The sequence below is a fragment of the Streptomyces alboniger genome (genome assembly GCF_008704395.1).
Lineage (GTDB): Bacteria > Actinomycetota > Actinomycetes > Streptomycetales > Streptomycetaceae > Streptomyces > Streptomyces alboniger.
The window spans coordinates 7,706,701-7,937,386 of the sequence record NZ_CP023695.1; the positions used below are offsets into that span (position 1 = coordinate 7,706,701).

181 protein-coding genes and 11 pseudogenes (1 of these 192 cut by a window edge) are annotated in these 230,686 nt (G+C 69.8%); 107 read left to right on the top strand and 85 right to left on the bottom strand.

Features of this window, described 5'->3' with window-relative positions; translation table 11 throughout:
- Together CP975_RS33745 and CP975_RS33750 are read right to left on the bottom strand one after the other, a co-directional pair.
- Nucleotides 1-5,526: the 5' portion of an amino acid adenylation domain-containing protein gene (locus tag CP975_RS33745; RefSeq protein ID WP_055532807.1), read on the bottom strand. The gene continues 1,497 nt to the left of window position 1, outside the view; 5,526 of the gene's 7,023 nt are visible here — the first part of the coding sequence; it begins with the start codon at nucleotides 5,524-5,526; its stop codon lies beyond the left edge, outside the window.
- A 20-nt stretch (nucleotides 5,527-5,546) separates the two neighbouring features.
- A complete protein-coding gene (locus tag CP975_RS33750; protein ID WP_167532778.1) occupies nucleotides 5,547-8,678 on the bottom strand; it encodes a non-ribosomal peptide synthetase in 3,132 nt (1,043 codons plus the stop codon).
- A 308-nt stretch (nucleotides 8,679-8,986) separates the two neighbouring features.
- Between CP975_RS33750 and CP975_RS33755 the strand changes: the two genes are divergently transcribed.
- The 11 genes from CP975_RS33755 (at nucleotide 8,987) to CP975_RS33805 (ending at nucleotide 26,863) form a co-directional block, all read left to right on the top strand.
- Nucleotides 8,987-9,292 (top strand): hypothetical protein, encoded by a 306-nt coding sequence (locus CP975_RS33755; RefSeq protein WP_150477688.1) that lies wholly within the window; start codon nucleotides 8,987-8,989, stop codon nucleotides 9,290-9,292.
- Nucleotides 9,293-9,295: 3 nt separating this feature from the next.
- Nucleotides 9,296-12,373, top strand: coding sequence for a non-ribosomal peptide synthetase (locus CP975_RS36110; RefSeq protein WP_150477689.1), 3,078 nt, complete (start codon nucleotides 9,296-9,298; stop codon nucleotides 12,371-12,373).
- An 87-nt stretch (nucleotides 12,374-12,460) separates the two neighbouring features.
- Nucleotides 12,461-15,487: a type I polyketide synthase gene (locus tag CP975_RS33765; RefSeq protein WP_150477690.1), complete on the top strand. Its 3,027-nt coding sequence runs from the start codon at nucleotides 12,461-12,463 to the stop codon at nucleotides 15,485-15,487.
- Nucleotides 15,484-16,605: a MupA/Atu3671 family FMN-dependent luciferase-like monooxygenase gene (locus tag CP975_RS33770; RefSeq protein ID WP_150477691.1), complete on the top strand. Its 1,122-nt coding sequence runs from the start codon at nucleotides 15,484-15,486 to the stop codon at nucleotides 16,603-16,605. The genes CP975_RS33765 and CP975_RS33770 overlap by 4 nt, the downstream gene beginning before the upstream one ends.
- A complete protein-coding gene (locus CP975_RS33775; RefSeq protein ID WP_150477692.1) occupies nucleotides 16,602-18,413 on the top strand; it encodes a condensation domain-containing protein in 1,812 nt (603 codons plus the stop codon). Before CP975_RS33770 ends, CP975_RS33775 begins: the two co-directional genes overlap by 4 nt.
- The gene (locus CP975_RS33780; RefSeq protein ID WP_150477693.1) at nucleotides 18,410-19,705 is read left to right on the top strand and encodes an MFS transporter; all 1,296 of its coding nucleotides are present in this window, start codon (nucleotides 18,410-18,412) and stop codon (nucleotides 19,703-19,705) included. Before CP975_RS33775 ends, CP975_RS33780 begins: the two co-directional genes overlap by 4 nt.
- Nucleotides 19,698-20,996, top strand: coding sequence for a condensation domain-containing protein (locus CP975_RS33785; protein WP_150477694.1), 1,299 nt, complete (start codon nucleotides 19,698-19,700; stop codon nucleotides 20,994-20,996). Before CP975_RS33780 ends, CP975_RS33785 begins: the two co-directional genes overlap by 8 nt.
- Nucleotides 20,993-21,682, top strand: a complete 690-nt coding sequence (locus CP975_RS33790; protein ID WP_150477695.1) for a thioesterase II family protein — start codon at nucleotides 20,993-20,995, stop codon at nucleotides 21,680-21,682. The genes CP975_RS33785 and CP975_RS33790 overlap by 4 nt, the downstream gene beginning before the upstream one ends.
- Before the next feature lie 110 nt (nucleotides 21,683-21,792).
- Nucleotides 21,793-23,397, top strand: coding sequence for an amino acid adenylation domain-containing protein (locus CP975_RS33795; protein ID WP_150477696.1), 1,605 nt, complete (start codon nucleotides 21,793-21,795; stop codon nucleotides 23,395-23,397).
- Between the two features lie 25 nt (nucleotides 23,398-23,422).
- On the top strand, nucleotides 23,423-25,231 hold the full coding sequence (locus CP975_RS33800) for a 2-isopropylmalate synthase (protein ID WP_150477697.1): 1,809 nt from the start codon (nucleotides 23,423-23,425) through the stop codon (nucleotides 25,229-25,231).
- Between the two features lie 129 nt (nucleotides 25,232-25,360).
- On the top strand, nucleotides 25,361-26,863 hold the full coding sequence (locus CP975_RS33805) for a M28 family metallopeptidase (protein ID WP_150477698.1): 1,503 nt from the start codon (nucleotides 25,361-25,363) through the stop codon (nucleotides 26,861-26,863).
- Between the two features lie 92 nt (nucleotides 26,864-26,955).
- On the opposite strand, the gene CP975_RS33810 is transcribed toward CP975_RS33805, so the two are convergent.
- Nucleotides 26,956-27,372, bottom strand: coding sequence for a hypothetical protein (locus CP975_RS33810; protein ID WP_150477699.1), 417 nt, complete (start codon nucleotides 27,370-27,372; stop codon nucleotides 26,956-26,958).
- A 364-nt stretch (nucleotides 27,373-27,736) separates the two neighbouring features.
- Here CP975_RS33810 and CP975_RS33815 point away from each other — a divergent pair, with 364 nt between their 5' ends.
- The 8 genes from CP975_RS33815 (at nucleotide 27,737) to CP975_RS33850 (ending at nucleotide 48,022) form a co-directional block, all read left to right on the top strand.
- Nucleotides 27,737-29,656, top strand: a complete 1,920-nt coding sequence (locus tag CP975_RS33815; protein ID WP_281292899.1) for a RiPP maturation radical SAM C-methyltransferase — start codon at nucleotides 27,737-27,739, stop codon at nucleotides 29,654-29,656.
- Nucleotides 29,653-30,597: a TauD/TfdA family dioxygenase gene (locus tag CP975_RS33820; RefSeq protein ID WP_055531983.1), complete on the top strand. Its 945-nt coding sequence runs from the start codon at nucleotides 29,653-29,655 to the stop codon at nucleotides 30,595-30,597. The genes CP975_RS33815 and CP975_RS33820 overlap by 4 nt, the downstream gene beginning before the upstream one ends.
- Nucleotides 30,598-30,619: 22 nt before the next feature.
- On the top strand, nucleotides 30,620-31,939 hold the full coding sequence (locus tag CP975_RS33825; protein WP_070321238.1) for an MFS transporter: 1,320 nt from the start codon (nucleotides 30,620-30,622) through the stop codon (nucleotides 31,937-31,939).
- 134 nt (nucleotides 31,940-32,073) lie between these two features.
- The gene (locus CP975_RS33830) at nucleotides 32,074-35,472 is read left to right on the top strand and encodes a non-ribosomal peptide synthetase (RefSeq protein WP_055531986.1); all 3,399 of its coding nucleotides are present in this window, start codon (nucleotides 32,074-32,076) and stop codon (nucleotides 35,470-35,472) included.
- Nucleotides 35,469-42,431 carry a non-ribosomal peptide synthetase gene (locus tag CP975_RS33835; protein WP_055531988.1) on the top strand — a complete coding sequence of 2,321 codons (6,963 nt, stop codon included), beginning with the start codon at nucleotides 35,469-35,471 and terminating at the stop codon, nucleotides 42,429-42,431. Before CP975_RS33830 ends, CP975_RS33835 begins: the two co-directional genes overlap by 4 nt.
- Entirely contained in the window at nucleotides 42,428-46,369 is a 3,942-nt protein-coding gene (locus CP975_RS33840) for a non-ribosomal peptide synthetase (RefSeq protein WP_055531990.1), read from the top strand. The genes CP975_RS33835 and CP975_RS33840 overlap by 4 nt, the downstream gene beginning before the upstream one ends.
- 176 nt (nucleotides 46,370-46,545) lie before the next feature.
- A complete protein-coding gene (locus CP975_RS33845; RefSeq protein WP_199783053.1) occupies nucleotides 46,546-47,526 on the top strand; it encodes a GNAT family N-acetyltransferase in 981 nt (326 codons plus the stop codon).
- A gap of 61 nt (nucleotides 47,527-47,587) precedes the next feature.
- Entirely contained in the window at nucleotides 47,588-48,022 is a 435-nt protein-coding gene (locus CP975_RS33850; RefSeq protein ID WP_055531992.1) for a cupin domain-containing protein, read from the top strand.
- Here CP975_RS33850 and CP975_RS33855 read toward each other — a convergent pair.
- Together CP975_RS33855 and CP975_RS33860 are read right to left on the bottom strand one after the other, a co-directional pair.
- The gene (locus CP975_RS33855; RefSeq protein WP_055531994.1) at nucleotides 48,009-49,886 is read right to left on the bottom strand and encodes a helix-turn-helix domain-containing protein; all 1,878 of its coding nucleotides are present in this window, start codon (nucleotides 49,884-49,886) and stop codon (nucleotides 48,009-48,011) included. The two genes, CP975_RS33850 and CP975_RS33855, sit on opposite strands and share 14 nt — an antisense overlap.
- 137 nt (nucleotides 49,887-50,023) lie before the next feature.
- The gene (locus CP975_RS33860; RefSeq protein WP_055531996.1) at nucleotides 50,024-50,932 is read right to left on the bottom strand and encodes a 3-hydroxyacyl-CoA dehydrogenase family protein; all 909 of its coding nucleotides are present in this window, start codon (nucleotides 50,930-50,932) and stop codon (nucleotides 50,024-50,026) included.
- 463 nt (nucleotides 50,933-51,395) lie between these two features.
- Here CP975_RS33860 and CP975_RS33865 point away from each other — a divergent pair, with 463 nt between their 5' ends.
- The 6 genes from CP975_RS33865 (at nucleotide 51,396) to CP975_RS33890 (ending at nucleotide 58,134) form a co-directional block, all read left to right on the top strand.
- The gene (locus tag CP975_RS33865; protein ID WP_150477702.1) at nucleotides 51,396-52,190 is read left to right on the top strand and encodes an esterase/lipase family protein; all 795 of its coding nucleotides are present in this window, start codon (nucleotides 51,396-51,398) and stop codon (nucleotides 52,188-52,190) included.
- 118 nt (nucleotides 52,191-52,308) lie between these two features.
- A complete protein-coding gene (locus CP975_RS33870) occupies nucleotides 52,309-53,184 on the top strand; it encodes an alpha/beta hydrolase family protein (protein WP_070321239.1) in 876 nt (291 codons plus the stop codon).
- A gap of 134 nt (nucleotides 53,185-53,318) precedes the next feature.
- The gene (locus tag CP975_RS33875) at nucleotides 53,319-53,993 is read left to right on the top strand and encodes a LysE family translocator (protein WP_055532003.1); all 675 of its coding nucleotides are present in this window, start codon (nucleotides 53,319-53,321) and stop codon (nucleotides 53,991-53,993) included.
- Between the two features lie 191 nt (nucleotides 53,994-54,184).
- Nucleotides 54,185-54,625, top strand: a complete 441-nt coding sequence (locus CP975_RS33880) for a nuclear transport factor 2 family protein (protein ID WP_055532005.1) — start codon at nucleotides 54,185-54,187, stop codon at nucleotides 54,623-54,625.
- A 266-nt stretch (nucleotides 54,626-54,891) separates the two neighbouring features.
- A complete protein-coding gene (gene asnB, locus CP975_RS33885) occupies nucleotides 54,892-56,754 on the top strand; it encodes an asparagine synthase (glutamine-hydrolyzing) (protein WP_055532007.1) in 1,863 nt (620 codons plus the stop codon).
- Between the two features lie 237 nt (nucleotides 56,755-56,991).
- Entirely contained in the window at nucleotides 56,992-58,134 is a 1,143-nt protein-coding gene (locus tag CP975_RS33890) for an alkene reductase (RefSeq protein ID WP_055532009.1), read from the top strand.
- Here the strand turns inward: CP975_RS33890 and CP975_RS33895 are convergent.
- Nucleotides 58,101-58,469 (bottom strand): winged helix-turn-helix transcriptional regulator, encoded by a 369-nt coding sequence (locus CP975_RS33895; protein WP_342788006.1) that lies wholly within the window; start codon nucleotides 58,467-58,469, stop codon nucleotides 58,101-58,103. The two genes, CP975_RS33890 and CP975_RS33895, sit on opposite strands and share 34 nt — an antisense overlap.
- Nucleotides 58,470-58,780: 311 nt before the next feature.
- Between CP975_RS33895 and CP975_RS33900 the strand changes: the two genes are divergently transcribed.
- Nucleotides 58,781-59,074 (top strand): DUF1330 domain-containing protein, encoded by a 294-nt coding sequence (locus CP975_RS33900; protein ID WP_030785126.1) that lies wholly within the window; start codon nucleotides 58,781-58,783, stop codon nucleotides 59,072-59,074.
- 153 nt (nucleotides 59,075-59,227) lie between these two features.
- Here CP975_RS33900 and CP975_RS33905 read toward each other — a convergent pair whose 3' ends face one another.
- From CP975_RS33905 to CP975_RS33940, 8 genes and pseudogenes are all read right to left on the bottom strand, one after another.
- Nucleotides 59,228-60,373, bottom strand: a complete 1,146-nt coding sequence (locus CP975_RS33905; protein ID WP_055532019.1) for a 3-deoxy-7-phosphoheptulonate synthase — start codon at nucleotides 60,371-60,373, stop codon at nucleotides 59,228-59,230.
- Between the two features lie 185 nt (nucleotides 60,374-60,558).
- Nucleotides 60,559-60,960: a VOC family protein gene (locus CP975_RS33910; protein WP_055532011.1), complete on the bottom strand. Its 402-nt coding sequence runs from the start codon at nucleotides 60,958-60,960 to the stop codon at nucleotides 60,559-60,561.
- 96 nt (nucleotides 60,961-61,056) lie between these two features.
- The gene (locus tag CP975_RS33915; RefSeq protein ID WP_150477705.1) at nucleotides 61,057-62,103 is read right to left on the bottom strand and encodes a hypothetical protein; all 1,047 of its coding nucleotides are present in this window, start codon (nucleotides 62,101-62,103) and stop codon (nucleotides 61,057-61,059) included.
- An 83-nt stretch (nucleotides 62,104-62,186) separates the two neighbouring features.
- The gene (locus CP975_RS33920) at nucleotides 62,187-62,687 is read right to left on the bottom strand and encodes a hypothetical protein (RefSeq protein ID WP_070321240.1); all 501 of its coding nucleotides are present in this window, start codon (nucleotides 62,685-62,687) and stop codon (nucleotides 62,187-62,189) included.
- Nucleotides 62,677-63,069, bottom strand: coding sequence for a carboxymuconolactone decarboxylase family protein (locus CP975_RS33925; protein ID WP_051820489.1), 393 nt, complete (start codon nucleotides 63,067-63,069; stop codon nucleotides 62,677-62,679). The genes CP975_RS33920 and CP975_RS33925 overlap by 11 nt, the downstream gene beginning before the upstream one ends.
- 56 nt (nucleotides 63,070-63,125) lie before the next feature.
- Nucleotides 63,126-63,638 (bottom strand): aromatic-ring-hydroxylating dioxygenase subunit beta, encoded by a 513-nt coding sequence (locus CP975_RS33930; RefSeq protein WP_150477706.1) that lies wholly within the window; start codon nucleotides 63,636-63,638, stop codon nucleotides 63,126-63,128.
- Complete coding sequence (locus CP975_RS33935) at nucleotides 63,635-64,954, bottom strand: aromatic ring-hydroxylating oxygenase subunit alpha (RefSeq protein ID WP_199783155.1); 1,320 nt, start codon at nucleotides 64,952-64,954, stop codon at nucleotides 63,635-63,637. Before CP975_RS33935 ends, CP975_RS33930 begins: the two co-directional genes overlap by 4 nt.
- Nucleotides 64,955-65,302: 348 nt before the next feature.
- Nucleotides 65,303-65,836: pseudogene (locus tag CP975_RS33940) on the bottom strand (transposase); the annotation flags it as partial.
- A 192-nt stretch (nucleotides 65,837-66,028) separates the two neighbouring features.
- Between CP975_RS33940 and CP975_RS33945 the strand changes: the two are divergent.
- A complete protein-coding gene (locus tag CP975_RS33945; RefSeq protein WP_055534085.1) occupies nucleotides 66,029-66,775 on the top strand; it encodes a phosphotransferase family protein in 747 nt (248 codons plus the stop codon).
- Between the two features lie 5 nt (nucleotides 66,776-66,780).
- On the opposite strand, the pseudogene CP975_RS33950 reads toward CP975_RS33945, so the two are convergent.
- Nucleotides 66,781-67,360 (bottom strand): annotated as a pseudogene (locus tag CP975_RS33950) (GlxA family transcriptional regulator); the annotation flags it as partial.
- Nucleotides 67,361-67,725: 365 nt separating this feature from the next.
- On the opposite strand from CP975_RS33950, the gene CP975_RS33955 reads away from it, so the two are divergent.
- Nucleotides 67,726-69,087, top strand: a complete 1,362-nt coding sequence (locus tag CP975_RS33955) for a S41 family peptidase (protein ID WP_055534082.1) — start codon at nucleotides 67,726-67,728, stop codon at nucleotides 69,085-69,087.
- 78 nt (nucleotides 69,088-69,165) lie between these two features.
- Here the strand turns inward: CP975_RS33955 and CP975_RS33960 are convergent, their stop codons facing one another.
- The 4 genes from CP975_RS33960 to CP975_RS33975 all read right to left on the bottom strand — a co-directional run bounded on the left by CP975_RS33960 (nucleotide 69,166) and on the right by CP975_RS33975 (nucleotide 73,924).
- Nucleotides 69,166-69,627, bottom strand: a complete 462-nt coding sequence (locus CP975_RS33960) for a GNAT family N-acetyltransferase (RefSeq protein WP_055534081.1) — start codon at nucleotides 69,625-69,627, stop codon at nucleotides 69,166-69,168.
- An 8-nt stretch (nucleotides 69,628-69,635) separates the two neighbouring features.
- The gene (locus CP975_RS33965) at nucleotides 69,636-71,279 is read right to left on the bottom strand and encodes a phytoene desaturase family protein (protein ID WP_150477707.1); all 1,644 of its coding nucleotides are present in this window, start codon (nucleotides 71,277-71,279) and stop codon (nucleotides 69,636-69,638) included.
- A 109-nt stretch (nucleotides 71,280-71,388) separates the two neighbouring features.
- Nucleotides 71,389-72,714: a DUF3326 domain-containing protein gene (locus CP975_RS33970; RefSeq protein ID WP_055534079.1), complete on the bottom strand. Its 1,326-nt coding sequence runs from the start codon at nucleotides 72,712-72,714 to the stop codon at nucleotides 71,389-71,391.
- Nucleotides 72,695-73,924: a type III PLP-dependent enzyme domain-containing protein gene (locus tag CP975_RS33975; protein ID WP_150477708.1), complete on the bottom strand. Its 1,230-nt coding sequence runs from the start codon at nucleotides 73,922-73,924 to the stop codon at nucleotides 72,695-72,697. The genes CP975_RS33970 and CP975_RS33975 overlap by 20 nt, the downstream gene beginning before the upstream one ends.
- A 564-nt stretch (nucleotides 73,925-74,488) precedes the next feature.
- Here CP975_RS33975 and CP975_RS33980 point away from each other — a divergent pair.
- Both CP975_RS33980 and CP975_RS33985 read left to right on the top strand, forming a co-directional pair.
- On the top strand, nucleotides 74,489-74,824 hold the full coding sequence (locus CP975_RS33980; protein ID WP_055534077.1) for an ArsR/SmtB family transcription factor: 336 nt from the start codon (nucleotides 74,489-74,491) through the stop codon (nucleotides 74,822-74,824).
- Complete coding sequence (locus CP975_RS33985) at nucleotides 74,825-75,529, top strand: cation efflux transmembrane domain-containing protein (RefSeq protein ID WP_055534076.1); 705 nt, start codon at nucleotides 74,825-74,827, stop codon at nucleotides 75,527-75,529.
- A 260-nt stretch (nucleotides 75,530-75,789) separates the two neighbouring features.
- On the opposite strand, the gene CP975_RS33990 is transcribed toward CP975_RS33985, so the two are convergent.
- Both CP975_RS33990 and CP975_RS33995 read right to left on the bottom strand, forming a co-directional pair.
- Nucleotides 75,790-76,350, bottom strand: coding sequence for an isochorismatase family protein (locus tag CP975_RS33990; RefSeq protein WP_055534075.1), 561 nt, complete (start codon nucleotides 76,348-76,350; stop codon nucleotides 75,790-75,792).
- 342 nt (nucleotides 76,351-76,692) lie between these two features.
- Entirely contained in the window at nucleotides 76,693-76,884 is a 192-nt protein-coding gene (locus CP975_RS33995; RefSeq protein ID WP_055534074.1) for a hypothetical protein, read from the bottom strand.
- A 151-nt stretch (nucleotides 76,885-77,035) separates the two neighbouring features.
- Between CP975_RS33995 and CP975_RS34000 the strand changes: the two genes are divergently transcribed.
- Entirely contained in the window at nucleotides 77,036-77,701 is a 666-nt protein-coding gene (locus CP975_RS34000; RefSeq protein WP_055534073.1) for an MSMEG_1061 family FMN-dependent PPOX-type flavoprotein, read from the top strand.
- A gap of 82 nt (nucleotides 77,702-77,783) precedes the next feature.
- Here CP975_RS34000 and CP975_RS34005 read toward each other — a convergent pair whose 3' ends face one another.
- Nucleotides 77,784-79,061: an MFS transporter gene (locus tag CP975_RS34005; protein ID WP_150477709.1), complete on the bottom strand. Its 1,278-nt coding sequence runs from the start codon at nucleotides 79,059-79,061 to the stop codon at nucleotides 77,784-77,786.
- Between the two features lie 46 nt (nucleotides 79,062-79,107).
- Nucleotides 79,108-80,958, bottom strand: coding sequence for a RiPP maturation radical SAM C-methyltransferase (locus CP975_RS34010; RefSeq protein WP_281292900.1), 1,851 nt, complete (start codon nucleotides 80,956-80,958; stop codon nucleotides 79,108-79,110).
- A 301-nt stretch (nucleotides 80,959-81,259) separates the two neighbouring features.
- Here CP975_RS34010 and CP975_RS34015 point away from each other — a divergent pair, with 301 nt between their 5' ends.
- The 4 genes from CP975_RS34015 to fabG all read left to right on the top strand — a co-directional run bounded on the left by CP975_RS34015 (nucleotide 81,260) and on the right by fabG (nucleotide 90,346).
- Nucleotides 81,260-81,541, top strand: coding sequence for a phosphopantetheine-binding protein (locus CP975_RS34015; RefSeq protein WP_167532780.1), 282 nt, complete (start codon nucleotides 81,260-81,262; stop codon nucleotides 81,539-81,541).
- Between the two features lie 76 nt (nucleotides 81,542-81,617).
- Entirely contained in the window at nucleotides 81,618-88,727 is a 7,110-nt protein-coding gene (locus CP975_RS34020) for an amino acid adenylation domain-containing protein (protein ID WP_055534068.1), read from the top strand.
- A gap of 54 nt (nucleotides 88,728-88,781) precedes the next feature.
- A complete protein-coding gene (locus CP975_RS34025; protein WP_055534067.1) occupies nucleotides 88,782-89,594 on the top strand; it encodes a thioesterase II family protein in 813 nt (270 codons plus the stop codon).
- A complete protein-coding gene (gene fabG / locus CP975_RS34030) occupies nucleotides 89,591-90,346 on the top strand; it encodes a 3-oxoacyl-ACP reductase FabG (RefSeq protein WP_055534066.1) in 756 nt (251 codons plus the stop codon). The genes CP975_RS34025 and fabG overlap by 4 nt, the downstream gene beginning before the upstream one ends.
- On the opposite strand, the gene CP975_RS34035 is transcribed toward fabG, so the two are convergent.
- Nucleotides 90,324-93,515: a non-ribosomal peptide synthetase gene (locus tag CP975_RS34035; protein WP_167532781.1), complete on the bottom strand. Its 3,192-nt coding sequence runs from the start codon at nucleotides 93,513-93,515 to the stop codon at nucleotides 90,324-90,326. The genes fabG and CP975_RS34035 overlap by 23 nt on opposite strands.
- Nucleotides 93,516-93,636: 121 nt before the next feature.
- Between CP975_RS34035 and CP975_RS34040 the strand changes: the two genes are divergently transcribed.
- Together CP975_RS34040 and CP975_RS34045 are read left to right on the top strand one after the other, a co-directional pair.
- Complete coding sequence (locus CP975_RS34040) at nucleotides 93,637-94,809, top strand: acyl-CoA dehydrogenase family protein (protein ID WP_055534063.1); 1,173 nt, start codon at nucleotides 93,637-93,639, stop codon at nucleotides 94,807-94,809.
- Between the two features lies 1 nt (nucleotide 94,810).
- Complete coding sequence (locus CP975_RS34045) at nucleotides 94,811-95,872, top strand: acyl-CoA dehydrogenase family protein (protein WP_055534062.1); 1,062 nt, start codon at nucleotides 94,811-94,813, stop codon at nucleotides 95,870-95,872.
- Here CP975_RS34045 and CP975_RS34050 read toward each other — a convergent pair.
- From CP975_RS34050 to CP975_RS34085, 8 genes are read right to left on the bottom strand one after another with little or no spacing between them, the layout of a single operon-like run.
- Complete coding sequence (locus tag CP975_RS34050) at nucleotides 95,864-96,781, bottom strand: [LysW]-aminoadipate kinase (RefSeq protein WP_055534061.1); 918 nt, start codon at nucleotides 96,779-96,781, stop codon at nucleotides 95,864-95,866. The two genes, CP975_RS34045 and CP975_RS34050, sit on opposite strands and share 9 nt — an antisense overlap.
- Nucleotides 96,778-97,803, bottom strand: coding sequence for an N-acetyl-gamma-glutamyl-phosphate reductase (argC, locus tag CP975_RS34055; RefSeq protein ID WP_055534060.1), 1,026 nt, complete (start codon nucleotides 97,801-97,803; stop codon nucleotides 96,778-96,780). The genes CP975_RS34050 and argC overlap by 4 nt, the downstream gene beginning before the upstream one ends.
- Nucleotides 97,804-97,813: 10 nt before the next feature.
- A complete protein-coding gene (locus CP975_RS34060) occupies nucleotides 97,814-97,984 on the bottom strand; it encodes a lysine biosynthesis protein LysW (protein ID WP_030790698.1) in 171 nt (56 codons plus the stop codon).
- Nucleotide 97,985: 1 nt separating this feature from the next.
- The gene (locus CP975_RS34065) at nucleotides 97,986-99,041 is read right to left on the bottom strand and encodes a transketolase family protein (RefSeq protein WP_070321270.1); all 1,056 of its coding nucleotides are present in this window, start codon (nucleotides 99,039-99,041) and stop codon (nucleotides 97,986-97,988) included.
- A complete protein-coding gene (locus CP975_RS34070) occupies nucleotides 99,038-99,880 on the bottom strand; it encodes a transketolase (RefSeq protein ID WP_055534059.1) in 843 nt (280 codons plus the stop codon). The genes CP975_RS34065 and CP975_RS34070 overlap by 4 nt, the downstream gene beginning before the upstream one ends.
- A complete protein-coding gene (locus tag CP975_RS34075; RefSeq protein ID WP_246201724.1) occupies nucleotides 99,877-101,190 on the bottom strand; it encodes a DegT/DnrJ/EryC1/StrS family aminotransferase in 1,314 nt (437 codons plus the stop codon). Before CP975_RS34075 ends, CP975_RS34070 begins: the two co-directional genes overlap by 4 nt.
- The gene (locus CP975_RS34080) at nucleotides 101,190-102,083 is read right to left on the bottom strand and encodes a RimK family alpha-L-glutamate ligase (RefSeq protein WP_246201725.1); all 894 of its coding nucleotides are present in this window, start codon (nucleotides 102,081-102,083) and stop codon (nucleotides 101,190-101,192) included. The genes CP975_RS34075 and CP975_RS34080 overlap by 1 nt, the downstream gene beginning before the upstream one ends.
- Nucleotides 102,080-103,189, bottom strand: a complete 1,110-nt coding sequence (locus CP975_RS34085; RefSeq protein ID WP_055535336.1) for a M20/M25/M40 family metallo-hydrolase — start codon at nucleotides 103,187-103,189, stop codon at nucleotides 102,080-102,082. Before CP975_RS34085 ends, CP975_RS34080 begins: the two co-directional genes overlap by 4 nt.
- A 333-nt stretch (nucleotides 103,190-103,522) precedes the next feature.
- On the opposite strand from CP975_RS34085, the gene CP975_RS34090 reads away from it, so the two are divergent.
- Nucleotides 103,523-104,158, top strand: a complete 636-nt coding sequence (locus CP975_RS34090) for a TIGR04222 domain-containing membrane protein (protein WP_246201726.1) — start codon at nucleotides 103,523-103,525, stop codon at nucleotides 104,156-104,158.
- Nucleotides 104,159-104,593: 435 nt separating this feature from the next.
- On the opposite strand, the gene CP975_RS34100 is transcribed toward CP975_RS34090, so the two are convergent.
- The 7 genes from CP975_RS34100 to CP975_RS34130 form a co-directional block, all read right to left on the bottom strand.
- Nucleotides 104,594-105,238, bottom strand: a complete 645-nt coding sequence (locus tag CP975_RS34100; RefSeq protein ID WP_055527568.1) for a LysE family translocator — start codon at nucleotides 105,236-105,238, stop codon at nucleotides 104,594-104,596.
- A gap of 364 nt (nucleotides 105,239-105,602) precedes the next feature.
- Complete coding sequence (locus CP975_RS34105) at nucleotides 105,603-106,406, bottom strand: phosphatidate cytidylyltransferase (protein ID WP_199782882.1); 804 nt, start codon at nucleotides 106,404-106,406, stop codon at nucleotides 105,603-105,605.
- On the bottom strand, nucleotides 106,403-108,184 hold the full coding sequence (locus CP975_RS34110; protein WP_055527567.1) for a pyridoxal phosphate-dependent aminotransferase: 1,782 nt from the start codon (nucleotides 108,182-108,184) through the stop codon (nucleotides 106,403-106,405). The genes CP975_RS34105 and CP975_RS34110 overlap by 4 nt, the downstream gene beginning before the upstream one ends.
- A gap of 210 nt (nucleotides 108,185-108,394) precedes the next feature.
- Entirely contained in the window at nucleotides 108,395-108,673 is a 279-nt protein-coding gene (locus tag CP975_RS34115) for a transposase family protein (protein ID WP_055527566.1), read from the bottom strand.
- 54 nt (nucleotides 108,674-108,727) lie between these two features.
- Entirely contained in the window at nucleotides 108,728-109,012 is a 285-nt protein-coding gene (locus tag CP975_RS34120; protein WP_055527565.1) for a helix-turn-helix domain-containing protein, read from the bottom strand.
- Nucleotides 109,013-109,231: 219 nt separating this feature from the next.
- Complete coding sequence (locus tag CP975_RS35265) at nucleotides 109,232-109,477, bottom strand: hypothetical protein (protein ID WP_199782881.1); 246 nt, start codon at nucleotides 109,475-109,477, stop codon at nucleotides 109,232-109,234.
- 364 nt (nucleotides 109,478-109,841) lie between these two features.
- Complete coding sequence (locus CP975_RS34130) at nucleotides 109,842-110,813, bottom strand: quinone oxidoreductase family protein (protein WP_055527560.1); 972 nt, start codon at nucleotides 110,811-110,813, stop codon at nucleotides 109,842-109,844.
- A 207-nt stretch (nucleotides 110,814-111,020) separates the two neighbouring features.
- Between CP975_RS34130 and CP975_RS34135 the strand changes: the two genes are divergently transcribed.
- A complete protein-coding gene (locus CP975_RS34135) occupies nucleotides 111,021-111,683 on the top strand; it encodes a transposase family protein (protein ID WP_208835600.1) in 663 nt (220 codons plus the stop codon).
- Here the strand turns inward: CP975_RS34135 and CP975_RS35270 are convergent.
- Together CP975_RS35270 and CP975_RS34140 are read right to left on the bottom strand one after the other, a co-directional pair.
- Nucleotides 111,667-111,816, bottom strand: coding sequence for a hypothetical protein (locus tag CP975_RS35270; protein ID WP_167532635.1), 150 nt, complete (start codon nucleotides 111,814-111,816; stop codon nucleotides 111,667-111,669). The two genes, CP975_RS34135 and CP975_RS35270, sit on opposite strands and share 17 nt — an antisense overlap.
- Before the next feature lie 41 nt (nucleotides 111,817-111,857).
- Entirely contained in the window at nucleotides 111,858-113,537 is a 1,680-nt protein-coding gene (locus CP975_RS34140) for a serine/threonine-protein kinase (protein ID WP_167532782.1), read from the bottom strand.
- Nucleotides 113,538-113,932: 395 nt separating this feature from the next.
- Here CP975_RS34140 and CP975_RS34145 point away from each other — a divergent pair.
- Nucleotides 113,933-114,788 (top strand): annotated as a pseudogene (locus CP975_RS34145) (IS5 family transposase).
- Between the two features lie 88 nt (nucleotides 114,789-114,876).
- Nucleotides 114,877-115,185, top strand: a complete 309-nt coding sequence (locus CP975_RS34150) for a hypothetical protein (protein ID WP_246201727.1) — start codon at nucleotides 114,877-114,879, stop codon at nucleotides 115,183-115,185.
- A gap of 56 nt (nucleotides 115,186-115,241) precedes the next feature.
- Here the strand turns inward: CP975_RS34150 and CP975_RS34155 are convergent, their stop codons facing one another.
- From CP975_RS34155 to CP975_RS36710, 4 genes are all read right to left on the bottom strand, one after another.
- Nucleotides 115,242-116,417, bottom strand: coding sequence for a SagB/ThcOx family dehydrogenase (locus tag CP975_RS34155; RefSeq protein WP_246201728.1), 1,176 nt, complete (start codon nucleotides 116,415-116,417; stop codon nucleotides 115,242-115,244).
- A gap of 109 nt (nucleotides 116,418-116,526) precedes the next feature.
- Nucleotides 116,527-118,710, bottom strand: coding sequence for a YcaO-like family protein (locus tag CP975_RS34160; protein WP_055527552.1), 2,184 nt, complete (start codon nucleotides 118,708-118,710; stop codon nucleotides 116,527-116,529).
- Between the two features lie 130 nt (nucleotides 118,711-118,840).
- On the bottom strand, nucleotides 118,841-118,999 hold the full coding sequence (locus CP975_RS36115) for an azolemycin family RiPP peptide (RefSeq protein WP_246201729.1): 159 nt from the start codon (nucleotides 118,997-118,999) through the stop codon (nucleotides 118,841-118,843).
- Between the two features lie 345 nt (nucleotides 119,000-119,344).
- Nucleotides 119,345-119,755: an endonuclease domain-containing protein gene (locus CP975_RS36710; RefSeq protein ID WP_150477716.1), complete on the bottom strand. Its 411-nt coding sequence runs from the start codon at nucleotides 119,753-119,755 to the stop codon at nucleotides 119,345-119,347.
- Between CP975_RS36710 and CP975_RS34175 the strand changes: the two genes are divergently transcribed.
- A complete protein-coding gene (locus tag CP975_RS34175; RefSeq protein ID WP_167532636.1) occupies nucleotides 119,736-120,041 on the top strand; it encodes a hypothetical protein in 306 nt (101 codons plus the stop codon). The two genes, CP975_RS36710 and CP975_RS34175, sit on opposite strands and share 20 nt — an antisense overlap.
- A gap of 215 nt (nucleotides 120,042-120,256) precedes the next feature.
- Here the strand turns inward: CP975_RS34175 and CP975_RS34180 are convergent, their stop codons facing one another.
- Entirely contained in the window at nucleotides 120,257-120,481 is a 225-nt protein-coding gene (locus tag CP975_RS34180) for a hypothetical protein (RefSeq protein ID WP_246201730.1), read from the bottom strand.
- A gap of 422 nt (nucleotides 120,482-120,903) precedes the next feature.
- On the opposite strand from CP975_RS34180, the gene CP975_RS34185 reads away from it, so the two are divergent.
- Nucleotides 120,904-121,269 (top strand): VOC family protein, encoded by a 366-nt coding sequence (locus CP975_RS34185; protein ID WP_055527550.1) that lies wholly within the window; start codon nucleotides 120,904-120,906, stop codon nucleotides 121,267-121,269.
- Nucleotides 121,270-121,395: 126 nt separating this feature from the next.
- Here the strand turns inward: CP975_RS34185 and CP975_RS35455 are convergent.
- Nucleotides 121,396-121,548 (bottom strand): annotated as a pseudogene (locus tag CP975_RS35455) (IS5/IS1182 family transposase); the annotation flags it as partial.
- A 164-nt stretch (nucleotides 121,549-121,712) separates the two neighbouring features.
- Between CP975_RS35455 and CP975_RS34195 the strand changes: the two are divergent.
- The 3 genes and pseudogenes from CP975_RS34195 to CP975_RS34205 form a co-directional block, all read left to right on the top strand.
- Nucleotides 121,713-121,873: pseudogene (locus tag CP975_RS34195) on the top strand (IS5/IS1182 family transposase); the annotation flags it as partial.
- Between the two features lie 399 nt (nucleotides 121,874-122,272).
- Complete coding sequence (locus tag CP975_RS34200; RefSeq protein WP_150478049.1) at nucleotides 122,273-124,378, top strand: NACHT domain-containing protein; 2,106 nt, start codon at nucleotides 122,273-122,275, stop codon at nucleotides 124,376-124,378.
- A 485-nt stretch (nucleotides 124,379-124,863) separates the two neighbouring features.
- A pseudogene (locus CP975_RS34205) lies at nucleotides 124,864-125,043 on the top strand (IS5/IS1182 family transposase); the annotation flags it as partial.
- Between the two features lie 138 nt (nucleotides 125,044-125,181).
- Here CP975_RS34205 and CP975_RS34210 read toward each other — a convergent pair.
- Nucleotides 125,182-125,739 carry a hypothetical protein gene (locus tag CP975_RS34210; RefSeq protein ID WP_150477718.1) on the bottom strand — a complete coding sequence of 186 codons (558 nt, stop codon included), beginning with the start codon at nucleotides 125,737-125,739 and terminating at the stop codon, nucleotides 125,182-125,184.
- A gap of 547 nt (nucleotides 125,740-126,286) precedes the next feature.
- On the opposite strand from CP975_RS34210, the gene CP975_RS34215 reads away from it, so the two are divergent.
- A complete protein-coding gene (locus CP975_RS34215; protein WP_150477719.1) occupies nucleotides 126,287-126,514 on the top strand; it encodes a hypothetical protein in 228 nt (75 codons plus the stop codon).
- A 39-nt stretch (nucleotides 126,515-126,553) separates the two neighbouring features.
- Complete coding sequence (locus CP975_RS35275) at nucleotides 126,554-126,730, top strand: hypothetical protein (protein ID WP_167532637.1); 177 nt, start codon at nucleotides 126,554-126,556, stop codon at nucleotides 126,728-126,730.
- Nucleotides 126,731-126,815: 85 nt separating this feature from the next.
- Here the strand turns inward: CP975_RS35275 and CP975_RS36445 are convergent.
- Both CP975_RS36445 and CP975_RS34225 read right to left on the bottom strand, forming a co-directional pair.
- Nucleotides 126,816-126,983: pseudogene (locus CP975_RS36445) on the bottom strand (NF041680 family putative transposase); the annotation flags it as partial.
- A 104-nt stretch (nucleotides 126,984-127,087) separates the two neighbouring features.
- Nucleotides 127,088-127,543: a VOC family protein gene (locus CP975_RS34225; RefSeq protein ID WP_055527542.1), complete on the bottom strand. Its 456-nt coding sequence runs from the start codon at nucleotides 127,541-127,543 to the stop codon at nucleotides 127,088-127,090.
- Between the two features lie 148 nt (nucleotides 127,544-127,691).
- On the opposite strand from CP975_RS34225, the gene CP975_RS34230 reads away from it, so the two are divergent.
- The 7 genes from CP975_RS34230 to CP975_RS34260 all read left to right on the top strand — a co-directional run bounded on the left by CP975_RS34230 (nucleotide 127,692) and on the right by CP975_RS34260 (nucleotide 134,151).
- Nucleotides 127,692-128,099 carry a hypothetical protein gene (locus CP975_RS34230; protein WP_055527540.1) on the top strand — a complete coding sequence of 136 codons (408 nt, stop codon included), beginning with the start codon at nucleotides 127,692-127,694 and terminating at the stop codon, nucleotides 128,097-128,099.
- Nucleotides 128,100-128,265: 166 nt separating this feature from the next.
- Complete coding sequence (locus CP975_RS34235; RefSeq protein WP_055527539.1) at nucleotides 128,266-128,676, top strand: hypothetical protein; 411 nt, start codon at nucleotides 128,266-128,268, stop codon at nucleotides 128,674-128,676.
- 647 nt (nucleotides 128,677-129,323) lie between these two features.
- A complete protein-coding gene (locus CP975_RS35280) occupies nucleotides 129,324-129,431 on the top strand; it encodes a keywimysin-related RiPP (RefSeq protein WP_167532783.1) in 108 nt (35 codons plus the stop codon).
- Between the two features lie 148 nt (nucleotides 129,432-129,579).
- Nucleotides 129,580-131,478 (top strand): lasso peptide isopeptide bond-forming cyclase, encoded by a 1,899-nt coding sequence (locus CP975_RS34245; protein ID WP_055527538.1) that lies wholly within the window; start codon nucleotides 129,580-129,582, stop codon nucleotides 131,476-131,478.
- Between the two features lie 5 nt (nucleotides 131,479-131,483).
- Nucleotides 131,484-131,747 (top strand): lasso peptide biosynthesis PqqD family chaperone, encoded by a 264-nt coding sequence (locus CP975_RS34250; RefSeq protein ID WP_150478050.1) that lies wholly within the window; start codon nucleotides 131,484-131,486, stop codon nucleotides 131,745-131,747.
- 120 nt (nucleotides 131,748-131,867) lie between these two features.
- A complete protein-coding gene (locus tag CP975_RS34255) occupies nucleotides 131,868-132,284 on the top strand; it encodes a lasso peptide biosynthesis B2 protein (RefSeq protein ID WP_055527536.1) in 417 nt (138 codons plus the stop codon).
- A 121-nt stretch (nucleotides 132,285-132,405) separates the two neighbouring features.
- Entirely contained in the window at nucleotides 132,406-134,151 is a 1,746-nt protein-coding gene (locus CP975_RS34260; RefSeq protein ID WP_246201731.1) for an ABC transporter ATP-binding protein, read from the top strand.
- 434 nt (nucleotides 134,152-134,585) lie between these two features.
- Here the strand turns inward: CP975_RS34260 and CP975_RS36450 are convergent, their stop codons facing one another.
- The gene (locus CP975_RS36450; RefSeq protein ID WP_342788027.1) at nucleotides 134,586-135,782 is read right to left on the bottom strand and encodes an NUDIX domain-containing protein; all 1,197 of its coding nucleotides are present in this window, start codon (nucleotides 135,780-135,782) and stop codon (nucleotides 134,586-134,588) included.
- On the opposite strand from CP975_RS36450, the gene CP975_RS34270 reads away from it, so the two are divergent.
- From CP975_RS34270 to CP975_RS34290, 3 genes are all read left to right on the top strand, one after another.
- On the top strand, nucleotides 135,696-136,532 hold the full coding sequence (locus tag CP975_RS34270) for a hypothetical protein (RefSeq protein WP_055527572.1): 837 nt from the start codon (nucleotides 135,696-135,698) through the stop codon (nucleotides 136,530-136,532). The genes CP975_RS36450 and CP975_RS34270 overlap by 87 nt on opposite strands.
- Nucleotides 136,533-137,044: 512 nt before the next feature.
- Nucleotides 137,045-137,215 carry an SDR family NAD(P)-dependent oxidoreductase gene (locus CP975_RS36715; RefSeq protein WP_167532784.1) on the top strand — a complete coding sequence of 57 codons (171 nt, stop codon included), beginning with the start codon at nucleotides 137,045-137,047 and terminating at the stop codon, nucleotides 137,213-137,215.
- Between the two features lie 104 nt (nucleotides 137,216-137,319).
- Nucleotides 137,320-137,475: a hypothetical protein gene (locus tag CP975_RS34290; protein ID WP_150477721.1), complete on the top strand. Its 156-nt coding sequence runs from the start codon at nucleotides 137,320-137,322 to the stop codon at nucleotides 137,473-137,475.
- On the opposite strand, the gene CP975_RS34295 is transcribed toward CP975_RS34290, so the two are convergent.
- The 5 genes from CP975_RS34295 to CP975_RS34315 form a co-directional block, all read right to left on the bottom strand.
- A complete protein-coding gene (locus CP975_RS34295; protein ID WP_167532785.1) occupies nucleotides 137,456-137,956 on the bottom strand; it encodes an EF-hand domain-containing protein in 501 nt (166 codons plus the stop codon). The two genes, CP975_RS34290 and CP975_RS34295, sit on opposite strands and share 20 nt — an antisense overlap.
- Before the next feature lie 232 nt (nucleotides 137,957-138,188).
- Nucleotides 138,189-139,301, bottom strand: a complete 1,113-nt coding sequence (locus CP975_RS34300) for a radical SAM protein (protein ID WP_055527529.1) — start codon at nucleotides 139,299-139,301, stop codon at nucleotides 138,189-138,191.
- Nucleotides 139,298-139,897: a cobalamin B12-binding domain-containing protein gene (locus CP975_RS34305; RefSeq protein ID WP_150477723.1), complete on the bottom strand. Its 600-nt coding sequence runs from the start codon at nucleotides 139,895-139,897 to the stop codon at nucleotides 139,298-139,300. Before CP975_RS34305 ends, CP975_RS34300 begins: the two co-directional genes overlap by 4 nt.
- A 337-nt stretch (nucleotides 139,898-140,234) precedes the next feature.
- Nucleotides 140,235-140,687 (bottom strand): GNAT family N-acetyltransferase, encoded by a 453-nt coding sequence (locus tag CP975_RS34310; protein WP_055527526.1) that lies wholly within the window; start codon nucleotides 140,685-140,687, stop codon nucleotides 140,235-140,237.
- Between the two features lie 76 nt (nucleotides 140,688-140,763).
- A complete protein-coding gene (locus CP975_RS34315; protein ID WP_150477724.1) occupies nucleotides 140,764-141,903 on the bottom strand; it encodes a cytochrome P450 in 1,140 nt (379 codons plus the stop codon).
- A gap of 667 nt (nucleotides 141,904-142,570) precedes the next feature.
- On the opposite strand from CP975_RS34315, the gene CP975_RS34320 reads away from it, so the two are divergent.
- The 5 genes from CP975_RS34320 to CP975_RS34340 all read left to right on the top strand — a co-directional run bounded on the left by CP975_RS34320 (nucleotide 142,571) and on the right by CP975_RS34340 (nucleotide 147,528).
- Nucleotides 142,571-143,572 carry a phosphatidylglycerol lysyltransferase domain-containing protein gene (locus CP975_RS34320; protein ID WP_150477725.1) on the top strand — a complete coding sequence of 334 codons (1,002 nt, stop codon included), beginning with the start codon at nucleotides 142,571-142,573 and terminating at the stop codon, nucleotides 143,570-143,572.
- Nucleotides 143,573-144,116: 544 nt separating this feature from the next.
- On the top strand, nucleotides 144,117-144,854 hold the full coding sequence (locus CP975_RS34325) for a cobalt-precorrin-4/precorrin-4 C(11)-methyltransferase (protein WP_055527522.1): 738 nt from the start codon (nucleotides 144,117-144,119) through the stop codon (nucleotides 144,852-144,854).
- 9 nt (nucleotides 144,855-144,863) lie between these two features.
- Nucleotides 144,864-146,003, top strand: coding sequence for a uroporphyrinogen-III C-methyltransferase (cobA, locus tag CP975_RS34330; RefSeq protein ID WP_213083940.1), 1,140 nt, complete (start codon nucleotides 144,864-144,866; stop codon nucleotides 146,001-146,003).
- Between the two features lie 719 nt (nucleotides 146,004-146,722).
- Nucleotides 146,723-146,926, top strand: coding sequence for a hypothetical protein (locus CP975_RS34335; RefSeq protein ID WP_150477726.1), 204 nt, complete (start codon nucleotides 146,723-146,725; stop codon nucleotides 146,924-146,926).
- Nucleotides 146,927-146,973: 47 nt separating this feature from the next.
- The gene (locus CP975_RS34340; RefSeq protein WP_150477727.1) at nucleotides 146,974-147,528 is read left to right on the top strand and encodes a hypothetical protein; all 555 of its coding nucleotides are present in this window, start codon (nucleotides 146,974-146,976) and stop codon (nucleotides 147,526-147,528) included.
- Nucleotides 147,529-147,953: 425 nt separating this feature from the next.
- Here the strand turns inward: CP975_RS34340 and CP975_RS35285 are convergent, their stop codons facing one another.
- From CP975_RS35285 to CP975_RS34350, 3 genes and pseudogenes are all read right to left on the bottom strand, one after another.
- Nucleotides 147,954-148,097: a hypothetical protein gene (locus CP975_RS35285; protein WP_167532638.1), complete on the bottom strand. Its 144-nt coding sequence runs from the start codon at nucleotides 148,095-148,097 to the stop codon at nucleotides 147,954-147,956.
- Nucleotides 148,098-148,785: 688 nt separating this feature from the next.
- A pseudogene (locus tag CP975_RS36720) lies at nucleotides 148,786-148,963 on the bottom strand (transposase); the annotation flags it as partial.
- A gap of 788 nt (nucleotides 148,964-149,751) precedes the next feature.
- Nucleotides 149,752-151,149, bottom strand: coding sequence for an MFS transporter (locus CP975_RS34350; protein WP_070321141.1), 1,398 nt, complete (start codon nucleotides 151,147-151,149; stop codon nucleotides 149,752-149,754).
- 153 nt (nucleotides 151,150-151,302) lie between these two features.
- On the opposite strand from CP975_RS34350, the gene CP975_RS34355 reads away from it, so the two are divergent.
- The 12 genes from CP975_RS34355 to CP975_RS34410 all read left to right on the top strand — a co-directional run bounded on the left by CP975_RS34355 (nucleotide 151,303) and on the right by CP975_RS34410 (nucleotide 164,142).
- The gene (locus tag CP975_RS34355) at nucleotides 151,303-152,193 is read left to right on the top strand and encodes a helix-turn-helix transcriptional regulator (protein ID WP_055527516.1); all 891 of its coding nucleotides are present in this window, start codon (nucleotides 151,303-151,305) and stop codon (nucleotides 152,191-152,193) included.
- A 402-nt stretch (nucleotides 152,194-152,595) separates the two neighbouring features.
- Nucleotides 152,596-153,699, top strand: coding sequence for a 3-deoxy-7-phosphoheptulonate synthase (locus tag CP975_RS34360; protein WP_150477729.1), 1,104 nt, complete (start codon nucleotides 152,596-152,598; stop codon nucleotides 153,697-153,699).
- A gap of 53 nt (nucleotides 153,700-153,752) precedes the next feature.
- Complete coding sequence (locus CP975_RS34365; protein ID WP_055527514.1) at nucleotides 153,753-155,120, top strand: aldehyde dehydrogenase family protein; 1,368 nt, start codon at nucleotides 153,753-153,755, stop codon at nucleotides 155,118-155,120.
- A 47-nt stretch (nucleotides 155,121-155,167) separates the two neighbouring features.
- The gene (locus tag CP975_RS34370; RefSeq protein ID WP_055527513.1) at nucleotides 155,168-156,493 is read left to right on the top strand and encodes a phenylacetate--CoA ligase family protein; all 1,326 of its coding nucleotides are present in this window, start codon (nucleotides 155,168-155,170) and stop codon (nucleotides 156,491-156,493) included.
- Nucleotides 156,490-158,217, top strand: coding sequence for a prenyltransferase/squalene oxidase repeat-containing protein (locus tag CP975_RS34375; protein WP_055527512.1), 1,728 nt, complete (start codon nucleotides 156,490-156,492; stop codon nucleotides 158,215-158,217). The genes CP975_RS34370 and CP975_RS34375 overlap by 4 nt, the downstream gene beginning before the upstream one ends.
- 52 nt (nucleotides 158,218-158,269) lie before the next feature.
- Nucleotides 158,270-158,716 carry a hypothetical protein gene (locus tag CP975_RS34380; RefSeq protein ID WP_055527510.1) on the top strand — a complete coding sequence of 149 codons (447 nt, stop codon included), beginning with the start codon at nucleotides 158,270-158,272 and terminating at the stop codon, nucleotides 158,714-158,716.
- On the top strand, nucleotides 158,703-158,978 hold the full coding sequence (locus tag CP975_RS34385) for an acyl carrier protein (protein WP_055527509.1): 276 nt from the start codon (nucleotides 158,703-158,705) through the stop codon (nucleotides 158,976-158,978). Before CP975_RS34380 ends, CP975_RS34385 begins: the two co-directional genes overlap by 14 nt.
- Nucleotides 158,975-159,994, top strand: a complete 1,020-nt coding sequence (locus CP975_RS34390; RefSeq protein ID WP_055527506.1) for an acyl-CoA synthetase family protein — start codon at nucleotides 158,975-158,977, stop codon at nucleotides 159,992-159,994. Before CP975_RS34385 ends, CP975_RS34390 begins: the two co-directional genes overlap by 4 nt.
- Nucleotides 159,995-160,042: 48 nt before the next feature.
- The gene (locus CP975_RS34395) at nucleotides 160,043-160,807 is read left to right on the top strand and encodes an SDR family NAD(P)-dependent oxidoreductase (protein WP_055527504.1); all 765 of its coding nucleotides are present in this window, start codon (nucleotides 160,043-160,045) and stop codon (nucleotides 160,805-160,807) included.
- A 69-nt stretch (nucleotides 160,808-160,876) separates the two neighbouring features.
- Nucleotides 160,877-161,929: a phenylacetate--CoA ligase family protein gene (locus CP975_RS34400; protein WP_055527502.1), complete on the top strand. Its 1,053-nt coding sequence runs from the start codon at nucleotides 160,877-160,879 to the stop codon at nucleotides 161,927-161,929.
- Between the two features lie 3 nt (nucleotides 161,930-161,932).
- Nucleotides 161,933-163,588: an aromatic amino acid ammonia-lyase gene (locus CP975_RS34405; protein WP_055527500.1), complete on the top strand. Its 1,656-nt coding sequence runs from the start codon at nucleotides 161,933-161,935 to the stop codon at nucleotides 163,586-163,588.
- 80 nt (nucleotides 163,589-163,668) lie between these two features.
- Nucleotides 163,669-164,142, top strand: a complete 474-nt coding sequence (locus CP975_RS34410; protein WP_055527498.1) for an allene oxide cyclase barrel-like domain-containing protein — start codon at nucleotides 163,669-163,671, stop codon at nucleotides 164,140-164,142.
- 93 nt (nucleotides 164,143-164,235) lie between these two features.
- On the opposite strand, the gene CP975_RS34415 is transcribed toward CP975_RS34410, so the two are convergent.
- The 5 genes from CP975_RS34415 to hppD form a co-directional block, all read right to left on the bottom strand.
- Nucleotides 164,236-165,732 (bottom strand): tryptophan 7-halogenase, encoded by a 1,497-nt coding sequence (locus CP975_RS34415; RefSeq protein WP_055527497.1) that lies wholly within the window; start codon nucleotides 165,730-165,732, stop codon nucleotides 164,236-164,238.
- Nucleotides 165,732-168,353: an amino acid adenylation domain-containing protein gene (locus tag CP975_RS34420; protein ID WP_150477730.1), complete on the bottom strand. Its 2,622-nt coding sequence runs from the start codon at nucleotides 168,351-168,353 to the stop codon at nucleotides 165,732-165,734. The genes CP975_RS34415 and CP975_RS34420 overlap by 1 nt, the downstream gene beginning before the upstream one ends.
- 83 nt (nucleotides 168,354-168,436) lie before the next feature.
- Nucleotides 168,437-169,909, bottom strand: a complete 1,473-nt coding sequence (locus CP975_RS34425; protein ID WP_167532788.1) for an FAD/NAD(P)-binding protein — start codon at nucleotides 169,907-169,909, stop codon at nucleotides 168,437-168,439.
- Nucleotides 169,891-171,270: an aminotransferase-like domain-containing protein gene (locus CP975_RS34430; RefSeq protein WP_055532141.1), complete on the bottom strand. Its 1,380-nt coding sequence runs from the start codon at nucleotides 171,268-171,270 to the stop codon at nucleotides 169,891-169,893. Before CP975_RS34430 ends, CP975_RS34425 begins: the two co-directional genes overlap by 19 nt.
- Nucleotides 171,267-173,453 (bottom strand): 4-hydroxyphenylpyruvate dioxygenase, encoded by a 2,187-nt coding sequence (gene hppD / locus CP975_RS36135; protein ID WP_246201732.1) that lies wholly within the window; start codon nucleotides 173,451-173,453, stop codon nucleotides 171,267-171,269. Before hppD ends, CP975_RS34430 begins: the two co-directional genes overlap by 4 nt.
- Nucleotides 173,454-173,837: 384 nt before the next feature.
- On the opposite strand from hppD, the gene CP975_RS34445 reads away from it, so the two are divergent.
- Complete coding sequence (locus CP975_RS34445) at nucleotides 173,838-174,884, top strand: NAD(P)-dependent alcohol dehydrogenase (RefSeq protein WP_055532139.1); 1,047 nt, start codon at nucleotides 173,838-173,840, stop codon at nucleotides 174,882-174,884.
- A gap of 82 nt (nucleotides 174,885-174,966) precedes the next feature.
- On the opposite strand, the gene CP975_RS34450 is transcribed toward CP975_RS34445, so the two are convergent.
- Both CP975_RS34450 and CP975_RS34455 read right to left on the bottom strand, forming a co-directional pair.
- Nucleotides 174,967-175,590 carry a TetR/AcrR family transcriptional regulator gene (locus tag CP975_RS34450; protein ID WP_055532137.1) on the bottom strand — a complete coding sequence of 208 codons (624 nt, stop codon included), beginning with the start codon at nucleotides 175,588-175,590 and terminating at the stop codon, nucleotides 174,967-174,969.
- 148 nt (nucleotides 175,591-175,738) lie between these two features.
- On the bottom strand, nucleotides 175,739-179,770 hold the full coding sequence (locus tag CP975_RS34455) for a type I polyketide synthase (protein ID WP_150477732.1): 4,032 nt from the start codon (nucleotides 179,768-179,770) through the stop codon (nucleotides 175,739-175,741).
- Nucleotides 179,771-180,200: 430 nt separating this feature from the next.
- Between CP975_RS34455 and CP975_RS34460 the strand changes: the two genes are divergently transcribed.
- Nucleotides 180,201-181,073 carry a helix-turn-helix domain-containing protein gene (locus CP975_RS34460; protein ID WP_055532133.1) on the top strand — a complete coding sequence of 291 codons (873 nt, stop codon included), beginning with the start codon at nucleotides 180,201-180,203 and terminating at the stop codon, nucleotides 181,071-181,073.
- A 108-nt stretch (nucleotides 181,074-181,181) separates the two neighbouring features.
- Here CP975_RS34460 and CP975_RS34465 read toward each other — a convergent pair whose 3' ends face one another.
- Nucleotides 181,182-182,780 carry an FAD-dependent monooxygenase gene (locus CP975_RS34465; RefSeq protein WP_150477733.1) on the bottom strand — a complete coding sequence of 533 codons (1,599 nt, stop codon included), beginning with the start codon at nucleotides 182,778-182,780 and terminating at the stop codon, nucleotides 181,182-181,184.
- Nucleotides 182,781-183,938: 1,158 nt separating this feature from the next.
- Nucleotides 183,939-184,832 carry a transcriptional regulator CynR gene (gene cynR, locus CP975_RS34470; RefSeq protein WP_150477734.1) on the bottom strand — a complete coding sequence of 298 codons (894 nt, stop codon included), beginning with the start codon at nucleotides 184,830-184,832 and terminating at the stop codon, nucleotides 183,939-183,941.
- Nucleotides 184,833-184,956: 124 nt separating this feature from the next.
- On the opposite strand from cynR, the gene CP975_RS34475 reads away from it, so the two are divergent.
- The 7 genes and pseudogenes from CP975_RS34475 to CP975_RS35510 all read left to right on the top strand — a co-directional run bounded on the left by CP975_RS34475 (nucleotide 184,957) and on the right by CP975_RS35510 (nucleotide 189,065).
- The gene (locus tag CP975_RS34475) at nucleotides 184,957-185,550 is read left to right on the top strand and encodes a carbonic anhydrase (protein WP_150477735.1); all 594 of its coding nucleotides are present in this window, start codon (nucleotides 184,957-184,959) and stop codon (nucleotides 185,548-185,550) included.
- A 106-nt stretch (nucleotides 185,551-185,656) separates the two neighbouring features.
- Nucleotides 185,657-186,127, top strand: coding sequence for a cyanase (gene cynS, locus CP975_RS34480; RefSeq protein WP_055531952.1), 471 nt, complete (start codon nucleotides 185,657-185,659; stop codon nucleotides 186,125-186,127).
- 650 nt (nucleotides 186,128-186,777) lie between these two features.
- The gene (locus tag CP975_RS36725; protein WP_199783049.1) at nucleotides 186,778-187,107 is read left to right on the top strand and encodes a recombinase family protein; all 330 of its coding nucleotides are present in this window, start codon (nucleotides 186,778-186,780) and stop codon (nucleotides 187,105-187,107) included.
- Entirely contained in the window at nucleotides 187,041-187,238 is a 198-nt protein-coding gene (locus tag CP975_RS35465; protein WP_199783052.1) for a hypothetical protein, read from the top strand. The genes CP975_RS36725 and CP975_RS35465 overlap by 67 nt, the downstream gene beginning before the upstream one ends.
- 49 nt (nucleotides 187,239-187,287) lie before the next feature.
- Nucleotides 187,288-187,818: pseudogene (locus tag CP975_RS34490) on the top strand (M15 family metallopeptidase); the annotation flags it as partial.
- A gap of 563 nt (nucleotides 187,819-188,381) precedes the next feature.
- On the top strand, nucleotides 188,382-188,678 hold the full coding sequence (locus CP975_RS35505) for a hypothetical protein (RefSeq protein WP_220450195.1): 297 nt from the start codon (nucleotides 188,382-188,384) through the stop codon (nucleotides 188,676-188,678).
- A gap of 102 nt (nucleotides 188,679-188,780) precedes the next feature.
- Nucleotides 188,781-189,065 carry an FG-GAP repeat protein gene (locus tag CP975_RS35510; protein ID WP_055531950.1) on the top strand — a complete coding sequence of 95 codons (285 nt, stop codon included), beginning with the start codon at nucleotides 188,781-188,783 and terminating at the stop codon, nucleotides 189,063-189,065.
- A 235-nt stretch (nucleotides 189,066-189,300) separates the two neighbouring features.
- On the opposite strand, the gene CP975_RS34500 is transcribed toward CP975_RS35510, so the two are convergent.
- Nucleotides 189,301-189,576: a hypothetical protein gene (locus CP975_RS34500; RefSeq protein ID WP_055531949.1), complete on the bottom strand. Its 276-nt coding sequence runs from the start codon at nucleotides 189,574-189,576 to the stop codon at nucleotides 189,301-189,303.
- Between the two features lie 303 nt (nucleotides 189,577-189,879).
- On the opposite strand from CP975_RS34500, the gene CP975_RS34505 reads away from it, so the two are divergent.
- Complete coding sequence (locus CP975_RS34505; protein WP_055531948.1) at nucleotides 189,880-193,125, top strand: PLL family lectin; 3,246 nt, start codon at nucleotides 189,880-189,882, stop codon at nucleotides 193,123-193,125.
- Nucleotides 193,126-193,242: 117 nt separating this feature from the next.
- Here CP975_RS34505 and CP975_RS34510 read toward each other — a convergent pair whose 3' ends face one another.
- Both CP975_RS34510 and CP975_RS36140 read right to left on the bottom strand, forming a co-directional pair.
- Nucleotides 193,243-193,563 carry a hypothetical protein gene (locus CP975_RS34510; protein WP_055531947.1) on the bottom strand — a complete coding sequence of 107 codons (321 nt, stop codon included), beginning with the start codon at nucleotides 193,561-193,563 and terminating at the stop codon, nucleotides 193,243-193,245.
- A gap of 829 nt (nucleotides 193,564-194,392) precedes the next feature.
- Nucleotides 194,393-194,485 (bottom strand): annotated as a pseudogene (locus CP975_RS36140) (IS21-like element helper ATPase IstB); the annotation flags it as partial.
- 331 nt (nucleotides 194,486-194,816) lie between these two features.
- Between CP975_RS36140 and CP975_RS34530 the strand changes: the two are divergent.
- Nucleotides 194,817-195,431 (top strand): alpha/beta hydrolase family protein, encoded by a 615-nt coding sequence (locus CP975_RS34530; protein WP_150477737.1) that lies wholly within the window; start codon nucleotides 194,817-194,819, stop codon nucleotides 195,429-195,431.
- Nucleotides 195,432-195,511: 80 nt separating this feature from the next.
- On the opposite strand, the gene CP975_RS34535 is transcribed toward CP975_RS34530, so the two are convergent.
- From CP975_RS34535 to CP975_RS36730, 3 genes are all read right to left on the bottom strand, one after another.
- Nucleotides 195,512-196,162: a DUF6461 domain-containing protein gene (locus CP975_RS34535; RefSeq protein ID WP_055531945.1), complete on the bottom strand. Its 651-nt coding sequence runs from the start codon at nucleotides 196,160-196,162 to the stop codon at nucleotides 195,512-195,514.
- Nucleotides 196,163-196,363: 201 nt separating this feature from the next.
- The gene (locus CP975_RS35515) at nucleotides 196,364-196,756 is read right to left on the bottom strand and encodes a DUF6086 family protein (RefSeq protein ID WP_425474302.1); all 393 of its coding nucleotides are present in this window, start codon (nucleotides 196,754-196,756) and stop codon (nucleotides 196,364-196,366) included.
- Nucleotides 196,757-197,101: 345 nt separating this feature from the next.
- Nucleotides 197,102-197,530, bottom strand: a complete 429-nt coding sequence (locus tag CP975_RS36730) for an aromatic-ring hydroxylase C-terminal domain-containing protein (protein ID WP_425474303.1) — start codon at nucleotides 197,528-197,530, stop codon at nucleotides 197,102-197,104.
- Nucleotides 197,531-197,713: 183 nt separating this feature from the next.
- On the opposite strand from CP975_RS36730, the gene CP975_RS34545 reads away from it, so the two are divergent.
- The gene (locus tag CP975_RS34545; RefSeq protein WP_055531938.1) at nucleotides 197,714-198,853 is read left to right on the top strand and encodes a serine hydrolase domain-containing protein; all 1,140 of its coding nucleotides are present in this window, start codon (nucleotides 197,714-197,716) and stop codon (nucleotides 198,851-198,853) included.
- 377 nt (nucleotides 198,854-199,230) lie between these two features.
- Here the strand turns inward: CP975_RS34545 and CP975_RS34550 are convergent, their stop codons facing one another.
- Together CP975_RS34550 and CP975_RS34555 are read right to left on the bottom strand one after the other, a co-directional pair.
- On the bottom strand, nucleotides 199,231-199,569 hold the full coding sequence (locus CP975_RS34550) for a thioredoxin family protein (protein WP_055531936.1): 339 nt from the start codon (nucleotides 199,567-199,569) through the stop codon (nucleotides 199,231-199,233).
- A gap of 262 nt (nucleotides 199,570-199,831) precedes the next feature.
- Nucleotides 199,832-200,971, bottom strand: a complete 1,140-nt coding sequence (locus CP975_RS34555) for a PucR-like N-terminal domain-containing protein (RefSeq protein ID WP_055531935.1) — start codon at nucleotides 200,969-200,971, stop codon at nucleotides 199,832-199,834.
- An 87-nt stretch (nucleotides 200,972-201,058) separates the two neighbouring features.
- Between CP975_RS34555 and CP975_RS34560 the strand changes: the two genes are divergently transcribed.
- From CP975_RS34560 to CP975_RS34575, 3 genes and pseudogenes are all read left to right on the top strand, one after another.
- Nucleotides 201,059-202,114 (top strand): ferredoxin reductase, encoded by a 1,056-nt coding sequence (locus CP975_RS34560; protein ID WP_055531934.1) that lies wholly within the window; start codon nucleotides 201,059-201,061, stop codon nucleotides 202,112-202,114.
- Nucleotides 202,115-202,121: 7 nt separating this feature from the next.
- Nucleotides 202,122-203,238, top strand: a pseudogene (locus CP975_RS34565) (fatty acid desaturase family protein).
- Between the two features lie 574 nt (nucleotides 203,239-203,812).
- The gene (locus CP975_RS34575) at nucleotides 203,813-204,262 is read left to right on the top strand and encodes a hypothetical protein (protein WP_055531932.1); all 450 of its coding nucleotides are present in this window, start codon (nucleotides 203,813-203,815) and stop codon (nucleotides 204,260-204,262) included.
- An 82-nt stretch (nucleotides 204,263-204,344) separates the two neighbouring features.
- Here CP975_RS34575 and CP975_RS34580 read toward each other — a convergent pair whose 3' ends face one another.
- The gene (locus tag CP975_RS34580; protein WP_246201733.1) at nucleotides 204,345-204,854 is read right to left on the bottom strand and encodes a hypothetical protein; all 510 of its coding nucleotides are present in this window, start codon (nucleotides 204,852-204,854) and stop codon (nucleotides 204,345-204,347) included.
- Nucleotides 204,855-205,578: 724 nt separating this feature from the next.
- Here CP975_RS34580 and CP975_RS34585 point away from each other — a divergent pair.
- Nucleotides 205,579-206,913, top strand: a complete 1,335-nt coding sequence (locus tag CP975_RS34585; RefSeq protein ID WP_150477739.1) for a polysaccharide deacetylase family protein — start codon at nucleotides 205,579-205,581, stop codon at nucleotides 206,911-206,913.
- Between the two features lie 52 nt (nucleotides 206,914-206,965).
- Here CP975_RS34585 and CP975_RS34590 read toward each other — a convergent pair whose 3' ends face one another.
- Complete coding sequence (locus CP975_RS34590) at nucleotides 206,966-208,813, bottom strand: transglycosylase domain-containing protein (protein WP_425474304.1); 1,848 nt, start codon at nucleotides 208,811-208,813, stop codon at nucleotides 206,966-206,968.
- A gap of 459 nt (nucleotides 208,814-209,272) precedes the next feature.
- Between CP975_RS34590 and CP975_RS34595 the strand changes: the two genes are divergently transcribed.
- Complete coding sequence (locus tag CP975_RS34595) at nucleotides 209,273-210,421, top strand: amidase domain-containing protein (protein ID WP_055531926.1); 1,149 nt, start codon at nucleotides 209,273-209,275, stop codon at nucleotides 210,419-210,421.
- Nucleotides 210,422-210,482: 61 nt separating this feature from the next.
- Here the strand turns inward: CP975_RS34595 and CP975_RS34600 are convergent, their stop codons facing one another.
- A complete protein-coding gene (locus CP975_RS34600) occupies nucleotides 210,483-211,244 on the bottom strand; it encodes an anti-sigma factor (RefSeq protein ID WP_055531925.1) in 762 nt (253 codons plus the stop codon).
- Entirely contained in the window at nucleotides 211,241-211,825 is a 585-nt protein-coding gene (gene sigK / locus CP975_RS34605) for an ECF RNA polymerase sigma factor SigK (protein ID WP_055531924.1), read from the bottom strand. Before sigK ends, CP975_RS34600 begins: the two co-directional genes overlap by 4 nt.
- Nucleotides 211,826-212,058: 233 nt before the next feature.
- On the opposite strand from sigK, the gene CP975_RS34615 reads away from it, so the two are divergent.
- The 5 genes from CP975_RS34615 (at nucleotide 212,059) to CP975_RS34630 (ending at nucleotide 216,647) form a co-directional block, all read left to right on the top strand.
- Complete coding sequence (locus CP975_RS34615; RefSeq protein ID WP_055531919.1) at nucleotides 212,059-213,747, top strand: molybdopterin-dependent oxidoreductase; 1,689 nt, start codon at nucleotides 212,059-212,061, stop codon at nucleotides 213,745-213,747.
- A gap of 93 nt (nucleotides 213,748-213,840) precedes the next feature.
- The gene (locus CP975_RS34620; protein WP_055531917.1) at nucleotides 213,841-214,500 is read left to right on the top strand and encodes a fasciclin domain-containing protein; all 660 of its coding nucleotides are present in this window, start codon (nucleotides 213,841-213,843) and stop codon (nucleotides 214,498-214,500) included.
- A 94-nt stretch (nucleotides 214,501-214,594) separates the two neighbouring features.
- A complete protein-coding gene (locus CP975_RS36145) occupies nucleotides 214,595-214,966 on the top strand; it encodes a Gfo/Idh/MocA family protein (protein WP_246201734.1) in 372 nt (123 codons plus the stop codon).
- A 112-nt stretch (nucleotides 214,967-215,078) separates the two neighbouring features.
- Entirely contained in the window at nucleotides 215,079-215,303 is a 225-nt protein-coding gene (locus CP975_RS36150) for a hypothetical protein (RefSeq protein WP_246201735.1), read from the top strand.
- A 687-nt stretch (nucleotides 215,304-215,990) separates the two neighbouring features.
- Complete coding sequence (locus CP975_RS34630; protein ID WP_246201736.1) at nucleotides 215,991-216,647, top strand: hypothetical protein; 657 nt, start codon at nucleotides 215,991-215,993, stop codon at nucleotides 216,645-216,647.
- Between the two features lie 67 nt (nucleotides 216,648-216,714).
- On the opposite strand, the gene CP975_RS34635 is transcribed toward CP975_RS34630, so the two are convergent.
- Complete coding sequence (locus CP975_RS34635; RefSeq protein ID WP_055531709.1) at nucleotides 216,715-217,560, bottom strand: hypothetical protein; 846 nt, start codon at nucleotides 217,558-217,560, stop codon at nucleotides 216,715-216,717.
- A gap of 556 nt (nucleotides 217,561-218,116) precedes the next feature.
- Here CP975_RS34635 and CP975_RS34640 point away from each other — a divergent pair.
- From CP975_RS34640 to CP975_RS34675, 6 genes are all read left to right on the top strand, one after another.
- The gene (locus tag CP975_RS34640) at nucleotides 218,117-219,355 is read left to right on the top strand and encodes an FUSC family protein (protein WP_055531718.1); all 1,239 of its coding nucleotides are present in this window, start codon (nucleotides 218,117-218,119) and stop codon (nucleotides 219,353-219,355) included.
- 585 nt (nucleotides 219,356-219,940) lie between these two features.
- A complete protein-coding gene (locus CP975_RS34645; protein WP_167532789.1) occupies nucleotides 219,941-220,420 on the top strand; it encodes a hypothetical protein in 480 nt (159 codons plus the stop codon).
- A gap of 153 nt (nucleotides 220,421-220,573) precedes the next feature.
- A complete protein-coding gene (locus CP975_RS34650) occupies nucleotides 220,574-221,272 on the top strand; it encodes a nucleotidyltransferase domain-containing protein (RefSeq protein WP_055531705.1) in 699 nt (232 codons plus the stop codon).
- Nucleotides 221,269-221,475, top strand: coding sequence for a hypothetical protein (locus tag CP975_RS34655; protein ID WP_055531703.1), 207 nt, complete (start codon nucleotides 221,269-221,271; stop codon nucleotides 221,473-221,475). The genes CP975_RS34650 and CP975_RS34655 overlap by 4 nt, the downstream gene beginning before the upstream one ends.
- A gap of 1,148 nt (nucleotides 221,476-222,623) precedes the next feature.
- Nucleotides 222,624-223,688 (top strand): DUF6461 domain-containing protein, encoded by a 1,065-nt coding sequence (locus CP975_RS34665; RefSeq protein WP_150477741.1) that lies wholly within the window; start codon nucleotides 222,624-222,626, stop codon nucleotides 223,686-223,688.
- Nucleotides 223,689-224,851: 1,163 nt separating this feature from the next.
- Nucleotides 224,852-225,454, top strand: coding sequence for a DinB family protein (locus CP975_RS34675; protein ID WP_055531699.1), 603 nt, complete (start codon nucleotides 224,852-224,854; stop codon nucleotides 225,452-225,454).
- A 62-nt stretch (nucleotides 225,455-225,516) separates the two neighbouring features.
- On the opposite strand, the gene CP975_RS34680 is transcribed toward CP975_RS34675, so the two are convergent.
- Nucleotides 225,517-226,119, bottom strand: coding sequence for a transposase (locus CP975_RS34680; RefSeq protein ID WP_167532790.1), 603 nt, complete (start codon nucleotides 226,117-226,119; stop codon nucleotides 225,517-225,519).
- Between the two features lie 306 nt (nucleotides 226,120-226,425).
- On the opposite strand from CP975_RS34680, the gene CP975_RS34685 reads away from it, so the two are divergent.
- Nucleotides 226,426-226,776 (top strand): DoxX family protein, encoded by a 351-nt coding sequence (locus tag CP975_RS34685; RefSeq protein ID WP_030788460.1) that lies wholly within the window; start codon nucleotides 226,426-226,428, stop codon nucleotides 226,774-226,776.
- A gap of 51 nt (nucleotides 226,777-226,827) precedes the next feature.
- A complete protein-coding gene (locus CP975_RS34690) occupies nucleotides 226,828-227,262 on the top strand; it encodes a maleylpyruvate isomerase N-terminal domain-containing protein (RefSeq protein ID WP_055531697.1) in 435 nt (144 codons plus the stop codon).
- A gap of 15 nt (nucleotides 227,263-227,277) precedes the next feature.
- Here the strand turns inward: CP975_RS34690 and CP975_RS34695 are convergent.
- Together CP975_RS34695 and CP975_RS34700 are read right to left on the bottom strand one after the other, a co-directional pair.
- Nucleotides 227,278-228,107 (bottom strand): IS5 family transposase gene (locus tag CP975_RS34695; RefSeq protein ID WP_246201850.1). Its coding sequence is split into 2 segments (ribosomal slippage): nucleotides 227,278-227,766 and nucleotides 227,769-228,107, totalling 828 coding nucleotides; the frame shifts between segments, so codons are not numbered across the junction.
- A gap of 67 nt (nucleotides 228,108-228,174) precedes the next feature.
- Entirely contained in the window at nucleotides 228,175-228,798 is a 624-nt protein-coding gene (locus tag CP975_RS34700; RefSeq protein ID WP_055531716.1) for a histidine phosphatase family protein, read from the bottom strand.
- Between the two features lie 235 nt (nucleotides 228,799-229,033).
- Here CP975_RS34700 and CP975_RS36155 point away from each other — a divergent pair, with 235 nt between their 5' ends.
- Complete coding sequence (locus CP975_RS36155) at nucleotides 229,034-229,222, top strand: LexA family protein (protein WP_234336333.1); 189 nt, start codon at nucleotides 229,034-229,036, stop codon at nucleotides 229,220-229,222.
- A gap of 46 nt (nucleotides 229,223-229,268) precedes the next feature.
- Complete coding sequence (locus CP975_RS36160) at nucleotides 229,269-229,580, top strand: hypothetical protein (RefSeq protein ID WP_055531695.1); 312 nt, start codon at nucleotides 229,269-229,271, stop codon at nucleotides 229,578-229,580.
- Between the two features lie 595 nt (nucleotides 229,581-230,175).
- On the opposite strand, the gene CP975_RS36735 is transcribed toward CP975_RS36160, so the two are convergent.
- On the bottom strand, nucleotides 230,176-230,664 hold the full coding sequence (locus CP975_RS36735) for an RICIN domain-containing protein (RefSeq protein WP_150477744.1): 489 nt from the start codon (nucleotides 230,662-230,664) through the stop codon (nucleotides 230,176-230,178).
- Between the last annotated feature and the right edge of the window lie 22 nt (nucleotides 230,665-230,686).

The following is a 230,686-nucleotide window of genomic DNA, read 5'->3' on the forward strand; positions in this document are numbered from 1 at the left end:
GAGCGAGGGCCGGCCGAGGTAGCCGGCGGCGAGGCCCGGGCCGCCCAGGTACAGCTCGCCCGGCACGGCCACGGGCACCGGGCACAGTCCCTGGTCGAGAACGTAGGCGCGGGTGTTCCAGGACGGGCGGCCCACCGGGGGTGCCTGGTCGAAGGGGCCGTCGCCGAGCCAACCGGTGGCGTAGACGGGAGCCTCGCTGGGGCCGTAGATGTTGGCGACGCGTGCCCCGGGGAACGCCGCCGCGATCTCGTTCGCCACCGCGGCGCCCAGCTGTTCGCCGGCCAGCACCACCGTACCCGCGGTGACCGCCGGGTCCAGGCGCCGGATCAGATCGGCGAAGACCGAGGGCACCCCGCTGACCAGGGCGGGCGCGGTGACCGGGCCGGCCGCCAGGGTCTCCTCCTCCGCCAGCGCGAGCAGGTCCCGGTGGATCCGGACGGTGCCGCCCGTGGCGAGCGGGCCGAAGATCTCGAAGACGGAGACGTCGAAGCTGACCGAGGTGGTGGCCTGGACCTGGGTGAGCCCCTCCGTGCCGAGGAAGCCGGCCAGCCAGGCCAGCAGGTCGGCCATGTTGGCGTGAGAGACGACCACGCCTTTGGGCATCCCGGTGGACCCGGACGTGTAGATGATGTAGGCCGGGTCGGCCGGGCGCAGCGGGCGCGGACGCTCGGCGTCGGTGACATCGCCGTCGGGCCGGCCGGCCCTGTCGGTCGCGGGCTCGTCCAGGACGAGCCGCGGGACGTCGGCCGCGGGCAGGGCACGGTCCGTCCCGGCATCGGTCACCAGGAGCGTCGGCCGGGCGTCCGTCAGCAGCAGGGCGATCCGCTCCCGCGGGTACCGCGGGTCGACGGGCAGATAGGCGGCGCCGGTCTTCAGTACCGCCACCAGGGCCACGAGCAGCTCGGCGGAGCGGGGCAGGGCGAGCGCGACGACGCGGCCGGGGCCGGCGCCACGGGCGAGCAGTTCCCGGGCCAGTCGGTTGGCGCGGGAGTTCAGCTCCGCGTAGCCGAGCGTGGCGCTGCCGTCGACGACGGCGGGTGCGTGCGGCCGCTCCCGCGCCCGGTCCTCCAACAGCGCCGGGAAGAGACGGTTGCCGTCCCGGGGGACGGGATCGCCGTGCCACCGGTCGAGGCGGCGCAGCTCCGCCTCGGAGAGCAGCACGGTGTGTTCGTACCGGTCCCCGGGAGCGGTGGCCAGCGCGGTGAGCGTCCGCCGGTAGTAGCCGCCGATCTCGGCCACCTGCTCGTCGGTGAACCGGTCGGCGTCGTAGCGCAGATGCAGTCGTACCGCGGCCGAGGCGAGGTCCTGGGAGAACTCGGCGCCGAACGGGATGCTGGTGTTGGTGACGCGCCGCTCGTCGAGCACCTCCAGCTCGGCCGCCCGGTCCAGGACCGACCGGTAGACGTGGAAGCGGGTGAAGTTGAAGAACGCTTCGAACAGTTCCCGGCCGCCGACGGCCCGCTTGATCTCCGGCATGGGGAAGCGGCGGTGCGGCTGTACGGCGATGTCGGTGCGGTGGACGGCGGTCACCAGGTCGTCCCAGGTGCCTCCGGTCAGCTGGGTACGGAAAGGAAGGGTGTTGAGGAACATGCCCAGCACGCGGTCGCCGTCGCGGTCCTCGGTCCGGCCGTTGTAGACGACGCCGGTGACGACGTCCGGGCTTCCGGTGAGCAGTGAGACCACGCGCAGGTGGGCGGCGAGCAGAAGGGTACGCATGGGCACCCCGAGCCGTTCGGCGCACTCGGTCAGTGCCGACGCCTCGTGCGGCGGCAACTCCACGGGGACGATGCGCATGTCGGGCCGCCCCGTCGCGGGCCGCAGCCGGGGCAGCGCCGTGAACTCGCAGTCGGCCAGGTGCTCCGCCCAGAAGGCGCGGTGCTCCTCGTCGGCCACGGCGGCGCGTTCCTCCGCGACGAACGCGCCGAACCGGGCCGCGGGCGGTTCGGGGAACACGACCTCGGATGTTCGGGGGCCGTCGACACACCGCAGATAGCGGTCGAACAGTTCGGTGATCAGCGAGCGCTCGCTCCAGCCGTCGAGGATCGCGTGGTGCTCCGTGACCCACAGCTGGAAGGTGTGGTCGGTCAGCCGCTGCACGTGGAACCGGATCAGCGGGGCCTGCTCCCAGGAGAACGGGGTCCGCTTCTCGGCGGTGAACCGCTCGTCCAGGGCGGCTCGTCGGCCGGCCTCGTCCAGTTGGCGCAGGTCCTCGAAGGAGACCGGGGCCGTGACGCGGCGGTGCACCAGCTGGAGCGGTTCGCCGAAGCCCTCCAGGTGGAAGGAGACCCGCAGTATCTGGTGGTCGGCCACCATCGAGTCCACGGCGGTGCGCCAGGCGTCCTCGGACCAGGCGGCCCGGATGTGGTACCCGCAGACGTTGTGGTAGATCCGCTCGGCCGCGTCAAGCCCGCTGTGGTAGAGCATGCCGGCCTGCAACTGGGAGAGCGGGAAGGCGTCCTCGACGTCGGCGGGCAGCGCGGCCCGGTCCTCGGCCGTCAGCAGCGACAGCGGCCGGTACCGGGTGCCGCCGCTGCCGGGGGCGACCAGGGAGGTGTGCGGGGCCAGGTCCCGGATCGTCTGATAGCGCAGGAGGTCCTGGAGCCGGAAGTCCAGCCCTCTCTCCCGGGCCCGGCTGAGCAGACCGATGGTGCGGATCGAGTCGCCGCCCAGCAGGAAGTAGTTCTCGTCGGTGCCCACCCGCTCATGGCCGAGCACCTCGCTCCAGACCTGGACGAGGATTTCCTCCGCCCGGTTGGCCGAGGCGGTCACCGGCGCGTCGGCCGCGCGGGACGGGGCGGGCAGGCGGCGCCTGTCGACCTTGCCGTTGACGGTGAGCGGGAAGCTGTCGAGCACTACGAAGGCAGCCGGAACCATATGGGGAGGCAGCGCGTCGAGGAGGTGGTCCCGCAGCTCTGCCGCGCCCAGGCCCGCCCGCTCGGAGACGACGTGGGCCACGAGCCGCGGGCCGCCGCCCCCACCGTCGTCGACGGCCGACACCAGGGCCTCCCGGACGTCCGGATGCCCGACGAGCGCCGCCTCCACCTCTCCCGGCTCGATCCGGAAGCCCCGGATCTTCATCTGGTCGTCGGCCCGGCCGCGGTACTCCAGCTCCCCGCCGGGCAGCCGCCGAACCAGGTCGCCGGTGCGATAGGCCCGCCCGCCGGGCAGCGTGACGAAGCGGGCCGCGGTCAGCTCCGGGCGCCCGAGGTAACCACGGGCGAGTCCGGCACCTCGCACGTACAGCTCGCCGGTGACCCCGTCGGGCACGGGGCGGCCCCGGTGGTCGAGGACGTCCAGCACGAGGTCCGGGATGGCGACTCCGATGACGCTGCCGCTGCCGGTGCCCTCCTCGGCGTCCCGCGGCGAGATGGGCCGGTAGGTGACGTGGACGGTCGTCTCGGTGATGCCGTACATGTTCACCAGGCGCGGTCCGTCGGGATGCCGTGCGAACCACGGGCCCAGCGTTCGCGGCTCCAGCGCCTCGCCGCCGAACACCACGTACCTGAGGGCGGGTACGGCGACGTCCGCGCGCTCCTCCTCGCGCATCAGCACGGCGAACGCCGACGGGGTCTGGTTGAGGACGGTGACACCTTCGGCGGCCAGGAGCCGCAGGAGCGCACCGGGGTCCCGGCTGATCTCGTACGGGACGACGACGAGCCGGCCGCCGTGGGCCAGCGCACCCCACAGCTCCCACACCGAGAAGTCGAAGGCGTAGGAGTGGAACAGTGTCCAGACGTCATCGGGGCCGAACCCGAACCAGTGCGCGGTCGAGGTGAACAGCCGGGCGACGTTGCGGTGCGGGATGAGAGTGCCCTTGGGCTCTCCCGTGGAACCCGAGGTGTGGATGACGTACGCCAGGTCGTTCGGGTGGACCCGGTGGTCCGGTGCCTCGGCCGGGTGCGCGGCGATGGCGGCCGCGTCGTTCCGGAGCGAGACCACGCTGCCGGTGAAGCCGTCCAGCCAGCCGCCCGGCCGCCCGTCGACCAGTACGTGCGTCAGCGCGGTGTCCCTCACGATGAAGGACAGCCGGGCGTCCGGGTACGCCGGGTCCAGCGGGACGTAGGCGCCGCCCGCCTTTTGAATGCCCAGGATCGCCACGACCAGCTCCGGGGACCGTTCGGCGCTCAGGCCGACCAGGACCTCGGGGCCCACGCCGAGCTGCCGCAGGTGCCGGGCGAGCCGGTTGGAGCGCCGGTCGAGCTCGGCGTAGGTCAGCTGTTCCCGGCCGTGGCGGACCGCGACGGCGTCGGGCCGCTCGGCGGCATGACGGACGAACCGGTCGAGGACGGTCTCCTCGCCCACCTCCGGCGCCGCGTCGGCCGTTTGCCCGGCGGCAGGCACCGCGAGGGTGTGCACCGGGGCGCACGGGCTGCGTACGACCTCGGTGAGGAGCTGGGCGTAGTGCCGGGCGAACTGCTCGGTCAGCCAGTCGGGCCAGGCGGCGTCGAAGCGTGCCTGCCCGTCCGGTGTGACGGTCAGCCGCAGCGCATGGGGGTGCGGCGGGGGAGTGTCCTGGCGGGTGGCGACGACTCCGTCCGGCAGCTCCCGCACGGCGGCGTGGCTTGCGCGCAACTCGAAGGCGACGGGGAGCGGCGGCTGTTCGTCCGGCCAGTCGGCCCCGGCGCCGCGAGGGGCCAGATGCCGGAGCCGTCCGAGCACGGTGCGGAAGTCCGGGTCCCCGGTCAGGTCCGCGTGGCTGGTCAGGGGAGTGGTGAACGGGCCGACGGCGGAGGCGAACGCGGTCCCGCGCTCGTCGCGGACCGTGGCGAGAAGGACGTCGTCGGTGTCCGCGTACCGGGCGACCAGCAGGGCCAGGAGGGCGGTCAGCCCGTCGTCCAGGCCGGCGCCGGCCGCCGCGCACAGGTCGCGCAGACCCGTCAGGGCCTGCGCAGGAAAGCGCAACCGATGGGTGGCGGCCCGGCCGGGAAGGATGCCGGGAAGCCGCGGTGGTGCGGGGTCCTCGGCGTCCGGGGCCGCGGCGACGGAGCCGTCCGCGGCGGTCGCGGCGTACTCGGTGAACTGCGGTGCGGGCGAGGCGGGCAGGTGTACGGCCCCCGGCCCTTCCTGAGCCTGCCACGCGGCCAGGAGGTCGTCGAGGAGGAGGTCGAGCGAGCGTTCGTCGGCGACCATACGATGCAGGGACAGCGTCAGCCTGAGACCGGTGTGGCCGTTCGGTTCCACAGCGGCCCGCAGCAGCGGTCCCCGCTCCGGGTCGAAGGCGGCGTCCGGCTGCTCCCACAACGACGGCGGCTCGCTGTGCACCGACTGCACCAGCGTGGTGCCCTCGAAGGTGAAGCGGGTGCGCAGTGCGTCGTGGCGCCGTACGCACGCGGCCACGGCGGACCGCAGCCGCGTGGTGTCGGTGGTGCCCTCGAAGGTGACGGTCAACCGCAGCTCGTGATCTGTGTGATCCGGTGTCAGCTCGTGGGCGACGTAGAGCTGCTGCTGGTGCGGTGTGGCCGCGACGGCGGTCCGCGGCAGGGCGGCCGTCGGTGCCTGCGCATGGCCCGCCTGATGGGTGCTCACTGATCATCGACCCTTCGTCGTCACGGGTGTCGCTGCTGGGATCGTTCGGTCCGTCGGCGCCATTGGCCGAGGGCCCTGGCCCGGGAGGCGCCCCGGGCGGGCGCCTGGGCGGGGCGGGTGTCCGGGGTGTCCGCGCCGCCCGTCGGGGCGTCGAGCCACCGGGCCAGGCCGCGGACGGTGGTGCGACGGAAGAGTTCGGCGGCGGTCAGCTCCGGATACCGCTCTGCCAGCAGAACGAGCACCCGCAGGAGTCCGGCGGAAGTGCCGCCTAGGTCGAAGAAGGTGGTGTCCAGGTCGGCGACCGGAACACCGAGGACGCGTTCCCAGGCCAGGCGAACGGCGTCGAGGGCCCGCCCGGCGGGCTCCGCGTCCGGCGGACCGGGCCGGGACGGCATCGCCCGCGCCACCCAGCCGCCCGCGGTGGCCCGGTCCAGCTTGCCGTTGGGCAGCTGGGGCAGTTCCCCGACGAGCAGCCACACGGCGGGCACCATCGCCGGCACCAGAGAGGCGGCCGCGTGCCGCCGTATCTCCTCCGCCTGCCCGGGTGGCGCGGGCACCGGCACGCAGGGGTCCGGGCCACCGCTCGCGGGAACGAGACACGCGGTGACCGTGGCGCCGTCGGAGGCGACGGTGACGAGGGCGTCGCGGACTGCCGGATGGGCCCTCAGCACGCTCTCGATCTCGGCGAGTTCGATCCGTTGCCCGAGGATCTTCACCTGTCCGTCGGCACGGCCGAGGAACCGCAGGCCGTGCTCGGGGTCGAGAACCGCGAGGTCGCCGGTGTCGTATGCGGGGCGGCCGTCGTACTCCCGGAACCGGTCGGCGGTGAGGTCGGGCCGCCGCCAGTAGCCGGAGCCGACGCCCGCGCCGAGCACCAGCAGCCGGCCCGGCAGGCCGGGCGGCAGCGGCCGGTCGTGGGGATCGACCACCAGGCACTCCTCGCCCCCCAGAGGGTGGCCGATGTGCACGGGTACGTGCGGCCGTACCCGCCAGACGGTCGACCACACCGTCGTCTCGGTCGGGCCGTAGCAGTTGAGCACCTCGCCCGGGACCAGTGAGTCCAGCCGGTCGGCCAGGTCGCGCGGGAGTTGTTCACCGCCTACCAGCAGGGTGCCGAGCCGGCCCAGCAGACGGCGCCCGTTCGGGTCGTCGGTGAGGATCCGCGCCACCGTGGGGGTGCACTGGTAGAGGGCACCCGTGGGTACGTCCTCCCCGGCGACCTCGCGGTGCCCGGTCAGCAGGACGGCGCGGCCTGCGGTGAGCGGCCAGAACAGCTCCAGCGCGCTGATGTCGAAGGAGACGCTGGTGGCCGCGACGGTGACCGCGGGTGGGCCGGACAACTCCCGGTCGAAGGCGGTGAAGAGCGCGGACAGGTTCTCGTGGCGGACGATCACGCCCTTGGGCCTGCCGGTCGACCCTGACGTGTAGATGACGTAGGCGGGGTCCTCGGGACGGATCCGCGGCCATCGCTCGGGCACCGGGGCCGCCGCGTCCGGTGCGAGGACCACCGTTCCCGCCGCCCCGGTGCCGGGCACCGGTGTGCCGATGATCGCGGACGGCTGGGCGTCCTCGATCATCAGCCGGAGCCGGCCGACGGGGTAGTCGGGGTCGAGCGGCACATAGGCGGCGCCCGCCCGCCAGACCGCGAGCAGTGCCACCAGCAGATCGGGGGTGCGCGCCAGCCGCACGGCCACCCGGTCGCCGGGACGTACCCCCGCCTCGATCAGGGCGGCGGCCAATTTCCCTACCCGGTGGTCCAGTTCGGCGTAGCCGACCTGTGCGCCGCCGTACACCAACGCGGTCGCCCCGGGGGAGCGCCGGGCGTGCTCGGCGACGTGGTCGGGTACGGCCCGGGGGGCCTGCGGGTGCGGTTCCGCGCAGGCCGTCGTCCCCGCTCCCGGGCGGCCCTCGCCGGTCAGCCGCAGCCGGGTGAGCGGGACGGCCGGTTCGGTGGTGAGGGCGCCGAGGGCGCGTAGCAGGTGCTCGGTGAACGATTCGGCGGCGCTCGTGGGTAGGTGGGAGCGGTCGTACTCGACGTTCAGACCGGCGCCGCCGTCGGGGGCCCGGTGCAGGGTCACGGCGAGCGGGTACTCGCCCGCCGTCACGGAAGGTGGGGTGAGCCGCCAGACGAGGCCGGTCGCGGTGACCTGGGCGGGCGCGGACGCCTGGGTGCAGATGATGCCGGTCAGGGGTTTGCGTTCCGGGCTGCGCTCGGCCCGGCTCACCCGCAGGATGTCCTCCACCGGCAGCTCGGCGTGGTCCAGGGCGTCGAAGAGGGCGTCGGCGGCGAGGTCGGACACGGACGAGGTGTCGGCCCCGGCCAGCCGGAGGCGGACCGGCAGGGTGTTCTGGAGACAGCCGATGACGTCCTGGTCGGCCTTGGTGCGGGTGGTGGCGACGGTGGCGAGCACGACGTCGTCGCTGCCGCTGTACCACCCGGCCACCACCCCTACGGCGGCGAGGAGTTGGGCGAACACGGTCGCCCCCGTCGCCCGGGCGCGCCGGTGCAGTGCCGCGCTCAGCTCCGCCGGGAGGGGCAGGCTCACCGTGGCATGGCCGGGCGGTTCGGCGGACGCGATCCGTGGCAGCGCGGTGTGCGCGGGGCAGTTGTCGAGTTCCCGGGACCAGAAGGCCTCCAGTGCCGCCACGCGGTCGGCGGCCGGTGCCGGTCTGCGGTCGTCGGCCTTCCGCGGCGGTGTGCCGGCGTAGGCGTCGGCGAGCAGCCGCAGCAGGACGGCGGCCGACTCCTCGTCGAACACCGCGTGATGGATCCCCACCAGGCAGTGGGCGCCGTCGCCGGTGACGACGACACGGATCCGGCACAGCGGTCCCTGTCCGTGGGCGAACGGGGCACCGGTCTCGGCGATACGCGCCCTCAGCGCCGTCTCGTCCGAGGACCGTTCGGTCGCGATGTCGACCTCGGCGGCGGTGTGCAGGCGCCGCAACAGGCCGTCGGCAGTGGGGTGCAGGGACGTCCGCAGCGCCGGCTGCGCGGCGACGACCGACCGGACGGCCGCCGTCAAGCGGTCGGGGTCGACCGGTCCGTCGACGCGGATGTGGTGGAGAAGGGTCGCCCGGCCGCCCTGTTGGTCGAGCAGGAAGAAACGCGTCTGTTCGGCACTGGCCGGACCGCTCGCATTCTGTAATTCCATGTCGTCAGACATTTTGAGAGCCCCCCGCCTCTAATCCGCGTGACGAATTAATGGAGTCACCCTAGGAAGATCTGTTTTCCAGTGTCAAGGAAGAAGATCGATGAACCGTTCCCGGGGCGCACCGGCGAATTTGCGTGCGTAATGGGACATTGAGAGTGTGACGCGCGTCACGTTGATCATTGATGGGTGGCTCTGTAGCGTGACCCCAGCATTCAACCTGTAGGTCCTTGAGATCATGGGCAGTTGGGACGGCGACCCGGTGACGGGCGCCCGGTCGGCCCGGAAAAACTTTCCGTCACCGTACGCGTGTGGCGAAGAATTCGGACCAATGGAATTCGGGGGACTATTCAGTGGAATCGAATTTGCATCCACCCGGCGCCTCCGCCAGTGCGGCCGCGGCCCTGGCGGAGAGCCTTTGGACCGAGATTCTGGGCCCTGACGCCGATACCGGCACCGGATTTCTGGAGAACGGCGGCGATTCATTCCGCGCGGTCCTGCTGACCACCCGTCTGTACGAACTGACGGGGAGTGAGATCGAGTACCTCGACGTGCTCGAGGCGGACGGGGCCGAGGCGATTGCCCGTCTGCTCACCACCGACACCCCGGGGAGCTGACCCATGGGCTGGGAACTGGCGCCCAACCAGATCGACCTCTACACCGCCGACCAGGCCACCGACGACCCCGCCACGTATCTCGTGAACGCGGTCTACCGGCTGACCGGCCCCGTCGACCCCGACCGCCTCGCCCGGCGCCTGGAGCGGCTCTCCGCCGCCCACCCCGTGCTCGCCGCCAGGGTCGTCCAGGACGGAACCTCCTGGTTACTGGAGGAGGCGCCCGACCGCCCGCGACTGCTGTGCGTCACGCTCGACACCGACCCGGACGGCACAGCGGCCCGCCAACGGGTGCACGACGAACTGCGGATCCCGCTGGACCTGGCCGAGGGCCCGCTGCTGCGGGCCGTCCTGCTCCAGTACCGGCCGGACACCGCCGACCTCCTGCTCATAGCGCACCACTTGGTCGTCGACGGGTACTCCCTGGCACTCATCGCCCGTCGGCTGCTGACCGACGAGCCCAGCGTGTCCGGTCCCGCCTTCGCCGACTGGGCCGCGACCGCCCGCGACCGGCAGAGCGCCCTTACCGCCGACGCGGCCGCGATCCGTGCCGAACTCGCCGCCGCGGACAGCGCGCCCTCCCTCGACTGGGCCACGCCGGACAGCCCCCCGCCCGAGGACGAGCCGACCGGCGGAGTCGCCGAGGCCCTCATCCCCGCCGCGCTGCACGAGGGCATCCGGCGGCTGAGCGCCGACCTCGGCGTCACGGCCCACTCGGTGGTACTGGCCGCCGCGGGGTTCGTCATCGGCCGCAACTCCGGCTGCTCCCGGCCGGTCGTCGGTACCACCGTCTCCCGCCGCCCGGCCGCCCACGCCACCACGGTCGGGTACTTCAACACCACCACACCTGTACCCGTCGGCCTCGACGACGCGACCGCCGTGTCGGACTTCCTGCGCGCCGTGCACCGGCGCGGAGTACGGGCGTACCGAGAGGCAGATGTGCCTCTGTCCGCCGTCTGGCCCTCCTCCCGCGGCGCCACACCACAGGTGGTGCTGTCCGCCATCGACGCCCTGCCGCACCTGTCCGACGGCGAGCTGACCGCCGTACCGCAGCAGGACCAGGGACTCGGCACGGCCCACTTCCCGCTCACGGTCGGCCTCTACCAGCAGCCCGACCGGCAGGGCGGGATCCGGATGCTGCTGCGGCACCAGCGCGCCCTGGTCGACGACTCGGCCGCCGCCCTCTTCTTCCGGCAACTGCTCCACGTACTCAGCGAGTTCACGCGGACGCCGGAACGCCTGCTGGGCGCCGTGGACACTCTGCCCGGCCCCGAGGTCCTCGCCGGGCTCGACACCGGGCGCGGCGCGCGGCTCGACGTACCCGCCCGCACCCTCACCGAGCTGTTCGAACAACAGGCCGCCACCGTCGCCGACAGCATCGCCGTCGTCTGCGGCGAGGACCGCCTCACCTACCGCGAACTCGACGCGCGTTCCAGGGCCCTGGCCCTCGCGCTCGGCGAGGCCGGGGTACGGCCCGGCGACCGGGTCGGCGTCTGCCTGGACCGCGGCACCGGCCAGGTGGCAGCCGTCCTCGCCGTGCTGCGTGCCGGAGCGGCCTACGTGCCCCTCGACCCGGACTATCCGCCGCAGCGGCTCGCCTTCGTCGTCGAGGACACCGGCCTGCGCACCGTCGTCACCCAGGAAGGACTGCTGTCCGGCATGCAGGGGCTGCGCGTGGTCCCGGTGGACGCCCAGCCCGAGGAATTGGACCGGCCGCTGCCCTCCGTGGCCCCCGACACCACGGCCTACGTGATCCACACCTCGGGATCCACGGGCCGGCCCAAGGGCGTCCTCGTCAGCCACCGCAACGTGGTCGCGCTGCTCGCCGCCACACAGCAGGAGTACGCACCCGGACCGGACGACGTCTGGTCGTACTTCCACTCCCTGGCCTTCGACTTCTCCGTCTGGGAGATCTGGGGCTGCCTGCTGAGCGGCGGCCGGCTCGTCGTCGTCCCCTACGACGTCTCACGCGACGCCGAGGCGTTCCACGCCCTGCTGCGCGCTGAGCGCGTGACCGTCCTCAACCAGACGCCGTCCGCGTTCGCCCAACTCGTCAACACCCGCGCCTTCCAGGACGGCGGCCTCGCGGTACGGCTGCTCATCTTCGGCGGCGAGGCCCTGGACCGCGGCATCCTGCTGCCCTGGATGGACCGCTACCCCGAGGACGTCTGCCGCGCCGTCAACATGTACGGGATCACGGAGACCACCGTCTTCTGCACCTGGCACACCGTCGACCGCGCCGAGGCGCGGCGCGGCAGCCGCTCCATCGGACGGCCCCTCCCCGGCTGGGACATCCACCTCCTGGACGGTCGCGGCCGCCCGGTCCCCCCGGGCGTGCCCGGCGAGATCTACGTCGGCGGGGCCGGCGTCACCCAGGGATACCTGGACCGGCCGGAGCTGAACGCCGAGCGGTTCCTGGACGGCCTGCCGGTCCTGCCGGGCCGGCGCCTCTACCGCAGCGGCGACCTGGGCCGCTTCCTGCCCGACGGCCGGCTGGAGTACCTGGGCCGGCTCGACGAGCAGGTCAAGATCCGCGGACACCGCATCGAGCCCGGCGAGATCCGGCACTCCCTGCTGGAGGACCCGCGCGTGCGGGCCGCCGCCTGCGTGGTGCGCACCCCCGGCGGACCGGACACCGCACGCGTGGACGCGTATGTCGTCACCGACCATCCGGACGCGCTCGACGACATCCGCCACCAGCTCGCCGACCGGCTGCCCGGCCATGCGATGCCCGCCACCCTCACCCCGGTGCCCGAACTGCCCCTGACCCCGAACGGCAAGCTGGACACCGCCCGGCTGCCCGAACCCGCGCCGCCCGCGCCCCCCGCCGGCCGGGACGCGCGACCGGCGGAAGCCGACGGCCCCTGGGCGGCCATGGCCGCGACCTGGCAGGAGGTCCTCGGTGTGCCCGTCGGCGCCGACGACAACTTCTTCGACCTCGGCGGCACATCGGTGCAGGCGGTCCTGCTCATCAGCGCCCTGCGCGAGGCCGACTTCCCCGACGTCCGCCTGCGGGACGTCTTCCGCAACTCCACCCCCCGGCGGCTGGCCGCCGCGCTCGACCAGGGCACGGCGCGGTCATGACCCGACGAGTCCGGCCCGGGGGAACGGACCGTCCCCGACCGGTGATTCGTCCCTGCCCTGGTCGACCGCACCTGAAGGAGCATCGGCATGACTGAGTCGGACCGTCCGGACAACGCCGTGGCCGTCGTCGGACTGGCGCTGCGGGTCCCCGGGGCGTCGGACCCCGGCACCTTCTGGGCGAACATCGTCGCGGGCCGGGTCAGTCTGCCCGCCGCCCGCGAGGACCGCGCGGACCCGGTGGACGGGCCGCTGGTCGCGGGGCAGATCGACCGCTACGAGCGGTTCGACGCCGAACTGTTCGGCATGACACACGCCCAGGCGGCGACCACCGACCCCCAGCACCGCGTGCTCACCGAACTGACATGGGAGGCCCTGGAGGACGCCGGGCTCGACACCGAGCGGGACGACGGCCGGGTCGGTGTCTTCGTCGGCTGCGGACCCGACGACTACCTGCACCACCACGTGCTGCGCGACGACCGCGTGGTGCGCACCCAGGGCACCGAGCAGATCCTGTTCGGCAACTCCCGCGACTACCTCGCCACGGCCCTGTCGTACCGGCTCGGCCTGACCGGCCCCAGCATGACGGTGCAGACGGCGTGCTCCACCTCCCTGGTCGCCGTCCACCAGGCCGTGCGCAGCCTGCTGACCTACGAGTGCGACATCGCCGTCGCGGGTGGCGTGACCGTCTTCCCCGTCGAGCGGCCCGAGTACCGGTGGTCCGAAGGCGGCATCTACGCACCGGACGGCCGCTGTCGCGCCTTCACCCGGGGCAGCGGCGGAACCGTTCCCTCCGGCGGGGCCGGCGTGGTGGTGCTGCGGCGATCCGCCGATCTGCCGCAGCGGGGCCGGACCGCGCGGGCGCACATCGTGGGCAGCGCCGTCAACAACGACGGCGCCGACCGGATGGCCATGTCCGCGCCGAGCCCGCGCGGGCAGGCCGAGGTGATCCGCGAGGCCCTGGAGGTCGCCGGACTCGCCGCCGAGGACATCGGCTACGTGGAGGCGCACGGCACCGGCACCGTCCTGGGCGACCAGGTCGAACTGGCCGCGCTCGCCGAGGTGTACGGCGCCGCGACGCCGGGCTGCGCGATCGGCGCGGTCAAGCCGAACGTCGGCCACACGGACACCGCCGCCGGAGTGGTGGGGCTGATCAAGACGGTGCTGGCCCTCCAGCAGGACACCGTGCCGCCGGTCCCCGCCCAGCCGGGCGACGGCCCCGACGCCGAGTTGGGCGCGGCCAGGTTCTTCATCCCCCGCCAGGCCCGGCCGTGGAGCACGACGGTGCCGCGTCGCGCCGCCGTCAGCTCCTTCGGGCTCGGCGGCACCAACGCGCACGTGATCCTCGCCCCCGATGCCGACGGGCCCGTCGCCGAGGGACCCGGCGCGGCCGGTGGGCCGGAAGCCTCCGACGAGCCGCGCGTGGCCGTGGTGACGGCCGCCACGCCCCAGGCCCTGCGCGACCGCGCCCTGGACCTCGCCACCTGGCTGGACGGCCCCGGAGCGGACACCGGCCTCGGCGACGTCCTCGGCACCCTCTGGCACGGGCGGCGCCACCTGGCGCACCGGACGGCGATCGCCCTGCCCCCGGATCCCGAACAGGCACACGCGGCACTGCGAAAGGGCCTGCGGGAGGTGGCCGAGGGCGCGGACCTGCCCCCCGCCCGGCCCGAGCCCGCCGTCGCCGTCCTGCTTCCCGGGCAGGGCGTGCGGCTGTCGGCGGCCGACGCACCCGCCGACCGGGATCCGGCGTTCGCGGCCGACCTGACCCGATTGCAGGACGCCGTGCTGCGCGCGGGCGGACCCGACCTGCGGGACTTCAGGACCTGGGACGGCGACGACCCCCGGCTGCTGGACACCGCGGTCGTACAGCCGCTGCTGTTCACCCTCGGGCTGGCCCACCTGTGGTGGCTGGAGCGCCGGGGCATACGACCCGACACCCTCCTCGGACACAGCATCGGCGAGCTGACCGCCGCCGCGTACGCCGGGGTGTTCGACGTCGAGGACGCCGCGGCGGCCGTGGTCCGGCGCGGGGCGCTGATGGGCGAGGCCCCGCCCGGAGCCATGCTCGCCGTGCCGCTCGACGAGGCGGCCGCACGAGCGATCACCGCCGGGCTCCCCGCCGACCTGTGCGGTGTCAACGGCCCCGACGCCGTCGTCCTCGGCGGCGATCCCGACACGGTCGCCGAAATCGAACGGCGATGCGCCGAGCGCGGGCTCGCCACCACCCGGCTCGCCACCTCCCACGCCTTCCACACACGCTCGATGGAACAGGCCGCCGCCCGTTTCGAGGAGTTCCTGCGCGCGCTGCCGCTGTCCGCACCGCGCACCAAAGTGATCTCCAACGTCTCCGGTGCGGAACTGACGCCCGAACAGGCCACCGACCCCGGCTACTGGGCGGCCCAGCTCCGCGCGACGGTACGACTGGCCGACGGAGTCCGCACCCTGCTCGCCGGGCCCTGCGACGTGGTCGTCGGGGTAGGCGGCAGCCGCTCGCTGACCAACCCGGTGCGCCGCGCGGCCCGTGACCTGGGCACGGCACGGCCGCCCCGGATCGTCGACATGCTCGGCGGCACCGGCCAGGACGTGACACTCGCCCGGCACACCGCCCTGGCCCAGCTGTGGGCGGCCGGCTGCGCCGTCGACCTCGCGCCGCCCCGCCCGGACCGGATCGCCCCACTGCCGCGGTACCCCTTCGCGGACACCCGCCACTGGATCGACGCGCCCGACACCCCGTCCGACAACGCGGGCGACACCCCGCCCGGCGCCCAGGAGACCGACCCTCCCGCCCCCGGCAACACTCCGGCCGTCCCCGCCGCGCAGCCGGCCCCCGAGGCGAGCGAGATCGCCACCGTGATCACCGAGATCTGGCAGGACGCCTTCGGCGGCGCACCCCTCGCCCCCGAGGACAACTTCTTCACCCTCGGCGGCAGCTCGCTCCAGGCCGCTCAGCTCATCAGCGTCATCAACGACACGCTGCTCCTCGCCCTGGTGCTCGGGGACCTGTACGAGCACTCCGACCTGGCCGCGTTCATCCACCGGGCCGAGGAACTCGCCGGCGAACGCGACGACGAGGAACTCCTACGGCTGCTGAACGAGATCGAGGAAGTGCCGTGACCGACCTGTCCAGCCGCCTGGCCGCCCTCACCCCCGAACAGCGCAAGCTCCTCGGGCGCAGGCTCCAGCACCGCACGGCCCGTGAACCCGCCGGGGCCACGGCCGCCGGCCCGCCCGAGCGGCAGAGCCTCTACTTCTTCGCGAGCGCCGACGCCGTCCCCGCACCGGAGTACTACCGCTTCGTCCTCGACGCGGCACGCCAGGCCGACGCCGCCGGACTGCACGCAGTCTGGCTGCCGGAGCGCCACTTCGTGGACTTCGGCGGGCACTCGCCCAACCCGGCCGTCCTCGCGGCAGCCGTCGCCGTGCAGACCGAACAGGTGCAGATCCGGGCCGGCAGCGTCGCCGCCCCCCTGCACCACCCGGCGCGCATCGCCGAGGACTGGTCCGTCGTCGACAACCTCAGCGGCGGCCGGGCCGGCATCTCCTTCGCCAGCGGCTGGCATCCCGACGACTTCGTCCTCGCCCGCACCGACTACGCACAGCGGCGCGAGACCACGATGGGGATCATCGACCAGGTGCGGTCCCACTGGCGGGGCGAGAAAGTGAGCCACCCCACCACCGCGGGCGGCACCGCCGCCGTCCGCACCGGCCCCGCCCCCGTACGACGCGACCTGCCCGTCTGGCTCACCTCGGCGGGCAACTCCGCCACCTTCGCCTCGGCCGCCCGCGCCGGGATCGGCGTGATGACCGCACTGCTCGGCCAGACGATGCCGCAGTTGCGGGAGAACATCGCCCACTACCGCGAGGAGTGGCGCCGCGCCGGCCACCCCGGGGACGGCGACGTGGTGGTCATGGTGCACGCCTACGTCAGCGAACGCACCGATCTGGAGGACTTCCTGCGCCCCGCGATGCACGGCTATCTGAGGGCGTACCGGAGCCAGACCACCGCGCCCGGCGAAGACGAGACGCTGCTGCTGGAGAGCGCCTACCTCAACTACCTCGCCGGTCCCTCCCTGCTGGGACCGGCCGCCAAGGCGGCCGCCGTCCTCGGGCAGCTGCGGGAGGCGGGCGCCGACGAGGTCGGCTTCCTGGTCGACTTCGGCCTGCCCACCGCCGACGTGCTGGCCGCGCTGCCCGCCCTGTTCGCCTGTGTCCCCGCGGAGTGTGACCGATGACCGCAGCCGCCGACAAAGCCGCCCTCACGGCCCGGCTCGCGGGCCTCAGCCCGCAGCAACGGGCCGCTCTGGCGGCGCGGTTGTCCCGCAAGCGCCAAGGGCCGCCGCCACTCGTGCCGCGGACCGGGCCGCGCGACACCGCGCCCCTGGGCATGGACCAGGAACGCCTGTGGATCCTCGACCAGCTCTACCCCGGCACCGTCACCTACACCCTCGGCTTCGGACTGCGCTTCGTCGGGGAGTTCCACCGCGACGCGTTCGACGAGGCCGTCGCCACCGTGGTGCGCCGGCACGAACTGCTGCGCAGCACCGTCGAGGTGGACGGCGCGCAGCCACGGCTGCGCCTGCACCCGGACCGCGGCGCGGACCTCACCTTCGCCGACCTGTCGCGAGGTCCGGCCGAGGAGAAGGAGCTGCGCCGCAAAGAGTTCGTACGGCAACAGGTGCGGCGCCCCTTCGACCTGTCCCGGGATCCGGTGCTGCGCATCGGCGTGGCCGACCTCGGTGGCGGCGACCACCAGGTCGTCCAGACCATGCCGCACTCCTTCACCGACCAGTGGTCGTACGTGCGGCTCAACCGCGAGCTGCTGGAGGCCTACCAGGCCCGCCTGGAGGGCCGGGAGCCCGAACTGCCGGACCTTCCCGTGCAGTTCGGCGACTACGCGCACTGGCAGCGCGCCTACTTCGAGACCGAGTACGGCGAACGCCACCGCGCGTTCTGGCGCGACTACCTCGCGGACGTACCGGACGTGCCCCTGCTGCCGTACGACCACCCGGTCGAGACCGAGGACCGGCTCGGCCGCCAGCACAACTTCGTACTGGACAAGGGCACCGCCGCCGCGTTCATCAGCCGTGCCAAGGCCGCCCGCAGCACCGTCGCCAACGCCATGGCGGCCGCGTACGCGGCCCTGCTGTACGAGGAGAGCGGCGAGCGGGACATCCTGGTCGGGGTGCCCAGCGTGACCCGCGGCCAGGCCGCGGTGCAGGATCTGGTCGGCTTCCTGCTCACCAATGTGCCGCTGCGGATCCAGCTGCCCGAGAACCCCACCCCGAACGACTTCCTGGCCGCCACCCAGGCGGCGGGCGCGGCCGTCGCGGCCCACCACGAGACGCCGTTCGGCGAGATCGTCCGAGCCGCCGCCCCCGAGCGGACCGCACACGGCTACCCGCTGCTGCGCACCATGCTGGTCCACCTGGACCTGGCCGAGACGGTCTCCTACGAGGTGCCCGGCGCCACCGTCTACGCCAACGCCGTACCCGAGGGCATCTCCTCGATGGACGTCACCGTCGCCTGGTGGCACCTCGGCGACCTGGTCTACGGCCGGTTCGAGTACCGCACCGCCCTGTTCGAGCCGGAGACCGTAGACCGGCTGGCCCGGCGGCTGCTGCAACTGGTCGAGCTCTTCGCCACCGCCCCGGACACCCCGCTCGAGAGCCCCGCCGCCCGGGCCCGTGACGCCGTCGCCGCCGCCTGGCGCGAGGCACTCGACCGGGACAACGCCGGAGCGGACGACGCCTTCGTCGCGAGCGGAGGCACCCCGCTGCTCTCCGCCCGGCTGGCCCGGCTGCTGCGCGGGGCGGGCTTCGACGCCGGACCCCGGGACATCGCGCCCGGCACCACGCTCGCCGAACTGACCACACAGCTCCTGGCGCGCGGCAACCCACTGCGGCAGGACACCCCACCGGACACCGCGGTACCTGGTCTGGTCGGGGTCTCGGAGGCTTACCTGGAGCGCCTCTTCGCCGACGCGAGCGGCGCCCCGGTCCGTGACGTCCTGCCCCCCACCCGCCAGGAGGACACCCCATGACCACTGCCGCGGAACCCGGACGAGCGGTGCCACACCGTCGGCCGCTGTTCGTACTGCTGCTGGCGCACTACCTCTCGTCGTTCGGCAACGCCATCACGGTCATCACCATCCCGCTGTACGTCCTCCACAGCACCGGCAGCTCCGTCTCCACCGGACTGGCCGGCTTCGCCAACACCCTTCCGCTGATCTTCGCGGGAGCCGTCGGCGGGGTCTGGATAGACCGCGTCGGCGGCAAACGGATGAGCGTGCTGAGCGATGTCGTCGCGGGCGTCTCCATCGGACTCGTCCCGCTGCTCGACAACACGGTGGGACTGCCGCTGCCCGTCCTGATGGGACTGCTCTTCGGCCGCAGCCTGGGCTCCACGCCGACGGGCGCCGCACGCCAGAGCCTGATCAAGCCGCTCGCCGAGCGGGGCGGGATCCGGCTGGCGACCGCCAACTCCTGGATGCAGGGCGCTCCGCGCCTCGGCCTGCTGGTCGGCGCACCGCTGGCCGGCCTGCTGATCGCCGTGTCCGGACCGGTGACCGGCATGTACGTCGACTCCGCGTCCTTCCTTCTCTCCGCTGTCCTGGTCGCGGTCGGCGTGCCCCACAGCTCCGGCCCCGCCTCCGCCGCTCAGCACCGGGAGGGATTCCTGCGGCAGCTCGCCGAGGGCGCGAAGGTGGTCCGCGGGATACCCGTGGTCGGCGCCATGACGGCGTTCGTCTTCGTCACCAACTTCCTCGACGACGCCTTCACCCCGGTCATCCTGCCGGTCTACTCGGACCAGGTGCTCGGCAGCGGCCAGTACCTGGGCTGGCTGGTGGCCGCCTCCGGTGCCGGCGCCGTCGCCGGCACGTTCGGCTACAGCCCCCTCAGCGCCCGCTGGCTCACCAGCCACCGCTGGACCCTGCTGGGCTGCTTCCTCGTCATCGGCGCCCTGCGCCTGACCCTCACGGGCATGCCGGGCGCGGTGCTGAGCATCGTGATCTCCTTCTTGCTCGGCCTCGCGGCCGGCCCGCTCAACCCGGCGCTGTCCACGGTGATGATGGAGAAGGTCCCGGCAGCGGTCTTCGGCCGCGTCTTCGCCCTCACCTCCGCCGTCGGGATGAGCGCCGCTCCGATCGGCATCCTCGTCGCCGGCTGGTCGATCCACGGCATCGGGCTGCGCGGAACCCTCCTCTGCTTCGGCGCCTCGTACATCGTCCTGGTGCTCGTCTCGCTGCGCAGCCGCGCGCTGCGCGACATGGACGCTCCGCCGGCCCCGGCCGAGGAGTCCCCGACCGCCGACAAGGAGGCAGTCCGTGAGTGACGACGCACCGGTCCGGGTGCAGCGGGCCTCCGCGCTGGAACGGCAGTTCTGGGTCGGCGAGCAGATCGCACCGGCGACCCGGGCCAACCGGGCCCTCGCCCGGATCCGCGTCGACGGTCCGGTCGCATACGGTGCGCTCGGGGCGGCGCTGAGCGCGGTCGCCGCCCGCCACGAGGCGCTGCGCACCGCCTTCGTGGTCGAGCGGGGGGAGTTGGTGCGCAAAGTGCTCCCTCCCCGCGACATCCCGCCCCTGCTGCACCTCCCCGCGAGAACCGGCAGCCACGCCGCGACCGCCGCCCTGCTGGCGGACGACTTCCTGGACCTCGGCGCGGGACGGTTGTTCCGGGCCGCCGTGGCACCCGACGACACGGGCGCCACGCTCTACCTGGCGGTGCATCACATCGCCTTCGACGGGATGTCCCAGGAGATCTTCGCCGCCGACCTGGCGCGCGCCTACGACCTGGCCCTCACGGGCGAGGACCCCGTACTGCCCGTCCGCGAACGGGCGGAGCCCGCCACCCTGGCCCCCGCCCAGCGCGCCGAACTCGCCACCCACTGGCGGACGATGCTCGACGAGGCGGCCGACCTGCCCCTCCCGGGATCCGCCGACGGCCCCGGCCCCAGCCAGCGGGAGCTTGCCCAGGCCGAGCTGACGGAGGACAGCCGCGAATTGCCGGCCGGCACCTGGCAGGCGGTGCGTACCCGGGCCCGGCTCAGCGGCTGCTCGCCGTACGCGGTGCTGCTGGCGGCTTTCGGCCGGGCGCTGGCCGACCTCACCGGCGGCGCCGGTTTCTGCGTCGGAACGCCGGTGGCCGCACGCACGCCCGGCCAGAGCGACGAGATCGGCTATCTGACGAACACACTGCCCGTGCGCATGCCCGAACTGTCCGGGCCCCAAGTCGTCGAACGGGTCTGGGGAGCCCTGCGCGAGAGCGTCATCGGTTCCGCGCTGCCGTGCGACGAGATCATCCGCGCCGCCCGGACGACGCCCGGCCGGCGGATGCCCGTCTACCAGGCACTGTTCGCCTTCGAGAACTGGGAGCGGGCGGAACACACCGCGGGCCCGGTGCAGATCCGCGCCCTCCCCGTCCCACCCGTCGGCGGGCACGCGGAGATCCAGCTCCAGGTGACCGAGCTGCCCGCCGGCACCCTGCACTGCGTCGCCCAGGCCCCGCTCAGCAGCCCCTGGCAGGGCCGGTCGGCCGCCCTGCTGCATGCCTTCGACGACCAGCTCGGCCTCCTGTGCGCCGACGCCGCCACCCGATCACCCGGCCGGGAGAACACCGTATGACCACCTCAGTGATGTGCCTGCCCTACGCAGGGGCGGGCGCGGGCATCTACCGCCCCTGGCAGCTTCGGGAGTCCGCCGCGCTGCGCGCCGTACCCATCCAGGTCCCCGGCCGGGAGCGGGAGTTCGGCAAGCCGTTCTACCGTGACTTCTCCGAGGCCGCCGAGGGAACCGCACGGCGCATCCGGGAAGCCGCCGCGGACGGACAGCCGTACATCGTCTTCGGGCACAGCTTCGGCGCGCTGCTCGCCTACGAGGCCGTCCGGCACCTGGCCGACACCGGGGGCTCGCTGCCCCGGCACCTGGTGGTCAGCGGCTCCGCCAGCCCCTCCCACCGGCAGGCCGAGCGGCTCGACGGTGACGACGAGGAGGTCGTCGCGCGGGTCAGGGCCATCGCGTGCAGGGACATGCCGGAGTACGCCGACCCCCGGCTGCGGGACATCCTGCTGCCGATCATGAGGGCGGACGTGAACCTGCTGGCCGATTACACGCCGCCCGCCCGCGATCCGCTGCCCGTCCCGATCACCGCGATCCGCGGCGACCAGGACCACCTGGTGCCCGAGAACGAGTGGCTGGACTGGGGGGCCTTCACCTCCGCCGGCTTCGACACCGTCGAGTTCGCCGGGGACCACATGTACGTGACGGACTGGTGGCCGGAGTTGTGGAAGACGCTGGAGCAACTGGTGTGAGCTCCCCGAGAGCGGGGTGCGTACCCCCTTGTGTACCCCTCAGCTCCGCTGCCACTGCCCTCCGTCCCTCGCCGTACCGCCCGGAAGCCGCGAAGAACAGGACGTCTCCGATGGAACCCGCCACTCTCGTCGACCTTTTCGCCGTCAGCGCCGAACGCCACCCCGAGCGCATCGCGCTGGATGTGCGGGACACCGCGCTCACCTACCGGCAACTGGACACCGCGGCAGCCCGGATGGCCGCCGTCATGGCCCGGCAACTGCCGCACCGCCCGGCCAGGATCGGACTGCTCTCGGCCCGCAGTCTCACCACGTACGTCGGCTACCTGGCCGCGCTCCGCCTCGGCGCGGCCGTCGTCCCGCTCAACCCGTCCTTCCCGGCCGGCCGGCTCCGCGCCATCGCCGACATGACGGATCTGGACCTGATCCTGGTCGACGAGCACGCCGCGGCACGGGCCGGTGAACTGGCCGCCACCGAGAGCGCGGAGGGGACGGACGGGCGGGAGCTGCCTCCTTTCGTCACCTGCACCGACGCCGAGGCGGCCCGCGCGGGAGCGGACGGCGAGGACGGCGTACCGTCGGCCCCCGCCGTGCGGGTGTCGCCGGAGGACGTCGCGTACATCCTCTACACCTCCGGTTCCACGGGCCGGCCCCGAGGTGTGCCGATCCGGCATGCGCGCGTCGTGCCGACACTGCGCTGGCTGGTCGAGTACAACGCCTTCACCCCCGAGTCCCGGGTCTCGCAGAACGTGGAGATCTCCTTCGACGTCGCGGTCTTCGAACTCTTCGCCGCCTGGGCAAGCGGCGGCGCCCTGGTGGTGCCCCGGCCCAACGACGTCGTACGGCCGGCGCCCTACGTGAACGCCAAGCGGGTCACGCACTGGTTCTGCGTTCCCTCGGTCGGCGGCATCGCCGCCCGCACCGGAGCGCTGGCACCGGACTCGATGCCGTCGCTGAAGGCCGTCATGTTCGGTGGCGAGCGGCTGCTCGCCGAACAGGCCGAGCAGTGGGCCGCGGCGGCGCCCGGGGCACGGCTGTGGAACCTGTACGGCCCGACGGAGGTCGCCATCGTCTGCTCGGGGCAGGACCTCGGCGCGAAGGGGGCGCTGCTCGCGGCGGGCGCCAACGGGACCCTGCCGATCGGAGAGGTACCACCGCACCTGGAGCATGTGATCCTCGACGACGGCGGTGAGCCCGCGGAGACGGGCGAGCTGTGTGTCCGGGGCGTCCAGCGCTTCGACGGCTACCTCGACCCCGCCGACGACGTGGGCCGTTTCGTGGAGTGGAGCCCGGGGCGTGCGGCCGTGGTCCACGACGGCACGGCGCCGCTGACCCGGGACCTCTGGTACCGCACCGGCGACCGGGTCGGCCGGGAGAACGGCGCCCTGGTCCACCTGGGCCGCCTCGACCACCAGGTCAAACTGCGCGGCCACCGCATCGAGCTGGGCGAGGTCGACGCGGCCCTGGCCCGGCACCCCGCCGTGCGCGACGCGGTCGCGGTGGTGCAGGAGCACGAGAGCGATGCCGAGTTGGTCGCCTATTACACGGGCGAGACGGTCCCGCAGAGCGACCTGACCGCGTTCCTGCGCGCCCGGCTGCCCGTCTACATGATTCCGAGGCGGTTCACGCATCTGCAAAAGCTGCCGCTCAACGCCAACGGCAAGGTGGACCGCACCGCTTTCGAGGCCGGACCGCACTCCGCGGTGCCGGCCGGCTGAGAACCGGATTCCAGGGAGACATGACATGACCGCAACCCCGTCGCCCCTGCCCGTCCCACCCCGGATCACCACGCCCGCGGGACCGCGCGGAGCGGATCAGCCGTGGTGGAACACCCAGCTGGGCTCGGCCATGCCCTTCGCCCGCTACGAGCGGTCCGGCACACGGCGTCCGCGTCCGCTTCCGCTGACGGACCGCACCTGGCCCTCGAAGTCCTTGGTCAGGGCCCCGCTGTGGGCGTCGGTGGACCTCAGGGACGGCAACCAGGCGCTGCGCGACCCGATGGACACAAGACGGAAGAGAGCGATGTTCGACCTGCTCGTCCGCATGGGCTTCAAGGACATCGAGGTCGGATACCCCTCGGCCAGCGAAGCGGACTTCTCGTTCGTCCGCACGCTGATCGAGGAGGACCTCATCCCGGACGACGTGACGATATCCGTCTTCGCACCGGCCAGGCCCGAACTGATCGACCGGACCTTCGAGGCCATCGACGGGGTGGACCGGGCGGTGGTGCATCTGTGCCACGCCACCGCCTGCCTGTGGCGCGAGGTGGTCTTCGCGATGACCCCCGGCGAGGTCGAGGAGATGGCGGTCCGGGCAGCGGAGCACGTCGCCCGGCGCACGGACGCCACCAAGGGAACCCGGCTGCGTTTCCAGTACTCACCGGAGACGTTCAACGTGACGGAGCCGGAGTTCGTCCTGCGCCTGTCGAACACCGTCGCCGCGCTGTGGGACGCGAGTCCGGACCGCCCGGTCACCCTCAATCTGCCGACCACGGTGGAGACCGACTCCCCCCACGTGTTCGCCGACCAGGTCGAGTGGATGCACCGCAACCTGCACAACCGGCGGTCGGTCATCCTCTCCGTCCATCCGCACAACGACCGCGGCACCGCGGTCGCCTCCGCGGAACTGGCCGTCATGGCGGGCGCCGAGCGGATCGAGGGCACGCTCTTCGGCAACGGGGAACGCACGGGCAACGTCTGTCTCGCGACACTGGCGCTGAACCTCTTCAGCCAGGGAGTCGACCCCCAGCTGGACTTCTCGGACATCGACGGGATCCGCCGCACGGTCGAGTTCGCCAACCAGCTACCGGTGCCGCCCCGTCACCCGTACGCCGGCGACCTCGTCCACACGGCCTTCTCCGGCACGCACCAGGACGCCATAGCCAAGGGCCTGGCCGCGATGGGACGCCGAGCCGCCGAAGCGGACACGCCCGCCGCCGCGGTGCCCTGGGACGTCCCGTACCTGCCCATCGATCCGAGGGACGTGGGCCGGACGTACGAGTCCGTCGTGCGGGTCAACAGCCAGTCCGGCAGGGGCGGGGTGGCGCATGTGCTCAACACCGCGTACGGGCTGGACCTGCCGCGCACGATGCGGGTGGAGTTCGGCCGCCGTGTCCAGCGTGCCGCGGACCACGGCGGCGGCGAACTCACCTCGCACGAACTGCACGCCCTCTTCACCGAGGAGTACCTGGAGTTCGACCGGCCGCGGCTCATGCTCAAGGAGTTCCGGACGACGCCCGGCGCCGCCGGTGTCACCCTCGCCGCCCTGGTCGTCCTCGCGGACGGCGCGGAGCGGCGCCTGGCCGCCGACGGACCGGACGCGGCCACCGCCTTCGCCGCGGCCCTGGCGGACATCGGCATCACCGTGCGGCGACCGGAACTGACCTGCCACCCGCTGCCCGACACCGTCGGCACCCGCTTCGCCGCGTACGCGCGGGTCACCGTCGACGGCACGGCCCAGCACGGCGCCGCCGTTACCGAGGACGCGGAACTGGCCCGGTTGACGGCGGTGACCTCCGCGGTCAACCGGGCGGTTGAGCACCGCGTTCCATGACAGCTACGTGAAAACGCTGTCGAGGTCCCGGCAGATCCGTCTGATCTGCGAATTAATCGGGTTATGGTCCCTCCACTGCTCGCCGGTGATCACCGGCGCCACGCACCGACCACGCAAGGAAGGACCTCCGTGCGCGTACTCCGCAACCGGACGACGGCCTCTCTGCTCTCCGCCGTCGTCGCCGCCCCCGTCCTGTTCGCCGCGGCGTCCCCCGCGGGCGCGCAGGACGCCGCCCGGCCCGACGGGCACCGGACCGCACCGGCCGACAAGGCCCAGCGGCTGGCCGCGAAACTGGTGAAGAAGTCCACCGGCAAGAGCGCCTACCGCCACCTGGAGAAGCTCCAGCAGATAGCCGACGCCCACGGCGGCAACCGCGCCGCGGGCACCCCGGGCCACCAGGCCTCCACCAGGTACGTGTACGACCGGCTGAAGAAGGCCGGCTACAAGGTCACGTACCAGAACTTCACCCTGTACAAGTCGCGGACGCTGCGGGAGAGCGCCAGTGTCCTTTCCCCTGAGCCGCGCAAGCTGAACGCCCGGGCGTTCGCCTTCAGCAAGTCCACGCCCCAAGGCGGCCTCCAGGCCCCCGTCGCCGCGGCCCGCGTCGACACCACCCCCGGCTGCGAGGCCGACGACTACACCTCGGACACCTTCACCGGGAAGATCGCGCTGGTGAAGCGCGGTGCCTGCACCTTCGCCGAGAAGGAGGCCGCCGCGACCAAGGCGGGCGCCGTGGGCATCGTGGTCTACAACCACTCCGGCGACCAGCCCGTCGAGGGCGACCTGGAGCACCCCCGGAACGCGCACATCCCTGCCGTCGGCATCACCAAGGCCGAGGGCGAGAAGCTCGCCGGGCAGGTCGCCGGGGGAGAGGTGAGACTCTCCCTGGACGTCGCCACCAAGACCGACTCGCACAAGACCCGCAACGTCATCGCGGAGACCCGCGGCGGCCGCGCCGACCGCGTGGTCGCGCTCGGCGCCCACCTGGACTCCGTACCCGAGGGCCCGGGCATCAACGACAACGGCTCCGGCTCGGCCGGTCTCATCGAAGTCGCCGAGAAGCTCGCCAAGGAAACCAAGGGCGGCAAGAAGCTCGCCCACAAGGTCCGGTTCGGCTGGTGGTCGGCCGAGGAGGTGGGCCTGCTCGGCTCGGACCACTACGTGAAGTCCCTGAGCGCACAGCAGAAGAAGAACATCAAGCTCTACCTGAACTTCGACATGATCGCCTCGCCCAACGCGGCCGAATTCGTCTACGACGGCGACGACTCAGACAAGACGGGCGCAGGGGCGGGCCCCGCCGGTTCGGCCCAGATCGAGAAGCTGATCAACGGCTTCCTGGACAAGAAGAAGGTGCCGCACTGGGGCACCGACTTCGACGGCCGCTCCGACTACGGCCCGTTCATCGATGCCGGTATCCCGGCCGGTGGCACCTTCACCGGCGCCGAGGGCCTCAAGACCGCGGAGCAGGCCGCGAAGGCGGGCGGCGAGGCAGGCCGACCCTACGACCCGAACTACCACGCCAAGGGCGACGACATCACCAACATCAACCGTAAGGCGTTCGACCTGAACATCGATGCCATCGCGAACGCGGTCGGCACGTACGCGCAGGACCTGAGCTCGCTCAGGCACTGACCTCCGGGGCCCGCTCCGGGATCCAGCAAGGCACCAAGGAGCCCCCTGGCGCCGCCGGAAGGCGGGGTACCAGGGGGCTCAGTCATGACCGTTCAGAGGACTCCGCGCGTGGCACGGGTGAGGGGGCCCTGGCCGCGCCTCACGTTGGCGCCTCCCAGCGCGTAGGCACCGGCCAGCATGGCGACGGCACCACTGCCGACGCCCACCGCGATCGCCTTGCGGTTCTTGAGCACCGTCCATGTCGTCGTCGCCGCTTGCAGCGTCTTCCCCGGCACGGCGGAAAGCAGCTCGCCTCCCGCCTTCGCCTTTTCACTGAGCGCCGCGCCCACAGACGTCGCGCCTTCCCCCGCCTCGGCGACCGATGACTTGACGCCACGGGCTGCGGAGCCGGTCTTGGCGGTGGCTCCGGAAGCAGTCTTGGACGCGGAACGGGCCGTGCCTCCTGCGGTCTTGGCCGTCGTGGTCTTGTCACCTACAGGGCTGGTTCCGTTTTTCGTCGATTCACTCATGCCCTCCGTCTGACCCCGTCTCACCGTTCGAAACAAACACGTACCCGTCCCAGGTCCTGATCGGGCGGCTGGGCAGGTACGGGCAGTTGACCTTGCGGTTGGTGGCCGGATCATTCGCTCGCCCCGACCGCGTCGTCCCGCGTGAGCACCGGCCGCCACGCCCGCGGGATCTTCGGCGAACACACGTCGGACCACTGAGAACGCATCTGTGCGGCAGCAGGAAAAGAACCCGAGCCCATCCGGGCCCGCCCGCGTCCGTCGGAATCCCCGTTGGCCTGAACCTCTCTGCCGATTCAAGCCATGGCGCACTAGACTCGGACCGAATTATCAACGGGGGAGGCCGCAGTTGTTGCGTGTCGCTTTAGTGAACATGCCATTCGCCGACTGGAATCGTCCGTCATTCGCCCTGGGGCAGTTGTCGACCCTTATTCACCGGGAGTTCGACGACCGGGCGCGAGCGCACGTGTGCTATCTCAACCAGGACATGGCCGAGTTCTTCGGGATACGTCTGTACGAGGCCCTCTCCATGAGTCACGATCACGTGGACACAGGGATCGGGGAGTGGCTGTTCCGGCACATCGCCTTTCCCGGTGAGGCCGACACCGCCGCCGAGTACTTTCAGCGCTACTACCGGGGTGCCAGGTGGGCCGACTTCCGTGCGCAGATCCTGTCGGCGCGTGACGGACTGCGGGAGTTCTGCGAGGAACTGATCGACCGCTACCGGCTTGACGAGGCAGACATCGTGGGGTTCAGCTCGATGTTCGCCCAGCATGTTCCGAGTATCGCCCTGGCGCGGCTGATCAAGGAGCGCAGCCCGCAGACGCTCGTCGTGCTCGGCGGGGCGAACTGCGAGGCACCCATGGGTTCGGTGATCGCCGAGCATGTGCCGACCGTCGACTTCGTCTTCTCCGGGCCCGCGCTGAACACCTTCGGTGAATTCGTGCAGTGTGTCCTCGACGAGGATCTGGAGCGTGCCGATACCGTTCCGGGAATCCTTTCCGAGCGGAACTGCCGAGATCCGCGCTTCCGCAAGGCCATCGGGGCGGAACGCGACATCGACGACTTCTTCCTGCCCGACTACGACAGTTTCTTCGAGGCACTGGACGGTCATCCGGAACTGCGGCGTACGGGTACCAGCAAACCCATGCTGTTCTTCGAGACGTCCCGCGGCTGCTGGTGGGGACAGCGTTCGCACTGCACCTTCTGCGGGCTGAACGGCGAGAGCATGGCGTTTCGGGCCATGGCTCCGGACCTGGCAGTCCGGCAGTTCGAATGGCTCTTCGGCTTCGCGCCCGCCTACACGTCGCTCTTTTGCACGGACAATGTCATGCCACGCAATTACTCGCGTGAGGTCTTTCCCCGGCTCGATCCGCCGCCGGGGGCCGAGATCTTCTACGAGGTGAAGCTCCCGCTGAGCCGCCAGGACCTGCGCGCCATGACGGACGCGGGCGTCACCGTCGTCCAGCCCGGCATCGAGGCGCTGGCCTCCTCGACGCTCAAACTGATGGGCAAGGGCACCACCGCGTTCCAGAACCTGCAGTTCCTCAAGAACTGCGAGGAGTTCGGGATCAAGCCCGAGTGGAACCTGCTGATCGGCTTCCCCGGCGAGGACCCGGCGGTCTACCGCAAGTACACCGAGGAGCTGCGCGACTTCGTCCACCTGGTGCCGCCGCACGGCGTGTACATGGTGCGCTTCGACCGCTTCAGCCCCTACTTCAAGCGGAGCGACGAGTACGGGCTCGCCCTGAAGCCCGTGGACTACTACTCCCTCACGTATCCCTTCGACGAGTCGGCGCTGGCCGATCTCGCGTACTTCTTCGCCGACCAGAACCTGGCGCCGTACATGCTCGACGCGGTCGAGTGGCACGACGAGTTGAGCGGGCTGGTCACCCAGTGGCGTGCGGCCTGGTACGGGGAGGACGGAGCGGCCCGCCGCGAGCTGCGGCTGGTCGCCGATGACGACGGCCGGCTCACGGTCCGCGACTCCCGTTCCGGGGCTCTGCGGACGCACCCGGTCGACGCGGTGACGGGCCGGCTGCTGCGGCGGCTGTCCTCTCCGGCCAAGCCCGAGCAACTGGCCCGGGACTGGCCGGAGGGGCCGGACGACCTGCGGCAACGCCTGGACACCCTCACCGAACAGCGTTTCCTCTTCGCGGAGAACGGCCGGGTGATGAGCCTGGTGCTGACCGGAGCGGACGGCGAGATCGAGGAACCCGCCCGGGAAGAGCCCGCAACGGTCGGCTCCCGGCGGCTGCTGCCGCTGCTGTCGGAAGCACCGCGATGACGGACGAGACCAGCCCGATGCTCCCGCTGGTCGTCGAGGGGCACGGCGAGTCGGCCGTGGAACGGCTGCCCGCCCGACGGGACGAACTCCGGACCGCGCTGCGCGAACGCGGTGCGCTGCTGCTGCGCGGCTTTGACGTCCAAGGCGCCGACGGCTTCGCGGACATCGTCCGCATGCTCTCCGGCGAGCCGCTGCCGTACACCGAGCGTTCCTCCCCCCGGAGCGTGATCAAGGGAAACGTCTACACGTCCACCGACTATCCGCCCGGCGAAGAGATCTTCCTGCACAACGAGAACTCGTACCAGGCGAGTTGGCCGCTGACCCTCTACTTCCACTGTGTGCGCCCGCCGCTGAGCCGGGGCGCCACCCCGCTGGCCGACACCAGGCGGGTGCTGGCCGCCATCGACGACGAGGTGCGCCAGGAGTTCGCCCGGCGCGGCTGGACGGTCGTACGCAACTACGGCGACCTGGTCGGCCTGCCGTGGCAGGAGGCGTTCGCCACCGAGGATCGCGCGGAGGTCGAGCGGTACTGCCGGGAGCGGGGCATCGAGGCGCAGTGGCTGCCCGGCGGCGGGCTCCGCACCCGGGCGGCACGGGAGGCCGTGCACCGGCATCCGGTGACCGGCGAGCCGGTGTGGTTCAACCACGCGACGATCTTCCACGCCACCACGCTGCCGGCGTCGGTGCGGATCGGGCTGCTGGAGATGCTGGGCGAGGAGAACCTCCCCAGCCAGACCTACTACGGCGACGGCGGACCGATCCCGGACGCCGTCATGGACCATCTCCGGGCCTGCTACCGAGCCGCGGCGACCCGCTTCGACTACCGTGCGGACGACGTCCTGGTGATCGACAACATGCTGGTCTCGCACGGCCGCGAGCCGTTCACGGGGCCCCGCCGGATCGCGGTCGCCATGGCGGAGCCGTACACCCCCCACCGCTAGCCCCAGGACGGAAGACCCTCGTATGTTCGCGCGTTCGCTCCGGTCCAACCGGGACTTCTCCGTCTTCTGGGCGGTCCAGGCGCTGTCCGAGGTCGGCAACGCGTTCTCGCTGGTGGCGCTTCCGCTGCTGGTGCTGCACACCACCGGGTCGGCGGCACAGATGGGGCTGCTCACGGCCGTCGCGGGCGCCACCGCGCTGCTCACCGGTCTGGTGGGCGGCTCCTGGGCCGACCGCTTCGACCGGCGGCGGCTGCTGATGCTGTGCGACGCCGCCCGGCTGGTCCTGTACGGCGCGATCCCGGTCTGCTGGGCCCTGAACCCGCAGATCTGGCTGCTGTACGTGGTCATGGCGCTGGCGTCGGTCTTCGAGACGTTGTTCCGGATCACTTATGTCACCGCTGTGCCGAACCTCGTCGACAAGGAGCAGATCGTCGCGGCGAACGGCCGGCTGGAGGCGACCAACGCGATCGCCTACATCGCGGGCCCGGCGCTGGCCGGTGTGGTGGCCGGATTGTTCGGGCCCACGGCCGCGGTCGCCATCAACGCGGGCAGCTTCGGGATCTCTCTCGTGGGCTTGGCCTTCATCAGGCTCAGGCCCAGCGTGCGCTCGCCGGGCGACGAGGCGGAGAACACCGCGGCCTGGGCCCAGGACCTGCGCTCCGGGTTCCTGGTCGGCGCCGCGTTCCTGTGGCGCACGCCGGTGCTGAGGGCCCTCACCATGCTGCTGACCGTCACCACCTTCCTCAGCCTGGGCATGACCGACGTCTTCATCTACCACCTGCGGCACGGCCTCGGGCAGGACGAGCGCACGGTGGGCTACGTCCTCGCGCTGGCCGGGCTCGGCACCTGCGTGGCCGCCGCCGCGACCGCATGGCTGCGCCGCTCCTGGGGGTTCGGCCCCTGCTGGCTCGGCGCGATGAGCCTGTGCTCGGTGTCGGTGCTGGTGCTGGGCGTCACCGGGCAGGTGCCTGTGGCGGCCCTGACGATCTGTCTCTACTCCTTCGGCATGGCACTGGCGGGCGTCTGCTCGATGTCCCTGCGGCAGCAGGTCACGCCGGACCATCTGCTCGGCCGGGTCACCTCCGCGTTCTGGACGATCCACGGCAGCCTCGCGCCCCTCGGCGCGGCTCTGCTCACCGCCCTGGTCGGCCGGCTCGGGACAGGCGGGCCGCTGACCGCGGTGGCGGTGGTCTTCCTGGCCGTGGTGGTGGCCGCCGCCTTCACTCCCATTCGACAGCGCCGGCCGGAGCAGACCGCCTTACCGCTCCCGCCCACACAGCCCGCTGACGCGCCGCTACCACGAGAGGAGAGTCACGGGGATGACGCCGAAGCCCGACGATGACAGCCGCCAATACACGACTGGCGGACAGGACGGACGGAACGGATAGGACACACCGGTGGGGAGGGCGCCGACCGGGCGGGCCGACTACCGGTCCGCCACCGCGCCCGCCGTACCGCGAACCAGGGAAGGCCATCGTGCACGACGACCTGGAAAAACGACCGACGCCCCGCTCGGCGGGGGCGCCCCGGCTGCCGCTCTCCCACAGCCGGAAAAGACTGTGGTACCTGGACCGGATCGCCGTCGCCGCCCCGGTCCACCACGTGTCCGCCGCCACTCTCATCGAGGGCCCGCTGGACGCCGGACGACTGGCGTCCGCCCTGCGGGACCCCGTCTCCCGCCACGAGCTGCTCCGCAGTACCTTCGACGACCGCGGGGACGGGCCACTCCGCACCGTCCGTGCGACGGCCGAGGTGCCGCTGCGGCGACTGGACCTCACGGGAGGATCCGCGTCGGGGACGGACGCCCGGGGCGTATCCGAGCCCGAGGCGGAACTGCGCCGCGTACTGGCCGAGGAGAGCGCCGGGCCCTTCGCCCTCGACCGCGGGCCCGCGCTGCGCGCCACCCTGGTGCGCACCGGCGAGGAGCGGCACGTGCTGCTGCTCACCGCGCACCGCATCATCGCCGACCGGGCCTCCCTCACTGTGCTGGAGCATGAATTGGCCTGCTCCTACGCGGCATTGGGCGGGAGCCCGGTGCAGGACCTGCTCCCGCTCCCGCTCCCGCACGCGGACCGGCCGAGCCTGGACCGGCCGGCCCCGGACTGGGAGCGGGAAACCCGGGACGAGGAGGTGGCGTACTGGAAACGGAAGTTGGCGGATCTTCCCCCGCTCGACCTGCCGCTCGACCGGACCCGGCCGAGGACACCGACCGGCCGTGCGACGGGCCGAGGGCTGCTCCTCGACACCCGATGTGCCGAGGCCCTGCGACAGCTCGCCCGCGAGGAAGGCGTATCGGCGTGGACGGTGTCGGCGGCCGCCTTCGCCGTGCTGCTGGCGCGCTGGACGGGTCGGCACGACGTGGTGTTCGGCACGCCCCTGGACCGCCGTCCGCCCACGTCCGCGCGGACGGCATTCGGGCCTTACGAGGATCTGCTTCCGTTGCGGGTCGATCTGACGGGCCGTCCCTCCTTACGGGAAGCGGTGCGTCGCGTCGCACACACCCGGGACGAGGCGGAGCGGCACGCCGGCGTCGCCTTCGGGCAGCTCGTTCAACTCTGCGAGCAGGAGCGGGACGTGAGCCGCCACCCGCTCTGTCAGGCGGTCTTCGCCGTGACGGGGGAGCGGCGTACGGGCTTCACCGCGGCGGGGCTCACCACGTCCCAGCTCACCCTGGACGACGCGACCGTCCCCTACGACCTCCGGTGCACGGTGACTGATGACGGTGACGATGGCGACGGGCGGGGCGGTCTCGGGGCCGAGCTGCGCCTCGCGTCCGACCTGTGGGTGCCGGAGTCGGCCGACCGCGTGGCGAGCGCCTTCCGCGCCCTGCTCACCGCCCTCGCCGAGACCCCCGACCGGCGGATCGCGGAGATTCCACTGCTGTCGCCCGAGGACCGGGTCCGGCTCGACGCCTGGAACGCCACCGACCGTCCCCTGCCCGAACCGGCCACGGTGGACGGCCTGTTCCTCGCCTGCGCGGAACGCGCCCCGCAAGCTCTCGCCCTCACCGACCGCACCGGATCCTGGACGTACGCGCAGCTGCGGGGGCGGGCCGACCGTGTCGCACGGAACCTGATCGCGGGCGGCGTCACCCCGGACTCCGTCGTCGCCCTGCACATGCGACGCTCCGCCGGCCTGGTCACAGGCATGCTCGGCGTGCTCCTGGCCGGCGGCGCCCCCCTCGTCCTCGACCCCGGCCACCCCGAGGAACGACTGCGGTCCATGGCCGACGACGCCGACATCTCGGCCGTCCTCAGCCGCGCCGAACCCCCCGCCTGGCTGCACGGCCTGGGCGTACCGGTACTGCGGCTCACCGACGCGGAACACGACAGGCCTGTGGCCCAAGGCCGGGAACCGGAACACGTCAGGCCCTGCCCCGTCGGCCCGCCTCCGCGGTCCCGTTCCCACCCCCTCGGCCTGGCCGCGGTGGTGCACACCTCCGGGTCGACCGGGCGGCCCAAGGCTGTCGGGATACCCCATCGGGCCGTCGTGCGGCTGATCACCGCGACCGACTACGTGTCCATCGGCCCCGGCGACGTACTCCTGCACCTGGGTGACCCGGCCTTCGACATCACCGCCTTCGAGGTGTGGGGTGCGCTGTGCAACGGCGCCCGAGTGGACGTGCTCCCCGGCGACGAACCCCTCGGACCCGACGAGGTGCTCACCGCACTGCGCGAACTGCGGCCGACGATCGTCGCCCTCACCGGCACTCTCTTCAACCGGGTGGCCGACATCGATCCGAGGGCCTTCGGCGGGCTGCGCCACCTGTTCGTCGTCGGAGAGGTGATGGACCCCCGCCGCACCCGCGCGGTGCTGCACGGCGGCGCGCCGCCCGAGCGCCTGCACAACGGGTACGGCCCGAGCGAGAACGCGACGTTCTCCACGACCCACCTGGTGGACCGGCTGCCCGAGGACGCCCCGAGCGTGCCCATCGGCTCCGCGCTCACCAACACCACGCTGCACGTGCTGGACCAGGAGCTGGGCCCCGTGCCGATCGGGGTGACCGGCGAGTTGTACGTCGGTGGTATTGGGGTCGCCCGGGGTTACCTGGGCCGCCCGGGCCGCACTGCCGAGCGCTTCCTGCCGGATCCGTTCGCCTCCCGGCCAGGGGCGCTGATGTACCGCACCGGAGACCTGGTGCGAAGGCTGCCGGACGGTGCGTTGGACTTCCTCGGCCGGGCCGACCAGCAGGTGAAGATCCGTGGCTACCGCATCGAGCCGGGAGAGGTCGAGGCGGCGCTGCTGGACCGCGACGACGTGCGCGAATGCGTCGTACGGGCGGTCGACGTCGCAGGGGACCGGCGGCTCGTCGCCTACGTCGTCCCCGGGCCGGGGCGCCGACCGTCCCCGCCGGAGCTGCTGGGCGGGCTGCGCGACCGGCTGCCGTCGCACATGGTGCCCGGCCATGTCGTCATGCTCGACGAACTGCCCACGACACCCAGCGGGAAGATCGACGGACGGGCGCTGCCCGGCATCGCCGAGGGCGCGGGCAACCCGCCGGGCACCGACACCGTGCCGCCTAGGACGGCGACGGAGCGTGCCCTGTGGGAGATCTGGGCGGATGCTCTGCGCGTGCGGTCCTTCGGGGTGCACGACAGCTTCTTCCTCATCGGCGGTCACTCGCTGCTGGCCTCGGTGGTGCGCACCTCGGTCCGCGCACGACTCGGGGTGACCCTGCCGTTGCGCACCCTGTTCGACGTGCCGACCCTGGCCGGCCTCGCCGTCGAGGTCGAGCGGGCCGCCGACGAGGCGGCGGCCGCAGCGGTGTCCGCGCGAGCGGATGACGGCTCGGAACAACTCGACGGCCTGGTGGCCGAATTGGAGCGGCTCGCCGAGTCCCGGCGCGCCGAGGAACGAGCGGGGGGATCCGCATGACGCGCACCACCGAGACGGCCGACGCGATCGACGCGGACCTGCGGGGCAGGATCGAACGCCTCCCCGCCGGGCAGCGGGCCCTGCTGCGCCAGCGCCTGTGGGAGCGGGGCGCCCCGACCGGACTGCCCGCCCTGGACGACGACGGGGAGGCCCCCGCGTCCTTCACCCAGCGCCGGATGGCGTTCCTGTCCGGGCTGGATCCGGACAGCCCGGCCTACCACAGCCCCGTCGTGCACCGCCTCACCGGACCGCTGGACGACACCGCCCTCGAAGCCGCCCTCAACGACCTGCTGCGCCACCACGCCGTCCTGCGCACGGTCCTTCCGGTCCGGGACGGCCGTACCGTGCAGCGGGTCCTGCCGCACCGGCATCGCGCGCTGCCCGTCGTCGACCTGTCCGCGCTTCCCGTGCACGACCGGCGGTCGGAGGCCGAGCAACTCGCGCGGGCGGACGCCGAGGAGCGGTTCGACCTGGCCGAGGGGCCGCTGCTGCGGTTCCGGCTGCTCCGCCTCGCCACCGACGACGCGGTGCTGGTGCTCACCTTCCACCACGCGGTCATCGACGGCTGGTCAGTGGACGTCTTCCTGAGCCACCTGGGCACCGCGTACGGGGCGCGCCTGGACGGGCAGGCGCCCGAACTGCCCGCCCACACGGTGGAGTACGCCGAGTACGCCCACTGGCAGCACGAGTGGGCCGAAGGCGCCGAGGCCGCCGCCCAGTTGGACTACTGGGAACGTCGACTGGCCGGAGCCCCGGACCCGATGCCACTGCCGGCCGACCGCCCCCGGCCCGAGCACCCCGAGGGGCGCGCCGAGTCCACGGTGTTCACCGTTCCCGCACCGGTGACCGAAGAGTTGCGCAAGATCTCCGCGCGCACCGGCGGCACCCTGTTCATGGTGCTGCTCGCGGCGTTCCAGATCGTGCTCGCCCGCTACGGCGGCCACGACGACGTGGTGGTCGGCACCCCCGTCGCCAACCGGCGCTACCGCGGCTTCCACGATCTGGTCGGCTTCTTCGCCAACTCGGTCCCGCTGCGCTCACGGGTCGCACCGGAGGCGTCCTTCGAGGACTTCCTCGCCGAGGTCCGTACGACGTGCCTGGAGGCGTACGAGAACCAGGACGTGCCCCTCGACCTGGTCGCCCGGCGGCTGCACCCGGAGCGCAGCCCCGGCAGGAACCCGATCTACCAGGTCAACTTCACCCTGCACAACACGCCACCGCGTCCGGTTCGCACCCTGCCGGGCGGGATCGGTCTCATCCCACTGGACCACCTGGACCACGACGCCGCCCGCTTCGACCTCGACCTGAACGTCTGGGAGACCGACACCGGACTGGAGGGCCGGCTCATCCACGCCACGGACCTGTTCGACACGGCGACCGGCGAACGGCTCGCCCGATCGCTGGGTGTCCTGCTCGACGCCGTGGCCGCCACCCCTGACACACGGATCGGCGAGCTGCCGCTGCTGACGGCCTCGGAGCGCGAGCAGATCCTGCGCGAGGGCCATGGCGTGGCCGCCGACCGCCCCCAGGACACGCGCGTGGACCGGCTCATCGCCGAGCGGGCACGCACCACCCCCGACGCGGTGGCCGTGTCGGCGCCGGGCCGCACCGACCTGACCTTCCGAGACCTCGACCACCGTGCCAACGGCCTCGCCCACCGGCTGCGCGGCCTCGGCGCCGGTCCCGGCCGTGTGGTCGCGGTGCTGCTGCCCCGCACGCCCGAGGCGCTGGTCGTGCTGCTCGCCGTGCTGAAGAGCGGCGCCGCGTACGTGGCGCTCGACCCGGCCTATCCGAAGGCCCGGCGCGATCACATGCTGCACGACAGCGGGGCCGTCCTGCTGGTCACCGACGCACGACCGCGGGACCCGGCGGTCCTTGCCGTCCCGGACATCCCGACCGTCGTGGTGAACCCGGACAAGGTGGCCGAGGAGGCGACCGGGGCCCCGCCGGAAGGTGACGGCGGGCCCGACGACCTGATGTACCTGATGTACACCTCCGGCTCGACCGGCGGGCCCAAGGGCGCCATGCTCTCCCACCGCCAGGTCGCCAACTACCTGCTGTGGGCGGTGGAGACGTACCTGCCGCCCGAGGTGGACGGCGCCGTCCCCGTGCACTCCTCGCTCTCCTTCGATCTGACCGTGACGAGCCTCTTCGCCCCCCTGCTGGCCGGCCGGCGCCTGCTGCTCGCCGACGACTCCGGCACACCCGGCGAGGCCCTGCGCGCCTCGGCCGAGGCGGACACCGGCCTCGCCTTCGTCAAGCTCACTCCTTCGCACCTGCGGATGCTCGAGGGCTCCACGGCGCCCGCCCGTGCCGGAGCGTGGACCCGCACCCTGGTCGTCGGCGGTGAGGAGCTGCACGAGGAGCAGCTCGCGGCCTGGCGCACGGGCACCGGAGCGCCCCGGATCGTCAACGAGTACGGCCCGACGGAGACCGCCGTGGCCTGCGCCGCGTACGACAGCGCGCACCCGGTCGGCGGCTTCGGCCGCGTGCCGATCGGCAGGCCCGTGCACCACGCGCGGCTGTACGTGCTCGACGAGGCGATGAACCCGGTGCCACCGGGAGCGCCCGGAGAGCTGTACGTCGGCGGGGCGGGCGTCTGCCACGGCTACTGGAACCGCCCCGGCCTGACGGCGGAGCGCTTCGTCCCCGACCCCTTCGGCGCCGAGCCGGGCGGACGCCTGTACCGGACCGGTGACCGGGTGCGCCGGACGGCCGCCGGAGACCTCGAATACCTGGGCCGCCTCGACGACCAGGTGAAGATACGCGGTCACCGGGTCGAACCGAGGGAAGTGGCCGCCGAGCTGACCCGGGACCCGGCGGTCCGGGAGGCCGCCGTGATCGTGCACGGCCCCACCTCCGAGTCCCGGCAGCTGGTCGCCTTCGTCAGCCCCGACACCGGCGTCGGCGCACCGGCGGACGCGGCGGCCGAGGCGGACTGGGTGAGCCGATGGCAGACGCTGTACGACAACACGTACGACAGCGCGGAGCGCCCCGCCGACCCGTCGTTCGACCTGGCCGGCTGGAACAGCAGCTACACCGGCGGGCCGATCGACGCCGACGCGATGCGCGAGTGGCTCGACGCCACGGTCGACCGGATACGCGCGTTGCGGCCGAAGCGGGCCCTGGAGATCGGCTGCGGCACCGGCCTGATCCTCACCCGGGTCGCCCCCGACTGCGACTTCTACCAGGTCGTGGACCTGTCCGAGCAGGTCGTCGAACGGCTGCGGCGGGAGATCGGCACCACCGTCGCACCCGAGCGGATCGGGCTGCGGGCCGACCCCGCCCATCTCGCGATCCGCCCGGGCGAGACGTACGACACCGTGATCCTGAATTCCGTGGTCCAGTACTTCCCGTCCGTGGACTACCTGTTGGCGGTCCTGGAGCGGGCGATCGACGCGCTGCCCCTCGGCGGCCGGGTGTTCCTCGGCGACCTGCGCAACCTCGCCCTCCTGGACGCCTTCCACGCCTCCGTCGCCGCCCACCGCGCGAAGCCGGGCACCGCCGACGCCGTCCTGCGTGCCGAGACCACCTGGCGCGTGGAGAACGAGAACGAACTCTGCCTGGACCCCCGCCTCTTCGGCGCACTGAGCGCACGGTGGCCGCGGATCGGCTCGGTCAAGGTCCTGCCGAAGCGGGGAACGGCCGACAACGAACTGACGCGGTACCGCTACGACGTCGTGCTCACCGTCACCGGCGAGCGCACGGCGGACGAAGACCCCGAGGCCGGGCCGGCCGGGTCAGCGCCGGGGCGGGACTGGCAGGCGGAGGGCCTGGACACCGACGGCCTGGACGCGCTGCTCGGCGCCGGACGCCCCGACCGGCTCATCCTGCGCGGCATCCCCAACGCCCGGCTGACGGGGGACCTGCGGCTGCTGGCCCGGCTCTCCGGCGCGGCGCCGGACACGGTACGGCCGGGCGCCGACCCGGAGGAGCTGTGCCGCCTGGCCGCGAGCCACGGGTACGAAGCCGAACCGAGCTGGGCCGAGGGACGGCCCGACGGCTCCTACGACCTGCTGCTGCACCGCCGGGGAACACCGCCGACGGCACTGCCGCCGGTCGTCACCTCCACGGAGCCGCACCGGCTCGCCACCGCGCCGCTGTGGCGCCCCGCGGCTCTCGCCGCGCTGCCCGGGATCGAGTGCCGCCTCGCCGAACGCCTGCCCGGCCCCCTGCTCCCCGCCCGCTACGTCGTGCTGCGCCGGATCCCGCTCAACGCCAACGGCAAGGTCGACCGCGCCGCGCTCACGGACCTGCTCCTGATTACCGAGGACGACACCGGGGGCCACGGGGAGCGGCCGGAGGCCGAACTCACCCCCACGCAACGGCGGATTGCCGCCATCTGGAGCGAACTGCTCGGCCGCGACGGCATCCGCGCCGAGGACGACTTCTTCGACCTCGGCGGACACTCCCTGCTCACCTTCCGGCTCGTGTTCCGGCTGCGGGAGGAGTTCGAGGTGGAGGTGCCGATCCGCGGACCGTTCGACGCCTCGACACTCGGCGCACTGGCCGCCCTCGTCGACGGCCTGGTCACCGAGAAGAACCGGCCCGTGCTGCCCGCGCTGGCCCCCGCCGAACGGGACGGGGCCGTACCGGCCTCCTTCGCCCAGGAACGCCTCTGGTTCCTCCACCAGATGGACCCGGACACCGCCCAGTACAACTTCCCCGTCCTCGTCCGCCTCACGGGCGAACTCGACGTCGCCCTGCTGCGCCGGTCGTTGGCGGAGATCGTACGGCGGCACGAGGTGCTCAGGACCGTGCTCACCGCTCGTGACGGGCAGCCGTTCCAGACCGTACTGCCCGCCGCGCCGCCCGCGCTCCCGCTCACCGACCTGACCTCCTACCCGCCGGAGCAGCGGGAACAGGAGGCGCGACGGCTGGCCAGGGAGCAGTACGCCGAGCCCTTCGACCTGGCCACCGGGCCCGTACTGCGGGCCCGGCTGCTCCGACTGGACACGGCCGACCACGTGCTGCTGCTGACCGCCCATCATGTGACGGTGGACGGCTGGTCCGCCGCCGTCCTGCTGGACGAACTCGCCGAGCTGTACACCGCGGGCCGCGAGCACCGAGCACCCCGCCTGCCCGAACTGCCCGTGCAGTACGCGGACTACGCGGTCTGGCAGCGCAGGCTCGCCGAGGCCGGCCACTTCGACCGACTGGTGGATCACTGGACGGCACGTTTGAGGGGCATCCTCGACCTGCCGGGGCTGCCCCTGGACCGGCCGCGCCCGGCGCACCCCGAGAACCGGGGCGAGAGCCTGCGCTTCCGCATCCCGGCCCCGGCCACGGACGGGATGCGCGCGCTGTGCCGGGAGGAGGACAGCACCCTGTTCATGGCGCTGCTCGCCGCCCTGTACGCGGTGGTGAACCGGCGGACCGGGGAGACCGATCTCGTGGTGGGCTCGGACGTCGCCGGCCGCTCCGACAGCAGGACCGAGCCGCTGATCGGCTTCTTCGTCAACCAGATCGTGCTGCGCGCCGACCTCGCCGGCGCCCCCACCTGGCGCGAACTCCTGGGCCGCACCAAGGACGTGGCGCTGGACGCCTACGCGCACCAGGACCTGCCGTTCGAGGAGGTCGTCAAGGCCCTCAGCCCGCCCCGCACCCGCAACCAGAGCCCGCTCTTCCAGATCAAACTGGTGCTCAACAACAACCGGCGGGCCACCGACGCCATGGCCGGCCTGCGGCTGAGCCCCTTCGCGGTCGACCTCATCGACACCAGCCGCTTCGACGTCACCCTCGTCCTGGAGGAGGACGACGACGGGATCGCCGGGTTCCTCAACTACGACCCCGACCTCTTCGACGCGTCGACCATGGAGGAACTGCGCGAGCAGTACGTCGCCCTGGTCGCGGACATGGCCGCCCGGCCGGACACCTCGATCGCCGAAGCACCCCTGCCCACCACGGCGCCCACAGCCCGTCCCGCGCCGGGCAGGGCCGGGCGTCGCGGCCCCGGCGCCCTGCGCGCAATCAAGCCCACCAAGGTCACCGTGGACGCGGACGAGGTGGTCGTACGGGAACCGCTGCGGGACGGCGCCGACCTGCCGCTCGTGCTGCTCCCGGCCCGCCCGGACGTCGACCTGGTGACCTGGGCCCGCTCCCACCGCACCCGGCTCGACACCGATCTGGAACGGCACGGCGCCCTGCTTTTCCGGGGCTTCGCCGTCACCGACCCGGGCACCCTGGAACGCTTCGCCTCCGTGTTCGTCGACGACCTCTTCGGCGAGAACGGCGAGCACCCGCGCGCCGCACTCGGCGGCAACGTCTACACACCGGTGTTCTTCCCGCCCGAGGAGAAGCTGCTCTGGCACAACGAGAACTCCTTCAACGACGAGGGCCCGGCCCGCATCTGGTTCTGCTGCACCCGCCCGGCCGACTCCGGCGGCGAGACACCCCTGGTCGACAGCCGCGCCGTCCACCGCAGGCTGGACCCGGCGCTGCGCGAGGAGTTCACCGCCAAGGGTGTCATGTACGTCCGCAACTACGGCACCGGACTCGGCCTCGACTGGCGGGACGTCTTCCGGACCGTGGACCGGGCCGAGGCCGAGGCCCGCTGCGCCCGACAGGGACTGCGCTACGAGTGGCACGGCGACCGGTTGCGCACCACCGCCGTACGGCCCGCCGTGCTGCGCCATCCACGCACCGGCGAGTGGTCCTGGTTCAACCAGGCACAGCACTGGCACACCGCCTGCCTCTCCGCGGAGGTACGGGAGTCGCTGCTGTCCACCATGGCCCCGGAGGAACTCCCGCGCAGCTGCCGGTTCGGCGACGGCACCGAGATACCCGACGAGGCGATGCGCGACATCCTGCGGGCCTACCGGGAGCTGGAGGTCTCCTTCCCCTGGGAACGCGGTGACGTGCTGCTGCTGGACAACATCCTCACCGCCCATGCCCGCAACCCCTTCCGCGGCGAGCGCGAACTCCTCGTCGCCATGGGCGACATGGTGAGGTACCAGTGACCGCGGAGGCGGAGCGGGTACGGCGCGTGGAGGGGTTCCGGCTGTCGTTCCGCCAGCGGCGGCTGTGGGAGCTCGCGGAACGCGGCGTGCCGTCCTGGGCGCAGGTGCTCGTCACCCTCGACGGCGAGCTGGACACGGACCGGCTCACGGCCGCGCTGCACGACACGGTGGCCCGCCACGAGATTCTCCGCTCGGTGTACCAGCGGGTGCCGGGCGCCCGCGACGCGCTGCTCGTCGTCCACGAAGCGGACCGTCCGGGCCCACGCTGGTCCCACGCCGAGCTGGGCCACCTGGACGAGACGGCGCGCCGCCGCAGGATCGACGAGGAGGCCCACGCCCGGCGGAAGCAACCGCACGGCGGGCCGGACGACCCGGTGCTGCGGGCCGCCCTCTTCGCCCTCGGCCCCCGCCGCCACGCGCTGCTGCTCACCACGACCGCCCTGGCCGCGGACGGGCACACGCTGAGGCTGCTCGCCGACGAGCTGGCCGAGCGGTACGCGGGCACACCGCCCACCGACGAGGTGCTCCAGTACAGCCAGTTCGCCGAGTGGCAGCACCAGGAATTCAGCGAGGAACCACCCCACCACGCACCGGGCGGACCCACCTCACGGCTGTCCTTGCCGCTGCGTCGGCCTCCCGGCCCCGGCCGGCCGGAGCGCCGTACCGCCACCGCGCCCCTGCCGGACGCCGTCACGACGGCCGTCCACCACTACGCGCGGCGGCGGCGCGTGCGGGCGGGGGCCGTGCTGCTCGCCTGCTGGCAGGCGCTGCTGGCCAGAATCGGCGGACAGCCCGACATCACCGTCGACACGCTGCTCAGCGGCCGGGAGTTCGAGGAGACGGCCACCGCCCTCGGCCACTTCGCCCAGTGGGCGGAGATCCCCGCGCGGATCGACCCCGGACTGGTCCTCGACGCCCTCGCCGCCCGCGCGGAACGCGCCCTGTCCGACGCAGAGGAGGCCCAGCCGGACACCCCGCCCTCCGGTGCCGCGGAGCAGACGGAGCGCGACATCGGCTTCCGCTGCGTCGACACCCCGGCCCCACGGAGCGCCGACGGCGTCGCCTTCGCCGTGGCCTGGGACGACGTCGAGACCGAGCCCCACGCCCTCCGCCTGACCTGCTCCCTGGGCGCGACGGAAGGCCGTACGACCTGGCACTACGACGGCCGGCAGTTCGACGACGCCTATGTCCGGACGCTCGCCGACCAGTACGCCGTACTCCTCGCCGAGCTGCTGGCCGCACCCGCCACCCCCGTGCGCGAGGCGAGCCTGCCTCCCGCGGCCGGCGCCGCCCAGCCACAGGCCCGTCACCCGGAGCCGGCGGACGGCCGGTGTCTGCACGGCCTCGTCGAGCGGCAGGCCCGACGGACCCCGGACGCCCTCGCCGTCGTGGCCGGAACCGACCGGCTGACCTTCCGGGAACTCGACACGCGGGCGGACCGGTGGAGCGGCGTGCTGCGCGCCCGGGGCGTCCGCGTGGAAACCCCCGTGGCGGTGCGGGCGGCCCCCTCGGCCGCGCTGGTCGTCGCCCTGCTGGCCGTGCTCAAGGCCGGAGGGACGTATGTGCCGCTCGATCCGCTGCTCCCGCCCCTGCGGACCCGGGAACTGCTGGAGCGGGCCGGATGCCGCATGCTGCTCACCGACCGCCCGGACGAGGTGGTGGCGGCCGAGGGCGTCACGTGCGTCGACCTGCGCGACCCGCCACCCGCCGGTACGGGCGCGGGAGCCGAACCCGGACCGTCGTGCGAGGCGGGCCCGGACCACCTCGCGTACATCATGTTCACCTCCGGCTCCTCCGGGACACCGAAGGGGGTGATGCTGCCGCACCGGGCCGTGTGCGACTACCTGCTGTGGAGCGCTCGAACGTACGTCGCTACGGGCGCCGTTCGCGACGGCGGAGAGGGCGAGCACCAGGGCGACGGCGCGGAGGGCCGGGGCGGAGCGATGGCGCACTCCTCGATCGGCTTCGACCTCACCGTGACGAGTCTGTTCCTGCCGCTCATCACAGGTCGTCCCGTCCTCCTCGACCCCGCCTGGCGGGACGCCCTCGCCCTCTCCGCGGACCTGACCGACCGGACCGGCCTGGACCTGCTCAAGCTGACCCCGTCGCACCTGAAGGTCGTCAACCAGTCCGTGGAACCCAGCGACCTCGCGGGCACCACCGGCTCCCTCGTCCTCGGCGGTGAGGCCCTAGACAGGAGCGCGGTCGCCACCTGGACGACACACGCACCGGGGACGAGGATCTTCAACGAGTACGGGCCGACCGAGACCGCCGTCGGCGTGTGCGTGCACGAGGTGGGCGCGCACGACGGCCCCGGCCCCGTCCCCATCGGCCGGCCCATGGACCACGCCGAGGTGCTCGTCCTGGACGAGCACCTCACCCCCGTGCCGGTGGGCGTGCCGGGTGAGATCTACATCGGCGGCACCAGCCTCGCCCGCGGATATCTGGGCGCCCCTGCCACCACCGCCGAACGGTTCGTACCCCACCCCTTCCCACCGGAACCCGGCCGCCGTCTGTACCGCTCGGGCGACCTCGCCTGCGTCGGCCCGGACGGCCTGATCCGGTACCTGGGGCGGGCGGACGACCAGATCAAGGTCAACGGAGTGCGGGCGGAGCCCGAGGAGATCCGCGCCGCGCTGCTGCGGAGCCCTGGCGTGCGGGACGCCGCCGTCGTCCTGGTCACGGACGAGGAGTACGGCGACCATCTGGCCGCCTGTGTCGTCACCGACGACGTCCACACCACGACGACGCGGGCCCTGCACGCCCACCTGGCCGAGCGGCTGCCGGCCCCACTGGTGCCGAGAACGTACGCCAGGTCCGATGCGATACCCCTCACATCGAACGGCAAGGTGGACCAGGCCGCGGTGCGAACCCTCGTCCAGGCCGACAGCACCGGCTCCCCGGTCGCTTCGGCGGGCGGGGTCGGCACACCACCGGCCGACCGGGTGGAGGCCGCCGTGGCCAGGGTCTTCGAGGAGCTGCTCGGCGTCGCCCCCGTCGGCGCGGACGACGACTTCTTCACACTCGGCGGCCACTCCCTGCTGGCCGTACGGCTGATCGCACGGCTCAACGGGGAGTTCCACGCCGAGCTACCGGTCCCCGTGCTCTTCTCGGAACCGGAGACGGTGCCGGTACCGGGTCCGGATCATGAGGTGGGGCGGCCCGCGAGGGCGGCCACGCCGAAGCACCTGGCCCGGCTGCTCAAGGCGCGTAACGCCGACCGGCACACGCTCCCGGACGACGTCGTGCTACTGAGGCCCGGAAGCGAGGACACCACCCCTCTGTTCTGCGTCCACCCGGCAGGCGGCGAGGCCATCGGCTTCCGCCATCTCGCCGCCTGCCCCGAGCTGCGCGGCCCGCTGTACGCCCTCCAGACATCGGCGGACGGCGCCGACCACGAGGACCGGAGCGTCGAGGCGCTAGCCGCCCGCTATCTGGCGGCCGTACGCACGGTGGCGCCGACCGGCCCGTATCTGCTGCTGGGCTGGTCCATGGGCGGGCTTGTGGCCTTCGAAATGGCCCGGCTGCTCGAACTGCGGGGTGAGCGCGCGGAGATGCTCTTCCTCGTCGAGAGCTACCTCTGCGCACAGCTCCCGGAGTTCGACGAGGACGACGAGGGGGAGGAGCCAGGTCCCATAGCGGCGGAGGCGGAGATGAGCGCCGCCGAGCTGCTCAGGCTGGACCTCCGACGGCGCACCAACCGCGCCCATCTGCGGGCCGCCCGGGCCTACCGCCCGTCGCGGTACGCCGGCCCGGTCGCACTCGTCCAGGCCGACAAACAAGAGGCGGACTTCCGGCGCGCCGCGCTCCGCTCCTGGTCCGCTTTCTGTGCCCCGGCCCGGCTGACCCACCACGTCCTGGAAGGAGACCACCTGACCTTGTTCGAGCCGCCGTACGTGACAGAACTCGCCGGCCTGATCGACCGTATGACGCGGTAGTCCCCAGAGGTAGGACCGTGGGACTGACCGGTATTCCGACCGGTAGTCGGCCCGGTATTCGACCTGGTGACAGCCGTATCGGGACCAGTCGCCTCGCCTGCGGCGCACGTACGTGGTGCGATGGAAGAGGGGAAGAGGGGAAGAGGGGAGGAGGGGGAGTCGGGAAGGAGAGAGCGATGATGCCACCGGCAGGGGACCGCAAGAGTGGCACGGGCCCTGTGTCGGTCCGCCCGCTCGGCGAGGCGGACCTGGACCGGGCCGACGAGATCTTCAGGGTCGCCTTCGGGACGTTCTTCGGGGCTCCCGAGCCGGAGACGTTCTTTGGGACCGCCGACTACGTCCGCACTCGCTGGGCGGCCGATCCACAGGCGGCCTTCGCGGCGACGGTCGACGGCGAAGTCGTCGCGACGAACTTCGCCGCCAACTGGGGCAGCGTCGGGTACTTCGGTCCGCTGACCGTGCGTCCCGATCTGTGGGACCAGGGCGTCGGCAGGCGCCTCATGGAGCCGGTCATGGACTGCTTCTCCACCTGGGAGAACCGCCATCTGGGCCTGTTCACCTTCGCACAGAGCCCCAAGCACCTTGAGCTCTACCGCCGTTACGGTTTCTGGCCCCGATTCCTCACGGCCATCATGAAGAAGCAGGTGGCCGGCAGTGCCGCGGTCCCCGGCCGAGTGCTGTACGGCCAACTGCCCGCCGCCGAGCAGCCCCAAGCCCTGAGCCTTTGTCGCGCACTGACCGGGGCCGTGTACGAGGGCCTGAGTCTGGAACGCGAGATCGTGGCCACGCACGCGCAGGGGCTCGGCGACACCATTCTGCTCCAGGGCGCCGGCTCCGAACTCGACGGCCTGGCCGTCTGCCATTGCGGAGCCGGGTCGGAGGCGGGCGAGGACGTGTGCTTCGTCAAGTTCGGAGCCGTACGCCCTGGCCCGGAGGCCGCCAACCGGTTCGAACGACTGCTTGACGCGTGCGAGCAGCTGGCCGCCGAGCGCGGACTGCACCAACTTGACGCAGGGATGAACCTGGGCCGCCCGGACGCCTACCGACGAATGATCGACCGCGGGTTCCGCACCTGGTTGCAGGGCGTGACCATGCACAGGCCCAACGAACCCGGCTACAGCCACCCCGACGCATACGTGATCGACGACTGGCGCTGAGATCCCCCGAGCCTGGACCGCCCCGGTCGCGTAGCCAGGCCGGCTGCTACCTTGCGAAGCCATGACCGACAACGTGTATGTGGGCAATGCCGGCAGGGACGCGACGCTGGACCGGGGATGGCTGCTGGGGCATTTCAAGGACGCCTCCGATCCTCGGCACAGCGAGGACGTGGAGATCAAGTGGGGCGTCCACCCGCAGGGCGATGAGCGGGCTCAGTGGGTGACCGGCGAAGAGCGCACCGCCCTGTTGGTCCTCATCAGAGGGCGCTTCCGAGTGGAACTGCCCGGACGCAGTGTTCTCCTGGCCGAGCAGGGGGATTACGTGGTGTGGGGCCGTGGCGTCGATCACTCCTGGTTCGCGGAGGAGGAGTCCGTGGTGCTGACGGTCCGCTGGCCCTCGGTCCCCGGTTACAAGGTGACCGAGGAAGTGGGCGGGCGCCGTGGCCATAGCGGGCAGGGGGGAGTGCTGGAAGGGGCGCCTGTCAAAGCCTGCTGACTCTCAACAGCCGCAGCGCGACCTGGATTTCGAGAAGTCGTTCCGGGTCGCGCCAGGCGGCGCCGAGGAGGTGGCTCACCCGGCCCAGGCGTTGGGTGACGGTGTTCACGTGGAGGTGCAGCTCGTGCGCGGTGTTGCGGGCGTGCTGGCCGGTACGGCAGTACGTGTCGAGCGTGTGTACGAGGTCGGAACGATGGGTGCGGTCGTATGCGATGACCGGGCCGATGACGGATTCGATGAAGGAAGCGGTGGCCGGCTCGCCACTGAAGAGGGCTCCGACGAACCCGAGTCCGCGGGTGTCGGCGATCTCGCCGGTCCTGCCGAGGGCGACCAGGGCGTGCAGGCAGTTGTCCGCCTCACGGAAGGCGGCGGCGACGTGACTCGGGTCCGCGGCTCGCGCTGTTCCGGCGGTGACGGGGTGGCGTGAGGTGCGCGCGAGTTCGTCCACGGCGCGGCGCGCCAGGTCCTGGGGGTCTTCTCCCGGCAGCAGCAGGACGACGGTGTCGCGCCGGAAGGTCGCGAGGCCGTGGGAGCGCCGGGCGATGGCCGCGGCGGCGGCGAAGACCCGCTCGTGTGGCTTGTCGTCGATCCGGGCCACCACCACGGTGCGGCAGGTGGCGAGGTCGACGCCGAGCAGGGCGGCCCGGTGCCGCAGGAGGTCGTAGTCCTTGCCGTGCGCGGCCAGCAAGTCGCCCAGCAGTTCTCCGCGTACGCGTGCTTCGGCCTCCGCCATGCGCCTGCGGGTGACGAGGACGAGGGAGGCCACCAGCGCGGCCCTCTCCAGGATGCGCCGGTCGGTGGCGTCGACCCGCGCGGTGGCGCTGAGGATGATCGTGCCAAGGGGCTCGGACTCGGTGATCAGGGGAACGGCGCACCGCGTCGCGCGGATCACGGTGTGCCCCGCCTGCCAGGCCTCCGCGCTGAGTCGGCCGAGTTCGTCGGCCGGCACCGTGTCCTGACCGCAGGACCGGGCCACGACGGCGCCCTCCTCGTCGAGGACGACCACCGTGCCCTCGATCGCGGCCGCCGTCGCCTGCACGACCTCGTCGACGCCGTTGCCCTGGATGACCAGGCGGGTGAGGCGTTCATGGACCTCCGCGGTGCGTTCCAGGTCCGCCATGTGGGAGCTGATGGTGTCGTTGGCGACCCGCAGCTCCGACACGGCCTCCTGGGCGGCACTGAGCAGGCGGCTGTTCTCGATGGCCACGGCGGCGTGTGAGCCGAGCATCATGAGGACGGTGATGTCCCGACTGCTGAATTCGCGCTGGCTGCGGTGAGCGGCCAGCAGGACCCCGATCACGCGCTGGTTGAGTTTGACCGGCACACCCAGCAGGGATTCGATGCGCTCCGCGGCGACGGTCTCGTCGATCTCACAGGTGTGGGTGAAGGAATCGTCGGTCAGGTAGGAGGCGGCGAAGTACGGCTCGCCTGTCCGCGCCACGATTCCGCCGACCCCGGTGCCGACCGGCAACCGCAGTTCACGCAACAGACCGGAGATGTTGCCCGCGGCCGCCTTGATATAGCTGTCACCGCGGCCGCGGTCGCTGAGGCTGATGTAGGCCAGGTCGCAGTCGAGCAGCCGCCGTGCCCGGTCGGCGATCGCTTGGAGGATGGGGTCGAGGGCCCGCAAGGAGGCCAGGTCGTTCGCGGTGTCGTTGAGCAGTTGCAGCTCCGCCTCGTTGCGGCGGTGCCGCAGAAGCTTCTCCCGTAGACGCAGCGCGATCGCCCGTTCCTGCTCCAGCGCGTCGAGGTGTCCGGGCGGCCGTCCCGCGGCGCGGGCCGACGTGAGCACCTCGTCGAAGGCTTCCAAGTCGGCGTCGCTGAGCAGCAGTTCCAGGAAAGACATGTCGTACGGCTGTGCCATCCGCCCTCCAGACCTGTGCCGTCGCAGCCCGGCAAGTATGGCGCCGCATCGCCGGTGGGGCACCGGAGCGGTCCGCGGCGAACCACTTCCCTCCGCACAGGCGTCATCGCTACCCCTGCGGCGGGCCGGTCGGAGGCTTACGGCTCGACGAGGTTGCGGCGAATGCCGTTCTCCAGGCGTTCCGCCACCTCCTCCCCCCGCTCGGGAGGCCAGGTCAGCAGCCCGCTTCCGGAGGCGCGGCCCCGGTGCCCGGCGTCGAGCGGCTTGTCGAGCGCGGGAAAGGTGACCGCGGCCGACAGGTGGGGCGCCAGACTGACGAGGATGTCCCTTGTCAGGTCAAGGCCGATGAAGTCCGCGTTCTCCATGGGGCCCACGGACGACCAGCGCAGCCCCAGGCTCGCCCGCATGACCGTGTCGATCGTCACCGGGTCGCACACGTCCTGCTCCAGCAGATGCAGTGCCTCCCGCACCAGCGCGAACTGGAGCCGGTTGCCGATGAATCCCGGGACATCGCGGTGCAGGCGCACCGTCGTCCTGCCCATCCCGGTCAGCAGGTCGCACGCCTCCTGCACGAACCGTCGGTCCGTTTCCGCGCCCGGGGCGACCTCGACCAGCGGCATGACATAGGGAGGGTTCCACCAGTGCACTCCCACCAGCCGTTGCGGGTGCCGCATGCCCTTGCCCACTTCGGTGAGCGAGAGCACCGAGGTGTTCGACCACACCGGCGTCACGGCCGGAATCTTAGCTTCCAGCGCATCGAGGACCTGCTGCTTGACGTCAAGTCGCTCGGGGACGGCTTCGAGGACGGCGTCCACACCCACCACCATGTCCGACAGGGTTTTCGCCGCCGTGATGCGCGCGGTGACCGGCCCGGCGCCGGCCGGCGGCATGGCGCAGCGTTCGAGTGCCCGCGCGATGCGTTCGTCGAGTGAGGCCAGGGTCGCGGGATCCGCGTCGAACACGGCGACATGGTGCCCCGCCTGGGCGAGGGCGACGGCGATCCCGTGCCCCATGAGCCCGCCGCCGATGATGCCGAACCGAGTCATGTGCCTGACCTCCAGGACTGGGGGATGGGTGCGGTTCGGCGGAAGGCGGCGCACACGCCGACGGCTCTGCTCGCACGGCGGGCGGGCGGCCACGACGACCGCACGGCGCTGACGGCCCCCGCCGCGCCGCTACGACGGTAGGGCGCCGCTCCGGGGCGCTACGAGAGCAGCAGCGCACATAGGTGAGGCGATGGAGGTGTGCCGAGCGCCCACTCGGTGCTCCCGGGGCCAAGGTGCCGACGGCGCACGCCGGTTGTGTCGCCGCGCCTGCCGGCCACTGAGGCCGAGACGTAATGGCTGGAGCAGACACCGCGGGAGGTGAAAGACGTGTACTGCACCCATCTGCCTGCCGCGACCGGTGGTTCTAGCGTGCTCTGTGTCACACCCCCCAACCCCTGTCGGCGTAACTCCGAGTGTGAGCCGCACATGAGCGCTCGGCCCCCCGGCAGTAAGGAGCACCCCCATGCTGTTTGCGTCCACCCGGCCCCGCGGGACGGCATCGACTCACACCGGCACCCGGCGAGCAGCCCGTACACGGTTGCTCAGCGCTTCCATCGCGGCTCTGCTGACCACGAGCCTGCTGGGCCTTGCCTCCCAGGAGTCCAGCGCGGCGCCCCGGTCGGCCCCCGCCGCCGCACACGACCCCGTGATCATGATCCCCGGCATGACCGGCTCACCGGCCAACATGAACGCCATGAAGTCCAACCTCCAGACCAACGGCTGGCCCGCGAACCGGCTGTTCACCTGGACGGACAGCAGCTCGATGACGCAGGACCTGGCCAAGGCCGCGAAGGAACTCTCGGCCAAGGTCGATCAGGTCCGCGGCCAGACCGGGGCCGACAAGGTCGTCCTCGCCACCTGGTCCGCCTCCACCCTGGCTGCCCGGTACTACATCAAGAACCTCGACGGCGCGGACAAGGTCTCCCAGTACATAGGCTTCGCCGGACCTCAGCACGGCACCACCAACAACGGCTGCCAGTGGTACGTGGCCTGCCAGCAGTTCGCCTCCCCGAACACCCCCTTCCTCCAGGCCCTGAACAACCCCTCCGAAGTCCCCTTCAACGACAAGGTCGACTACCTCACGATCAGGTCGACCGCGGACTACAACGCCACACCGACCGACACCGCGAAGCTGGCCGGCGCAGACGAGAACTACCTGATGAGTGGGCCGACGGCCCCGAACCACCTCGTGATCATCTCGAATGCCACGGCGTTGGCGAAGATGCGCTCGTTCATCACCGCGCACGAGAACGACTGACACACCGCCCGGTCACGGGGGACGTGCACGGAGCCCTGCCGGGCTTCGCACTCGACACCATTCGTCCAACTCCCGGCAACTCCCCGACAGGCAGTACCTGTTCGAGCAGAGGAGAACCATGGCTTCCCTTCCCCGCGCCCTGAAACGTCGTCGCGCGAGCCGCGCCGTAGGCACCGTGCTCGCCGCCCTGACCCTGCTGGCGGCGGGCGGCGTCACGGGCACCACCGCGGCCGGGGCGACGTCCTCGACCTGCCCGTCGGTCAACGGCCAGTGGGACGCGCCCGGCCCGTTCCCCGTCAGCTCCGCGTCCAACGGCCGAGGCACGACCGTCTTCCGGCCGACCGACCTGGGGACGTTGGGCTGCACCACGCACCCGGTCATCTTGTGGAACAACGGAGCCCGCTCGGGGCTCGACCGGTACGCCCCCCTGCTGAACCACCTCGCCTCACACGGCTTCATCGTCGCCGCGGCGGAAGGCAACGCGGGCACAGGAGGGCCCATGCTGCGAGGCCTTGACTACCTGACAACCGAGAACGGCCGGGCGGGCAGCGCCTACCAGGGCAAGGTCGACTTGGCCAACGTGGGCGCCACCGGCCATTCCTTCGGCGGCGGAGCGGCGGTCGACGCCAGTGCCGATCCCCGGGTGGACACGATCGCGCCGATCTACCCCCTCGCGTTCGGCAGCGGCAGCCGCGTACGGGGCCCCGCGGTGTTCTACGCCGGTCAGAACGACACCATCGTGCCGCCCTCGACGGTTCGCAGAACCTACAGCCAGGCCACCCAGGTGCCTGCCATCTACGCCGAACAACGCGGCGCCGACCACTACGGCATCCCCGGCCTGCACGGCCCGGTCACCGCGTGGTTCCGCTTCCACCTCATGCGCGACGAGCAGGCTCGTGGCCTGTACTTCGGCCCCAACTGCACCTACTGCTCGTCTTCGTTCTGGTCCGTCTTCGAGCGCAACCCCCGGGCCAAGGCAGTCCCCGGCCCCTGAGCGAGGCCACAGCGGCGACGTCCACAACCCGCGCCCGCGCACAGGGCAGTTGGCGCGCTGCATGAGGGGCGGCTCCGGTGGAACCCAGAGGGCCAGGACGCGTCCGGCGGCCGGACGCAGAACGGAGCGGGATCATGTCGGTCGACCTTGTCGGTTTCCTCGGGGTCGTGATGCTCGCGTATCTCGTGCCCGGTCCGGACTTCCTGGTGATCGTACGGGCGGCCGCCCGCCGGGCGTCACTCGGGCGCGCGGCGGCGTTCGGCGCCCAGACCGGCCTCTGCGTGCACATGTGCGCCGCCGCGCTGGGCCTGTCGGCGATCGCCGCCCAGTCCGCCCTCGCGTTCACCGTCATCAAACTCGCGGGCGCCGCCTACCTCGTCCATCTCGGCGTACGTGCTCTGCTGGCCGCGCGGAAGGACACCGAGCACGGCGGCGGGCACGGTGCGGCGGGACGCGAGGAGGCGCCCGGGCGTTGTTCTTCCGACGGGGCCGCGGCGGGGGAGCGTGGGCACAGTCGCCGGGCCAGCTTCGCCGAGGGGTTTCTCAGCAACGTGCTCAACCCGAAGGCCGCACTGTTTTTCCTGAGCATCCTGCCGCAGTTCGTGAACCGGGGCGGTTCACCGACGCGGCAGATCTTCCTGCTCGGTGCCCTCGACGTCCTCGTCGGTGTCGTCTACTGGCTGGCTCTCGTAGGCTTCGCCGCACGCCTGCGGACGGCGCTGGCCCGCCCGTCCTGGCGCCGCCGTTGGGAGCGGATCAGCGGCAGTCTCTTCATCGCCCTCGGCATCACCGTGGCCACGGCGGAGTGACGACACGTCAGAACGGCGCCCACACCGGCGCAGGGCACCACCAGGGTGTGCGCGGTCGAGCGGTTGCGGAACCCCGGGCTCCTCTGTCGCCGGACCCCGCGGTGGTGATACTCATGAACAACACCAATCATATTCATGGGTAGTACGCGTCCGTCACAAAGTGGTACGCGTCCGTACGTGGAGGATGAACCGTGACCGCCAAGACCACCGTCGAGCGTTTCCGAGCCGCCATCGACCAGAGCGACGTCGCGGCCCTGGAGGACCTCTTCACCGACGACACCATCCTCTACAGCCTCGCGAAGCTCAAGCCCCTTGAGGACAAGCAGACGATCCTCGGGCTCTTCGACGTCCTGCTGCGCACCTTCGAGGACTTCCGTTACGTCGCCCAGTACACCGGCGTCGCCGCGACGAGCGCCGATGGCACCGAGGCTCCCTCGGAGATTCTGGTCTTCCGCGGCACCGTGAACGGCGAGGAGATCCACGGGATCGACCAGCTGTACTTCGCGGACGACGGCCGGATCAAGGAGTTCAGCGTCTTTGTCCGGCCGCTGTCCGCCGCGCAGGCGCTGAGCGAGGCGGTGCTCGCCCGGCTGGCGGAGGCGAAGCTCGCGACGGCGCCGACCGCCGAGTAGCGCGATCGGCCGCGGCATCGGGGGAGCGGCCGCGGCCTCTTGTTTTGGCCCGTCAGGAACAGGTCCGCCAGATCGTGGCGGACCTGCTCCGTGTCCGCGGCCGCTCGCCTGCCCGGCAGGGCGAGGACACTTCCTGGTCTACCGGCGGGCCCAGGCCGCCGACATCCAGTCGTCAACTGCCCGTCCCCTGGCTATGGTTGACCGAGAGCTGGTCCAGGCCACATTCTCTTCAGGATCTAATAACTCGCCCTATGGAAGGACAAGTCATGTGTGGTGTCGCAGGGTTAGTTCGATTCGACCGGGACCTCGGCGCGGCGGATCGGACGGCTGTGGCCGCGATGACCGAGACAATGAGCTGCCGGGGGCCGGACGCCGGTGACATCTGGCAGGGTCGGCACGCTCTCCTGGGGCACCGGCGCCTGGCGATCATCGACCTGCCCGGCGGCCGTCAGCCTATGCGGCGCGAGGTCGCCGGCCACGGCACCGCGGCCACGGTCGCGCTCTCGTACAGCGGCGAGATCTACAACTTTCAGGAACTGCGCACCGAACTTACCCAGCAGGGACATCGTTTCGAGACGAGGAGCGACACCGAAGTCGTCCTGTGCGCGTATCTCCAGTGGGGTGACGCGTTCGTCGAGCGACTCAACGGCATGTTCGCCTTCGCCCTGTGGGACGGGCGGAAGGAAGAACTGCTGCTGGTGCGCGACCGACTCGGCGTCAAGCCCCTCTTCTGGCAACCGACTTCGGCGGGCGCACTGTTCGGCTCCGAGCCCAAAGCCATCCTCGCGCACCCTGAGGCCCGTCGCGACGTCGGCATCGAGGGCCTGCGTGAGGTCTTCTCGCTGACCAGGACGCCGGGAAGGACGCCTTACACACATGTGCGCGAGGTCGAACCGGGCACGGTCGTACATGTACGTGACACCGGGAGCCGGATCAACCGGTACTGGTCGCTCACCGCACAGGAACACACCGACAGCCTGGAGGTAACGGCCGCGACGGTCCGCGACCTTCTGGAGGACGCCACCCGCAGGCAGCTCGTCGCCGACGTTCCGCAGTGCGTCCTGCTCTCCGGAGGCCTGGACTCCAGTCTCATCACAGCCATCGCGGCCCGCGCGATGCGGGCGCAGGGCGCCCGTATCCCGTCCTTCGCTGTGGACTTCGAGAGCGATGCGGAGTTCGAGGCCTCGGAAATGCGCGGAGAGCCCGACCCTCCCTACGCCCGGCTGCTCGCCGCCCACGCCGACACGGACCACGCGGACCTCGTCCTCAAAGACGCCGAGTTGATGGACCCGCGCACCCGTGAGGCCGTCGCGGCCGCCCGCGACGTTCCGGCCGGCTGGGGCGACCTCGACACCTCCCTGTACCTGCTGTTCCGAGCCATCCGCGGTAAGTCGACCGTCGCGCTCTCCGGTGAGGGCGCCGACGAATTCTTCGGCGGCTACCCGTGGTTCCACCGGCCCGAAGCCGTGAACGCCGCGCAGTTCCCGTGGGCGGGCCTCGAAACCTTCAGCCTGGGGGACCCCGCCACCAGTCGCCTCACCCTGCTCTCGCCGGAGCTGCTGGCGGAGCTGGACATGGAAGCGCACACCAAGAACGCCTACCAGGAAGCGCTGGCCGAGGTGCCCAGGCTGCCGGGCGAAAGCGGCCTGGAACGCAGGATGCGGGAGATCGGCCACATGCACATCACCCGCTGGCTTCCGGAGATGCTCGACCGGAAGGACAGGACGAGCATGGCCGTCGGCCTCGAAGTGCGCGTGCCGTTCTGCGACCACCGGCTCGTGGAGTACGCGTTCAACATCCCCTGGGCTATGAAGACCTTCGACGGACGCGAGAAGAGCCTGCTCCGCCTGGCCGCGCGGGACTTGGTACCCGAGCCCATCCTCCAGCGCAAGAAGGCCAGTTACGCCGTCACGCAGAGCCCCTCCTACATGGCGAAACTCCGCCGGACCCTCGCGGACGTCGTCGCCGACTCCACGGCCCCGGTGCACCAGCTCCTCGACCGGGACGCCCTCCGCCGCGCCGTTTCCGCACCCCAGGGCGAGCACACGAACACCGGACGCGCAGCCATCGAACTCGTCCTCTCGCTCGACCTGTGGCTGCGCAGGACCACGCCCGCCATCAGCGTCTGAACCGAGCCGTAGGCACAGCCGATCACGCACGCACACCCGATCACGCACGCGAAACCCGGTGAGCCTGGGCCGCCCCGGTGAGCCGTGCGGAACCGCTCCCTCAACCGGGGATTTCCCCTGCGCGAATGGTTGTGGTGGGGGTTCGGTCCCCCTGGGGTGTGACGTGTACATGACCCGTTCCCATGAGGGAACGGCTCACTTTCACCTCGTTATCCACCCAATTGTGAAAGGATACCCATGTCTGTCAGCACATCGGAACTTTCACCCGATCCGTCTGAAGCATCGCTTTTCTCCCCGGTCTCCCTCGGGAAGATAGCGCTCGCCAACCGCATCGTCATGGCTCCGCTGACCCGGGTGCGGGCCGGGTCCTCCGGCATCCCCGGGGAGCTGATGGCCGAGTACTACCGGCAGCGGGCGAGCGTCGGAATGATCATCACCGAGGGTACCTACCCCGACCATGCGGCGCAGGGGTGGGTCGGCGCGCCGGGCATCGCCACCGACGAGCAGGCGGCCGGCTGGCAGAAGGTGTTCGAGGCGGTGCACGGCGAGGGCGGCCGCATCGTCCTACAGATCCAGCACGCCGGCCGCGCCACACACCCCGACATCAACGGGGGCCGCCGCATCCTTGCCCCCAGCGCGATCGCCATAGACGCCAACATTCCGTTCACGGCGAAGGGCGAGCAGCCCTTCGCCGTGCCGGAAGCGATGACCATCGCCGAGACCCGGGAGGCCCTGGAGAGCTTCGTAGCAGCGGCCCGCCGGGCCGTCGACGCGGGAGCGGACGGCGTGGAACTCCACGGCGCCAACGGCTACCTGCTGCATCAGTTCCTCTACCCGGGAGCCAACCAGCGCACCGATGAGTACGGCGGCTCCCCCGAGAACCGGGCTCGCTTCGTCGTCGAGGTGGTCACGGCGGTCGCCGAGGCCGTGGGCGCCGAGCGGGTCGGGTTGCGAATCTCACCGGAGATGACCTCCGAGAACCTCCGCCAGGGTGTCTTCGAGACCGACCGGGACGACGTCCTGGCCACCTACGGCACCCTGGTGGACCAACTGCGCCCGCTGGACCTGGCCTACCTGTCCATCCTGCACAGAGAGCCGGGCGGCGCGCTGGTGCAGGAGCTGCGGCAGCGCTTCGACGGCAAGATGATCGTCAACAGTTCCTTCCTCTGGCAGACCACCCGTGAGGAGGCGATACGGCGGATCGAGGCCGACCACGCCGACGCCGTGGTCGTGGGCCGGGCCCTGATAGCCAACCCCGACCTGGTCGAGCGCTGGCGCGGCGGGCATCCCGAGAACGAGTCGCGGCCGGAACTGTTCTACACGCAGGGCGCCGAGGGTTACACCGACTACCCCTTCCTCCCCTTCCTCCGGACGGCTTGACCCTCCAGATGGCTTGAGGCCAGTGCGATGCGCGATGGATCGTCGGTGTGGTCCGCCCCTTGCGGGTCTATCGTGGCCGCCCAGCGTTCCGCCCAGCGGGCGAGGGGGTCCAGGGTGTGACGGGCCTCCTCGCCCAGCGGGGTGAGCTGGTAGCGGCTGTCCGGCAGTTGGCGAATCACCTGCGCATCCAGCAGTTCGGCCAGGCGCTGCCGCATCACGCTGGAGGACATGTCGTCGCACCGCCTCTGCAAGGGGCGGAAACCAAGCGGACCCGCGCGAAGCTCCCACAGGATGCGCAGGCTCCACCGCCGCCCGAACAGATCGAGTGCGGCCATGAGGGGGCGGCCGGTGGTCGAGCCGCGAACAGGGTTGCCAGGTCTGGGTGTTGGCATGTCGGGACGTCCAGCTCTCCAGGATTGACGCTTCGATTTCCGACACGCTAGCATCGCTGACCGCTTCGGAAACCTGGCTCGCCCTCACCCGCCGACGCTCGCTCGAGACCAACCCGCTCGCAGCCCCAGCCGGTTTGATCGAAGCCGTGTCCGATACTTCGAAGCTGTCTCCGTCGGCTCGCCGACCCATAGCGCGCCGACCATGGTCTGAGCACGCTTCTGATCGTCAATCAATTCCGAACACAGGAGGAACCGTGGCCAAGGGCTACTGGGTCAGTGTCTACCGCAGCATCGCAGACCCCGAGAAGGTGGCTGCCTACGACAAGGTGACCGCTCCAGCCATCGAGGCCGCGGGCGGGCGGACGCTCTCCCTCGGCAGCCGGGTCGTCGCGCACGACGCCGGAATCGCGGAGCGCACCGTCCTGATCGAGTTCGACAGCTTCGAACAGGCGGTCGCCGCACGCGAGAGCGCCGCCTACCAGGAGGCGCTGGACGTACTTGGTGACGCCGTCGAGCGCGACTTCCGCATCATCGAAGGCCTCGACTGACGACCACTGGGCCTAGGTGTGGGCCCCGTGTCCGCTCCCGGGCCCGCAGGTCGACGGCCACCTCGACACCAGCGCACACCAGGCCGGCAAGCCGGGTGAAAAGGTGTCAAGCGGGTGGCCGTCGACCTGTTCTGTGGACGGTGGTCGCGTCGTTCAGCGGTGCCAGGCGGATACGACTGCTACGGCCTGGTCGATGTTGAGGCGTGGGTCGCAGTGGGTGGTGTAGCCCACGGGGTCGAGGAGGTCATCGAGGCGTGACTCGTCCGCCACGCATTCACCGACGTTGTCCGGTGTGGCTTCCAGGTGCAGTCCCCCGGCGACCACGTTCTGCGCGCCGGCCACTTCCTGGAAGAGTTCCACTTCGCGGGTGACGCTGGTCAGCAGGCGGGTCTTGCGGCCCAGAGGGCCGCGCTGGGTGTTGCCGTGCATCGGATCGCACAGCCAGATGACCGGATGCCCCGCCTCACGGACAGCGGCCATCAACGGCGGCAGCCACTCCTCCACACGATCCGCGCCCATCCGGGAGATCAGCGTCAGCCGGCCGGGCGTACGCGCCGGGTCAAGGACCGCACAGAGCTGCGTCAGCTCAGCGGGCGTCATCGTCGGACCCACCTTGCAGGCCACCGGATTGTGGACGCGGGCCAGCATCTGCACGTGCGCACCGTCCAGCTGGCGGGTACGGTCCCCGATCCACGGCCAGTGCGTCGAGGACAGCAGCAGGCCCTGCCGGTCCTGACGCAGCAGCGGCAGCTCGTAGTCCAGCACGAGGGCCTCGTGGCTCGTCCACACCGGCGCCCCGGCCGGCAGACCCCATGCACCGCCGAGCCGGCGCAAGAACTCCGTACCGGCATAAGCCGCCCGGTAACCGGCGAGCAGACGCGCCGGATCCGGCTGACGCAACTGCGGATCAGGACGCGGATCATTAACGAAGTGGCCACGGAAGGCAGGGAGTTCGATGTCCCCGTGCCGCTCCAGGTCGGAGGAGCGGGGCTTGGCGAACTGGCCCGCGATCCGGCCCACCCGCACCACGGACAGACCGGTCTGGGCCTGCATCGCCCCGGCCAGCGCATCCAGCATGCCGGCCTTGCGTCTGAGCACCTTGGGAACACAGTCCGCGGGATCCTCGGCACAGTCCCCCGCCTGGAGGACCTGCAATGTGCCCGCCGCGACCTCGGCGAGCAGCAGCCGCAGCTGGCGCACCTCGTCCCAGGCCACCAGGCCGGGCATATCACGGAGTTCGCCGCTGACCTGTTCAGCCAGACGGTGGTCCTTCCACCGCGGTTGCTGCTGGGCCGGCAGAGTGCGAAGCCATTGACCCTCGCGCTCCGCATCCGAAGTGACATCGGTTTCAGATAACGATGTGAGAGTGAGAGGCGTAGTCACGAAGTGGATCCCCCGTTTTGGGAAGCTCGTCGCTCCGAAGTTGCAGACAACTACTCAGGTGAGCAGGAGGTAGCGCACTGGCTCAATGGGAACGGGCATGTTCAGTCGTAGGCGTTTCCAGCCATCTTGCGCTTGAAGTCATCGCTGTGTTGGACGTACTCGGCGATCGTTCCGTCCGGACTCATTGCGCGCAGGTTGTGCCCTGAAGGAACAACCTTGATATCGTCGATGATCTTGATGTCGGTTTGGATGAAGTAGGCGCGCACGGCCTCCAGGTCATCCACCAAACAGGTCAGCTTGGTAGGCTCGAACCGCTCGGTATCAGCCTTGTCTCCCGCGAGCAGGAGAATGCTTCCGATCCCGACGATATCGAGGTTGAACTCCGCGTAATGAAATTCGTGGTGCGGGCGGTCCACTCCTTGGAGTGCCATGTAGAACTCTTTACTTGCTTCGAGTTCCGTCTTTCGAAGGTATACCCTGTAAAAAGACTTGAGGATCTTCATGGCTACTCCCGGCTCAAGCTGCTGCTCGTGATGTCGTGCGAACAGGCGGGCGCATGAACGATCACCCCCGCCTTGAGAACGCGTCTTCGTCTTTCGCTATCGCCGCTGTGTCAGGAAATGGTGCGCCTTACCGTTGAGGGTGAAGGTCATATGCATTCCCGACCCTTCCGCGGCCGCGCCCCGCGAGACGGCGTATGGCATGTGCCACTGATATTTGAGGAGGGTTCCCTTTTCCGGACTGAAGTCGGACCCGTCATACGGCGAGACGTCACCGTAGTTGTTGACGCCGAATCGACGGGGGTGGGAGATGATCCCTGGCATCACAGCCTCGCCGGCGGCTGCAAGTTCCTCGGGCGTCTCCAACTGCGCGACCTTTTTCTCGACTTCGGCTGCCTGTGCCTTGTAGTAGTCGCGGATCTGACTACCACTGCTTCGAGCGACCACCTCGCTCGGAACAAGCAGGTACATGAGATGATTCCCGAAGTGAAGGCTTGAGCCGTACGAGGCGTTCTTCATCACGAGAAGGTTCCCGCTCTGCCTTCTGAGGAATTCTTCCTTGACCATGTCGAGATGGGGGCCGATCTTCTGGGTCGGCTCGATGGTCTCCCGAAGTACCCAGGGCATCATCCGCACCGCTTCATCATCATCGATGAAAGGCTTCCTCGCGGGGAGATACTGGCCCAGGTCATCGGTCCGCAGTTGAAGCTCCGCGATCGTCTCCGCGATGCGGAACTGGTCCTTTCCTGTCTTCATGGTGCTCATCAGCGCCTGCTGGAAGCGGAAGCACCTGTAGCCGTCCTGCATCGACATGGGGAAGGCGGTGAAGATCCCCTGGATGTTGGGGTTCGACTTGTACGTGACGGACATCAACAGGAAGCCGTCGTAGTAATTGAGGTACTCGTCGAGCACGACCTCCTGGAAGGATGAGATCGGGAAGTCCTCCGGATCTTCAAACTGCCGTTCGATCAAGTAGCACTTCGAGAACAGGGGGTTCTCGTTGAAGTAGTGACCGACCGCTTCGCGAAAATCGTCAAGCGAAAATGGCCGCTCAACGCGGTACGTCGAAAGCGCCGGGATGAATTCCGTCACGTTGAGGGGGCGCGTGAAAGACATCAGGTTGAGGCGGATCATTTTGTCGACCATCGACAAAGGCATACCTAATCACTCCGGTTGACTGGCACGAGAAGTGCTGGAAGACGTTTCGGTCGGGGGCCCGGCAGAGGCGCCTAGTCCTCCCCTGGAGCGTGGGGACGCTCCGCGCGCCAGGTGCATCCGTCGCCCGCCAGTTCGCATGACACCGTGACGTCCGGGTCCACGTAGCGGGTGGCGATGGCGGTGTTGAGTTTCTGGCAGTACCCGCACGGTGACTTGAACGTCAGGGCGACGCCGGCGCGGGCAGCTTTCTTGCGGTACCGGAGAATCCCGCACTCGGCGTTACGCAGGACGGGGCCCGAGGGATCAGGCTCAATGGACACGTCCGAGTCGTACAGCAACAGCTGACGTTGCATCCGGGTCATGAAGTGATCGGTAGCCGATAACCCCTCGGGCCGTTGCGCTCTCATCAGGTCCGCGGTGATGCGGGAGTTCGCCTCAATCCATCGGGCGAGGCCTTCTTCGCCGTGCTCTCCGAGGACGAACTCGTCCGCGCCCGTCTGGGCCTCGAAGTACCGCTGACGCCAGAGATCGACTTTCTCCGCCGGGTCGAGAGAGGTGGTCTCACTGGTCATGGTCCGCGTCCTTCCCGGTGGCGTTGTCCAACTCGGCGAAGACTTCCTGGGCGACGCGCAGTCCGTTGTTGGCGACCGGCCAGCCGCCGTAGTAGGCGAGCTGGATGATGACTTCGATGATCTTCTCTCGCGACATGCCGAGATTCAGGGAGGCGCCGATGTGGCCCCGCAACTCCCAGTCGGTCCGCGCCAGCGCGACCGCGGTCAGGGCGACCAGCTCGCGCTCCTCAAGGCTCAGTTGCGGGCGGGCCCAGATCTCACCGAAGAGGTGCTCGACGGTGATCTGTAGGAACTCCGGGTAATTACCCGGGCGCGGTTCACGGCCGAAGACCTCCTTGAAGATGGCTTCGCCCCGCTCGTGCCGGGCAGACGGCTGATTCATCGATCAATTCCTCCGTAGGGGGCGAACGTTCGCATCACCGCGGACAGGCGTGCCTCTTAGAGGACGATGCTGAGCTTGCCGTGCTCGTAGAGCGTTTCGTGGTCGAGGATGACTTCGCGCCTGCGGATGCGGAACGACTCGCCTTCGGGGACGAGTTCGAAGCGGTACTTGCCGACGTAGGCGTCGGAGCGCCCGTGTCCGAAGCGGTAGGCGACGACATTCGCCGCCACCTGGAGGTAACTGCCGTGATCAGCCAGGATCTCCACGTTGCTGATCACGCGGTTGGTCCGTGACCGGGGGTCCTCGCACCACACCTCGCCGTTGAGGATCTGCTCGATCCGCTGGCGCAGCCGGGCGGCATCGTCATCGATGAGCCCGAGCGCACCGGCCACCTCGCCGCGGACGTCGGTGGCGGGCACCACGTAGCGGATGTCGTCGGTGAGCATCTCGTCGTACCACTCGGTCAGACGCCACTCGTCGAGGAGCCGGGCCTCACGGAAGAGGAACTGGCTCACCCGGTGCCACAGCCTCACCTGGGCCGCGTCATCGACTCTCAGTTCGGTGGTCATTCCTTTTCCGCCCCTTGCAGCTCGGCCTGGTGAGCGACCTCGAAGTGACCGTCGTCGCCGTGCATCAGCCGGTCCCACTGCCGCCAGAACTCGCGGGCAGGAAGCTCGTCGGTCGTCTCGGGAATCTCTTTGTTCATACCGCGCGACAGATCCGAGTAGCGCACCGTGCGGTTGCGGTAACCGCGCTGGCACGACTCGATGATCTCGATGTCGTCCGGCGTCGCGAAACCGGCGGGACCAAGGAACGTCAGGTAGTGGCTCTTGCGGAGTTCCCGGATCTCCGGATCCTCGTCCTTGGGGGCCAGCGCCACCGAAGTGATAGCCATCCGGTCGGCACCGACCGGGTCGATCTTGCGGATCGTGAGCGCAATCGCATCAATGATCATCAAATTGGGGAAGATCATCAACGCGCGATTCATACCGGTGATCCGCTGCGCACGCTCGGCACCGAACTTCTCGGCGAACCGCGCCGCGGTCGCCTCCATCCGCGGCCGCAGCTCAGGATCGAACATCGGCGTCCAGTGAGCCAGCGGACGGGCAGCGGCCGGCGGCAGCTCATTGGCCCCATGACCCAGACCCAGAGCACGCCCGAAACCACCCCGCCGACGCGGCGGCACCGACCCCAACGACTGCATATAACTGACATACCGCTTGTGCAGCGCCCGGAAATGATAGATATCGACGCTGTTCTCCATCATGAGCTTCCAGTTGGCCTGAGCCCCGTGCAGCTGCGCGCCCTGAATCACCTCCATCCCCGTCTCCGACTGATCAGCGACCAGATCGATGTACTCCGTAGCCCCCGCCAGATACTCCGTCAAAGTACGCGGCTGCTGCGGATCAAAGGTGACGAAGACAAAACCCCGGTAACTGTCACTGCGGTGCTGCGCCAGACCGAAGTCCGCCTTCCGGAAACCGGGCCCGTACCCGTCCGGAATCGGCACCCCGGTCAGCTCACCCTTGTTGGAGAACGTCCAGTCGTGATAAGGACACCGGAACGATTTGACCTGCCCAGCCGGCTGCGAACAGAGCAGAGCCCCACGGTGCGTACAACTGTTGGCAAACACCCGGATCGCCCCGTCGGACCCGTGCGCCAAAATCACCGGACGCCCGCCGACCTCACGCGACACAAAGGAACCCGGCTCCGGCACCTCCGACTCGTGCCCCACGTACAACCAGCAGCGATCAAAGATCCTCGCCATCTCCTGCGCCGCAACATCATCGTCGGTGTACGCACGACGATCCACCCGGAACGAGAGGCGCTCGAGATCATCAACGACAATCGGGTCATCCACCGGCCGCTGCAATTCGGTCGTCACTGCTCCCTCTTTCACTGCACATTCCTGAACGGTTCTGACGACTACCCCGACCGCGCGCGTGCGGCAGCACCACCGCACCCAGCCGCGCGGCACACACCCGGCCCCCGACGCGTGTCGGACCAAACGCACCAATGCGGGGACGTAGAAAACCCGACCACCGGGGGCCGTTCACAACTCTCCAGCCCTCCCGAGTGGTGGGTCACAACTACGGGCAGGTTGTCAGATCGTCAAGTCGGCCGTACATAGGACTTAAGACCCATCGACGGCTGTCGCCATGCCTCGACGCCTGCCGACAGCCTCATAAGACGCCATTTCATTTGGCGAGCCTGCGGTGGCATATGGGGGGTGGCGCAAGGAGAGCCAGCGCCGCAGGTGGAAGCAGTCGTAGCCCATGTCGTCATGGAGCTTGGCGGGCCCCGGCGCCTCGGTCGCGACGCGGGCGGATGGGCGGCGTGCCGCGGCGATCAACGAGCAGGTGGATTCTCGACCCGCTCCTGCCGCGGCCGATCGGAGTCGGTCCCGTCAACCGCCCCCTTTGAGGGCGCGGACACTGACCGACTCGATCGCGTACCGCGACCAGTCCAGTTCGCCGCGCCGGCCGTGTTCGTCGAGGACCAGGCGGTGGAGCTTGGCCCACACCCTCGCCTCGGTCCACTCGGTGAACCGGCGGAAGGCGGTCACCCCCGAGAGGCCGAAGCCCGGTGGCAGTTGGTTCCAGGTGCACCCCGAGGTGGCGACGAAGATGATGGCGGCCAGCACCTCCCGGTCCCCGTGCCGTCGCCGACCGCCGCCTTGCGGGCGCTCCGGTGCTGGCGGAACGACCCGCTCGAACAACCCCCACAGGCCATCCGGCGCCATCCGCTTCACAAGCGAAGAGGTCACCGGTCCAGACTGCCGCAAGATCACACCAGACGAAATGGCGTCTAGGCACGGATCTCCTGGCGAAGCGGTCGGAGTGGTCTGATCGGCGGTCGGTGTCGAGCATGAGGCCACCGGGTTGCGGGCCACGGGCAGCCGGGCGCTCGCAGGTAATATTCCCGGCGATGTCGACGGTCATGCGGGATGCTGGTCGCCATGGATGAGGTCGAGGTCGTCGTCGCCCATGGCGAGCGCGTGACCCTGCGCGTGGGCGACATGTTCCTGAAGGTGGACGCCGACCAGGCGCGCATCGACGTCGAGGTCGAGGCGATGGCCCTGGCGCCGGTCCCGACCCCGGAAATCCTGTGGCACAAGCCGCCCGTGCTCGCGATCGCTGCCGTGCCGGGGACGGCGCTCGGCCGCCTCGGCGAGCCGTCGACCGCCTCGCCTGCGGCGTGGGCCGCGGCGGGCACCGCCATCCGGCAGTTGCATGATGCCCCGTTGCCGCCCCGCCCCGGCCGGGCCGGACGGAGCGTCCACGCGTTGACGGCGGAACTCGACAGTGAGTGCGAGTGGCTCGTGACGCACGGCGTCCTGCCCGCCGACCTGGTCACCCGCAACCGCCAGGTCGCCGAGGCCGCGCTCCGGCCGTTCCCTGCGGTGTTCACGCACGGCGACCTACAGATCGCTCACGTATTCGCCGCCGGCGACGAGATCACGGGCATCATCGACTGGTCCGAGGCGGGCCAGGGCGATGCCCTGTACGACCTCGCCACCTTGACACTCGGACACCAAGAGCGCCTCGGTGACGTCGTCGTCGGCTATGGCACCGACGTCGACCTCGACGTGATTCGCGCGTGGTGGTCGCTGCGGAGCCTCCTGGGGGTCCGTTGGCTGGTCGAGCACGGCTTCGACCCGTCCGCACCTGGCTGTGAGGTCGACGTGCTGAGATCACAGATGTAAGGAGTTCAGCGGTCGCCCGCGGTCTGGACGGTGCGGCGGTAGGCCTGGGGGAGACGCCGATCGCGGTGCGCAGGTGCTGGCGCAGTGACGCGGGCGTGGCGAAGCCGACGCGGGCGGCGATCTGCTCGATGGGCAGGCCGCCGGTTTCCAGCAACTCCCGCGCCCGGGCGATCCGCTGCTGGGTCAGCCGCCGTCCCGGGCTCATCCCCACCTCGTCCCCGAACCGTCGGATGAACGTCCGCAGGCTCATCCGGGCTTGGTCGGCGAGGTCGGCCAGCGTCAGCGGCTCCTCTGGCCGCCCCAGGGCCCACTCCCGCGTCGCCGCCGTGCCGGGGCCTGACCGCCCTCCCGCCACGGCGGCACCACGCACCGGCGCGCGACGCGATTCGCCACCTCGCCGCCGTGGTCCTTGCGGACGAGGTGCAGGCACGCGTCCACGCCGGAGGCGGCACCGGCCGAGGTGAGGATGTCACCGTCGTCGACGAACAGTACGTCCGCATCCAAGGCCACCGTGGGGAACAACTCTCGGAACCTGCCCGTCAGTTTCCAATGCGACGTGGCCACACCCGCTGCGTCGAGGCCGGCGCCCACTCGTACTGCGGGATGGCCACCATGTCGACCGCCGATTTGGGCCCAATCCAGGCGGCACGCTGAGCATTCCCCGCACCACTGGCCCTACTTGTGCGGGCACTGTCCATCGTCCTCGGCGGCACCAGGCAGACAACGTCACGCCTCGATGGTCCGCCCGTCCTGGACAGCACACCGTGGCCGAGCCGACCTGCGAGCGTGACCTGAGACGCAGCCACGCGGTCCTCCCCGGCGGGGGCGACGCGTTGACGGCATGGGGATAACCCCCCGGTTGATCAACCGGGCCGCCGGATGGTGCGAGGGCGGTCCGGTCCTGGATCGTCGGTCCTCTGACGCAAGCCGCGTACAGGGAAAGGAAGACGGTGCGACACAGGAGCTCGAAGGCCGCGACGGTAGCCGTGGTGCTGGCCCTTTCGGGAGGCGCGATCGCGCCCGCCGCGGCGACTCAAGGGGCTCGCGGGCCTCAGCAGCCGACGTCCGTCGACGGCGTATGGCGTGTGGAGGGCTACGGCACCGTCCTTTCCATCGCGGACGGCCGCTTGCAGGAGTACCAGACGACCGATATCAGCTGTCTGAAGGGCGACTCCGCGAAGCAGACGGCACCGGGCGAGTACCGCGCTGCGGATGGGACGGTCATGACTGTCCTGTCAAAGGGTTCCCTGCATGTGGCCGGATCGGCGGGCGACCGGGAGCTGCGGCGTGTCGCGGAACTTCCCGAATCCTGCCGCCGTGACCTCCCGATGCCCAAGGACCCGGTGACGGCATTCGATGTCTTCTGGCAGTCCTTCGAGGAGAACTACCCTTTCTTCGCCGCCAAGGGGATCGACTGGCACGCCGTAAGGGACACGTACCGGCCCAAGGTGCACGCCGACACGACGAGGGACGAACTCTTTGCCCTCTTCAGCAAGATGGTGAAGCCTCTGTACGACGCCCATGTCGCCGTCATCGACGGTGAGCGCAGGTTCTACCGGATCCGCCCCGGGACGACCGTGCCCAGTAAGGAGCTGGACACCAAAGTCAAGAACCACATCGTCCGGCGCGACCTCAAGGGCAAGAAGCCGCGGGAATTCGCCAACGGCCGGATCAGTTATGCGGATCTGCCGGGCAGGAAGGGCTATCTGCGCATCTCCGGGTTCGCCGCCTACAACACGAAGGACCGTTCGTACGCCGCTCAGCTCGCCGAACTCGACAACGCCCTGGACACCGTCCTCACCCCTGAGCGCACGGCCTCCCTCAAGGGGCTGATCATCGACCTGCGGATCAACGGTGGCGGTTCCGACGCCCTCGGCCTGCACATCGCCGAGCGCCTGACCGACACCCCGTACGTCGCCTACCGCAAGCGCACCCAGTACACCCGCCCGCAGCCCATCACCGTACGGCCCGTCAAGGGCACCCCCCGCTACACCGGTCCGGTCGCCGTGCTGACGAGCGGCTCGACGGTCAGCGCGGGCGAGACTTTCACCCAGGCCCTGATGGACCGGCCGGGCAGGACGGTCCGCATAGGGGAGCCCACGCAGGGCGTCTTCTCGGACGTACTCGACCGCAAACTCCCCAACGGTATGGCACTCCGGCTCCCGAACGAGGAGTTCCTGACCCGCTCGGGCCGGACCTTTGACGGCGCCGGGATCCCGCCGCACCTGCGTACGCCGGTATTCACCAAGGAGGAGTTCGCGAAGGACCGCGACTCGGCCTTCGACAAGGCGGTGGTGGTGCTCCGGGACTAGGCGGTTTCCGGCACCTGGGAGCGGGTGTTCACCGCCCTGCGACCGCCAACAGCCACCCGTGCCCGGCCAGTCCGGCTGTCAGGACGGGACGCGCAGTTGCCGGCCCAGATAGACGGAGAGCGGGTCGTCGGCGTAGTAGCCGAAGGGCGGGACTTCCGTGTAGCCGTGTGACCGGTACAGGCCGATCGCCGCCGGGTGGCGTTGGTTCGTCTCCAGAACGATCGTGGGCGCGCCTGCGTCCGCGGCTGACTCCTCCAGCCATGCCAGGATGGAACGGGAGTGACCTTTTCCGCGCTGCCTGTCTGTGACGTATATGCGTTTGAGCTCCGCGCGTCCGTCCTCGCGGAAGTGCCAGCCGCCCATCGCGATGGGCAGCGCGTTTTCGTATCCCACGGCGAACGCCCCGTTGGGCGGCGAGAATTGCTCGGCCTCGGTGGGGCTCTCGTCGGGGGCCCCGTAGATATGCACGTACTCGGCCTGTAGGCGTTCGGTCAGCGCAATGACGTGCGGGTGGCTGTAGGCCCGGCAAATGATCTGCATAGCTTTACCTATCGACCCGGGGTTGATCTCTTCCGCGCACCACTGAGCAGGGCCATGGCGGCGTTGTGGCCGGGGATGCCGCTGACTCCGCCGCCGCGTTCGGCACCGGAGCCGCACAGCAGGACGTTGGGGTCGAAGGTCTCCACACCCCACCTGCCGGTTTCCGCGTCGCAGTAGGGGAAGGTCAGGTCGCGGTGGTAGATGTGGCCGCCGGGCAGCCCCAACTCGGTTTCCAGATCCGGTGGCGTCATGGCCTCGATACAGGGGCGGCCCTCCGCGTCGGTCGCCAGGCAGTCAGCGATCGGCTCGGCGAGACAGGCGTCCAGCGGGGCCAGCACGGCGCGCAGCGTCTTGTCGCTCACCGTGTCCCCGGGGATCGGGAACAGGCGTGCGGGCATTTGCAGGGCGAACAGGGTGAGGGTGTGGTAGCCGCGTTCCCTCAGATCCGGCCCCAGGACCGAGGGGTCGGTGAGCGAGTGGCAGTAGAGCTCGGACGGTGGTGTGCTTGGCAGGCGCCCGGCCGCGGCTTCGCGGTGGGCGTCTTCGAGCTGGCTGTAGGACTCGGCGATGTGCAGGGTGCCGACGAAGGCGTCCTCGGGGTCGACCTTGTCGTCGCGCAGGCGCGGCAGGCGCCGCAGCAGCATGTTGACCTTCACCTGTGAGCCCTCGGGCGCGGGGTGGGACGGGTCCGGCTTCCGGCCCAGGAGGCGGGTGAGCGTGGTGGGGGCCACGTTGGCCAGGACCGACCCGGCAGCCACTGTGCCCTCTGTCTCATGCGATTGGTATTCGACTTCCGCGTGAGTCCCGTCGGTGTGGATGGCCACCACCTCGTGACCGACGAGGATTTCGGCGCCGGCGGCGAGGGCAACGTTCCGCAGTTCGTCGGTGAGCGCGCCCATCCCGCCGACGGGCACGTTCCAGTCCCCGGTGCAGTTGCCGATCACGTGGTGGAGGTAAGTGCGGTTTTGCAGCAGCGTCTCGTCGTGAGCGTGGGTGAAGGCCCCCATCAGTGCGTCCGTCAGCACGATGCCCCGCACCAGGTCGTGGGTGAACGTCTCCTCGATCGTCTCGCCCAAGGGGCGCTCGAACAGCGCCTCCCAGGCGGTCCGGCTGTCGACGATCCGTTCGAGCTCGGCGCGGCGGGGGAGTGGCGCGGTAAGGGTGGGAAAGACACGCTCGGCAACGTGTCGCGTCATCCGGTAGAAGCGCTGCCAGGCAGCGAACTCGCCATCGGAGCCGGTGATGGCACGAAAGGATTCGCGGGTGCGGGCCTGGTCGTCCCCGATCAGAAGCCCGGTGGCCCGGCCGTCCACCGTGGTCGGGGTGTAGGAGCCGATGCGGCGTCGGCGGTCGCGGAACGTCAGCCCGAGGTCGTCGATGATCTTCTTCGGGAGCAGACCGATCAGGTAGGCGTAGCTGGACAGTCGCGCGTTCAGACCGCTGAAGGGCTGCGCCGAGACGGCTGCACCGCCGGTGTGATCCAGCCGTTCCAGCACCAGGACGCTGCGGCCGGCGCGGGCGAGGTACGCAGCGGCGACCAGTCCGTTGTGGCCACCTCCGACGATGACGACGTCGAAGGAGGAGCGGGTGGGCGCCGGCTTGCCCGCAAGAGGGGTGTCTACAGCACGGGCACTGGAGGAGGGAGAGTGCACGTCGATCTCCGATCACCGAGCCGGGATGGTGCATAGGGGCACGGACAGTGCTCTGGCAGGGCAGCCTTTGTACAAAGCGGGGGGGCAAGCTCCGCTGCGGCTGGCAGCGTCATCGCTCCGAAAGCTGTGTGACAGCGACGGGGCGGCGCAGGGCGTCGACGCTCAGACGCTCGCGCAGGGCGGTCAAGAGGCCCGCTGCTTCGAGGTAGTTGTCGACCAGATGGACCTCGGCGGGCCCATGGCCCTGGGCACCCAGGATGTCCTCGATGCGGAGAGAGCTGACGGTGTTGTTCTCGCGCACCAGGACGAGGGGGATGTTCTGGGCGAGGGCAGCGAACGCGGGGATGCCACCGACGGCACCGGCGGGGAGCACGAGCGCGCCGACGTCCTCGGGGGTGAGGCGAGTATCGCCGGGGAGCGTCGGACTGCCGGCGGGGGAGGGCTGGGGAGCGGCGGACAGACCTCGTAGGACCGAGCAGAGGAAGCTGGTGGAAATGACCTCTGCCCCGTCGCGGGGATCCACTACGCCGTCGGGAGGCACGAGGTCGGAGTGCGAGGTGAGCATGGGCGCGTGTGCGGCCGGAAGTCCGGTCATGGTGGTGACGGCGTGGGTGAGGACGGCTTCCACGCCGCCCCAGGGGTTGGCGACGCGCTTGCCCGCGTAGTACGCGCGGCGCACCTTCGGGCTGACGTCGATCTCGCTGGTGATGGCCAACGCATCGACGTGGTGCTCGGCTTCGAGGGCGATCTCCAGGATGTGGTCCATATGGGCGATGTTGCCCAGAGCCCGCCCGGAGGGGGTGTAGAACACCTCGGCGCGCAGGGACTGTTCGGACACCCACACCTGCTCGATGGTGAGTCCACCGACGGTGCGGCAGGCGTGGATGGCGTTCTGTACGTTGTCGAGGTACTCGGGGGCGTGGGGTTTGTCGATGAGCACGCCCAGGCGCCGGGTCTGGGCGGGACGCAGATGGATCTGCCCGAGGAGGAAGCGGCTGAGCAGATTGCCCTCCAGGTACAGCACGTTCTCTTTGCCCCAGTACAGGTCGGAGGCTGTGACGACGTTGGGGTGTGTGAGCAGGTAGTCACACGTGCTGGCCAAGAGGTTGGTGGCCGGGGTGGCGTCACCGGCGAATCCGCCGATCTCTGCTCGGATCCCGGTGGGCACGACGTGGAGCACGACGAAACGTCCCGTCCGCTCCGGGCGGCGGGGCTGGAAGTCCCATAGGGATCCCCACCTCTGGGTATCGGGCGCCGCCCCGCGCAGGCCGGTCACCTCAAAGGTGAGCTGCCCGTCGGCCTGTTCCGTCAGCGCGAGGCGCACGGGTATGGTCTGCGAGCCGTAGCGCGGGGCCAGGAGGTCGACGACTGCGGGCCACGTCAGCATCGCCTTCGTTTTCGGGACGACGATGGTGTCATGCTCGATCGTCAGCATCAGTGCTCCAGAGCGTGTGGTACTCGGCGAACGCGGATTTCCTCACCAAGGCCAAAGTCCCCGCCTCGGTGATCCGGTAGATGGACGGCAGCGGCACCCCGGTGAACTGAGTGGCGCGGGCGTGGGCGTATGCGCCCAGGCGGTGGAAGAACAGGGGCTGCCCGAGTTCCAGGGGACGGCGGAAGCGGTACCTGCCGAAAACGTCCCCCACATGGGGTGTGCAGCCCACGAGTTCGTACTCGTGGCGGCCGGCGCCGGTGACCTCGTTCCCCGGGGTGTACAGGTCGGGCTTCCAGCCGTACTCGATCGTCTCCGGTGCCTGCCCGGTGTGGGCGTCGAGCACCGCGACCTTCCCCTTTCCCGCGTCCACGATGTCGATGATCCGTGCTGTCAGGACCCCCGCCTCGCTGACGATCCCGGTGCCCGGCTCGGTGAAGATGCGCCGCACGCCGCAGGCGCGGAGTTGCTCGACCGCGGCCCGGAAGTGCTCAGCGCCCTTCACGGCCGCCGGTCGTAGCCACCCGCCGCCGACATTGACGTAGGTCAGGCGGGATAGGAGCGGGGCGGCCACTCGCGCCAGCCACTTCACACTGGACGCGGCTGCGGCGTAGGCGGGGGATTCACAGCCGATGTGAAAATGCAGACCGTCAATGACCGGGCCGCCTCCCTCGGCAACCCACGCCTCGAACGCCTTTGGGGGGACACCGAGCTTCGACCCGGGGCGGGCCGGGTCGTAGCGCGCGTCCTTGGAAGCCGAACGGCCGGTGTTCACCCGCAGGCCCATCGAAGCCCCGTGGTGTGCGGCTTGCCGGTACGCCCGTCTGAGCATCGGTAGGGAATTGACGTTGATGAAATCCGCCAGCTCGCTGACCGTCTCCAAGTTGCCGGCACTCAAGCCCGGGGTGGTGCAGTGCAACGCCACCGATGGGCCCACCCATTCCCGGACCAGTCTCGCCTCGCCGGGAGAGCTGACATCGATACCAGCGGTGCGGCGAGCACAGGCACGCACGACAAAATCGAACGTACAGGGTTTGGCTGAATACAATAACTCAACGCCGAGTGGATCAAGAAAAGCGCGATATTCCGTAAGGCTGGCCTCCAGCACGGCATCGATATAGGTGAGCGATGGAGTCTCAACACGACCTATATGCGGGAGCAGACACTTTTCTAGGAGCAGGTTGATGTCCTTGACGCGTTCTGCCTCACTCACTCCAATCCTGATCACACCGACACCGCCCTCCGCAGCCAGACGGCGCCCGCCGCCCTTCCGCTACGCGTGGACACGGCACCCCGGGCTCCTCTGCACAGCGGCGACGGGAGCGGCGGCAGTGGCGGCAACAGTCGCCAGGCCGGCAGCAGATGCGCGCATGATCCAGTACCCCTTCAGGCGAAGGCCAGAAAACGCAGAACGCGATGCGGCAGCCCGCCCCGAGCCATGGCTCCCAGGAGACGCCCGTCGGCAGACGCACGTTCATTCAGACATGCCTGAATACCCGGCGCGCGCCGCAAGAGGTCATACGGGTTAGCGCCGCCGACCGCGCCGACGGACTGCGCCTGCCGCTGCTCACTCAGCCCGCCGACCGCATCACCCTCTTCACGACCGAGCACGTCACGACGACGGGGACAAGGTCGCCCTGCGGCTCGGCCGGAAGCCCGTCGCCAACCGGCACCGCGACCGCGGAGCTTCAGCGCCGACTGCGCCGCCGAGATCAGCCGTCGCCGAACCAGACGATTCATCCTTTCCTGAATTCACTGATGCGTGTACTGTCGGAGCGTGCTGACTCTCGCTGCCGACATCGAAGTCCTGGCGCGGTTCGGTCGCGCCCTCGCCGACCCCATCCGCTGCCGGATCCTGCTCGCCTTGCGCGAAGCGCCCGCCTACCCGGCCGACCTCGCCGAGGCTCTGGAAATCTCCCGCACCCGGACGTCCAACCATCTGGCGTGCCTGCGCGACTGCGGCCTGGTCGTCACCGTGCCCGACGGCCGCCGCACCCGCTACGAGCTCGCCGACGAACGCCTCGCCCACGCCCTGGACGACCTGCGCACGGCGGTCGTCGCCGTCGAGGCAGACCGCACCTGCGCGGACGCGGACGACAAGGGGTGCTGCTGAATGACCGCGATGTCCCTCGGTCCGAGCCCGGCCCGCCGGGACGCGCTGGCCCGGCGAATACGTCTGCTGGTCGCGGCGACCATCACCTACAACGTCATCGAGGCCATCTGCGCGATCACCGCCGGGACCATCGCCTCCTCCACCGCGCTGATCGGCTTCGGACTCGACTCCGTCGTCGAGGTCTCCTCCGCCGCGGCCGTCGCCTGGCAGTTCTCCGCCCACGACCACGCCGCCCGGGAAGCCCGGGAGAAGCGCACGCTGCGGATCATCGCCCTCTCCTTCTTCGCGCTCGCGCTCTACGTCACCGTCGACTCCGTGCGCGCTCTGACCGGCAACGGCGAAGCTGAACACTCGCTCCCAGGCATCGTGCTCGCCGCTCTGTCCCTCGCGGTCATGCCCTTCCTGTCCGCGGCCCAGCGCAAGGCCGGCCGTGAACTCGGCTCCGCCTCCGCCGTCGCCGACTCCAAGCAGACTCTGCTCTGCACCTACCTCTCCGCCGTGCTCCTGGTCGGCCTGCTGGCCAACCTGTTGCTGGGTTGGTCCTGGGCCGACCCGGTCGCCGCCCTCGTCATCGCGGCCATCGCCGTCAAGGAAGGCCGGGACGCCTGGCAGGGCAAGGGCTGCTGCGCGCCGACTGTCGATCACACGACCACCAAGGGCGAGGCAGACGCGTGCGGATGCGCCGAGGGCTGCCGCTGCTGCTGAGTGCCCCCGCGTTGTCCGCTCGCCTGAGCCACGGCTGGCCCGTCAGTCGTTACCGCCGGCCGCAATGTAGGGAGACTGGAACATGTCGTCCGTCCGTTCCTTGTGCTTTGTGACGACGTATGCAGTGATGGCAATGGTTTTGCGGAAGTTCCCTGCGGGAGTGAACTCCGCAGTCGTGTGACTGAGCGGCAGAGTTGGCCCGTGAGCGTTCGCGGTGGCCAGTGAGCGTAGCGGCTGGCCCACAGGGTGCAATTCAGCCGTCAGGATGTGCCGCCGAAGACGACGTCCTTGGTCTCGACTGTCCCAGCCGTCCGGCCTGGCGCCGTCTGGTAGGTCCAGTACAGGTTCGTGTGCGCGATGACTTGGTCCGGCTGCGGCGCACCCCATGCCGTCTTGTCGCTCGTCGTGTGGGCGTCGCTGACCAGGGTCGCGTCGTATCCCCTGGCGAACGCGCCGTGGAGCGTCGAGCGGATGCAGGCGTCGGTCTCCGCACCGACGACGACGAGGCGCCCCACGCCGAGCCCCGACAGCACGGTTTCCAGAGTGGTGTCCTCGAAGGAGTCGCCGTAGCTCTTCTCGACGAGCGGCTCGGCGTCCTCTGGAGTGAGTTCCGGGACGATCCGCCAGTCGTCGCTCCCCCTCGTGAGCTCCTCGTCGGAGTGTTGGACCCAGACGACCGGGACCTCTTCCCGCCGCGCCTGCTCGACGAGGCTGGCGACGTTCGCGACGACCACGTCGCGCTGGTGGGCCCCTTCGACGACTCCCTTCTGCACGTCGACGACAAGGAGCACGGTGTTCGGCCGGTTCTCCAGTATGGTCATGATCTCCCTCTATTTGCGCTGGACTCGTGTATCTACGCACGGTAGCCCCAGCCGCCGACAGGGGGCCGGCCGTCGATCAGCGCCGCAGCCCCGGCAGCAGCACGAGGAAGTCCGATATGTCAGCCCGGGGCGATGCCGCTGTCCCGCCCTCGAGGTGAACCCGCAAACCGGGACCGACGCCAGTGCCGGGAAACCGGCCAGATCCACGGCCGGCCAACCTGGCCCGCCGTACCGCTTCTTCCGCAAACCACGCAGATGAGCAAGGCGACCTCTGCCCTGCGGGCCAACCACGACGCTCACCCGGGTCAACTCAAGCGCTCACGGGCCAACCCAGCCGCTCAGTCACAAGTCGCCGAAGACCTCGTCGGGCTGTCCGCCGTACACCTCGTTGGCCCGTTGGACCACCCACACCGCACCGCCGACCACAGCGATCAGCGCTGCCAGTGCCGCCAGCAACCTCTCGGCCGTCTTCCACTTCCGCCCACGCTGCCCGGTCTCCGGGGCATTCGTCCCGTGCCGTCGCTGGAGAGTCATGTACTCCGACCGCCCGGGAGGGCCTGCGCGCGAGGCTCGCCAGCGGCATCCCTGGAAGAGCGCACAGCGGGTCACCCGGCCCGATCGGTCAACGCGGGCGAGATCACCCGTTGACCCGCGCACTACGCGGTCATCTTTTAGGGTCATCCGTATGATGATCGACACTGGGGTCGCCGGCTCGCTCTTCGAATCCCTCCAGGCGGACGCCCTCACCAGACCGGACCAGCTGCGCGAGTTCTACCCGCAGCCGAACCCGCACGCGCTCCGCAAGGAGATCGACCACCTGACCGAGGAGGCCCGGGCTCTGATCGGCTGTTCCTCGCTGATGTTCATCGGCAGTGCGGACGCCGAGGGGCGGGCGGACGTGACGCCGCGTGGCGGACCGGCCGGGTTCGTCTCGGTGCTCGACGAGCGGACCTTGGCCATACCCGACGCGACCGGGAACAAGCGTCTCGACACCCTGCACAACGTGTTGCAGACCGGACGCGTCGGACTGCTCTTCCTCATTCCCGGCCGCCCGACCACGTTGCGAGTCAATGGCCGCGCCTGCGTCTCAGCACGCCCGGAGCTGCTCGACCAACTCACGGCCGTCGGAAAGCCGCCGGTCACGGCGATTGTGGTGCATGTCGAGGAGGTCTACCCCCACTGCCCGAAGTCGCTGATGCGCGGCAACGCCTGGCAACCGGAGCGGTGGGTGCCTGCTGAGGCCCAGCCGTCCAGCGCCGAGGTGACGCTGGCCCAACTGAACCTGCCCGGCCTCACCGTCGACCAGATCGAGGAAGCCGAACGGGAGTCACTTCGCCTGCGTTACGAGTGAAGTCGGCAGACCCGTCGGGTTGAGCCCTCTCAAGGCCCTCAAGGCCAGGGCCCCTGGGTGGCCGCACACCGCCGGTCCCGGCTCACCGGACGGCTTGCGCGGCGCCCAGCCGCAGTAGGGGCCTCGCGCTGATCGCGGTCAGCGCGAGGATTCCGACGCCGGAGACCAGCATCGGAACGTTGATCTCCGTGAACTGGGCGACGACACCGGCGGTGATCGCGCCGAACGGCGACACGCACACCGACAGGAGGCGGAACACGCCGTTCACGCGCCCCAGAATGTCCTGCGGAATGGTCGCCTGGCGGAACGCCGTGATCAGCGTCTGCCAGGTCGCGATGCCGAAGCCGACCGCCCCGAAGGAGATCGCGGCGACCGCCGGCGTCCGGGTTCCGCCGAGCAGCAGACAGGCGACGCCCATGACGGCGAGCGCCGTCAGGGCTCCGGGCAGTACGCCGATCCTGCGCCGCACCCAGTCGCTGCTGAGCCCGCCGACCACACCGCCGAGCGCGTTCGCGGCGAGGAAGAAGCCGTACGCGCTCTCCGGGAGGTCCAGCCACTGGACGACGTAGAGGACCATCAGCACACCGAGGCTCATGGTGAAGAAGTTCAGGGTGCCGAGGACCACCGCCAGCCGGATCAGCAGCCTGTCCTCCCGCAGATAGCGCATGCCCTCGCGGATCATCTGCCACCAGCTGGTCCGCGGCCCGGCCGGATCGGTCCGCGCCGTGCGCAGCACCGGGAACAGCAGCAGCAGGACGCCGAGCAGGAACGAGACGCCGTCGAGGATGAAGGGCGCCGCCGCGGCGAACGCGAACAGTACACCGCCCAGCGGCTGGCCGACGCTGTCCCGGAGCACCACCTGCACCGCGTGCAGCCGGCCGTTGGACGTGGTCAGCCGGTCGGGCGGTACGACCTTGGGCAGAAAGGCCTGGGCGGTGACGAGGAAGACGGACTCGCCCATGCCGAGCACCGCCGCGGCGATGTAGACGAAGAGCAGGTTGAGCGAGTCGGTCACCACACCGACGGCGATCAGCGCGACGACGACGAACCGCGCCAGGTCGATGGCGATCAGCAGGGCCCGCCGGTCGAAGATGTCGGCCCACACGCCGCCGATCGGCGCCATCATCATCCCGAACGCGGTGACGATGGTGGTCAGCGACAGCAGCACCGGGTTGTCGGTGAAGGAGAGGGCAAGCAGCGGAAGCGCGGTGTTGCGTACGCCGTCGCCGAGAGCGGATACGGCGCTCGCCAGCCAGAGGCGGCCGAAGTGCGGCCAGGCCACGCCCGGCGCTGAGGCGGAGGGTACCGGAGCTTCCTTCTGCGGGGCTCGCTCCGGCCCGCCCGTGCTGCTCGCTTCCATCACCCTCGCCTCGTCGCCGCGTCACGCCTGTGGTCCACCGGCTCCTCTAGCCGACGGCATCGACGCCCGTGACCAGGCTGAGCAGGCGTCCCTCCTCCTCGAACAGGATGCGGTGGTCGTGGAACAGTTCCAACGTCCGGGTGAGGTCGGCCTCGCTCATGCCCTCCGGAGCGGTCAACTGGTCGCGGCGACGGGGTGAGTTGAGCGTACGGAGCAGACGCAGCGTGTGCGCGTCGACCAGGATCCTCCGCGGCTCGCCGAACCGGGTGTCCTCGATGTGGTACGCGTCGCCGTCCCGGATCAGTTCCAGGCGGGGCCGCTCGGCGTCGTCCTTCCAGTGGGTCTGCCATGCGGCCACCACCCTCTGGAGGGTGGGGTACCACTTCAGCGCGGGCAGGGCGTACGGCGCCGCCCCATGGTCGGTGAAGAAGTAGGCCAGCTGGTCCAGCTGCTGCGGCTCGAAGGGGAAGACCAGCGGATAGAAGTCCATCGGACGCAGGTCGAGGCCGTACTTGACCCGCTCGTTGAAGTAGGGGCTGAACCGGTCGAAGCGGATGAAGAAGGCGCCGGTCGGAGGGGTGAGATGGGCCAGGAGCGGAAAGTCCCGCTCGTACTTGGCGTACATCTCCTCGGGCTCGCGGGGGGCGCCGACGAGGAGGTTCCACTCCGGGTGGATGCCGTACTGGAGGCAGAGCTTCATGAACTGAAGGCTCTGGAAGGCCGTGGTGCCCTTGCCGAGCAGCTTGAGCATCTCGCTGTTGACGGCCTCGATCCCGGCCTGGACGCGGTTGACCCGGGCCTTGGCGAGCGCCTGCACGTGGGGCACGCTCAGCGGGAGTTTGATCTCGTAGAAGATGGACGCGTCGTCGGGGGCGTCGACCCTCGGGAACACCTCCGCCGGGTAGTTCCTCGGGAGGATGTAGTCGGTGCACATGTAGTTCTTGAACTGCGGGTGGAAGTCGAAGAGCCACTCGAACTGCCGGACCGCCAGGTCGGGGTCCATCTGCCGGAACCCGATGGTCTCGTCGTTGAGCCCGCAGAACGAGCAGTGGCTGCGCGCCCCCCACCAGCATCCGCGCGAGGTCTCGAAGAACAGGGTGGGTTCGAGCTTCCCCTCCGCGATGGTTTCCTCGGCGTCGCGCATGGCGGCGGCGAAGCCGTCGTAGTCGAGCGGCACGTAGTCGTTGATGTCCCGGTCCCGGCCCACGCTCAGCCGGACCTGCGGAGACATGCAGTTGTCGCGGCTGATGACGCCCCGGATGCCGGAGATCTCGTCTCTCGTGCCGGCCAGCATGTGATCGAGGAAGGCCGCGAAGCTGACCAGGCTCGGCCCGGAGAACACGTAGTCCAGATAGGGCACTTCGGACGCGAGGACGGCACCCATCGAGGTCTCGCAGTTCGACCCGCCGAGGAGGATCACCGCTTCGGGGTTGCGGTCCTTGACCATCTTGGCGAGGGCGAGGGCCGGCACCGTCTGCGCGAACATCGAGGTGAGCCCGACGACGTCCGCGGACGCGAGGTCGTAGCGGTCGATGAGATCGGCCAGAAACTCCTCGACGCCGTCGCGGTAACGCAACAGGTCTTCTCTGAACCCCTCTTGCGCCGGCTCGCGGTAGTAGCGGCTGAAGTACGTGTCGGTGTTGTCCGGTTCGTCAGGGAAGGCGATGTGCCGGAAAAGCCATTCCCCCACCCCGCTGTAGAGGTGGGTCATGTCGCCGGAGATCTCCTCGTACGTGGCGACACCGAAGTACTTCGTGAAGTCGACGTTGGGGTAGTGGACCTCGGCGGTGACCCGGTCGGCGTACTCCTGGCCGACCAGGCCCGCGAGTTGGCTGAGGGCGAACGACGGGCGGTTCCAGTCGGCGAAAGGCATATTGACCAGGGCAACGCGAAGCACAGGGAAACCTCTCGGAAGGGGGCGGCTCTCGAGGGACGCTCCACGTGAGGCGCCGAAGGGCGCAACGTCGGCCGGTGCCGACAGTTGACCCTGATCCCCCCGTGCAGCCGAGTCGGCTGATTGAGGCTATGCACAGCCCCTCCGGCCGGTCAAGGCTCTTATGGACAGGGAAAGTTGAGCTGCCGAGGTTCGTTGAAATGATCTCCACGCCGTACGGCATCGTGACGTACGATGCCTCCGGTACCCGGATGCCACCGCAGGGCCGCCGGGCGGGACTGGCCAACTCATGGGGGAGAGCTTCGTGTTGAACGCCGAGAGCGATGAGCCGACACCGACCGAAGCGCGTGTGACGGCCATCTGGGCCGAGGTGCTGCAACACGACGCGTTCGGCCCCGACGACAACTTCTTCGCCGTCGGCGGGCACTCCATGACCGCCACACTGGTGACGTATCAGCTGCGGGACGAATGGGGTGTCGAGTTCCCCCTCACGCTCATCTTCGAGCACTCCACGGTCCGTGAACTCGCGTCGATGATCGACCGCGCCAAGGCCGAGGCCGTCGACTCCGACACCGTGACCGGCTGACCCCTGGAAGGCGCCTCGTCGGGTTCGTGCCGCCGGCGCGGACCCGCGCTGATCCCTGCGCGAAGGAAGTGGCCCGATGCACCCGGAGCTGACCCTCGAACACCGGCGCGCGCGATTCCTGGAGCGGATCCGTCTCGCCGCCGCCGGATCCGGCCGGCCCGCGGAGCGGCCCCGGCCGGCCCCCGCGCCGCAGGCTCTTCCCACGGCGCTGCCCCGGGCCGTAGCCACCGGACCGGCCGCCCCGCCCGACCGCCGGACCATCGTCCGCCCCCTCGGCGAGGCAGCCGTCAAGGCCCTGCACGACTGCGCCGCGCGGGGCCGCGTGACCGTCGAATCCGTCCTGTCGGCCGCGCTGCTCGCCTCCGTGGCGCTGTACTGCGCGGAGTCGGACCTGCTCGTCGCCGTCGACGACGGCGAGAGCGGCCCGCGACAACTCGCCCTGCCCGTCGACACGGCCGGAACACTGTCCCACCTCGCCCTCAGCACTGACCGTGCGCTCGGCGCGGCTCTGGCCACGGGCGCGCGGCCACCGGCCGGTACGGTGCCGCCTCTGATGCTGCGCATCGTGCGCGGCGGCCCCGACACCAGCACCGAGACCGGCTCCAGCTCCAGTGTGGGAGACGTCCACCTGACGCTCTCCACCACCGGTACCGTGACCGCTGCATACGACCCCGACCGCCACGAGACGGAGCTGATCGAGGGGGTCATGCGGAGCGCGGAGATCATCCTGGAAACCTCCCTCACCGTCCCGGACGCCCCGCTGTCCGCGCTGCGCCCGCTGTCCGACGACGAGCTGCGCAAGGTCACCGAGGAGCCCAACCGCACCGCGCGCCCACGCCGCCCCGGCACCCTCACCGACGCCTTCGACGACGCTCGGCGGAAGTTCGCCGACCGGACCGCGCTGGTGGACGCGGCGGGCACCCTCACCTACCGCAGGACCGCCGAGGAGGCCGCGCGGATCGGACACCGGCTGCGCGCCGCCGGGGCAGGGCCCGAGGATCTCGTGGCCGTCCTGGTCTCCCGCGACGACAAGCGCTGGGTCCTGGCCTGCCTCGGCGCGCTGCACGCGGGCGCCGCCTGGCTGCCGATCGACCCGGCCGTGCCGCCCGCCCGGTTGGAGACGCTGCTGCGCGGCGCCGGCGTCACGGCGGTCGTCACCGACGCCACACAGCGCGGGCGGGTGCCCTCCGGCGCGTGGGGCCTGATCGACCTGGACGACGAGGATCGCCTGGACGACGAGGATCGCGACGGCGTCCCCGCCGACGAGGCGGTGTGGGCCCCCGCACCCACAGACCCGCGCCGACTCGCGTACGCGATGTACACCTCGGGCAGTACCGGCGCGCCCCGCGCGGTCCTCGTGGAGCACGACAGCACGCTCAACTTCGTCGCGTCCCTTCAGCGGCTCTTCGAACTGACCCCGGACGACCGTATGTTGCAGTACGCCTCGCCCGGATTCGACGTATCGGTCTTCGAGATCTTCTGCGCGCTGCTCAGCGGCTCCTCGCTGCACATGATCGGCGACGACGACCGCCGTTCGGTCGAGGGGCTGACCCGCGCGCTCACCGAGGGCGGCATCACTGTGGCCGAACTCCCTCCCGCGCTACTGGAGTTGATGGAGCCGGAGCGCGTTCCGCGGCTGCGGCTCGTCTCGGTGGGTGGTGAACCCTTCTCCGGCGAACTCACCACCCGCTGGTCCAAGGACCGCCGGTTCGTCAACGGCTACGGGACGACAGAGACCACCATCGGCGTCATCTACAAGGAATGCGCCGGCCAGTGGCGGTCCGCGCCGCCCATCGGCCTCCCCGTCGACAACCACCAGGCCTACATCCTCGACGACGAGCTGCGGCCCGTACCGCCTTGCGCGGTGGGCGAGTTGTTCGTCGGCGGCGCCGGTGTGGCCCGCGGATATCTGGGCCAGGCCGCGCGTACCGCGGAACGTTTCCTGCCCGACCCGTTCCGGCCCGGCGGCCGCCTCTACCGCACCGGGGATCTCGCCCGCTGGTCGGCGGACGGCGACATCGTCTTCCTCGGCCGCCGGGACCGGCAGGTCAAGGTCCGCGGACAGCGCGTCGAGCTGGGGGAGATCGAGGCCGCGCTCACCGGGCTGTCCGAGGTCTCCGCCGCCGTGGTCGCCGACCTCGACGCCACGCTCGTGGGCTTCGTCGTCCCCGCTCCCGGCCGGCGGCCCGACCTCGACGGTGTCCGCCGGCACCTCACGGGAACGCTGCCGTCGTACATGGTTCCCGCGCTGCTGACCACCGTGGAGCAGATACCGATCACCGCTTCCGGCAAGGTCGACCTGGCCGCGCTTGCGGCACTGCGCCCCGCCGCACCGAGCCGGGCCGACGACCCTGTGCCGGAAGGCGGACGCGACGGTTCCGGCGAGGAGGAGGGTGCGGCGGAGTCACCGCGGGCCGGCCTCGTACGACGTATCGCCGAGGAGGGCTGCGCCACCCTGCTGCCCGGCGCGCGCATCACCGCCGGGACCAACTTCTTCGCCACCGGCGGCGACAGCATCCGCGCGATCCGGCTGCTGTCCTGGGTGCGCGAGGTCTTCGGGGCGGAGATACCGATGAGCCGGTTCTTCCGGAACCCCACCCCCGGCGCCCTCGCGGAGGCGATCGAGCGACACCGGGCCGACCCCGGCGGCACGGCCACGGGCTCCTCCCGGGCGCCTGCCCCCGTCATGGCCGCGGGCGACGAGGGGGAGGCCCCGCTGTCCTCCTCGCAGCAACGGCTCTGGTTCCTCGACCAGTTGCGGCCCGGCGATCCCTCGTACAACGTCCTCGAAGTGTTCCTGCTGCGTGGGGAATTGGACGACGGCGCGCTGGACAGCGCCCTGCACGAACTGTCCGTACGCCACGAGATGCTGCGCACCCGCTACGTGGCGACCGGCGGCGTGCCCCGCCAGGTGGTCGACCCGGAGCCGACGGCGCGGCTCGCCCGCGTGGATCTGAGCGGGGCGCCCGCGGCGGACCTCGACGCGCTGCTCGCCGCGGAGGCCGCGCAGCCGTTCGACCTGGCCGTCGGCCCCCTCGTCCGGGTCACGCTCGTGCGCCGTGGCCCGCGCGAACACGTCCTCGCCTGGGTCGTCCACCACATGGTCGCCGACGGGCGCTCGACCGAGGTGCTCTTCGGCGAACTCAGCTCGCTGTACGGCTCGTTCCGCCGCGGCCTGTCACCCGACCTGCCTCCGGTGACGCTGACCTTCCGGGACTACGCGGGGCGGCAGCGTGCCTCACTGGGCGACGACACCCATCGCGAGGGCCTCGCCTACTGGCGCAGGCAGCTCGCCGGAGTGCCCGCCCAGGTGGAGCTGCCCACCGACCGATCGCGCCCGGCGGAGCCCACCACCAAGGGCGGCACCCTCTACTTCGACCTGCCGCCAGGGACGGGGGACCGGCTCGCCGCGTTCGCCGGCCGTGCGGGCGTCACGCCGTTCATGACGCTCCTCACGGCCTTCTTCGCGCAGCTCTCCCGGTACGGGCGCGACAAGGACCTCGTCGTCGGCACGCCGTTCGCCAACCGCAACCGGCGCGATGTCGAGGACCTGGTCGGTTTCCTGGTCAACACCGTGCCGCTGCGCGCCGACTGCTCGGGCGACCCGCCCTTCACGGCCCTGCTCCAGCAGGTGACCGGGATGACACTGGCTGCGGGTGACCACTCCGAGGTGCCGTTCGAGGATCTGGTGAGCGGCCTCGGCGTGCGGCGCGACCTCGGCGTCAATCCGCTGGTACAGGTGATGTTCCAGGTGATCGACGCCCCGGAGGACCAGCTGTGCCTGGACGGCGTCGAGACCACCAAGATCCCTGTGGAGGAGCGGGCCGCCGCCTTCGACCTCGTCCTGGAGCTGCGGACCGGGCGGGACGGACGCCTCACCGGACGCCTCAACTACAGCACCGACCTCTTCGACCGCGAGACGGCGGCCCGCATGGCCGGGCACTACCGGCAGATCCTCTGCTCGGCGCTCGCCGACCCGCAGCGGCGCCTGTCCCGGCTCGACCTGCTCGACCCCGATGAGCGGCGCCGGCTGCTCGGCACCTTCGACGAGGCCGTCACGACGCCGGTGGACACCATCACCGCGCTCGTCGAACGGCAGGCCGCGCAGCGCGGGGACGCCGTCGCCGTGACGGAAGCCGACGGGCAGCTCAGTTACGGGGAGCTGAACACCGCCGCCAACCGGCTCGCCCACCATCTGAAGGGCCTCGGCGTCGGCCCCGACGTCCTCGTCGCGCTCTGCCTGCCGCCGAGCGCCGACCTGATCACCGCCATGCTCGGGGTGCTGAAGGCCGGCGGGGCGTACCTCCCGATCGACCCCGGGCACCCCGCCGAACGCGTCCGTCTGCTGCTCGCCGACTGCGGCGTCGGCGTCGCGGTGAGCCGCGGGGACGTACGGGACAGACTGCCGGAGGGCCTGGCCCACCGCGTCGACCTGGACGACGACCGCGCCCGCCTCGACGCCTGCCCGACCGAGAACCCGCCGGGACCCGATCCGCGGGACCTCGCGTACGTCATCCACACCTCGGGCTCGACCGGCCGGCCCAAGGGCGTCGCCGTCCCGCATCACGCGCTCGCGCGGCTCGTGCTGGGCTGCGACCAGTCCCCGGTCGGTCCGGACGACACCTTCCTCATGGTGCATCCGCCGAGCTTCGACGCGTCGAACCTGGAGATCTGGCTGCCCCTGGCGCACGGCGCGTCCACCGTCGCTCCCCCCGAGCGGCTGGTCGACCCGGTCGAGCTGGGGGATGCCATCCGCCGCCACGGCGTGAGCGTGCTGTGGCTGTCCGCCCCGCTGGCGCAGATGACCGTCGACACGGACGCCCGACTCCTCGCGGGCGTACGGCAATTGGGCATTGGCGGACAGGCGCCGTCCGTACCGCATGTGCGCCGGCTCATGCGCGAGCTGCCCGAACTGCGGGTCCTGAACTGTTACGGCCCCACCGAGTCCGCGACCAACACCACCCTGCACCACCTCGCCCACGAACCGGCCGAGGACGTCACCTCCATACCGATGGGCCGCCCGATCGGCGACACCCGGGTGTACGTGGTGGGTGTGCACGGGGAGCCGGTGCCCGTAGGCGTGCCGGGCGAACTGTGGATCGGCGGGCGCGGTCTGGCCCGCGGCTATCTCGGCGCACCCGCCCTGACCGCCGAGCGTTTCGTCCCTGACCCCTTCGGGCCCGTCGGGCAGCGCGTCTACCGCACGGGCGACATCGTCCGCCGACTGCCGGACGGCACCCTGGACTTCCTCGGCCGCGACGACGACCAGGTCAAGATCCGCGGGCACCGCATCGAACTGGGCGAGGTCGCCACGGTCGTCCGCGGGCACGCCGGCGTACGGGACGCCCACGTGCGGCGCCACGGTACGGCCGGAGCGGCGGAACTGGCCGCGTACGTCGTCCCCCACACGCCCGGCCTCGACACCGAGGACCTCTTCCGCCATCTGCGGCAGCGCCTGCCCGACTACATGGTCCCCGCGACCGTCACCGAGCTGGCCGAGCTGCCGGTGTCGTCCAACGGCAAGGTGGATCCGGCACGATTGCCCGAGCCACGGCGTCCGCGGGAGGGAGCCGGCGGCGGCCGGGCACCGCGCAGCGGCGTCGAGAAGGCCGTCCACGCGGTGTGGGCGGACGTTCTCGGACGCGACTCCTTCGGCGTCGACGACGACTTCTTCGTGATCGGCGGCAATTCCTACCAGGCGGCTCAGGTCGTCGCCCGGCTGCGCGCGGAGCTGGGCGCCGACCTCTCGCTCCGTACGCTCTTCGAGCACCGGCGGGTCGCGGAGCTGGCGGCCGCCGTGGCAGCGGCGGATCCCGGCCCGGCCGGCACCGGCACCCCGGTGCGCCGGGGGCCGGACGGCGCCCCCGCTCCGCTCTCGGTCGAGCAGCAGCGCCTGTGGTTCCTCGACCAGCTGCACCCGGGCGGCGCCGACTACAACGTGCCCGTGAACCTGTGGCTGCGGGGCGAACTCGACACCGATGCCCTGCGCGCGGCACTGCGCGAGGTGGTGGCGCGTCACGAGGTGCTGCGCTCCCGGTTCACGCTGGGCCCGGACCGTCTGCCCATGCAGACGGTGCAGCCCCCCGACGTCTTCGACCTGACCGTGACCGATCTGTCGCGGCAGTCCGCTCCGCAGGCGCGGTCCGCGGCCGAGAAGGCCGCGGCCGAGGCGGCACGGCTGCCGTTCCGGCTCGACCAGGGGCCGCTGATCCGCGCCCAGGTACTCCGTGTCACGGCCGAGGAGCATCTGCTGTCGCTCGTGGCGCACCACGCGGCCGTCGACGCCGAGTCGTTCCGGCTGCTGCTCGCCGAGACGGGGCGCCTGTACGGGGCGTACGTGGACGGCCGGGCGGAGCGTCTGGACACGCTGCCCGTTCAGTACGCCGACTACGCGCGCCGACAGCGGCAGCGGCTGCCCGAGGTCGAGGACGCCGACCTCGGATACTGGCGGGACCAGCTGCGGGACCTGCCCGCCCTGGAGCTGCCCACCGACAGGACCCGGCCGCGGATACGCAGCGCGGTGGGCGGCAGGCACCGGGCCGGTCTCCTCGGCCCCGCGGACACGGCGCGCCTCGGCGAGGTGGCACGGGCGCACGGCGCCACCGACTTCATGGTGCTGCTCGCCGCGGCGCAGACAACGCTCGGCCGGCTCAGCGGGCAGCAGGACTTCGGCATCGGCACGCCGGTGTCGCAGCGCTCGCGGCCCGAACTGGCCCCGCTGGTCGGATTCTTCGTCAATACGCTGGTCCTGCGGGCCGATCTGTCGGGTGACCCCTCGTTCACCGAGCTGCTCGCCCGGACGCGCGAGACCGCCCTGGCCGGATACATCCACCAGGAGCTGCCGTTCGACAGAATCGTGGAGGAACTCCTGCCGTCCCGCACGCTCGGCCGCACCCCGCTCTTCGACGTGGTCTTCCATGTGGACGACACGACGAGCGCGCTGCCGGACATCCCGGGGCTCGTGACAGAAGTGACCGACGTCGACACCGGAACGGCCAAGTTCGACCTGGACATCGCGGTCACCCGGCAGGGCGACACGCTGTCCTGCACGGTCGAGTTCAGCACGGACCTCTTCACGGCTTCGTCCGCGGGACGCCTGGTGGACGCCTTCCGGCAGACACTGCGGGCGGCCCTGGCCGACCCACGACGCCACCTGTCGGAACTGGGCGACGGCGGCACGCCCTGACGTGACGGACTCGTACGGAACGGAAGTGCAGGGATGGATCACGGAGGTGGTGGAATGAGAGCCGACGTCGAACCGGGCGTCTCCTTCGGCGACTTGGAACGCTGGTTCCTGGGCGGCCTCGAACGGCCCTGGCGCGACACGCAGTTGCTGTGCCTGCCGCACAGCGGGGGCAACGCGTCGAGCTACCGGGCATGGCTCACGGCGGTCGACGCGGCCGGTGTCGACGTGGTACCCGTGCAGCTGCCGGGCCGGGAGACCCGTTTGACGGAGCCGCCGTACACCGACCACGCGACGCTGGTCGGCGATCTCGCCCGAGTGGTCGAGAGGGCGGGTTTCCCGCGCGTCGCCCTGTTCGGGCACAGCATGGGCGCCGTGCTCTCGGTCAACCTCTGCCGCGCGCTGGAGGAGATCGGCGTACCGGTGGCCCATGTGTTCGTCTCCGGGCACGGCGGGCCTTCCCAGCGGCCGGCGTCCACGTTCCCCACGGACGCGTCCGACGAGACCATCCTGGACGCTCTCGGCGCGACCGGCGCGCCCAACTACGAGGGGTTGTTGCGCTACCCGGAGCTGCGGGACATGGTGCTGCGGGTGATCAGGGCGGACCTCGGGGTGGTTCTGACCGGCATGGTCGCCGGGCCGCCGGTCCAGGCACCGATCACCGTGTTGAACGGCGAGGACGACCCCACGCCCGCGGGTTCGGAGGATCTCGCCGAATGGGCCGAGGTCACCAAGGGCGCCTGGGCCTCCCACCGGCTGCCCGGGGGCCACTTCTACCTGGTCGAGCAGGGCGAGGCGGTGGCCGGCGTCATCCGTGCGGCCCTGGCAGCCGAGTCCGCGCACCGGCGGACGGAGTCGAGGAACGCATGAGGACACTCCACACAGCGGTGGTCACCGGTGCCGGTCGCGGCATCGGCGCCGCCACCGCGCTTCGCCTGGCCGCCGACGGAGCGGCGGTCGGCGTCCTCGACATCGACGGCGAGGCCGCCGCTCGGACCGTGGAGCGGATCCGCGCGGCCGGGGGCACCGCGCACGCCGTCGTCGCCGATGTCGGCGACCCGGAACAGGCCAAGGGGTCGCTGGCGGCCGTCGCGGCCGAGCTGGGGCCGCCCGACATCCTGGTCAACAACGCGGGCGTCATCAGGGACCGGCCGATGCAGGACCTGTCGCTCGACGACTGGGACAGCGTCGTGGACGTGAACCTGCGCGGCCCGTTCCTGATGTGCCAGGCCGTCCGCCCGTACCTGCTGGAGCGCGGCTGGGGGCGCATCGTCAACTTCTCCAGCTCCTCGGCGCTCGGCAACCGTGACCAGGCCAACTACGCGGCGGCCAAGGCCGGGATCGACGGTCTCACGCGCACCCTCGCGATCGAGCTGGGGCCGTACGGGGTGACCGTGAACGCGGTGGCCCCGGGCTACATCGCCACCGACATGACGGCACGGACCGCCGAGCGGATGGGCATGGACTTCGGCAAGCTCCAGCAGATGGTGGCGGCACAGACGCCGGTGCGGCGGGTGGGGCAGCCCGAGGACGTGGCGCACGCCGTGGCGTTCCTCGTCGGCGAGGGCGCCGGTTTCGTCTCGGGACACCTGCTGTACGTCACCGGTGGTCCGATGCGCTGACGTCGGCCGAGGCCAGCGCGTCGGCCAGTTCGGCCACGGTCCGCAGCCGCAGCAGTGTCGGCAGCGGCACGGTGGTGTCGTAGCGCTCCGCGAACTCGGCGGCCATCCGCACCAGATCGAGGGAGGTGCCGCCGACCGCGAAGAAGTCCTCGCCGACGTGGGCGGGCGCCCGGCCGAGGACCGTGGTCCAGATGTCGCCGACGGTCTTCTCCCACGGCGATCCAGGGGCTCGGCCGCCCGGGGCGGCCGGGGCGCGCCGGGCGGGCAGCGGGTCGGGCAGCGCGCGGCGGTCCACCTTGCCGTTGGCGGTCAGCGGCAGTTCGCCGAGCGGCACGAACCGCGCGGGAACCAGCGGTTCGGGCAGCCGTCGGCGCAGATACGCCCGCAGTGCGGCGGTGTCCGCGTCGCCCGTGCCCTGGCCGCCCTCGGGCACCACGTACGCGATCAACTGGGCCGCGAGGCCGCTGCCGCTCACGGTGACGAAGGCGTCGCGCACGGCCGGGTGGGCCGCCAGCACCGCCCGGACCTCGCCCGGCTCGATGCGGAAGCCGCGCAGCTTGACCTGGTCGTCCATGCGGCCCGCGAACTCTATGACGCCGTCGGTACGCCGCCGGGCCAGGTCTCCCGTGCGGTACAGCCTGCCTCCGGGCGGTCCGAACGGGTCGGGCACGAACCGTTCGGCGGTCAGGGCGGGGCGCCCCAGATAGCCCCTGGCGACGCCGTCTCCCCCGACGAGCAGTTCCCCGTGGACGCCCACCGGCACGGGTTGGCCGGTGTCGTCGACGATGTAGCAGCGGGTGCCGCCGAGGGGGCGGCCGATCGGTACGCCGGTCGCCTCGTCGAGCCGGTCGGCGGCCACCGGGTGGGTCGTGGCGAACGTGGTGGTCTCGGTCGGGCCGTAGCCGTTGACGATGCGCAGGCCGGGGGCGGCGCGCAGCAAGGCGCGCAGGTGCGGCACCGACAGTGCCTCGCCACCGACGACGAGGGTGCGCAGGGGGACGAGTGCCGCGGGGGACGCGTCCGCCACCAGGTTCGCGAGCTGCGCGGTGAGCCACAGCACCGTAACCCCCAACCGCCGCAGTTCCGCGCCGAGTTCGCGTGGTCCGACGGGGCCGGGAGGATGGACGGCGAGGCGCGCTCCCTTGCACAGCGCTCCCCACACCTCGAATGTCGACGCGTCGAAGGCGGTGGGCGCGAGCATCAGCAGCGTGTCTGAAGGGCGTACGTCGACGGTGTCGAGGCCGCACACCAGGCGTACGACGCAGCGATGTGTGACCGCCACTCCCTTCGGTACTCCGGTGGAACCGGACGTGTAGATGATGTAGGCGAGGTTGTCCGGGGACACCGCGACGCCGGGCCGGGGATGGTGGCCGGCCGGACCGGGTGGCGGCTCGGGCGGCGGTTCGTCGACGTAGAGCCGCTCGATGCCCTCGGGGGCGGTTGTGGAGAGCCCGCGGGTGGTCAGCAGCAGCCGTGCCCCGCTGTCGCGCAGGACGAACTCGATCCGCTCCCGAGGGTGGGCGGAGTCCAGTGGGACGTACGCGCCGCCCGCCTTGAGGACGGCGAGCATCGCGATCACCTGCTCCGGGCCGCGCGGCAGCAGGAGCGCGACCCGGTCGTCCGGCCGGATGCCGAACTCGACGAGGCGGGCGGCCAACGCCTGGGCCACCGCGTCGAGTTCGGCATAGGTGTGGTGCCGGGGCGGGCTCCACAGCGCGGTGTTCGCGCCGACGGTGGCGACTTGGCGGTCGAACAGGTCGAGCACCGTCGCCACCGGGGCGGGTGCGGTGCGGTTGGGCGTGACGACGGTGGCGTTGCGTTCCTCCCGGCCGAGCAGGTCGAGGCGGGACAGCGGCCGGTCGGGGTGTGCGAGCCCGTCGGTGAGGAGGCGCCGGAAGTGCCCGGCCATGCGGTCCGCCGCGTCGGCGCCGAACAGACCGGCGTTGCAGCTGAATCCGATGGTGTACGCGTCCCCGGACCCGGACCTGGCGACGGTGACGGCCACGTCGAACGGGGACCGTGACGGTGCGACGAGCCGGGGCCGCAGGCCCCGCGCCGGACGGGCGCCGCCATCCGGCCGGGAGTGTGCCCGCCTCTCCCGCTCGGGTATCACCGGCCGTACATCCAGGACGACTTGGGCCAGCGGGTGACGGCTCGCCTCACGGTTTGGGGCCAGCTCTGCCACCAACGCCTGGAAGGGGACGTGCGCCTGCTCGCTCGCGCTCCTCGCGGCCTCGTCCACCCGGCCGACGAGGTCACGCAGCGACGGGTCGTCGGAGGCGTCGACGCGCAGGGGCAGCAGCGGCGACAGGCAGCCCGCGACGCCACGGTCCTCCGGCGCCCTCGCGGCGGGTGTCTCCGTGGCGAACACGATATCGCGCGAACGGGAGTACCGGGCGAGCAGGGCGGTGAGGGCGGCACCGAACACGGCGAACACCGCCTCCTGAGAGCCTCCTTGGCCCACCAGCCGGTGCACGGCGTCGACGGGTACGTCCAGGAAGACGGTCCGGCACCGCTGGGTATGGACGGGAGGCCGCGGCAGATCGACCGGCAGCTCGGTGCCTGACGGCAGGTCGGCCAACCTGGCACGCCAGTACGCGAGTCCGGTGTCCGGGCGTCCACGTCGTGGCGTCGCTCCAGCCGCGGTACGGGGCGGGTCCTGCGGGCCCGGTAGCGGCTCGTCGGCGAGCACCGCCCTGTACAGGGCGGGTAGTTCGGCCGACAGGATCCCGGCGGAGTGGTGGTCGCAGACGATGCGGGGCACGGCCACCGACAGCCCCGTGTCGTCGCCCTGCCCGCAGACGACGGCCCGCACGAGCGGGCCACGCACCAGGTCGAAGGGTCGCGCCGTCGCCGCGTCGACGGCTCCCTCCCCTCCCGTGCACGGCAGTTGAGGGAGGACTGTCAGCTCGAAGTCCGTGTCCTCGGACACGGACTGGGTGGGTATGCCCTCGTGCGCGCTCAGACGGGTGCGCAGGGCCGGATGCCGTGCGACGAGTGCGGCCACCGCCGAGCGCAGTGCCGTCAGGTCCAGGGGGCCGTCCACATGCCAGCCGAGAACCACGTGGTCCGGAGGGTCGAGGAGATACCGGTCAGCCACCAACTGCCGCTGCTGGGCGCTCGAAAGAGGCATCGCGCCGCCGTGGACCGTGCTGTCAGGTCTCGACATCGGATCACCGTACCACCGTGATCGAACCGAGCGACGGGACCCGATCACGTGCACTAGGCTCTGCGGCGCGGCGCATGCCACGCTCCAACGCACCCCGCGCGGTGCGCACACGGGGGGACACATGGACTTTGGTCACACCGCCGACGAGACGCGCTTTCGCGACCGGGTCCGGGCGGTACTCCAATCGCCGGACGTCGTGGCCGCGTTGCGGGAGCTGCACGCCGCCGAGGAGCGTGAGCCCGACGAGCGCGGCCTGTACCGGCTGCTCGGCGAGCACGGTCTGCTCGGCGTCGACTGGCCCCGCCGCTACGGCGGGCAGGGCCGCACCGCCGCCCACGCGGCCGTCGCCGTGGAGGAGATGATGCGGGCGGGCGTCCCGGACACGCTGTTCGTCAACGGCGTCCAGACCGTCGGGAAGCTTCTGCTCCTCGCCGGCAGCGAGGAGCAGAAGCGGCGGGTGCTGCCGGGCCTGGCGGCCGGCCGGTGTTTCGCGAGCGTGCTGTACACCGAGCCCGGGGTCGGCTCCGATCTGAGCGCCCTGACGACCCGTGCCGTCGCGGTGGAGGGCGGTCACCGCATCGACGGCGTCAAGGTGTTCAACCTCAAGAGCGGCATCACGGATCTCGGCCTGTGCGCGGCCCGCACCTCGTCCGAGGGCTCGCGGTACGAGGGCCTCACACTGTTCCTCGTAGACATGCGCGCCCCGGGCGTACGCGTACAGCGCCTGGACACGATGGCCGACGAGCAGTTCCACCGGGTCGGCCTCGAAGGCGTTCTCGTCACCGACGCCGATGTCGTCGGCGCCGTCGGCGACGGCTGGGCGCTGCTCGCCGAGGCCCTGCCACTGGAACGCACGGGTTTCGACTTCGCGCTGCGCGCCGAGCGGTGGTACGAGGCGGGCTGCGCCGGGCTCACCTCGGCGGACGGCGGCCCGGACGGTCCGGCGGCCGCACCCTGGCTGGCCGACGTGGGCCGGCACGGAGCCGCCACCGCGGCGGCCCGCCTGCTGGCCTGGCGCTGCGTCGGATCGGTCGGCGCCGAAGGGCTCGACGAACTCCGGACGTCCACCGCCAAGTGGTACGCGAGCGAGCAGGCCGCCGCCGTGGCCCGCTGGGCCGCGACCCGCCACGGCCCGGACGCCCCACCGGAACTGGCCGCGCTGCTGGACAGCGCCTACCGGGAGGCCCCGGGCCTGACGCTCTCCGGCGGCACGTCGGAGATGATGCTCCAGACGATGTCCGGCTTCCTGCTCGCCGCCGAGTCGGCGGACCCGTACGCCGCGGAGGTGGAGTGACATGCGGCTCGAAAGCGACGACGTACAGCGCGACCTGGCGTCGGCCGTACGCGCGGGCCTTGCCCCCGCGGCAGACCCGGGCGGCGCGCTCGATCCGGCCGACGTCCACGCCTGCCTTACCGACCTGGACCTGTATGCGCTCGAACTGCCGGACACAGCAGCGGGACTGGCCTACGGGCTGAGCCACGTGGTGCCGGTGTGCGAGGAGTTGGGCCGCTGGGTCGCCCCCGACTCCTACCGCGCGGCCGCGCTGCTCGCCGACGTGATTCAGTCGGCCGAGCCGAGAGGCGACGGTCATCCGGCGCCCGGCAGCGCGGAGTTGCTTGCCGGCATCGCGGCGGGCAAGGTCACGGCGGGGCTGGCGTCCGGGGACGGGGTCACGGTCACAGCGGCCCCCGGCGGCCTGCGGATCAGTGGTGACTGCGCCCTGTCGCAGCCACCGCCGGACGCCTCCTTCCACGTCGTACCGGCACGCCACACCCGGGGGACCGTGTTCGCCGCGGTGGCCGTCGACTCTCCCGGCGTGACGTGTGCGGCCACCCGGCGCGAAGGGATCCTGCGGCTGAGTCTGAAGGACGTCGCTCCCCTCGCGCTCTCCGCGCCCGCGCACGACACCGGCGGTGTCCCTTCACCGCTGCTCGTACGCGCCCGCGTCCGGCAGGCCGCCCATCTGCTCGGCCTGGCGGCGGGCGCGCACCGGCTCGCCGTCGGGCGGGCCGCCCGACGGCGGCAGTTCGGCCGGAGCATCGGCGAGAACCAGGCCGTCGCGTTCCCCCTGGCCGAGCAGTTCGCCCATCTGGAGGCCGTGCGCCTCCTGATCGGCGAAGCCGCCTGGGACGCCGACGGGGGGCGCCCGGCGGCCGTCGCCGCCACCCAGTCGCTCGCTTACGCGGCGGAACTGGCGCTGCGCGTCACCGCCCACGCGGTGCACGTCCACGGCGCGGCCGGAATCACGGGGGAGTACGCTGTCCAGCGGTACTACCGGGCCGCCGCCGTGGAGGCGACCCGATGGGGCGCCCCGGCCGCGCTGTGGCAGGAGGCGGGGAGGCTGCGCCTACGGTGACGGCCGCCGCGCCTGCGGCAACGGCCGCTCTGCCTCCGGTGACGGCCGCTCCGACCGCGGTTCTGGCAGGGTGACCCTGGTGCCCGGCCCTTCGCCGGTCACCGCCTTCAACGGGTGCGCCGCCCCTCCATCGGAGATCCATACGCTGGGCACCCCCGCTAGCAGGGCCTCGCGCGCCGCGACCAGCTTGATGGTCATGCCGCCCTGCACCCAGGAAGGGGCCGGTTCACCCGGCTGCGGCAGCCGGTAGGCGGCCAGCGCGCTGGCCGGGTCGGTGGGGTCGGTGAGCACCCCGGGGGCCCCGGTGAGGAAGAGCAGGCTGTCGGCCCGCAGCGCCGCCGCGACGGCTGCCGCGGCACGGTCGGCGTTGACGTTGACCGGTTCGCCGTCCTCGGCCAGTGCCGGTGGCGACACCACCGGCACCACGCCCGCGGCGAGCAAGTCGTGCAGCAGGGCGGCGTCGACGCCGACGATCCGGCCGCTGCGGTCGTCCCGTACGACAGTGAGTCGTCCCTCCACGACCGCCCGTACGGCCTTCTTGCGGCGGGCCCGCAGCAGACCGGAGTCGAGGCCGGTCAGCCCCACGGCGCGGACGCCGTGCCGGTCAAGGGCCCGGAGCAGCGTGGGCTTGACGCGGCCCGCCAGGGCCAGGGTGAGGACGTCGAGGGTGGCCGCGTCGGTGTAGCGGGTGACGACGCCGTCGGGTGCGGTGAGATACCGCAGTTCCACGCCGAGTTGCTCCGCGAGGCGGCTCATCTCGGCGGAACCGCCGTGGACGAGGACCACACGCCGCCCCGCCGCCCTCAGCCGGGCGACGTCCTCGCAGAGCCGGTCGACGTCGAGAGCCCCGCTGCCGCCGCACTTGACGACCACCGTCTCCGGAGTGCCGTCGGCCCGGTCCCCGCTCACAGCGGGTGCAGCCCGGGGAATTCGAGCCCAAGGCGCTCCGGCCAGCCCTGCCTGATGTTGACGCACTGCACGGCGTTGCCCGCCGCCCCCTTCACCAGGTTGTCGAGCGCCGCGACGGCGACGACCTGGCCGCGGTCCGCGTCGAGGGCGAAGCCCACGTCGCAGAAGTTGGACCCGCTGAGGATCTTCGGCTCGGGCAGCCGGTACAGGCCGCGCCGCTGCGCCACCACGCGGACGAACGGCTCTGCGCCGTAGCAGTCGCGGTAGACCCGGCGCAGCTCCGGCTCGCGCAGCTCGGCCGTGAGGGTGGCCCGGCACAGCACCTGGGCTCCTCGTACGGCCTCGACGCCGGTGGCGCTCATGCTGACGGTCAGCCCGGTGGCCTGTGCCACCTCCGCCTCGTGCCGGTGGCCGGCCGGCGCGAACACCCGCATGGCGCCGCTGCGTTCGGCGTGCAGGTTCATCGGCCCGGCCCCCGAACCCGAGCCGCTGGACCCGATCCGGCCGTCCACCGATACCCGATCCTCGACCAGGCCTGCGGCGGCCAGCGGGTACAGGGCCAGGATGGCGGCGGTCGCCATGCAACCGGGCACGCTGATCCGGTCGGCGCCCGCCAGATCCTTGCGGTACCGCTCGGGCCAGCCGGTGACGAACTCCGGCAGCAGCTCCGGGGCCGTGTGCGCGGTGCCGTAGTACCGCTCGTACACCTCGGGGTCGGTCAGCCGGAAGTCGGCGCTGAGGTCGACCAGGCAACCGGCCCGGCCGGCCCATCGCGGGACCATCGCCATGGTCTCGCGGTGCGGTGTGGCCAGGAACAGCACATCGCAGTCCGGCGCGTCGTCCGGTCCGACGAAGGCGAGGTCCGTCAGGGCCCGGAGGTTGGGGTGCACTCCGTCGAGGCGTCTGCCCGCCATGCCGCGCGAGACCGGCGCGACCAGCTCCAGGTGGGGGTGGCCGAGCAGGATGCGGCACAGCTCCCCGCCGATGTAGCCGCTCGCGCCGACGATGCCCGCCCGGATCACGCCCCGGGTCTCACTCACCCCAGTCCTCTTCGACCTCCGGCGCGAGCGCCAGCAGAACGGGGTCGAGCCCGAGGATCTCCAGTTCGCTGAGGCACCCCGGACACTCGACGATCTCGTTCTGCCGGGGCGTGGCGTCGAGCTTGACGTCGCTCTCGCAGCTCGGGCACACGGCTGTAGACATGTCACCTTCTCCTTGTGTTGTGGTGGTCCGCGCGTGGTTCGTACGCGTCGGGCCGCGCGCTGTACGCGTCGGTCCGCGTGGGTTTGAGCAGGGTCAGCGCCTCCGTCACGACGCGGTCCACCGTCACGCCGCCGTCCTCCAGCAGATCGCGCTCGTCCCCGACGGTGTCGAGGTAGCGGTCCTCGACGCCCACCCGCCGTACCCGGCAGGGGTGTTCGGAGGCCACCACCTCGCTCACGGCACCGCCGAGCCCGCCCACCACGAGGTGGTCCTCGACGGTGACGATGCCCGCGGTCTCGCGCGCCGCGCGCAGCAGCGGGGCGCGGTCGAGCGGCTTGATGGTGTGCATGTTCACGACCCGCGCCGACACCCCCCGCTCGGCGAGCACGTCGCGCGCGGTGAGCGCGTAGTGGACCGGCAGCGCTCCGGTCGCGACCACCAGCAGGTCGTCCCCGTCGCCCAGTTGGACGGAGGCGCCGATGGTGAAGTCGTACGGCTCCTGGTAGACGCGGGGGGTCGCGTTGCGGCCGAGACGGATGTACACCGGGCCGGGGTGGTGAGCGGCGGCCCGTACCGCGAGGGCCGTCTCACCGGCGTCGGCCGGCACGAGGACGGTCAGGTGCGGCAGGGTCCGGACGATGGCCAGGTCCTGGAGGGCGTGGTGCGAGGGGCCGTAGTGGCCCGCGGAGAGACCGCCGTGGGTGGCGACCACCTTGACCGGCAGGTTGTTCCCGGCCACGTCCAGCTTGAGCTGCTCACAGGCGCGGGTGGTGGCGAACGTACTCATCGTGTGGGCGAACGGGATGAGTCCCGAGGCCGCGAGCCCGGCGGACATGCCGAACAGGTTGGCCTCCGCGATCCCGACGTTCGCGTACTGGGCCGGGAGTTCGGCGGCGAACCCGTCCTCGAAGCCGCCCGTGTCGGAGTCCACGCAGAAGATCCGGTCGTCGGCCCTGGCCAGCTCAAGGAGCGTACGCCGGTGGGCGTCCCTGGCCGAGCCCGTGTACAGCTCCGCCCAGTCGCTCCCGCTGGGGACGCTCTCCTCCGTCGCCGTCATGTCTGGTTCCTCCGCCGTGCGCGCAGGCCGGCCGTCGCCCGCTCGTGCAGGCGGGGCGTGAGCCGGACGTAGTGGCTCTTCTTGCGGTCCTCGAAGAGGGGCACGCCGCGGCCTTTCACGGTCTTGGCGATGACGACGGTGGGGCGGCCCGGCGTGCGGGGCAGCGCGCCGAACAGCGCCCGCAGCGCCGCCAGGTCGTGGCCGTCGACTTCGGCCACCGACCAGCCGAAGCTGCGCCAGCGGTCGGCGAGCGGCTCCAGGCCCACGGATTCCTCCGTGCGGCCGCTGATCTGCCAGCCATTGCGGTCGACCACGGCGGTGAGGTTGCCGAGGCCGAGGTGGGCCGCGGACATGATCGCCTCCCAGTTGGAGCCCTCCTGTAGTTCACCGTCGCCGAGCAGGACGAACGCCCGGTTGTCGCGGCCGGTGCGGGACGCGGCCAGCGCCACACCGCCGGCGAGGGACAGCCCGTGGCCGAGGGAGCCGGTCGGGAACTCCACGCCGGGCAGGCGGCGCAGTGGGTGCCCGGCCAGCCGGCTGTGCCGCTGCCCATAGGTGCGGCACTCCTCCGGCGGGAAGTAGCCGTGCTCGGCGAGGACGGCGTAGAGCGCCGCGGCGGCGTGCCCCTTGCTGAGCACGAACCAGTCACGGCCCGGCCACCGCGGCTCGTCGGGCCGCACGCGCAGTACGGATCCGTAGAGCACGGTGAGGATGTCGACGGCGGACAGGCTGCCGCCGACGTGGGTGCCGTGCTCGGTGGCCCCCATCGCGAGGATGTGCTCGCGGGCCCGGTACGCGCGTTCGGCCAGCTCTTCGATGCTGACGTCCTCGTGCGTCATGCGGGTGCCGCCTCGGTGCCGGCCTCGCGCCACTTCGGCCGGTACGTCATCGACCGGGCGGCGGGCACCAGCGTGTCCAGCTGCTCCCACACCTTCTCGAAGGCGTCCGCGCAGCGCGTAAGGACCGGGCCCGCGGCGGGGTTGAGGTGCCAGCGCTGCATCGTCAGGGAGTCCTCGATCACGGCCAGGGTGGTGGGGTGGTCCTGCGGGCGGTAGGGCTGGTCGGGGAAGGCGTCACGAAGCGCGGGCTGGGCGGGCAGGGGCAGCGACTGGTAGGGCCGGACCGGCACGCCCTCGGCGCGCAGCGCCCGCTGGAGCACGGTGCGCAGGGCGCCGGGGGTGACCTCCGGGCAGCCGGCCTCGCGGGGGTCGAAGCGCAGGCGCAGCTGGAACCAGGCGTGGGTGCGGTCCTCGGGGCAGTGCGGCGTCACGATTCCGTCGAGTGCCGCGAGCCGGCCGAGGAAGCGGCGTACATTCCGGTCGCGCTGCTCGTGCCGCTCGGCGAGCCGGGCGAGCTGGCAGCGGGTGAAGGCGGCCTGGACGCTGCTGAGCTTGGCGTTGCCCGCGATCACCTGCGAGAGGTAGCCGCGTTCGCCGCGCCCGGTCAGGTCCTCGCCGAACTGCCTGCGCAGTACGACGCGTTCGTGGATCGCCGGGTCGTCGGTGGTGAGGAGCCCGCCCTCGCCGCTCGTGGGCAGGTTCTTGGAGGCGTTGAGGCTGAACGCCGCCACGTCACCGAGCGCGCCCGCCTGCCGGCCGCGATAGGTCGCGCCGTGCGCCTGCGCCGCGTCCTCGACGAGTACGAGGCCGTGCCGATCGGCGAGGGTACGCAGCGCGTCCATGTCGCAGGGCAGGCCGTGCAGGTGAACGGCGAGGATCGCCTGCGTGCGCGGGGTGATCGCGGCAGCGGCGGCGGCCGGGTCGATGGTGTAGGTGAGCGGGTCGATGTCCACGAACACCGGGACGAGCCCGCGCATGACGGGCGCCGACGCGGTGGCGATGAAGGAGAGGGCGGGTACGAGGATTTCGGCGCCCGGTTCCAGGCCGGTCGCGGCCAGCGCCAGTTCGATGGCCGCGGTGCCCGAGGAGAGGGCAGCGCAGTGGCCCACCCCGGTGTAGCGCGCCCACTCCTCTTCCAGGAGTTGCACCTCGCCGCGTTCCACGGAGGTGAAGCGGCCGCTGTCGAGGACGGCGAGCACCGCCTCGCGCTCGGCGTTCGTGACGATCGGCCAGGCGGTGGCGGGAGAGGTGCCCGCGTCGGCGTCCACCGTGCGGGCTCCGCCGAACATGGCCAGCCGTGATATGCCCATCAGTTCCTCACCAGTTGCTGTACCAGATAGTCCACGTAGCGGCCGGGCAGATCCACGTCGAGCGCTTCCGAGGCGCCGCGGAACTGGGGCGTGTGATTGACCTCGTTGACCAGGAGCCGCCCCTCGGCGTCCTCCAGGAGGTCGATTCCATAGACGCCGGGGCCGATCGCGGCGGCCGTGGCCGTCAGGAGGCCCTCCAGCTCCGCGGTGAGCGGGCAGGGCAGGGTGCGTGCGTCACGTGCGGTGTTGGTGCGCCAGGACGTGGAGGTGCGGTACACCGCGCCCACCACTTCGGTGCCGAACACCAGCCCTCTGATGTCCCGCCCGGGTTTGTCGACGTACTCCTGGATGTAGGTGATGCGCTGCTGCGGGTCGGGCAGGGCCGCACGCAGTTCGAGGACGGCCTCGGCCGCGTCGTGGTCGGCGAGCCGGGCGACCTGGCGACCCCAGGATCCGGTCAGGGGCTTGACGACCGCCGGGTATCCGAAGCCGTCGAGGGCGTCGAGCGCCGCCGCCGGTGTCGGCGTGACCATGCAGCGCGGTACGGGCAGTCCGGCCGCCCGCAGGGTCAGCGTGGTGAGCAGTTTGTCGCCGCACAGCGCGATCGCCGCGGCGCTGTTGACCACGGTCACGCCCGCGTGTTCGAGGACGCGTGCCGTCGTCAGGTTCCTGTGGTGGGACACCTCCCGGGCGACCGCCGTGGACCAGGGCGCCGTCAGGTCATCGAGCCGGAAGACCGCGCTCCGCGGATCGAGTACGTGGTACGGGATCCGGCGGCGGTCCAGCTCGTCCAGGATGCGCTTCTCCTCGTACGCGATGCGCGACGCGATCACGGCGAGCCCCGGCGGCAGGTCGGGCGGCAGGTCCGGCGCGCCGTCCCTGGGCAGGCTCACGGGGTCGCCCCCGGCCCGGATCCCGCGGCTGCCCCGCGGGTACGCCCCTCGGTGGCGGCCAGGGCCGCGGCCAGCTCCTCGACGGCGGTCGTCAGGACGTCGATCGCCGTGAGGTACTCGGTGAGGTCCACGTGCTCCTCGTCCGTGTGGTCCAGGCGGGAATCCCCCGGGCCGTACGCGGCGATCGGCACGTCCCAGTGCGGGCCGACGACGTTCATGTCGGCGGTGCCGAGCTTGACCTTGGCGGTCGGTGCCCCGACATGCCGTCGGATTCCCTCGCGCAGGGCGGCTACGACGGGGTCGGTGCGGGGCGAGCGTACCGCCGGCAGGCTCTCGGCCACGGTGAGCGGGTCCGGCCCGGCCAACTCGCGCAGCCAGTCCAGGAATCCGTCGCGGTCGAAGCCGACCGGGATGCGGCAGGAGATCTCGACCCTGGCGCGCCGCACGTCGCCGTGGAGCGCGACCAGCGCGGGGATGGCCCGGTCGAAGGCGGGACGTGACGCGTCGCCCTCGGCGAGGTGTCGGCGCACCGCCTGCCAGTGGTCCGCCGCAACCTCCACGGCCTTCGGCGCGGGTGAGCTGGTGTGCGCCCCGGGACGGGAGATGTCGACGGCGAAGCGGATGATGCCCTTGTATCCCAGCACCACATTGCCCACGCCGCTCGGCTCGCCGATGACGACCGCGTCCGGCCGCACGACACCGCGCAGATGGCGCGCGCCGGGCGAGGACCCCTCCTCGCCGACGGCTCCGACCACCATCAGGTGGGCGTCGCAGCGGGCCGAGGCCCTCAGCGCCGCCCACACCATCGTGGCGAGCGGGCCCTTGGCGTCGACCGCGCCGCGGCCGTACAGCTTCCCCGCGTCCTCGTACACCTTCAGGTCGCCGGGGACCGTGTCGATGTGGCCCAAGAGCAGGATGAGCGGCGCGCCGGGCGTGCCCAGCTCACCGACCGCGTTGCCGACGGCGTCCCGGTGTGCACGGAAGCCCAACGCGCTCATGGCGTCGACCAGTTGGGCGACGAGCGCGCCCTCTTCGCCGGTGACCGACGGAGTCTCCACCATGAGCCGGAGCAGCTCTGTCTCGTCGAGCTCGTCGAGTACGCCCACGCCTCAGCTCCGAACCGCGTACGCGCACCGACCCGGATGGTCGCCCATTCGATTCTTCCCCCGTGTCGTCCGCGCCCGGAACCCGCGATACCCCTACCCCCAGGACTCCACTGTCTGCCGCGACGCTAGATGCGTACCACCGAATCGGTCAAGACATGATCGCTCCCGGTCTCGGTCAACTGCCGTCCTGCACAGGTCAGAAGAGCCGTCAGCGAGCATGGCACTCGTGGGCCTCGCGGCCCAGGACGGCTGAACACACCCCGCCGATCGGCGCCATCATCATCCCGAAGGCGGTGACGACGCTGAAACGGGGGCGGATCTGGTATGCGGTGGGTGTTCCGGTGGATCGTAAGGGGCTCGGGCGAGACGCGGGCCCTGGATGTGTATGACGTCGCGTTCCTGGCGGGCGGGGCCCAGCGGGTGGTGGACAGCGCGGTCATCGCGCTCAACCGGCGCGGGCTGCTCGTGGTGCACGCCTCGCAGGTGCGCACGGTGGCTGGGGAGCAACCCCTGCATGCGGTCGAGCGCGCCGTGGTCGCCTTCTGCGGGCACACCAAGAGCATCGACACCGTACGCGCCGGCCTGCAACGCTCCCCGGAGGTTGAAGAGATCGGCCGCGGGCTTGCTACGTGGGGCCTGGTGGCGGGCGCGGACCGTCAGGTGACCCGTACGGGCCGGCGACACCTCCAGCAGGCCGCGCGCGACCCGAACATGCCTGCGTACGTCCTGGGCGGGGCCGCCGGCCTCCTGGACGCGACGGTGCGAGGCCCGGGCGGCCGCGCGCAGGCGGTTCCACCCCGTTACGGCCCCACTCCGAGGCGCAGCGGCCAGGGCCCGAGGTCGGAGCGCAGGTTTTCGCGCGTGGACGGCGACTCCGGCCCACACTTCGACGGAGGCGGAGGCGGAGGCGGAGGCGGAGGCGGAGGCGGAGGGGGTGGCGGAGGGGGTGGCGGAGGTGGCGGCGAGTGAGTGCTCACGGCCAGTTCACAACGGGATCGCTCAAGCTCCCCGCAGGCAAAACCCACCACGGCGCCGCGATCAACGAGAGCGGCTGCCGCTGCTGTCCCGACGCGTCGCCAACGACGAACCCGAACTGCTCGAATTCTCACCGACATCCTGGCTGGGCCGCCGAGCGCCACCACCCGAACCAGGCCTCCCCGACGAGAAGCTGGCAGCCCAGATGGTGCACACCCTGGCGAAGGAGGTGATGGCCCTGAACCAGCAGGTCGTTGAGCCCGCCGAGAACGTGCACGCCTACACGCCTACATCTCTGGCCCGGCAACCGTCGCGGGCGCGATCGGCCTGTGCTGAGCAAACTCAACGAAGCGCTAAGGGCCGCCGCCCGGCTCCGGGGGCCGCCGGCCGACCACAGCAGCACCGGTATCAAAGGCGTACGCGCACGACTCAGGCCGGGGCAGGCGTACGGGACAGGGCTGTGCGCAGCGCGAAGACACCGAGCAAACCGCCTGCCGTGAACCGCTGAGCGGCCATCACGCGTGGCCGGGCGGCCAGGAATCCCGACACCCGTGCTGCGCCCAGCATGATCAGAGCGTTCACGGAGAGCCCCACGATGATCTGCACGCCACCGAGTTGCAGCAGTTGCGCCCAGGCCGGCCCCGCCTGCGGATCCATGAACTGGGGCAGAAGGGAGGCGTACATGAGAGCGATCTTGGGGTTGAGCAGGTTGGTCAGGAGCCCCATCGAGAAGAGGCGGGCGTTGGAGACGGGAGGCAAATCCTGGGCCGGGGCGAAGGGGGAGCGGCCACCGGGCTTGAGCATGTCCCAGGCCAGGTACGCCAGGTAGGCGGCCCCGGCGAGCTTCACCACCGTGAACGCCAGCGGCACGGCGGCGAACAAGGCCGACAAGCCGGCGGCCGCGGCCAGCAGATAGCACAGGAATCCCACGGCGGTCCCGCTCAGGCTGACCAGGCCCGCCCTCCGGCCTTGGGTGATCGCGCGGGAAGCGAGGTGGATCATGTTCGGTCCCGGAGTCAGGGCCATGCCCAATTCGACCAGGGCCACTCCTCCCACCGCGGCCAGACTGATCACTGGGCAACTCCCGGTCGTCAGCCGGGTAACCGATACCCGGCGTGGGCGGCGTCCGCCGACGACGGACGCCGGACGGCGGCGACGCATCGGCAGTGCCTGCCTCGCTTGCCTCGCCAGCCTCAGGATACGGCCCTGCCTATCGGCGTCTCCGTGCACCCTGTCGCTCCAGCAGAGCGACGAGATCAACATGTGCCTCATGAGCGCGCCGATGGTCTCCGGGTGATCGGCCGGACAGGTCGTAGCCCCCGTCATGAACCCTCGCAGCCCCGAAGCGGGGCGAGCGCAAGGCGTCGCCCACCGGACTCACGCCCAGGCGTTCAGGTTCGCGCCAAATGACCCGTCGGTGTGGGAGAGCGAGGGTCAGTCAGCGCAGGAGGAGAAGGACGGCCACGGCGAGGAGGAGTGAGTCGATGCGGTCGAGCAGGCCCCCGGAGCCGGCCAGCCAGTGAGCGGAGTCCTTCGCCTGCGTTCCTCGCTTGACCATGGACTCCAGGAGGTCCCCGGCCGGGGCGCCGACCGCCACCGCGACCGCCATCGGCGGGCTCAGCGCGGACAGCGCGGTGAGCACACCGAGGGCGGCCGCGGCTCCGGAGAGGGTTCCGCTCCACCGCTTGGCCGGGGAGAGCGGTGACAGCCGTGGCCCGCCCAGCCGTTGACCGGCGAAGTACGCGACGATGTCGCCGACCGAGACAGCGATGAAGAGGACGAGCGCGGTCTCGCCGAGCGTTACCAGGGCGGCGAGCACGCTCAGCCAGACCAGGCCGAGCAGACCGGCCATGAGCCGGCGCAGGCCGTGGGCGCAGTCACCGGCCAGCAGCGGGACCGCGGCGATGGCCAGCGCGCCGGCCGCCACCGCCCGCACCTCGTGACCCGGGGCCAGCCAGGAGGTCAGTACCGCGCCGGAGACGGCCGTGGCCAGTACCGCCCGGTCTACCCGGGACAGTCCCATCAGCCCGCCGAACTCCATCGCCGCGATCACCCCGACCACGAGCGCGAGGGCCGTCACCCCCGGACCGCCCCACCAGAACGCTCCGACGACCAGGGGTACTCCGACCGCCCAGCAGCACCAACGGACCAGCAGTTCGCGGCGCCCGGAAAGCGCCGCGGCCATCCCGCCGAATGCCAGGGCCCCGCCGAGGAAGGGCGCGAGGGAGGCGACGCCGATCACCGGGCGTGACCGACGGCGACATCGCCCGGGGACACCGCGGACTGCCGCGAGAGCGACCCGGGTCGCAGCGCCTCCAGCGCGGTTCCGTACGCCGCCACGATGCGCGCGTTCTCTGCCACGTCCCTGACCGCGACGCGTACGGTACGCCCCTCGTACTGCGGCGAGAGAGGTGACAGGTCGCGTAGGTAGACGTCGTGCCGGCGGCACTCCCGCACCAGGCGGGCGGCGCTCGGTCCGCCGGTCGGCAGGGTGATGGTGAGGAAGTTCGCCACGCCCTCTTCGACCTCGGCCGTGTCGGACGCTCGGGCGAGGTCGGCGGCCAGTTGGCGGCGCAGGGTGTGGGTGCGCAGCCAGCAGGAGCGGTAGTGCACCGGGTCCCGCAGGGCGGCCACGGCGGCGAGTTGTGCGGGAAGGCTCACCGCCCAGGGTGGCGTCCACCGGCGCAACAGTGCCGCGGTGGCGGGTTCGGCCACCAGGAAGGCCGCCCGCACCCCGGACAGCGCGTACATCTTGGACAGCGAGGTGCAGACCACGACCCGCGGGTCCACCGCGGCCAGTGGGGCGAGCGACTCCGCCAGGTCCACGTAGCCGAGGTAGGCCTCATCGATCCACCAGCGGGTCCCGGCCGGGGCGGCCGCGATCAGGGTGCGCAGTTCGGCGGCGGAGGCGTGCCGTCCGGTCGGATTGTTCGGGTTGACCACGACCACCAGGTCATAACGGCCCGCCCCGACGGCAGAGGCCAGCCGCGCGAAGTCGATCCGCCACCCCTCCTCGCGGTGCAACCGGAAGCGGTCCACCCGACATCCGATCACCCGCTCGGTGACGTGGGCGTATTCGCCGTAGCCCGGGTCCAGCAGAAGCACCCTGCTCTGCGGGGTCAGCCACCGGCCGAACGCCCTGAAGATCAGGTCCGACGAGCCGGCCCCGGCCACGAGCGTCTCCACCGGCAGTGCGCGGGCCTTCGCGACTTCCGACAGCAAGCCCTCGGCGCCGGTGGGAGGCGAGGTCCTGGCGGACCAGGCCGGGTCCTCCATGAGCGCCGCAGCCACCCCGGGAGCGGGCGGGAACCAGGCGTCCAGCACGTCCGCGGCGATGACCTCATGACGCCGGTGCAAGGTGCGAAAGTCCGTTCCGATAGCGGTGAACGACGCGCCGCCATGTTCACACCCGTCCGGCCCGGGCGCCCATTCCATGTCCAACTGCCAGTCGACCTCGGAGCCGAACCGCTCCAGGACGCTGCGATACCGGGTGGCCGCCACCTGCGTCAGCTCGGCCACCTCGCCCCTCAGCACCTCGAAGGTCAACGCGCCGCTGCGGACGGCGCGTCCGAGGGGCCGTAGGCCGACCGCCAGGTACATGTCGAGCAGTTCGGTACGACCCATCGCCACCACCGTGCGGCCTCCCCGGGAGGAGACCCAGCGCAGGGCCGCGTACATCAGAAGTGGCGCCACCGCCGTACCACGCCAGCGTGGCTCCACGGTGAGGATACGTACTTCGAAGAGTCCCCCCTCACCCAACAACGGCAGCTCGTCGCGAGTCAGGTACTTGTCCAGGCCGTAGCGGCCCAGCCACGGCGGGGTCAGGCTGACGAAGCCGATGCGGACCGGCCCCCGGGCCGCGACGAGGTAGACGTTGTCGCCGTCCAATGCGTCGTACAACCGCTCTTCCGGCCGCGGCGTGTGCTGACCCAGCTCTTGGGCGTACACGCGGTGCCGCAACTCGTGGATCCAGTCGAGGTCCTCGGGCGTGGCGGCTCGTATGTGCAGGTCGCGACTCATGCATGTCTCTTTCGGCAAAGGGGAGTTCCCTGGGGCTACGGAGGCCGACTGGCCCGGGCGCTCTGCCGTCTCCGTACTGGAGGTTCGCGCCATGAGCACATCTTTGGGGGTGCCGTGCGACCACACATGAGTACGCGTACGTGAGTATTCGCGTGGGAGGACTCCGTCAACCTCACCGTGTCTCCGGCCTCGTCCCGTCCCGGCCCCTTCTCACGTGTCGAGGCGGAGGTTGGTCAGCACGCGCCAGTTCTTGAGATGCGCGAACGTGTGCTCACACACCGCCCGTTCCGCGGCGATCAGCTGGTCGACCAGCTTCCTCGCGGCCGAGAGCTGCTTACCCTTGGGCTTCTTGAAACCTGTGATGACCGCCGGGTCGGCGTCCGGACCGCCGCCGTCGTCGAGGCCGACCAAGCCAAGGTCGGCGATCGCGGCCAGGCCCGCTGCGCGCAGCCGACCGACCAGGTCGTCTTGGCGGCAGGCGGTGATCACCGAGCCGCGTGCCGGGCGGGCGGTGGAGGTCCAGCAGCCGGCCCCGCACGTCGGTCAGGGTGATGACCAGCAGCCTGGCCCTCTGTGCTTCGCCGACCAGCGGCGTCTTGTGGGCAGGCCCGGTTGGCGTTCGGTGGGTATCAGCGAGCCGTCGAGGAGAACGACGCTGCCACCCTCCCGGGCGATTTTCGCCAGAGCCCGCTCCGGCCGCGGCGCCTTCGCGGCGAGCAGTTCGATCATCTCCTTCAGCCACCGGTCCACGGTTGTGCGGGAGACGTCGTTGCCGCCGGCCAGGTCGGCCAGGTGCTGGTCATGCCGTAGCGCGGCCAGCATGATCACCGCGATTCGCTCCTGTCGGCAGCTTCCGCCAGCGGGAGCGGATCCTCTTCAGGTGGGCGGTGAGCAGCCCGGTCAGCAAGCGCAGGGTCTGCGTGCGGCGACAGCGGCAGCCAGCACTGGTGGACAAGCTCGGTGTGGTCCCCGGCCGGTGTGTTGTTTGTAGGCATACTCCATCAACTCGCGCCGGGGGCCGCCTGGATACGGTTCATGGCAGGCAGATCACGGCCGGATGCGGTAGGTGCCGTTCGGCAGCTTGTGCAGCCGGCCCCGCGCGGCCGGCTTCGACAGCTTTCCGCGAAGAGGCTCCAGCCGATCCGGCACCGAGGCGTCGATGCCCAGCTCGGCGCCGACCTCCTTGACCATCACCGGTCCGCCCGCGGCCTTAACGATCTGCAAGATCCGCTGGTAGTCGCCCGGTAGCGCGGCCGCATACGCCGCCTCGCCGCGGTGCGGCACCTTCAACACCGAACGTCCCGCGACCTGCACCAGCCCGCGGCGTCCCGGCGTTCTGCTCGGCCACGGTGGCCTCGGGCTCCTGCCCGTACAGCCGCCGCAGCACCCGCTCCGCGACCACCAGCCCCTCACACTCGCCCTCCACCTCGGGAAGCTGCTCGGTCAGCTACTCCGCGAGCTGGCCCAGCTCGGACCGGCGGGCAGCGATCTTCTCCAGCGACTACGCGCCAGACTCCCGCCCCCGACCAGCACGAGCACCCCACCCGCCACCCACGTCAGCACCGCTGACCAGCCCGGATTCCTTGGAGCGACAGCTGACACACCAACAACAGGCTGGCGCGCGACGAGCTCGCGTCGCCAAGCGCTGGAGCGATGGTCAGGGGATGAGCAGCACCTTCCCGGCGGTCTTGCGAGCCTGGAGGTCCTCGTGGGCCTGCCGTGCGTCGGTTAGCTGGTATGTGGCGCCGATGCGTACCTTGAGAGAGTCGTCGGCCATCGCCGCAAAGAGCTCGCCGATCCGCCACTCCAGCTCGGCGCGGGTCTGGACGTAGTCGTCGCTGTTCGGGCGGGTCAGGTACACCGAACCGGCCTTATTCAGCAGTTGCGGGTCGATCGGCGGCACTGGACCGCTCGAGGCGCCGAATAGCGCCAGCAGGCCTCGCTTGCGCAGGCTTGCCAGGCTTCCATCCACAGTGGACTTGCCGACCCCGTCGTAGACGACGTGAACGCCCTCACCGTCGGTGAGCTTCCGGGTCGCATCGGCGAAATTCACTTGGTCGTAACGGATCACCTCGTCGGCCCCAGCCTCGCGGGCAAGCGCCTCCTTCTCGGCGGTCGACACCGTACCGATCACCCGTGCCCCCCGCGCCTTGGCCAACTGGATCAGCAGCAACCCAACACCCCCGGCCGCCGCGTGCACCAGGATCGTTTCACCCTCCTTGACGGGATAGGTCGATGTGACCAGGTAATGCGCGGTGATCCCCTGCAACGGCACAGCAGCGGCCATCTGGTCGGACACGCCGTCCGGTACGTGCACCGACGAATCGGCTGGCACCAGCGCCCGCTGCGCGTAGCTGCCCGGCACGCCCTGCCAGGCCACCCGGTCCCCCTCGTCGAAACCGCGCACGTCCGAGCCCACCGCGACGACCGTCCCGGCGCCCTCCAGGCCAAGGATGTAAGGCAGCGGGACCGGGTAAAGCCCAGCCCGTTGGTAGGTGTCGATGTAGTTCACACCCGCAGCCGCCACGTCGACCAGGAGCTCGCCCGGCCCTGGCGCGCCGATCTCCACCTCCGCGACCTCGAGCACCTCCGGGCCTCCGGCCCGCCGAACCTGCACTGCTGTGGGCATGCGTCTTCCTGACTTCGGGTCACGTTCTCGGCCGCTACGACTGTAGCTGCCGAGAGGTTTTCCAGCTGGCCGGAGGTGGGTGTGGCAATCGGGTGGGGTACGGGGCCCAAGCCGGCATGCCGTCGCGAGATCAAGGCACTCAACGGGCTTCAGGATCAGGGTGATTGTTCTCCGGACCGCTGCCCTTGTCGCCGCTACTGTCTCCACGTGCCTGTTGTGAACGACGGCGATTCTCGGCTCTGTCGAAGATCTTGTGATGCCAGGCTGCTGAACTGGGCGGCGCTCCCGGCCAGATGTCCGTCCTGCGCGATGCCGTCGTGGCGGGTGCACGGCCGTTACGTACGTCACCTCGCCGACGCACCCATCGGCGGCGCCCCGGTCTTCATCGAGGTCGTGGCGCGCAGGTTCGAGTGTCTCAATGCCGGTTGCCCCGCGGTGACGTTCGTGGAGCAGATCGAGGGGCTGCGCGCAGCGGGCCTGGCCGAGATCGCCGACCTTGGCTTGGTCGGCCTCGACGACGGCGGCGGTCCGGACGCCGACCCGGCGGTCATCACAGGTTTCAAGAAGCCCAAGGGTAAGCAGCTCTCGGCCGCGAGGAAGCTGGTCGACCAGCTGATCGCCGCGGAACGGGCGGTGTGTGAGCACACGTTCGCGCATCTCAAGAACTGGCGCGTGCTGACCAGACTCCGCCTCGACGTGAAGTGGCCCACCTGGCCGGTCCGGGCGCTGATGATCCTCACCGAGGGGGTAGCCCATGAACTGGCCAGCGGCGGACTCCACCGCGGAACGGGCGTGGAGGCGACGACCGGCGAGGTCTTTCAGTGGACGTTAAGTCCGTTTTGGGGTAGGGGCCTCATCCGGGCTGGGTGAGGAAGCCTTGGCGGGTGAGGCGTCCGAGACGGCTGCGGGTGATGTTGACGGATGCCTCGTCGGTGGGCATGCCGAGGAGTTCGTGCAGTTCGCGGGCGAGGGCCCTGGACGGTTCTCCGACGCTGTTGGTCAATTGTTGGGATCGTCAGGCCCCCGGCGAGAGGCGCGCAACTTTCAGCTGGGCATGTCCGGGGCCGCCGCCGTAACGAAGCTCTCGGCAGTGGTGCACGCCTTTTGTGAGTCCTTCGCTATGGAGTCCACGACGATCACACCGATTGAACCGAATGAGGTGGGCCACCAGATGGCGCAACTGCCGGGGTCCTCATTGGCGGCAGTTCCTATGTGTTCCATGGCACCGGACAGGCCCGGGATGGACACCGGCGACGCCGAACCCGCCCAGGCATCCACGGAGTCGGTGGCGAGGTACTGGAGCACGATGCCGTAGTCATGGCCTTTGTACACCGAGTGCCACGAGCACTGCCGCACCCCCGAATTGTCGGCCGCCGGGTCCGGCGTGCCCATGGAGAAGCGGGTGCGAACCGATGCGCTCAGGACGCTGCAGGGTTTGGGCAGGCTACTCAGCGGCACCGCCGTGGGGCTGGAAGGCGCCTGTGTCTCGGTGGGTGTGGTGGTTGTGGGTGCTTCGGTCGGCGTGGTGGTCGGCGTGGTTGCGGGTGTGGCTGTCGAGGTGGTGTTGTCGGGGCTCGTGGGCGGAGCCCCCTTGGCATCTGCGCGAGAGCCGTCGCCGAACACAGATCCGGCAAAGAGTGCGATCACGGTTGCCAGCGCCGCCGCCGTGAGGCCGCCGGCCCAGACGATGCCGAGCCGACTTGCCCGTCGTACTGCCGACTGGTGCTCTGGCTGAACATCCGACCGGACCGTGGGCGTGCGTACGACGATCGCCTCGACGGTGCGCGTTCCCCGCAGGATGGCGAGGGCCTGCCCCGCGGTCGGCCGCCGCAGCGAATCCTTGTCGAGCAGTCGCGTGATGAGCGGCTCCAACGCCCCTGCTTGAGCCATCGGCGGGGGCGCTTCGTTGACGGTCGCGTAGAGCGAACCCATGGGGAGGTCGCGACGGAACGGGGACACGCCTTCCACGGACTGGTACAGCGTCACCCCTACGGAGAACAGATCGCTCGCGGCGTTGCCGTCCTGTCCCTGCGCCCGCTCCGGCGCGGTGTACTCGGCCGAACCCAAGAAGGTCCCCGTCGTGGTCAACGCGGTGTCGGTCGAGCGGGTGGCGATACCGAAGTCCGCAAGGAGCACCCGCCCGTCGTCGGTGAGCATCACATTGGACGGCTTGACGTCGCGGTGCACAATCCCGGCGGCGTGGGCCGCGTCGAGTGCGGAGAGCAGGCCGACAGCGATGGTCGCAACCTGCGCGGGTGGCAGGGACCGTTGGTCGTCGAGCCGTTGGGCCAGCGAGCACCCGACCACCAGCTCCATGAGGATCCACGGGGTCTCGTCCTCGATGATCACTCCGTGAACCGCGAGGATGTTGGGGTGCGCTTGGAGTTCCACGGCATGGCGGGCCTCCCGCTCAGCCCGCTCTAGCCACTTGGCACGCTCCGCCCCTGACGCAGCAGGCAGCAATATCTCCTTGAGTGCGACGTCGGCATCCGACTCCTGGTCGTGGGCCCTCCAGACTGTCCCGAAGCCCCCCGAACCCAACGTTTCCACCAGACGGTAGCGCCCGGCGACGATCCGGCCCGGCCCGGCTCCCTGCGGCATCGCGATCCCCCGATCCTGTGTCTCCCTACCCGTCACCAGGCGCGCCACCAGCTCATTGCCACGCGCTTCGCGCAGACCCCCGCTTCCGCAGTTGCCGATCCCCACACCGCTGCCTGGCGACATGGCCCTTGCGCTTCCGCTTACCGGCCTAACCGGCGGCCCCGGAAACCACATCAGGTTAGGCCCTCGGATCACTCGAGAATCTGGGTATGGAGCAAGTGACCGGAAGACGCTGCGAGCGGCGAGCGATTCAGGTTCTTGACGAAGCGCATCCGGGGTCGAACCCTCACGCGGCTGATCGGCACCGCAGGTCGCATGTGATCAGGGCAGGGCAACAGCCTGCATGGCCCATGGCAGCGGGTGATCGGTAGGCTGCGGTAATGAGGGCGGCCGCGTCGCACTCCTTGCGAACCTCAGTGGGCGTCAAGTCCGATCTTCCTCGGTTCGTGATCGCTCGATCGTGGTACTGATCGGCGCATCGGCCATCTTCTGGGCATGTTCATGCTGAAGTGCGGGACGTGAAGAGAGAGCCGTACCTCAGCGACTTATCCGACGAGCAGGGGGCGTTGATCGAGCCGATGATCACGGCCTGGAAGCAGGACCGGGTGGAACGGTCCGCGACCGGCGATCCCGGGGCCTGCGATCTGCTGAGAGATCGTGAACGCGATCTTCTACCAGAGCCGGACGGGCTGCCAGTGGCGCTATCTGCCCCACGATCTGCCCGCCTGGTCGGCGGTGTTCTACTACTTCGGCCTGTGGCGCCAGGACAGCCTTGACCAGCGGATCCAGGAACTCCTGTGCTGTCAGGTGCGGGAGAGAGCGCGCCGATTAGAGGGCCCGTCCCTCGTGATCATCGATACCCAGTCCGTGCGTGCGGCCGCGGGTGTCCCGAAGACCACGACCGGGCTGGACGCGAACAAGAAGGTGTCGGGCCGTAAGCGGGGACTGGCCGTGGACGTTTTGGGGCTGGTCATCGGCGTCGTGGTGCTGGCCGCCTCCGCGCACGACAACGCCGCCGGCATCGCCCTGCTCGATCAGGCCGCTGAGCGGTGCGGCAACCGCCTGGAGAAGGCTCTGGTGGGCCAGGGCTTCAAGGACCAGGTCGTCATCCACGGCGCCCTGTTGGACATCGACGTCGAGGTCGTGCGCCGCAACCCCGACCACCAGGGCAAGGGTTTCGTCCCGCAGCCGAAGCGGTGGATCGTGGAGCAGGTCAACGGCACACTGCTGTTGCACCGCCGTCTGGCCCGGGAGTACGACCACCGGCCCGGCACCTCCGCCTCGCGGGTCTACTGGGCCTCCATCGCGAACATGACCCGCCGCCTCACCACACCGAGCCCGGCCTGGCGCGACACTCTCGAGTTCGCCGCGTGAACGTCATCGAGCTCTTGGCCGAACTCCAGGCCCCCAACACGACGAGACCACGGTCCGGGCCGGTGAACTACTCGCCCAGATCGAGCACTTGACGGCCATCCTGGCCGAGACCGAAGTGCGCCTCACGGACCTGGCCACCACCCGGAAGGTCATCGCTGAACTCGCGCTGGCCCAAGACGATCCCGAACCGCCCGAGACGAGCACCGCTTACGAGGCCATCGTGAACGCCTTCAATCAGCACCCTGACCAGGAGTTCCGGGCCCGTGAGCTGCACGAACTCCTCGGCATGCCCACCGACGAGGCATCGGTCAACGTCACCCGCGCTCGTCTCGGACGCCTCCTTCGCCAAGGCTTCCTCACCCAGCCCGGACGAGTCCGTTACCAGAAACGGACTTAACGTCCACTCAGAAGGGCTCGATCGCCAAGATCTGAACCGGCACCTGATCATGCAGCTCACCGCTGCACACCAACTGGACCTGGACGCACGGTCGTCGACATGTCGCGGCCCGGACCGGGGATGCCCAGGGCCAGGTTGCCGACATGGAGCAACCCGTCTTGATGGCACTTGAGGAAGGCCACCTGGTTCGCGGGGCGCATGGTGCCGGTGGGGCAGGCGCCCAGGCCGAGGTCGGTCGCCGTGAGGCACAGCGTCTGTAGCAGGCACCCGGCGTCTCGGTAGATGAGGCTCAGCGCCAGTCCCTCGTACTTCCAGCCGGTGCGGGCGGCGTGCGAGGCCAGCAGGAGGCTCGCGGGCGGCGGATGCTCCATGTAGGCAGGCATGGTCACCGTGGTGTTCAGTACGGCTGCCAGCTCGTCGTCCCAGGGGGCCAACCGGTTCAGGGTGTGGTCGAACGGGTCGTAGTGGTAGGCGCCGGGGGCCAGCCCGGAGACCTTCCGGGCGATCACGTACGTCTCCAGGCTGTGCCGTCCGCCGCCGGACGGGGACGGACGCTGTGTCTGCTGGAACCGGAGGGGGCCCAGGGGGCCCCGGACACGGGCCGAGCGGGCGAGGAACACAGCCAGGTGGCCGAGGGGCAGCGGCGAGGGCGCGAAGTCGCGGATGCTGCGCCGCTCGGTCAGCACCTCGCGCAGCGGGCGGCTGGGCAGCTCATCGGAGTCCGTGAGCCGGACGGTCCTTGTCGAGTCGGGGTGACGCAACCGGGCCGGGGGCGGGGAACCTTGCTGCGTGTTCGCGGCGGGACCGTGTCCGGCCCGGGCGTGGGCGGCGAGTTCGTAGGGCGTCAACCCCTGGGGCATCGGGGCGGTATGGGCCGAGGAGCGGATGATCCCGGCGGCGGCGAGTTGGTCCAAGGCCCGCTGGGTCGCCGCGAGTTCGGCCCCGCCGCTCCCTTCGCCGTTCGGAGCGGATGCGCCCCATCGGGCGTGGATCTCCTCGGTCGTGAGCGGGCGGCCCAGTTCGTTGAGGAGTGCCAGCAGTCGGGGGCGCGCCGTGAACCTGCGCCACCGGCGGCAGTCGACGAGGACGGGCCCTGCCTCGTCCTGCCATTCGAGGAGCAGGTCGGGGTTGCGCCGGTAGCGCACGGGGCCGGACGGGCTTCCGTTGTCGACCCCGCTCCCGTCCGCGCTGGGCGTGGGAGGTGCGGAGGCTTCTGCGGCACGGGGTTTCACGGTTCCTCGACGCCTCTCTGTAGGTCGTCATTAGGTCTGTGCGGCTTCGACGCCGGGGGACGGCGGGCCGTGGTGGTGCGGCCGGCGGGTGAGGGAGGACCGTCGCGCCTTACAGGAAGGGCAGAGGCAGTGGGTTGAGCTGCGCCTCCGTCAGCGCTGTATCGCGTACGCCCATGGCGAGCGGCGCCTGGAACACCCTCGGCCCGCCGCGGCGGTGGAAGTCGCTGCGCAGAGTGATCGGGCACAGTCCGGGCACCACCGTTCTGACGACCGTCACCCCGCACTCGGCCACGTCGATCGGAGTGATGTCCACGGCGACCGCCTCGTGCCCTCGCGCCGCGAGTCGCCGGACGGCCTCCGTGACGTCGGCGGGGAGCCCGGGGGAGGGGCGCCGGGCCGCGACGGGGCGCAGCGGCCCCTCGTCCCAGAACGCCAGGTGCGCGAGCCGGTGGGGCGCCCAGTAGAAGAGGGAGAAGTCCTTCAGTGTGGTCAGTACCTTGCCCGGTTCGGGAATTGCCTCCCCCGCGTCGAGGTTCTCCTGCCACAGTCGGGCGCCCGCCCAGCCCAGGCAGCCCTCTTCCAGGGCGCCGAGCAGGGCCGCGTGCGGGTCCAGGTCGGCGCGCGCGGAGTGGGTGACCACGGGCCGCCGTTCGGTCTGCCTGAGGAAACGCACGCCTACCACCGGGATTCCCAGGTCGGTGGTCAGGTCCTTGGCGGTGACCGTCACGCCCTGGCCGCGCATGTGCTCGACGATGCGCCGGGTCGGGCCCTCAGGTAGCCCGTCGAGGTCGAGCGTGGGCAGGACGAGCCGGTTCTCCCAGAAGATCACGGACGCGTCTCTCTCGACGGCCTCCATCAGACCGCCGTGCACCGCGTGGTGGTAACTGCCGCCCGCCGCGAGGCCGGTGGAGATCGGGTCGTACCAGGCGCGGTGGCCGGGCGGGAAGCGGTAGGGCAGGTAGACGGCGCAGGCAGGGACGTACCGGGTGTGGCCGGTGAGCAGTGACCTGCCCCGCACCCAGTCGATCTCCGCGTCCGGGTCGCACGGGGCCAGCCGGGTGTGGCGGGCGTACTCCGCCGCCGAACCCAGGGGGAGCGTGCGGGGGTCGACCGCCTCGCCGCCCAGGGCGGTGGTGGAGGCGCGCACCAGGCTCTCCGGGTCGTAGACGCCTGCCGCGTACCGTTCCAGGGTCTCGCCCACGGCGCACACGCGGGCCGTCACCGGGTCGTTCTTGACCGCGCCGCCTCGCGCCTCGGCCGTGACGGGCGAGAACCAGTGGGTCTTCGTCATCCCGGCCGTACGGGCGTAGGTCGCCTTCCCGAGGGCGTCGTCCTGCTCGTCCACCAGCAGGCGGAGCACCATTCCGGTGAGGGTGTCCACCGTGCCGCGCATCCGCTCCCAACTGAGCGTGTTGTCGATCTCCGTGGGCTGGTCCTCGCGTCGGGGCGGCACGGCGTGTGCGGCGCAGGCGGGGCAGCCCGGCAGGTGGAACAGGTCGTGCCGGGTGCGGGCCAAGGAGCCGTGTTCGATTTCGGTCAGCCTCACGCGGCCTTGCGTGATCTCGTCTTCCGGCGTCTTTCCGCTTTCCGCTGTCTCGTCCGCCCCTTCGTGCGGGGTCCCGGGGCCCAAGAGGGTGAGTACTTCGTGTGCGAGCAGCCCGGAGGCTACCGCCGTGCTCGGCCATCCGCCCGAGTCCGATGCGCCGAAGAGGACGGTCAGGGGGAGGTCGGCGATGGGCTGCCAGATGTGGTTGGCGCGGAGCCGACGTACCACGCACACCGGACAGGGCGTGTGCGGCGGCCGGAGAGTGGCGTGGAACAACCGGGTCGGGGTGTCGAGGTAAGTGACCATGGGCGTGCCGGCTTCCAGCGCGGAAGCGACCCGGCGTACCAGTTGCTCCTCGGGGAGCGAGAGCGGCAGGACCGCGACGGCCACCGGCGACGTCCGGTCGTCGGGCACCGTCGGTACGCCCGCGCGCTCCAGCAGAGCGCTCACCTCTCCGCCCAGCCCCTGGGGGGTGACAGCGACCGGCCGACCCGCGCGGAGCGCGGTCGTCTCTCCGTACAACGGGTGGATGGACTGCCCCTGTTGATGCGCGAGTCCGCGGGAGCGCAGACCGCTCACCACCCGTTCCGGAACGGCGTCCGCCCGCACGGCCTCGCTGCCGGTCCCGGGAGTGGGCACCCGGACGGGGACCCGCAGGGTTCCGGTGCTCGCGCAGACGTACAGGTGGTCACCGCGCGGGACCAGGCTTACGTCAGGACGCAGCTCGGTGGGGGCATGGGCATCCATGGGGCCGCCTTCCGGGAGAGGTGAGGAGACAACGCCCGGTTCCGTGCCGGGGCCGGGCGCCCGCGGCCAGGCGCCGCGGTGCGCGAAGCGCCCCTGACCGCTTGTCGCGCGCGGTCAGGGGCGCGGAGCCTCAGGAGCCTCCGGACGTGGGAGTCAGCACGTCCATGGAGTTCGGGGCCGCCCAGGACAGACAGCTGTGACCCGCGAACGCCTCCTCCGACTCCGGAATCGCCATTTCCTCGAACAATGCATCTCCGTCGATCTCGACGGGCTGTTTCGACTGCTGCACTATTTCCGCCCTTTCGCTCGTGTGTCTCTTTTCCTTTTGGTTGAGCACTGCTTTGGTTGAGCACTGCACTGCGAAACTGCCACAGGGGCGGTTCGCCTGTTCCATTGCAGGGTGTCGAGTTCGGCAATACAAGAGCATGGTGAAATAACCCACCCAGCAGGTGATTTGGAGGCTGCCGGGGCGTGCGAAGGGGTGGCACAGAGCGCGGCGCATCCGCCCCCGAGCCACCGGATGCGACCGCGTCGCCGCCGACGACGGTTACGGGCGGGCCGCCCGGCCCCGGTGCGCCCGAGAGCTCACCACCGCCGGGTTGGCCGACTTGCGGTCGATCTCCACGATCGGCAGTCAGTAACCGCCTGTTCGTAACGGCGGCCGCAGCCCGGCTTGCAGCAGGCGCGCGGCAGCAGCACGACCCCGTCTCGGGGTGTCGACGAGCCGCGACCCCGGGGTGCACGGCTTGCAGAAGAGCCTCCGAACGCAACGCGGGCACCCTGTACAGCAGTTGTGATGGTGGTCGACCTGACACCAGATCGGTCCGTACGCAGCGCTGTCCCTGGGGTCGTCGTCGCAGAGCGGGCAGTAGTCGATCCGAACTCTCAGGGTGGCGTTCACTCGCTCGACGGAGAGCCCGAATCGCTTGGCCTGTTGTACGGCCGTTCCGCAGGATCGGGCCGCTCGGTAAAGGCCCCAACTGGTCGCGGCGGGCGGTACGTTCATCGACGCGACAGCAAGCACGATGAACGCGAGGGACAACATGCCGATGGGCGACCTTGTCAAGACCGCACTGGGCGATGCGTTAAAAGCCACGGTATGCACGGCGTTGGACAAGAACTATGTCCGCGGCTTCAACGAGGCGTCCAGCGCCTGCGTGGAGGTACTGACGGGCGCCAGGAACGGACTGCTGGCAAAGATGGAGTCCGGGGGCAAGCTGTCCGCGCAGGAACAGGCGCTGTACGCGCGGCTGACCGAACTGGAAGCCGAGATGGGAGAACGTCTGAACGCTGCCTACGAGCCGCCGTCCGCAAAGCTCGACCTGCCGTAACCACCCGGGCCTGACCCGGTGATCACGTAGCGGTGTCCTGGCGAACGGGGCCCCGGCCCAGCCCGGGGCCGGGGCGCTGGTCAGACTGCGAAGTCGTAGCTCGCGAGCCATGGCTCCTTGACCCATAGATCGGGTAGCACATGCTCTCGACTACCACGACAACACCACCAATCACACGAGCTCGCCGCTAAAGGGCCGACTTACAGGTCCGCGAGTCAGGGATGCCCCGGGTGCACGCGGGCGAGTAGCTCGGTCAGGGTCTCGCGCTGAGTCGGGGTCATGTGCGGGACGGCCGCGTCGAGGTCTCTTTGATCCTTTCGGCGGACGTGCTTGGCCTTGAACAGGAGGACCAGTTCGGGCGCCGGATACGGGATGCTGTCTAGGGTGCGGTGGATGACGTCGCTGTAGGGAAGCCGGATCTCCTCATCGCACAAGGTCACCCGCCGCACCGACTCCGGCACCGAGGAGGGGGCGTCGCCCCGGCGCCTGGCACGCCGCCGAACACGACCCTGCCGCAGGCCGCCGCACGTAGATCCGAGCGGATCAGGGCAGTCCGTCGCCGCCCGGGACGTGGCCGAGCGCTCTGCTGTCGTGTGTCTCGCGGACCCTGCTGACCGGCGCCGGAACAGGGCCGCGGCGGCACTGGGCGGCCAGCTCGACCGACCAGGAGCCCCTTGATCCTCCAGGAGAACAGTGGCGCGTGACCCGGGATCTTCCACGCACGTGAGGGCTTGTAGTGGGTAGGGCCTGTCCGATGGGTCGGAGTGCAGGATAGGTGTGTTCCGCTTCCATTGATTGATCCTCTCGGCGGAGGAACGGAAAATGACGCGACAAGTCCTGTGCCCTGGTACAGAGTTGGCACATGTTGGATCACGTAGCCATTCAGGTAAGCGACATCGCGTCCAGTGCTGCTTTCTACGATGCCGTGCTCGGTCCGCTTGGCGGCGCAAGAAAGAAGCAGTTCGGCGAAAACATTAGCTTCGGCGTCACGGGCCACCCGTTTTGGCTGGTCCCCGCGACCGACGCCACACCTTCGCGGGAACTGCACGTCGCATTCGTTGCGGGCGACCGAGCCTCCGTAGACGCTTTCTACGCAGCCGCTCTCGCAACAGGTGCCGAGGGCCTGCACGCGCCCCGGCTCTGGCCGGAGTATCACGAGTCCTACTACGGAGCATTTGTCCGCGATCCTGACGGGAACAACGTCGAGGCCGTCTGCCACCTGCCCTAAAGCCTGTTTCAGGAGCCGAACCGGAGATCTCCACCTACTCGGCGATGACACAGCGGTGGCAGGTGCGCGTGGTTCGATGCATGACACCGTTTTTTCGGAACACCAAAGCTAGAGATAGGTGCGGCACTCGCTTCCACGGCGCCGCCGATTGGCCCGCTGGTTATCCGGCTCCGGAATGGTATGGCTAATCTGACGTCGGCGCAGGTAACTCCGGTTGCGGCGAAAGCTGTACGCTTTACCGCCGCTGAGATGGTGCGGGCGGGTACGAGGGTGTCCACCCGGGCGGCTGCGCTTGCCGGGTTTCCGCGGCGCTGCTCTACGGGCGCCCGGGGGCGCGGAAGGAGTACGCGCCGTCGTTGACCGCGAGGCCGTGTCCGGCTGTCGTCCAGCACGCAGGCGCCGACGACCTGGTCGTCGGCGGGCCCAGCGTCGTCAGCTCATGGAAGACAGTGTCTGACCGGCATGCCGCTGGTCAGCGGATGGCACATGGGACAGGGTCCTGCGGATGGTACAGGCGGATGCCGACGCTGAGGGCCGTATCGACTGGTCCATGGTGGGCGTGGATTCCACTGTGTGCCGCGCTCATCAGCATGCCGCGGGCTCACTTCTCTGCCGTTTCCCGGTACTGGGGTGCCTCGTTGGTTGTCCGGATGAATGCCCGGAGGACCGACGGCAAGGGGCGGGGTGTGCGACAGGGGCGGTCGCCGGAGGGGTTGTCGGCGAGCTGGAGGCTGGAGGAAGGCGACTCGAAGCTCGTGACCAACAAGACCGGGATGACGAGGTTCGGCTTCTGCCTGATGCTGAAGTGCTCCCAGACCGAGGCCAGGTACCCGGCGGGAGCAAAGCGTCACCCGAAGCAGATCCGCGAGGCCCAGGGGTTCCGACCGGCGACGCCGGACAACGAGGAGCAACTCGATCTCAGGCGTCGGGCCACCGGGCACAGGCTCCGGACAGGGCCGGACCACTCGGGCCCGCTATCACAGTCCAGTACAGCCCACGCGTCATGAGCGCGAGAACGCGGCTCACCGGGATGATCTACCTGCTGCTGGCTCTGGTCGGGATAGGCGGCGCATTGTGGCTAGCCTACGAATGCCGGTTGAAAGTGGCGGAAACAGGGATCGCTCTGCTGCCCTCGTTGGCGGGGCTGTACCTGGCATGGGCCGGCTTCTGCGCCGACCGTGGCGATGCCTCAGCAAACCGAGGGCTGGAAGAAATTGCCGATCAGTTGGCGGTGGCGGTTCGCAGCCAGTGGGAGGACGAGGCGCGGGTACGGCGCCTCAACGATCCATATCCGCTGCCAGTGTCCTGGGCACCGGCGGATCCGGACTTGACCGAGAACTGGCCACGGTTGAGGGCGACTGCGGAGGGCTGGCCAGGGGGCCCGCCGTCCGACCCGCAAACATGGGCAGCAGGACCGGGCGACCTCACGGGGACCGATCTGGAGGTCGTCGATGTACTCATGCACAGGATTCCTACCCGTCGCCTGGTCATCCTTGGATCCCCAGGCTCGGGCAAGACCATGCTGATGGTTCGTCTGCTGTTGGCTATGGTCGAGCAGCGTTCCCCAGGCGATGCGGTCCCTGTACTGTTCCCCCTCGCATCATGGAATCCAGCTGCACAAGACCTGAACGAATGGTTGGTCGAACGTCTAATCCAGGATTACGTCAGCCTACGAGGCTCTGCCTCGGCTTCCTTGAGCAGCATGAACCGTGCTCGGGCACTGCTGGAGCACCGCTTGATCCTGCCGATCCTCGATGGCCTCGACGAACTTCCCCCGACTTCCCGAGCTGTGGCACTCGACGCGATCAACCAGGCTCTGCCACCCCGCCAAGCACTGGTTCTGTCGAGCCGTGTCAATGAATATCGACAGGCCCAGTTCCCCGTGGCAGGGGTTCCGGTAAGGCTGATCGGGGCGGCAGGCATCGAGCTCCAGCCTCTGGCAGCCACTGAGATGGCCACCTACCTGCGTCGTGACGCCGGTGGGGAGAACAGCATGTCAGCCGCCCGCTGGGAGTCAGTGCTCGCCCAGCTCGGCTCCAACGCACCTGTCGGACAGGCGCTTCGGACTCCGTTGGCGTTGTTCCTCGCACGTACCGTCTACAACCCACGTCCCGGCGAGCGCCCGGTCAGCCTGCCCGACCCGGCCGAACTCTGCGATGTGAACCGGCTGCCCACCAAAGCAGCCATCGAACAGCACCTGTTCGACGCCTTCATCCCTGCGGCCTACCGACGCCGCCCTGGCACCACGTGCCGTTGGAGCCCACAGTTTGCTGAACACGTTCTGGTCTATCTGGCCGGGCACCTGCAGAACACGCTGCTCGGAACCCCCGATCTGGCCTGGTGGCAACTGCATCGAGCCATGCACCGGCGCGCGTACCAGCTTCTCCTCGCAATAGTCACCGGGTTCACCGCCGGAATCAGCACCCTGAGCATCGGCCTGGGCGTTGGCGCAGGTGTCGGCCTTGCGGCCGGGTTCCTGGGCTGGCGCACCGGCGGCAAGCCCAGGCGGCTGCCCGCAGTCGCCTTCCACTGGTCCGGGGCAGGGTTTTACCGTGGTCTGATGAGGGCGGTCGCGTTCGGCCTCGTCCTCGTGCTGTCGGCGCGGGTCGACCCAGTGCTCGGCCTCCTGAGCGGCCTATTCCTCGGCCCCGTGGTGGGTACCTGGCTTGGGCGCAAGGTCGTGGCGCTGGCCGGACAAGAGACTCAGTCACCCGATCTCGCCTCGGCTGTCGGACCCGAGAAGATTCTTCGGTGGGATCGCCGAATTTTTTGGCGGCTCATCGCCGAGTTCGGGTTCGGTTACGGGCTCGTGCTTGCGTTCGGAATTCTAGCTCTGCTCAACAGTTCGACGACAGTATCGGTCAGCGTCGCCGTCCTCCTCCTCATCCCCGCTTTCGGAGTCTCCGGAGCCTCCACATACGCAGCGTCGGGGCACTTCACCCTCACCCGCTACTACCTCATGCTGCACCGTCAGCTTCCCCGGGATCTCATGGCCTTCCTGGCCGACGCGCATGAACGCGGTGTTCTGCGACAGGCAGGGGCGGTGTATCAGTTCCGCCATATCGACCTCCAGCACCACCTCGCTCAACGCGCATCCGCGCAGCCCTGATCCAGGGACTCATCGACTGGATCGCCGACTGGTGCGTGGTCTCGCCCATGACTTTGGCTCTTGCCACACTTCGACGGCCGACCAGAACTCCGGCCATCAGATCGACGCTGCACCTGGTGCCTCGTTACTTGTTCCCTGGTGACCGGGCCAAAGGCCCTGCAGAAGCTGCCGGAACGAGCCCGTGCCGAGCTGGGTCGGCTCGTGAAGCGTTTGGATGCGGTGTTCCTGCGCCGTACTCTGCCGGACCCCTTCGTGCACCGGTGCCAATGGCGCACACAGCTCTGGTGGTACCGCTGCCTGGCCGACAGGTCGGAGTGGGGGTGACGGAACCCGTAGTCGATCCGGGCCCGTGCCGAGGTGGGAGGATCACAGCCGTGGGTGTTGTGATCACAGCGTCCGAGTCGTCCTGGACAGCCCCGTTCACCGGACTGAGCGCACAGCTTCCGCAAACTGATGACGGCCCTCCGCCGCGAGGATGCCGACACGACCATGCCAACGCCGAGAAGTCGAAGAACTACCGGTACTCAACAAACCCCCAGGTCGTCGTCGACGCCGGCACGCGCCTGGCCGTCGCAGTCGGCAAGCCTCAGCCTGGCAACCGCAACGACTGCGAGGCCTGGACGAAGTCCGGCACGAAGGACGCCGTTGGCAGGACGACAACGATAGGCCCGACAAGTCGGAAGGCGCACAGCTTGAGTACTTGAGTACTACGGTGTCGCCAGCAATGGCAGCCGCCACCCGCGAGGAAGCCCTCATTGCCGAGTTCCGCACCACACCCCTCCTCGGCCCGCGACGTGAGCGCGTCAGACGGTTTGCGGAGTCCAGGTCTTCTGCGACGGGGTGTCGGCCGCCGACTGGGGAACCTTTGCGCAGGAGGTGTAGCCCGACAGGAAGAGGGAGGTGGTCGAGTCGTTCCACGCCAGGTCGAATTGGTCACCGGTTGCCGGGTCCTGGACGCGGAAGCCGAACTCGACTATGTCCTTGCCCCGGCGGTTACTGTCGTGGGTGAGAGTCCAGCCCGCCGAGGTGAACTTCCGGCGCAGGCGAGCCTCCGTGGCACGGGCGACATCGGCTGGGATGTGTTCGACCGTCCATCTGAGGTCGAAGGTGACGACGTCAGGCAGAGTCTTCTCGATACTGAGGCCGCCCGCATAGCAGCTGTGGCCGGGGAGCACTTGGACGGGCTTCACCGCCTTGTGGGGCGGCAGGGCCATGCCGTCGTACGCCCACTGCGCGCGGTCCGTCAGGCGCTGCGAGAGCGTCGCAGGGTCGGCGGAGGGGTACTCCCGCTCCAGCACGGAGCAGCCCGAGGTCGTCAGGGCGGCGAGCAGCAGGGCCAGGAGCACGGTGGTCTTCCTCATGGATTGACCGTACGAACGAGACGGTGCGTGCCGCATGAGCACGGATACTCAAATCCGAGGAGGGATCCAGGGGTCCGTGCCGCACCCGAACTCCGTGCCCTCGCTGCCCGCGCTGCTCCCCCTCCGTAGCTGCTCAGCGGCCGGTAGAAGCGACCCCGCGCATACGAAGGCACGCCAGAGGGGGAGAACCTGTCAGAGCCGAGCCGTGTGCGCACCTGGTGCCCCGGATACCGACGGTGGTTGGCGACGTCATCCATGAGCCCGCCCAGCGCCATGTGGACGATCCGGCACCGGCCGCGAAGCGCGCTGCTGGCTGCCGCTACCGGCCCCCAACGTCGGACCCCGAACTCGACACCATGGCGTCGATGAACGCCAGCGCCTCCTCGTGTACGTCGTCCGGCATCACCAACGCAGGAAACAGTGCCTGTGGGTAACCCAGGTTGCCGGACATGCGTCACCGAGCCAGGCCAGGCCTGGCCCTATACGATGCTTGCTCCGCCTCATGCGCACATCACGTCACATCCGTACCAGCTGGGAGAACACATTTATGCGCAGGGCATTGACCGTAGCGGCGTTCATCGCGGCGGCCGGGTTGCTGACCTCCTGTGGCGGCAGCGACAGCGGTTACAAGAAGGATCAAGCCGACAAGGGTCCAGCCGCGGCGTCGTCGCATGCGGGCACCGAGGGCCAGGACAAGACGTACGAGGTCACGCTCGAGGTCGGCGGCAAGGGCAAGACCAGCGTCTTCTACTACGCGGGTTCCAACGGCAACTAGCACGTCACGTTGCCATGGAAAAAGACTGAGAAGGTCACCTTGAACAGCGCGGAACGCAAGGCCGGGATCACCATGCATGTAGTGCCAGGCCCGGTGATCCTGCCTGACGGAAAGGCCGCCGCGGCTCCCTGCTCGATCACCGTCGACGGCAAGCAGGTCGCCAAGGACGCCGGAGGCTCCACCGGCAAGCACTCGTGCAAGTACACCCTGCGCTAACTAGGTGCTTTTCAACCGCTGCTGCGGCGATCACGGGCCTCTTGTCAGCTTTGAGTTGATTACGTTCAGCGATGGTCTCGGGGCGTCGGCGGACGCGGGCCGGGGCGAGCCGGGCAGGCTCCGCCGACTTCTCCCAGGGGCGGCGAAGACCGGCGGCGGCCTCACGGGTGAGCCGGAGCTGGGTGTGCGCCGCGATCACAAGCCACGTCCAGCGGTCAGCGGCGTCGGGAGTACGCAGCCTGGAACGCGTCCAGACGGAACGCATGCTCATGCGAGGGCCCTTCGCCTGTCCGACGAAGGCTCGCCCGAGTGATCAAGTTCGGGACACTGTTCGAGGCTGCGTCGCGTGACGAGAGCTCAGCTTCTGGACGTCTCGTCGATGGCGGGCATCGGCTTCCCGCCCGGATGCCACCTGTCGAGGAAGCTGGCCTGCCTGCCGACGTCAACGAGTTCGATCCGGGCGCCGATGCTGTCCATCTGGTGATAGGCGAACGGCCGGCCATAGGGACAGCCGGAGAAGTCCGTGGGCATGCCCTCTTCTTCCAGACGCTGAGAACCGTGTCGCACATCGCTGGTCCAGAAGCCGATGTGATCGAACCTGGCTCCTTTGGACGCGTCCCAGGGACTGTCTGACGGCCCTTCAATGAGCTCGATGAAGGGCGGCCCGCCTGCGGTGAAGACGATGCGGTAGTCCCACTCGCCGAGCCGGTCTGACACAGGATCACTCCACTCGACCCCGGCCGCACGCTGAAGGTCCTGCATCGCCTGCTCGATGTCCGGAACCACGAAGCACACATGGTAAAAGGCAGTCATTCACCCATGATCGAGCACATCACCTCAGAGGCCCAGAGGTTAAAAGCCAAGCTAGGTTCGTCCCGGACACCGCCTCCATCAAGGACTGCGAAGGCACAGACCTGTAAGCGAGCTGCCTGGCCCCGAAGACCAGGGCGGTCATGGAGCAGTGGAAGGCCGAGATTTCGCGGGCCGGGCGCCGGAGCTCACCGACAACAACACCTGTGTCGCCGCGCTCTACACCTCGGGCGGTTCCATCGGGTACCGGTCCATGGTCGGTGCCAAGTCCGCGTCGAAGGCCTTGTTCAACACAGGCGGTGCGACCGGGCCCGTCACGGGGTCCATCTTCGGCCAGGCTCCGCCCATCTGGCAGGAGTTGAACTTCAAGGCGTGCGCGGACGGCTCGATCAAGAAGCGCGGTGACAGTCCCGTACCTCGCTCCAGCCACCTGCCTGACCAGTACCTGTACCACAACAACCAGGCCGTGGACCTGGACGGCCGTCCCCGCGACTCGAAGGAACCCGTGACGGCGGGGGGCTTCGTGCGGTTCAGCCGCGTCCCCGTACTTCTGCGCTGACAAGGATCAGGACGGGCCCCCGAACACAGCAGCTAGCCTGATAGGACCATGCTCGCCCCAGGCGCGCGGCCACCGTCGCGCGCCTGGGGCGAGCGCGCGTCTCGTCGTCACCGCCTGCCGCGGCAGGACGCACACACGAGGGCCGTGGAGCTACCGGAGGACACACATGCTGGCCATCATCGCGCTGCTGGGCACGGTGGGGTTCATCCTCGCTCTGATGGGACAGGGCGGTTGGTCCCGGCTGGGCGGAGCAGTCGCGGGCACTGCCTTGTTCGCTTTGTTGCTCGTCCCGTTCGTCAGTACCGCCGCGCTCTTCCTGGCCGCCTCGGTCATGGGCGCGATCCTGGGGCTGATGCCCCCATTCGACCGGGAAACGGCGCCGCGAGCCCACGCGGGCTGGCTACTCGGTCTCATGCTCGCCACGGTGGGGCTCTTCCTCTGGGCCACCGTAGGAGACACCGAGATGATCGCCCTCATCCTCTTCATCTTCGGGCCCGGAGCGATCACCGCAGCAGGGCGCTTCGTGTACTTTCTGCGCCACCATGACCGGGCGGCCAGTAGGTATGACGGCCAGTGACGCTCGCCCGGCGCGGCCACGCCACAGAACCGTTCCATCGCCAGAGTGTCCTCCGCGTCTAGCCGCGGCTTTATCCACATTTCAATTTGACTGTCAAGATGCCCTGACTGCGAAGGCGAGAAGGCTTACATATTTTGGGTTACTGAGGACTCGCTGACGCGGCACGCTATCGTGCAGTAATGCCTATAGGGCGTTCACGCGCCGCCGCAGGTCACGTATGGATGGTCATTCGGAAGCCTTGCCAATCAGCTGTTTACGCCTAACTATTTGATGCGGTTATAAATTTGCTGTTCGGCCATGAAGGTGCGGGCCGGGCCCGATGAGCAGCAGGAAAGTCCTCACAAGGCTGCACACCAAACGCCCTCCCTGCGAAGGAGGGTGCCCTCTTTGTGGCGATTTCGGCGTCGTGGGGGAGCCTCTCTAAGGGGCGCGTGTTTCCGTTTTTGCTGCCTCACTGGCTGTGCCCCATGCACGCCCCCCTGCGCCCCTCGTCCGCCTCGCAATCCGGAGCAGGTGTTGTGATGTTGCCCTTTTCGTACATACGTTGGGCCCGTGGATTTGACCGCTCTCGATATTCGAGACGAGGTCTAATTGAATTCGCCGCACATATTCTTCTGTGCGTATCGTCCTCAAAAGGGAGAACGATGATGACGTACGAGCGTCCCACTCTCACCAAGGCCGGAAGCTTCCGTAAGGTGACCGGGATCAAGGACCACGGGCCCAAGGACGTCCTCGGCGGCAAGCAGCTCCTCTGATCGGGGGCGGCCCCAGCCGCTGAGCGGTTACGAGTCGCAAAACATTTGCGCCGGCCCTTGAACAGGCCGGCTATCGGGTGGTGGCGTCCAGCCGCCACCCGATCCTCTGCTCCAGGATCACCCCGCCGCCGACCGAAGGCCGTTGCTCATGGCTACGTTTCTCTCGCTCCAGGCCGCACCCGCCTGGTTCATCGCGTTGCCCGACACCGCCGCGGCCGCGCCCTTTGCCGCTAGTGCGAACCGCTACGCCACCCGGAGTCTGCGCCATGCCTCTGGACGACCATGGCTGGTGGGCCGCTGGGAGGAGCGTGCGGCCGTAACGGGGCGGTGTGACGGAACCCGTATCGCGGTGATCGGGGAGCACGCCGTCACTGAGCAATATCTCGAACAGGCTGCGGCGGCCACCGGCCCCGCCTCACTGACGACGGCCCTGGACCGCGCTGCACGCCGGCCCGGCAGCTTCCATCTGGTGGCCAGCGCCGACGGCCGGGTGCACGTACGGGGCGGCGTCGTGAACCTACGGCGCGTATTCCACACCGATACCGCAGGATTCGGCTCCGGCTCCGGTCCCGTCAGCGTGGCGTCGGATCGGGCCGACGTGCTCGCCGAACTGATCGACGCTGATCTGGACGAACGCCGGATCGCCCTCGAACTGCTCACCTCGGGAGCGCCGTACCCGCTGTCGGAGCCCCCGCTGTGGCGGGGCCTGCGGGCCGTACCCTCAGGCCACTGCCTGACCATCGACGCCGACGGCCGGACCACCATGAGGCGGTGGTGGTCGCCGCCCGACCCCGTCGTCCCCCTCACCGAAGGCGCCCGACACCTGAGAGAGGCGCTCACCGAAGCGGTCGGTGTACGCACCCGCGGGCGCGAGCTGGTGACGGCAGATCTGGGCGGACTGGATTCCACCGCCCTGTGCTGTACAGCAGCCCGCGGCGACACCAAGGTCGTCGCATACACAGCCGCGCTCCACGACGAGTCCGGCGACGACGTGTACTGGGCCCGGCGCACCGTCCAGGAACTCCAAGGCATCGAGCACCACGTCGTACCGGCCAAGGACACGGCCATGACCTTCGACGGAATCGACACCCTCCACGACATCCTGGACACGCCCAGCATCATCACCGTCGACCGCAACCGCCGGATGGGCATCGTGGAAATGGCCGCGGCCCGCGGATCCGACCTGCATATGACCGGACTGGGCGGCGACGAACTCCTCGCCGGCACGCCCGCCCGGCTGCATCCCCTGTTGCTGACCCATCCCTGGATCGCACTGCGCAGCATCCGCGGATACGCCGCCAAGTACCAGTGGACCCGGCGGGCAACGCTGCGCCAGCTCTTGGACCGGCGCTCCTACCGGAGCTGGCTCGGCCGCGTGGCCCGCGACCTGACCGGGCCGCCTCCCGGCACGAACACACCGCTGCTCGACTGGTCCGTACCGCCCCGGATGGCGCCCTGGGCCACGCCCGACGCGGTCACAGCCGCCCGCGAACTGATACGCGTCGGCCTGTCCGGCATCGAACCCCGGGGGAGGGGACACGGTGAGCACCGAGAGCTGGTCGCGATGGACGGCATCTCCCAGTGGACCCGGCACATCGGCCAGATGGCCACGCCCCTGGGCATCACCGTCGCCGCCCCCTACTACGACACTCGCGTCATCGAGACCTGCCTCGCCGTGCGGCCACAGGAGCGGATCACCCCCTGGCGGTACAAGCCGCTGATTGTCGAAGCCATGCGCGGCGTCGTGCCGGAAACCAGCCGGACACGCAACACCAAGGCGAACGCCACGTTCGAGGAGGAGGTCGGCCTGCGCGAGCATCGCCGACGGCTGCTGGCACTGTGCGAAGACTCGCGGCTGGCCCAGCTCGGCCTGATCGACGAGAACATCCTGCGGGAATGGTGCCGCCGCTCTCTGGCTGCGGAGACGGAGAGCTACCAGCTGCACCCGACGATCGCCTGCGAAGTCTGGCTGCGCTCCCGCGAAATGACGCCCCCGCGCCAGGTGGACGCCGCCCCCGCCCAGTCCATCGCCGACCGAAAGGAATGATCTTGGTGTACGCCTTGAGGCCCGACGTCCTGATGACCGAGACCGAATACGGCGTGGCGCTGCTCGATCAGAAGAGCGCCGAATACTGGACCCTCAACCCGACGGCGGCCCTTATTCTGCGGACCCTGCTGGACGGTCGTGCCCGCGGCGCGGAGCGGGCCATCGAGGCGCTGACCATGCAGTACGACGACATCGACGCCGACGAAGCAGCCAAGGACGTCGACACCATCGTCGGCGAGCTGCGCTCCGCAGGACTGCTCACCACATAGCGTCCACATGCCACAGGCGCGACGGGCCCGCAGTCCAACTCCCGCTCGCCTCCCGGCGCTCCACCTCTCCACGCCCAGCGTTTCCCTGCGCCCCGCCCTCCTCCGACCGAAGAGGCACGCATGACGACCCCGGAAGCTCTCCCCTACGATCCGCGTTCCGTACCTGTGGGCCGCCGCTTCGCCGCCCGGGCAGCCGTGGGCTGTGCCCATGTGCTGGCCACCCTGCCACCGGGCCGCATCCGCACCATCCTGGCCAGGCTGCGTCGCGGTGCCCGGCCCGCCACCCTCCCCGAGGCGGAAAAGGCCCGGGAGGCGGTACTCGCTGTAAGCCTGTCCGCCGGCGGACAGAAGGGCTGCCTCCCGAGATCCCTGGCCACCGTGCTGCTCTGCCGGTGGTACGGCCACTGGCCCACCTGGTGCGTGGGCGTGCGCAGCCGACCGCCCTTCGCCGCTCACGCCTGGGTGGAAGCCGAAGGAGTCCTCGTCGGCGAAGACGCCTCACCCACATACTTCCAGCGCTTCTTCACCGTGGAGTGAGCCGATGACCAGGGCCCCCGGCATCGAGGACCCCCGGCCCCTCACCGGCCCCGCCGACGGCTCCGACGCGCGTGAGGAGGACACGGGTCCCGACCGCACCTGGGCGTCACAACGAGCGCTCATGACCCATCTGAGCCCACAGCGTTGGCGCATGGCCGCAGGTGTCCTGCTGGGGCTCGTCGGCAGCGTCATGGGCCTGGCCCAGCCCTTGGCAGCCAAGCGTGTGATGGACGACATGAGCCAGGGCCGGCCGACCGCCGGCCCCATCCTCATGCTCAGCCTGCTGGTGGTCACCGGCGCGGTACTCGCGGGGCTGGGCCACTACGTGCTGCAATGGTCGGCCGAGTCCATGGTCTGCGCCGCCCGCTGCCGGCTGACCGAGCGGCTGCTGCGCCTGCGGGTGCCCGTGGTGGAGCGCACCGAACCGGGCGACCTGATCGCCCGCGTCACCTCCGATACGACGTTGCTGCGCCAGACCGCGCCCCAGGCGGTGTCCGCCGCCGTGACCGGCACACTCGTCACCGCCGCGACCGTCGTCATCATGGGCTTCCTCGACGCTGTCCTGCTCTGTGTCACTCTCGGCGTGATCGCGTTCGTCGGTGTCATCGTCGCGGTCGTGGCTCCGCGCATCGGCCGCGCCACCCGGCAGGTGCAGGATGCGGTGGGCCACATCGGGGGTGCTCTGGAGCGCGTCCTGGGAGCCTTTCGCACGGTCAAGGCATCGGGCGCCGAGCACTGGGAGACCCAAGCGCTGCACCGGGCGGCCGAACATGCCCGCCACCGAGGTACGCGGGCTGCGGCGTGGGAGGCGGTGTCGGCCACGGCGTCGGCGGTGGTCGTTCAGGTGTGCTTCCTCGTTGTGCTCGGGGTGGGGGGCGCCCGGGTCACCGCCGGCACGATCAGCGTCTCCACGCTGGTCGCCTTCCTGCTGTATCTCTTCGCCCTCGCTCCTCGCATCGGTCAACTCGTCGAAGGGGTAAGCCAGTTCCAGATCGGATCTGCGGCCGCTGTCCGCATCGAGCACATTGAGACGCTCGAGGCCGAACAGGTGAAACCCGAGCACGCGGCCCAGCACACGCGGGGAGTGACAGCGAGGGGCGACTCATCCGACATGGCCGCCGAGGACTGCCGGTCACCACTCGACGTGACCTTCCGCCAAGTCCGCTTCTCCTACCGGCCCGGACTGCCCAGGGTGCACCACGAGGTCTCCTTCACCGTGCCCAGGCGCGGTCTGACGGCAATCGTGGGCCCCTCCGGCGCAGGCAAGACCACCGTCTTCTCTCTGATCGAGCGCTTCTACGAACCTGATGCCGGATGCATCCTTGTGGGCGGCAAGGACACCCGGCAGTGGCCCCTGAGCCGACTCCGCGCATCCATCGGCTACGTCGAACAGGACACCCCCGTCCTCGCCGGCACACTGCGGGACAACCTGACGCTCGGCGTCGGCGACTCTTCCGGCGAAGAACTCGCCCAAGTGCTCCATATGGCGCGGCTGGACACCTTGACGGACCGCCTCCCCCACGGACTGGACACCCACGTCGGCCACCGAGGCAGCCGCCTCTCCGGGGGCGAGCGACAGCGCGTAGCGATCGCCCGCGCTCTGCTGCGCCGCCCGAGACTGCTGCTGATGGACGAAGTCACCTCCCAACTCGACGCGGCCAACGAGGCGGCATTGCGCAACATGATCACCGATGCCGCCCGCAGCACCACCGTCATGGTGATCGCCCACCGGCTCTCCACCGTCACCACCGCCGACCGGATCATCGTCATGGAGGCCGGATGCGTACGAGCGATCGGCACGCACGGCGAACTCATCAAGCATGACGCCCTCTACAGCAAACTGGCGCATACGCAACTTCTCAATTAGTGATCGTTTCATACCTAGTTGGTGCAGGGCTCGGCAGTCGGACTTGGTCGCGCGGCTGGGTTCTGCGGATGTCAGATGATCTTGAGCCCCGGGCAGGCTTGTCCGGCTCCTGGCCACGTCCGTCCTCCAGCTCTGGCTGCCTCCCCCCCTGTGGCCGTAAGACGACGCCCCCCCACGCCACAGCCGTGAGGGGCCCCCTCCTCGACCACACCGCGCCGGTGGAACCGATCCTGAGCGTCCCGGAGAACCCTGGGCAAGGCCAACCACTGCGCCCGCCTGCTCCTTGACGCCCTCGACGGCCCGGCAGCCGACCCTGAGGTGGCCCGCCTTCGCGACGCGCAGCCCACCGTGGAACCGCTGTAACCCCGCTCCGGGTCGAACGGGATTGGGTCCCGGCGAGGAGGTGAGCGCCAGGGTCTTCCGCGGCGTCGAGATCAGACCTCGATGTCCACGAGCGGTGACAATTCGCGCAGGGCGGTGGGCAGTTCCGGGTTGCCGGGAGGTACCAGTCGTCGGCCCAGCGCAGGACAGCGGCGCGGCCGAGCCGCCATTCGTCGCAGAACTGCGAGAGGAAGTAGATACAGAAGGCGGGAGAGGAGTCCGAGCCACAGAGGGAACGCAAGAACCTGCGCAAACTCAAGAAGGCGATCCGCAAGAAGTGGAGCACCGTCGCCCTCATCGACATCCTCAAGGAAACCGCCCTGCGCACCGGGATGCTCGAGCCTCTCGCCGCCGTGGGCGCCCGGGAGGTGATCGACGAGGCGCTGCGCCACACCGCGCGTCGCTTCCCGACCGCCGTCGGTCTGAAGGCCGCCGGTCACGAGATCACCGGCGCCACCTTCGCCACCCGCTCTGAGGCCGTGTGGGGGCAGGGCACCACCACCGTCGCCAACCAGACGCAGCCGCTCGGGCTCCACGCGCACACCGGTCTCCTCGGGCAGCTCGCGCGCAGCAGCCTCACGGCTGTCCTCGTCCGCTGGGTCCACATGGCCACCGGGCGAAGCAGGCGGACTCGCTGACTTCTGGCCGGTGAGTCGCATGAATCGACGCGTGAGTGGAGCACCGACAGCCTCGACCAGCAATCCGGATGCCTTGGTCGGAAGGGGGCTTGACCTTGACGCTGGGTCAACCCCCGATCGTTCCGGAGGAGCTTCCGCGCAGTCGCCTGGAACAGCTTCGCCATGGAGGCAGATGACATGCCGTGCGGGCGCACTGGCGTCGACGAGCCGCCGACACGGATTCGGCGCGATCTCCATACACAGCGCGAAGTCCCGAGCCCTTCGTTGCCACTCCACCGCGACGGCCGCCAGGAACCGCCACCACCGCAGATGTGATGCTGTTGGCGATCTCCACCTGGCCTGTTGCGGCGTGTGGCTGGTTCCTTTCGTGCCTTGTTCCCGTACCACCCTGGGGTCACCGACTCTGATCGGATAGCGGACCTGAGGCGTGTGAGGAGAACCGACATGAGCGGGATGCGGAGCAGGGGACCTGGGAACGTCGCTGGAGACAGCTCGCAGGCGTCGGACCTCCCGGTCCCGGAGGGGATGGCGGCGTTCGACGACATCTACGTTCAGCCGGATCCTCGGGCCTACTTCCGGGCATTGGGCCCGCTGGAATACCAGGCACCCCATCACGGGCAGAGCGTCTTCCGGAGGGCGGTTGCGGCCCTCACGCGGACAGCCCGCGCGGCGGAACGACCGGTGACCGTGCTGGACATCTGCTGCTCGTACGGCATCAACGCCGCTCTCCTCAACCATGAGGTGACTCTGGAGGACCTCTATGCCCACTACACCTCGCCGCAGGCCACCGCGCTCACCACAGCCGAACTGATCGAATGGGACCGCAGCTACTACGCGGCTCGTCGGCGCCACGATGCGGCCCGGGTAATCGGACTGGACCCCGCCACGAACGCCATCTCCTATGCATGCGAGGTCGGCCTGCTGGAACGAGGGTTCGCTGAGAACCTCGAAGCCGCGCCTCCCTCTCCGTCCCTGCTCCGCGCCGCGCGGCACACCCGTCTGATCACGATTACCGGAGGGGCCATCTTTCTGTCCCCCCGCACCTTCCAAACGATTTTGACCTGTGCCCAAGACCCGGTGTGGGTCGCGGCCTTCGTACTGCGCACCACCTCGTACAAGTCCATCGCCGCATGCCTGGCTTCGAACGGCCTGGTCACCGAGAAGGCCACCACGCACACGTTCCGGCAACGACGCTTCACAGACGCGGACGAACAGCGATACGCCGTTCAAGCAGTGACGGCGGCCGGCGATGACCCGTACGGGAAAGAGACCGACGGCTACTTCCACACGATGCTGCACTTGTCGCGCCCCTCTGAAGACGCGACGGCATTTCCGCTGACCGACCTGATGCCACGCCTGTGAGCCCAGCCTTGCCCACACACTCACCACACTCGGACGAGAGGCTGCAACGACTACGACGACGGTCCTTGCGCCTGGTCATCGAGCAGGCGCTCTTCGACCGTGTGAGTCGGCCCTGTTCTCCCGAAGCTACGGCGAAGTCGGCGTGGACCAGATCGACGGCTTCGAGGTACGCCTCGCGCCTGGTGTGCTCGGCGAGCGCCCGGTAGATGCTGGCGACGGAGGGGTCTGTCCCTTGCGCTTGCCGGGGGGTGATCAGGTCGGGCTGGATTGCTCGACAGAATCGCCACCCGCGCGGCGCCGGAGCACGGTGAGCAGATCGGCTCCGGGGGTGGGGTGCCGGGGCGCCACGGTCGGCCCGGCCCGCGGTCGGCGGGGGCCGCCCTGTTCGAAGTGAACGCCACCGCGGTGTTCTTGTGGTCTGCTTCGGCCGCGTGCCGGATGGCGAGGCGGTCGGGGGCGTCGATCGTCACCGTCGCCTCCAACGCCGCCGGGGTGGGGTGCCGCGGGCCGGGATGGCCGCCTGCGTCGCATCCAAGGCCGGGGCCGTGGCGTTCACCCTCGGGCTCGGGCTGGAGACGGCTGCGCAAAGAATTCGCTGCAACGAGGTCTGTCCGGGCACCACGCACACGCCGATGCTGCCGCAGCCGTATGCGGCATACCCTGGGCGGCGCCACAGGAACTGATCACCGAACTGAAGGATGATTCCCGGGACTTCTACACCGGCCTGGTCGGCTGGACCGGCCGACCGACCGACTGACCGGCCGACCGGCACGAAGACGGGCAGCGGGTGATCGCCCTGCGCTGCGGAATGCTCGGCGAGCAGGGCCTGCGGCTCTACGCAGGCGGCGGAATTCTGCCCGTCCACCGCCCGGGCGCCGAACATGCCGAGACACCGCGCAAGCTCTCCGCGCTGCTCAGCGTCCTCACGCCCGCACACCCATGATCAGATCACCGGGCAGATCCGTGCCTGCGTCGGTGTAGAAGCCCACCACCGCACGCTGCCACTCCGCGACGTCCACCTGGCCGTCACCGTCCAGATCGAGCCGCGCGAACGCCCACCGGGAGTCCGCCTCGGGCAGCCCGCAGGCACTCTGCGAACGGAGGAACTCCTCCAGACTGACGCTGCCGTCCCCGTCGGTGTCGATCAAGTCGACATGCGCCTGGACCGAAGGGCCCACCAAGTCACCGATCGTGCCCAGCTCACGCGCGCGCTGCAGCGCACTCACGAACGTCTCCTCATCCAGCCGGCCCCCGTCCTCGACACCGGCGAGCTCGGTGAGTCGCTGCCAGAACGCCGCCGCCCCCTCGCGTACCGCTGCCGCCCGAGGTGTCCCCGCGGGCTCGCCCACCCCGTCCAGAAGCCGCTGGGCACGCTCCTCCACATCCGACCGGTCGACGTACCCGTCACCGGCGGAATCCAGCATGTGAAAACGACGGACATACTTGGCGCGAATATCTGACTCACTCATGGCAAGGCCCCTTTCGGACGGCATCGGTGGACTCAAGCGGCAGCGTAGAGCCGGCCACCCATCCGATGAGGCCACGCCACACCCCTGACGGAGCGGTGCCCCCGACCGCCACAGCCCGGCCCGTCGCATGATGCTGCCTCCCGCCCACGCACGCCGCTCCGGAGCGGGGCCGAACGGTCCGGACACATCACAGCTCGGCACAGATGGTTCCCAGCAGGTGCCGCTCCCGTTCCTCCTCGTGGTCCTTCCCGCCCAGCATGTAACCGCCGAACTTCATATGGCTTCCCTGCTTGCCGAGGGTGATGACACCCCGCCCGACCTCGGCGATGGCCGCCTCCACGTCCGCGAGCTCGACCTCGGTGTTCCGGCGCACGTACCGCTCCGTCAACCGCCGGGCGGGGATGATCTCGCCGTGCACGGCGCGCACCATCGGGTCCGTGCGGTAGGAGTCGTAGTACATCCGGGAGCCGGGGATCACGCCGGGGGAGGAGACCGAGACGGTCGTGATGCAGTCGCGGTACGTCTCGGCCAGCGCGAGCCAGTGGTCGACCTCGGTGCGCAGCGTTTGCAGTGTCGTGCCGGGCAGGCCCATGATGCCGGAGATGTAGAGCCGGTAGTCCAGCCGCTGTGCCAGGTCCAGAGCCTCTGTCACGCGTTCCGGCCCCTTGTTGATGCCTTTGGAGTCGCCGCGCAGCAACTTGGGATCGAACGCTTCCAGGCCGACATTCCAGGTGCGGATGAAGTCTTTGCACAGCTCGGCGGATTGCAGGAATTCGTAGACGAGTCCATAGGCGAGCATGAACCGGCGGCCGCGCAGCACCGGGGAGGCGGCGCATGCCTCGGCCAGGTCGTCGAGGTAGCTGATCTCTCCTGACCACTGTGCGCGGGAGAAGCCGCAGGTGGAATCACCGGCCGCGTAGACGTTGGCGCCGAGTCGGCCCACGACGGTCTCCAGCACCGGGACGACGGCGTGGGGATCGGTGGTCTTGGGGGTGAGGCCCTGGATGGAGCAGTGCCGACAGCGCCGACTGGCTCTGCTGCCCCAGGTGCAGCCGCCGTCCAGCGGCATCGTGACCATGCGCTTCAGCTCGTAGTGCTGGGCGTACCAGACGGCGAAGGCCTTGTCGTAATGCGTTGTCAACTGGTCCTCGATGAGCCGGTAGTCGGGCAGGAGGCGGCGGTCGAGGGGGTAGCTGGGGGCGCTCTGGTTCACCACCTGCCCCGCGTGGTCGCGGTAGGCGAGAGACGGCACTCGCGTCAGGTCCAACTGCCCCTGCAAGGCGTACAGCAGGCCCATCATGGTGAACGGGCCGTTGTTGCCGGTACAGATGTAGTCGACGACACGGCTGCCGTAGACACCGGTGAGGATCTCCCGGTGCAGGATTCCGGCATGGTCGTGCCGAACACCACGACGGCGTCCGGGTTCACCCGTTTGACCTCGGCGGCCACGATGAAGGCCCACAGTGCGGTGGCCGTGTAGGCGCTTAACGCCGCCACCTCCGGCGGATCCGACTCGATCATGGCCTGCACCTCGGGCCACTGAACGTGACTCATGTCGATGTAGCGCGCGGTCATGCCGGGAAAGCAGCGGTGCTGGTACGTCATCATCTCCACCAGGGCCGCATGCGGATAGACGCAGCCCTCGTTGCGGTACCGCTCCTGCCCGTCCACCCCTTCGATGTCGGCACCGCCGCCGGAAGCGCCCCCGCGATGCGCCGAAGTCAACGGCAGGGCGAAGTACCAGACCGAGCTCAGCTGTCGCGCGGGACGGCGGGCGGCAGGCAGCGGCAGCGCCCACTGGTATCTTCCGTCGATCCCCACGGCTTCCTCGGAGGGGTGCAGACTCATCTCCATGGCCCCGGCCTCCCGCTGGCGCGAACCAATCTGGATCTTCACCGTCGAGTCGGGGAGGGGTGTCAGTAGAGGATTCGCTTCCCGGTCAGCATCCCCGGCTCGGTGTGTTCAGCTCATAGCCGCATGGTGGAATGTCCGACACCCGTCACGCCAGGTGGCGTGGTCGAATTCGGCCACGGGCAGTTGCGTCCGGGCAGCTGACGGATTCCCCCCCCACCCCTCTCGCTACGAGCTTCATCTGCCACGTCAGTCCGAGTCATCCTCGCGTGCGCTCAAGCCGTGCTGTGCTATCGGCCGACAACCAGGGTGGATCGGTTGACGACCAGGGATGTGGGCCGTTGAGCGAGCCAGCCTGATCTGAGGTGTGCAGGTGCCTCGGTCAGGACATGGGCGAAGCCGAGATTCTCGTAGTAGCGCTGGACCTTGCGGGTGGAACCCAGCAGCCGATACGGATCCAGTGCTGGCCTTCTACGGCTCCGACGCGGCACGCCCAGTCGAGGGCGAGGCTTCCGATGTCGTGGTCTGCCGCGCTACGGCGGACGATCAGCTTGTAAAGGTGGAGGGCGGTCTCGGCGGCGTCTTCAGTGCTCCAGCAGGCACGGTCGACGAAGCTGAGACGCACCGTGGCCACGATGTCGCCGCTCTCGTCGAGGATGACCCAAGTCCGGCCCTCGCCTATGGGCTTCCGCCATTTCGCCAGGTCGCGGGCAACTGCCTCACGGTCCGACCACTGGCCGGTCCCCTGTGCCCGTAGCCAGTCTTCGGCTTCCCTGCGCGGGTCCATCAGAATGGAGGCGTGGTCGCCGGATGAGGGCTTGGTGAAGAAGGTCATGGCGGCACCAGTACCCCACCTGGCGCGACACCTGAACCTCGAACAAACAATCTCGCCTGGACGAAACCCTCTCCATTCAGGTGCACCAACGGTTGAGACGCCGGGCCCCGACCCTGCGGTCCCACGTGACGGGCAATCTCTGAGGACCGCGGACGGTGGCGCTGGCGCTCCAGACCACGGCGTCGTCGGCAGCAGCCGGCCGGAGACCCGGCAGGCGGTCGAAGAGGACAGTCAGCGCCGCGCGAAGTTCTGCGCGAACGAGTTCGGCGCCAAGGCAGTGGTGAGGGCCCCAGCCGAAGGACAGATGGCGGGGTCCGGTGCGCAGCGGGACAAAGCGGTCGGGCTCGGTGAACACGTGCGGGTCTCGGTTCGCAGTGCCGAAGGCCACCGCGGCACGGGACCCAGCTGGTGTCACTCGCGTCATGCCCATGGTGATGGACGGGCTGTAACGCAGCGTCTCCTCGACCGTCGCGTCCAGCAGCGCAGGATCGCTCAGCAGGCGGTCCAGGTGGGCGGGATGGACGAACAGACACAGCAGCGCGTTGGCCAGCTGATTCGAGGCCAGGATGTGCCCGTCGAAGAACAAGGACGCGGCCAAGCCCGTCAGCTCCCGCCCGCTCAGCCCACCACCTTGGTGAGCCGCGGCCAGCTCTCCCAGAAGTCCGCCCAGGCGACGGGAGGAGAAAAACAGGTTGCTCACGGCGCGGTGCAGACCGGTCTCTGCCCGGTACAGCTGCGGTCCGCGTGCGTTGGGGGCAGCCGATCTCGCGCATGACCAGCGATACAGCTCCTCCCGCACTTCATCGGGAACACCGAGTACGTCACAGTGCGTTTCGTAGGCGAAGGGGACACAGAATTCGGCCATCACGTCACAGCTCACCCCCGACCTGCGCATCCGTTCGGTGAGGGCATCGGCACGGCGTAGCAGTATCGGAAAGCGCCGCGTGATCGCGCGGGCAAAGAAGGAGGAGCCCAATAGGCCGCGGACGTAGGTGTGTTGCGGCGGATCCATCTCCGTTACCGACATGGCGGAGGCCGGCCCGAAGGGCACCTGTACCAGGCGGGCGCGGCTGTTCCGCGGGTCGGCCAGGAACCGGCGTGCTTGCGCATAGGAACCGATGGGCCGGCGGCCCTCCGGGGTCGGCCCGTTCAGGGCGCCGGGGCAGGACCCCGAGACGAATGCGTGTCCCCCGCTGCCGTGCACCACAGAACCCACGTTTGCCTCCCCACCCCTTATCGGTAAACAGGCCGATCCGGCGGCCACCGGGGGCAGCCTCTACTCCGGAGGCTATATCACCCGAATGCCGTATACAGCCATCGCCCCGGCATGCGCCGTAGGTGGACGGCGCCCAGCATGAGGGGAGTCCGGAGTCCCGTGATGACGTTCCTATCGGGGCAAGGAGTGATCCATGATGCTCCCCGAGGGGCCGGCACCCGGGCAACCCCCGTGCGCGGTCCATACGCTCGCTGGGACCTCGGTGTAGATCCTGGACCGCGGCCCGGTGTCGGCGACGTGCTTCGTGCGGAGACCGTCCTGGTGTGGCCCGGCGTCGTTGATAGGGTCGCTGCCCGGAGCCGTGAGGTGGCTCTGCGACCTTCGGTGGCACTCCGATCGTCCGGCCCATGTCCGGGTTGGGCAGTTGGGTCTACTGCGAGCCAGTACACCGGCAGCGCACCACTCTCGGCTGACCTCCTTCGACCATGCAGGAATTCCTCGACTTCGGGCACGCCCGTCCGGATGCGTGTTTCGTCCGGGCTGACCAGCTCGCCCGGCGCCTCCTCGCCCCGCCCAGCCTGAGCCGTCAACCCTCCCTCCGCCCACGACCACGGAACGAGACCGCGGGCAACGGCGCGAGAGCAGTAGCGAGAGCAGTAACGTCGACTTGGAGACACTCACGGTGGACCCCAGCGAACTCAGCACCATCGACCCGGGCGACCGCGACCTGTACCGGGACCTCTTCGCGCAGGACTGGGCGCTTGGCTCCTACGGCAACTGCTGGACCTACGTCACCCAGGCCTGCCGTCAGCTGGGCCTGGGCCACAAGTACCTCGACGGCTCGACCCTGATAAGCATCGGCCGCCACGGCGACAGCTACGTGCTGACCCGTCCGGTGGGGCCCCGGGCCGCGCGGGCCGCCGCCGAGCTGGCCCACGAACTCGCCCGCGACACCGGCGCCCCGGTCTACCTCAAACACGTCGGCCAGCCCGACGCCGAAGAACTGACCCGCCGTCACGGCTTCCTGCCGATGGACCGCCACCCCTGGACACCGAGCTCACCGCTGGACGACGCGACCTACCCCGATGTACTCGTGAACACCGCTGAACTCGCCGAGCTCGGCCTCAAGACGCCAGACCGCAGCAAACTGCGGATGCGTCTCAACCGGTTCCGCAACGGATGCGTCGACGGCCATACAGGCGTGAGTGCGCGCCAGTATCGGCCGCCCGAGGATGACGCGTGGAAGCGGACCGCCCGCGAGATCGCCGCCGCCTGGTCCGCCGGACGCGGCCACGACACCAACGACGGCCACGCCTACACCAACATGATCGACCACCCCGCCGACGGTGCGTACGTCTACCTCGCGGAAGTCGACGAACACCCCTGCGGCTTCTACCTCTTCGAGGCGATCGGCCCCGACACGGTCGCCTGCTACGCCAATCTGTGCCCCGACGCCACCCGGCCTGGTCTGACGGAGACGGCCCTGTGCACCGTCCTCGCCGACCTTCACCGCCACGGCATCACCACCGTCAACCTCGGCGGATCCGAACACCACACCCTGCACACCTACAAACTCAAGTTCGGCTCCCCGCGCACCTTGACCACCGTCAACCTCGTCACCCCGCCCCCGGCCGGCACATGGTCCGGCACGAACAGGGCCGTTCCCTGAGCCGTGCGCACACCGAGACGGGATCTCCCTGATCGGAACAACGACGATGAGGGTCAATGCCAGCAGCCGTCAGCGCGTTGCAGGAAGCGGAAGTGGCGGCTGCCTACGCTGCTTCGCCCGCAGCTCGGAGCGTCGACCCGACGATGCTGCCCTGTCTGGATGAGCCGTGGAAAGAACTCCTCGCCAGGCGTGCATTCGCCGTCGCCGAGGACTGGCGAGGTCAGATCGACGGCCTCGACCTCACTCCCACCTTCCTGCTCAGCAAGCGAGAACCAGCACGTCGCCACGAGCGAACCGGCCCTGTCCCGTTCGGGCCTTCCGCGGTCCCGCACCAAGGTCTCCAACTCGCCGAAGGGGAGTCAGGAGAGCGAGGACGAGAAGCGCAGCCTGGTACCAGAAGCCCCGGCGCCTACGCCTCAGGATCTTCCGGCCCGTCGGCGCCTTCATTGGCCGGAAACTGTGCGGGCGTCGTCCGGTAAACAGGGATCGTTCTCCATTTGTCTGCCGTTGGCTGGTGGATAGTTGGAGCGAGGAGCGCACGCGTATGACTGTGTACTTCGTCGGCGCCGGGCCCGGCGCGGCGGATTTGATCACCATCCGGGGTCGAGACCTCCTGGGTCGCTGCGGTCTGTGTCTCTATCCGGGGAGCATGACCCCCATTGATCTGCTCGCCTTCTGCCCGTCGGATGCGACCGTTGTCGACGCATCGAGCCTTCCGCTCGGCGAAGCCTTGGCGCGGATGGTCTCGGCGCATCGGCGGGGCGTGGACGTCGTGCGCCTGTGCTCGGGGGACCCGTCGCTCTACAGCACGCTCGCCGAGCAGATCCGCATGCTGGACAAGGAGGACGTGCCGCACGTGGTAGTACCGGGCGTGTCCGCATTCGCGGCCTCCGCTGCCGTCTTGGGCCGTGAGCTGACCGTTCCCGGAGTTGGGCAGAGTCTGGTCATCACGCGGGTCAGGTCGCGGCCGGGCTCGATGCCCGAGGGGGAGACGCTGTCGAACTTCGCGCAGACCGGGACGACGCTCGCGATCTACCTGGTGATCAATCATGTGGACCAGGTCGTCGAGGAGCTGCTTCCGTACTACGGCGCCAACTGCCCAGCGGCGGTAGTGGCGTTGGCGAGTCAGCGCGGTGAGCAGGTCGTGCGCTCGACGCTCGCGTGCCTGGCTCACGATGTGCGTGAGGCCGGAGTGACACGCATCGCGACGCTGCTGGTGGGCCGGACCCTCGAAGCCGAGGGATTCCCGGACAGCTTTCTGCACTCCGATACGAATGGATGAAGTCGCTTGATTCCCGCAGCTCGTCTTTCACATTCCGTGGCACGACCCTTGTCGGCCGAGCTTGATCTGGCGGAGCGCCGGGTGGTCGTGTTCGGAGGGGAGCCCGCTGCCCTGCGGTACCTCGCGCGCCTTGGCCGTACCGGTGCGCACATCACAGTCGTGGCGCCTGCCGTGTGCCCCGCGATCGGAGCCATGGCGCAGGCGGGACGGATCCGGTGGCACGAGCGGTCATGGCAGCCAGAGGACCTGGACGACGTCTGGTACGCGGTCGCCTGCACCCCGGAACACAACGAGGCCATCGCCCTGGCCGCCGAGCACAAGCGGGTATTCTGCACCCGCGCGGACACGCAGGGCGCAGCGGACGTCCGCCCGGACCATCCGGCTCAGGGCGTAGCCCTGATCGGCGCCGGACCAGGAGATCCGGACCTGATCACCGTGAGGGGCAGGGAGCTGCTCGCCACCGCCGACGTGGTCATTGTCGACCGGCTGGCACCGCTCGCGTTGTTGGCCGACCTCCGGCCGGGGGCGGAGATCATCGACGCGGCCAAACTGCCCTACAGCCGGACCATGGCCCAAGAGCACATCAACGAGGTCATGGTCGACCGTGCCCTGTCGGGACGGTTCGTGGTCCGACTCAAGGGCGGAGACCCGTACCTGTTCGGATGCGGCTTCGAAGAAGTCTCCGCCTGTGCGAAGGCGGGCGTGCCGGTCACCGTGGTACCCGGAGTCAGCAGTGCACTGGCTGCACCGGCGCTGGCGGGAATCCCGGTGACCCACCGCGGCATGGCCCAGGAAGTGACCATCGTCTCCGGGCACGTACCCACCGATCACGCCGCAAGCCTCGTCGACTGGTCCGCTCTCGGCCGGCTCAGGGGCACCCTGGTCATCCTCATGGGCGTCACGCACGTGGCCAAGAGCAGCGAGCTGCTAATCCGAGCGGGACGGGACGCGGCCACACCGGTCGTCGTCGTCCAGGACGCCGCCACCCGCTTCCAGCGCGTACTGCGCTCCACGCTGGCGGACCTCGCCCAGGACTGCGCAACTCACCACATCGCACCACCCGCCGTGTTCGTCGTCGGCCCGACGGCAGGACTGGAAGCCCCCCAGGCGCAGGACGCGGCCGAAGCACCGCACACGCTCGTGCCCTGAGGGAAAGCTGTCCGGCGTGGCGCCGATGGAAGCGTCATCTACCGTGAGGCCCCTTACCACGGACCGTAGTGTCAACAGGCGGCAGTGGTGGCGCAGGACGCTGCTGAAGCCGTTGGCGCTCATGGCGAAGTGCCCCAAACTTGCGGGGGATGCCTGCGAGGTTCCGCCTTCCTCGACATATCTGCTCCGCTGCTGCGGGGCGAGCTCGCTGACGGTGCACCGCATCACCGCCGGTGCCGTCCTACCGGAGGGACGCGCCCGCACGCGGGGTGCAGCCTGGTCGAGGGGGTGCGCGGGTTGCGGGGCACCCTCGGGCAGGAGGGTGCCCCGCAGTCCACACCGCGCATTACTCAGGGTGCGGTCTCGTTTTCCCGGGTCACCTGCGCCGGGCTCGACGCACTTCGGCCTGTCCTGTCTGTGCTCCGCTGCTGTGACCCTGGACGATCCACGCCCTGGCCGTCCTTGCGGTTCGCCTCAGCGGCTCGCCTGTCGAGCTTCTTGTGCCTGGCCATCTCAGCTCCTCGTGCAGGGGATATCTGGCGCCACGGATGCCGTGCAGTGACAACAACCGTGCCTTCAGGCAAACAGCGTGGCGCCGGATGCGCGACTTGGCGCTGTCTGAACTGCGGTTTGTGCGCCGAGTTTCCACTGAAGGAGCGTGCTGTAGCAGTAGGTGAGTCTTGCGCCGACCTTGTAGGTCACCAACACTTCTCGACGTCGTGACCGAGGCATACAGCGCCGGGCGCCGGGCCACGGTCACCGAGATCGGCGCCCTTTCTGACGAGGCCCGGGCCGATGCCCCAGTTGGTGAGCATGCGGATCACGTCCAGCTTGTGGTGGTCCAGGAGGTGCGACTCGTCGATCTCGACCGCGGGGTGCGGCAGTGCTCGTGGGCCTCGGCCGCCAGCGCGGCGTGCGCCTGAGCCGCACGAGCTGAACGGGTGCGCCATTCGGAGGTGCGCCTGATCAGATGCTGCTCCTGCGTGGCATAACCAGCAAAGCAATGACCCTTGTCGAGGAGGTTTCAATGTCCCGATCCGCGACGGCCGGTACCGTGCGGTCTGTTGTTCTGAGTGCAGCTGCTGCTGTCGCAGCCACGGCGTGCCTGCCCGCAGTGGCTGCGACAGCAGTCGAGCCCAAAGCCTCTCTCACCATCAACTCCGGCACGCTGAAGCCCAAGGTGCGGGCTGCGTGGCTCAATATGACGGCAACGTGCCACAGTGGCGGGGAGGCTACCTTGGCCTATGCCGTGGCGAATGTACATGGCCGCTCGTACGCATACGAACGGGAAGTCGCGGGCGAGGTCCTCAACGATGCCACCCCGACCAATGTGGGAGACCCCGTTCCCACGTACAAAAAGGTGACCGTGGTGTGTGACGGGAAACCACACGACCTCAAGGTGAAGTTGCGGGCGAAGTCGACCGCCTGGCCGGCCGCTGGCACCGGCAGGGCGGGGGCAGCTCTGAGCAAGTCCGGTTCGAGAATCGCCGAAACGAAAACTGAGGTGCCCTTCCGCTTTGAGTAATGAGTAACCCTCTGCCGTGACGCGTCGGGGCTGGCCGGGCGCCGGCCTGTACTGCTGAGCCGGGCGACCCGGGTCTGCCGGCCTGTTCGGGTTCGGTTCCTAGCACGTACCACTGTGCCAACCCTGCTGCACGTACAAGGTGACCTCTGGCCCTTCATCGGTGGTCTGCGTGATTCGATACGCCTCGACTGCGGACGCGACATCGTGCCTATCGCCCTCGATCACGGCCGGATCACCCGGGCGGGCCTCAATCCGAACTCGACGGGGCTCCAGAAACGTGCTCATGGCCCGACCCTAGGTGCGTGAAAAGCACGCCCTGCAGAGCAGCAGAGCACGCCCGACCTTGGCTGTCGGCGACCGCCCATCTTTGTCGGACTGTTCGGGCTTGCTGGTCTCGGGCCGAGAAGCGGCCCGGGACCAGGGGATCAGATGGCCTGGCGGCCGAAGTCGGCCCAGGGGGAGGTGCCGGGCTGCACGGAGCGGGCTTCGTCGGCGACGACGAGGTCGGCGGGGCGGGTGCTGTGGCGGCGGTGCCGGACGATGGACATCAAGTACCAGAGCGACGTCACTCAGCTGATCCCGCTGGTGGACAAGGGTCCGGTTGTGGCCGGACACGTTGGCCGGCCACGGCGCAGGCCCGACATGCTCCGACCGTCTTCACCGATCGAGAGCACCTGGTCCGAGCCGTCCGCAGTGGCATGCACAGAATCCAGTACATCCCGTCCCTCATTGATGGCTGCCTTGCCGGCACCGGCCTCATGCCATGAGGCCATGAGACCAACCTGACAACCCTTCGGAAAGCTCAGTGACAGGGCATGCGCGCGGGTGCTGGAGGAGGTGTGCTGAGCCGTTCCTTCCATGACGCCGGAGGTATGCCATGCGCATGCGCGCTGCCCTCACAGTCATCATCCTGGCCAGTACTCTGACTCTCTGCGGCTCCACAGCCACCCATGCTGAGCCGCTCCCCCCGATCTCGATTCCTGAGATCGAGCTTCCCGAGGTCCCCGGGTCGAGCCGCTGACACGGTCGTAGTGGGGGATTCGATCAGGAGCCATACGGTCAGGCCGGGCGGCCGACTGCGGGCGCTCGGACTGATCACCCATCCGGCCGACCGTTGGCGAGCGCCTGGTCGGGCCCCCGTGTCTTTGCCGCCTTCCGTGTCGTTCAAGTCATTCGCCCTCAACGACACGATGGCGAACGGGCGCAGGCATGCGCGGTGCTGGAGCACACAGCGTTCCGCGGCTTCGCCGAGGTTGTGCCACACGTGCCACCGACCGGCACGCTGGGCCGCGTTAGGCACACCTCGTCGGGCGCCTTCGGCATAGACCGCGGCACGGTCGCGACAGATGACCTCGATGCCGTCGCGGTCGGCGAGCCAGGCGGCGAGTGTGTCGGCGTTCCGGTCGGGCAGCAGGTCGACAGGGCGGCGGGCGTCCCTGCGCGGCGACGTCCGCAGTGTGCGCGGTGTTGCGTGAGTGTTGCCTGAGACAGGGTGGTTGACTCGAATGCCCCGGCTCCAGCCGGAAGTAATCGGAAGGGTCCGCCTTGTCGAATGCCCAGCGGGCAAAGACTCGACAGGTCCGGGGCCCCTCTGGCCCCGCGCCGCCGCCGTCACTCAATAGGACACCCACCCGGTGGAATGACGTCGGTTCACCGCGCCGAGCGACACGCGCGCGAGCACTGTGTCGTCGCAGTCGACCACCGTGAAGGCGAAGGCCGAACCGGCAGCCCCCTGGTCCCTCCGCTCTTCGATCCACTGAGCTGAGGAGCGGGATGAATCCATCGGCTCTCGCTGCTCTGCCGGTGCACGCTCATACACACGTACATGCTCATACACACGTGCATGCTCATACACACGTACATGCTCATACACACGTGCATGCTCATACTCATGCACATGCGCGCGCTCATGTTCAAGCGCATGCGCGAATCGGCGAACGCGGTCTTCAGCGAAGTCGCGTCGCGCGGCACCCACTTGCCCGGCACCAGGCCGGACAAGGTCTCCACACGATCAAGCACCAGCCGACCCTGCCCCCTCCGCGGCCACCTCTCATGTCGTTTCCGGCCGCCCGGCGAGGGGCACGGGAGCCACCCGGGACGGCGGGCGGGGCGTCCGTTGAACGGCCCGTTGTGGTCCCCCGTGACAGTGACCCAGCGGCCGGCCGGGGGAGTCCGGCCGCTGGGAGACAACGGCGACTGCGGGCGTCGCAGCCCCGGACGGCCTCAGCGCCGGGGCAGCAGCGCCCCCGCGCCAAGGGCCATGACCACCAGCAGACAGGCGGCGCTCAGCAGGCTCTCCCTCATGCCCGACATGAAGTCGCCGGCGAGGAGCGCGCCGAAGGCGGCGATGCTCACGGCTCCGCCCGTCTGGCGACTGGTGTTGAGCAGCGCCGCCGCCGTGCCGGCCCGCTCCGCGGCGACGCTGTCCAGCATCAGGGAGGTCAGCGCCGGCATGGCAAGGGAGCCCCCGATGCCCAGCGGGATCATCAGCAGGGCGGTCGCCCACGGCGGCGTGCCGGGGTCGATGGGGAGCAGCACGCCGCAGCCCAGCGCGACGATCAGCAGTCCGGCGATGACCACGGGCCGTCGGCCGAAGCGGGTGACCGCCCGAGGCGAGAGATAGTTGACATTGGCGGTGATCAGCGCCATCGGCACGAACATCAGGCCGGCCGAGAGCGCCGACTGCCCCCGCTGCTCCTGGAAGAAGAGACTCAGCACGAACACCCCGCCGTAGAAGGCGGCGTTGAGGGCGAAGCCCGAGATCACCGGCACGGTCACGCCGCGCAGCCGGAACAGCTCCAGCGGCAGCATCGGATCGCGCCGCCGGGCCTCGATGGCCACGAAACCGGCCGCGGACAGCACCGCGATCACGGTCGCGGCAAGGACGGTGCCGGTGAACCCGTCGTGCCCGCCCTCGATCACGGCGAAGGTCAGCGCGGCCAGCGACAGTATGGCGGTCACCTGTCCCGGCAGGTCGAACGCGACGGAGTGGCGCGGGGAGCGCGTCGCCCGCATCAGAGCCAGGAACCCGATGATCCCGGTGGGCACGTTGAGGCAGAACACGGCGCGCCAGCTCCACTCCGTGGTGAGCAGGCCGCCCAGGACGGGCCCCGCGGCGATCGCCACCGCGCCGCCGACCGTCCACAGCGCGATGCCACGCGCCCGCTCGGCAGGATCGGAGAACGCCTGCCGGATCAGTGCCAGCGAGGAGGGCACCATGACCGCCGCCGCGCTGCCCTGCACCACGCGGGCCGCGATCAGCACCCCGAGCGTCGGCGCCGCCCCGCAGGCCAGCGAGGCGAGAGTGAAGACGCCGAGCCCCCAGCCGTACGCGCGTCGCGCCCCCACCGCGTCCGAGAGCGCGCCGGCGGAGAGCATCAGCGCCGCGAACATCAGCGTGTAGCTGTCGACGACCCATTGGAGACCGGACATCATGCCGCCGAGGTCGGCCCGCATGGCGGGCAGCGCGACGTTGACGCCGGAGACATCGATCGTGATCACGAAGAAGCCGAGGACGGCGGCGACCAGAGCCGCGCGAGGGGAACCCGGCCGTCCCGGGGCGTCCTCGGGGGATTCGCCCGCCTCAGCTGCCGTGTTCGCGCCGGACTGCGTCGTACGCATGGTGCACTGCTCCTCACCGCGGTGTCGCTGGGAATACGTCAAGCAGCGTGCCCTGCCCGAGCGCCTCCTGGCAGGCCGAGCTGTGCGGGGGAGTGCTGTGCCTGGCCCTGATACGGCCTCCCTGCCCGCGACACTCTTTGCGAGAATGAACGGATGAGCGAAGGTACGGAACTGGGCCGTTTTCTCCGCGCCCGCCGCGGGCAGGTGCGCCCCCAGGACGTGGGACTGCGGACCGGCACGGGCGTCCGCCGCACCCCGGGGCTGCGCCGCGAGGAACTGGCGACCCTCGCCGGGGTGAGCGTCGACTACTACACGCGTCTGGAGCGCGGCCGCGAGACGCGGCCCTCACCCGCCGTGGTCGCCGCGCTCGGCGAGGCGCTCCAGCTCTCCGACGACGCGCTGCACCGGCTGCACGAGCTGGTGGCGCTCGCCGCGGGTCAGCCGCCGACGCCGTCCCCGGGACCGGCGCGGACGGTGCGGGAGTCGTTGCGCGTCCTGCTGGAGACGGTGCGCCCCGCCCCGGCGTACGTCGTCAGCCGCACCAACGACGTACTGGCCGCCAACCGGCCCGGTCTGCGTCTCTTCTCCGGCATCACGGACTGGCCGTGGGAGCACCGCAACATCACGCGCTACATGTTCCTGCACCCCATGGGCCGCAAGCTGTACCGCGACTGGGAGGAGATGGCGGCGCACAGCGCGGGCCACCTGCGCGCGGTGGCCGGCGCCGACCCGGACATGCCGGAACTGGCCCAGCTCGTGGGCGAACTCGTGGTGAAGAGCCCGGAGTTCGCCCGGCTCTGGGAGCGGTACGACGTGAAGGAGCGCGGCGGCGGCGAGAAACACTTCCGGCACCCGGAGGTCGGCTCGCTCTGCCTCTCCTTCGAGGTGATGACGATCTCCCGCACGGACGGTCAGCGCCTCGTCACCTACCAAGCCCCGCCCGGCACCCCGGACCACGACGCGATGCTGCTCCTTGACATGGCGAGCCCCGGGGAGGTGGCGCTGCCCGAGGGGGCCGAGCGGCAGGAAGGGGCCGAGCGGTAGCGGGCGCGCGCCGCCCGCCCGCACACACCCGATCCGCCCGTCCGTCCAGGAGGTAATTCTCCTGGACGGACGGGCGGATTCGTTTTTCGCGCCGGAATACGGATTTCGCGCCGGAATAGGGGAGAACCGGCACGTGTCGCCGCCGTGCAATTCAGCGAACGCCGCCGCGGTATCGGCGGTGCGCGGCGCGGCGTCCGTTGTGCAGCTAGGTGCACAACAGCTTGCTGCACGCGGCGCGGGTAGCGAGCCAACTCGCTGATGGGGCACTGTGATTCGCGTGCTTGCCGGACGGTTGTGCCGGGGCATCTCCAGCGCCATCGGAGGTCCGCCCGAAGGATTCGTTGCCGACGCATAAATGCTGCGCTGAGTAGAACGAATTGAGGAACGATGCAAAGTCTTGACATGCTGGCCGAGATAACCACTGATTCCGTGGTCGAAAATTCACCGGGTGACATCGGCGGGCAATACCGTACGCACGCGGCGACCACCCCCCACGGGCTCATGAGCGAGCTGCCGCTGAGCCGGGCCGCGGCCCGTTCGGTGAGCGACGGCCGCCTGCTGACCCGCCGTGTGCTGAGCGGCGGCGACGACCGGCTGCTCGCCGTGGTCGGGCCGTGCTCGATCCACGACGTGAACGCCGGTCTGGCGTACGCGAAGTCGCTCGGTGAACTGGCCGCCGACCTCGCCGACGACCTGGCGGTCGTCATGCGGGTGTACGTCGAGAAGCCCCGGACCACGGTCGGCTGGACCGGGCTGCTCACCGACCCGGCTCTCGACGGCAGCCTGGACGTCAACCACGGGCTGCGTACGGTGCGGACGCTCATGCTGGAGATCGCCGAACAGGGGCTGCCCATCGCGACCGAGTGGCTGAGCCCGTCGGCTCCGGTGTACCTGGCCGACCTGATCTCCTGGGGCGCCATCGGTGCGCGGACCGTGGAGAGCCAGGTGCACCGACAGCTTGCGAGCGGCCTCCCCATGCCCGTGGGCATGAAGAACGGCAGCACCGGCTCCGTGGATGTCGCCGTCGACGCCATCCGGTCCGCAGCCGCGCCGCACACCTACCTCGGCGTCGACCGGGACGGCAGGGCGGTCACGCTGCGGACGACCGGGAACCCCGACTGCCACGTGGTGCTCCGGGGCGGTCCTGGCCGGCCCAACTACTACCCCGAGAACGTGCGCGAGACGGCACGGCTCCTGGCCGCGGCCGGGCTGCCGACCGGCCTGGTCATCGACGCCAGCCACGGCAACAGCGGCAAGGACCACGAGCAACAGGCCGTGGTCGCACGGGAGATCGGGGCGCAGGTCGCGGCCGGCAACACGGACATCCGCGGCGTCATGCTGGAGGGCTTCCTGATCCCCGGGCGCCAAGAACTCGGCCTCCAGGATCCCGTGTTCGGCCAGAGCGTCACCGATGCCTGCATGGGCTGGGACGCCACCGTGGCCGTGCTCCACGACCTCGCGGCCGCGGCCCGTCAGCGCCGTGCCGTGACGGCCGCGGCGCGCTGACCCCCTCATCACCCTCCGCCCCGCGACTCGGCGGAAGGAACAGGAGAGCGAGCATGCTGCATATCCCCGCGCTGGGCCCGACCGGGCCCTACCGGACCCGCAACCGCACCACCGTGCCGGACGCTTCGGGCAGCCCGGCCCTCGAACTGGCGTCAGTCCCCGGCCTGGTCGTCTCCCACTGGATCGACCAGCTGCGCGCGAGCGCGCCCCTGCCCGTCGCGGACACGGCGGAGGTGCTCGGGAAGGCAGCCGACGTCTTCGAGGCCCAGGAGATCCTGGGAGACGACCTGGCGGCCCACGAGCGGCGGACGTCGGCGCTGACGGGCACACCCGTCACCGTCGTGCGCGAGTGCGACCGGCTCATCACCGAGACCCTGCGCGACGTGGGACGGGCGCCGTCAGCGGCTCGGCCCACGGGCTGCGCCCCGGTCGGCACCCCCCTGCCCGCCGCGCCGTCGGCAGGCGCCGCGTGGTGCCGCACCGGAGACGTCTTCGCCGTGCACGCGGCCGGCAACAGCCCGGGGGTGCACGCCATGTGGCTGGAGGCCCTCGCGCTCGGCTACCGGGTCGTCGTCCGCCCCTCCACCCGGGACCCGCTCACCCCCTTCCGCCTCGTCACCGCGCTGCGGCAGGCAGGGGTGCCGCCGACGCAGCTGGTCGTGGCGCCCTGCGACCACGCGACGGCGGATCTGATCATCGAGCGCTCGGACCGGGCCCTGGTGTACGGCGGTCAGGACGTCGTGGACAAGTACCGCAACCGCGGCGACGTCCGGCTGCAAGGCCCGGGCCGTTCGAAACTGGTCGTGGCCGCCGACGCGGACCGGGGCGTCGGTCTCGGCCTCGCGCGAACGGGTGCGCTCTATCACGCGGGCACCGCGTGCACCGCGACCACGGGCGTCCTCGTCGAGCGGGACCCGACGGAATTCGCCGGTGAACTGGCCGCCGCGCTGCGCCAGGCGGCACCGGCCCACCCCCTGAACGACGCGGCCCTGCTGCCGTGCCTGCCGCAGACCGAGGCGGAACGCCTCGCGGCGGCGGTCCTGGACCGGACGAAGGACGCGGTCGTGCACCTGGCCCCGCGAGTCGAACGGCTCGGTGGCGAGGGATCCCTGGCGACCGTGACGCCCGCGGTCGTGGAGCTGGAGTCCCCGAGGAACCCGCTCCTCTCGTACGAGGTGCCCTTCCCCTGTGTGTGGGTCGCCCCCTTCGAGCGGCGCGCCGTGGACGTCCTCGACGACTCGTTGGTCCTGTCTCTGCACACCGAGGACATGGCTCTTGTCGCAGAGGCGACGGAACTCACGGCGGTCTCCAACGTGTACCGGAGCAAGCCGACCTCCTGGCTCCATCCGGACGTGCCGCACGACGGGTTCCTCGGGGAGTTCCTGATGCGGGCCAAGGGGCTGGCCCACAGCCGCCGGTGAACAGCCGTGCACGGACGGCCCGCACTCAACGCGAAAAGGAGTGGCAAGTGAAGATCAACTCCAGGGATGACCTCGACTTCATGGAGCGGATACAGCAGGAGGTGACCGCTCACCGCGGCGCGGCCCGCTCCGATGAGGCCTACTACGCAGCGAAGCTGGCCGAGGTCTGGCACCGTGCGGAACAGACGGCCGCCTACGCCTCGCTCGGTACGTTCTCGACGCGGGCGTTCCTGGATCTGCGCGCGACGTCCAAGGACGACCTCAAGGCCCGGCCCCTGGACTTCCTGCGGGTACCGGTCGACGCAGGTCTGAAGTACTACCAGACGACAGGGACGACGGGGGCCCCCACGCCCACGCCCCGCACGGCCCGGGACATGATCGCCAACACCGTGTCCGTCGCCGAGGCCTGGCGCCCGATGCTCGCCGGCGGCGGACACCGCGCGCTGATCCTGCTGCCCTCGGACATCGTGCCGGTGGCCGACCTGATGGTCGGCGTCTGCGAGTTCCTCGGAATACCACACGTCAAGGCCTACCCGTACACCACGGGGATCTCCGACTGGGACCGCATCGTCGGCCTGTGGGAGGTGTTCCGGCCGACCGTTCTCTTCGTCGCGCCCGGCGTACTCCTCGAATTCTCCCAGGTCATCAAGAGGCGCGGCCTCCTCGACCGGCTGCGCCCGTCCGTCGAACTCCTCATGCTGCTCGGGGAGGTGAGCACCCCCGAGCTGCGCGCCATGACCGGCCAGTGGTGGAACGCGAGCGCCTACGACGCGAGTTACGGCAGCACGGAGAGCGGCACCCTGGCCGCGTGCTGCGCGCAGGACCGGCTGCACCTGCTGCGCGGGGCCAACTACTTCGAGATCGCGAACGCCGACGGCATCGTGCCCCCCGATCCCGGGCGCGACGGCAGGCTCGTCGTCACCCCGCTCAACAACGACGCCCGGCCCCTCCTCCGGCTCGACATGGGCGACGAGGTGTCCCTGACCGACGGCTGTCCCTGTGGTGCGACCGTCCCGGTGGTCACGGTCCACGGCCGGGGGAGCGACGGAACCGAGATCAAGGGAAGCCGGGTGCGCACCCGCGACCTCGAAGGCATCGTCTACGCGAACAGCGACGTCATGGGCTACCTGATCGAGGTCGACCGGCAGGCCACCTGGGCCAGGTTGCTCCTCGAACGGGACCCGGGCACCGACCGGGAGGCCGAGTCCGCGAAGAGCGACCTCGTCCAGCGGCGCACGGGCGAATCCCTCGGCTTCCGCTGGGACGAAGTCCGGTTCGTCAACCGGCTGCCGGTGACGACGAAGAGCGGCGGTTCCCAGAAGAGCTGGAAGCGCTCCAACTTCCGCGTCGTCGACGAGGTGGTGCCGGCATGACGTACGACGTGCTGCGGAACTCGTCCGGTGTCGTCTCCGGGGAGTCCGACCTGTGGTGCACCTACGCGGCCGTGCGGACCCTCACCTGGCTCGGCCGCATCGGTGACCTGCCCACCCCCGGGACCGTCGGCGGTTTCCTCGCCTCCCGCCAGAACTCCGACGGCGGTTACGCCTGGTCGGCCGGTATGACCTCCGACGCCTGGGCCACGTACTACTGCACGCAGGCGATGGCAGACCTGCCGGAGGGCAGTCGCGGCACCGTCGGCAAACCGAGTTCCGCATGGGTGTGGAGTGCCGCGCACGAGGACGGCGGGTTCGCGATGATGCCCGGTCAGGCGTCGGACGTGTGGGCCACCTACTACGCCGTGCGCACCCTGGTCGAAATCTGCGATGAGCGGCCACCCGAGGCGCTGTTCGACTGGCTGGCTGCGCTACAGGCGAAGGACGGCGGACTGGCCTGGAGCCCGGCCCACGCGAAGGACGGCGCGTCCGACGTACGGGCCTGCTACTACGCCATCACCGCCTGGAGCACGGCCACCGGTGGACAGGGCCCGCTGCCGTGGGACCGTGAGCGGCTCACGAACTGGCTCAAGGACCGGCAGGGCGCGGCCGGTGGATTCACCTTCCAGGAGGGCGACGGGACGGACTGCCTGTGGGCGACGTTCCGTGCCACGAGCGCGCTTCGGCGCCTCGACGAGGCCCCGCGGGACCCCGAGAGGTGCGTCGCCTGGATCCGGGGCAGGCTGCGGCCGGGCGGGTCGTTCACCCGGTGGCCCGGCTATCCCGTGCCGGACGTGTGGGCCGCGTTCTGCGGAGTGGGTGCGCTGCGGGAGCTGGGCGCGGGTCTGGAGGACCTCGCCGACCGGGTGGTCGAAGCGGTGTTGTCCTTCCGGACCGGCCAGGGCGGATTCACCTACCGCACGCCCGGCCTCGCCTCGGACGTGCTCACCACCTCCGCCCACCTGCTGGCCGGCCACTTCTCCGACACCGGGGAACGGGACGCCCTGCGGTGGATGGAGAGCTGTGTGCTGCCGAACGAGCAGGGAGTCATGTACATGCCTGGTCGGGGGAGTGAGGTGCGGTGCACGCTCTGGGCTCTGTCGGCCGGGGCGTTCCGGGACGACGATACGGCCCGCGCCGGGATCGCGGACTGGCTCGCCGGCTCCATCCAGAACCCCGACGGCGGGTTCGGCTACTGGGAGGGCCGCGCGTCGGACATGGTGTCGACGTCCGCGGCCGCGGAGATCCTCCACTGGACCGGCGGGAGCTCCGCCGCCTCCCTGCGGGGCATCGCCGAGTACGTCGCCGCCTGTGAGACGGCACCCGGCCAGTACGCCAACGTGCCCGGTGGCCGGCCCACGCTGCGCGCCGCCCTGCAAGCACTCAGGGCGCTGCACCGGACCGTCGGGGCGGACGGCGCTCGCGTCGGCGACGCGCTCGCCCGGCACCGGGTCCGCGGCGGCGGATACGCGAACGAGGGCAACCGGGTCCCCGACCTGCTGAGCAGCTACGAAGCCGCGGTGGCGGCGGACACGTTCGGCCTCGAATGGGACGCCGGCCATCTGACGACGTTCCTGGACAGCGTGCGCACGGCGGACGGCGGATTCGCCTGGACCCCCCTGATGGCCACGAGCGGCGGCCCGCTCGCCGACTGCCTGGGACGGCGCCTGGAGCTGCGCCTCTCGCCCGGACAGCACGGGCTGCCACCCCTGGCCCTCTCCTGAACGCCACGGATGAATGCCACGGATGAATGCCACGAATGAAAGGCACGGAGCCTTGCCGACCGTCGATGTGACCAGCACCCCGCTCACCCCCTCCGCGCGGCTCAAGGCCGCTCTCCGTCTCACCCGGTGGCTGGCCGCCCACGGTTCGGAGCCCGCGCACGTCGTGGTCACCTTCCGTACCGCGCAGGCCATGACGTACTTCGCCGGCGGAATGCCGCTGACGAAGTACGAGGACGGCACGGGTGAGGACCGGCACGCCCGATGGGCATCCGTGATCTGCCACATCCACCCCGACCGCGACCCCACCTACCGGGCGGAGCTGGCCGAGGAGATCAGGGAGGCGCTCGGCCTCGCCGCGGACACCGCCCACCTGATGGTCCGGTTCGAAGCCACGCAACCCGACCGGGTGCTCTACCTGGAATCGGGGTCGATGACGAATGGCCGCCCGCTACCGGCCGGCCACAGCGAAGAGAAAGGTTCCCGCCATGCACACAGTTGACCGGACCGAGATCAGCATCCGCGTCCTGGCCCTCCTTGAGAAGCGCTTCGGCGACGCCGCCCGCTCGCTGGCCCCGGACGCCGACCTGTCCGACGCCCTGCCGGGCTTCGACAGCCTGGTGGCACTTGAGTACGTCACCGCTGTCGAGGGCGAGTTCGGCTTCGAGGTCGACTTCGTCGGCGACGACGTGCGCTATTGGTTCAGCACCCTCGCCCGGACCACCGAGTACGTGCGCGAGCGCGTCGAGGACCAGGCGGCATGACGGAGACGGTGGCTCGCACGGCGCAGGGCCCGGTCGGCGGCCGCGAGGAGATCCGCCTGGACACGTCCGGCAGCACGGGGGCCGCGCGTCCCTGGTTCCGGCTCCCGCACCAGATGGAGCGCGAGGTGGAGCTGATCGGCGCGCACCTCGTCGGCCCGGTCGACCGCGTCATCAACTACGCCCCACCGCACCACCTGTTCGGCGCGCTGTTCGGGCAGTGGCTGCCGCGCCTGGCGGATGTGCCCGTCCACCAGGCGTGGACCGACCCGTTCGAGCCCCCGTCGGTCTCTCGCGGCGAACGCGTCCTGGTCGTCTGCATCCCGATGGCCTGGGAACTGCTGCGCCGCGCCTGGCCCGCGCTGGAGGGCGCGCACTCGATCGTCGCCCTGCACAGCTCCGCGACCCCGCCGCACGCCGCCCACGAACTCGTCCGCCGAGCCGCTCCGCTGCTCCGGGCCCACGAGATCCTCGGGTCGACCGAGACCGGCGGCATCGGCCACCGGCCGCTGGCCCCCGTGGGCAGCGGCACCGACCCGTGGCGGGCCTTTCCCGATGTGACCTTCGTCCGCCCCGCCGACGCACCGGCGGGAGGAGCGGAGGAACTGGTGATCCGTGGCCCGCGCCTGGCCCGCCCGGAGCACGGGAGCCGGCCGCCCGCCCAATGGGCCACCGGCGACCTGGTGGAATTCACCGCCCCGCGCGCTTTCCGGCTCATCGGCCGCAGCGGATCCTTGATCAAGGTGAATGGAATCAAAGTGCATCTCGCCAGGGTCGACGAACAGTTGAACTCCCGTCTGCCGCGGGCGGAATGCGTCGCACTGCCCCTGCCCGACGACTCGCTCGCCGGAGAGGGATACGCGGTCTTCTGGTCCTGCCCGAAAAAGGGAGTGGGCGTCGCGGACATCAGAGCGGCTCTCCGGGATTTCCCGAGCCCGTCGCGGATCGTCGAATTGGCGGACGTACCGAGGACGCCCACCGGAAAACCGGATCGAAAGGCGTTATTGGCCACGCTCTGACCACCCCCCACACCCACCCGCTTCCCGCAGTTCGTCAAAGGAAATTCGATGGTGCCCAGGTTGATCGTGGTGACCGGTGCGAGCGCCGGCATCGGCAAGGCCACGGCGAAGCGGTTCGCCGACAACAACGACAAGGTGCTGCTGATCGCCCGAGGACGGGACCGGCTCACGCGAGCGGTCGAGGAGATCGAGGCGAGCGTCCCCGGAGCGGACCTCGAACCGCTCGCCCTCGACCTCTCCGATGCCGCGTCGGCGCAGACCCTCCAGCACCACATCAAGGCGACCGGTCTGCCCGTCAACAGCCTGCTCTGCTGCGCCGGTTCGGTCCCGCGGTCCGAAGGCGGGCCCGAAGGCACGGACGTGGCGGCGACGCTGACGGAATGGCAGGAGGCATACGAGGCGAACGTCCTGACCTCGGTCATCGCCGTGGAAGGCCTGCTCCCCCTCATGTCCGACGGCGGCAGTGTCGTGCTCTACAGCTCCGTCGCCGCCTACCGGGGCTCCGGCGGAACAGGTGGATACGGCGCCGCGAAGGCGGCCCTCCACTCGTACGTCCACACCCTCGCGACGCGGCTGGGTCCGCGCGGCATCAGCGCCAACGCCATCGCGCCGGGATATGTCGCCGGCACCGAGCTCTTCGGCGACGGCCTTCCCGCCGCGCGGGAGACCATGCTCGTGCGGCAGACCGCCCTGCGACGCGCCGGAGAACCGGCCGAGATCGCCGAACTCGGTTTCTATCTGTGCTCACCGCCCGGCGGCTATGTCACCTCGCAGATCCTCCAGATCAACGGCGGCTCGCATCACGGCGCCTGAGGACGCCGTCGGCTCCGCCCACCCACTCCCCACCCCTCACCCTTGACGAAGAAAGCACGGTGACACGCGATGAACGCCCGCGAACAGGCCGACGCGCACGTCCGAGCCATGATGCGCTGGCACTTCGACCCGGCCACAGGCTCCCGGTACTGGCTGGACCGCCGCGACCAGCTGGGTTTCGACCCCGTCGAGGACGTGCGCCGCGTCGACGACCTGCTGTTGTTCCCCAACCTGGTGGACGAACTCCGCGAAGTTCCGGTCGAGGACCTCGTCCCCCGCGGCCTGGACGCCACGGAGAAGGTCTTCGCCGTGTACGAGAGCGGTGGCACCACCGGGGCTCCCAAGCGCTTCGTGATGTTCGAGAACTGGTTCGACCAATACATGGCGTGGGAGAACTCCCAGTACCCCGACGACGGGGAGGGGCACGCCCTGGCCGTCGCGCCCAGCGGCCCCCACATGCTCGGCGAGTACTCAAAGAGGATCGCCGAGGCCAGGGGAGGCATCAGGTTCTCCATCGACATGGACCCGCGCTGGGTGAAGCGACTGCTCGCCGCCGGTGACACCGCCGGCGCCCGCGCCTACGTCGACCACCTCGTCGACCAGACCGAACTGGTCCTGCGGTCACAGGAGATCGCCTTCCTGATCACGACGCCTCCACTCCTCGCCCGGCTCGCCGAACGGCCCTCGGCCCGCGCCCTGATCCAGGAGAAGGTGCGCCTGGTCATCTGGACGGGGGCGCACATGGACCCCGACACCCTCGACTACCTGTCCACGGAGCTCTTCCCCAAGACGCGGTTCCGGGGGTCGTACGGCAGCACCTCCGTCCTCAGCGGCACGGTGCAGCGCCCCGATCCGGAGGGTACGGGGGACGCGGTCTTCGACTCGTACGCGCCCTTCGTCCTCTACCGCGTGGTCGACCCCACCACCGGCCGGCCGGTCGAGTTCGGGTCGGAGGGAGCCGTCGTCATGAACTACCTCACCAAGTACGGCCTCGTGCCCAACAGCCTCGAACGCGACCTGGCCACGCGGGTCCCCAGCCCCACGGGCGCCGGTGACTCCCTGCGGAACATCCGTCCGGTCGCCGAGGTGGACGGCCAGAAGATGATCGAAGGCGTCTACTGACCCATGTCCGCGGCCTCACATCTCGAACTCGACGGAACCGGCCTCACGCCTCGCGCGGTCGCTGCGGCCGCGCGCCGCGGCGGCCCCGACACCCGGGTGACCCTCACTCCCGCGGCGGTCAAACAGATGCACGCCTCCGTGGACCTCAAGGAGACGCTGCTGGCCCAAGAAGTCCCCATCTACGCCGTGACGACCGGCTTCGGAGACAGCTGTGTGCGGCAGATCGCGCCCGACAAGGCGCACGAACTCCAGCGCAACCTCGTGCTCTACCACCTCAACGGCGTGGGCCCGACGGCCGTCCAGGCGGTCACCCGGGCCACGATGCTCATCAGGGCCAACGCGCTGGCCAAGGGCGCCTCGGCGATCCGGCCGCAGGCGGTGCACACCCTCCTCGCGTGCCTGAGCCGGGACATCCTGCCGCTGATCCCCGAACGCGGGTCGGTCGGCGCCAGCGGTGACCTGGTACCCCTGTGCTACCTCGCCGCGGCACTGATCGGCGAAGGGCAGGTCCTGCACCGCGGCACCGAGCGCCCGGCGCTCGCCGCCCTGCGCGACGAGGGCATCGAGCCGCTGCGACTCGCGCCCAAGGAGGGAATCGCGCTGATCAACGGAACCTCCTTCGCCGCCGCGTACGCGGTCCTCGCCGCCGCGGACGCGAGGGAGCTCGCCTTCGTCGCCGAACTCGCGACGGCCATGACACTGGAGGCGCTGCACGGCAACGCCTCCGCACTGCACCCCTTCGTCCACGACAACAAGCCGCACCGGGGTCAGGTCCATTCCGCGAGGGCCATCAGGACCCTGCTCGCGGGATCACGCCTCGCCACGTCCTTCGACGACATCCTGGTGCGTCGGGAGAAGCTGGCCGGGCGGGGTTACCTTCAGCTGAACGAGAGAATCCAGGACAAGTACTCGGTGCGCTGCGCCCCGCAGATCATCGGCATCGTCCGTGACACGCTCGACTGGACGGAGAGCTGGCTCGGCACCGAGATCAACTCCGCCACCGACAATCCCCTCTTCGACGTCGACGAGGCCGGGCTCCATCTCGGCGGAAACTTCTACGCGGGCCATGTCGGGCAGTCCATGGACAGCCTGAAGACGGCGGTGGCAGGCCTGGCCAACCTGCTCGACCGCCAACTCGCACTCGTCGTGGACGAGAAGTTCAACGAGGGGCTGCCGCCCAACCTGGTCGCCCCGCGCAGCCCGGACGACCCCGAGGCGGGCCTGCACCACGGCTTCAAGGGCATGCAGATAGCGGCTTCCGCCGTCACGGCCGAAGCACTCAAACAGACGGGCCCGGTATCGGTGTTCTCCCGCTCCACGGAGGCGCACAACCAGGACATCGTCAGCATGGGCACCATCTCGGCCAGGGACGCGCGCACGGTCAACGGCCTGGTGCGGGAAGTGGCGGCCATCCATCTGCTCGCGCTCGCCCAGGCCCTCGACCTGCGCGGCGTCGAGAAGGCGTCACACGCCGTCCGGGCGGTGCACGAGCTCATCCGCGAGCACAGCGCCTTCGTCGCGCACGACCGGCGCCTCGACCACGACATCAAGGCCGTGATCGGCCTGATCGAGACGGGAGCGCTGCGGCGCGCCGCGGGGCTCGGGGACGAGGACTTCGCCGAGGGCCGAGAACTCGCCGACGTCGCGCCGCGCGGGTGACGTCCGGGACCGGGCGGCGAGTCGGCATCACGAGAGCAGCATCGCGGTGGGCGCGGTGCGTCACTGAGGAGGAAGAACGCGTGTTGAAGAAGAAGACGTGCGCTGTGTTCGGCGCGGCCGCGAGCGGGGTGCTGGCCCTCGGCATATCCACCGCGCTCACCGTTCCCGCGCAGGCCTCCTCCCAGGAGGTCATCCACCTGGCCGTGGGCAACAACGGAGTGGTGCACACCGATGTCGGCACTCCTGGTCTGAGCGTCGGCGACGAATTCGTCTACGCGGACAAGCTGTTCCAGGGCGGCCGGCAGATCGGCAAGGACGGCAGCTCCTGCCAGGTGACCGAGTTGCGGGGCTCGGAGATCACCACCAACTGCGTGCTCTCGGTGCAACTGCCGAAGGGCCAGATCACCGCGCAGTCCCTGTGGGTGAAGGGCAGCGACACGGTGCGGATGGCCATCACCGGCGGCACCGGCGCCTACCGGGGCGCCAGGGGTGAGCTGACATGCGACGACATCCAGACCCCGAAGGAGACGTACCGCATCACGCTGGACAGGTGAGCTGACGCCGTGCGGCCCGGTGCACACTGTGCACCGGGTCGCACGGCGTGCTGTCCGGCGCGCAAGCCCTGGTGGGCAAGGCCGTGGGGTGCCTCACTCCTCGGGGACGGCCCAGCGCGATCCGTCGGCCGTGGGCACCAGACCGCCGGGGAACATCGGGACGGTGTCGCCGAGCGCCTCACCGAACAGCGCCTGCGCCTGTGTCCGCGAGCCTTCGCGCATCACGTCCGAGACGATCGACGACTGGAACAGCGGCGTCGCCCCGTCCACGGCCCCGTCCGCGCCGACCGCGGCCGCGGAGCACGCGAGCTCCCCCGAGGCGGCGGCCACCTTCCCCCGCACCGACGCGGCGCCGAGGACGGCGCCCTCGCCGGAGGCGACACCGCCGACGAGCCCGACGAACGACTCGAGTTCGGAGTCGGCGCACCGGGTCACCTTCTTGGCCTGCCAGTAGTACGAGGCGTCGTCCGCGTTCATGTCGTAGAACGACATGAGGAACTCGTAGAAGAGGCCGTACTCGCGCCGGTAGCGGGCCTCGTACTCCTGGAAGCTGCGCTCTTGGTCGACGAGGCCGTCCAGCACGGTGTTGACCGACCGGGCGGCCAGCATCGCGCTGTACGTGGCGAGGTGGACACCCGAGGAGAAGACCGGGTCGACGAAGCACGCGGCGTCGCCGACAAGCACCATGCCCTCGCGCCAGAAACGGGTGTTGATGTACGAGTAGTCCTTACGGACGCGCACCTGGCCGTACGGACCCTCGGTCACCGGAGTCGCGTTCTTCAGCATGTCGCGGATCGGTTCGCACTTGTCGACCAGCCGGGCCAGCGCCTGCCGGGGGTCCCCCTGGACCTCCGCGGCCGAGTCGCGGTTCACCACCGCACCCACACTGGTGAGTTGATCGCTGAGCGGGATGTACCAGAACCAGCCCTCGTCGAACGCGGCACAGAAGATGTTGCCCGCGCTCGGTTCGGGCAGCCGGTCGCCGCCGGTGAAGTAGCCGAAGAGGGCGATGTTCTGGAAGAAGTCCGAGTAGGTGCGTGTGCCGCCGACCCCTTGGTGGATGCGGCTCTTGTTGCCGGACGCGTCGACGACGAAGGTGGAGCGCACCTCATGGCGGGTGCCCTCCCGGTCCGTGTACACGAGACCCTCGACGCGCTGCCCGCCGTCGATCACCTCGACGGCCGAGCAGCCCTCCCGGACCTCGACCCCCTTCCTGCGGGCGTTGTTGAGAAGGATCTCGTCGAACTTCATCCGCTCGACCTGGTACGCGTGGGACGTCGGCCCGGCGATGCGCGGAGAGACGGCGAACGAGAAGGACCAGGGCTCCGGGCTCGCGCCCCAGCGGAACGTACCGCCGTGCTTGCGCATGAATCCGGCGTCGGCCACCTCCTCGGAGACACCGAGGAGCGCGCAGATCCCGTGGATGGTCGAGGGCAGCAGGGACTCGCCGATCTGATAGCGGGGGAAAGTCTCCTTGTCGATGAGCAGGACGCGGTGTCCCTGGTTCGCGACAAGGGTGGCGACCGTGGACCCCGCGGGCCCACCGCCCACCACTACGACGTCGACGTTCTCGTGCTCCGGTGTGGTCATCAGGATGCTCCAGACATGGATGATGAGGTGCGGGAGTCGGCTGGGGTGAGGGTGTGTTCCCGGATGACTGCCGAGATCCGCCGCAGCGGCAGCGGTCGCAGCATGTCCTGGTGGAGGCAGTCCACGCCGTGGTGGTCGACGCCGTGCCGCGCGTAGGGCAGCCAGGACCGGAACCGGTCCCTCTCGCCGGCGGCCGACCGGCTCCGTACGGCGCTGAAGAACAGGATCCGGCCGTCGAAGACACGGGGTGTGTACGCGCGCACGAGCCGCTGGTTGTTGCGGAAGACCCGCAGGAGCGCCCCGGGATCGCCCCCGCCCAGTACGCCGCCGTGGTCGGTGTCGCGCAGCAGCTCTGCGAAGGCGTCGGGGGAGATGTCCCCGCCCGGCAGGTCGTCGCCGGCGACGCCCAGATCGGTCAACAGGCCGCGGACCATCTCCTGCTCGTCCCCCGCGTACGGCCTATCACCCTGCGGCGGGTAGCCGTCGAGCAGGGCCAGGAACTCGACCTCTGCCCCGAGCTCCTGCAACTGGACGGCCATCTCTTGCGCCACGACCGCGCCGAAGGACCAGCCGAGGAGACGGTAGGGGCCGACGGGCCGGGCGGCGCGCAGCAGGCGCACGTAGTCGGCGGCCATGTCCCGGACACAAGACGGCAGCGTGGCCGGGCCGGACGTCCCCCGCGCCTGGAATCCGTAGATCGGCTGGTCCGCGCCCAGGTGGCGGGAGAGGGCGAAGTAGCACCAGCTCAGTCCGAAGCCGGGATGCACACAGAACAGCGGGGCCCGCGTCCCGCCCGGCCGGATGGGCAAGAGGATGCCCAAGCTCTCGCGGCCGCCGTGTTCGGCGTGCGAGTCCACGAGTCGGGCCAGCCCGTCAGCCGTGGGTCGGCTGAACATCACGGACAGTTCCAGCTCAGGGCCGAACACCGCACGGATCCGTGTCAGCAGCTGGATGGCGAGGAGGGAGGTGCCTCCGAGGTCGAAGAAGTCCTCGTGTACACCCACGTGCTCCAGGCCCAACACCTGGGCGACGAGTTCACCGATCACACGGCCGGTGGGGGAGACGGGCCCGTCCGCGGCGGTGGACCGGACGTGGGCCTCGGGCAGCCGTCCACGGTCGATCTTGCCGTTGGGCGTCAGGGGCAGCCGGTCGACGGCCACGATGTCCGCGGGAATCATGTAGTCGGGCAGCGAGGTCGCCAGCTGCGCGCGCACGAGGTCCGTCGGCGGCGCGGCGCCACCCGAGGCGACCACGTAGGCGACCAGACGCTTGTCACCGGATCCGTCGAGGGCCACGACGACGCAGTCCGCGACATCGGGGTGGGACCTCAAGGCGGCTTCGACCTCCCCGGGTTCGACCCGGAAGCCGCGTACCTTCACCTGTTCGTCCGCGCGCCCCGCGAACACGATTTCGCCGCCCGCCTCCCGGCGCGCCAGGTCGCCCGTGCGGTACATACGGGCGCCGGGCGGACCGAACGGGTCCCGCACGAATGCCGCGGCCGTGTCGTCGGGGCGGCCGGCATAGCCACGCGCCACACCCGCCCCGGCGACGCACAGCTCGCCCGTGCCGCCCTCCGGCACCGGCTGCAGATCGGCATCCAGGACGTATACGTCCGTCCCGTCCAAGGGCCGTCCCAGAGGCACGACGTCCCCGATGTCGGCGGGCGACCGGATTTCGTGCTGCATGGCGCACAGGGTCACCTCGGTGGGCCCGTACAGCACCCGCACGGTGATGCCCGGACACACGTCGAGCACGCGGCGGACGGCGTCGGCGGCGACGACATCACCGCCGGTCAGCACCTCTTTGACACCCTTCAGGCAGGAAGGTGCCTCCTCCGCGACCACCCGGAAGAGGCCCGCGGTCAGATGCACCGCGGTGGCGCCGGACCCGGCGATCAGCTGAGGCAGCCGCCCGCCGTCCACCTGTCCGCCGGGAGGCAGCACGATCTCGCCGCCGGCCAACAAGGGCACCCACACCTCGTAGGTGGATATGTCGAAGGCGTAGGGCGCGTGGAACAGCACCTTGCGACGGGCGTCACCGTGCCAGCACGTATCGAGCGCCAGGTCGAGGACGTTCCGGTGGGTCACCTCGATTCCCTTGGGCTCACCGGTCGAGCCGCTCGTGTACATCACATACGCCAACTGGCTCTCGGCGAACGGCAGATCGCGAGAGACCACGGGTGCGGAACGCCAGTCGTCCGCGTCCACATCGAGGACGTACAGGCCGTCGGAGGCAAGGAGTCCTCGGTAGTGGGAGTCCACGAGCAGGCGGCGTGTCCCGCTCTCGGAGAGCACCTTGCGCATGCGGTCGACCGGATAACCGGGGTGCAACGGGACGTACGTACATCCGGCCTTGAGGATCGCGAGGAGGGATGCCACGAGGAGGGGTGTGTGCCCCTGGAGGACGGCCACCGGTGTCTCGGTGCCGACACCGGTGCGCAGCAGCGTGCTTGCGAGGCGATCCGACAGATCGTCCAAGTCCCGGTAGGTGAGCAGGAGGTCTGGGGATCGGGCCGCGACGGCGTGAGGCGTGCGCGCGGCCTGGGCGCGGAACGCCTGGGGTAGGGAGGCGACGAGGTGTGAGGGGAGTGTGGGGGCGGGGTCTGGGGGAAGGGTGGGCATGGCGGCCCGACTCCGTTCTCTTCGTTCTCTTCGTTCTGTTTGTTCTCTTTGTTCTCTTCGTGTACGTCAGTGGCTCCGCTACGTCAGTGGCTCAGCTCGGCCAGTTCATGGAGGGCCGGCGTCGACCGGGCGCCGAGCTGGAGCGCGACGTCCTTGGCCTGGTGTGCGGCGATGTAGAGGAGCGTCGCGAAGAAGAGGACCCGGACATGGGTGGCGGCGCCGACGACCCAGATGTTCTCGGGGGCCGCTTCCGGGGACACGCGGAGGCGCAGGTCGGCCGAGAGCTGGTCGACCGGGCGGGCATGACGCGGAGCCTGCTCCAGGTGGATGCTGTCGTCCGTGCGGTCATGCCAGAGCTTGGGCGGTTCGTAGCCGCACGCGCTGACGACACGGTCGACCGTGTTCACGTCCCCGTCGGGCCACTCCACCGACCACCCCGGGCCGCGGCGCCGCACGCGCACCGGGTAGTCCCGCGCCAGGCGCAGCGCGCCGCGGTCGATGTGCCCGAGCAGCTTCCTGGCGTTGGGCAGGATCAAGGCCGTGGCGTATCTACGGCCGACGGTGTGGAAGGCCCGCAGGACCGTCGACCGGGCCGGCGGCGGCAGTGTCGGCAGCCACGCGGCGAGCTCCGCGCTCACGCCCACGGCGACGTCCTGCCACGCACAGGCCCCGCTCTCGGCCAGTGCGATCTCCGCCCTGAGCCGGTGGACGGGGTCGCTCACGTTGGTGATCTGTTCGCGCAGCGGGCGGGCGTCGCACTGGCGGACGGACTCGACGATGATCCTCGTGAGTCTTGGCACCAGGTGGGGGTCCGACGGATCGAGAGACGCGATGCCCTTGGCCGCGGTGGCCGAAGGGGGCAGCAGCGGTGTCGCCGTGCGGACCGCGGGCAACTGCCCGGAGGGCGAGGCCATGGTGACGTGGCCACCCTCCCCGCACAGCAGCAGGGCGGCGTCGACGGCGGACTGCCGGGATCCCAGTACGAGGACGCGGGACCCCGGCGGCACGCGGTGCGAGAGGCGCTCGGCGGGGAACGGACTCGCCAGGAAGGCCGGGTCGTCCTGGTGGGCGCGCATGAGTTCCGGAACACGCGGCTTGTCGAGCCCCGCGGCGATCACCACGTCAGAGGCCCGCACCTCGGTGCCGTCGCTCAGTCCCACCCGGTATCCGTCCGCGTCCTTGCCGATGCTCCGTGCGCCGGCACGGGTCTGCTCGACCCGGACGCCGCGGGCGACGGCCAGGGCGGAGTACTCCTCGAAGCGCTGGGCGATGTACGCGCCGAGGAGGCCGCGCGGCACGACGTCACGTGGAGCGGGGGACAGACCGCGACCGCGCAGATAGTCCACGAAGTCGTACGGCTCGTCCGGCATCAGGGAATTGGCCTCGCACGAACTGTTGGTCAACAGGTCGGGGTGGGACTCACCGAACGCGAGGCCCCGGCCGACGTCGCGGGGGTCGACAATCCGGACGGACCGGTGCCGGGCCGCGCGCACCGCGTTGACGAAGCAGCTCACGCCCGTGGCCCCAGCCCCGATGATCAGTAGGTCGCCGTGCACGGTGCTGCCTCCCGGCTTTCGGAGCGGGTCGTGAGGCGGTCCGCGACCAGCGCGGCGAGCCGGTCGAGGCCTTCCTCGATCCATGCAGGTGTCAGGGCGCTGCAGGACAGCCGGAGCCGGTGGCGGGCGTCGGCACCGTCGTGGAAGTGGCGCAGGGGAGTCCACAGCACTCCGAACTCCTGGGCCGACCTCTCCAGAAGCCGGTCATCCACGACGAAGGGCACGGTGAGGACGACGAAGAAGCCGCCCGCCGGGGCGTTCCAGTGGATGCCGGAAGCCGCGGTCCCGCCGAAGCGGCGCTCCAGACCGGCGAGGAGGACCCGGCGATTGCCGCGGTAGTGCGCGATCGCGCGCTCGTTCGCGGCCCGCAGGCTGCACCCGGACTCCAGGAGCTTTCCGGCGATCACCGCCTGGGCGATCGGTGACGTGTTCACCGTCACCATGCTCTTGATCTTCGCGAGGTGGTCGGCGAAGAGGAGCGGGCCGCCCCGGACGTCCCCGACTCGCTGGTCCGCGACGACGAACCCGACCCGCGCCCCTGGCAGGGCCGTCTTGGCGAACGACCCCAAGTACACGACACGGCGTCCGGTGTCGAGCGCCTTGAGCGTGGGTGCGGGTGCTCCGCCGTCGTCGAACAGACCGTAGGGATTGTCTTCGAGCAGGAGCAGATCCTCCTCTTCGGCGACGCGGAGGAGCCGCCTGCGGTCCTCGACGCTCAGGCTCAGCCCCGTGGGATTGGCGAAGTCCGGGACGACGTAACACGCTCGTGGGCGCAGGCCGGTGCGGCGCGCCTCGTCCAGGACGGCGCGCAGGTCCGCGAAGTCGACCCCGCCCGACCCGCTCGCGACGGGCAGGACGGGCATACCCGCGAGACGGGCCGCCCCGGTGAGCCCCATGTACGTCGGGGAGACAGCCAGAACGGCGTCGTGCTCGGTCGCGCACAAGGCCCGCAGCACGAGGAAGAGCGCCTCCTGACACCCCACGGTGACGACGATGGAGTCGACGGGGACGTCGATGCCCTCGTCGACGGCCAGGTTCCGTGCGATCAGCTCGCCGATCACGCCCTTCGTGGGGCCGTACTGGAGCAGGGTTTCGCGGATCCGCTCCGCGGACCGGCCCTGCTCCACGGCGAGATACCGGGTGTAGCGGTCCAGGCAGCGCTGGACCGACGCGGTCTCGAAGAGGTCGTCGCACGGGCGGCCCGCGGCGAACGACACGGCATCGGGATAGGCGCCCGAGACCTCGTTCAGGAAGGTCATCGATTCCAGTACGGGATCCGCCAGCGAGGCGTGCAGATCGTCGAGGCGCAGCTCGCAGCCCTGCGAACGTCGGTCCCAAGGGGCGGCCGTGGTGCCCGTCATACTCGATCGATCTCGTTCATGACGGATCCGTCCAGGACGGTCGTCAGGCCCCGTGCCGCCTCTGGGCGCGGACAGCCCGCGAGCACCAGCGCGTCCTCGATTTCCTGCTTGAGCAGGGAGAACACGTCTGCCAGTCCACGCTCGCCGCCGACTGCGAGACCCCACAGGACCGGCCTGCCGAGCAGGACGCCCGTGGCACCCAGAGCAAGCGCCCGCAGCACGTCGGTGCCGCTGCGGATGCCGCTGTCCAGAAGGACGTCACAGGCGTCTCCGACGGCCGCGCGCACGGCGGGGAGCGCACTGACGGCGGCGACGGCGCCGTCGAGCTGGCGGCCGCCGTGGTTGGACACCACGACCGCGTCGATGCCCGCTGATGCCGCCCGGGCGGCATCAGCGGGGTCGAGGACGCCCTTCAGGATCAGCGGCAACGCGGTCTGTTCACGGAGCCACTCCAGGTCCGGCCAGCTGAGGGACGCGTCGAAAACGGCCTCGGTGTGCTCCGCGACGGTCGGGACGCGGTCGGCGCCGGGGCACGGGGCCTCATCGAGTTCGACCGGCCTGACGTGCGACGGCAGCACGAACCGCCTGCGCAGATCCCGCAACCGCCGTGCCATGCGCGGCACGTCGACCGTCAGCATCAGCCCCGGACAGCCGATCTCCTCGGCCCGCCGCACCAGACGCAGCAGTAGGGCGCGGTCATGGAGCCAGTACAGCTGGAGCAACGGCGGCCGGCCTGCCTGCGCGACCTGCTCCAGTGGCCGGCTGCTGAGCATGGCGGCCACCAGGGGCACCCCCGCCGCCGCGGCCGCCCGCGCCGTCGCGATCTCCCCCTCCGGGTGTACGAGGGCGTGGTACGCCATGGGGGCCACCGCCACGGGCATGTCGGCCTCGACGCCGAGCAGGCGCGTGGCGGTGCGGGGACGGGACACATCGGCCAGCACGCGCGGAACGAGGCGGACGCTGTCCAGAGCAGCGCGGTTGTGGGCGAGCGTCGTTTCCCGGCCGCTGCCACCGGCGATGAAGTCCCACACGTCCGCGGGCAGCCGCGCGGCCGCGGGCCGTGCCAGGTCGTCCAGACAGACCAGCGGATCGGCTGCCGGCACGGCTCCCGAAACTTCAGGGGCCTCAGGGGCGCAAGCGAGACGCTCGGACTCGACAGCCGTATACAGCGCGTGGATGTTGTTGCTCCCGAACGTCTCGGCCCCGCACCGCTCAAGCACTTCGAAGAAGAAGGTCCGCCGAGGGTGGACGGACCGGGTGAAGACCTGGAACAACCGGCCGTTGTGGTCCTCGTCCACCAGAATCCGCGACTTCCGGAGGCTGTCGATGGAGTATTCGCTCACGGCGACACGCTCGGGCAGCGCGTCGTAGTAGATGTCCGGCACATTGAGGGTCTCCACACCCTGCGTGCTCAGCCGGTCCAGCGCCTCGACGATGTTGCGCGTGCTCAGCGCGAGATGCTGTATCCCGGGCCCTCCGTGCGCCTTCAGGAATTCGTTGATCTGCCCCGGAGACGCCGTGAGGTCGGGTTCGATGATGGTGAACGTGATGTCGCCCTCGGCGTTCTGCACCACCTCGGAGTGCATGGCCTGGGAACCGACGGAGATATGCTCCTGGAACACGGACCGAAACCCGAACGCGCGCTTCCAGAACGCCACCAGACCGCTGAGCTCACCCGCCGAGACACAGACCGCGAAGTGATCCAGCTCCTCGAACCCGCCGCCACGCGCCGTGGTGTCGACCGAGCGGCCCGAGAACTCCGGAGGAAGGAGCGTCGTACGATCGACCAGCGTATGGGTGATGTCACCGAACGCCGCGATCACGGCGCCGCCTCCGTCGGAACCCCCGGGCTCGCGGACGGCCCGGGCACCGGCCCCCACCGCTGCGGCGAAGGCCGAGGGGACATCGTCCACGTGCAGGGCGATGTCTGCGACACCGTCACCGTGCCGTTCCACGTACGCGTTCGCCGCTTCTCCCTGGGTGACGACCAGGGTGATGTTTCCCTGCCGAAGGGCGAGTGAGCAGCGGTCACCACCGGAATGCGCGGCACCGGCTGTCGCGCATATCTCGAACCCGTACTTGTGCCGGAACTCGGCCGCGGTGGCGGCGGCGTCACGTACGTAGAACTCGACATAAGCGAGAGTCGGGCCACTGTCCGCGGTATGAGGGCTGGATTGATGCATGGCTGGACCACCCTTCGGCAGAGCTGAAGAACTGCGGCGGTAAAGGGGAGATCTTCGTGCGCCTCGGTTCCGGCGCCTTGAAAGACGCTGCCAGCTTCACCAACACGGCGGCCCTACACCACTGTTCGCCTGGTGCAGCAACGTGCGCCGCACGTTGCTGCACCCGAGAACGGAACTCCGGGGATGTGCAGCAAGCTGCACCACAGCTTGCTGCACGAGGCGGTGGTGGCGGACCGCCCGAGAGGGCGGGCAAGCTGCGTTCCGTGGCTGCCATGTGATTGCTCGACTGGGTCGTTCCGGTGGAGGACGACGCTGCGCCTTTCCATCCCAACGACGCAGCGGCGGTCCGCCCGTCCTTTCAGAGCCAAGGGAAACAGGATCACCATGCCCAGCACCCTCGCACTGTCGCTGCCCGCCAAGGGAGCGCCGTTCACACCGACCACCATCCAGCGGCGCCCGCTGCGTGAGAACGACGTCCGGATCGATATCAGGTTCTGCGGCGTCTGCCACACCGACCTGCACTTCGGCCACGACGACTGGGGTGGAACGCTCTTTCCTCTCGTGCCCGGACACGAGATCACCGGAGTGGTCTCGGAAGTCGGCGAAGCCGTCACCGAGTTCGAGGTGGGGGACCGGGTGGGTGTGGGCTGCATGGTCAACTCCTGCGGGGAGTGCGCCCCTTGCGCATCGGGCGAGGAGCAGTACTGCACCGAGGGCTTCGTCAAGACGTACTCGGCCGTGGACCACGACGGAACGGTGACCGCGGGCGGCTACAGTCAGTCCATCGTCGTCGTGGACCGCTTCGTCCTGCGCATCCCCGATGAACTCGAACTCGCCGGAGCGGCACCGCTGTTGTGCGCGGGCGTCACCGTCTACTCACCCCTGCGCCACTGGCACGCGGGTCCGGGCATGAAGGTCGGCGTGCTCGGCATGGGCGGCCTCGGTCACCTCGGCGTGAAGATCGCCGCGGCGATGGGCGCCGAGGTCACCCTCCTCGGCCGGTCGGCGGAGAAGAAGAACGACGCGCTGAGCTTCGGCGCCGCGCGGTTCGTGAACACCCGCGAGAGCGCGGAACTCGCCGCATTCGCAGGCCACTTCGACCTAATCGTCAATACCGTCCCCGCCCGCCTCGACCAGGACGCCTACCTGGGTCTGCTCGGCCTCGGCGGAACTCTCGTCAACGTGGGCGCACCGGGCGACCCGGTGGCGTCGTACAACGTGTTCTCCCTCCTGGGTGCCCGCCGCTCCATCGCGGGTTCGTCGATAGGCGGCATAGGGGAGACCCAGGACATGCTCGACTTCTGTGCGAAGCACCAGATCACGTCGGAGATCGAGGTGATCTCCGCTGACCGGGTCCCCGAGGCCTGGGAGAACCTGTCCGGCGCCCGCTACCGCTATGTCATCGACATCGCCACGCTCGGCACACCCTGACCGTCCGTGGCCGACGACGGCACGAGGCGTGAGCCCACAGCTCACGCCTCGTGCCGTCGTATGTCGTCGCATGCTGTGGTGTCTAGGGCGTCGCCGTCACGGTCATGCCTTCGAGGAGGAGCCGCAGGATCTGCTGCAACTCATCGGCCAGCGGCTCGGTCTCGCCCGAGGGGTGGTGGGCCCATCGGTACAGGGCTCCGAGGTAGACATCGCGCAGCACGTTACCGACGCCGATCGGCGACATCCCCGGACTCAGTTCTCCCTGGCGCACTCCGTTCTCGACGATCCTGGCGAACACCTCCGCGACATACGGCTCTTCGAGAATCGGCCGTCCCGCCTTCACCCATGCGGTGAGCATGGCGGTGGTGAGCCGCGGTTCCTCTTGGTTGATGCGGACGAGGACCGCCATGCACTCCTGGAGTTGGGCGACCGAACTGGGGGTGAACACCTTGTTCGCATCGAGTCCCGTCACGAGAGCGGCACGCCTCCTGTCACCCCAGGCACCGATGATGTCTTCCTTGCGCTGGAAGTAGTTGAAGAAAGTTCCACGCGCCACATCTGCCCGCTCGGCGATCTCGTCGATGGAGGTGTGGTCATATCCCTTCTCCACGATGAGCTCCACCGCCGCGGCATACAGTCGTTCCCGGACTCGCAGCTTGTTGCGTTCCCGGCGGCCGACCGGCGGCGTCGTCGCACTCGAGTCCATTCCGTCCCTCCTGTGTGTGGTGGCTCGCGAGGCCTGAGTGACGTGACCCGACGGCAAGGGGGACACCTGAACTCAGTCGGCCTGTGGGGCACTGGGGCGCACGGGCCTCGATCTATCTATCGCATATTTTTATACCGTAGTGCAAGTTTCACTCCGGCCCCTTCGGGGACATCTGGCGAAAATGTGACGACGCTTCGTGCTGGGCAAGGCTCTTGGCCAGGCCCGCGATGCTCTCCGGTCCCAGAAGGCGCCCGGCGGACACCTCCTGGCCGAGACTGCGGCGCAGGCGCTGGCGGAGCTGGGAGGCCATGAGGGAGTCGAGCCCGAGATCCCGCAACGACCGCCGCTCGTCAATGGTTGACGTAGGCATGCCCAACAGCGCCGCGGAGTGCTTGAGAAGCGCCTCCGCGGCGCTTTCACGGTCAGGGGGCAAGGGCGCGACCTCCTCTACGGACGTCTCAGGACCGGCGGTTCGCGCCGTCGCAGGCTCCCGGTCCTGCGCCCGTTCCCGGGCGGCCGGCGGTGATACGACGGAGTGCAGGAGGCCGGTGAGGAAGTCGCCGCCGATGGGGCCCGCGACCTTCTTGGCCAGGCCGGCGAACGACGTGGCGCACTGCTCGGTGAGGGCCGAGACGAGGGCGGGCACATGTGCCAGCGGACTGCTCGCCCGGGACGGCCGCGCAAGCCGCCGCAGGTGGATTCCGGAGAAGCGCGCCAGGACACGTCGGTCCGGTGCGATCAGGCGGACGTCGGCCCGCAGCGAGGCTCCACCGTCCTCGGACCGCAGGTCGGCGAGGCTCCAGAACTCCGGCTCCAGTTCCGCGAAGAACCGGACGGAGTCGAGGGACACGGGAACGTACGAGATGCCGTCGTCGCCCGACACGGCTCCCGGCCGGGCCGCCAGGAGAGGCCGCAGGCCGGCCTCCCAGTCGAGGCGGGACAAGGGCTGCGTCAGCCGGACACGGGCCACGGCTTCACCGTCGCGCCGCCACAGGTGCTCCACAGCCCGAAACGGGTAATCGGAGGCGGAGTCGGAGCCGTAGCCGTGGCGCTGCGCGAGCCGCCGCAGGTCTTGTGCCCCCAGATACTCCCGGCAGCGTGCGAGCACGGCGTCCAGGGCGTCCGGATCCAGGGAGGCGGCATCGTCGGCCTCGGCCCTGACGATCCGTCCCCTGGCGCAGAAGACGGGCTCGGGGACGCTGTGGAGCGAGGCCCGCACCGTGACGGTGCGGGCTTCCCCGGTTTGTCCCCGGTGCCTGTCCACGGTCACCTGAAGGGTCGTGTCGTCAGCCGCTTCGAAGGGCACGCGCACGTCGCCCAGCTTCACGTCCCGCAGTGCGAACGGCGTGGTGCGGTCGGCCTCTTGCGCGGTTTCCAGCATCGCCGCGAGATGGACGACGGGCGGCACGGGCGCGCCTTCGGGGAGCGCTGAGCCGCCGCTCCATGACGCGAGGTCGATGTGCCGGACCCGGGAGGCGGCGGGCCGGTCCGTGGCCCGGGAGTCGGCCGACTCGCGCCGGAACTGCACCACGTCCCAGGAGTAGGTGGGAAGCGACGGCACATGCCGTGCACCTCCGCCGAACCACCGCGGCCAGTCCACCCGCCCGCCCAAGGCGAAGATCCGTCCGGCGGCCCGGGCCAGTTCGGTGGGCTCGTCCTGACCCGCGTGCAGTGAGGCCACCGCGACCTCACCGTGGTCGCCGCCCAGCGTGTCGTTCATGGGGGCCACGACAACCGGATGCGGGCTGACTTCGAGGAAGACGCTCTCCGCGGCGAGGGCCACCCCTCGTACGGTGTCGGCGAACTGCACGGGACGGCGCAGATTGTCCATCCAGTAGACGGCCGTCAGCTCCGGGCCCTTGACCTCGCAGCCGTGCACGGTGGAGACCATGCCGGTCGTGCCGGGGACCGGGGAGAGGCCTGCCAGTTCCCGCAGCAGGTCGTCGCGCAGGGGGTCCATCTGCGACGAGTGCGAGGCCACGTTCACCTTCACCGAGCGGCACAGGACGCCTCGCTCCTCCCATTCCGCCCGCAGACGTGCGAGGGCCTCGGGATCGCCCGCGAGCACGGTCGTGGTGCGTGAGTTCTCGGCTGCCACGCACACCGCCCCCTCGTACGCCTCGACGTCCTCCCGGGCCCGGGCGGCCGACAGTTCGACGACGAGCATGGCACCCTGGCCCGCCACGCGCTGCATCAACCGGCTGCGTCGGCAGATCACCGCGGCCGCGTCGCCCAGTGACAGGGCACCGAACACGTGCGCCGCCGCTACCTCTCCCATGCTGTGCCCGATGCACAGATCCGGTGTCACGCCGCGTTCGCGCCAAGCGGCGGCGAGCGCCACCTGCACCGCCCACAGGACAGGCTGAACAATGCTCACGTCCTCGGGGAAGGCGGTGTCGTCGGACGTCAGTCGTTCCAGAACCGACCAGCCGAGTTCCTTGGAAACGGCCCGGTCGCATGCGTCGAGTGCCGTCCGGAAGGCGGGCGAGGAGCGGTACAGGGACCGGGTCATGCCCGCCCACTGCGACCCCTGCCCGGAGAAGGCGAACACGAGGCGCTTGTCGCCGGACCGGCCCGCCTCGGCCGTTCCGCCGTCCGCGATCGTCTCGCCCGCGGCGAGGGCGTGCAGGCGCTGGGCCACGGAGTCGTGGTCGTGGCCCACGACCCAGAGCCGGTGGGGGTGGGCGTCGCGCCGGGTGGCGGCGGCGGCACAGATGTCGGCGAGCCGGATACGGCGCCCAGGCCCGGAGGGGCCCAGGTAGGCCGCGTACTTCTCCGCCAGGCGACGGAGGGAGCCGGACGTGCGCGCGCTGAGCACCAGCAGACAGGGCTCGGCCTCGGTGGCGGAGCGGGGGGTTCCGGGCACGGGCTCGGGGACATGGGCGCCGAGGACCAGATGGGCGTTCGTACCGGACAGGCCGAAGGAGCTGACACCGATCAGGGCGCGGGAACCGGCCGGTTCCAGGGGCCGGTTGCGCGTCACCACGCGCACGGGGAAGTCGTCCTGTGCCGGCAAGGGGTGCGACTCTTCGAGGTGCAGCGACGCCGGTATGACACCGTGGCGCAGCATGAGCACCGACTTGATCAGCCCGGCCATGCCCGCGGCGGCCTCGGCGTGCCCGAGGTTGGTCTTGACCGATCCGGTGAGGAGCGGCCGGTCCGCGCGCCGTCCTGGGCCTGCGGCCTCGGCGAGCGCCTGGAGTTCCACGCCGTCCCCGACGCGTGTTCCTGTGCCGTGCGCCTCGACGTAGTCGAGCTCCGAGGGCTCGACACCGGCACTGCGACAGGCATCGCGCACCATGGCGGCCTGGCCCTCCACGGACGGGTGGAGCAGAAGCCCGCTGGCCGCACCGTCGTTGGTGGTCGCACTGCCGAGCAGGACCGCGTGGACGGCGTCGCAGTCCCGGAGCGCGTCGTCCAGTCGCTTGAGCACCACCACGCCCACGCCTTCGCTGCGTACGAATCCGTCAGCGCGAGCGTCGCCGAATCGGCAGCGGCCCTCAGGGGAGAGCATGTCTCCCTGGGAGTACGCGACGAAGTCGTGCGGAGACAGGATGACGTTGACACCCGCGGCGATGCACAGGTCGCTCTCGCCGGTGAGCAGACTCTGGCGCGCGGCGTGCACGGCGACCAGCGACGAGGAGCACGCGGTGTCCAGGACGACGCTCGGCCCGCGCAGGTCGAGGGCGTAGGAGACGCGTCCGGCCGTGACAGCGCGCAGTCGGCTGCCCACCATGCTGCGGACGTCGGGGTCGTGGCTCCGGGGGTCGGTCTCCGCGTACTCCGATGTCGCCTGTCCGACGAACACGCCACCGCGACTGCCCGCCAGCTGGGAGGGGCGTATCCCGGCCGACTCCAGGGCTTCCCACACGACGTGCAGCAGCAGGCGCTGCTGCGGATCCATGGTGTGGGCTTCCACCGGTGAGATGCCAAAGAAGGCCGCGTCGAAGCCAAAGGGATCGACGAGGAATCCGCCGTGCCGGGAGACGGTTCGGCCGCGGGTCATGGGGGTCGAGTCGTGCCACTCGCTCATGTCGAAGCGGTCGGCAGGGACCGGGGTGACGTTGTCCGCGTTGGCCGTGAGTACGTCCCACAGCTCATCGACGCTTTCGATCCCCGGCAGCCGGCACCCCATGCCGACTATCGCGATGGGGGGCATGTCCGACGGTTCTGTACGCACGCACGACTCCAAGTCTCACGGCACGGGCAGCGACACAGATGATCGTCATAAACGGGGTCCAAAAATAGACTCACGACTACTTTTCACCCCCGCATCGTCGACTCTTGACGAAGCCTTGGGCCCAGGCAGAGACGGGCGAACTCTTTATACGTCTTCGCCCGTTATGCACAGTGACAAGAACTTGAACCTGCGTCAAGAATTTTGAACTTGCGTCCATCTATGGCCCCATGTTTATTCTTGATGCATAGTCATGCCGAGAGGTAGGGGGAGGACTGTGGATATCGCCCAGATCGTTCCGCTGTTGGGTGATGAGGATCTGGCGGCCTATCAGTTTCTTGTCACAACCGGCGGATCCACCCTCGAGAAACTGGCGAGGAGTCTGGGCTGGGGTCCGGAACAGACGGAGCGAGTGCTGTCCAGACTCAGAAGGATGAAGCTGGCGCGGTCCCGGGCGGAGGGCCGCGACGACTGGATCGCCGTGCACCCGGAAACGGTCAGGCTCCAGTACGCGAAACCTCTTTCGGGCGTCATCGACGCGTGGCAGGCGCAGTTGGACGGACTTCGCGAGCAGCTCGACACGCTCTCCGGCCTGTGCGCCGACGGCGTGGAAAGCGGCGGCCCCAGTCCCGTCGTCACGATCGAGGGCGCGTCCGCCATCCGTACCGCCCTTGAGGACCGCGCGGCACGGTGCACCGAGGAGGTGTTCGCCGTGCAACCCCTGGGGCGGGGAGCCCCGACTGCCGCCCACAGCGTGCTCGGCCCGGCCTCCGGGCTGGTTCCGCCGACGGTCAGCCTGCGCGTGCTGCTTCCGCACCTGTCCCGTTACGACGCGGAGGTGCGCGACTGCGTCGAGGAGATCTCGGCGGCGGGGGGCGAGGTCCGGACCACCGCCGCGTCCCTGCCCGCGCTCATCGCCTTCGACCGTTCGGTCGTGTTCCTGCTGGACGGCGAGGAAGCGGGCAGGGCGCACATGGTGAAGCACGAAGCCTTAGTGGAGTTCATCCTGCACACGGTGGTGAGCGCCTGGGCGACCAGCGTCGTCTTCCAGAGGACGGGCGGCAACAACAGAATCCCGGAGTGGCTCACCCAGGAGACGAAGACCGCGATCGTTCAGCTGCTCGCCGCCGGGTACAAGGACGAAGTGGTGGCCAGGCGCCTGGGCATCGGTGTGCGGACCTGCCGGAAGTACATCGCCGAGATGTTCGGGGATCTGGGAGCGCAGAGCCGGTTCCAGGCCGGTTGGATCATTCGCGATCACATGCTCGTGTCCGGCCCCGAAAGGCCCGTGGCGAACACGGCGTGACCTGACGGGGCACACCTCGAAGGTCTCGGCTCAGGGCGGAACGGAAGAACGTTGCCGCATCCGTAAGTGACTGACGGGTGCGGCAACGTTCGGATCAGCGTGCGCGGATCAACGTGTGAGTATCGCGGTGAGGGCCGTGGTGAGCTCGCGCTCCGGATCGTCCGCCGCCTGCTTGCCGCGCCAGGCCACGACGGCGTCGGGGCGGATCAGCGTGGCACCGGTCGGTTCGACCCCGTAACGGCCGCACCAGACGTCGTCGCCGTCGACGAAGCGATCACCGAGGCGATGCGCGGCCAGGGTGACGCCGAGTCGGCGGGCGACCTTTTCGGCGGCCGTGACCCACTCCGGGGCTTCGTACCCGGCAAGGAGCACGAAACCGCGGCCGAACAGATCGTGGGTGGAGAGCGTCCGCGGACCGTCGGTGAGCACGACGTGCGGAGCCCGGCCGCCGGGGCGCCCGGTGGGGTGCCACGGATCCTCCTGAAGGCTGCCGTCGTCGTCGGCCTCGGTGCGGACCGCGGTGGAGTGGCACCGAAAGCCCAGGAACTCCTTGGCCATGGGGATGGGGGCGTTGGGGTCGGCCGGGTTGTAGCTGGCGGGCACGCGGCCTTCGGAGATCTTCGCCAGTTCGACCTCACGCTCAAGAGTGATGTCGATGAGCGGGCGCCGCTCGATCTCGTACGTGTTCAGCAGGCCGGGCCCGGCCTGCCCGGTGAGCACCAGCGCGAGCCGCCAGGACAGGTCGTAGGCGTCCTGAATGGCGAGGTTGCCGCCCTGGCCGCCATTGGGCGGGCAGGCGTGCGCGGAGTCACCGGCCAAGAAGACGCGGCCCTCGCGGAACCGTTCGGCCATTTTGTGGTTGATGGGGAAGAAGCGGGCGTTGACGAAGGTGACGTCGATCTCGGGGTCACCGATGGCGTGACGGATCCGCTCCAGGCAGCGGCTCTCGGTGAAGTCCTCCGCTGTCTCTCCCCGTTCGGGGAAGTAATCGACCCACAGGGTGTGCCGCTCGGAGCCGTCCAGGATGAAGCTGGAACCGCTGCCGGGCATCCCGATCACCTCGACCGCGCCCTTTTCCACGTAACGCGTCAGATCGGCCTCAAAAGTGAGGATGTACATGTGGCCGATGACTCCACTGCCTTCGACGGGAATGCCGAGCGCCTCCCGGACCGGGCTCATGTTCCCGTCGGCCGCCACCATGTAGTCCGCCTCGACCACATGCTCACGCCCGGTGGACACGTCACGCAGTGTCGCGGTGACCTTCTCGTCGTCCTGGACGAAGGAGACCATCTCGGTGCCGAGGCACACCTCCGCGCCGGCCTCCTCGGCGCTCGTGCGGAGGATCTCCTCGACCTGGGCCTGCGACACCCACGCCAGCGGCGGCACCGAGGAGAGCTCCTGCGGGTCGGGCTGCCCGGCCAGCGGGTCGAGGTAGCGTCGCTCGGGATCGGCTATGGACGTGCCGTGGCTGATGCGGGGCCACTGGGCGTCCCCGAGGGCGCTGCGGATCCGCTGTGCCACGCCGGGCAGTGTGTTGAGCAACTCCTGAGAACGCGTGTTGAGCCCCCACGCCTTCGGCAGTGTGGACGTATTCGGCCGACGCTCCACCAGCAGCGGGCGCACACCGCGTGCGGCAAGGCTCAAAGCGGTGGTGAGCCCGGTGTAGGCGCCTCCGACGATGAGTACGGGAACTCGCGGGACTGACATGGCATCTGCCTCCGTTGCTGCTGTGTTCAGAGCGGACCGGACCGGACCGGATCGGATCGGCCCGGCTCATTCGCCGGAATTACGCACGCCATCCACGGAGTTCGGCTGCTGAATTCGCGCACCATGCGATGCCGGTTAGGTGTACGCCGCGTCGGCAAAGGGCCGTTCCTCTTTGTTCCGGGCTGACTTCAGGCGGCACTGGGAACCCCGTCGAAGAAGGTTTTCACGTGGCGTGGTTACGCGACCAGCTTGACAATCCGTCGGGCACTCCGGCCACCTTCGGACAGTGCAGCAAGTTGTCGGGCACGTTCCTGCACAACTGTGCCGCCATGCCTGCCGCGGGTGTTCTTTCTCCGGAGGCCCTATTCCGGAATAGGTGTGTGATTCGGGCGCCTCACACGGTGCGCCGCTGACGTGGCGCATGTGAGGGCTCAGACACTGCAAAACCTTGACGTCGTGGTCCGCCAACTCGGCCGCACGCCGGGCATACGGAGCGAGCTGCTGGGTGTCGTACGGGTAACCGAGCCAGTCCGATGCCGCGATGGCGCCCACCAGCATCTGGTACGCGCTCCGTTCTGCGACCTCAGTTGACAGGTGACTCACGCTCTGTCTCCGCGGGTTCCCCCGACGATGTCACTCCCAAAAAGAACAGGCTTCTTCGCGCGTGCTGCGTTCTCAGACAGCTTGGTCACCCCCTCGCAAGGCGCGGGTCCGTCAGCTCTGCCCGGTCGTCAGCGCCGTCTCGAAATGCTTCGCCACATCGTCGATCACCTCGGTGTGGTGGAACGCGGTGTCATGGACCAGATCAAGGGGGAGCCGCCCGCGCACGGTCGCCGCCCCGCCGGAGAGACGGAGGGGGATGTCGCGGCACTGCGGTGTCCGTGGCCGCTTGAAGTGTTGTCACCCGCGCTGCCGGTGGCCTGCCGCTGCGGTCGGGCCATGGGCCTGCCTGCCCACTGCCCTGCGTGGCCGAGGGCATGTGCGGCTGGTCACGCGGGGCGGTGAGATGGCCGCCATAGCGTCGGGCCGAGCAGCGCAGTGGCTGCTTGGCACCGGTAGCGCAGGGTCAGGCGGGCAGCGGCGCCGGGGAGCCGCTGGCGGCGGAGATGAAGGCGTGTGGAGGTGGAGCGCTGGGCTCCAGGCGGGGGTGACGTGTACTCAGGCGAGGCGGGTGCGGATGAGGTCGTGGGTGAGGCGGGTGAAGGCACGTGTGGCGGCGCTTTGGTAGGCGTCGGTGCGGGTGAGGAAGGCGACGGTGCGGGTGGGCAGGGGCGGGTCGAGGGGGCAGGGTGTGAGGTGCGGGTGGTCGTGGGTGATGGCGTCGGGGAGCACGGTGGCCAGTGTGGTGCGCTGGACGATCTCGGTGAGGGCCTGGATGGAGTTGGCCTCCACTGCGATGCGCGGACTGACGCCGTGCCGTTTGAAGTAGGCGTCGATGTGGCCGCGGGTGGCGAAGTCGCCGCTCAGCAAGGCCAGGTGGCGTTCGGTGAGGTCGCCGACAGGCAGGGGGAGTTCGTGCTCGGCGGAATGGCGGGTGCTGGTGACGAGGGTGAGTGTTTCGGTGAATAGTTCGGTAGCGGTGATGCCGGGCTGGTGAGTGCCGGTAAAGGCGATGCCGAGGTCGATCTCGTCGGTGAGCAGACCGCTTTCGATGCGGTCCTGGGACATCTCCCGCAAGGTCAGGGCGATGCCGGGATGGCGGGTTCGCAGTTCGGCGGCGAGCGGGCCGGTGAGGTAGGCGGTGAAGGTGGGGGTGACCGCCAGGCGCAAGTGGCCGCGGGTGAGGTCGTGCACGTCGTGGACGGCGCGTTCGGCGGCGGCGAGGTCGCGCAGGGCGTGGCGGGCGTGGTGGACGTACGCCGCGCCGGCGTCGGTCAGGCGCACGGTGCGTCCGGTGCGGTCCAGCAGTTGTACGCCCAGGATCCGCTCCAGCTGCTTGATCTGCTGGGAGAGGGTGGGCTGGGAGACGTGCAGCTCCTCGGCGGCACGGGTGAAGGTGCCGTTCTCGGCGACGGCGAGCAGGTAGCGCAGGTGACGCAGGTCCGGGGCCATGAGACCACTATAGATGCAAACTATAGGTCTTATGGGTATCGAGTCTTGGACTCTATAGGTAATGGTCATGCAGGGTGGATTCCGCCAGCCCGATAAGGGCGGCACCACCGAAAGGGAGTGACCCATGCATGACCTCGCTGAGGGCGTCGCACGGTTTCAGCGGGAGGTCTTCCCCGCCAAGAAGGGCCTGTTCGCCCACCTCGGCGGCCACCACGCCCCGCATACGCTGTTCATCAGCTGCTCGGACGCCCGTGTCGTCCCGGAGCTGATCTGCGCCAGCGAGCCGGGCGAGCTGTTCGTGATCCGTACCGCCGGCAACCTGGTGCCCGCCCACGGCCCGGGTTTTGACGGGGTCACGGCGAGCATCGAGTACGCCATCGCCGTACTGGGCGTGAAGAACATCGTGGTCTGCGGGCACTCGGCGTGCGGCGCGATGACCGCCCTCGCCCAGGACCACGACCTGTCCGGCACTCCGGCGGTCGCCGGCTGGCTGCAACACGCGGACGCCTCCCGGGCCCGCACCGCAGCCGCCGACGACGTAGCCGCACTGGTACGGCAGAACGTACGCGCCCAACTCGCCAACCTGGCCACCCACCCCTGCGTCGCCCGCGCACTGGCGCACCAGACGGTCACCCTGCACGGCTGGGTTTACGACATTCCCACCGGCAGCGTCGGAACACTCGACTCCACCACCCGCCCCACCGCCCTCGCCACCTGACCACCCCCACTTCCCGCGCCACCCCCCAGGCGGCACGGGCCATCTCTCACCAGGCCGTCGTCGCGCGAGCACGCACGGCATACACCTCCGAAAGGACACCCACCCCATGGCCCACGCACAGTGTGACCCCGCCGCCCGCCAGGACCTCGCCGTCAAAGCCGTCGAGGCCAAGACCCGCAAAGACCTCACCTGGGAGCGGATCGCCGAGGTGTCCGGCCTGTCGGCGGCTTTCACCACTGCCGCCCTGCTCGGCCAGCACGCTCTGCCGGAGAAGGCAGCGAGGGCCGTCGCAGAGCTGCTGGAACTGGACGCGGACGCGGTGACGCTGCTCCAGACCATCCCGATGCGCGGCTCGATCCCCGGCGGCATCCCCACCGACCCGACGATCTACCGCTTCTACGAGATGCTCCAGGTCTACGGCACCACCCTCAAGGCCCTGGTCCACGAGCAGTTCGGTGACGGCATCATCTCCGCGATCAACTTCAGGCTGGACGTGAAGAAGGTCGCCGATCCCGAGGGCGGCGAGCGCGCGGTCATCACCCTGGACGGCAAGTACCTGCCGACCAAGCCCTTCTGACACCGCTCTTCCGCTGGGCGAATCTTCGGCGGGGCGGGCCGCCAACCGCCAGCCCGCCCCGCGCTCCCGGGCGGGAGGGCCCGGAGGCCCCCATGCGGGGCCACGAAAAGGCAACGGGGGACTCAGGCACCCTGGCGTACCTGGATCCGAAGTCGGGGCCAGCCCCGCACGCGCGGGGGAGCACACTCGTCGACATGCAGGTTAACTACGGCCTGGAGCTGATTTCGAGCACTTTCAGGGTTTCGACCATAACCCCCATACAAGTTGAATGAGGGTGGGTACTCGTACGTCATGTATGAGCGATGTCGGGCAACTCTGTTCAACTCTGCTGACCGTGTTGTGGGGGCTGTGCAGTTCATGTGCGAGCCGGTGAGTTGTTCGCGGGTGGGGTTGACCGGGATACTGCTGGCCTCGAGGTACATGACAGCGACCGCGCAAGCGCATCGCCCGCCTGTCCCCGCTCAAGCACCGCAACCTCAACGTCCTGGGCCGTTACAGCTTCACCGCCTCGACCCCGGTTGGCGGCGCCCTACGCCCGCTTCGCGACCCGGGGACGACGAGGGGCAGCGGGAGCGGACTCTGGCCAGATACGTGCGCTGGCGAGGACGTACCACTCCGGTGTGTAGACACGCTTGAACACCGAGCGGCCCGTGAGGACCGGGTACGCCCGCACCTCGGCTGCCCACCAGGAGCTGGCGAGCCAGCTCGAAGCCCTCCACCGGGCAGAGTGCCACAAGGTCTTCCAGGAGCAGATCAGCACCTGCGTCAAGGTGCGGCCCGAGCTGGAGAAGGCGCTTGCGCTGGCCCGCCAGTTCAGGGAAGCCGCACCTGAGACGCCGGTCATCTTCGAACGCAACTACATCCGGCGGCCAAGGGCGACCACGGCGGACGGCCGAAGGCCATCGACGACGACATGCTCACCTTCGCCGTCGCGCTCAATGACAAGGGCGTCCCCGTCCCCGAAATCGCGAAGAAGCTAGTCATCAAGACCGGAAAGAGCATAGGTAAAAACCCCTCGGCTGCCTCGCTCTACCGGGCACTGGCCGAAGCCGAAGACTGGAGCCGACACGTCCCCGGCGACCGCAGCAGCCGCCCAGAAGATCCCCACTGAAGGTGGGCGCAAGGCCACGAGGTGATCGATTCATGACTGAGTAGTTCTGATGTCCGCCCCGAAGGTCGCAGCCGTGCCTGTCCACGAGTGCGGTGAACGGCTCGTAGACGTGCGACGAGAACGCTCCCTGCTGGTCGACGAGCGGAAGTGGCAGGAGCCCGCCGGTGCCTTCGCCTACCTGCGGGAAGGAGTGCTCGACCGGCTTCAACGTCGCTACTTCGACGAATACGCAGGCCAACTGTGCGCGGAACACCCGGAATGGACTGCTGAACGGGTCCGCTCGGCAGCCAGCCGCTACGTGTCTTCGCCCGAGATTGCACCGCACAGTGCCGGGGCAGCTGTTGACCTGACGCTCGCTGGTGACGACGGGCGCGAGCTTGAGATGGGCACTCGGATAAACGCGACTCCGGAGGAGAGCGCGGGGGCTTGTTACACGCAGGCCGGGAGCATCAGCGACGAGGCTCGCTCTCATCGGGACATCCTGGGCACTGCGCTCGCCGCTGTAGGCCTGGTCAACTATCCCACAGAGTGGTGGCACTGGTCATTCGGAGACCGCTACTGGGCCAGGCCCACTTCGAGCTGCGGAAGGTCGCCCTTGGCGTCTGCGCAGGCGACCTCGGCACCCCCCACCCCTGGGACGCTCCCAGACCAACCCCACCAAGCAGCAAGTCACCCAAGCCAGCGCCTTCCTCGCATGGCTCGCCGACCGGGGGCGCGCAATCGGGCAGTGCCAGCAGGTCGACATCGACGCCTGGCACACCGAGCACCTGGCCACCCGCTGTCCGTCCCAGTCATTCCTGCGGTGGTGCATGAAGGCCGACGGGATGCCCCGCCTGATGCGGGCCTACATCTGGTCCCGACAGCACATGCCCTACGCTAGTAGCAGAAGCTCACAGTAGCTCTTCCCCGGCCGCAGCCAGCGCGGACAGCCCATGAATCCGGTCGCGTTCAGAGCGTGGACGTAACCAAGCACGAGGTGGCCGGTGACTTCGACGGCGACGGCACCACCGACCTCGCCCTGTTCTCCGGGACGGGCTACTACGGAGACGACCCGATCGGCCAGCAGGCGCGCCTTTGGAAGGGCCCCGTCGCGCGGACCGGCACCCCGGCCAAGACCCTCGACTTCATGGACAAGTCGCAGTGGTGGCACTACGACAGCGAGCAGCGCCCGACCCGACCTGCACCGACCGGGACTGCATCGACGGCCCCACGTCCGTGCGGGGCCCGGTCGTCCCCAAGGCCGTCGGCGACATCAACGGCGACCACTACGACGACTTGGTGCTTGGTGACGACGACAACGAGCCGGGGGTCAGGGTCGCCTTCGGCTCGGCCGACGGCCCAAGCCGGAGACGCAGAAGTTCGACCAGCACCTGCCGGGCGTGCCCCGCGCCGAGGAGGACGGAGACCGGTACGGCAGCGCGATCGCCGTCGGCGACGTGAGGGGGGTGGGTACGCGGACGTCGCGGTCGGTGTCATCGGCGAGGACTCGGCAGCCTCACCGACGCGGGCGCCGTCGTCCTGGTACACGGCAGCGCCGGTGGCGTGACCGGGCCCGGGGCCCAGGCCTTCCACCAGAACACGGCGGGCGTCCCGGGCGTCGCCGAGAAGGGTGACGTGTTCGGTGCGGCCACCGCGCTGCTCGACGTCACTGGTGACGGCCGCGCCGACCTCGCCTTCTCCTCTGTCCAGGAGAACGCCCAGGTGGGCGCGGTGTGGTGGCTGCGCGGTACGTCCACGGGCCTGACCGCCACGCACTCCGTCGCCTTCGGGCCGAAGGACGTCGCGGCTCTGAACACCACGGCGCTCTTCGGCAGTGCGCTGCGCTGAACCCCGCCGCAGCGGTGGCGGCCTGCTCCAAGACTCCCCTGTAGGTCTCGGACCGGACCGCGGTTCGTGTGAGCGCTCCACGCGCGTGCACTCTCCGCTCCTGCGGTCGAAGCCGGGTGAATGGCCACCGGGTCGGGACCGCGTGAGGAGAGGAGAGCTCGAGGCGCCGGGGGCGGCGACCCAGATCGCGGCGGCCGGCGCTATGAAGCCGAGCACGGTCTGGATGTCGTTCTCCTCAGCTGTAGTCGTAGCGAGCCATCCGGTCGTCCATCTCCCGGTCATACTCTTCGAGCCGAACGAGGAAGGGGGTGAACGTTGCCTGTGCCTGGGCCGCGGTGATCTCACCGGTCTCGACGGCGGCAAGGAGCGCGAGAACGGCGGGGAGCTCCACGGCGGCGCCGTAACCCGGCTTCTCCGTGCGGTGCTCGGAGTAGACGGCGCCTACGGACCCGCGCACGCCGGGCAGGACGAGGGGACCGGCAGTGATGTCGCAGGTGACGTCGTACGGCATCAAATGTTCCTCCAGGAGCGGGCCGCCACCGGGTCGGCGAACGGTCCGTCGAGGGCGTCCAGGAGCAGACGGGCGTAGTGGTTGAGGGCCTTGCCCAGGGTCTTCCCCGCGCGCTCCGGCGCACATTACATCGAACGCGATTCCGCGCGGGTGAATGCGGGGCCGTGGCCCGTATGCCGCGGCATTCTGACGGGAAGGTTCATGGACGGCGCGCCGGGCCGACACCCTCCCGGGCCGCTCCGCGGATGACCGCGGCACCCTGTGTCCGCCCGGACGCATAGGCACCAGGAACGGAGACCACCGATGGCCGATCCGCTCACCGCTGCCCAGCAACAGGTGCAGAAGTACCGTGACCTGTTGCGGGACAACCCGCAGTCCCCGGAGCGGAACACCTGGCGCGACGGTCTCGCGTCGGCGTTGTGCGACCGACTGACGCCGGCGCTCAGGCCGATCCGGCCGGACGAGGCCGCGGCGGCCGCCCGCGAGGGCATCGGGATCACCCGTGAGCTGCTGGCCGAGGGGGCCTTCCCGCAGTCGCGCCAGGGCTTCGCCAAGCGGATCTCCGAGGCCGCCGGGAATCTGCCGGCAGCCGAGGCTGTGACAGCCACCGAGGCCGCGGTCGTCGTCTACCGGCAGCTCGCCGCGGCCCGCCCGGACGACATGGAGCCACTGGCCTCGGTCGCCGGGGTACTGGCGGCCCGGCTCGCCCCGCGCCAGGCGGCGGCGGGGCAGACCGAGGGCGCGGCGGCGTCCGCGCGGGAGGCTGTGGCGATCACCCGGCGGCTGCTCGCAGCCCCCACGCTGCCGCCGAACGCGGCCGGGTACGCCCAGCAGGTCGCCCTCGTCGCCCGGTACCTGCCGGACGCCGAGGCCGTCTCCGCGATCGCGTTCGCCGTCGACGTATACCGGAGACTGGCCGACGCCGATCCGGGGAACCTGCGGCAGCGGGACCTGTTGGCGGGCGAACTGGCCGACCGGCTGGCTCCGCGCCAGTGGGCGGCGGGGATGCGGACCGAGGCCGCCGCGTCGGCCGCCGAGGCCATCCAGATCACCAAGGTAGTCATCGAGGACCCGGCCGTCGCGGCGCACCTGCGGGGCCACGGCAGGCGCATCCTGATGGTGGCTCAGTACCTCCCTGAAGAGGAGATGCTCCGGGAGAGCGAGTTCGCCGTCGGTCTCTACCGTCGTGTCACCCACCAGGATCCGCACAACGAGGGCTTCACCCGAGACCTGGTGTGGGCGATGGGCGTCTGGGCCGACCGCCTGGAGCGCGCCGGACAGCGTGCCGCCGCGGCCGCGCTGCGGTCGGACGCCGCCAAGGCAGCCCGCTACGGGGAGCACAGCCTGGCCGGTCAGGACATCCGCTTCTCCCCGGGGGCACCGATCTCCGTCGTCGCCCGCAACAAGATGCAGCTCGACCTGTTCGCGGTAGGCGAGGACGGGCGGATGTGGAGCGTGTGGTGGCACCACCGCTGGGAGCCCTACTTCCAGCTCGGCACGAAGACCTTCCCCCAGGGCACCGTGCCCTGCGCGGTGGCCCGGGACGTCGATTTCATGGACGTCTTCACCGTGGATGGTGACGGGCGGCTCTGCAACGCGTGGTGGTCGGCGGGCGACGCATGGAAGACCGAGTGGCCCCCGATCCCGGGCGGCGGGGTCTTCCCCGCCCTCACCCCGGTGACCGCGCTGAGCCGGAACTCCGACCTCATGGACGTCTGGCTGGTGGGCGCCGACGGGGTGCTCAACGGTGTCTGGTGGAACGGCGAGTGGAAGGACTGGTACGTCCTTCCCGGCCCGAAGTTCCCGCACCGCGCCCCGATCACCTCGCTCAGCCGGAACGACGATCATATGGAGGTCTGGGGGATCGACGAGGCGGGCGCGGTCTGGGGCATCGGCTGGAACGGTACCTGGGACACCCGCAACTGGACCCTGATCGGGGGGAAGACCTTCCCGCCCGGCAGCAGGATCGCCGCCGCCTCCCGTGACACCGACAAGATGGAGATCTGGGTCGTCGACGAGCAGGGAGCGGTGTGGGGGAACTGGTGGGACGACGGGTGGCACGACTGGTACCCGATCCCCGGCATGACCTTCCCGCAGGGCACCCCGCTCACCGCGATCAGCCGGAGGGACGGCTCCCACCTGGAGCTGTACGGGGTCGGGGCGGACGGCTGTGTGTATAACGCCTACTTCGACGGGAACAGCTGGAACCATCCCGGCGAGGGCGGTGAACCGCGGTACTGGTTCCGCAGGGGGGAGCCGAAGGACACCTTCCCGCTGCGTACCCCGCTCGCGGCCCAGTTGCGCCACCTGAGCGGCCCGCCCCAGAACCTGACCAGCATCGACGTCTTCGGCGTCGGTGGCGACGCGGGCATCCACAGCACCCGGTGGATCCAGGAGTGGCGGCCCTGGTACCGGATTCCCGTCCCCGTGGCGAGGTTCCAGAAGCCCATCGTGAGCGGCGGCGCTGCGGCGCTCGGCGGCTGGGCAGGGGTGAACATCTGCATCGACGGCAGCGTGCAGTGGTACGGCCACGCCCACGACAGCGGAGCGGACGGCTACGACTTCGGGGTCGCCTTCTACGTACGGAGCGGCCGGTACGTGATCGCCCTGTCGCACAACGGCAGCGTGTCGGCCGGGTCCCGGGAGCACGACTGGGAGGAGATCCACCCGCCGAGGGACGACTTCAAGTCCATCCTGTCGGACCTCGTCAATGCCGAGGCCTCGATGAACATGCAGTACACCAGCCACATCGGCCAGACGCTGGAAGGCGTCGTCACCCTCGCGGTGAAGTGGGTCGTGGGGACCGCGGTGGGCGTGACCGCCGGGGTGGTGATCTTCTTCGTGGTCGAGGTCGGATCCCTCGTCTACACCGGATCGTTCGGCGCCGGGTCGGTGGTCCTGGAGAACATCCTGTGGTTCGCCGGCCCCGGGAACACCCTGCTGGCCGTGGCCGCTGCGGGCATCGCCGAACTCGCCTTCGACCACAAGGAGTTTCCGATCGAGGCCTATCGCCTCATCAACGACCACGTCTTCGATGGAACACTCCCCGAGCGGGACCGGCTGCGCATCACCAACATCTCCGGCAATAAAGACGTGGACGGCTGGCATGTGCCCTTCGTGATGCCGAGCATCGACGGCAGGATCCTCCTGAACCTGGGAGAAGCCGGCTTCGCCGACCCGGTCAACCTCGGCGTCGGCAGGGGCGGGGGCGGCAGGGGGCACGCCATGATCCCGTACGAGGTCCTCGTCCACGAACTGGTCCACGCCTGGCAGATCGACCACACGGGATTCGCTCTCTCCTGGCTCGCCGACGCCCTGTCCTCCTCCCTCGACGGGCCCTCGGCCTACGAGTACGGGCCGCCGGGACCGGAGTTCGCGAGCGGCTTCACCATCGAGGGCCAGGCCGCCATCGTCCAGGACTGGTTCTACCAGTACGCCCGCAACACCGAGGATCCCGTTGCAGGCTTCCAGCAACTCACCAGCAACGAGGCGGTCACGGACCCCTACTTCCGTTACATCCACGACAACATCCGCACGGGCGCCTACTGAGGATCGGCGCTGTCATCGGTCGCGCACCGGGGACGTCTAGGTACGGTGCACCCGAACGCACGAAAGCCGTCCCGGCGGCACGGGGAAACACCACCGGGGCGGTTCGACCGTCCTGGCTTACGGCCCGCAGACGTCCAGGGTCTTCTCGTCCTCCGGGTCGGCCTCGGTGCGGAAGCCGGCCAGGGCGAGCGCCTCCCGGTACGGCCGAACCTCCTCCAGCGCCGTGGTCCGCTCGCCTATCGAGCAGGCCACCGAGAACCGCTTGCCGTCTCCTCCGCCCTCGACGACGAACCCGCCGCTCTTCTTCCCGAACTCCTTGCGCTTCGCCTTCCCCAGCACCTTGCGGATCACCTCGGCGTCCAGGGGGATCGGCCCGGTCTCATGATGCTGGGGTACCGAACGGCGATATCCGGGATCCGGTCCGGTGCCGCTGATCACCGCTGCATCGAGCGGTACGCGCCCGGCTTCGCCGACACGGTCATCGCGGCGCGCGGTGTGCCGGCAGCCGAGTACGAGACGTACAAGCCGAACTATCCCGGTGGCGACATCGGTGCGGGAGCCGTCACGCTCACACAGTCCGTGTGCCGACCGGTGCCCGCCTGGAATCCGTACCGCACACCCTTGCCCGGTGGGTACCCGTGTTCAGCGTCGACGCCTCCCGGCCCCAGCGTGCACGGTATGTGTGGGCACCTCGCCACCCGGGCCGCCCTGCACAGGGAGTTCAACATGCCTACGGCTCCGCACCTGGGGCCCAAATCCAGCGCCTTTCAAGGAGGACCCCGAATGCGCCTCGTCCGTCCGGCCACGCCGCCGACATCCCCGCCGTCCGCACCCTCGTTCTGGGTGAGCGCAAAGGTAGCCGGTGAAATCCCCTGCGGCAGGAGAGGGGTGACCCGTCCTTGAGCATCACGTCGAACGAGGGGCGGGCCTCGGTGGTCGGTACGTCCTGGACGACTTCAGCGAAGGACTCCCGGGTGTGGGACTGTGTGACATCGGGTCCGTGTCCGAGGGCGGCGTGGCGGCGTCGCTGGAGCTGTTTCACCTCGCGCCAGTCGTAGGGCAGCCACTCGCCGAGCTGGATCCCGGCGCGCAGAAGAACATAGAGTTCACGCGGGTGGGCGGGGCGATGGCCTCGTCGGCGACTCCCTCGCCGAGCTCAACGAGATGGTCGACCAGTGGGGAGGGACTCGCACCCGGCATGCGCTCGGAAACCGAGCGCTGGACGCGCGTCCTGCACGAGGGCGGCCTCCGCAGCCTCCCGCAGCGGGAGGCAAAGAGGCTGGTTCTTGTTGATCCACTCGCACCTGGGCAGGGAGTGAACGGTTGTCGCGTCAATGTTCGGGTTGGCATCGAAGTCGAACGGTCCGAAGCGACTACTCCCGCGGCCAGACGCGTTCGTCTGGCCGCGGCTCTACCAGCAACAGATGCACGGGCTGGTGCCCACCGGCCCGGATGCCCCGCTGTGGTGGGCGCGGGGTGCCAGTCTCGATGATGGCGCCGTTAAAGGTGAGGCGGTCGACGAGCCGAAGAGACCGCCACGGCCAGCTGAAAGGCTGTGAAGGAACCCCCCCTCTCTTACCTCCACGGACAGCAGGTCAGCGCGGCATCGCCTGTCACCCGTGCTGGGCATCAAGGCCCAATAGACTGCTCCAGCACACTGAGCACCCGAAGGCAGACGGCAGGGGGAGGAGGTGGAACTGACAGAGCGCGAGCTGACCAACCCTTGGGAGGGCGTTCTGATTTCTCCCGCGGCTGGCGCTGACGTCGGCGTTCTGGTCTTGGCGGGCTCCAGCGGACGCATCGAACGTGAGAGAGCGCGCATCCTTGCCGAGCAAGGCATTGCGACCCTGGCGATCCGCTGGTTCGGTGGGCTCGGACAGTCTCCGGGAATCTGCGAAGTCCCCTTGGAAACCTTCATCGACGCCGTCGATCTTCTCCATGCCGGCGGGGCGCGCCGCATCGGCATCCTCGGCGTCTCCAAAGGGGCTGAAGCAGCTCTGCTCACCGCAGTGCACGACCCGCGCGTGGACGTGGTGATTGCGCTGTCGCCGACCTCGCGGGTCTGGTGCAACGTCGGACCAGGCCGCGACGGCGAACGGCTGCCCTACCGATCGTCCTGGACGTGGCGGGAGCAGCCACTTCCCTTCGTGCCGATGGACGATTCCTGGGCTGATCTGCTGCTTGTCGCGGGAGGCGACGACGCGATGTGGCCGTCTCTGCCCTTCGCCGAACGGTTGGCGCAACGCCGGCGGTCAGCCGGTGCAAGCAATATCTGCTGGAGGCGACTGAAGAATGCCAGATCATGAACGCGTCACGAGATGCCCGGTCTGATCCGCATTAGCCTGGCCTCGTCGTGGTCCAGGGCGGCGAAAGGCGGTCCTGCCAGTCAGGACAGTCCACTTGACGGGCCGAAATCCAAGACACTCCCGGGCGGGACCGGTCCCTCGCCCGCGTAGGTATCGCCCGGCGATGCCGCTGGTGCGTCGGCGAGCGTCAGGCTGGGCCAGGGACCGGCGAGCGCTGCGTCGTCCAGGGTGATGCCGAGGTGTTCGAGCACGAGGGCCACCACCGGAGCCATCCCGGCGCCCTCGCCATCGTGTGCGGCGAGCGCCTCCTCTACCTGATCCCACCAGGGACCGAACGGTTCGGACCGGCTGTGCTCCATCCCGGGCTCGAAGTACTCGACGCACACTCCGTCGCGCCAGTACTGGAAGACGTCGATTCCCTCAGTGGTCGCCACACTGTACGTCTCCGTTCCCCGGGACAACTCCGTGAGCGCTTCCTCTCCAAAGCCGATGTCGCCGTCCTCCTCGACACAGAAGGCCCATTCGCCGATCCTGCCGGCCCGCAGCAGCGAGACCATCCCGTTATCTGATTCGCCAGAGACCAAGTCCAAGGCCGCGTCCCGGTCGAGTAGACGTGCCTGGCCCGGGTCGGCCCCGTACCGGGCGAAGACCTCCTCGGGGCCGAGAGCGCGGGTGAAGGTAGCGCATATCCAAGCCCTCGCCCAGTCCAGCGAGTCCGCGTCTGCTTGCATGATCGGCCTCCGTCATTCACCTGGCATTGGCTGCCAAAGTCGAGCTTTCCGGGCTCTCCGCGGTGCGCCAAGCACGTCGGGGGCCCGGATCATGATGCCCGGTTCATGCAGTGGGATCGGTACCGGGTAGGACGCCCGGTGGATTCCTGCCCGGTGAAGTCGATGCGGAAGGGGCCGCACGCGGCTGCATCAGCCCACCTGTCACGCCCGACCAGGACACCTCAACATGATCCTGTTATGAGCTCTTAAGTGCGGCTGCCCAAGCCCCCCCTCAGAGGAAACCGGGGCCGCCGACACCTGATCATCCTTGAGGCCACCGTCCTCGACGACGCCTGCTGGCAGCCAGTTCACCTCGATGCCTGCCCTCTCCGCCAAGACCAGCACCGTGGCGACGAAGCCCTCGGACAGGGCGACCATGACTGCGTGACTCGTCCCCCGGTGCCACGCGAGCAGGGCGTCGACAAACTCCTTGAACGCGAGAGGGTCGATCTGGCACTCGTCAGCCGAGCCGGGAGGCCCCATTGGACGGGTTCCAAAGGGTCCGGTCACCCATGTCGTAGTACTGGCTCGATACAGCTCCTCCCTGCTGGTCATACCGGCAATGCTCAAGCGTGCCAGGCGGGTGCCCTTCTGCCTCTCGTCACACCGTAGTCCCTGTCTAGGAGGCAGAACACGGCGCGCTGCCCGTGCTTCTCGGCGGCGGCGAGAAGGACGGACGGCCCCGCCACCGGGGGGATGGTGGCGGGGCCGTCGTGCTTGGAACGGGGGGAGCCGAGCTGCCTGATGTGCTGGTGCCCGGGAGTCGGGGCGGTATGCCTGATGCGGCGTCTTCGACTGCCGGCAGGTTCGCACAAGCGTCACCCCTGCCCGAGTCCGGCGGGCGTCACCATGTCCTTCAGGGGCGTCGGGCAAGGCGGCTGTTGTAGCGGTCCGTGCTGGTCAGTTGCGTGCCGTTGTCCTGGGGCGGGTGGCGACAGTCGTGCTCAGGTCCTCGGCGAGAGGGGTGTCGTTGGGGGCCGTGCCCGCCCAGGCGATGTGGCCGTCGGGGCGGACGAGGGCGGCACAGACACGGGTGAAGTCGGCGGGGAGCCGGAATGGGGCGGCGGTATGGACACGCAGCCCGGCGTGGGTGTGCCCCGGCGAGGCGGCCGCCGCCGGTGAGGGCCAGCAGGAGGTGGCCGTCGGCGCGCAGCAGAGCGAACAGGGGGTGTCGCCGAGGGTGACGCCGGGGGGGGCGAAACAGTGCGCGATGGCGTGCTGACGAAGTCTCCCGAAGAGGAAAGGTCCCGGAGGCTTCCCGGCGCCCGCTCTCACCTCTGGCGCTGTGCGCCGTGTACTGAACCGCGCTTCGCACGGTGCGCCGCCCACTCGCGGCCCTCGGTACCGGCGTATCGAGAAACGCGTACGTCACCGTAACCGTCCCCTGTTTCCATGGAGGCACGGACTACGGAGGGCCGTGCCGAGGCTTTGTGCTCCGGCTTCGGGAAGGTGCTTACGAAAGGGGCATGTGCCGTGTTATCCGGGAACGCTCGTCGGGGGCTGAGGAAGGCCGTGCTGGCCGCCGGTGTCGCCATGCTGATGGTGGCCCATGCCGGGCCCGCCACCGCCACCGCCACCGCCGTCCCGGCGCAAAGTGGTGGGAACGTGCAGAAGGCGATGGAGGAGTTGGCCAGGATTCCCGGGGTTGTTGGAGTCGTGGGCGGGGCCTACGCCGACGGGAAGTCCCTCGGTCTGGGCAGTGCAGGCTCCCGGCTGCTGGACGGGGAGGGCGGGAGGATCCCCGCGAACGCCCGCTTCCGGATCTGGTCACAGACCAAGCAGATGGTGGCCACCGTGGTACTGAAACTCGTCGAAAAGGGCGAGTTGGGGGTGGATGACAAGCTCGGTGACCTGCTGCCGGAGGTGGTGGAGAAGGACCTGGTGACGCGGGCCGACGAGATCACGGTACGACAGATGATCCGGCACACCTCCGGCATTCCCGACTGGTACGCCGAGAAGCCGAACCCGGACGGGAGCGAGGGAGCCCCCTCGTTCGACGTGTTCGACTTTACGACCCCCTACCGGCCGCTGGATCTGGTGCGGTGGAGCCGTGATCGGCCCCGGACCGGGGAGCCGGGCGAGAAGTGGACCTACTCCAACACCAACTACACCCTTCTCGGCATGATCATCGAGAGGGTGACCGGCCATGACCTGGCCACCGAGCTGCGCACGCGCCTTTTCGAGCCGCTCGCGATGACCAGGAGCTACCTGATGGTCAAACCGCCGGACGGCGTCAAGGGGCCGCACGGCCACGGCTACTACCCCGACACCGATGGCAGGCCGCGCGACGTGGACCGGTACAACGCCGGCCTCGCGGGGGCAGGGGCCGGCGGGGTGGTCTCCACCGCGCACGACGTGAGCGCCTTCAACCGGGCGTTCTCTCAGGGCAAGCTGCTGCCGCCAGAACTCCAGCGAATCCTGACCGACCGGCCGGCCGCCGCCGCACACCTCCGAGGCCACAACAGCAACAGCAGTTGCAGCGATGACTTCTCCATCACGGGCGGGTTGGCTCCAGGCTCCGTGGCCATGACCTTCTACTCGGCGGACGGACGTCGCCAGCTCGCGTTGTCATTCACCCTGAGCGTCAAGCCCAACGTCGTGCAGCTCGACTTGGGCAAGGCCGTGGAGAGCATCTTCTGCCCGTCCTCCTGACCGGCGGCTCCGCGCTCTTCGGCGGCGTCACCCCAGTCGTGCATCGCGGCTGGGAAGAGCCGATGTTCGGCGATACCCCGACGAAGCAGCCGCAGTCCTGTACGCGTACGTCGCTTCCACGCGAAATGACGGACAGGCTTCCTTTCTGACCACCTCAGAAGGGAAGCCCGCCACCGATGAGAGCATCGAGCAGGTGCCGGCGGAGATCGCCGCATACGCACGGGCCAATGCCCTGGACCTCAGCACGCCGGGCTCCGGGGAGGGGCGGCCGTTGACAGTGATGTCCTCCAGCACGGGGCGAGGACGTCGATCTTCGCGCGCTGGTCGGCCGCCGTACGCGCGGACGGCCGTCGATCGTGGCGTGCCGCAGCGGCCGCTCAGAGATGGCCGTCCAGGACCTTCCGTACCTCGGTGATGGTCATAGGCCCTGTGCCGTGCGCCACCGCCTCTCCCTCCTTCAGCAGGACGTAGGACGGGGCTCCGGTGATCCCGTATCGCTCGGTTGCGGCCGGACAGCGCGTGATGTCGGCGCGGACGGCCGTCAGGCGGCCCGTGTAGTCGTCGGCGATGTCACTCACGACGAGGTCCATCACCTGGCAGGGCTCGATTGCCTTGGACCATGTCCCGGTGAAGTATGCGAGGACCGGAACTCCGCTCATCCCGAGGATGAAATCGAACTCCGCGTCCTCACGGGGGCGGTGAACCCGCTTCGACATGGCAGCTCCTGACCTCTCGTTCCGTCATTCCCTCCCCATCATCCCCCGCGCGGTGTGCCAGGCCGGCCCGGTCGGTCGCCTCGTTGACCCGTCGGAGGAGAGGCACGGGCCCACCCGCCCCGCCGGTCACCCGGACGCCGTGAAAGCCTGATACCGCTCTTCCCCGGGCCGCATGAGCCAGCTGACGGCACCGCGCACCCGGAGAGCCAGGCACGATTCCTGGACCGCTCGCGGACGCGGTCGTGGACGGTCGAAGTACGCGTCAGCTGACCCGAAGACCGACCGCCAGCGTCAGTTCAAGGACCCGGTGTGGCGATGTGAGATCCGGAAACAGCTCCCGCAACTGCGACATCCGGTACCGGACCGTCTGGGGATGGACGAACAACGCCGCCGCCACTTCGTCCCGTCTGCCCTGGTGCAGCAGCCACGTCCGCAAGGTCTCCTCCAGCCGCTGTGCGGTGGCGGCAGGCAAGGTCCGCAAGGGTGCGAGGGCTCGGGCTCGCAGGTCTGCGTACGCGTCCACGTCGGCGCTCAGCACCAGCTCGGGCAGGTGGTCCTCGGTGTCGCGGATATCAGAGGAGAGGGAGCGCGCGCGTACGGCTCGTGCGTACGAGGCGGACGCACGAGCCCATGGCCGGGCCGGGCCGACCACTGCGGTGCGGTCGGTCAGCTGCCGCAAGAGATGTGATCGGTCGGCATCGGCGACGAGCAGCACGCCGGTGGCGTCCGGCAGATCGTCGAGGACGAGGGTGCTCGGGTCGAGCGCGCGGTAGGCAGGCCGGGCCTGGGCGGCGGGTAGCAGGACCGCAGTCAGCGAAACCGGAGGCTGCCACCCAGCCCGTTGAGCAGAGGCCATCAGCACATCCGGGCTCGCGCCGGCGAGGAGGTCGCGGGCCAGCTGTTCCAGGTGGCGCTCGTGGGCCCTGCCCCGTGCGGCCAGTTCGTCGGCATGGCCCGCCGCGCTCGCGGCGGAGAGCTCGTCGATGTAGGCGAAGGTCAGCTCGGCGAACTTGGCGACCTCGGCGGCGGGCAGACCTGCGGGTACGGCACCTGCTGCCAGGCATCGCCAGGCCACGCGGGCGCCGACGCGGTAGGCGCTGAGCAGGGCGTCCATCGAACGGCCGTCGCGTACCTCGCCGCGGCCCAGCTCGTAAGCTGCGTCGCCGGCGTCGCCGCCCGTGGTCTTCCCGCTCGCGAGGTCCAGGTAGTGGCCCAGGGCGGTGCGGACGGATCGGCGGATGGTGGCGCCCATGCGGCCCGAAAGGGCGTTGGCGTAGGAGGGGACCTCGTCGATGATCGCTTGGACGACCTCGTCGGCGGTGGTCTTCAGTGCGGCCCGAAGTACGGTGACCGTCGTCTCATCCAGGGCCAGTTCGCTGGCCCTCCGGATTGCATGGCTCACGTTTTTGTTCCCTGCGAACAATTCAGTCGACCAGATTTACGTCCTGCGGTCAGGACTTTACGCCTTGAGGCGCAGCAAGCTGGAGTCATGATGAGTGCAGCCCTCCGCAGCAGGGCGTGGAAACTGCTGGAGACGGTCACGACACCACTGCTGCCGTCGGACTACCTCGACCTGGTCAGCCCGCTGCGTTCGGGCGCTGACCTGCGTGGACGCATCGAGGCCGTGCACCCCGAGACGGGTGACGCCGCGACGATCGTGATCAGGCCGGGGCGGGGCTGGCGTGGCCACACAGCCGGTCAGTACGTGCGGATCGGCGTCGACGTCGACGGGGTGCGCCTGTGGCGTGCCTACTCCATCACCTCGCCGACAAACCGCCGGGATGGCCGCGTCACGATCACCGTGAAGGCGATCCCGGACGGCAAGGTCAGTAACCACCTGGTGCGCAGGGCGAAACCGGGCACGCTGATCCAGCTCGATCAGCCGACCGGTGACTTCGTGCTGCCGCAGGCCAAGCCCGCCAAGGTGCTCTACCTGACGGCCGGCAGCGGCATCACGCCCGTGATGGGCATGCTGCGCGACATGGAGTTCGACGACGTCGTCATGGTCCACTGCGCCCCGCGGCCGCAGGACGTGATCTTCCGCAGCGAACTGCACGACCTGGTCGCGGACAAGAAGCTGCGGCTCACCGAGGTGCACACCGACACAGACGGCACGCTCGACATCGCCCGTCTCGACGCACTCGTACCCGACTGGGCCGAGCGTGAGACCTGGGCGTGTGGGCCCGCGGGCCTGCTCGACGCCGCCGAAAAGCACTGGGCCGACCACGGCGTCCCGGACCGCCTGCACACCGAACGCTTCCGCCCCAGCATCCTCCTCGCCGGGGACGGCGGCGAGGTCACGTTCAGCGCCACCGGCAAGACCGTCGACGCGGACGGCGCCACGCCGTTGCTGGACATCGGCGAGGAGGCCGGCGTGCTCATGCCCTCCGGGTGCCGCATGGGCATCTGCTTCGGCTGCGTCACGCCGCTCAAGGCGGGCGCCGTCCGCGACCTGCGCACCGGCGAGATCACCGAGGCCGAGCCGGGCGTCCTCATCCAGACCTGCGTGTCCGCCGCGGCGGGCCCCTGCGACATCGAACGGTAGGAGCACCTTGACCGCCATCGACCCCACCGCCCACCTGACCGTGGAGCAGATCGAGGAGCTTGGCCGCGAGCTTGACGCGATCCGCGACGAGGTGATCGCCAGTCGCGGCGAGAAGGACGCCGCCTACATCCGCAAGGTCATCTCGGCACAGCGCAAGCTGGAGCTGGCCAGCAGGGGCGTGCTGCTGTTCTCGCTCTTCCCGCCGGCGTGGCTGATCGGCACCGCCGGTCTGTCCGTGGCGAAGATCATGGACAACATGGAGATCGGCCACAACATCCTGCACGGCCAGTGGGACTGGATGCGAGATCCGAAGATCCACTCCACCACCTGGGAATGGGATCACGTCTCGCCGGCCGACCAGTGGAAGCACTCGCACAACGAGCTGCACCACACGTACACCAACGTGATCGGCAAGGACAACGACCTCGGCTACGGCATCATGCGCGTCGACGAGGACCAGAAGTGGCACCCGTTCCACCTCGGCCAGCCGCTGTGGAACTTCATCAACGCCTGCTTCTTCGAGTACGGCATCGCAGCGTACGACCTGGAGCTCGGCAACAACCTGCACAAGCACCGCCGCAAGAACCCGGAGTTCCGCGCGCGCCAAGGCCGTAGGTCGCAAGATCCGCAAACAGGTGCTCAAGGACTACGTGATCCACCCGCTGCTTTCGGGCCCGTCATTTCTCACCACGCTCGGCGCCACGTTCACCGCGAACGTGGTCCGCAACATCTGGACCCACTCGGTGATCATGTGCGGGCACTTCCCCGAGGGCGTACAGGTCTTCGAGCGCCGGTCGATCGAGGGCGAGACGCGCGGCCAGTGGTACCTGCGCCAGATGATGGGCTCGGCGAACATCAGCGGCAGCAAGGCCATGCACTTCATGACCGGCAACCTGTCGCACCAGATCGAGCACCACCTGTTCCCGGACCTGCCGAGCAACCGGTACGCCGAGGTCGCGGTGAAGGTCCGCGCGCTGTTCGAAAAGTATGAGCTGGAGTACGTCACCGGCCCGCTGCCCAAGCAGGTGTTCTCCGCGTGGCACAAGGTCTTCCGGCTCTCGCTGCCGAATAGGAAGCCCAAGGTCAAAACACCGGTCCGCGAGCGGGAGCTCGTCGCGGCCTGATTCTGGCCGAGGCCGTACAACTGCCGGACGGCGGAAGATGCCCAGGCCAGTGCCGTGCAAAGTATTCGGCCGTAGGCGGGAGCGAGGTGGACGGCCACCAGGTGACCGATAAGCACCCAGCCCCACCGTCCAGACGCCGGGACAATGATGCTCGACTGCTGTGACGGCCCGTCCGGACCGGCCGACCGACGACGGGCTTTCACCGCCGGAGAGCTCTGCGCTCTCTCTCCGGGTTCGACGGGCTTCACGCGCTCCAGCGGCACGTCCCATTCGATGCCGCCGCCCTCCGGCACCATAAACGCCTGCCTACTCACGAGGTTGCCCGACTTGTTGAGCCGCTCCTCGAGGACGCCCGTGAGGAGACCGGTGCGTTCCGAGATCGTCTTCTTCACGAGGGTTCCGCGGGGGTAGGGCAGTTCGCCGTGCTGAGTGTCGTTGTCGGTTCGTGTCCGTTCACGCGCGGCAGGATGTTGAGTACGTGAAGATGGCCGAGGACAGCGCCGCGGCATAGTAGACAGCCTGCGCCCTGCGGTGCTGAGGACGGCACGAGGGTATGCCTCGATGGGGTGATTTGATGGCCGACGACAGCGATGTGCTTCTGGAGCTTTGGCGCGATCAGCGCCAGGCGGCTGTCCAGTCTGAGAACCAGCGAGCGACGCTCTCCAACATCGTCATCCTGGTTGTCGCTGCGGGTCTGGGGCTGATCTCGCAGAGAGGTGTCCAGCCGTCGACATTGGTGATCTCAATGCCGATGTCCTTTTTAGGCCTGTACGGCGCACTGGCATGTCTCAAGTTCAGGGAGCGCTTCGAGTATCACAACAGCGTGGCTCGTCAGTTGAGAGACCAGCTGACTGACTTGCATCCAAGGTTGAACGTCCAAGCGGCCTGGTCTGCCGCATTCGAAAGGCACCTGCCCAGGTATCCCAGGCTATTCAGGGTTCGCCTCTATGTACTGTGGGCGCTGCTGCACGCTGGGGTTGCACTAGCGGGATGCATTCTCTCTGGCTATGCATTGGTGACGTAAGCTTGCATTTTACCTCTGCCTTGATAAGTTTTTGGCTGGTCGGGGCCGACAAGAGAGCTCCCCTGGAGCTGAGTGTCGGCTCTCAATCTTCATGCAACACACCGAGGTCGTGGCGCATAGCGGTTCTCATAGTTCGGAGCATCTCCCAGACCTCGTACTGGGCCTGGGCCGCGGTCTCCATCGTTTCGCCTGGTTCGGGGGCACCGCGTTCGAGGCGCTTGACCTGGCCGTAGACCTTGTTCAGGGCTTGGTTGACGACACTCGCTCGCATGAGTACTTCTTCGGGCGCGATCATCTGCGCTTCGGAGTATCGATCGCGGTGCGCGTTCTTCGCCTCCTCGAGTGCGTCGCCGTCAGCCTCCTCCACACCGCGTTCCCTCATGACGTGGAGGTGCCGGTTGAGTGCGGTGGTGAACTGCCGCGCATCTCGGTTGAGTTCCACATAGCAGGTGCGTCGCAGCGAACGGTTCTCACGGATCTCCTCATGGTCTCGAACGAGCTCTAACTCCCGGCGCTTCGCTCGTTCGGAGCCGCGCTGGGTAAGTAGCGCTCCTCCCAGGGTTCCTGCGACGCCTGTCACTGCGATGATCACTGAGCTGATATCCACCGACGTACCCCGTGCAAGTCATCGGCCCCGTGCTCGCTGCACATGGCCCGGGCCGTCAAGTTTGCCGCTCCCCGGTGCGCCCGGGTCAGGTGCCCTTCTTGTGGTGGGCGGCGCGGCTGTACGCCTCGCCGGTGGCGAGGACTCTGCCCACGTCATGGCGGGTGGCCGGGTGGCGCTTCTTCTAATTCGATGGGTAGTCACCGTCGGTCGTGGGCGGCGAAGGGCGCCGTACGTCAGCACCCTGCTGGGATAAACGGACGGGTCTAACCCCTCACGTCGACCCAGACCAGTGTTCCTGGAAAGTCGGTGTCCATGTCGATGGCCCGCCACTCGTCACCGTCACCCATGACTGCGATCCACGAGTTCGTCCGGAGTCCGCAGGGTCGGCGCACCGTTGACCAGGTCCGTCGCGCCTCCGCCGACCCGCGGCGACGGGCCCAGGCCCAGCGCTTCCTCGGCAGGCTACGCCGCCGTTGACGTCAGGAACGTACGGTGATGCCGAGCGGGCGCCTGGGGCCGGCGAGGGCGACGTCCTGAGGAGCGCCCGGCCAGGTTGTACTGACTGGCGTGCCGGAAGCGAAACGGCACCCTGACCTCTCCGGGGCCTGCGTGAGGCAACCCGGGGTACTGGAGACCAGCCCGACGGTCCTATATTCATACAAACAATTCACGCGCGGCCCTGCTGCGATGAACACGGGGTAGGACCGCAGTGAGCGAACCCGACGGCACTGAACCCGCCCGGACCGAGTCCCGCGCCGCCCGCAAGGCGCGCGAGAAGGCGCGAAGGCGCAAGAGGGTGGCCGTGGTCGCGGCCGTGCTCGGCCTGGGCGGGGTGGCCACCACGTGCGTGCTCGCCCTCGGGAACCCCTCCGGAAGCCGGAGCGAGGGCCGGCACACCGCGTCCACATCTCCGGGCAACGCGGCGCAGAAGGCGCGTGCCGCGAAGCGCGCGAAGAAGAGCGAGGAGAAGTGGGACGGCACGGTCCGGGTGCTGGGCGACGGCTCCACCTCGTACACCGGACCGCAGCGCGGACAGCTCAAGCCCAAGAAGCTGAAGCCCGGCGAGAAGCCGCCGCAGTTCGTGGTCTTCTCCTGGGACGGCGCGCTGGAGGGCGACGACCGCCGCTTCTCCCACTTCCGCCAGGTGGCGCGGGAGAGCAACGCCCATATGACCTTCTTCCTCACCGGCATCTACCTCCTGCCGGAGAGCAAGAAGTCGCTCTACCGCCCGCCGCAGCACAACCCGGGCTCGGCCGCCATCTCGTACCCGACCGTCCCGCACATACAGACCACGCTGGAGCAACTGCGCGGCGCCTGGAAGGACGGCAACGAGATCGGTTCGCACTTCAACGGGCACTTCTGCGGCCCCAAGGGCGGCGGTGACTGGAGCCCCGAGGAGTGGAAGAGCGAGATCGAGCAGACGTACGCGTTCATGAAGAAGTGGAAGACCAACACCGGCTTCACCCAGGAGGCGCCCCTGCCCTTCGACCCGGACCGGGAAGTGGTCGGTGGCCGCGCGCCCTGCCTGGAGGGGCAGAAGAACCTCCTGGCCGCGATCAAGCCGTTCGGCTGGCGCTACGACGCGAGTTCCTCGGGGGACTTCCAGATATGGCCGTCCAAGGTCGACGACATATGGAACTTCCCCCTGCAACTCCTGCCCATGGACGGCAAAGAGGTGCAAGTCCTCTCCATGGACTTCAACTTCCTCTACCACCAGTCCGGCGACAGCACCCAGGGTGACCCGGCGAAGTTCCCGGCATGGGAGGCGCAGGTCCGCAACTCGTACATGAACGGCTTCAACCGCGTCTACAACGGCAGCCGGGCGCCGATGTTCGTCGGCAACCACTTCGAGGACTGGAACGGCGGGATCTACATGAACGCCGTCGAGGACGTGATGCGGGAGGTGTGCCCGCGCAAGGGCGTCCGCTGCGTGTCGTTCCGGGAGTTGGCGGACTGGCTCGACGCCCAGGACCCGAAGGTCCTTGCCAGGCTGCGCCTGCTCGACCCCGCGCAGGCGCCGGACTGGAAGTCGCTCGTCAAGTAACGCGGGCGAGCTGTGCGGGCGGGGGCGCCCGGCGCCCCCGCCCGCCCCACGCCTACTTGACCGCCTTGATGTAGTCGGCCCACAGCCCCACCGCCCGCTCGCTGCCGAGCGTTCCGGGGGCACCACCGCCCAGCCCCTCCAGCGGCAGCGGCACCAGGTCCTTGAGCGACATGCGGTAGACCACCACGGCCGTGGTCTCGTCCTCGGTGCCTCCCACGAACCAGCCCGCCGTGTTCGCGGTGGTCGTCCCCGTCTTGCCCACGGCACCGGCGTGCGCCCCGCCCGCCGCCTTGGCCGACCCCTCGGTCATGGTGGTCCGCAGGGCGTCCGTGACCGCTCGGGCGGTCTTCTCCGACACCGCCCGGGAGGGTTTCGGCCCGACGAGCGGCACCGCGTCCCCGGCCCGCGTGATCGAGCGCACCGAGTAGGGGTCGGTGTGCATGCCGCCGGCGGCGAAGGTCTGGTACGCGCCGGCCATCCGGATGGCGCTCGGCGTCGAGTTCTCCCCGAGCGCGAACGTGGGGACCCGCTCCCCGAGGCTCGATTCGAGCAGCCCCGCCCGCAGGGCGTACTTCTCCACCCGGTCGAGGCCGACATCGAGACCGAGCTGGAGCATGGGTGTGTTGACGGAGTCGGCGACGGCCTGCCGCAAGGTCACCTTGCCCCAGTCCCGGCCGCCTTCGTTGCGTCCCTTCACCACCTTGCCGCTGCGGTCCCAGTACGGCCCCTCCGGTGTCCGTACGGCGATCCGGTCGTCGCCGTCGTAGACGCTGGTGGGGGAGACGGGTGTGCGGCCTCCCTCACGCGTGCGCTGCACACCGTCCTCGAGCGCGGCGGCGTAGACGAAGGGGGTGAACACCGAACCCGCCGGAATGGTCGTCGCGTTCGACTGGTTGAACCCCTGCTTCAAGAAGTCGTGGCCGCCGTACACGGCGAGCAGCCGGCCGTCCGGGCCGACGCTCGCCGCGCCGATCCTGGCGTGCTTGTCCGTGTCGGGCCGCCGCTCGGCGTCAAAGTCCTTGTCGACCTTCCGGACGGCTGCGGTCAAAGCCTTCGTGCGCTTGCGGTCGAAGGTCGTGCGGATCTGGTAGCCGCCGAGGTCGTAGTCGGCGGTCTTGATGTGCCCGGCCTCGATCGCGTGCCGTTTGGCCAGCTCCACCAGGTAGCCGGTCTGCGCGCCGGGGGTGGTGCCGCCGGACCCCGGCTTCGTGGGCTCCGGGAACTTCTTGTACGTGGCACGCTCGGCCCGCGTGAGATGGCCGGTCTCGACCATGCGGTCCAGGATCCAGTTCCACCGCTCGACGGCCCGCGCGCGGTTCTCCTTGCCGAGGGCCGGGTCGTACAGTCCGGCGCCCTTGAGGAGAGAGGCCAGGAAGGCGCCCTCGCTGGGGTTGAGACGCGAGACGTCCTTGCCGTAGTACGCGTGCGAGGCGCGCTGGATGCCGTAGGTCCCGCGGCCGAACCAGCTCGTGTTCAGGTAATCCTGGAAGATCCTGTCCTTGCTCGTGTGGTTGTCCAGCTTCACGGCGAGCAGGGCCTCGGTGAACTTCCGGGAGAACGTGCGGTCCTGGCTGAGGTAGACGTTCTTCACGTACTGCTGGGTGATGGTCGATCCGCCCTGGGTCTCCCCGCCGGTGACCGCGGCGGTCGCGGCACGCAGGAAACCGGTCGGCGAGACCCCGGAATCCGAGTAGAAGCTCGCGTTCTCGGCCGCGAGGACCGCCCCTCGGACCTTCGGCGGCACCTTGTCCAGCGGTATCTCCTGCCGGATGACCCAGCCGGTGCGGGCCATGACGGTGCCGTCGGACCAGTAGTAGACGTTGTCCTGTTGTGTGGCGAACGAGTTGAGGTCGTCCGGTATGTCCGTGGCGGCGTACGCGATCGCGACGGAGCCGGTCAAGCCGAGGAGCACGTACAGGAAGGCGCCCAGCCACTGACGCCATGAGGGTATCCACCGCCGCCATCCGCTACGGCCCGGCCGTGGGTACGCGGGACGCAGCCGCCGCAGTTGCCTGCGCGCCCCGGCGACGACACCGGGTATGCCGCTGTCCGGCCGTCCCCCGCGCGACTGTCCGGGCTTCCTGCGCCGACCGGTCGCCGCGCGGCGGCGCCCCGGTGCCGCCCGCCGTCCGCCGCTTCCCCCACCTGCGGTTGTCCTGCGCCCACCCACCCCGCATGCCTCCTCTGCTGCGCTATGCCGCACACCCTAGAGGTAGGTGGGGCGCGGCCGCCGGGGCTCCGGCGCCCCGGCCCGGCGGCCTCCGGGTCCCGCGGGAAACGAACGGCACGGTGATGGCACGGAGTTGTGCGAAGATTCCGTGCCCCATTCGGGGTGATCACGTGCACGAGAGGAAACACAGTGATACCCAAGAGATACAGACCCGCCGCCGTCGCGAGCCTGACCGCGGCCGTGGCCTCCGGCTCCCTGCTCGCGCCCCCCGCGCACGCGGACGCCGTCGACAGCGGTCCCCGCAAGGCCGACCGCGAGACGGTCGCCGCCTTCGCCCGCATCGCCGATGACGTTCTTTCCCGGCGCACCCAGGCCCTGGTGGAGGATCACGCGGGACGCGGCGACGCCGGTACCGGCGCTTCCACGACGCGCATGTCCGGCCGGCTGAAGAAGGACGAGAACGCCGCGCTGCGGTTGTTGAGCGCCCGCAAGGCACGCCTGGCGAAGCTCGGCGAGGCCTACACGAAGGCGGACACCCGCGTCGTCGTGGAGCGGGCCACGATCACCGGCCACACGGCGACCGTCCAGGTCACCTCCTCGTCGACGCTCACGTACAAGAAGGTGCGCGGGGACGAACCGGCCACCACCGCTTTCTCGACGCGGCAGGAGCTGAAGCTCACCGGCACGAAGGACGGCGGCTGGAAGCTGACCACGATCACCTCGCGGGACGACGGTCCCGCTGCGGTCGACGAGCCGTCTGCGGCCGGGGTGAGCACCGTCAAGGACGACGGCAACCAGTACCCCGACGGCACACCGGCGTCCACCGAGTACCCCACCACGCCGATGCCCTCGGGCAAGACGGGCGGAGCCTACGACTACTCCGCCATGGCGCGGTACGCGGAGAGGTACTGGAGCAACTACAACCCGGCGTACCGGAAGTTCAACGGAGCCGGCGGCGACTGCACCAACTTCGTCAGCCAGGCACTGAAGGCGGGCGGCTGGAAGCCCGTCCCGGGCTCCGCTTACGACTACCGGAACTGGTGGTACGAGCGCGCGAGCCAGAGCACCTCCTGGGTCGGCGTGAACGAATGGGCGTGGTTCACGCTGTCCAACCGGCGGGCCCCCAACCTGTCGAGCGTGTACAAGCTGGACGTCGGCGACGTCCTACAGGTGGACTTCGACAAGAACGGCTCCAAGGACCACACCATGCTGGTGACTTACCGCAACAGGCGGGGCATGCCGTACCTCACCTACCACTCCACCGACACGGTCCGAAGGTCGCTGGCGAGCATCCTCGCGTCCTCGCCCAACGCGCGTTACTTCGCGTACCGCACCTGACGGAACCGGTATCCCGCAAAGGCACCGACGGCCGGAACTTGACCGGACTCGTGCGCGGCCGTCAGGCGGGAAAGTCGATCAGGCCGACGGGTGGCAGTGTGGGCGTCTTGGATCCCCCTGAGGGTTCGATGGTGATGCCCATGCCGTTGGCCTGGTCGACCGTCCCGTCCATGAGGGTGATCTGGGTGCTCTGGTGCCGGTCGAGGAGCCCCGCGGGACGCATCGTGCCCTCGTCGTTGAACCACAGCTCGTAGACCTTGCCCTCGGGCGGTGCGTCGAGGCCGGAAACGGTGAAGACCGCGCGGTTCCGGCTCGCTGAGGTCACGACGACGCCGCGGGCACCGCCGGGCAGGGACGCGGTGTGAGTCCGCGCGTCACCGGCGGCCAGGACCTCGGCCACTTGATCGGTACTGGCCTCCGCCCGGTGTGCCTGCTCGCGGGCCTGCCGCGCTTCCTGATGCTGCCAGGTCGCCACACCGCCCAGGGACGCGGCGACCAGGCAGGCGGCCAGAGCCAACCGACGCAGCCGGAGCGAACCCTGAGGTGATCTCTGCGGCGCTTGCGCGACGGGCGTCTCCCGCACGGTGCGCGGCGGTTCCTGGCGGACGTGGGAGATCCGCCGAAGGACGGAGTCCTTGAGAGCGGGAGGCGGTGCGCCGCCGACGGCGAGCGCCAGCCGGCCCGCCGTGGACACGAACTCCGCCACCTCCTGACGGCACTCCGCGCACGTGGCCAGATGCGCCTCGAACGCGATGCGCTCGTCGTCGTCGAGGGCGTCGAGGGCGTAGGCACCGGCGAAGGTGTGCGGGTCGCTCACGCTCATGTCGCCACCCCCAGGCAGTCACGGAGCCGGATGAGCCCGTCCCGCATGCGGGTCTTCACCGTGCCGAGCGACGCCGACAGGCGCTCGGCCACTTCGCGGTAGGTCAGGCCCTGGTAGTAGGCGAGGATGATCGACTCGCGCTGGAGTTCCGTGAGGGTCTTCAGGCAACGCACCACGTCCTCGCGTTCCTGGCGGGCTTCGACCTCCGCCTCGGTCACGTCGAACTCGGGCAGCTGTGCGCGCCGGGCCGCCCGCTCCTCGCGCGCGGCGGAAGCCACGACCGAGCGGACGCGGTCCACCGCTCTGCGATGTGCCAGCGTGAGCACCCAGTTCATCACTGATCCCCGTTCCGGCCGGTAGTCGGCGGCATGACGCCACACCTCCACCAGCACCTCTTGCGTCACTTCCTCGGACTGCGCCGCGTCGCGCACCACCGCCCGCGCGATTCCGAAGACCGGGCCGGCCACTGATTCGTACAGCTGACCGAATGCCTGCTCGTCGCCGTCGACGATCTGTTTCATCAATGCGATCAGGTCAGGCTTGTCGTCAGGGTTGCCGCCGATGAACACCGTTCGCCTCATGTCGACATCATGACCGACTCGCTACGTGCCATGTCCGCACGGTGGGAAATGGGGTGCCGCCCATGATTCGTTACCGGGGGCGAAAAGGATTGCTTTGCCGGTAGCGAGATCCGAACGCAAGAGGCGGACGGAGTATTCGTAGCCGCGGCCCTTTTGGATTGGTCGGAAAGAATTTCTCCCTCAAATGGGTGGAGGACCAATCCGCACCCGGCCACCGCTCCGGATGACCGGGTGTGAGCGAAGAAGCGAAGACCTCAAGGCATCCCGGAGCGGGGCGGCTTGCCGGGCTGGGCGCGTTGAGCGGCCTGCTGGCGGGCTACTTCGCGCTGGCGACGGCCGAGCTGGTGTCCGCCGCGGTACGACCCGAGTCCAGCCCCGTGATCGCGGTGGGCGGAACCGCGATCGACCGCACGCCGACCGCGGTGAAGGACTGGGCGATCCGCGAGTTCGGGACGGACGACAAGCTCGTCCTGCAACTGGGCATCCTCGCCGTCCTCACCCTTCTCGCGCTCGTCCTCGGAGCGCTGGCGGCCCGGTACCGGCGTACCGGCTCGGCAGGAGTCCTCTTGTTCGGCGCGGTCGGGGGCATCGCCGCGACGAACCGGCCCGACTCCACAAGCATCATGGACGCGCTGCCCTCGGTGGCCGGGGCCGTGGTGGGAGCGGGGCTCCTCCACTGGCTGGCCGGGCGCCTGCGAGCACACGGGCGCCCGGAACCTGCCGAAGAGCCCGTGACCGAGGAAGGTGTAGAGCTTGCTCCGGCCGGAAACCCTGCTCACGACCACGACCACGACCACGACCACGACCACGACCACGACCACGAGCGCCCGGCCTGGGACCGGCGAGGATTCATCGTCGCCGCGACGACCGCGGCGGCCGCGTCCACCGGGATCGGCCTACTGGGCCGCTCCCTGAACGGTGCGCGGGGCCAGAACGCCATCGCCTCCCGCAACCAGGTCACGCTGCCCGCCCCGGCCTCGGCCGCCGCGCCCGTCCCCAAGGGCGCCGCGCTCCGAATCAAGGACGTCAGCCCGTTCATGACGCCCAATCAGGACTTCTACCGGGTCGACACCGCGCTGGTGGTGCCCAGGGTCGACGCGACCTCTTGGAGGTTGCGGATCCACGGCAAGGGCGTCACCCGCGAGACGACCGTCTCCTTCGCGGAGCTGCTGCGCATGCCGCTGATCGAGCGGAACATCACGCTGGCCTGCGTCTCGAACGAGGTGGGCGGCCCGTACGTGGGCAACGCGCGGTGGATCGGCGTGCGCCTGGCCGACCTCCTGACGCAGTGCGGTGTGAAGCCGCCGTCCAAGGGCGGGCCCGCGGACCAACTGGTCGCGCGGTCCGTGGACGGGATGACCATCGGAACCCCGGTCGAGGACGTCATGGACGGCCGGGACGCGATGCTCGCCCTCGGCATGAACGGCGAGCCACTGCCCTTCGCGCACGGCTTCCCCGTGCGCATGGTCGTCCCCGGCCTCTACGGGTTCGTCTCCGCCTGCAAGTGGATCCAGGACATCGAGCTGACCACGTTCGACGACTACGACCCCTACTGGGTGAAGCGGGACTGGGCCCGCAAGGCACCGATCAAGACCCAGTCCCGTATCGACACCCCCAAGTCCTTCGCACGCCCCTCGACCGGCACGGTGATGGTCGGCGGGGTGGCCTGGGCGCAGCACCGGGGGATCGACCGGGTCGAGGTCCGTGTCGATGACGGTGCCTGGCAGCAGGCCGACCTGGCAGCCGAGGACACCAGGGACACCTGGCGCCAGTGGTCCTTCCCCTGGAAAGCGACGTCCGGCGGCCACACCCTGACCGTCCGGGCCACGGACCGCACGGGTGAGACGCAGACGCAGAAGCGCACCGGCACCGTCCCGGACGGGGCCAGCGGCTGGCATTCGGTGGTGGTCTCCGTGGACTGACCCAGGCCACCGCTGCGCCGCGCGCGATCAGCTGCACGAACCACCACCTGAACCCATACGCAAGTCATCCGCCTGAATGATCAAGGAGCAGAAATGAACGCCACCACCCGCCGTACCCGCCGTGGAGCCCTCGTTCTCGCCGCGGCGGCGATGCTGCCACTCGCCCTGACCGCCTGCTCTAGCGACGACGGGAAGGACGAAGCGTCCTCGGACACCAAGTCGTCCGCCGCGTCCGAGAAGGCCACAGACAGCGCTGCGAGCGACACGGACAGCGCCGACGAGCCGTTCGGCTCCGCATGCTCCTCCGTGCCCGACGACGGCGCCGGCTCCTTCGACGGCATGGCCAAGGACCCGGTCGCCACGGCCGCCTCCAACAACCCGGACCTCTCCACGCTCGTGACCGCGGTCAAGAAGGCGGGCCTGGTCGACACCCTGAACAACGCCAAGGACATCACCGTGTTCGCGCCGACCAACGACGCGTTCGCGAAGATCCCCAAGGCCGACCTGGACAAGGTCCTCAGCGACAAGGCCCAGCTCACCAAGATCCTGACCTACCACGTGGTGGGCCAAAAGCTGGCACCCAAGGACCTGGAGAGCGGCTCGTTCGCGACGCTGGAGAAGTCCGAGCTGACGACGGCCGGATCCGGTGAGTCCTTCAGGGTCAACGACTCCGCCGAGGTGGTCTGCGGCAACGTCAAGACCGCCAACGCCAACGTCCACATCATCGACACCGTCCTCATGCCGAAGATGTGACGCCGGTAGTGACTGTGCATCAGCCAGGCCCAACCCTCCTGACCACAGGAGTCCGCCCTGACCGCCCATGGAAGGGAACCAAACCCTCATGAAGATGGCTCTGTTGGGAACCAACTTCGGCCAGGCGCACGCCGCCGTCTACGCCGCCCGTGACGACGTCGAGGTGGTGATGGTCGGCCGCGACGCGGACAAGACCGCACGGGTGGCCGGACAGTTCGGGTTCGCCGTCGGCACGGACCTGGACGCGGCCTTCACGGACCCCTCCTTCGACTTGGTCGACGTATGTCTGCCCATCCCGCTGCACGCACCGACGGTGCGGCGCGTGCTGGAGGCCGGCAAGCACGTTCTGACCGAACTGCCCACGACCGGTTCCCTGGATGACGGCCGCAGAATCGTGGCGGCCGCCGAGTCGAGCGACCAGCACGTGTTCGTGGACATGCTCGAACGGTTCATTCCTGCCAACTAGGCCCTCACCGACGCCGTACACGACGGTACCTACGGCCGACTCCAGGAGCTGCTGCTGGCACGCCGTCGCCCTGCTGTGGCCGGGTGCCTCACTCGGGCTGAAGCAGCTGCCGATGGAGGCCATGCACAGCGACCCGGACCTCATCACCCGCGCCCTCGGCGCACCGGACCAGGTGCACGTCACCGCGGTGGGACGCGACGCGGACGCTGGCGCGGTCGAGGCCGCCTCGGCCTTCGACGGCGCGATCGCCCGCAGCTCGGTCTCCTCACTGCGGCCCAAGCCGTGGGGCGCCCGCAGTGGGTTTCCCCGGCGAGCGCCCTGGCCGCGCTGGACCTGACCTGCCGAATCAACGAGCAGGTCAACCCGGCGAAGTGACCCTCCAGCGCTGCCGCCGAACCGCCTTGACCGCGCGGCAAGAAGGCCCCAGACAGCCACCCACAACAACACGGCGTGTCTGGAGGGAAGTCGGTCAGCACGACCGAACATCTGTCGCTTGCCCGCGGCGAGGGTGTGAAGGCTCGGCAGGCCGTCCTACCGGACGGCCGGAAGGAACGGAAGCCCTGGTGAGAGCAGCAGCTCCCGACCTCGGTCCGGTCAGGAGGCCGCGACCGGCAGTGAGCGCGACCTCTGTCATCCGAGCTGCCATTACACTGCGCCAAGCGCGGCGTCACAGGTCACGCAGCAACTGGCCGAAAGTCGAACGGGGAACGGCATGGCTACGGGTGGATGGGGGCCGGGCAACGGCCCGGGTCAGCCTGGCGGCAACGGACCGGGAGGCCAGGGCGGCTGGGGCGCTCCTTACGGACCACCGCCGGGTGGACCGTACGGTCCGCCACCACCGCATCCGGCCCCGCACCCGAGCCCGCCTCCGTACCCCTACGCCCCCCAGCCCACGAGGCCCGCCGTCCGGCGTTCCCGAGGCTGCCTGTCGTACTTCTCACTCTTCGGGCTCGTCTCCGCGATCCTGCGCTCCGCGCATCGCGTCGCCATCAGGCTCTTCGCGCAGGAGGGTGAGGGCCGAATAGTGGACCGCGCCGTGGACCGCGTCCAGTTGGCCCGCACGGTGCTCGGTGCCGTAGCCACCATCGCCCTGATCCTCGCCTACAACGTGGACCGGAACCGCTTGGAGGACGCGGCGTGGAGCGGCGTCGCCAACCTCATCGTCGCCCCGCTCGTGCTGCTCATCGCCGGGCCTCTGGTCATCCTCGGATTCATCCACTACGCGCCTTCGTCCCTGCGCCCGCATCTGCGCTCCCGGCTGCGCGCTCCGCTCAAGGCGGTCGGCTGGTACGTACTGACGTTGGTCGTCATCAGCGGAATCCTCGTCCTTACGGCGCGGACCCTCGACGCCAACGACGGGAGGAGCTGGTGGGAATACGTACTGGGCGTCGCCGCGATCATCGTGATCGTGTGGGGTTTTCCCTTCTTCTTCATGGCGTCGCTGTACTCGGCCCGCAGCGCCTTCAACAGCGCCCAAATCCACCCGCTGCTGCCGCCCATCCTCACCCTGGCGCTGGTATGGGTGTTCGCGGTCTTCAACCTGCTCGCCGACGGTATGCCGGGGGGCCCGCCGGTCGTCCAGTTCTGCTTTATGCTGGGCGGGCCGCTGTCGGTGACAGCCGTCTCGCTGTGGGAACTGCGACGAATGAGGACCCGTTTCGGCGTCACCCTGCGCGCCTGACTCGGCTCCGCCGGGCCCCGCTCCCAGGGGAATCGCCCTTGACCGGGATGGTGGTGCCGCGCGTCGCCTACTTCAGCCCGAGAGCAACGATCAAGCCGGCTATCAGCACTGCCGCAAGCGTTGTCTGGAGCAAGGTCAGGAGCTGCTGGGTACCGTCCCGTCGTAACGTGCTGCGCACATGCTCCCACGCGGTCGGTTCCAGGCCCTTTACGATGAACAGATCATGGCCAAGTGCGGACACCACCCCGGCCGGCGACGAGGAGTCATCAGCCGTTCCTATCCATGACTTGGACAGCATCATTTCCACGTCCGGGATCAGATTCGAGACCCCATCTTCCTCCAAGGCCCTTCTGCAATAGCCGCAGAGATACGAGGACATCACCTTCTGACGGACGTCGCTCAATACAGGAGTGACATCACCCACGCAGCCCTTCGTTCCCAGGTGTACTGAGCCTCTCAAGCGAGGGGAGACAGCGGCGATCGCTTCTCGCACCGTGAGCGTCAGCACAAACTCCAGGATCGACGGCGGGGCCATCCACCTCTGCCAGTTGCCGAGGGCGATGATCGAGACACCGCTGTGCCGCAACGAATAGAAGTTGTCAGCCAGCGTCGCCTTCGTCAGCAGCACCAGGCGATCGGGCGGCTCCTCCTCCTTCGTCCGGAAGGCGCTCGACAGGGCCATGAAGCGACGCCGCATGCCCTGCCGGAATGCCTCACACTCCGTTCGCACGACCTCTCGGTCGAGGAGCTCGCCTCGTGTGAGCATCCGAATGAGGGGGTCCGTCGGGTCGGGGGACAGGAACTCGAACTCGAAACCGCTCTGCAAGGTATTGAGATGCAAGATCAAGTACCGGAGTGCCGCGTCGTTGCCATCGTCGATGGCGGAGACGATCCCTATCCGCTTTCGTCCCACAGAGCCCCTCCCGCTCCCGTTCCGGCATGACCTTACAACCCAGGAACCCGCCTTCAACATCAAAATCCCATTGTGCCCCCATGCGACCAACTGCTTCTGTGGGGAGAGGCGTTGGTCGGTGAGAAGTCGACCCCACACTGGGGACGAATAGCCCTGCGAGTTCGCGCCTCCGCCGTACGACAGCGCAGTCGCCTCTCACCCGGCCGCTGACGTCCCACCAAGTCCCGCGAACAGCGCCGCCCCACGATGACGTACGTGAAGGTAGGTGCTGTGCGCTCCTGTGAGGTCGCCCCCACGCGGACACAGTCCTCACCGGGCACCCGAGGCGGGTCCGAGGGCCCAGGCCGGCCTGTGACAGGTGACTCAGACGCCAAGGCCACGCCGAGCGCGGTCTCGGCCTGGGCATAGGGGGATCCTGCCCGCCCGTGGACGAAGCCGAGCGGCAGACGCCGAGGGAGCGGCTGCCAGGCGCACGTGACGGGCGGTACGAAACGGCGTTCGGGGGGCTCTGGCGCTGAAGTGTGGTGAGAGGCTCATGATCGGGAACGTGAATGTCATGCCGGACGTATCAGCACCCGTGATCAAACTGGTGCGGCGGACCACCGAGCCCGTCGCGGCGCAGACCCTGCGTTCCACGGCCGCGGCCGTGATCTCCTTCAGCGCCGCCTTGATGGTCCTGCCCGCGCAACCCGCTCCCCTGACGGCCCCGCTCACCGCGCTCCTGGTCGTCCAGGTCACCCTGTACGCGACCCTGACCACCGGTATCCGGCGCGTGAACTCCGTCATCGTCGGCGTCCTCATCGCCATTGGCTTCACCGCCCTGGTCGGGCTGACCTGGTGGAGCCTGGGCCTGACGATCTTCACCTCGCTGATCATCGGCCGCTTCGTACGGGTGAATGAATTCGTGCCCGAGGTGGCGATCAGCGCGATGCTGGTCCTGGGCGTCTCCCAGGCCACATCGGCGGCCTGGCACCGGGTCCTGGAAACGCTGATCGGCGCTGGGGTGGGCCTGCTGTTCAACCTGCTGTTCGCACCGCCGGTGTGGACGCAGTCTGCGGGGATGTCCATCGACGGGTTGGCGCGCGGGATGGGCCGGATGTTCCGCACCATGGGCACCGAGATCGCCGGAGGCAACCTCCCCTTCCCGCACGCGGCCGCCAGGCTGCACGAGGCACGGCGACTGGACCACGACATCGTGGAGGTCGACGCCTCTCTGCGGCAGGCCGAGGAGAGCCTGCGGATGAACCCGCGCGTACGGCAGGGACTGCTGTCCCGGGTGGTGCTGCGGACAGGGCTGGACACCCTGGAGATCTGCGCGGTGGTGTTGCGTGTGCTGACCCGAAGTCTGACTGACCTGGCGAAGTTCCGTACGGACGAGCCGCTGTTCCCGCCGGACGTGTCCGCCGGTCTTGAGCAACTGTTCGAGCAGGTGGCCGACGCCATCGAGAGCTTCGCCCGGCTGATCACCACCCAGGTGGCCGCCAACGCGGAGCAGGCCGAGGAGCGGCTGACCGACGCCCTGGCCGCGAGCCGGGCCACCCGCGACCGGGTCGCCGAGATGCTGCTGGAAGACGTGCAGGAGCACCCCAGGCAGTGGCAGCTGCACGGCGCGCTGCTCGCCGAGATCGACCGGATCCTCGACGAACTGGACCTCGACAAGCGCACCGAGCGCCTCATACAGGAGCTGGACCGCCGCTCGGCGGAGCTCAATGAACGCCATCCGCGGCTCGCGGCGCTGCGCCGCCGACTGCGCGGCGAGAGCGGCACTGAGCGGCAGCCGGCCGTGGAGACGTGAGACCCCGCTGCTGTTCTTTCCGGCTCTGAACTCGGCCATCGTCGCGGAGAACTGGCCCAAGTAGCGTTCGGCAGGGGAGAGGCGCCGTTCATCATCCCGCGATCCGTTCGGCCAAACGCCCTCGTGTTGCGGACAACGCGGTACGTCGACGCCACCGTCACCCAGCTCCGCCGGCCTCCCGGCCGCCGACACCCTGCATCCACTGCGCGACCCGGCATCTGCCCCCGGCCTCGGGCCCGACGCCCCGGCCCCCTCCCATGCGTGTCCGTCCGGATAGCTCGCCGTCAGCCAGGCTCCGGGGCCGCCACCCCGTTGGCGGGCGCCGCGGCGGACGCGGTGTCGGCGATGAGGGTGACGATGTCCTGGAGGACGGACTCGCTCTCGGTGACTTCGATGATGGGGGCGCCGTGGTCGACTGCCTGGTCGCGCGGCCAGGTCTGGATGAGGCGGATGTTGTCGAACTCGCGGAGGTAGCGCTCTTCGACGCGGGATCAGGTTTCACGGCCGACCCGGCCCGCAGGGCCGAGCTGAAGAACAGGGGCATGGCCCAGGTTCTTCGGGGGTCGGGCAGGGGGAGGGGACGACGTGGAAGCTGGAGGTGTGCAGAGCGGGAAGCAGATCCTGTGGAACCGCGGCGCGCAGGACTTCACGGACGGTGTCGGTGGAGATGACCCGAGTCATGCGCAACCGTACGGCCAGTTGGCTCGCGATCGTGGACTTGCCCACCCCGGTGACGCCGCCCGGCAGGACGATCAGCGCTGCCTGGAGGTTGTCGACGTACTGCCACCGCCGGTAGCGAAGCGCGTGTTGTTCGTCGATCTCGCTCAGGACCGCGCATGCCAGATCGCGCAGTGTGCGGGTCGCAACGAGGGAGTGTGCTTGCGCGGTCAGCCGCTCGTGCACGCGTCGGGCGGCGGCGAACGCCTCGCCGGGAGTATTCCGGCGGTCATGAACGAAGAGGCGAGCAGGCCTTCGGAGAAGGGCAGACGTTGGGAGCCGGTGTGGATCTCGATGCGCGGCGTGGTGCAGCCCGACCCCGGCCAAGGCCAGGGCCCCAGGCCGTGAACGCTGTGCTAACGCTGTCCGGTACCTCTGCTGCAGAAAAGTGGCTGGAACGGCCAATTCCGCCCCACAGACACCACATGGGGCTCTGAACTGCGGCGTTGAGGAAGAGAGACACCTACTTACGGGACCGAGGTTGGCGCGTACGCTGCGGTCATGGATGACCCCGTGCTCACCGCCCGCGAACTGGTGCGGGACCGATTTCCCGCTGCCCGGGCTGCCTTCCTCGCCGGCAGCGTGCTGACCGACCGCCGGACGCCCACGTCTGATCTGGACATCGTGGTCCTCTTGGACGGACCGCCCGCCCCCCTTCGGGAGAACCTGGTATATCGCGGCTGGCCGGTGGAGCTGTTCGTGCAAACAGAGGCCATCTGGCACAGTTTCGCCGACCAGGAGACCGCGTACCGGCGTTCGCCGCTGCTGGCCATGTGTGCTGACGGCATGCTCCTGTTAGACACGGATGGGCTGGGCGCTTCGCTCCAGGACGAGGCGCGAAGGCGTTGGGCTGCGGGCCCGCCCCTGCTCTCGGACCGTGAGCGTGACTACCAGCGGTACGTCCTGACGGACTTGCTCGATGACCTGCGTGGCTGTGCGGACCCTGCGGAGCGGGTGTACTTGGTCTCGCAGATGTTGCAGTGTGCCTCGGAGCTGGTCCTGCTGGTCAGCGGGCACTGGCTCGGCGGCGGCAAGTGGTTGTCGCGGCGGCTGGCTGCGGCCGACCCCGGGGTCCACCGCGCGTTGTCCGAAGCTGCCGCGCAGGCGATCGCCGGGGACGCCAAGGTCTTCGCCGAGGTCGTGGCCGAGGTGCTGGACAAGTCTGGCGGCCCCCTGTGGGACGGGTATGCCATCCGGTGAGTCAGTTGGGCGCGATGCCCGAGGAGTACCTGGAGGGCCGCACGACCGGCCCGGTGACATGGCTGCGCACACCCAAGAACCTGGACCGGTTCGCCGCCCTTATCCGCGCCGCCGACACTCGCCGCCGCGTCATGGAGGACCCAAAGGCCAGGGCCTCCGGCCGTGAATGCTGTGCGGGTCGCACGGCGGGATGGATGACGTAGTCGCCGCGCCAGGCGCCGGGACGCGACCGGCCGCGCACTCCCGAAGTCACCCGGGGGCGGGGGGGAGTGCCGGGGACCGCCTCCTCAAGCACGGAGGCCCCATGGTTGCCCCGAAACCGCCGCGCCCTTCGCCGGAGCAGCGCGAGCGCCTGGAGCAGCTCGCCGACGCCGCCCGGATGCGTATGGCGCTGTCCCCGTCACCGATGCCGCCACTGCCCGGCACCGCTCCCGGCAGTACCCCGGCGGCCGGCCGAACCCGTGGCGCAGCGCGAGGGGCCGCCGTCGGGGATGAGCGGACGCGAGGGATTCCACCGCACACCCGTGCACGCAGGGGAGTGGAGACCACGGTGGAGCGGATCGGGCGGTTCACTCGGTGCGCTTCACCCGGTGGGGGAGTGCGGAACATCCCGGCATCCGGTGCGCTCGGTGCGGTGCATCGGTGCGCCCGTCGACGAAGCCGTGCACTCCCACCCACCGCACCACCGCACGGGTGCACCGCACCCACCGCACCGGCGTGCCGCACCGCACGCTCCACCGGCGCACGTCGGAGTGGCCGCCCCCCGCCCGCTCCACCCGATGTGACCACAGAGGGTGACGCCGCATCGGATGCAGTGCGCTCGATGCACCCCCCTTGACCAGGTGTGCCGCCGAATTGCACCCAGCCCATCGAGTGGAAAGCAACCCTTGTCCACCCACGAGTTTTCGAGCGATCTTCGACGTTTCTCCTTGACCGCGTCCGCTACCACTCTGTGGGCGCGCGCACCGAGTCCACGATGCACGGTGGCGGAGGGGAGATCTCTCCCACCTGGCGCACCGTGCACCGTCACTGTGTGTAGGGGTGATGCGTGGCGCGGACGATGTCGTGTACTCCCGCATCGCGGTGGGTTCCACCGAGTGGAAGCGCACGGCATCGTCCGCACCGAGTGGAGAGTGGAGGCCACCGGATGCGGGTGGAGTCCACTCGGTGCGCCCCGCCGGGTGGGAAAGTGCGTTACATCGTCCGCAACTCAGACACCGTCCCGGAACCTCCGGATCGAAGGTTGGAGACGGCGTCTGAGGAGCGCCCCCCTACAATCCTGTCGAGGTCGCGACCGCACGCTCAATGGGACCGGACCCCGCATGTCAGTGGCGCAGACGACAATCCCCGCATGACCTCACCTCAGCACCTTCAGGGCCTCCTCGCCGATTTAGGGCTTGAGCAGGCAGCCACGTTCACGGCCGTGCACGGCGGTGACGAGGACGCTGTCATCCGGCTCTTCGGCGGCAACCCCGAGCAGTGCCGCCCCCTGCGACTGGAAGATCTGCGCGAGCACTACGAGAGGGACCTCATCCTGGTCTCCCGGTCAGGACCTGCCGTTATCGTCGTGGAGAACAACAACTACCAAGGGTCTCGCGAGGAGGTACTGCGCCCGCTCTCCCGGCACGGCCGCACCGCCAGCGCCTACTGGAACGTCAACGCGGTCTCCCGGCTGAGCCTGGCCGAAGGCGGGCTGATCTCCTGCGCCTTCGAAATGATCGCGCCCGAGTACACCATGTTCGGAGCGCGCCCCGACGCCTGGCAGCCCCTGCTGGAAGGCCTGGACCTGGACGACTACGAAACCCGTTGGGGAGCCGGCCTGATGGCTGTCGAGCGCGCGACCGGTGCGCGATTCGACAACTCCTGGGTACGTGGCCCGCACCGCGCTGTGGAGATCACGCGGGTACCGGAGTCCCTGCTGGGGCAGGGACTCATCGACTCGCCCCTGCTCAAGCGGGAGCCCTTCATCAGCTATCTGGCCGACTTGAGACCCACACTGCTGAAACCGATGCGGCGCCACGCCCTGGACCTGGCCCTCGCACATGCCGGCCTACACGAACACCCGCTGGCCGTGGCAACACTGACAGCCGCCACTCTCCCGGCCGGCGAGAGAGTGCGGCTGCGCGAGGACCTCACTGCCGCCCACGACCAAGCGCACACTAGGGCTCGCGCCATGCTGATCGGCGAGCCGGAAAACTTCGAACCCGAGTGGGAACGCCCCTCCCACCTCGTCTTCCGCCAGGCCATCGTCTTCGGTGTCCTCGCCCAGTGCGTCGCCGCCCATCTGCCCACCCCAACGGACGGGTTCCCGGACATCCTCAGCTCCTTGGATACGGCGATGACCGGGGACGGCGCACGCGCCCATGAGTTCTGGATGGTCAAGTACCTGCACGATGCGGCACGAAGAGCAGCCTGACCCGCGCCGCCGGACGCCGGGGAACTCGCCGGGAAGATATCGGCCGTCAACCACAGGAGAACCTCCATTCCGAGGTTCCAAAACGGGTTGTCAACGTACCGTGCGGCGTGCCGGTCCGCGCCCGCGCGCCACCGCACCGGACATCCGGTGCGGTGGCGCTCTGGCTGTTTGGTAAGCGCTGGTGTCTGCTGTTGGTAAAGACGAGCTGCGATGGGTCTTCGGGTGGGACGTTGGCCCTGGGTATCTGTCCCGTCACATGCTCTGACCTGTGGGAACAGCCGCCGCACGCGTGGTTTTCCGTTGTGCCACACGTGTCCCACTCAGAGCAGAGCCCCTTGGCTCCCCGTATCCTCACCTGCCGGGATAACGGGGCGTGCACCTGCCGTCAGCTCTGGGCCATGCAGACGCTGCCGTCGTGGCCGAGACGGCTGAGGAGACCGTCGAGCACACGCTGGCCCGGATGTTTTTGCAACTAGGGCCACCCCCAGAAGCCACAGAGCAGGGCTACAGCCCGGTAGGCGGCAGTGACGGAGGCAGGCGGCAGTGAGCGTGGAAGACAGCAACATCCCCGCCCCTCCTCCACAAGGTGACCCAGTCGTTGCCTCAGGTCTGGAGATCGCAATGAATTGGGGCGCCGCACTTGGTGGCCCGGAACACCTCAAAGTCGCCCTTCAGGCCCTTGAGCCTCAGCTGAAACGCGAACACCAACAGCACGTCTTTCGTATGACGGGTCTGTATCTGGGTGCAGTCATAAGCGTCGCAATGCTCAGTTCCGGGATCTACATCGCCCAGGACGTTTGGTGGCTGGCGACCCTCCTGTGTGGTCCAAGTTTGATTGCTATGGGAAAGATCTTCGTGCTTCGTCGAAGCGACGGAGACGACATGACAGCCGTCTCGCGAGGGACCCGTACCTCAACACATGCGGCAGCCCAGGCCCAGCCCCCCGTTCAGTAGGTGTCCTTGTGCAGCGCAGCTCGTTGAAGGAGGACAAAAGCAGCCCCACACCGATGAGGACTGCGTCCAGGCACCCCACACCCGGCGCTCGGGGTGCCGGGCCAGGCTCACGAGCTCGTAGGGCGCCGTCGCCTCCTTAGTAGGTGTGTTTTTTCCTCTGGCTGGTCGAGGGTTGAGCTCGTCAACGGCGCATGACAGGCTCGTGCCCCATGACTGATGACTTCACGAAGGACTACCTGCACAACGATCTGCGAGAGATACGCAAGGCCATGCTCTGGAAGCTTGAGGGGCTCAGTGAGTACGACATCCGTCGCCCACTGACTGCGACCGGCACTAACCTTCTCGGCCTGGTCAAGCACTTGTCGCTCTGGGAGTCCAGGTACTTCGGCGAAGTCTTCGGCCGACCGTTCCCCGAAGCTCTGCCCCGGTGGGACAACGCTGCTCAGCGCGGCGCCGACATGTGGGCAACGCAGCACGAGACACGCAAAGAGATCATCGACCGTTACCGTCGCGTATGGGGGCACTCAGACGCGACGATCACCATCCTCCCGATCGACTCCCCCGGGCACGTCCCCTGGTGGCCACGCCCCAACGTGAAGCTGTTCAACATCTTGGTCCACATGCTCACCGAGACCAGCCGGCACGCTGGACACGCCGACATCCTGCGCGAACAACTCGACAACTCGACAGGGACAGCAGCCCAGTACGCGACTCCACAGCACGACGCGGCCTTCTGGGAAGCTCACCGGGCGGACATTGAGCGAGCCGCCAAAGCTGCCGACGAGAAGGATCAGCAGTTGGCTTCGTCGTAGCCGCTTGGGCCGACGAGCGGGGCATCTTCGTTCACGCTGAGGGCGTCCCGGTGCACGACAGCTCATTGAAATGGCGGTTGCTTCGTCCAGTTGACGCGGGGCCCTTTGCGGGTCAGGCGCCGGGTCATGAGCGTGATGAATGCCCAGTTCAGATGGGCTTCGGCATGTTGGGGAAGCCGCTCGTAGTCGCGGCAGTTTCGGCGGGCGTTCATGATCCAGCCGATCGACCGCTCAACCTTCCACCTGCGGGGAAGGACGACGAACCCACGTGCGCCCCGGGGGCGCTGCACCGGCCGCATGGACATCCACAAGTGCTCTGCCGTCCAGGCGGGCAGCAAGTCACGGGCGTAGGCCGAGTCCGCCCAGATCTGTGTGATCTGTGGGTGGGTGAGCCGCAGGCGCCAGAGCAGGTCGCGGGCGATGATTTCGTCGCGGACGTCGCCCGCCGTCACCGTAATCATCACAGGCAGGCCCAGGGTGTTGACCACGAGGTGTCTCTTGCGCCCGTTGATCTTTTTGCCTGCGTCGTAGCCGCGGCTGTCCCGGCCGACGGTGGAAGCCGCCTTCACCGACGGGGAGTCGACGATCAGCGTCACCGGGAACGGGCAGCGGCCCTTGCCCGTTCGGATGTAGCGCCGCAGTTGGTCGCGGATGAAGGTGACCACCCCGGCCTGGTTCCATCGCGCAAGTGAAGTAGGCCGCCGACGAGGTGCCCGTGGTTCGGGTCCTTTTCCGACGGCCCCTTCCCGAACGGTGCGGGCTAAGGCTTGTCCCGCAATGATCTTCGAGTCGGTGTAGACGCGGTGGCATCCGTGGTCGGCGCACGCGCTTCTGGCCGATGTCGGTCCGGAGGTGTCGCACTCGGGCGTCGTGCCATGACCTAGATCACGCGATGGCATGTCACTTTTCGGAGAGCCGGCCCGTCAACTCCGTAAACAGCCAGTTGTCCTTTACAAGGAACAGGAAACCTCGTGTTCGCCGCCTATCTCGCAGTCACTCTTCTCGCCTCGGTCACCAACGGATTCGCCGCCGTCGCGAACCTCGTCGGTCACGACTACCCCAGAAGTCAGGCGGACAAGATGGGGCTGCCTCACTCGACGATGCGCCCGTTCGGCGTGCTGCTGGCGCTGGGCGCGCTGGGGTTGCTGGCAGGGTTCGCCGTGCCGGTGCTGGGCGCGCTCGCCGCGGGCGGCCTCGTGTTGTACTTCCTCGTCGCGTTCGGTGCCCACCTGCGAGCTCGCGACTACCATTTCGGCGGCTGGGCCATGTTCTTCTCCCTGGCGGTGGCCGCCCTGGCCCTGAACCTGTCGTACCACGGCTGAGCTGTCTTGATCCGCTCACCTCACATCGCTGACGGAAGGAAGCCAGCCCCGATGAACACCCCCAAAGACCCCCGGCCACTGCTGTACCGCGCGGCCGGCCAGTTCGCCGCACTCGTCGCCACCGTCGAACCCGGGCAGCTCGACATACCCACCCCTTGCCACGAGTTCGACAGCCGCGCTCTGATCGCCCACGTCATGGGCAATACGCTTGCCTATCCGCACATCATGCAAGGCACCTACAGAGCAGCTGAACCCGGAAACGTCGCCGAGGTCCCGGGCGACGACTGGGCAGCGGCGTACGCGGACGCCGAGGAGCGGCTCATCGTTGCCGGATGGGCCATGGACGATCGCGCGCTGGACCGCATGGTGGATCTCGGCTTCGCGACCCTGCCTGTGCGCGGCGCGCGGGTGTCATGGAAATCGCCGCACACACATGGGACTTGCGCCAGGCCCTCGGAAGTGCGCACGAACTCGCCCCGGAGCTAGGTTCTGTCTCTTTGGTCAGCGTCGAATCCAGATGAGGATGCTGGCGAGGTGGAGTGCGGCCTGGTAGGCGATCGCGAGTTTGTCCGTTCGTGTGGCCAGGCCGCGCCACTGCTTGAGGCGGTTGATGCACCGCTCAACTGTGTTCCGCTGCTTGTAGGTCTCGCTGTCAAAGCCGGGCGGACGGCCGCCTCGGCGGCCTCGCCGCAAGCGGTGGCCGATTTGGTCGGACGGCTGCGGGATGACCGCGCGGATGCCTCGGCGCCGCAGATGTGCCCGGATCGCGCGTGAAGAGTACGCGCGATCAGCCAGGACAGCGAATGGCCGGGTCCGGGGCCTGCCCGGGCCGTTGCGGGGCACACGGATGCGGGACGTCACAGATTCGAAGGCGGGTGCGCCACCGGCCTGGCCTGCGGTGACGGTGAAGGCCAGAGGGCGTGCGTGACCGTCTGCGGCCAGGTGGACCTTCGTGCTCAGCCCGCCGCGGGAACGCCCGACTGCGTGATCGGCGGGCTCACCGAAGCAGGCCGCCCCTTTTTGCGTGCTCCTGCGGCGTGCTGGTGAGCCCGGACGACTGTGGAGTCCACAGACACCGTCCAGTCGACGTCGTCGGCGGCGCCAGCGGCCGTCAGGACGGCGGTGAGGATCATCTCCCAGGTGCCGTCGATGGCCCATCTGATCAGCCGTTTGTGAGCGGTCTGGAACGAGCCGAGCTCGTCGGGCAGGTCCCGCCAGGGCGAGCAGGTGCGGTACTTCCAAGCGATGGCCTCGAGAGTGCGGCGGTGGTCGGCCCACCGCCGCCCGCGAACCGGATCCGCCGGCATCAGCGGCTCGATCCGGTCCCACATCGCATCGGTGATCACTAATCGGACAGGCACAACTGATCAACCGACAAACCCATCAAAGAGGCACGCGCTAGATGTGGACCTCGGAGGGAAAGCCAGTCCAGCGCAGCTCGGGGGGCAGATGCCGCATGTCGTTAGAGGTGAGGACGGAGGCTGGCCGGCCGGGCGCGTATCGGATGACTGTGAGAGCGGCGTTGCCGTGGTTGAGACCGAGCCAGCGCCATCGCGGCGCATGCATAGCGTCCCGGACGAGCCAGGCGACCAGGAAGTTGTGGGTGACGACCAGTTCATGCCGGTCCTCTTCGCCGTCCACCGGCCCGGTGAACATGTCCAGCGCCTGCCGGGCCAGCGCAGGTCCGTGCTCCCGCTCCTCCTCAGTGGCACCAGCGAGAAAGCGGAGGAAGAAGTTTGCGGATTCTGCCGGAAGCTCGTCTCTCACTGGCGTGTAAGGAACGTAGTCACCGGCAACTTCCGAGACGCGCAGGGGAACATTCTTCAGCTGGTCGCCGATCAGACGTGCGGTCTCCTCTGCCCGGGGCAGCGGGCCATGGTGAACAGCTGCGAGAGGGATGTCCCGGAGGCGTTGGCCTAGCAGCATGGCTTGCCGACGGCCCCCTTCCGTCAGCCCGCTCTCCTCCGACGCTGCCTCGCCGTGCCGAACCAGATAGAGGTAACGGGTAGCCGTGCCGGTCATCACAAACTCCTCTGCGCCCACTAACGATCTTGTCTATCGATGGACGCTGCCTCCTCCGGCACCAGTTCCCCCCTACCCATCAAAGAGACACCCCCTAGCCGAGTTCTCACTCGCATTCGCCCACGAGGCCCTGCCGCCAGAACGGGTCAGCGGTGATTTGGTGATCAATGCGCACATCATGGACGGCGACACGGTCATTGTCAGGGTCGGCCGGACACCGAGAACCTCATAGGGCGTGGCGGCCTTGATCGATGGCGAGGCGACGGTCAAGCGACTCAAGCGGGACGGCTCGACCGTGTGGCTCATGCCGGAGAACGAGGCCTACGCCGATCCGTGGCGATGCGGCCTCCATCCTCGGCATGGTCGTGGCGGATGCGCAGCCTGTGAGCACACCTGTCGCGGCTTTCGGCAGGTCAACGAGTAGCCGACTGCTGTGGTTGACTCCTTGCCTCACCGAAATGGGGGGACACATGAGCGATGAGGCCGACGTGACGTGGGAAGAGATCGCGGACAGCTGGCGACTGGACGAGCTGATCGAGGGCCGTATGCAGCCCACCACGAACGACGACGTCCTGACGCTAATGACGATCGGGGCGCTGCGTCCGCGGCAGCCGCCGAATGAAGCCGCGCGGCGAAGGGCCCTCGACGCCATGTTGGCGGCTGCTGAAGGCGACACAGATGCTGCAGAGGACCACCCTCCACGGGATCCTGCCCGGATCGAGCGGACTCTCCAGGCCACGCTGCAGGCCTTCGAGAAGGCCCGGGAGCAACGCGTGGAGTGACCGGGCGCAGTCGGCCCGCCGCGCGACGAGACCGAGGAAGTCAGCGCGTACACATATCGCCGTGACCGCGGGCACCACGAATCCGATCACAGCCCCCGGCGCATCCCAATCGGATGCGCCGGGGGTCGCCATAGGGCCAGCGGACTTCCAGAAACTCCTTGCCCCGGCGCACGCTCTTGCATTCAGCCAAGCCGCTCGGCGTACTTTAGGGCGTGCCCAGGATCTCGATCCGCCCGCCAGTAAGCCGGTGGCTCCACATCGACCAGCCGAGACTGCACACGCCGGTGATGGCGCCGAACACCGCAAGGGCGTTGGTCCAGTTCATGGACGCAGCGTAGGAAGCCGACCGGGCCGGGCGAGGCACTTTCTGCGAACCGACTGACAGAGGAGCCCGGGCCTCGCCCTCCGCTCTCCCCACCTTCGCCCGCCCACGTCGGCGGCCGGCCCCCCCGGTACGGAGAAGGGCGTCCCTCCGGGACGGCTCAGCCTGGCTCGGCTCGCAGCCGGCCGGAGCATCCGGGCCGCGGGCGGCCCTCCTGCCCCGTCCGGACGCCGGGCCGAAGGACGTGCCCTTCGGGCACGACGGCACTGTCCGTCAGTACCACTTCTGCCCGTCCGCGCCCGTCCAGGTCCATTGCTGAACGCGAGCACCGTTACGTGTGGAAGAGTTCTCTACCTCCAGGGCCTTGCCGGAACCATAGTTAGTGATCTCCCAGCTCCCAGCGGGCGGCTTGAGCCAGAGCTGTCCCCTGGCGGTCTTGGAGCAGTCCCAGAGCTGAACGGGAGCACCATTGTCCCTGCGACTGTCGGCCACCTCAAGGCACTTCCCATTATGGGCATTCCTGATCCAGTACTGTCGTCCTGGCCCCACCCATTCCCATTCCCAGGCGGCACCGTCCTGGCCGTTGCAGTCCCATTGCTGGGCCCGGGCACCATTCCTGCTGCTGGAGTTTTCAATCTCCAGGCACTTCCTGCTACCCCAGTTGACGAAAGACGTCGAGTCAGCGTGACTTATCGACGGCGTCAGCAGCATCAAGGCGCCCGCAGCTGCGGTTACGGCTGCGGTCCTCCCCGTAAACGTCATGACAGTCTTCTCCTAAACCAAG

Excerpts from the sequence above, each read along its gene's own strand:
- CP975_RS34505 (WP_055531948.1), top strand. The coding sequence starts at position 189,880 with ATGGCCGATCCGCTCACCGCTGCCCAGCAACAGGTGCAGAAGTACCGT.
- CP975_RS33820 (WP_055531983.1), top strand. The coding sequence starts at position 29,653 with ATGACGGACGAGACCAGCCCGATGCTCCCGCTGGTCGTCGAGGGGCAC.
- CP975_RS34025 (WP_055534067.1), top strand. The coding sequence starts at position 88,782 with ATGAGAGCCGACGTCGAACCGGGCGTCTCCTTCGGCGACTTGGAACGC.
- CP975_RS36160 (WP_055531695.1), top strand. The coding sequence starts at position 229,269 with ATGAGCGATGAGGCCGACGTGACGTGGGAAGAGATCGCGGACAGCTGG.
- CP975_RS36735 (WP_150477744.1), bottom strand. The coding sequence starts at position 230,664 with ATGACGTTTACGGGGAGGACCGCAGCCGTAACCGCAGCTGCGGGCGCC.
- hppD (WP_246201732.1), bottom strand. The coding sequence starts at position 173,453 with ATGCATCAATCCAGCCCTCATACCGCGGACAGTGGCCCGACTCTCGCT.
- CP975_RS33985 (WP_055534076.1), top strand. The coding sequence starts at position 74,825 with ATGACCGCGATGTCCCTCGGTCCGAGCCCGGCCCGCCGGGACGCGCTG.
- CP975_RS34600 (WP_055531925.1), bottom strand. The coding sequence starts at position 211,244 with ATGAGCGTGAGCGACCCGCACACCTTCGCCGGTGCCTACGCCCTCGAC.
- CP975_RS33915 (WP_150477705.1), bottom strand. The coding sequence starts at position 62,103 with ATGGTCGACAAAATGATCCGCCTCAACCTGATGTCTTTCACGCGCCCC.
- CP975_RS33970 (WP_055534079.1), bottom strand. The coding sequence starts at position 72,714 with ATGCTGACGATCGAGCATGACACCATCGTCGTCCCGAAAACGAAGGCG.
- CP975_RS34070 (WP_055534059.1), bottom strand. The coding sequence starts at position 99,880 with ATGACGCACGAGGACGTCAGCATCGAAGAGCTGGCCGAACGCGCGTAC.
- CP975_RS34075 (WP_246201724.1), bottom strand. The coding sequence starts at position 101,190 with ATGGGCATATCACGGCTGGCCATGTTCGGCGGAGCCCGCACGGTGGAC.
- CP975_RS33995 (WP_055534074.1), bottom strand. The coding sequence starts at position 76,884 with ATGACTCTCCAGCGACGGCACGGGACGAATGCCCCGGAGACCGGGCAG.
- CP975_RS36450 (WP_342788027.1), bottom strand. The coding sequence starts at position 135,782 with ATGGGGTGCCTGGTATTCCAGCGGGCCCAATGCCCGGAAGTAGGCCCG.
- CP975_RS36710 (WP_150477716.1), bottom strand. The coding sequence starts at position 119,755 with ATGTTGTCCCTCGCGTTCATCGTGCTTGCTGTCGCGTCGATGAACGTA.
- CP975_RS34620 (WP_055531917.1), top strand. The coding sequence starts at position 213,841 with ATGAACGCCACCACCCGCCGTACCCGCCGTGGAGCCCTCGTTCTCGCC.
- CP975_RS34200 (WP_150478049.1), top strand. The coding sequence starts at position 122,273 with ATGAGCGCGAGAACGCGGCTCACCGGGATGATCTACCTGCTGCTGGCT.
- CP975_RS34235 (WP_055527539.1), top strand. The coding sequence starts at position 128,266 with ATGCTGGCCATCATCGCGCTGCTGGGCACGGTGGGGTTCATCCTCGCT.
- CP975_RS33910 (WP_055532011.1), bottom strand. The coding sequence starts at position 60,960 with ATGAAGATCCTCAAGTCTTTTTACAGGGTATACCTTCGAAAGACGGAA.
- CP975_RS34550 (WP_055531936.1), bottom strand. The coding sequence starts at position 199,569 with ATGTCGAAGCGGGTTCACCGCCCCCGTGAGGACGCGGAGTTCGATTTC.
- CP975_RS34405 (WP_055527500.1), top strand. The coding sequence starts at position 161,933 with ATGTCCGCGGCCTCACATCTCGAACTCGACGGAACCGGCCTCACGCCT.
- CP975_RS34160 (WP_055527552.1), bottom strand. The coding sequence starts at position 118,710 with ATGGATGCCCATGCCCCCACCGAGCTGCGTCCTGACGTAAGCCTGGTC.
- CP975_RS34360 (WP_150477729.1), top strand. The coding sequence starts at position 152,596 with ATGCTGGCCGAGATAACCACTGATTCCGTGGTCGAAAATTCACCGGGT.
- CP975_RS34215 (WP_150477719.1), top strand. The coding sequence starts at position 126,287 with ATGCGCAGGGCATTGACCGTAGCGGCGTTCATCGCGGCGGCCGGGTTG.
- CP975_RS33790 (WP_150477695.1), top strand. The coding sequence starts at position 20,993 with ATGACCACCTCAGTGATGTGCCTGCCCTACGCAGGGGCGGGCGCGGGC.
- CP975_RS33855 (WP_055531994.1), bottom strand. The coding sequence starts at position 49,886 with ATGGCACAGCCGTACGACATGTCTTTCCTGGAACTGCTGCTCAGCGAC.
- CP975_RS34175 (WP_167532636.1), top strand. The coding sequence starts at position 119,736 with ATGAACGCGAGGGACAACATGCCGATGGGCGACCTTGTCAAGACCGCA.
- CP975_RS33895 (WP_342788006.1), bottom strand. The coding sequence starts at position 58,469 with ATGGCCGCACTCGATCTGTTCGGGCGGCGGTGGAGCCTGCGCATCCTG.
- CP975_RS34340 (WP_150477727.1), top strand. The coding sequence starts at position 146,974 with ATGCTGCTCCTGCGTGGCATAACCAGCAAAGCAATGACCCTTGTCGAG.
- CP975_RS33845 (WP_199783053.1), top strand. The coding sequence starts at position 46,546 with ATGATGCCACCGGCAGGGGACCGCAAGAGTGGCACGGGCCCTGTGTCG.
- CP975_RS33810 (WP_150477699.1), bottom strand. The coding sequence starts at position 27,372 with ATGAGTGAATCGACGAAAAACGGAACCAGCCCTGTAGGTGACAAGACC.
- CP975_RS34460 (WP_055532133.1), top strand. The coding sequence starts at position 180,201 with ATGAAGCTGGCGCGGTCCCGGGCGGAGGGCCGCGACGACTGGATCGCC.
- CP975_RS33825 (WP_070321238.1), top strand. The coding sequence starts at position 30,620 with ATGTTCGCGCGTTCGCTCCGGTCCAACCGGGACTTCTCCGTCTTCTGG.
- CP975_RS34560 (WP_055531934.1), top strand. The coding sequence starts at position 201,059 with ATGATGAGTGCAGCCCTCCGCAGCAGGGCGTGGAAACTGCTGGAGACG.
- CP975_RS33990 (WP_055534075.1), bottom strand. The coding sequence starts at position 76,350 with ATGACCATACTGGAGAACCGGCCGAACACCGTGCTCCTTGTCGTCGAC.
- cynR (WP_150477734.1), bottom strand. The coding sequence starts at position 184,832 with ATGGCCCCGGACCTGCGTCACCTGCGCTACCTGCTCGCCGTCGCCGAG.
- CP975_RS34375 (WP_055527512.1), top strand. The coding sequence starts at position 156,490 with ATGACGTACGACGTGCTGCGGAACTCGTCCGGTGTCGTCTCCGGGGAG.
- CP975_RS34185 (WP_055527550.1), top strand. The coding sequence starts at position 120,904 with ATGTTGGATCACGTAGCCATTCAGGTAAGCGACATCGCGTCCAGTGCT.
- CP975_RS34260 (WP_246201731.1), top strand. The coding sequence starts at position 132,406 with ATGACCCATCTGAGCCCACAGCGTTGGCGCATGGCCGCAGGTGTCCTG.
- CP975_RS34430 (WP_055532141.1), bottom strand. The coding sequence starts at position 171,270 with ATGACGGGCACCACGGCCGCCCCTTGGGACCGACGTTCGCAGGGCTGC.
- CP975_RS33920 (WP_070321240.1), bottom strand. The coding sequence starts at position 62,687 with ATGACCAGTGAGACCACCTCTCTCGACCCGGCGGAGAAAGTCGATCTC.
- CP975_RS33930 (WP_150477706.1), bottom strand. The coding sequence starts at position 63,638 with ATGACCACCGAACTGAGAGTCGATGACGCGGCCCAGGTGAGGCTGTGG.
- CP975_RS33795 (WP_150477696.1), top strand. The coding sequence starts at position 21,793 with ATGGAACCCGCCACTCTCGTCGACCTTTTCGCCGTCAGCGCCGAACGC.
- CP975_RS34210 (WP_150477718.1), bottom strand. The coding sequence starts at position 125,739 with ATGAGGAAGACCACCGTGCTCCTGGCCCTGCTGCTCGCCGCCCTGACG.
- CP975_RS33865 (WP_150477702.1), top strand. The coding sequence starts at position 51,396 with ATGCTGTTTGCGTCCACCCGGCCCCGCGGGACGGCATCGACTCACACC.
- CP975_RS34690 (WP_055531697.1), top strand. The coding sequence starts at position 226,828 with ATGAACACCCCCAAAGACCCCCGGCCACTGCTGTACCGCGCGGCCGGC.
- CP975_RS34310 (WP_055527526.1), bottom strand. The coding sequence starts at position 140,687 with ATGACCTTCTTCACCAAGCCCTCATCCGGCGACCACGCCTCCATTCTG.
- CP975_RS34650 (WP_055531705.1), top strand. The coding sequence starts at position 220,574 with ATGGATGACCCCGTGCTCACCGCCCGCGAACTGGTGCGGGACCGATTT.
- CP975_RS34500 (WP_055531949.1), bottom strand. The coding sequence starts at position 189,576 with ATGCCGTACGACGTCACCTGCGACATCACTGCCGGTCCCCTCGTCCTG.
- CP975_RS34225 (WP_055527542.1), bottom strand. The coding sequence starts at position 127,543 with ATGACTGCCTTTTACCATGTGTGCTTCGTGGTTCCGGACATCGAGCAG.
- CP975_RS33945 (WP_055534085.1), top strand. The coding sequence starts at position 66,029 with ATGGATGAGGTCGAGGTCGTCGTCGCCCATGGCGAGCGCGTGACCCTG.
- CP975_RS34255 (WP_055527536.1), top strand. The coding sequence starts at position 131,868 with ATGACGACCCCGGAAGCTCTCCCCTACGATCCGCGTTCCGTACCTGTG.
- CP975_RS35280 (WP_167532783.1), top strand. The coding sequence starts at position 129,324 with ATGACGTACGAGCGTCCCACTCTCACCAAGGCCGGAAGCTTCCGTAAG.
- CP975_RS34350 (WP_070321141.1), bottom strand. The coding sequence starts at position 151,149 with ATGCGTACGACGCAGTCCGGCGCGAACACGGCAGCTGAGGCGGGCGAA.
- CP975_RS34245 (WP_055527538.1), top strand. The coding sequence starts at position 129,580 with ATGGCTACGTTTCTCTCGCTCCAGGCCGCACCCGCCTGGTTCATCGCG.
- CP975_RS34445 (WP_055532139.1), top strand. The coding sequence starts at position 173,838 with ATGCCCAGCACCCTCGCACTGTCGCTGCCCGCCAAGGGAGCGCCGTTC.
- CP975_RS33925 (WP_051820489.1), bottom strand. The coding sequence starts at position 63,069 with ATGAATCAGCCGTCTGCCCGGCACGAGCGGGGCGAAGCCATCTTCAAG.
- CP975_RS33875 (WP_055532003.1), top strand. The coding sequence starts at position 53,319 with ATGTCGGTCGACCTTGTCGGTTTCCTCGGGGTCGTGATGCTCGCGTAT.
- CP975_RS33890 (WP_055532009.1), top strand. The coding sequence starts at position 56,992 with ATGTCTGTCAGCACATCGGAACTTTCACCCGATCCGTCTGAAGCATCG.
- CP975_RS34060 (WP_030790698.1), bottom strand. The coding sequence starts at position 97,984 with ATGTCTACAGCCGTGTGCCCGAGCTGCGAGAGCGACGTCAAGCTCGAC.
- CP975_RS34020 (WP_055534068.1), top strand. The coding sequence starts at position 81,618 with ATGCACCCGGAGCTGACCCTCGAACACCGGCGCGCGCGATTCCTGGAG.
- CP975_RS33870 (WP_070321239.1), top strand. The coding sequence starts at position 52,309 with ATGGCTTCCCTTCCCCGCGCCCTGAAACGTCGTCGCGCGAGCCGCGCC.
- CP975_RS34065 (WP_070321270.1), bottom strand. The coding sequence starts at position 99,041 with ATGACGGCGACGGAGGAGAGCGTCCCCAGCGGGAGCGACTGGGCGGAG.
- CP975_RS34270 (WP_055527572.1), top strand. The coding sequence starts at position 135,696 with ATGGCGGCGTTCGACGACATCTACGTTCAGCCGGATCCTCGGGCCTAC.
- CP975_RS34575 (WP_055531932.1), top strand. The coding sequence starts at position 203,813 with ATGGCCGACGACAGCGATGTGCTTCTGGAGCTTTGGCGCGATCAGCGC.
- CP975_RS34420 (WP_150477730.1), bottom strand. The coding sequence starts at position 168,353 with ATGCCCACCCTTCCCCCAGACCCCGCCCCCACACTCCCCTCACACCTC.
- CP975_RS34475 (WP_150477735.1), top strand. The coding sequence starts at position 184,957 with ATGCATGACCTCGCTGAGGGCGTCGCACGGTTTCAGCGGGAGGTCTTC.
- CP975_RS33860 (WP_055531996.1), bottom strand. The coding sequence starts at position 50,932 with ATGACTCGGTTCGGCATCATCGGCGGCGGGCTCATGGGGCACGGGATC.
- CP975_RS34045 (WP_055534062.1), top strand. The coding sequence starts at position 94,811 with ATGCGGCTCGAAAGCGACGACGTACAGCGCGACCTGGCGTCGGCCGTA.
- CP975_RS36145 (WP_246201734.1), top strand. The coding sequence starts at position 214,595 with ATGGCTCTGTTGGGAACCAACTTCGGCCAGGCGCACGCCGCCGTCTAC.
- asnB (WP_055532007.1), top strand. The coding sequence starts at position 54,892 with ATGTGTGGTGTCGCAGGGTTAGTTCGATTCGACCGGGACCTCGGCGCG.
- CP975_RS36715 (WP_167532784.1), top strand. The coding sequence starts at position 137,045 with ATGGCCGCCTGCGTCGCATCCAAGGCCGGGGCCGTGGCGTTCACCCTC.
- CP975_RS34110 (WP_055527567.1), bottom strand. The coding sequence starts at position 108,184 with ATGAGTCGCGACCTGCACATACGAGCCGCCACGCCCGAGGACCTCGAC.
- CP975_RS34450 (WP_055532137.1), bottom strand. The coding sequence starts at position 175,590 with ATGGACTCGAGTGCGACGACGCCGCCGGTCGGCCGCCGGGAACGCAAC.
- CP975_RS34700 (WP_055531716.1), bottom strand. The coding sequence starts at position 228,798 with ATGACCGGCACGGCTACCCGTTACCTCTATCTGGTTCGGCACGGCGAG.
- CP975_RS33750 (WP_167532778.1), bottom strand. The coding sequence starts at position 8,678 with ATGGAATTACAGAATGCGAGCGGTCCGGCCAGTGCCGAACAGACGCGT.
- CP975_RS34675 (WP_055531699.1), top strand. The coding sequence starts at position 224,852 with ATGACTGATGACTTCACGAAGGACTACCTGCACAACGATCTGCGAGAG.
- CP975_RS34535 (WP_055531945.1), bottom strand. The coding sequence starts at position 196,162 with ATGCAAGCAGACGCGGACTCGCTGGACTGGGCGAGGGCTTGGATATGC.
- sigK (WP_055531924.1), bottom strand. The coding sequence starts at position 211,825 with ATGAGGCGAACGGTGTTCATCGGCGGCAACCCTGACGACAAGCCTGAC.
- CP975_RS34325 (WP_055527522.1), top strand. The coding sequence starts at position 144,117 with ATGACTGTGTACTTCGTCGGCGCCGGGCCCGGCGCGGCGGATTTGATC.
- CP975_RS34465 (WP_150477733.1), bottom strand. The coding sequence starts at position 182,780 with ATGTCAGTCCCGCGAGTTCCCGTACTCATCGTCGGAGGCGCCTACACC.
- CP975_RS33960 (WP_055534081.1), bottom strand. The coding sequence starts at position 69,627 with ATGCAGATCATTTGCCGGGCCTACAGCCACCCGCACGTCATTGCGCTG.
- CP975_RS34400 (WP_055527502.1), top strand. The coding sequence starts at position 160,877 with ATGAACGCCCGCGAACAGGCCGACGCGCACGTCCGAGCCATGATGCGC.
- CP975_RS34005 (WP_150477709.1), bottom strand. The coding sequence starts at position 79,061 with ATGGAAGCGAGCAGCACGGGCGGGCCGGAGCGAGCCCCGCAGAAGGAA.
- CP975_RS34035 (WP_167532781.1), bottom strand. The coding sequence starts at position 93,515 with ATGTCGAGACCTGACAGCACGGTCCACGGCGGCGCGATGCCTCTTTCG.
- CP975_RS36110 (WP_150477689.1), top strand. The coding sequence starts at position 9,296 with ATGGGCTGGGAACTGGCGCCCAACCAGATCGACCTCTACACCGCCGAC.
- CP975_RS34355 (WP_055527516.1), top strand. The coding sequence starts at position 151,303 with ATGAGCGAAGGTACGGAACTGGGCCGTTTTCTCCGCGCCCGCCGCGGG.
- CP975_RS34365 (WP_055527514.1), top strand. The coding sequence starts at position 153,753 with ATGCTGCATATCCCCGCGCTGGGCCCGACCGGGCCCTACCGGACCCGC.
- CP975_RS34395 (WP_055527504.1), top strand. The coding sequence starts at position 160,043 with ATGGTGCCCAGGTTGATCGTGGTGACCGGTGCGAGCGCCGGCATCGGC.
- CP975_RS33775 (WP_150477692.1), top strand. The coding sequence starts at position 16,602 with ATGACCGCAGCCGCCGACAAAGCCGCCCTCACGGCCCGGCTCGCGGGC.
- CP975_RS36150 (WP_246201735.1), top strand. The coding sequence starts at position 215,079 with ATGGAGGCCATGCACAGCGACCCGGACCTCATCACCCGCGCCCTCGGC.
- CP975_RS33765 (WP_150477690.1), top strand. The coding sequence starts at position 12,461 with ATGACTGAGTCGGACCGTCCGGACAACGCCGTGGCCGTCGTCGGACTG.
- CP975_RS34640 (WP_055531718.1), top strand. The coding sequence starts at position 218,117 with ATGCCGGACGTATCAGCACCCGTGATCAAACTGGTGCGGCGGACCACC.
- CP975_RS33800 (WP_150477697.1), top strand. The coding sequence starts at position 23,423 with ATGACCGCAACCCCGTCGCCCCTGCCCGTCCCACCCCGGATCACCACG.
- CP975_RS34040 (WP_055534063.1), top strand. The coding sequence starts at position 93,637 with ATGGACTTTGGTCACACCGCCGACGAGACGCGCTTTCGCGACCGGGTC.
- cynS (WP_055531952.1), top strand. The coding sequence starts at position 185,657 with ATGGCCCACGCACAGTGTGACCCCGCCGCCCGCCAGGACCTCGCCGTC.
- fabG (WP_055534066.1), top strand. The coding sequence starts at position 89,591 with ATGAGGACACTCCACACAGCGGTGGTCACCGGTGCCGGTCGCGGCATC.
- CP975_RS34385 (WP_055527509.1), top strand. The coding sequence starts at position 158,703 with ATGCACACAGTTGACCGGACCGAGATCAGCATCCGCGTCCTGGCCCTC.
- CP975_RS34390 (WP_055527506.1), top strand. The coding sequence starts at position 158,975 with ATGACGGAGACGGTGGCTCGCACGGCGCAGGGCCCGGTCGGCGGCCGC.
- CP975_RS33780 (WP_150477693.1), top strand. The coding sequence starts at position 18,410 with ATGACCACTGCCGCGGAACCCGGACGAGCGGTGCCACACCGTCGGCCG.
- CP975_RS34665 (WP_150477741.1), top strand. The coding sequence starts at position 222,624 with ATGACCTCACCTCAGCACCTTCAGGGCCTCCTCGCCGATTTAGGGCTT.
- CP975_RS33835 (WP_055531988.1), top strand. The coding sequence starts at position 35,469 with ATGACGCGCACCACCGAGACGGCCGACGCGATCGACGCGGACCTGCGG.
- CP975_RS34000 (WP_055534073.1), top strand. The coding sequence starts at position 77,036 with ATGATGATCGACACTGGGGTCGCCGGCTCGCTCTTCGAATCCCTCCAG.
- CP975_RS34415 (WP_055527497.1), bottom strand. The coding sequence starts at position 165,732 with ATGACCACACCGGAGCACGAGAACGTCGACGTCGTAGTGGTGGGCGGT.
- CP975_RS34300 (WP_055527529.1), bottom strand. The coding sequence starts at position 139,301 with ATGATGGGCCTGCTGTACGCCTTGCAGGGGCAGTTGGACCTGACGCGA.
- CP975_RS33850 (WP_055531992.1), top strand. The coding sequence starts at position 47,588 with ATGACCGACAACGTGTATGTGGGCAATGCCGGCAGGGACGCGACGCTG.
- CP975_RS35465 (WP_199783052.1), top strand. The coding sequence starts at position 187,041 with ATGCTCACCTTCGCCGTCGCGCTCAATGACAAGGGCGTCCCCGTCCCC.
- CP975_RS34295 (WP_167532785.1), bottom strand. The coding sequence starts at position 137,956 with ATGCTGGATTCCGCCGGTGACGGGTACGTCGACCGGTCGGATGTGGAG.
- CP975_RS34130 (WP_055527560.1), bottom strand. The coding sequence starts at position 110,813 with ATGCCCACAGCAGTGCAGGTTCGGCGGGCCGGAGGCCCGGAGGTGCTC.
- CP975_RS35515 (WP_425474302.1), bottom strand. The coding sequence starts at position 196,756 with ATGACCAGCAGGGAGGAGCTGTATCGAGCCAGTACTACGACATGGGTG.
- CP975_RS34140 (WP_167532782.1), bottom strand. The coding sequence starts at position 113,537 with ATGTCGCCAGGCAGCGGTGTGGGGATCGGCAACTGCGGAAGCGGGGGT.